This is a genomic window from Arthrobacter sp. Ha26 (assembly GCF_059091705.1).
Window position 1 is genome coordinate 111,294 of record NZ_JBNHGX010000005.1, and the last position, 221,802, is coordinate 333,095.

201 protein-coding genes, 3 tRNA genes and 3 pseudogenes are annotated in these 221,802 nt (G+C 64.2%); 81 read left to right on the top strand and 126 right to left on the bottom strand.

All coding sequences use genetic code 11. The features are described 5' to 3' along the window. Positions 1–19: 19 nt before the first annotated feature. The 13 genes from AC5RVY_RS13205 to AC5RVY_RS13265 form a co-directional block, all read right to left on the bottom strand. Entirely contained in the window at positions 20–334 is a 315-nt protein-coding gene (locus AC5RVY_RS13205; RefSeq protein ID WP_493955166.1) for an MmcQ/YjbR family DNA-binding protein, read from the bottom strand. A gap of 120 nt (positions 335–454) precedes the next feature. Further along, complete coding sequence (locus tag AC5RVY_RS13210; RefSeq protein ID WP_493955167.1) at positions 455–1,267, bottom strand: IclR family transcriptional regulator domain-containing protein; 813 nt, start codon at positions 1,265–1,267, stop codon at positions 455–457. A gap of 23 nt (positions 1,268–1,290) precedes the next feature. Further along, entirely contained in the window at positions 1,291–1,965 is a 675-nt protein-coding gene (locus tag AC5RVY_RS13215; protein ID WP_493955168.1) for a 3-oxoacid CoA-transferase subunit B, read from the bottom strand. A gap of 2 nt (positions 1,966–1,967) precedes the next feature. Continuing rightward, entirely contained in the window at positions 1,968–2,654 is a 687-nt protein-coding gene (locus AC5RVY_RS13220) for a 3-oxoacid CoA-transferase subunit A (RefSeq protein ID WP_493955169.1), read from the bottom strand. Further along, a complete protein-coding gene (locus tag AC5RVY_RS13225; RefSeq protein ID WP_493955170.1) occupies positions 2,654–3,889 on the bottom strand; it encodes a thiolase family protein in 1,236 nt (411 codons plus the stop codon). Before AC5RVY_RS13225 ends, AC5RVY_RS13220 begins: the two co-directional genes overlap by 1 nt. After that, positions 3,886–4,341 (bottom strand): 4-carboxymuconolactone decarboxylase, encoded by a 456-nt coding sequence (gene pcaC / locus AC5RVY_RS13230; RefSeq protein WP_493955171.1) that lies wholly within the window; start codon positions 4,339–4,341, stop codon positions 3,886–3,888. The genes AC5RVY_RS13225 and pcaC overlap by 4 nt, the downstream gene beginning before the upstream one ends. Beyond that, positions 4,338–5,156 (bottom strand): alpha/beta fold hydrolase, encoded by an 819-nt coding sequence (locus AC5RVY_RS13235; protein ID WP_493955172.1) that lies wholly within the window; start codon positions 5,154–5,156, stop codon positions 4,338–4,340. Before AC5RVY_RS13235 ends, pcaC begins: the two co-directional genes overlap by 4 nt. Next, entirely contained in the window at positions 5,149–6,639 is a 1,491-nt protein-coding gene (locus AC5RVY_RS13240) for a lyase family protein (protein ID WP_493955173.1), read from the bottom strand. Before AC5RVY_RS13240 ends, AC5RVY_RS13235 begins: the two co-directional genes overlap by 8 nt. Next, positions 6,636–7,193, bottom strand: coding sequence for a protocatechuate 3,4-dioxygenase subunit alpha (pcaG, locus tag AC5RVY_RS13245; protein ID WP_493955174.1), 558 nt, complete (start codon positions 7,191–7,193; stop codon positions 6,636–6,638). Before pcaG ends, AC5RVY_RS13240 begins: the two co-directional genes overlap by 4 nt. A gap of 4 nt (positions 7,194–7,197) precedes the next feature. Further along, entirely contained in the window at positions 7,198–8,070 is an 873-nt protein-coding gene (pcaH, locus tag AC5RVY_RS13250) for a protocatechuate 3,4-dioxygenase subunit beta (RefSeq protein WP_493955175.1), read from the bottom strand. 38 nt (positions 8,071–8,108) lie between these two features. Continuing rightward, positions 8,109–9,986: a bifunctional sugar phosphate isomerase/epimerase/4-hydroxyphenylpyruvate dioxygenase family protein gene (locus AC5RVY_RS13255; RefSeq protein ID WP_493955176.1), complete on the bottom strand. Its 1,878-nt coding sequence runs from the start codon at positions 9,984–9,986 to the stop codon at positions 8,109–8,111. Beyond that, complete coding sequence (locus tag AC5RVY_RS13260; protein ID WP_493955177.1) at positions 9,986–10,867, bottom strand: shikimate dehydrogenase; 882 nt, start codon at positions 10,865–10,867, stop codon at positions 9,986–9,988. The genes AC5RVY_RS13255 and AC5RVY_RS13260 overlap by 1 nt, the downstream gene beginning before the upstream one ends. 149 nt (positions 10,868–11,016) lie before the next feature. Further along, complete coding sequence (locus tag AC5RVY_RS13265; RefSeq protein WP_493955178.1) at positions 11,017–11,844, bottom strand: IclR family transcriptional regulator; 828 nt, start codon at positions 11,842–11,844, stop codon at positions 11,017–11,019. Between the two features lie 227 nt (positions 11,845–12,071). Between AC5RVY_RS13265 and AC5RVY_RS13270 the strand changes: the two genes are divergently transcribed. Continuing rightward, complete coding sequence (locus AC5RVY_RS13270; protein ID WP_493955179.1) at positions 12,072–13,391, top strand: MFS transporter; 1,320 nt, start codon at positions 12,072–12,074, stop codon at positions 13,389–13,391. A gap of 120 nt (positions 13,392–13,511) precedes the next feature. Here the strand turns inward: AC5RVY_RS13270 and AC5RVY_RS13275 are convergent, their stop codons facing one another. Together AC5RVY_RS13275 and AC5RVY_RS13280 are read right to left on the bottom strand one after the other, a co-directional pair. After that, positions 13,512–14,588 carry an ATP-dependent DNA ligase gene (locus AC5RVY_RS13275; protein WP_493955180.1) on the bottom strand — a complete coding sequence of 359 codons (1,077 nt, stop codon included), beginning with the start codon at positions 14,586–14,588 and terminating at the stop codon, positions 13,512–13,514. Positions 14,589–14,652: 64 nt separating this feature from the next. Next, a complete protein-coding gene (locus AC5RVY_RS13280; protein WP_493955181.1) occupies positions 14,653–15,576 on the bottom strand; it encodes an AEC family transporter in 924 nt (307 codons plus the stop codon). A 159-nt stretch (positions 15,577–15,735) separates the two neighbouring features. Here AC5RVY_RS13280 and AC5RVY_RS13285 point away from each other — a divergent pair, with 159 nt between their 5' ends. From AC5RVY_RS13285 to AC5RVY_RS13295, 3 genes are read left to right on the top strand one after another with little or no spacing between them, the layout of a single operon-like run. Further along, positions 15,736–16,776 (top strand): TIGR03885 family FMN-dependent LLM class oxidoreductase, encoded by a 1,041-nt coding sequence (locus AC5RVY_RS13285; protein ID WP_493955182.1) that lies wholly within the window; start codon positions 15,736–15,738, stop codon positions 16,774–16,776. Continuing rightward, positions 16,773–18,467, top strand: coding sequence for an alpha-amylase family protein (locus AC5RVY_RS13290; protein ID WP_493955183.1), 1,695 nt, complete (start codon positions 16,773–16,775; stop codon positions 18,465–18,467). The genes AC5RVY_RS13285 and AC5RVY_RS13290 overlap by 4 nt, the downstream gene beginning before the upstream one ends. A gap of 39 nt (positions 18,468–18,506) precedes the next feature. Further along, on the top strand, positions 18,507–19,733 hold the full coding sequence (locus AC5RVY_RS13295) for a pyridoxal phosphate-dependent aminotransferase (RefSeq protein WP_493955184.1): 1,227 nt from the start codon (positions 18,507–18,509) through the stop codon (positions 19,731–19,733). 11 nt (positions 19,734–19,744) lie between these two features. Here AC5RVY_RS13295 and AC5RVY_RS13300 read toward each other — a convergent pair whose 3' ends face one another. Continuing rightward, complete coding sequence (locus AC5RVY_RS13300) at positions 19,745–20,155, bottom strand: hypothetical protein (RefSeq protein WP_493955185.1); 411 nt, start codon at positions 20,153–20,155, stop codon at positions 19,745–19,747. 174 nt (positions 20,156–20,329) lie between these two features. Here AC5RVY_RS13300 and AC5RVY_RS13305 point away from each other — a divergent pair, with 174 nt between their 5' ends. After that, positions 20,330–20,566: a hypothetical protein gene (locus tag AC5RVY_RS13305; RefSeq protein WP_493955186.1), complete on the top strand. Its 237-nt coding sequence runs from the start codon at positions 20,330–20,332 to the stop codon at positions 20,564–20,566. A gap of 98 nt (positions 20,567–20,664) precedes the next feature. On the opposite strand, the gene AC5RVY_RS13310 is transcribed toward AC5RVY_RS13305, so the two are convergent. The 3 genes from AC5RVY_RS13310 to AC5RVY_RS13320 all read right to left on the bottom strand — a co-directional run bounded on the left by AC5RVY_RS13310 (position 20,665) and on the right by AC5RVY_RS13320 (position 22,313). Then, entirely contained in the window at positions 20,665–20,985 is a 321-nt protein-coding gene (locus AC5RVY_RS13310) for a MoaD/ThiS family protein (protein WP_493955187.1), read from the bottom strand. After that, positions 20,945–22,051 (bottom strand): WD40/YVTN/BNR-like repeat-containing protein, encoded by a 1,107-nt coding sequence (locus AC5RVY_RS13315; RefSeq protein ID WP_493955188.1) that lies wholly within the window; start codon positions 22,049–22,051, stop codon positions 20,945–20,947. The genes AC5RVY_RS13310 and AC5RVY_RS13315 overlap by 41 nt, the downstream gene beginning before the upstream one ends. 61 nt (positions 22,052–22,112) lie before the next feature. Then, the gene (locus AC5RVY_RS13320; protein ID WP_493955189.1) at positions 22,113–22,313 is read right to left on the bottom strand and encodes a hypothetical protein; all 201 of its coding nucleotides are present in this window, start codon (positions 22,311–22,313) and stop codon (positions 22,113–22,115) included. Positions 22,314–22,593: 280 nt separating this feature from the next. On the opposite strand from AC5RVY_RS13320, the gene AC5RVY_RS13325 reads away from it, so the two are divergent. The 6 genes from AC5RVY_RS13325 (at position 22,594) to AC5RVY_RS13350 (ending at position 27,934) form a co-directional block, all read left to right on the top strand. Continuing rightward, positions 22,594–23,283 carry a hypothetical protein gene (locus AC5RVY_RS13325; protein ID WP_493955190.1) on the top strand — a complete coding sequence of 230 codons (690 nt, stop codon included), beginning with the start codon at positions 22,594–22,596 and terminating at the stop codon, positions 23,281–23,283. A gap of 102 nt (positions 23,284–23,385) precedes the next feature. Then, entirely contained in the window at positions 23,386–24,102 is a 717-nt protein-coding gene (locus tag AC5RVY_RS13330; protein ID WP_493955191.1) for a class F sortase, read from the top strand. Between the two features lie 54 nt (positions 24,103–24,156). Further along, positions 24,157–24,675 (top strand): universal stress protein, encoded by a 519-nt coding sequence (locus AC5RVY_RS13335; RefSeq protein ID WP_493955192.1) that lies wholly within the window; start codon positions 24,157–24,159, stop codon positions 24,673–24,675. A gap of 286 nt (positions 24,676–24,961) precedes the next feature. Then, positions 24,962–25,318, top strand: coding sequence for a metal-sensitive transcriptional regulator (locus tag AC5RVY_RS13340; RefSeq protein WP_493955193.1), 357 nt, complete (start codon positions 24,962–24,964; stop codon positions 25,316–25,318). Between the two features lie 91 nt (positions 25,319–25,409). Next, positions 25,410–25,649: a heavy-metal-associated domain-containing protein gene (locus AC5RVY_RS13345; RefSeq protein WP_493955194.1), complete on the top strand. Its 240-nt coding sequence runs from the start codon at positions 25,410–25,412 to the stop codon at positions 25,647–25,649. Positions 25,650–25,672: 23 nt separating this feature from the next. Then, the gene (locus tag AC5RVY_RS13350) at positions 25,673–27,934 is read left to right on the top strand and encodes a heavy metal translocating P-type ATPase (protein ID WP_493955195.1); all 2,262 of its coding nucleotides are present in this window, start codon (positions 25,673–25,675) and stop codon (positions 27,932–27,934) included. A gap of 18 nt (positions 27,935–27,952) precedes the next feature. Here AC5RVY_RS13350 and AC5RVY_RS13355 read toward each other — a convergent pair whose 3' ends face one another. Then, a complete protein-coding gene (locus tag AC5RVY_RS13355) occupies positions 27,953–28,225 on the bottom strand; it encodes a DUF2277 domain-containing protein (protein ID WP_493955196.1) in 273 nt (90 codons plus the stop codon). A gap of 214 nt (positions 28,226–28,439) precedes the next feature. Here AC5RVY_RS13355 and AC5RVY_RS13360 point away from each other — a divergent pair, with 214 nt between their 5' ends. Further along, positions 28,440–28,706, top strand: a complete 267-nt coding sequence (locus AC5RVY_RS13360; protein ID WP_493955197.1) for a WXG100 family type VII secretion target — start codon at positions 28,440–28,442, stop codon at positions 28,704–28,706. Between the two features lie 131 nt (positions 28,707–28,837). On the opposite strand, the gene AC5RVY_RS13365 is transcribed toward AC5RVY_RS13360, so the two are convergent. Beyond that, entirely contained in the window at positions 28,838–29,869 is a 1,032-nt protein-coding gene (locus AC5RVY_RS13365) for an EamA family transporter (RefSeq protein ID WP_493955198.1), read from the bottom strand. 71 nt (positions 29,870–29,940) lie between these two features. On the opposite strand from AC5RVY_RS13365, the gene AC5RVY_RS13370 reads away from it, so the two are divergent. Continuing rightward, positions 29,941–30,486 (top strand): CGNR zinc finger domain-containing protein, encoded by a 546-nt coding sequence (locus AC5RVY_RS13370; RefSeq protein ID WP_493955199.1) that lies wholly within the window; start codon positions 29,941–29,943, stop codon positions 30,484–30,486. Between the two features lie 7 nt (positions 30,487–30,493). Here the strand turns inward: AC5RVY_RS13370 and AC5RVY_RS13375 are convergent, their stop codons facing one another. The 3 genes from AC5RVY_RS13375 to AC5RVY_RS13385 form a co-directional block, all read right to left on the bottom strand. Beyond that, positions 30,494–30,850 (bottom strand): hypothetical protein, encoded by a 357-nt coding sequence (locus AC5RVY_RS13375; protein ID WP_493955200.1) that lies wholly within the window; start codon positions 30,848–30,850, stop codon positions 30,494–30,496. 108 nt (positions 30,851–30,958) lie between these two features. Beyond that, positions 30,959–31,549 carry a hypothetical protein gene (locus tag AC5RVY_RS13380; protein WP_493955201.1) on the bottom strand — a complete coding sequence of 197 codons (591 nt, stop codon included), beginning with the start codon at positions 31,547–31,549 and terminating at the stop codon, positions 30,959–30,961. A gap of 25 nt (positions 31,550–31,574) precedes the next feature. Further along, positions 31,575–32,927: an MATE family efflux transporter gene (locus AC5RVY_RS13385; RefSeq protein ID WP_493955202.1), complete on the bottom strand. Its 1,353-nt coding sequence runs from the start codon at positions 32,925–32,927 to the stop codon at positions 31,575–31,577. A 109-nt stretch (positions 32,928–33,036) separates the two neighbouring features. Between AC5RVY_RS13385 and AC5RVY_RS13390 the strand changes: the two genes are divergently transcribed. The 3 genes from AC5RVY_RS13390 (at position 33,037) to AC5RVY_RS13400 (ending at position 39,532) form a co-directional block, all read left to right on the top strand. Then, the gene (locus AC5RVY_RS13390; protein WP_493955203.1) at positions 33,037–33,471 is read left to right on the top strand and encodes a DoxX family protein; all 435 of its coding nucleotides are present in this window, start codon (positions 33,037–33,039) and stop codon (positions 33,469–33,471) included. A gap of 524 nt (positions 33,472–33,995) precedes the next feature. Further along, positions 33,996–38,396 carry a rhamnogalacturonan lyase family protein gene (locus AC5RVY_RS13395; protein ID WP_493955204.1) on the top strand — a complete coding sequence of 1,467 codons (4,401 nt, stop codon included), beginning with the start codon at positions 33,996–33,998 and terminating at the stop codon, positions 38,394–38,396. Positions 38,397–38,545: 149 nt separating this feature from the next. Further along, on the top strand, positions 38,546–39,532 hold the full coding sequence (locus AC5RVY_RS13400; protein WP_493955205.1) for an acyl-CoA thioesterase: 987 nt from the start codon (positions 38,546–38,548) through the stop codon (positions 39,530–39,532). 3 nt (positions 39,533–39,535) lie between these two features. Here AC5RVY_RS13400 and dnaB read toward each other — a convergent pair whose 3' ends face one another. Next, positions 39,536–40,918, bottom strand: a complete 1,383-nt coding sequence (gene dnaB, locus AC5RVY_RS13405) for a replicative DNA helicase (RefSeq protein ID WP_493955206.1) — start codon at positions 40,916–40,918, stop codon at positions 39,536–39,538. Positions 40,919–41,577: 659 nt separating this feature from the next. Between dnaB and AC5RVY_RS13410 the strand changes: the two genes are divergently transcribed. Both AC5RVY_RS13410 and AC5RVY_RS13415 read left to right on the top strand, forming a co-directional pair. After that, positions 41,578–41,850 carry a hypothetical protein gene (locus tag AC5RVY_RS13410; protein ID WP_493955207.1) on the top strand — a complete coding sequence of 91 codons (273 nt, stop codon included), beginning with the start codon at positions 41,578–41,580 and terminating at the stop codon, positions 41,848–41,850. A 2-nt stretch (positions 41,851–41,852) separates the two neighbouring features. Next, on the top strand, positions 41,853–42,425 hold the full coding sequence (locus AC5RVY_RS13415; protein ID WP_493955208.1) for a hypothetical protein: 573 nt from the start codon (positions 41,853–41,855) through the stop codon (positions 42,423–42,425). Positions 42,426–42,572: 147 nt separating this feature from the next. Here the strand turns inward: AC5RVY_RS13415 and AC5RVY_RS13420 are convergent, their stop codons facing one another. The 7 genes from AC5RVY_RS13420 to AC5RVY_RS13450 all read right to left on the bottom strand — a co-directional run bounded on the left by AC5RVY_RS13420 (position 42,573) and on the right by AC5RVY_RS13450 (position 49,294). Next, a complete protein-coding gene (locus AC5RVY_RS13420; protein ID WP_493955209.1) occupies positions 42,573–44,753 on the bottom strand; it encodes an Ig-like domain-containing protein in 2,181 nt (726 codons plus the stop codon). A gap of 232 nt (positions 44,754–44,985) precedes the next feature. Continuing rightward, positions 44,986–45,612: an FMN reductase gene (locus AC5RVY_RS13425; RefSeq protein WP_493955210.1), complete on the bottom strand. Its 627-nt coding sequence runs from the start codon at positions 45,610–45,612 to the stop codon at positions 44,986–44,988. A gap of 179 nt (positions 45,613–45,791) precedes the next feature. Continuing rightward, positions 45,792–46,244 (bottom strand): 50S ribosomal protein L9, encoded by a 453-nt coding sequence (rplI, locus tag AC5RVY_RS13430; protein ID WP_108597660.1) that lies wholly within the window; start codon positions 46,242–46,244, stop codon positions 45,792–45,794. A gap of 17 nt (positions 46,245–46,261) precedes the next feature. Further along, positions 46,262–46,501 (bottom strand): 30S ribosomal protein S18, encoded by a 240-nt coding sequence (rpsR, locus tag AC5RVY_RS13435; RefSeq protein WP_003800144.1) that lies wholly within the window; start codon positions 46,499–46,501, stop codon positions 46,262–46,264. Positions 46,502–46,627: 126 nt separating this feature from the next. After that, the gene (locus tag AC5RVY_RS13440) at positions 46,628–47,206 is read right to left on the bottom strand and encodes a single-stranded DNA-binding protein (protein ID WP_079597906.1); all 579 of its coding nucleotides are present in this window, start codon (positions 47,204–47,206) and stop codon (positions 46,628–46,630) included. 74 nt (positions 47,207–47,280) lie between these two features. Next, a complete protein-coding gene (gene rpsF / locus AC5RVY_RS13445) occupies positions 47,281–47,586 on the bottom strand; it encodes a 30S ribosomal protein S6 (RefSeq protein ID WP_015939036.1) in 306 nt (101 codons plus the stop codon). Positions 47,587–47,872: 286 nt separating this feature from the next. Then, complete coding sequence (locus AC5RVY_RS13450; RefSeq protein ID WP_493955211.1) at positions 47,873–49,294, bottom strand: amino acid permease; 1,422 nt, start codon at positions 49,292–49,294, stop codon at positions 47,873–47,875. Positions 49,295–49,638: 344 nt separating this feature from the next. On the opposite strand from AC5RVY_RS13450, the gene AC5RVY_RS13455 reads away from it, so the two are divergent. Both AC5RVY_RS13455 and AC5RVY_RS13460 read left to right on the top strand, forming a co-directional pair. Continuing rightward, on the top strand, positions 49,639–52,347 hold the full coding sequence (locus AC5RVY_RS13455; RefSeq protein ID WP_493955212.1) for a helix-turn-helix transcriptional regulator: 2,709 nt from the start codon (positions 49,639–49,641) through the stop codon (positions 52,345–52,347). Between the two features lie 212 nt (positions 52,348–52,559). After that, positions 52,560–53,192 (top strand): NeuD/PglB/VioB family sugar acetyltransferase, encoded by a 633-nt coding sequence (locus tag AC5RVY_RS13460; protein ID WP_493955213.1) that lies wholly within the window; start codon positions 52,560–52,562, stop codon positions 53,190–53,192. 27 nt (positions 53,193–53,219) lie between these two features. Here AC5RVY_RS13460 and AC5RVY_RS13465 read toward each other — a convergent pair whose 3' ends face one another. From AC5RVY_RS13465 to AC5RVY_RS13540, 16 genes are all read right to left on the bottom strand, one after another. After that, positions 53,220–54,527 (bottom strand): M18 family aminopeptidase, encoded by a 1,308-nt coding sequence (locus AC5RVY_RS13465; protein ID WP_493955214.1) that lies wholly within the window; start codon positions 54,525–54,527, stop codon positions 53,220–53,222. Between the two features lie 10 nt (positions 54,528–54,537). Continuing rightward, complete coding sequence (locus AC5RVY_RS13470) at positions 54,538–55,434, bottom strand: intradiol ring-cleavage dioxygenase (RefSeq protein ID WP_493955215.1); 897 nt, start codon at positions 55,432–55,434, stop codon at positions 54,538–54,540. 62 nt (positions 55,435–55,496) lie between these two features. Then, positions 55,497–56,189 (bottom strand): response regulator, encoded by a 693-nt coding sequence (locus AC5RVY_RS13475; RefSeq protein ID WP_493955216.1) that lies wholly within the window; start codon positions 56,187–56,189, stop codon positions 55,497–55,499. After that, positions 56,186–57,547 carry a sensor histidine kinase gene (locus AC5RVY_RS13480; RefSeq protein ID WP_493955217.1) on the bottom strand — a complete coding sequence of 454 codons (1,362 nt, stop codon included), beginning with the start codon at positions 57,545–57,547 and terminating at the stop codon, positions 56,186–56,188. The genes AC5RVY_RS13475 and AC5RVY_RS13480 overlap by 4 nt, the downstream gene beginning before the upstream one ends. A gap of 22 nt (positions 57,548–57,569) precedes the next feature. Beyond that, positions 57,570–58,466 carry an ABC transporter permease gene (locus AC5RVY_RS13485; protein ID WP_493955218.1) on the bottom strand — a complete coding sequence of 299 codons (897 nt, stop codon included), beginning with the start codon at positions 58,464–58,466 and terminating at the stop codon, positions 57,570–57,572. A 5-nt stretch (positions 58,467–58,471) separates the two neighbouring features. After that, complete coding sequence (locus AC5RVY_RS13490; RefSeq protein WP_493955219.1) at positions 58,472–59,419, bottom strand: ABC transporter ATP-binding protein; 948 nt, start codon at positions 59,417–59,419, stop codon at positions 58,472–58,474. Between the two features lie 165 nt (positions 59,420–59,584). Then, positions 59,585–61,081 (bottom strand): bifunctional phosphatase PAP2/diacylglycerol kinase family protein, encoded by a 1,497-nt coding sequence (locus AC5RVY_RS13495; protein WP_493955220.1) that lies wholly within the window; start codon positions 61,079–61,081, stop codon positions 59,585–59,587. A 59-nt stretch (positions 61,082–61,140) separates the two neighbouring features. Further along, positions 61,141–62,334 (bottom strand): MFS transporter, encoded by a 1,194-nt coding sequence (locus AC5RVY_RS13500; RefSeq protein WP_493955221.1) that lies wholly within the window; start codon positions 62,332–62,334, stop codon positions 61,141–61,143. Then, on the bottom strand, positions 62,331–63,104 hold the full coding sequence (locus tag AC5RVY_RS13505; protein ID WP_493955222.1) for a DeoR/GlpR family DNA-binding transcription regulator: 774 nt from the start codon (positions 63,102–63,104) through the stop codon (positions 62,331–62,333). Before AC5RVY_RS13505 ends, AC5RVY_RS13500 begins: the two co-directional genes overlap by 4 nt. A 44-nt stretch (positions 63,105–63,148) precedes the next feature. Further along, the gene (locus tag AC5RVY_RS13510) at positions 63,149–64,831 is read right to left on the bottom strand and encodes an ABC-F family ATP-binding cassette domain-containing protein (RefSeq protein WP_493955223.1); all 1,683 of its coding nucleotides are present in this window, start codon (positions 64,829–64,831) and stop codon (positions 63,149–63,151) included. 81 nt (positions 64,832–64,912) lie between these two features. Next, positions 64,913–66,901: a penicillin-binding transpeptidase domain-containing protein gene (locus AC5RVY_RS13515; protein WP_493955224.1), complete on the bottom strand. Its 1,989-nt coding sequence runs from the start codon at positions 66,899–66,901 to the stop codon at positions 64,913–64,915. 81 nt (positions 66,902–66,982) lie between these two features. Continuing rightward, positions 66,983–68,431, bottom strand: a complete 1,449-nt coding sequence (locus tag AC5RVY_RS13520) for a phytoene desaturase family protein (protein WP_493955225.1) — start codon at positions 68,429–68,431, stop codon at positions 66,983–66,985. Next, entirely contained in the window at positions 68,424–69,890 is a 1,467-nt protein-coding gene (locus AC5RVY_RS13525) for a glycosyltransferase family 87 protein (protein WP_493955226.1), read from the bottom strand. Before AC5RVY_RS13525 ends, AC5RVY_RS13520 begins: the two co-directional genes overlap by 8 nt. A 126-nt stretch (positions 69,891–70,016) precedes the next feature. Beyond that, the gene (locus tag AC5RVY_RS13530) at positions 70,017–70,157 is read right to left on the bottom strand and encodes a hypothetical protein (RefSeq protein WP_493955227.1); all 141 of its coding nucleotides are present in this window, start codon (positions 70,155–70,157) and stop codon (positions 70,017–70,019) included. Between the two features lie 559 nt (positions 70,158–70,716). Continuing rightward, entirely contained in the window at positions 70,717–71,301 is a 585-nt protein-coding gene (locus AC5RVY_RS13535; RefSeq protein ID WP_050057129.1) for a histidine phosphatase family protein, read from the bottom strand. After that, positions 71,298–72,803 (bottom strand): CCA tRNA nucleotidyltransferase, encoded by a 1,506-nt coding sequence (locus AC5RVY_RS13540; protein ID WP_493955228.1) that lies wholly within the window; start codon positions 72,801–72,803, stop codon positions 71,298–71,300. Before AC5RVY_RS13540 ends, AC5RVY_RS13535 begins: the two co-directional genes overlap by 4 nt. A 207-nt stretch (positions 72,804–73,010) precedes the next feature. On the opposite strand from AC5RVY_RS13540, the gene AC5RVY_RS13545 reads away from it, so the two are divergent. From AC5RVY_RS13545 to trxA, 5 genes are all read left to right on the top strand, one after another. Further along, on the top strand, positions 73,011–73,511 hold the full coding sequence (locus AC5RVY_RS13545; RefSeq protein WP_091419389.1) for an NUDIX hydrolase: 501 nt from the start codon (positions 73,011–73,013) through the stop codon (positions 73,509–73,511). Between the two features lie 59 nt (positions 73,512–73,570). Further along, positions 73,571–75,712, top strand: a complete 2,142-nt coding sequence (murJ, locus tag AC5RVY_RS13550) for a murein biosynthesis integral membrane protein MurJ (RefSeq protein ID WP_493955229.1) — start codon at positions 73,571–73,573, stop codon at positions 75,710–75,712. Between the two features lie 166 nt (positions 75,713–75,878). After that, positions 75,879–77,438 (top strand): discoidin domain-containing protein, encoded by a 1,560-nt coding sequence (locus AC5RVY_RS13555; RefSeq protein ID WP_493955230.1) that lies wholly within the window; start codon positions 75,879–75,881, stop codon positions 77,436–77,438. Between the two features lie 287 nt (positions 77,439–77,725). Continuing rightward, a complete protein-coding gene (trxB, locus tag AC5RVY_RS13560; protein ID WP_493955231.1) occupies positions 77,726–78,682 on the top strand; it encodes a thioredoxin-disulfide reductase in 957 nt (318 codons plus the stop codon). 31 nt (positions 78,683–78,713) lie between these two features. Further along, entirely contained in the window at positions 78,714–79,040 is a 327-nt protein-coding gene (gene trxA / locus AC5RVY_RS13565) for a thioredoxin (RefSeq protein WP_104043843.1), read from the top strand. Between the two features lie 4,616 nt (positions 79,041–83,656). On the opposite strand, the gene AC5RVY_RS13570 is transcribed toward trxA, so the two are convergent. From AC5RVY_RS13570 to rpmH, 8 genes are all read right to left on the bottom strand, one after another. Continuing rightward, positions 83,657–84,970, bottom strand: coding sequence for a ParB/RepB/Spo0J family partition protein (locus AC5RVY_RS13570; RefSeq protein WP_493955232.1), 1,314 nt, complete (start codon positions 84,968–84,970; stop codon positions 83,657–83,659). A gap of 66 nt (positions 84,971–85,036) precedes the next feature. Continuing rightward, positions 85,037–86,101 (bottom strand): ParA family protein, encoded by a 1,065-nt coding sequence (locus AC5RVY_RS13575; protein WP_493955233.1) that lies wholly within the window; start codon positions 86,099–86,101, stop codon positions 85,037–85,039. Between the two features lie 89 nt (positions 86,102–86,190). Continuing rightward, entirely contained in the window at positions 86,191–86,841 is a 651-nt protein-coding gene (gene rsmG / locus AC5RVY_RS13580; RefSeq protein WP_493955234.1) for a 16S rRNA (guanine(527)-N(7))-methyltransferase RsmG, read from the bottom strand. Positions 86,842–86,862: 21 nt separating this feature from the next. Beyond that, positions 86,863–87,429, bottom strand: coding sequence for a Jag family protein (locus tag AC5RVY_RS13585; protein WP_493955235.1), 567 nt, complete (start codon positions 87,427–87,429; stop codon positions 86,863–86,865). Then, entirely contained in the window at positions 87,429–88,400 is a 972-nt protein-coding gene (gene yidC / locus AC5RVY_RS13590; protein WP_307613021.1) for a membrane protein insertase YidC, read from the bottom strand. Before yidC ends, AC5RVY_RS13585 begins: the two co-directional genes overlap by 1 nt. Before the next feature lie 15 nt (positions 88,401–88,415). Continuing rightward, the gene (gene yidD / locus AC5RVY_RS13595; RefSeq protein WP_493955236.1) at positions 88,416–88,811 is read right to left on the bottom strand and encodes a membrane protein insertion efficiency factor YidD; all 396 of its coding nucleotides are present in this window, start codon (positions 88,809–88,811) and stop codon (positions 88,416–88,418) included. Further along, the gene (gene rnpA / locus AC5RVY_RS13600) at positions 88,804–89,211 is read right to left on the bottom strand and encodes a ribonuclease P protein component (protein WP_493955237.1); all 408 of its coding nucleotides are present in this window, start codon (positions 89,209–89,211) and stop codon (positions 88,804–88,806) included. Before rnpA ends, yidD begins: the two co-directional genes overlap by 8 nt. Positions 89,212–89,251: 40 nt before the next feature. Further along, complete coding sequence (gene rpmH, locus AC5RVY_RS13605) at positions 89,252–89,389, bottom strand: 50S ribosomal protein L34 (RefSeq protein WP_003800212.1); 138 nt, start codon at positions 89,387–89,389, stop codon at positions 89,252–89,254. A 468-nt stretch (positions 89,390–89,857) separates the two neighbouring features. Between rpmH and dnaA the strand changes: the two genes are divergently transcribed. The 12 genes from dnaA to AC5RVY_RS13665 all read left to right on the top strand — a co-directional run bounded on the left by dnaA (position 89,858) and on the right by AC5RVY_RS13665 (position 103,152). After that, the gene (gene dnaA, locus AC5RVY_RS13610) at positions 89,858–91,279 is read left to right on the top strand and encodes a chromosomal replication initiator protein DnaA (RefSeq protein ID WP_493955238.1); all 1,422 of its coding nucleotides are present in this window, start codon (positions 89,858–89,860) and stop codon (positions 91,277–91,279) included. A 522-nt stretch (positions 91,280–91,801) separates the two neighbouring features. Further along, positions 91,802–92,926, top strand: a complete 1,125-nt coding sequence (dnaN, locus tag AC5RVY_RS13615) for a DNA polymerase III subunit beta (protein ID WP_493955239.1) — start codon at positions 91,802–91,804, stop codon at positions 92,924–92,926. Positions 92,927–93,039: 113 nt separating this feature from the next. Next, positions 93,040–93,924 carry a phosphogluconate dehydrogenase (NAD(+)-dependent, decarboxylating) gene (gene gnd / locus AC5RVY_RS13620; protein ID WP_493955240.1) on the top strand — a complete coding sequence of 295 codons (885 nt, stop codon included), beginning with the start codon at positions 93,040–93,042 and terminating at the stop codon, positions 93,922–93,924. A 45-nt stretch (positions 93,925–93,969) separates the two neighbouring features. Then, positions 93,970–95,172, top strand: a complete 1,203-nt coding sequence (gene recF / locus AC5RVY_RS13625) for a DNA replication/repair protein RecF (protein ID WP_493955241.1) — start codon at positions 93,970–93,972, stop codon at positions 95,170–95,172. Next, positions 95,165–95,722: a DciA family protein gene (locus AC5RVY_RS13630; protein WP_493955242.1), complete on the top strand. Its 558-nt coding sequence runs from the start codon at positions 95,165–95,167 to the stop codon at positions 95,720–95,722. The genes recF and AC5RVY_RS13630 overlap by 8 nt, the downstream gene beginning before the upstream one ends. A 381-nt stretch (positions 95,723–96,103) precedes the next feature. Continuing rightward, the gene (gyrB, locus tag AC5RVY_RS13635) at positions 96,104–98,194 is read left to right on the top strand and encodes a DNA topoisomerase (ATP-hydrolyzing) subunit B (RefSeq protein ID WP_493955243.1); all 2,091 of its coding nucleotides are present in this window, start codon (positions 96,104–96,106) and stop codon (positions 98,192–98,194) included. A 53-nt stretch (positions 98,195–98,247) separates the two neighbouring features. Beyond that, positions 98,248–100,926, top strand: a complete 2,679-nt coding sequence (gene gyrA, locus AC5RVY_RS13640; RefSeq protein ID WP_493955244.1) for a DNA gyrase subunit A — start codon at positions 98,248–98,250, stop codon at positions 100,924–100,926. Further along, the gene (locus AC5RVY_RS13645; RefSeq protein WP_493955245.1) at positions 100,919–101,626 is read left to right on the top strand and encodes a DUF3566 domain-containing protein; all 708 of its coding nucleotides are present in this window, start codon (positions 100,919–100,921) and stop codon (positions 101,624–101,626) included. The genes gyrA and AC5RVY_RS13645 overlap by 8 nt, the downstream gene beginning before the upstream one ends. A 97-nt stretch (positions 101,627–101,723) precedes the next feature. Then, a tRNA-Ile gene (locus tag AC5RVY_RS13650) sits at positions 101,724–101,797 on the top strand. Between the two features lie 20 nt (positions 101,798–101,817). Continuing rightward, positions 101,818–101,982, top strand: coding sequence for a DLW-39 family protein (locus tag AC5RVY_RS13655; RefSeq protein WP_493955246.1), 165 nt, complete (start codon positions 101,818–101,820; stop codon positions 101,980–101,982). A 72-nt stretch (positions 101,983–102,054) separates the two neighbouring features. Next, positions 102,055–102,130, top strand: a tRNA-Ala gene (locus tag AC5RVY_RS13660). Positions 102,131–102,198: 68 nt separating this feature from the next. Further along, positions 102,199–103,152 (top strand): DMT family transporter, encoded by a 954-nt coding sequence (locus AC5RVY_RS13665; RefSeq protein ID WP_493955247.1) that lies wholly within the window; start codon positions 102,199–102,201, stop codon positions 103,150–103,152. 18 nt (positions 103,153–103,170) lie between these two features. On the opposite strand, the gene AC5RVY_RS13670 is transcribed toward AC5RVY_RS13665, so the two are convergent. Then, positions 103,171–104,046 (bottom strand): glycosyltransferase family 2 protein, encoded by an 876-nt coding sequence (locus tag AC5RVY_RS13670; protein WP_493955248.1) that lies wholly within the window; start codon positions 104,044–104,046, stop codon positions 103,171–103,173. 124 nt (positions 104,047–104,170) lie between these two features. Then, entirely contained in the window at positions 104,171–105,085 is a 915-nt protein-coding gene (locus tag AC5RVY_RS13675; protein ID WP_493955249.1) for a hypothetical protein, read from the bottom strand. 153 nt (positions 105,086–105,238) lie between these two features. Here AC5RVY_RS13675 and AC5RVY_RS13680 point away from each other — a divergent pair, with 153 nt between their 5' ends. From AC5RVY_RS13680 to AC5RVY_RS13690, 3 genes are all read left to right on the top strand, one after another. Beyond that, positions 105,239–105,784, top strand: coding sequence for a peptidylprolyl isomerase (locus AC5RVY_RS13680; protein ID WP_493955250.1), 546 nt, complete (start codon positions 105,239–105,241; stop codon positions 105,782–105,784). A gap of 9 nt (positions 105,785–105,793) precedes the next feature. Beyond that, entirely contained in the window at positions 105,794–106,672 is an 879-nt protein-coding gene (locus AC5RVY_RS13685; RefSeq protein ID WP_493955251.1) for a rhomboid family intramembrane serine protease, read from the top strand. Positions 106,673–107,263: 591 nt separating this feature from the next. Beyond that, a complete protein-coding gene (locus AC5RVY_RS13690; RefSeq protein WP_493955252.1) occupies positions 107,264–107,731 on the top strand; it encodes a carboxymuconolactone decarboxylase family protein in 468 nt (155 codons plus the stop codon). Between the two features lie 183 nt (positions 107,732–107,914). On the opposite strand, the gene AC5RVY_RS13695 is transcribed toward AC5RVY_RS13690, so the two are convergent. Then, the gene (locus AC5RVY_RS13695) at positions 107,915–108,526 is read right to left on the bottom strand and encodes a DNA-3-methyladenine glycosylase I (RefSeq protein WP_493955253.1); all 612 of its coding nucleotides are present in this window, start codon (positions 108,524–108,526) and stop codon (positions 107,915–107,917) included. 12 nt (positions 108,527–108,538) lie between these two features. Then, complete coding sequence (locus AC5RVY_RS13700) at positions 108,539–108,790, bottom strand: cell division protein CrgA (RefSeq protein WP_493955254.1); 252 nt, start codon at positions 108,788–108,790, stop codon at positions 108,539–108,541. 174 nt (positions 108,791–108,964) lie between these two features. Here AC5RVY_RS13700 and AC5RVY_RS13705 point away from each other — a divergent pair, with 174 nt between their 5' ends. The 3 genes from AC5RVY_RS13705 to AC5RVY_RS13715 are packed head-to-tail and all read left to right on the top strand — an operon-like array spanning position 108,965 to position 110,558. Further along, positions 108,965–109,747 carry a class E sortase gene (locus AC5RVY_RS13705; protein ID WP_493955255.1) on the top strand — a complete coding sequence of 261 codons (783 nt, stop codon included), beginning with the start codon at positions 108,965–108,967 and terminating at the stop codon, positions 109,745–109,747. 2 nt (positions 109,748–109,749) lie between these two features. Beyond that, entirely contained in the window at positions 109,750–109,920 is a 171-nt protein-coding gene (locus AC5RVY_RS13710; protein ID WP_493955256.1) for a hypothetical protein, read from the top strand. Then, positions 109,917–110,558, top strand: coding sequence for an aminodeoxychorismate/anthranilate synthase component II (locus AC5RVY_RS13715; protein WP_493955257.1), 642 nt, complete (start codon positions 109,917–109,919; stop codon positions 110,556–110,558). Before AC5RVY_RS13710 ends, AC5RVY_RS13715 begins: the two co-directional genes overlap by 4 nt. 19 nt (positions 110,559–110,577) lie before the next feature. On the opposite strand, the gene pknB is transcribed toward AC5RVY_RS13715, so the two are convergent. The 7 genes from pknB to AC5RVY_RS13750 are packed head-to-tail and all read right to left on the bottom strand — an operon-like array spanning position 110,578 to position 120,145. After that, positions 110,578–112,524, bottom strand: coding sequence for a Stk1 family PASTA domain-containing Ser/Thr kinase (gene pknB / locus AC5RVY_RS13720; RefSeq protein WP_493955258.1), 1,947 nt, complete (start codon positions 112,522–112,524; stop codon positions 110,578–110,580). 15 nt (positions 112,525–112,539) lie between these two features. After that, positions 112,540–114,258 carry a serine/threonine-protein kinase gene (locus AC5RVY_RS13725; protein WP_493955259.1) on the bottom strand — a complete coding sequence of 573 codons (1,719 nt, stop codon included), beginning with the start codon at positions 114,256–114,258 and terminating at the stop codon, positions 112,540–112,542. Continuing rightward, complete coding sequence (locus AC5RVY_RS13730; protein ID WP_493955260.1) at positions 114,255–115,715, bottom strand: peptidoglycan D,D-transpeptidase FtsI family protein; 1,461 nt, start codon at positions 115,713–115,715, stop codon at positions 114,255–114,257. The genes AC5RVY_RS13725 and AC5RVY_RS13730 overlap by 4 nt, the downstream gene beginning before the upstream one ends. Then, positions 115,712–117,100 (bottom strand): FtsW/RodA/SpoVE family cell cycle protein, encoded by a 1,389-nt coding sequence (locus AC5RVY_RS13735; protein WP_493955261.1) that lies wholly within the window; start codon positions 117,098–117,100, stop codon positions 115,712–115,714. Before AC5RVY_RS13735 ends, AC5RVY_RS13730 begins: the two co-directional genes overlap by 4 nt. Then, on the bottom strand, positions 117,097–118,920 hold the full coding sequence (locus tag AC5RVY_RS13740; RefSeq protein WP_493955262.1) for a PP2C family protein-serine/threonine phosphatase: 1,824 nt from the start codon (positions 118,918–118,920) through the stop codon (positions 117,097–117,099). The genes AC5RVY_RS13735 and AC5RVY_RS13740 overlap by 4 nt, the downstream gene beginning before the upstream one ends. Before the next feature lie 2 nt (positions 118,921–118,922). Further along, on the bottom strand, positions 118,923–119,405 hold the full coding sequence (locus AC5RVY_RS13745) for an FHA domain-containing protein FhaB/FipA (RefSeq protein WP_493955263.1): 483 nt from the start codon (positions 119,403–119,405) through the stop codon (positions 118,923–118,925). Further along, positions 119,402–120,145 carry an FHA domain-containing protein gene (locus tag AC5RVY_RS13750; protein ID WP_493955264.1) on the bottom strand — a complete coding sequence of 248 codons (744 nt, stop codon included), beginning with the start codon at positions 120,143–120,145 and terminating at the stop codon, positions 119,402–119,404. The genes AC5RVY_RS13745 and AC5RVY_RS13750 overlap by 4 nt, the downstream gene beginning before the upstream one ends. A gap of 364 nt (positions 120,146–120,509) precedes the next feature. On the opposite strand from AC5RVY_RS13750, the gene AC5RVY_RS13755 reads away from it, so the two are divergent. Further along, positions 120,510–120,592, top strand: a tRNA-Leu gene (locus tag AC5RVY_RS13755). A gap of 78 nt (positions 120,593–120,670) precedes the next feature. Here the strand turns inward: AC5RVY_RS13755 and AC5RVY_RS13760 are convergent. From AC5RVY_RS13760 to AC5RVY_RS13805, 10 genes are all read right to left on the bottom strand, one after another. Then, positions 120,671–121,369, bottom strand: a complete 699-nt coding sequence (locus AC5RVY_RS13760; protein ID WP_493955265.1) for a FadR/GntR family transcriptional regulator — start codon at positions 121,367–121,369, stop codon at positions 120,671–120,673. 10 nt (positions 121,370–121,379) lie between these two features. Beyond that, a complete protein-coding gene (locus tag AC5RVY_RS13765) occupies positions 121,380–122,507 on the bottom strand; it encodes an L-talarate/galactarate dehydratase (protein ID WP_493955266.1) in 1,128 nt (375 codons plus the stop codon). 118 nt (positions 122,508–122,625) lie between these two features. Then, the gene (locus AC5RVY_RS13770; protein WP_493955267.1) at positions 122,626–123,999 is read right to left on the bottom strand and encodes a NosD domain-containing protein; all 1,374 of its coding nucleotides are present in this window, start codon (positions 123,997–123,999) and stop codon (positions 122,626–122,628) included. A gap of 61 nt (positions 124,000–124,060) precedes the next feature. After that, entirely contained in the window at positions 124,061–125,647 is a 1,587-nt protein-coding gene (locus AC5RVY_RS13775; protein ID WP_493955268.1) for a glycoside hydrolase family 32 protein, read from the bottom strand. Between the two features lie 39 nt (positions 125,648–125,686). Beyond that, positions 125,687–126,739, bottom strand: a complete 1,053-nt coding sequence (locus AC5RVY_RS13780; RefSeq protein ID WP_493955269.1) for a LacI family DNA-binding transcriptional regulator — start codon at positions 126,737–126,739, stop codon at positions 125,687–125,689. Positions 126,740–126,806: 67 nt separating this feature from the next. Next, a complete protein-coding gene (locus AC5RVY_RS13785) occupies positions 126,807–127,754 on the bottom strand; it encodes a carbohydrate ABC transporter permease (protein WP_493955270.1) in 948 nt (315 codons plus the stop codon). Next, positions 127,754–128,641, bottom strand: coding sequence for a carbohydrate ABC transporter permease (locus tag AC5RVY_RS13790; protein WP_493955271.1), 888 nt, complete (start codon positions 128,639–128,641; stop codon positions 127,754–127,756). Before AC5RVY_RS13790 ends, AC5RVY_RS13785 begins: the two co-directional genes overlap by 1 nt. 81 nt (positions 128,642–128,722) lie before the next feature. Beyond that, on the bottom strand, positions 128,723–130,003 hold the full coding sequence (locus tag AC5RVY_RS13795; protein WP_493955272.1) for an ABC transporter substrate-binding protein: 1,281 nt from the start codon (positions 130,001–130,003) through the stop codon (positions 128,723–128,725). A 486-nt stretch (positions 130,004–130,489) separates the two neighbouring features. Next, the gene (locus tag AC5RVY_RS13800; RefSeq protein WP_493955273.1) at positions 130,490–131,695 is read right to left on the bottom strand and encodes an MFS transporter; all 1,206 of its coding nucleotides are present in this window, start codon (positions 131,693–131,695) and stop codon (positions 130,490–130,492) included. Between the two features lie 70 nt (positions 131,696–131,765). After that, a complete protein-coding gene (locus AC5RVY_RS13805) occupies positions 131,766–132,491 on the bottom strand; it encodes a TetR/AcrR family transcriptional regulator (RefSeq protein ID WP_493955274.1) in 726 nt (241 codons plus the stop codon). Between the two features lie 141 nt (positions 132,492–132,632). Here AC5RVY_RS13805 and AC5RVY_RS13810 point away from each other — a divergent pair, with 141 nt between their 5' ends. Then, complete coding sequence (locus AC5RVY_RS13810) at positions 132,633–134,018, top strand: flavin monoamine oxidase family protein (RefSeq protein ID WP_493955275.1); 1,386 nt, start codon at positions 132,633–132,635, stop codon at positions 134,016–134,018. Between the two features lie 96 nt (positions 134,019–134,114). Continuing rightward, positions 134,115–134,597 carry a pyridoxamine 5'-phosphate oxidase family protein gene (locus AC5RVY_RS13815; RefSeq protein WP_493955276.1) on the top strand — a complete coding sequence of 161 codons (483 nt, stop codon included), beginning with the start codon at positions 134,115–134,117 and terminating at the stop codon, positions 134,595–134,597. 4 nt (positions 134,598–134,601) lie between these two features. On the opposite strand, the gene AC5RVY_RS13820 is transcribed toward AC5RVY_RS13815, so the two are convergent. Both AC5RVY_RS13820 and AC5RVY_RS13825 read right to left on the bottom strand, forming a co-directional pair. Beyond that, entirely contained in the window at positions 134,602–135,201 is a 600-nt protein-coding gene (locus tag AC5RVY_RS13820) for a DUF6919 domain-containing protein (RefSeq protein WP_493955277.1), read from the bottom strand. A 72-nt stretch (positions 135,202–135,273) separates the two neighbouring features. After that, positions 135,274–135,873 (bottom strand): hypothetical protein, encoded by a 600-nt coding sequence (locus AC5RVY_RS13825; RefSeq protein WP_493955278.1) that lies wholly within the window; start codon positions 135,871–135,873, stop codon positions 135,274–135,276. Positions 135,874–136,037: 164 nt separating this feature from the next. On the opposite strand from AC5RVY_RS13825, the gene AC5RVY_RS13830 reads away from it, so the two are divergent. From AC5RVY_RS13830 to AC5RVY_RS13840, 3 genes are read left to right on the top strand one after another with little or no spacing between them, the layout of a single operon-like run. After that, on the top strand, positions 136,038–136,418 hold the full coding sequence (locus AC5RVY_RS13830) for a VOC family protein (protein ID WP_493955279.1): 381 nt from the start codon (positions 136,038–136,040) through the stop codon (positions 136,416–136,418). Positions 136,419–136,430: 12 nt separating this feature from the next. Further along, on the top strand, positions 136,431–138,074 hold the full coding sequence (locus AC5RVY_RS13835) for a 5-oxoprolinase subunit B/C family protein (protein WP_493955280.1): 1,644 nt from the start codon (positions 136,431–136,433) through the stop codon (positions 138,072–138,074). After that, entirely contained in the window at positions 138,071–139,813 is a 1,743-nt protein-coding gene (locus AC5RVY_RS13840; RefSeq protein ID WP_493955281.1) for an acetyl/propionyl/methylcrotonyl-CoA carboxylase subunit alpha, read from the top strand. The genes AC5RVY_RS13835 and AC5RVY_RS13840 overlap by 4 nt, the downstream gene beginning before the upstream one ends. Positions 139,814–139,944: 131 nt before the next feature. Here the strand turns inward: AC5RVY_RS13840 and AC5RVY_RS13845 are convergent, their stop codons facing one another. Beyond that, entirely contained in the window at positions 139,945–140,340 is a 396-nt protein-coding gene (locus AC5RVY_RS13845; protein WP_493955282.1) for a DUF5997 family protein, read from the bottom strand. On the opposite strand from AC5RVY_RS13845, the gene AC5RVY_RS13850 reads away from it, so the two are divergent. Further along, positions 140,339–141,139: a LysR substrate-binding domain-containing protein gene (locus AC5RVY_RS13850; RefSeq protein ID WP_493955283.1), complete on the top strand. Its 801-nt coding sequence runs from the start codon at positions 140,339–140,341 to the stop codon at positions 141,137–141,139. The two genes, AC5RVY_RS13845 and AC5RVY_RS13850, sit on opposite strands and share 2 nt — an antisense overlap. A gap of 100 nt (positions 141,140–141,239) precedes the next feature. Here AC5RVY_RS13850 and AC5RVY_RS13855 read toward each other — a convergent pair whose 3' ends face one another. Genes AC5RVY_RS13855 through AC5RVY_RS13865 form a run of 3 tightly spaced genes read right to left on the bottom strand, consistent with a single transcriptional unit; the run spans position 141,240 to position 143,184 of the window. Further along, positions 141,240–141,902, bottom strand: coding sequence for a DUF3618 domain-containing protein (locus tag AC5RVY_RS13855; protein ID WP_493955284.1), 663 nt, complete (start codon positions 141,900–141,902; stop codon positions 141,240–141,242). Then, positions 141,899–142,330: a phage holin family protein gene (locus AC5RVY_RS13860; protein ID WP_493955285.1), complete on the bottom strand. Its 432-nt coding sequence runs from the start codon at positions 142,328–142,330 to the stop codon at positions 141,899–141,901. Before AC5RVY_RS13860 ends, AC5RVY_RS13855 begins: the two co-directional genes overlap by 4 nt. Beyond that, positions 142,327–143,184 carry a hypothetical protein gene (locus AC5RVY_RS13865; RefSeq protein ID WP_493955358.1) on the bottom strand — a complete coding sequence of 286 codons (858 nt, stop codon included), beginning with the start codon at positions 143,182–143,184 and terminating at the stop codon, positions 142,327–142,329. The genes AC5RVY_RS13860 and AC5RVY_RS13865 overlap by 4 nt, the downstream gene beginning before the upstream one ends. A 273-nt stretch (positions 143,185–143,457) precedes the next feature. Between AC5RVY_RS13865 and AC5RVY_RS13870 the strand changes: the two genes are divergently transcribed. Next, on the top strand, positions 143,458–143,991 hold the full coding sequence (locus AC5RVY_RS13870) for a MarR family winged helix-turn-helix transcriptional regulator (RefSeq protein ID WP_493955286.1): 534 nt from the start codon (positions 143,458–143,460) through the stop codon (positions 143,989–143,991). 63 nt (positions 143,992–144,054) lie between these two features. Here AC5RVY_RS13870 and AC5RVY_RS13875 read toward each other — a convergent pair whose 3' ends face one another. After that, positions 144,055–144,390: a hypothetical protein gene (locus AC5RVY_RS13875; protein ID WP_493955287.1), complete on the bottom strand. Its 336-nt coding sequence runs from the start codon at positions 144,388–144,390 to the stop codon at positions 144,055–144,057. Positions 144,391–144,437: 47 nt separating this feature from the next. Further along, a complete protein-coding gene (locus AC5RVY_RS13880; protein WP_493955288.1) occupies positions 144,438–145,694 on the bottom strand; it encodes a D-arabinono-1,4-lactone oxidase in 1,257 nt (418 codons plus the stop codon). Between the two features lie 402 nt (positions 145,695–146,096). Between AC5RVY_RS13880 and treS the strand changes: the two genes are divergently transcribed. Then, positions 146,097–148,316: a maltose alpha-D-glucosyltransferase gene (gene treS / locus AC5RVY_RS13885; RefSeq protein ID WP_493955359.1), complete on the top strand. Its 2,220-nt coding sequence runs from the start codon at positions 146,097–146,099 to the stop codon at positions 148,314–148,316. A gap of 28 nt (positions 148,317–148,344) precedes the next feature. Here the strand turns inward: treS and AC5RVY_RS13890 are convergent, their stop codons facing one another. From AC5RVY_RS13890 to AC5RVY_RS13910, 5 genes are all read right to left on the bottom strand, one after another. After that, on the bottom strand, positions 148,345–149,643 hold the full coding sequence (locus tag AC5RVY_RS13890) for a Y-family DNA polymerase (protein ID WP_493955289.1): 1,299 nt from the start codon (positions 149,641–149,643) through the stop codon (positions 148,345–148,347). Positions 149,644–149,652: 9 nt separating this feature from the next. Further along, positions 149,653–150,084 carry a LexA family protein gene (locus tag AC5RVY_RS13895; protein ID WP_493955290.1) on the bottom strand — a complete coding sequence of 144 codons (432 nt, stop codon included), beginning with the start codon at positions 150,082–150,084 and terminating at the stop codon, positions 149,653–149,655. Between the two features lie 109 nt (positions 150,085–150,193). Then, a complete protein-coding gene (locus tag AC5RVY_RS13900; protein WP_493955291.1) occupies positions 150,194–150,898 on the bottom strand; it encodes an alpha/beta fold hydrolase in 705 nt (234 codons plus the stop codon). 44 nt (positions 150,899–150,942) lie between these two features. Continuing rightward, positions 150,943–152,121 carry a ribosome small subunit-dependent GTPase A gene (gene rsgA / locus AC5RVY_RS13905; RefSeq protein WP_493955292.1) on the bottom strand — a complete coding sequence of 393 codons (1,179 nt, stop codon included), beginning with the start codon at positions 152,119–152,121 and terminating at the stop codon, positions 150,943–150,945. Between the two features lie 349 nt (positions 152,122–152,470). Beyond that, on the bottom strand, positions 152,471–152,707 hold the full coding sequence (locus AC5RVY_RS13910) for a zinc-ribbon domain-containing protein (RefSeq protein ID WP_493955293.1): 237 nt from the start codon (positions 152,705–152,707) through the stop codon (positions 152,471–152,473). A gap of 146 nt (positions 152,708–152,853) precedes the next feature. On the opposite strand from AC5RVY_RS13910, the gene AC5RVY_RS13915 reads away from it, so the two are divergent. Then, positions 152,854–154,005, top strand: a complete 1,152-nt coding sequence (locus tag AC5RVY_RS13915; protein WP_493955294.1) for a GGDEF domain-containing protein — start codon at positions 152,854–152,856, stop codon at positions 154,003–154,005. A gap of 21 nt (positions 154,006–154,026) precedes the next feature. Here AC5RVY_RS13915 and AC5RVY_RS13920 read toward each other — a convergent pair whose 3' ends face one another. Next, complete coding sequence (locus AC5RVY_RS13920) at positions 154,027–155,559, bottom strand: SulP family inorganic anion transporter (RefSeq protein WP_493955295.1); 1,533 nt, start codon at positions 155,557–155,559, stop codon at positions 154,027–154,029. Positions 155,560–155,794: 235 nt separating this feature from the next. Between AC5RVY_RS13920 and mptB the strand changes: the two genes are divergently transcribed. Continuing rightward, on the top strand, positions 155,795–157,390 hold the full coding sequence (mptB, locus tag AC5RVY_RS13925) for a polyprenol phosphomannose-dependent alpha 1,6 mannosyltransferase MptB (protein ID WP_493955296.1): 1,596 nt from the start codon (positions 155,795–155,797) through the stop codon (positions 157,388–157,390). 40 nt (positions 157,391–157,430) lie between these two features. Here mptB and AC5RVY_RS13930 read toward each other — a convergent pair whose 3' ends face one another. Beyond that, the gene (locus tag AC5RVY_RS13930; protein ID WP_493955297.1) at positions 157,431–158,654 is read right to left on the bottom strand and encodes a glycosyltransferase 87 family protein; all 1,224 of its coding nucleotides are present in this window, start codon (positions 158,652–158,654) and stop codon (positions 157,431–157,433) included. Between the two features lie 61 nt (positions 158,655–158,715). Continuing rightward, a complete protein-coding gene (locus tag AC5RVY_RS13935) occupies positions 158,716–160,050 on the bottom strand; it encodes a glycosyltransferase family 87 protein (protein ID WP_493955298.1) in 1,335 nt (444 codons plus the stop codon). 313 nt (positions 160,051–160,363) lie between these two features. On the opposite strand from AC5RVY_RS13935, the gene AC5RVY_RS13940 reads away from it, so the two are divergent. After that, on the top strand, positions 160,364–160,567 hold the full coding sequence (locus AC5RVY_RS13940; RefSeq protein WP_493955299.1) for a hypothetical protein: 204 nt from the start codon (positions 160,364–160,366) through the stop codon (positions 160,565–160,567). 66 nt (positions 160,568–160,633) lie between these two features. On the opposite strand, the gene AC5RVY_RS13945 is transcribed toward AC5RVY_RS13940, so the two are convergent. Further along, entirely contained in the window at positions 160,634–160,897 is a 264-nt protein-coding gene (locus AC5RVY_RS13945; RefSeq protein ID WP_493955300.1) for a DUF3072 domain-containing protein, read from the bottom strand. Between the two features lie 195 nt (positions 160,898–161,092). Between AC5RVY_RS13945 and AC5RVY_RS13950 the strand changes: the two genes are divergently transcribed. Together AC5RVY_RS13950 and AC5RVY_RS13955 are read left to right on the top strand one after the other, a co-directional pair. Next, positions 161,093–162,583 (top strand): FAD-dependent monooxygenase, encoded by a 1,491-nt coding sequence (locus tag AC5RVY_RS13950; protein ID WP_493955301.1) that lies wholly within the window; start codon positions 161,093–161,095, stop codon positions 162,581–162,583. 9 nt (positions 162,584–162,592) lie between these two features. Continuing rightward, positions 162,593–163,426 (top strand): oxidoreductase, encoded by an 834-nt coding sequence (locus AC5RVY_RS13955; RefSeq protein ID WP_493955302.1) that lies wholly within the window; start codon positions 162,593–162,595, stop codon positions 163,424–163,426. A gap of 21 nt (positions 163,427–163,447) precedes the next feature. Here AC5RVY_RS13955 and AC5RVY_RS13960 read toward each other — a convergent pair whose 3' ends face one another. From AC5RVY_RS13960 to AC5RVY_RS13970, 3 genes are all read right to left on the bottom strand, one after another. Further along, complete coding sequence (locus AC5RVY_RS13960) at positions 163,448–163,837, bottom strand: VOC family protein (RefSeq protein ID WP_493955303.1); 390 nt, start codon at positions 163,835–163,837, stop codon at positions 163,448–163,450. A gap of 67 nt (positions 163,838–163,904) precedes the next feature. Continuing rightward, positions 163,905–164,630: an SDR family NAD(P)-dependent oxidoreductase gene (locus tag AC5RVY_RS13965; RefSeq protein WP_493955304.1), complete on the bottom strand. Its 726-nt coding sequence runs from the start codon at positions 164,628–164,630 to the stop codon at positions 163,905–163,907. Positions 164,631–164,676: 46 nt separating this feature from the next. Further along, on the bottom strand, positions 164,677–165,480 hold the full coding sequence (locus AC5RVY_RS13970; RefSeq protein WP_493955305.1) for an IclR family transcriptional regulator: 804 nt from the start codon (positions 165,478–165,480) through the stop codon (positions 164,677–164,679). A 127-nt stretch (positions 165,481–165,607) separates the two neighbouring features. Between AC5RVY_RS13970 and AC5RVY_RS13975 the strand changes: the two genes are divergently transcribed. The 10 genes from AC5RVY_RS13975 to AC5RVY_RS14020 all read left to right on the top strand — a co-directional run bounded on the left by AC5RVY_RS13975 (position 165,608) and on the right by AC5RVY_RS14020 (position 174,707). Next, the gene (locus AC5RVY_RS13975) at positions 165,608–166,111 is read left to right on the top strand and encodes a tripartite tricarboxylate transporter TctB family protein (protein ID WP_493955306.1); all 504 of its coding nucleotides are present in this window, start codon (positions 165,608–165,610) and stop codon (positions 166,109–166,111) included. A gap of 2 nt (positions 166,112–166,113) precedes the next feature. Continuing rightward, the gene (locus tag AC5RVY_RS13980) at positions 166,114–167,616 is read left to right on the top strand and encodes a tripartite tricarboxylate transporter permease (protein ID WP_493955307.1); all 1,503 of its coding nucleotides are present in this window, start codon (positions 166,114–166,116) and stop codon (positions 167,614–167,616) included. 46 nt (positions 167,617–167,662) lie between these two features. Further along, complete coding sequence (locus AC5RVY_RS13985; protein ID WP_493955308.1) at positions 167,663–168,670, top strand: tripartite tricarboxylate transporter substrate binding protein; 1,008 nt, start codon at positions 167,663–167,665, stop codon at positions 168,668–168,670. A gap of 29 nt (positions 168,671–168,699) precedes the next feature. Continuing rightward, complete coding sequence (locus AC5RVY_RS13990) at positions 168,700–169,329, top strand: RraA family protein (protein ID WP_493955309.1); 630 nt, start codon at positions 168,700–168,702, stop codon at positions 169,327–169,329. Positions 169,330–169,350: 21 nt separating this feature from the next. Then, entirely contained in the window at positions 169,351–170,130 is a 780-nt protein-coding gene (locus AC5RVY_RS13995; RefSeq protein WP_493955310.1) for an NAD(P)-dependent oxidoreductase, read from the top strand. A gap of 79 nt (positions 170,131–170,209) precedes the next feature. Beyond that, positions 170,210–171,547, top strand: coding sequence for a TRAP transporter large permease subunit (locus tag AC5RVY_RS14000; protein WP_493955311.1), 1,338 nt, complete (start codon positions 170,210–170,212; stop codon positions 171,545–171,547). A 13-nt stretch (positions 171,548–171,560) separates the two neighbouring features. Continuing rightward, complete coding sequence (locus tag AC5RVY_RS14005) at positions 171,561–171,815, top strand: hypothetical protein (RefSeq protein ID WP_493955312.1); 255 nt, start codon at positions 171,561–171,563, stop codon at positions 171,813–171,815. Next, positions 171,812–172,801: a cyclase family protein gene (locus AC5RVY_RS14010; protein ID WP_493955313.1), complete on the top strand. Its 990-nt coding sequence runs from the start codon at positions 171,812–171,814 to the stop codon at positions 172,799–172,801. The genes AC5RVY_RS14005 and AC5RVY_RS14010 overlap by 4 nt, the downstream gene beginning before the upstream one ends. A gap of 68 nt (positions 172,802–172,869) precedes the next feature. Continuing rightward, entirely contained in the window at positions 172,870–173,535 is a 666-nt protein-coding gene (locus tag AC5RVY_RS14015; RefSeq protein ID WP_493955360.1) for a GntR family transcriptional regulator, read from the top strand. Then, positions 173,532–174,707, top strand: a complete 1,176-nt coding sequence (locus AC5RVY_RS14020; protein ID WP_493955314.1) for an MFS transporter — start codon at positions 173,532–173,534, stop codon at positions 174,705–174,707. Before AC5RVY_RS14015 ends, AC5RVY_RS14020 begins: the two co-directional genes overlap by 4 nt. Before the next feature lie 18 nt (positions 174,708–174,725). Here the strand turns inward: AC5RVY_RS14020 and AC5RVY_RS14025 are convergent. From AC5RVY_RS14025 to AC5RVY_RS14050, 6 genes and pseudogenes are all read right to left on the bottom strand, one after another. Next, positions 174,726–175,297 (bottom strand): annotated as a pseudogene (locus tag AC5RVY_RS14025) (MOSC domain-containing protein). Positions 175,298–175,347: 50 nt separating this feature from the next. Further along, complete coding sequence (locus AC5RVY_RS14030; RefSeq protein WP_493955315.1) at positions 175,348–175,785, bottom strand: VOC family protein; 438 nt, start codon at positions 175,783–175,785, stop codon at positions 175,348–175,350. Between the two features lie 2 nt (positions 175,786–175,787). Continuing rightward, a complete protein-coding gene (locus tag AC5RVY_RS14035; protein WP_493955316.1) occupies positions 175,788–178,193 on the bottom strand; it encodes an ATP-binding cassette domain-containing protein in 2,406 nt (801 codons plus the stop codon). Positions 178,194–178,282: 89 nt separating this feature from the next. After that, a complete protein-coding gene (locus tag AC5RVY_RS14040) occupies positions 178,283–178,705 on the bottom strand; it encodes a VOC family protein (protein ID WP_493955317.1) in 423 nt (140 codons plus the stop codon). After that, the gene (locus AC5RVY_RS14045) at positions 178,702–179,151 is read right to left on the bottom strand and encodes a helix-turn-helix transcriptional regulator (protein WP_493955318.1); all 450 of its coding nucleotides are present in this window, start codon (positions 179,149–179,151) and stop codon (positions 178,702–178,704) included. Before AC5RVY_RS14045 ends, AC5RVY_RS14040 begins: the two co-directional genes overlap by 4 nt. 75 nt (positions 179,152–179,226) lie before the next feature. Further along, a complete protein-coding gene (locus AC5RVY_RS14050) occupies positions 179,227–180,258 on the bottom strand; it encodes an aldo/keto reductase (protein ID WP_493955319.1) in 1,032 nt (343 codons plus the stop codon). A gap of 411 nt (positions 180,259–180,669) precedes the next feature. On the opposite strand from AC5RVY_RS14050, the gene AC5RVY_RS14055 reads away from it, so the two are divergent. From AC5RVY_RS14055 to AC5RVY_RS14065, 3 genes are all read left to right on the top strand, one after another. Continuing rightward, positions 180,670–181,581, top strand: a complete 912-nt coding sequence (locus tag AC5RVY_RS14055) for an aldose-1-epimerase (RefSeq protein WP_493955320.1) — start codon at positions 180,670–180,672, stop codon at positions 181,579–181,581. A 226-nt stretch (positions 181,582–181,807) separates the two neighbouring features. Then, positions 181,808–182,221, top strand: coding sequence for a CBU_0592 family membrane protein (locus AC5RVY_RS14060; RefSeq protein WP_493955321.1), 414 nt, complete (start codon positions 181,808–181,810; stop codon positions 182,219–182,221). Between the two features lie 129 nt (positions 182,222–182,350). Beyond that, positions 182,351–182,929: a hemerythrin domain-containing protein gene (locus AC5RVY_RS14065; protein WP_493955322.1), complete on the top strand. Its 579-nt coding sequence runs from the start codon at positions 182,351–182,353 to the stop codon at positions 182,927–182,929. A 30-nt stretch (positions 182,930–182,959) separates the two neighbouring features. On the opposite strand, the gene AC5RVY_RS14070 is transcribed toward AC5RVY_RS14065, so the two are convergent. Beyond that, complete coding sequence (locus tag AC5RVY_RS14070; RefSeq protein ID WP_493955323.1) at positions 182,960–183,799, bottom strand: helix-turn-helix transcriptional regulator; 840 nt, start codon at positions 183,797–183,799, stop codon at positions 182,960–182,962. A gap of 87 nt (positions 183,800–183,886) precedes the next feature. On the opposite strand from AC5RVY_RS14070, the gene ilvD reads away from it, so the two are divergent. Both ilvD and AC5RVY_RS14080 read left to right on the top strand, forming a co-directional pair. Then, positions 183,887–185,752: a dihydroxy-acid dehydratase gene (gene ilvD, locus AC5RVY_RS14075; protein WP_493955324.1), complete on the top strand. Its 1,866-nt coding sequence runs from the start codon at positions 183,887–183,889 to the stop codon at positions 185,750–185,752. A 27-nt stretch (positions 185,753–185,779) separates the two neighbouring features. Beyond that, positions 185,780–186,244 (top strand): DUF8821 family protein, encoded by a 465-nt coding sequence (locus tag AC5RVY_RS14080; protein WP_493955325.1) that lies wholly within the window; start codon positions 185,780–185,782, stop codon positions 186,242–186,244. 278 nt (positions 186,245–186,522) lie between these two features. Here AC5RVY_RS14080 and AC5RVY_RS14085 read toward each other — a convergent pair whose 3' ends face one another. The 9 genes from AC5RVY_RS14085 to pulA form a co-directional block, all read right to left on the bottom strand. Beyond that, positions 186,523–186,750 (bottom strand): hypothetical protein, encoded by a 228-nt coding sequence (locus tag AC5RVY_RS14085; RefSeq protein ID WP_493955326.1) that lies wholly within the window; start codon positions 186,748–186,750, stop codon positions 186,523–186,525. An 18-nt stretch (positions 186,751–186,768) separates the two neighbouring features. Next, a complete protein-coding gene (locus AC5RVY_RS14090; RefSeq protein WP_493955327.1) occupies positions 186,769–187,794 on the bottom strand; it encodes an ATP-dependent 6-phosphofructokinase in 1,026 nt (341 codons plus the stop codon). Between the two features lie 40 nt (positions 187,795–187,834). Then, positions 187,835–188,713: a polyphosphate--glucose phosphotransferase gene (gene ppgK / locus AC5RVY_RS14095; RefSeq protein ID WP_493955328.1), complete on the bottom strand. Its 879-nt coding sequence runs from the start codon at positions 188,711–188,713 to the stop codon at positions 187,835–187,837. A gap of 314 nt (positions 188,714–189,027) precedes the next feature. Beyond that, on the bottom strand, positions 189,028–190,716 hold the full coding sequence (locus AC5RVY_RS14100; RefSeq protein ID WP_493955329.1) for a glycoside hydrolase family 13 protein: 1,689 nt from the start codon (positions 190,714–190,716) through the stop codon (positions 189,028–189,030). Positions 190,717–190,757: 41 nt separating this feature from the next. After that, the gene (locus AC5RVY_RS14105; RefSeq protein WP_493955330.1) at positions 190,758–192,740 is read right to left on the bottom strand and encodes a glycoside hydrolase family 13 protein; all 1,983 of its coding nucleotides are present in this window, start codon (positions 192,738–192,740) and stop codon (positions 190,758–190,760) included. Positions 192,741–192,761: 21 nt separating this feature from the next. Next, a complete protein-coding gene (locus tag AC5RVY_RS14110; protein ID WP_493955331.1) occupies positions 192,762–193,703 on the bottom strand; it encodes a sugar ABC transporter permease in 942 nt (313 codons plus the stop codon). Positions 193,704–193,708: 5 nt separating this feature from the next. Then, complete coding sequence (locus tag AC5RVY_RS14115) at positions 193,709–195,259, bottom strand: ABC transporter permease subunit (RefSeq protein WP_493955332.1); 1,551 nt, start codon at positions 195,257–195,259, stop codon at positions 193,709–193,711. Positions 195,260–195,429: 170 nt separating this feature from the next. Next, the gene (locus tag AC5RVY_RS14120) at positions 195,430–196,719 is read right to left on the bottom strand and encodes a sugar ABC transporter substrate-binding protein (RefSeq protein ID WP_493955333.1); all 1,290 of its coding nucleotides are present in this window, start codon (positions 196,717–196,719) and stop codon (positions 195,430–195,432) included. 85 nt (positions 196,720–196,804) lie between these two features. After that, positions 196,805–199,879 (bottom strand): pullulanase-type alpha-1,6-glucosidase, encoded by a 3,075-nt coding sequence (pulA, locus tag AC5RVY_RS14125; protein WP_493955334.1) that lies wholly within the window; start codon positions 199,877–199,879, stop codon positions 196,805–196,807. Positions 199,880–200,063: 184 nt separating this feature from the next. Between pulA and AC5RVY_RS14130 the strand changes: the two genes are divergently transcribed. From AC5RVY_RS14130 to AC5RVY_RS14140, 3 genes are all read left to right on the top strand, one after another. Then, complete coding sequence (locus AC5RVY_RS14130; protein WP_493955335.1) at positions 200,064–201,122, top strand: LacI family DNA-binding transcriptional regulator; 1,059 nt, start codon at positions 200,064–200,066, stop codon at positions 201,120–201,122. A 526-nt stretch (positions 201,123–201,648) separates the two neighbouring features. Beyond that, positions 201,649–201,885 (top strand): hypothetical protein, encoded by a 237-nt coding sequence (locus AC5RVY_RS14135; protein ID WP_493955336.1) that lies wholly within the window; start codon positions 201,649–201,651, stop codon positions 201,883–201,885. A gap of 20 nt (positions 201,886–201,905) precedes the next feature. Continuing rightward, complete coding sequence (locus AC5RVY_RS14140) at positions 201,906–202,043, top strand: hypothetical protein (RefSeq protein ID WP_493955337.1); 138 nt, start codon at positions 201,906–201,908, stop codon at positions 202,041–202,043. A 412-nt stretch (positions 202,044–202,455) separates the two neighbouring features. Here the strand turns inward: AC5RVY_RS14140 and AC5RVY_RS14145 are convergent, their stop codons facing one another. The 11 genes and pseudogenes from AC5RVY_RS14145 to ribB all read right to left on the bottom strand — a co-directional run bounded on the left by AC5RVY_RS14145 (position 202,456) and on the right by ribB (position 211,733). Beyond that, complete coding sequence (locus AC5RVY_RS14145) at positions 202,456–203,541, bottom strand: DUF8462 domain-containing protein (protein ID WP_493955338.1); 1,086 nt, start codon at positions 203,539–203,541, stop codon at positions 202,456–202,458. Positions 203,542–203,716: 175 nt separating this feature from the next. Beyond that, on the bottom strand, positions 203,717–204,553 hold the full coding sequence (locus tag AC5RVY_RS14150; protein WP_493955339.1) for a tyrosine-type recombinase/integrase: 837 nt from the start codon (positions 204,551–204,553) through the stop codon (positions 203,717–203,719). 434 nt (positions 204,554–204,987) lie between these two features. Further along, positions 204,988–205,074, bottom strand: a pseudogene (locus AC5RVY_RS14155) (LacI family DNA-binding transcriptional regulator); the annotation flags it as partial. A gap of 276 nt (positions 205,075–205,350) precedes the next feature. After that, a complete protein-coding gene (locus tag AC5RVY_RS14160) occupies positions 205,351–205,677 on the bottom strand; it encodes a GNAT family N-acetyltransferase (protein WP_493955340.1) in 327 nt (108 codons plus the stop codon). Positions 205,678–205,961: 284 nt separating this feature from the next. Then, positions 205,962–206,375, bottom strand: a complete 414-nt coding sequence (locus AC5RVY_RS14165; protein WP_493955341.1) for a hypothetical protein — start codon at positions 206,373–206,375, stop codon at positions 205,962–205,964. 743 nt (positions 206,376–207,118) lie between these two features. Beyond that, entirely contained in the window at positions 207,119–207,982 is an 864-nt protein-coding gene (locus tag AC5RVY_RS14170) for an AfsA-related hotdog domain-containing protein (protein ID WP_493955342.1), read from the bottom strand. Then, positions 207,979–208,812 carry an SDR family NAD(P)-dependent oxidoreductase gene (locus AC5RVY_RS14175; RefSeq protein WP_493955343.1) on the bottom strand — a complete coding sequence of 278 codons (834 nt, stop codon included), beginning with the start codon at positions 208,810–208,812 and terminating at the stop codon, positions 207,979–207,981. Before AC5RVY_RS14175 ends, AC5RVY_RS14170 begins: the two co-directional genes overlap by 4 nt. Next, positions 208,809–209,231 (bottom strand): SRPBCC family protein, encoded by a 423-nt coding sequence (locus AC5RVY_RS14180; RefSeq protein ID WP_493955344.1) that lies wholly within the window; start codon positions 209,229–209,231, stop codon positions 208,809–208,811. The genes AC5RVY_RS14175 and AC5RVY_RS14180 overlap by 4 nt, the downstream gene beginning before the upstream one ends. Further along, positions 209,221–209,850 carry a hypothetical protein gene (locus tag AC5RVY_RS14185; protein ID WP_493955345.1) on the bottom strand — a complete coding sequence of 210 codons (630 nt, stop codon included), beginning with the start codon at positions 209,848–209,850 and terminating at the stop codon, positions 209,221–209,223. The genes AC5RVY_RS14180 and AC5RVY_RS14185 overlap by 11 nt, the downstream gene beginning before the upstream one ends. A gap of 21 nt (positions 209,851–209,871) precedes the next feature. After that, complete coding sequence (locus AC5RVY_RS14190; RefSeq protein ID WP_493955346.1) at positions 209,872–211,086, bottom strand: 1-acyl-sn-glycerol-3-phosphate acyltransferase; 1,215 nt, start codon at positions 211,084–211,086, stop codon at positions 209,872–209,874. After that, positions 211,083–211,733, bottom strand: a complete 651-nt coding sequence (ribB, locus tag AC5RVY_RS14195; RefSeq protein WP_493955347.1) for a 3,4-dihydroxy-2-butanone-4-phosphate synthase — start codon at positions 211,731–211,733, stop codon at positions 211,083–211,085. The genes AC5RVY_RS14190 and ribB overlap by 4 nt, the downstream gene beginning before the upstream one ends. Positions 211,734–211,904: 171 nt before the next feature. Here ribB and AC5RVY_RS14200 point away from each other — a divergent pair, with 171 nt between their 5' ends. From AC5RVY_RS14200 to AC5RVY_RS14210, 3 genes are all read left to right on the top strand, one after another. After that, a complete protein-coding gene (locus AC5RVY_RS14200) occupies positions 211,905–212,420 on the top strand; it encodes a MarR family winged helix-turn-helix transcriptional regulator (RefSeq protein WP_493955348.1) in 516 nt (171 codons plus the stop codon). A 66-nt stretch (positions 212,421–212,486) separates the two neighbouring features. Next, the gene (locus tag AC5RVY_RS14205; RefSeq protein ID WP_493955349.1) at positions 212,487–214,661 is read left to right on the top strand and encodes an MMPL family transporter; all 2,175 of its coding nucleotides are present in this window, start codon (positions 212,487–212,489) and stop codon (positions 214,659–214,661) included. A gap of 96 nt (positions 214,662–214,757) precedes the next feature. Beyond that, positions 214,758–215,264 carry a MarR family winged helix-turn-helix transcriptional regulator gene (locus AC5RVY_RS14210; RefSeq protein ID WP_493955350.1) on the top strand — a complete coding sequence of 169 codons (507 nt, stop codon included), beginning with the start codon at positions 214,758–214,760 and terminating at the stop codon, positions 215,262–215,264. Positions 215,265–215,548: 284 nt separating this feature from the next. On the opposite strand, the pseudogene AC5RVY_RS14215 reads toward AC5RVY_RS14210, so the two are convergent. Both AC5RVY_RS14215 and AC5RVY_RS14220 read right to left on the bottom strand, forming a co-directional pair. After that, positions 215,549–215,745 (bottom strand): annotated as a pseudogene (locus tag AC5RVY_RS14215) (recombinase family protein); the annotation flags it as partial. A 428-nt stretch (positions 215,746–216,173) separates the two neighbouring features. Continuing rightward, entirely contained in the window at positions 216,174–217,637 is a 1,464-nt protein-coding gene (locus tag AC5RVY_RS14220) for an MFS transporter (protein ID WP_493955351.1), read from the bottom strand. Between the two features lie 156 nt (positions 217,638–217,793). On the opposite strand from AC5RVY_RS14220, the gene AC5RVY_RS14225 reads away from it, so the two are divergent. The 3 genes from AC5RVY_RS14225 (at position 217,794) to AC5RVY_RS14235 (ending at position 221,276) form a co-directional block, all read left to right on the top strand. Further along, positions 217,794–218,663, top strand: coding sequence for a helix-turn-helix transcriptional regulator (locus AC5RVY_RS14225; RefSeq protein ID WP_493955352.1), 870 nt, complete (start codon positions 217,794–217,796; stop codon positions 218,661–218,663). Next, positions 218,647–219,063, top strand: a complete 417-nt coding sequence (locus tag AC5RVY_RS14230; RefSeq protein WP_493955353.1) for a RidA family protein — start codon at positions 218,647–218,649, stop codon at positions 219,061–219,063. Before AC5RVY_RS14225 ends, AC5RVY_RS14230 begins: the two co-directional genes overlap by 17 nt. Before the next feature lie 1,748 nt (positions 219,064–220,811). Next, entirely contained in the window at positions 220,812–221,276 is a 465-nt protein-coding gene (locus AC5RVY_RS14235) for a hypothetical protein (protein WP_493955354.1), read from the top strand. Positions 221,277–221,802 lie beyond the last annotated feature (526 nt).

Here is a 221,802-nt window from a genome sequence, read left to right on the forward strand (position 1 = left end):
TGGGTGGCAAAGAGTTACCTCAGCGGCTTCCCTTGTCCCCTCCAGCGAGGCGGTGGGAATCCTCCAGCAGTTCCCCGAGCAGCTTCCCGTCGATCCGGTCCAGCCGTACCAGGACCAGCTGGGGTGAACGCTCGTGATGGGGCGTCCAGTAGAAGATGTCCGGTTCAGTGCCGGCGAGTGCCTGGCGTTCTTCGGTCTTGACGGTGAGCACTCCGGGTTCCCAGATCCGGGCCATCAGGGTCCTGGCAAACCACGCCGGCCGGCCCCAGCTCAACCGCTCGGTGACGCCGGGCAGGGCCATGGCAGCTCTTCTGACATCGTCCTCTGTAGCCACGGGTCCGAGTCTGCCTTGATAAACCGGCCTGCGCAACGAAACCCGGGTGCCTTGCGCAGGGACAGTCCCTGCGCAATGAACCACCCTGACGGTACGCTCCCGCGCCCCGGCCGGTTTTTGTCAGCCCCGAGCGCCCAGATCGGCGGAGATGAGTTTAGCCGTCGCCACGATTTCCTGCGCCACCGACGCCAGGTAAGCGTCAGGGTCGGGCTGGGCGGCCACGGACTGGGCCTGCAGGGAGACATTGACGGCGGCCACTACTTTTGGCCCGTCATGAACCGGCGCCGCTACGGACATCAGGCCCAGCTCCAGCTCCTGGTCCAGCAGGCACCAGCCCTGGGCCCGGACGGTCTCCAGGATTGCGAGCAACTCGTTGACGCTGCCAATGGCACGTGGCGTCAGTGGCTTGATCTCAGCGGCTGCCAGGTATGCCTTCAGGTCTGCCGGCGGCAGGCCGGCAAGGAGAACCCTGCCCATGGAGGTCGCGTATGCGGGGAAGCGCGTGCCCACAGTGATGCCCACGTTCATGATCCGCCGCGTGGTCACCCGCGCAATGTAGGCGATGTCCGTCCCGTCGAGCACCGCCGCGGACGTGGACTCCCCCAGTTTGAGGGACAGCTCTTCCAGGTGCGGCTGCGCCAACTGCGGCAGCGACAACCCGGACAGGTACGCGTAGCCCAGCTGGAGCACCTTGGCGGTGAGGGCGAACGTCTTCCCGTCAGTCCGCACATAGCCCAGCTCCACCAGCGTGTGCAGGAAGCGTCGCGCAGTTGCCCGGGTCAGGCCGGTCCGGGCCGCCACCTCGGTGAGGGTCATCACCGGGTGGTCCGTATTAAACGCGCGGATCACGGCGAGCCCGCGGGCCAGCGACTGGACGTATTGGTCACTGGCCTGCGGGGCAGGCGGGGTGTCGGTACGGACGGCGTCGGTCATGGTTACCAATCCTAGGGGCCGCCTCAGCTGGCCGCGGCAGCCTTGAGCGGGACGGGCACGAGGTCCTGGAGTTCTTCGAGGGTGCAGCCGAAGGTTTCGCGGACGGTGACGCCGTCGGGGCCGGTGAGGAAAACGGCTTTGTCGGTGTAGACACGGGTGACGCAGCCGACGCCGGTCAGCGGGTAGGTGCAGGATTCCACGATTTTGGAGGCACCTTCGCGGGTGAGCAGGGTCATCATCACGAAGACGTCCTTGGCGCCTGTGGCGAGGTCCATGGCACCGCCGACGGCGGGAATGGCCCCGGGTGCCCCGGTGTGCCAGTTGGCGAGGTCACCGGTGATGGAGACCTGGAAGGCGCCCAGGACGCAGATGTCCAGGTGCCCGCCGCGCATCATCGCGAACGAGTCGGCGTGGTGGAAGTAGGACGCGCCCGGGAGTTCGGTAACGGGGATCTTTCCGGCGTTAATGAGGTCGCCGTCGATCTCCTCTCCCTTGGCCTCGGGTCCCATGCCGAGCATCCCGTTCTCGGTGTGGAGGGTGATGTCCTGTTCGTCGGTGAGGTAGTTGGAGACCAGGGTGGGCTGGCCGATGCCCAGGTTCACGAAGGACCCGGGGGCGATGTCCTTTGCCACCAGGCGGGCAAGCTCGTCACGGTTCAACGGCTTTTGGCTGGTCTGGATGCTGGTTGCGGTGCTCATGTTCACGCCACCTTCTCTGCGGTGCCTGCTGCCGGGACACGGACCACGGTGTTGACGTAGATGCCGGGCGTCACCACGTTTTCCGGGTCCAGGCTCCCGGTGGGAACGATTTCGGAGACCTGGACGATGGTGTGCCTGGCAGCTGCGGCCATGATGGGGCCGAAGTTGCGGGCGGTTTTGCGGTACACGAGGTTGCCTTTACCGTCGGCTGTGAGGGCTTTGATCAGGGCGACGTCGGCGTGGATGGGTGTTTCGAACACCTGGCCGCGGCCGTCAATGATCCGGGTTTCCTTGCCCTCGGCGAGCATGGTGCCGTACCCGGTGGGGGTGAAGAACCCGCCGATCCCGGCGCCGGCGGCCCTGATCCGCTCGGCCAGGTTGCCCTGCGGCACGAGCTCGAGTTTGATCTCGCCGGCCTTGTACTTGGCGTCGAAGTGCCAGGAGTCGGACTGCCGTGGGAAGGAGCAGATCATCTTCTTCACCCGGCCTTCCTTGATCAGCAGCGCCAGGCCCTGGTCGCCCTGGCCGGCGTTGTTGTTCACCACGGTGAGGTCCTTGGCGCCGCAATCCATCAGCGCGTCGATCAGTTCAAAGGGCTGCCCGGCGTTGCCGAACCCGCCGATCATCACGGTGGAGCCGTCCTTAATCCCCGCCACGGCCTCCTGGACACTGTCTACGAAGTTCAGCATCAGCTCGCCTTTCCGGCAGTTGCGTTTTTGGAGGCAGTGACGTTTTCGAGGACAACGGCCAGGCCCTGGCCCACGCCGATGCAGATGGCTGCGACGCCCCAGCGTTCCCCGGAGGCCTGCAGGCTCCGGGCCAGGGTGCCCAGGATCCGGGTCCCGGAAGCACCCAGCGGGTGGCCCATGGCGATGGCACCGCCGTGCCGGTTCACGATGGCGGGGTCGATGCCCCAGGCGTTGATGCAGGCCAGGGACTGGGCTGCGAAGGCTTCGTTAAGTTCGACGGCGCCCACCTGGTCCCAGCCGATGCCCGCCTTGGCCAGTGCCTTGTTCGCCGCCTCCACCGGCGCGAACCCGAAGTACTGGGGATCGTTGCCGTGCGCGCCGCGGCCTGCGATGCGGGCCAGGGGCTCAAGGCCCAGCAGCCCGCCGGCACTTTCGCTGCCGATCCACGCCGCGGAGGCGCCGTCGGACAATGGCGAAGCATTCCCCGCGGTGACCGTGCCGCCCACTTCGGCGCCCTCGGGCTCGTTGCGGAACACCGTCTTGAGGGCGGCCAGCTTCTCCGCGGTGGAGCCGGGGCGGATGCCTTCGTCCCGGACCAGGTCAGTGCCCGGTACCGGGGCCACCAGGTTGTCGTAGAAGCCCTCGTCCCAGGCGGCGGCGGAGAGGTTGTGCGAGTTGGCTGCGAATTCATCCTGGGCCTGCCGGGTCAGCTTGTACTTCTCGCGCAGCCGTTCAGTGGCCTCGCCCAGGGAGATGGTCCATTCCTTGGGCATCGCCTTGTTTACCAGGCGCCACCCCAGCGTGGTGGAAGCCAGGGTCATGTCCCCGGCTGGGTAGGGCTTCTCGGTTTTGGGCAGCACCCACGGCGCGCGGGACATGGACTCGGCACCGCCCACGAGCACCAGGTCCGCGTCGCCAGTGTTGATCTGGCGCGACGCGATGATTGCCGCATCCAGCGAGGACCCGCAGAGGCGGTTGACCGTGGTGCCCGGGATTGAGACGGGCAGGCCGGCCAGCAGGGTGCCCATCCGGGCGATGTTGCGGTTCTCCTCACCGGCGCCGTTGGCATTGCCGAACACCACCTCATCGATCCGTTCCGGATCCAGCGCCGGGGCCCGGTTGACGGACTCCCTGATAACGTGCGCGGCAAGGTCATCCGGACGCACGGCAGCAAGGCCGGAGCCGAACTTTCCGAACGGTGTGCGCACGGCGTCGTACACAAAAGCCTGGTTCATGGGGTTGTGTCCATTTCTCGAAAAACCTGTTGGGCAGTTTTGAAGGCGGTGTTGGCGGAAGGGACGCCGCAGTAGATGGCCGTTTGGAGCAGGATTTCCTTGATCTCGTCCCTGGTCAGTCCGTTGGCGAGGGCGGCGCGGAGGTGCATGGCCAGCTCCTCCCAGTGCCCGTGCGCCACCATCGCGGTGATGGTGACGGCGGAACGCATCTGGCGGGTCAGCCCCGGGCGGGTCCAGATGCCGCCCCACGCGATACGCGTGATCATGTCCTGGAAATCCTCCGTGAACCCGTCCTTGTTCGCATTGGCCCGGTCCACGTGCGCGTCCCCCAGGACTTCGCGCCGGACCTTCATGCCGCCGTCGTAGATCTCCTGGCTGGTGGCGTCGGGCCGGACCACGCCATGCCGGTCGATGCCGGGCCGTTCTGCGCCCTGCTGTTCAAAAGCGCTCACTTGGCCGCCTCCCGTGATTCTGCCCAGGCGAGGAGGCCGCTCATCAGCTCCGCCACGTGGGCAGGTGCCTCTGCCGGGGCCAGGTGGGCCACGCCTTCGAGCGTGACGGCGGTAGCGGTGCCTCCGCCCGCGGTGATCCCGCCGGCCACTTCGTCAGCCATCGACGGCGTGGCGACTCCATCCATGGCCCCGGCAATGACTTGGGTGGGGACGCGGATGGTGCCGAGCTCTTTCCGGACATCGAAGGCCGCCAAAGCCTCGCAGCAGAAGGCGTAGCTGAAGCGGTCGGCGTCGCGCAGGGCGTGCAGGAGCCTGCTGCTCAGCTCGGGCTCGCGGTCCATGAATCCGGGGGCGAACCACCGTTCGGCAGAACCCTGGATCATCACCGGAGTGCCCTGGCTGCGGACGGTTTCGGCACGTTCCAGCCATCCCTCCGGGGTGCCGATCTTGGCTCCGCTGTTCTGGACGGAGAGGCTCTTGAGCCGCTCCGCATGCTTGATGCCGAGCTGCAGGCCGATGGCACCGCCCAGCGAAACACCGGCATAGTGGAAGGCCTCGCCGGGAGCGATGGAATCCACGAGGTCCACCACCGCATCCGCGAGCGCCGGGACGTCGAATGCTTCGGTGGCCGCTGGCGAGACACCATGGCCCGGCAGGTCCCAGGCCACCACGTCGTAGTCGTTGCCCAGCAATGACGCGGCCCTGTTCCAGAGGACTGAAGAGGTGCCCAGGGACGGGCCCACCACCAGGAGGGGGTGGTCACCCAGGGGTCGCTGGGGTGACAGCAGCGCTGCCTTCAGGGCGGGTTTAGCCACGGGGAGCTCCATTCGCATTGGTGGTCCGGGTAATAAAGTCAGGAAAAGCCGCCAGGATCCGGCGGGAGATCTCAGCAGCCTCGCCCAGGTAGCTGGCCGGGTTGAGGAGGTCCTCGAGCCGGACGTCGGGGAGGACCGACACCGGAACGGCTTCCCGGAGCAGCTTGCGATAGGTTGCGGCCTGATCGGCGGGCGGGGCCTCGAGGGTCTGATCCACCACGGCCTGAAGCTGTTGCTTGCCGTTGCGGCCATCCCTGTCGCCCAGCAGCGGAGCCACGGCGGCGCCTACGCCCTCGGCCAGGAGCAAAGGGCCGGCGAGGTCCAGGTTGCGGCGCATGGCTTCCGGAAAGACCTGCAGTCCCTCGGCGAGCTCCCGGGCGTGCCCGGCCGCGCCGAGTGCCAACGACAGGAGCTGCCGGAGCGCTGGCCACTCGGTGTGCCAGGCGCCGTCCGGCCGTTCGTCATTGAAGTTAGCGGCAGCGAGGTGGAGCTGGGCTGCCAGGTTGGGTGCCTGGAGAGCAGCGCTGCGTACCAGGACGGACAGCACCGGGTTCTGCTTTTGCGGCATTGCCGAGGAAACGCCACGGCCGGCTGCCCGCGGCTCGGCCAGTTCGCCCACCTCCGGCCGGCTCAGGAAGAGAACATCGGCTGCGATCTTGCCGAAGGCATCCAGCACGGCTGCCAGGGCGTGGCCCAATGACGTGATGGCCAGGCGGTTGGTGTGCCACGGTGCAGGCTCCGGGGCGAGGCCCAGCTGGGACGCCAGGGCATCGGCAAGGCTGAAGGGTGTGGCGGAGGAGCCGGTGCTCAGGACAGTGCCTGCAGCCAGGGTGCCGGCGGCGCCGCCGAACTGGACGGGGAACTCCAGGTTCTCCAGGTACCGGCCGGCGGCTGCTGCGCCCTGGAACCACTGCGCTGCCCGCAAGCCGAACGTATACGGAAGCGAGTGCTGGGTCAGGCTCCTGCCCACGCACAGCGTGTCCGCATGCAGCTCCGCCAAGGCGGCGAGCGCCGTCGTGGTGCCTTTCAGGTCAGCCAGCAGCGCCTCAACGGTGTTGCGGGCCAGCAGCATCAGCGCGCTGTCCAGGACGTCCTGGCTGGTCAGCGAGGCGTGGACGGCCTTCCCTGCCCCCACGTTGGCGGTGTCCAGCGCCTCGACCTGTTTGCGGAGGTCGGCCAGCAGCGGGATCACAGGGTTGCCTCCGCCCTGGGCCCGGCGCGCGATGTCCGCCGGATCGTAGCGGGCCGCCTCAGCAGCGGAAGCGACGACGGCGGCGGCACCCGCGGGTGCCAGGCCCGCCTTCTCCAGCACGGCAGCCCAGCCGGATTCGACGGCGAGGATCGCCCCCAGAACTGCGCGGTCCCCGGTCAGCGCCGCCACAAGGGGCGACGCGGAGACAGGGCTGAGCAGGCCGGCGTCACCATCGGACCCGAAGCCGCCGGGCGCAAAGGCTCCGCCTGCTGAACTGGCCGCGCTGGTCACTGGAAGTCCAGGAAGACTGTCTCGCCCTCACCCTGAAGGCGGATATCAAAGGTCAGGCCGCCGTCGGGATCACGCCGGGCTATGAGGGTCTTGCGCCGTTCCGGGTCCAGCGAGGTGAGCAGGGGATCGTTGGCCAGCGCCTCGGTGTCCTCCGGCAGGTAGATGCGGGTGAAGAGCCGGTTGGTCAGGCCCCGGGCGAACAGAGCCACGGAGATGAACGCCGCCGCACCCGGCTTGGTGGGTCCGGGGTTCACGGTGGTGAAGGTGTAGACGCCGGAGTTTCCCACGGCGCCGCGGCCCCAGCCCGTGAACGTGTAGCCGTCACGGACCAAGGATCCGGTCTTCTGGACGATCCTGCCCTCGGAATCGGGCTGCCATATCTCCAGGATGGCATCCGGGATGGTCTGCCCGGCGCCGTCGTACACGGTGCCCTGCAGGCGGATGGAACCCGGGGAGCCGGGGGCCAGGAGTTCGTTGTCCTTCTCGAACGGCAGGGCGTAGCCGTAAAACGGGCCCACGGTCTGGCCGGGGGTGGGAACCAGTGTGCTGCTCATATGCCTATTCCTCATCGCCTTCTGCGCCAAGTGCCTCGTTCTCGGTCCAGGTCCGCTTGGGACCGGTCAGCACGATGTCCCAGTTGTAACCCAGCGCCCATTCCGGTTCGGTCAGGCTATGGTCGTAGTTCGCCACGAGCCGGTCGCGGGCGTCCTGGTCCACGATGGTCTGGTAGATGGGATCCAGCGGGAACAGCTGGTCGCCCGGAAAGTACATCTGGGTGATGATGCGCTGGGTGAACTCGGTGCCGAACAGCGAGAAGTGGATGTGCGCGGGACGCCAGGCGTTCAGGTGGTTTTTCCACGGGTAGGCGCCGGGCTTGATGGTGGTGAACCGGTACGAACCGTCCGGGCCGGTGATGCAACGGCCGATGCCCGTGAAGTTGGGGTCGATGGGGGCCGGGTGCTGGTCCCGCTTGTGGATGTACCGGCCGGACGCATTGGCCTGCCAGATCTCCACGAGCTGGCCGGCCACCGGGCGGCCGTTGCCGTCCAGCACTTTGCCGGCCACAATGATCCGCTCCCCCTGCGGCTCGCCGTTGTGCTGGATGGTCAGGTCCGATTCCAGCGCGTGCACGTCCTGGTGCCCAAACGCCGGGGAGTACAACTCGATGGTTTCCGGGTCCGCGTGGTGCAGGCTCTTGGTGGGGTGCCGCAGGATGCTGCTCCGGTAGGGCGGGTAGTCCAGCCGGGGCTGGGTCTCGGCCGGGGCGCCGTCCTTGAGCGCCCGCACGTAGGCATCGCCCAGGGCGTTGATCTCCGCACTGAGGTCCGCCTGCGTTTCGGTGGCACGGTCTAGGGGCAGGTGCCCGGCCTTCGGCTCGGCGGGCGGCACAAGCTCTTCCGATTCCAGCTCGACATTGATGTCTTCCGGCACGGCTTGCTCCTTTCGAATGGGGTTGGTTTGGGGTGGTTTCAGGGGCGGTGGAGCGAGTCGTATTGGACTGCGTGGCGGACCGGAGCGTTGGGCGCGCCATAGCCGTCGTAGCTGCCGCGGCGTTCCACCATTTCGAAGAACACACTGCCCACCGTGGCGGTGTAGAAATGGAGGAATTCCCCGCTGGCGTCCCGGTCGTACAGGAGGTTGAGCTCCTGGAGGGTGGCCAGGAATCCCGGTTCCAGGTCGAACCGCGCGTCCAGGTCCTCGTAATAGTTGGCCGGAATCTGCAGGAACTCCAGGCCGCGGTCTTGGGCGGACCGGGCGGTGGATACCAGGTCGTCAACGGCGAAGGCGATGTGTTCCTGGTAGGTCTTGTGGGCCTGCTGAGCGGGGGCCTGCTGGTTGGGTGCCAGGTTCAGGACCAGCCGCACCGCGCCGTCTGAGGTCTGCATGACCTGCGAGCGCACCAGGCCGCTGGGGCTCGGCACCTCCGCAAAAGGCTGCGGTTCCAGGGCGAGGGCGCTCGTGTAGAAGAGGACGGCTTCGTCGAAGTGCTGCCAGGGCTGGGCCAGGTTCACGTGGTCAATGACCGCCGCGGATCCCCCCCACGGGTGTTCCAGCCCCTCGCCGAACTCACGGGTCCAGGCGGCGGTGCCGTCGGGGCTGCCCTGGCACAGGAAAATCTCCGTGGAGTCGGGGGCGGAGATGCCTTGGAACACTTCCTCGTCGGCCTGCACCTTGCGGGCCACCACGGGAGCCTTAAGCTGCTGGGCGCGGGCGGAGGCAATCACGGGTGAATCGACGTCGAACCCCAGCGCGGCAATGGCCGGCTCCGCATGTGTGGCCGCCTGTTCGTTGATGATCACGCGTGCCTGGCCCATGGTCCAGAGCTGGACGGCCTTGGTGCGGTGCCGGCCTTCGAACGCGAAGCCGAGCTGGCCCAGGAGCTTCTCCAGCTGGTTGGTATCGTCGGCTTTGACCTCGGCGAAGTTGAAGCCGGCCGGTTCGCTCACCTTGGGGAGGGTGGCCAGTTCCATGGGATAACGACGGCGGCCTGCAGCGCCGCTGCCCGCGGAACCTTCCGGAGAGTTCCTGGCGAGCCATGTGGCGCTCTGCTCCTCAAGCCAGATCAGCGAGCGCATGGCATCCACGGCGGTGCGTTCCGCATCGGACTGGCGGAAGACGTCGTTGAAGACCTCCAGCGATACCGGGCCCGCGTAGCCGGCGCGGACCACGTGGCCCATGAACTTGGCGAGCTCGAACTGGCCTTCACCGGGGAAGACGCGGTAGTGCCGGCTCCAGGACAGTACGTCCATGGTCAGCTTGGGGGCGTCCGCCACCTGGACGAAGAAGATCTTTTCGGGGTTGATCTTCTCGATCGGCGCGGTGTCCCAGTCACGGGACAGGATGTGGAAGGAGTCCAGGCAGGTGCCCAGGTTGGGGCGGTCCACCATGTCCACCAGCCGGTAGGCGTGCTCGTAGTCGTTGACGTACTTGCCCCAGGCCAGGGCCTCGTAGGCCACCTTGACGCCATGGTCCCCGGCCAGCTGCGCGAGTTCGGAGAGCTGCTCGGCGCGGAGGCCGTCGTCGTCGATAGTGGCAGTGGCGACGTTCGAGCAGACCAGGACGGTGTCCATCCCCAGCCGGGACATCAGCTTGAACTTCGCCTCGGCCCGCCGGAGGTTCGCCTTGAGGAGCTCGGGCGTCACGCCGTCGAAATCGCGGAACGGCTGGTAGAGGTCCAGTCCCAGGCCGAGGTCGGCGGCCGTGGTCCGGACCTCTTCCGGGCCCAGGGGTGAGGTGACCAGGTCCTGCTCGAAGATTTCGATGCCGTCAAACCCGGCGATGGCGCAGGCCTGCATCTTTTCCTTCAAAGTGCCGGACAGGCACACGGTGGCGATTCCGGTGCGCATCAGGCAGCCACCTCCTCGGCGGCGACAAGTTCCAGGAAGTGGCTGCGCATGCGCTCCGCGTCAGGTTCCAGTCCGGTGAAAATGCGGAAAGCGTCGGCGGCCTGGCCCACGGCCATCCGGCCGCCGTCCAGCACGTCGCAGCCCTTGGCGCGCGCGCCGCGGACCAGTTCCGTCTCGATGGGCCGGTAGACAATGTCCGCCACCCAGTGGCGGGACTCCACCAGCTCCAGATCCAGCGGGAGCCCGGGGTGGGCGGCCATGCCCACCGGGGTGCAGTGCACCAGGCCGTCGGCCAGGGGCATCAGTTGCGGCAGCTCCGCCGTCGTACGTGCCGTGACGGTGCTCTGCGGGAAGAAGCCGGCCAGCTCCTCCGCCCGGGCAGCACCGCGGGCAGCGTCCATGTCCACGAGGTCCAGGTGGCGGACGCCGGCGGTGAGCAGGGCATACGCGACGGCGGAGCCCGCCCCGCCTGCCCCGAGCTGCACCACGCGGTCCAGCCGCGCGCCGGGAAGGCCCGCGGCGAGGGCGGCGGCAAAGCCGGAGAAGTCGGTGTTGTGGCCGATGAAGCGGCCGTCCTCGATCACCACTGTGTTGACGGCGCCCAGCCGAAGCGCGTCCGGGGACACTTCGTCAAGGTGCTGCAGGACCAGCTGTTTGCAGGGGTGGGTGATGTTCAGGCCGTTGAAACCCAGGGTGCGGGCGCTGTGCAGCAGCTTCCCGACGTATTCGCCGGGCAAGCCAAGCTCCAGCAGGTCAATGGGCCGGTACAGGTAGCGCAGTCCCTGCACGTCCCCTTCGCGTTCGTGCATGGGCGGGGTGAGTGACGGCATCACGCCATCGCCGACCAGTCCCACAAGGTAGGACTCAGTTCGATTACTCATCCGTGCAGCTCCTTTGATACGGCACCGGGCAGCTTCCTTGTGGAGGGTGCTGCGGGGTGATGGAAATTACGGTACATCAATTGTTCACTTTCCGCACGCTTGTTCTAGATGCGAACAATAGGGTGGGATGGGTGCGTAAGCCGCCGCCACTACCGCTGCGGCAGGCGCGCAGCGAGTTCCGCCGCCGCGTCCTGCAAGAGTGGAACGTGCGCTTCCAGTGCTTCCAGGCTGAGGCGGAAGACAGGGACCGCGGTTGCCAGCGAGGCGAACGCATGGCCTTGGTGGTTGAGGAGCGGAACGGCGATGGCGCGCATGCCGATCTCATTTTCCTCATCCATAACAGCGAACCCGCGGCGCCGAACCAGGTCGATTTCCGCACGGAAGGCGTCCCGGTCCGTGATGGATTTTTCCGTCAGCGGTTCGAGGGGAAGTTCAGCGAGGAGCTTTTCGCGCTCGGTGTCCTCGGCGAATGCCACCAGAGCCTTTCCGACGGCGGTCGTGGACAGGGAGCCGAGGTGGCCGGGATCGCTGGTCACCCGGAACATCTGCGGGCCGTCCACCTTGTTCACCGTCAGGTGGTGGTGGCCATCCCGGACGCTGAGGATAGTGGCTTCACCAGTCTGCTCGGTCACGCGGCGCAGGACGGGCAGCGCGGTTCCGGCAAAGCCATGGTGGTTGGAAACCCGTTGGCCCAGTTGGAAGATCCGCAGACCCAGGTGGTAGCGGCGGCCGTCGGGTTCGTAGTCCACAAAACCGTCCCGCGTGAGCGAGCCAAGGAGCCGGTAGGTGGTGCTGAAAGGCAACTGGGCCCGGCGGGAGATGTCCGCGGCACTCGCGCCGCGGGGCTCATCGCCCAGCAGGACCAGGAGCCCCAGCGCCTTTCCCACCATGTCCGTACGGTCTGCGGACCGGCTGGACTTGGGGCCGTTTTCTTCAGCAGCAACATCATCGGGCGCTGTGGTTTGGTTCACACTCATACATCGATGTAACCACAATGTGAGAGCTATTGCTAGATGCTGATTATTTTCTTGACAAGTGACCCCACTCACAGCCATCATTGCTGTATCGCACAAGTAGCTCCCACAATGTGGCTACTGTCCGGGTTCTCCCGTATCTCCCGCCGTGCCGCCCGAGCCAACACCCAGGCCGCCCCGGCTGAAGCCCCTGATCCATCCGCGACAAAGTCGTCACACAAAGGAACTCCATGAGCCAGATACTTCCGTCCGCAGAGCCAGGCCTCGCCGCCCCGGCCGGGACGCCGAAGAAGGCAGCCCTCGCAAGCTTCCTGGGCAGCGCCGTCGAATACTACGACTTCTTCATCTTCGGTTCCGCCGCCGCCCTGATCTTCCCCACGGTCTTCTTCCCGAATGCTGACGCGAACGCGGCCATCATGTCTTTCGCCACCTTCGGCTTCGCCTACGTGGCACGCCCCGTGGGCGCCGTCATCCTCGGCCACTTCGGCGACAGGGTGGGCCGGCGGAGGGTCCTGATGTTCACCCTCCTCCTGATGGGCGCCTCCACCTTCCTGATCGGCTGCCTCCCGGACTTCAACACCGTTGGCTGGTGGGCTCCCGCCCTGCTGGTCCTCGCCCGGCTGTGCCAGGGCCTCTCCGCTGCCGGCGAGCAGGCCGGCGCCTCCTCGATGACGCTGGAGCACGCCCCGGACAACCGCCGCTCCTTCTTCACGTCCTGGACCCTCACCGGTACCCAGGGCGGCCAGATTCTCGCCGCCCTCGTCTTCATCCCCGTCCTGGCCCTCCCGGACGACATCAAGTACGGCATCGGCTGGCGCATCCCCTTCTGGCTGAGCGCCGTCGTTGTGATGGTCGCCTTCTTCATCCGCCGCACCCTGCACGAGCCGCCGGCATTCGAGGAAGCCCAGAAGACCGCCCAGATCTCCAAGCTCCCCGTGGCCGACCTGCTCAAGGGCCACTGGCGCGACGTCCTGCGTGTCATCTGCTGCGCCTTCATTGCCGCGGTATCCACAGTGTTCGGCACGCTCGCCATCAGCTACGCCAAGACCGTTGCCGGCGTGGACGGCACCACCACCCTCTGGCTCGTGGTGGCAGCCAACCTTGTGGCGCTTGGCACGCAGCCCCTGTTCGGCATGCTCGCGGACAAGATCGGCCGCAAGCCAGTCTTCATCTACGGCGCCCTCGCCAGTGCGGTGCTGACGCCCGTCTTCCTGCTCAGCCTCGAATCCGGCAGCGTGCCGCTGATGTTCCTGGCCGCCATCGGCTTCTTCTCCTGCGGTTATGCAGCCTCCAACGCCGTGTGGCCCTCCTTCTACGCCGAGATGTTCAGCACCAAGGTGCGGTTCTCCGGCCTGGCCATCGGCACCCAGCTGGGCTTCCTGATGGCGGGTTTTGCGCCGGCCATCGTGGCCGCCATGGGCGGTATCAAGCCCGGCGGCTGGGTACAGATCAGCATCTTCACCGCCGCCATCTGCGTGGTGGCAGCCATCTCCGCGCTGACCGCCAAGGAGTCCTTCCGGATCCCCACCAAGCAGCTCGGACTTAAGTAGCCCGCCGGTACTGACACTCCAGCCCGGTTTTCAGACCGGAAAGCCCGCCATTCCCCCAAATGGCGGGCTTTCCCCTGTCAAAAGTGGGCTGTTGTGGCAGCATGTGCAGCCAAGGACCCGCTACGGCCGTCCGGTCTCAAGCACCGACGCCAGGTCAAAGTTCACCGGCTCCTCCAGCTGCTCATAGGTGCACGACTCCGGATCCCTGTCCGGCCGCCAGCGGTTGAACTGGGCGGTGTGCCGGAACCTGTCGCCTTCCATATGGTCGTAGCGGACTTCCACCACCAGTTCGGGACGCAGCGGCACGAAGGACAGGTCCTTGCCGGCGCTCCAGCGGCTGCCTTCGGCGTTCCGCGGGGTGCGTTCGCCTTCCTCCTGCTTGGCCCATGCCCACGGATGGTCATCAAAGCCGCTCACCAGCGGCTGCAGCTCGTCAAACAGCTCCTTGCGGCGTTTCATGGGAAAGGCGCCGATCACACCCACGCTGGCCAGGCCGCCATCGTCCTTGTACAGCCCGAGCAGCAGCGAGCCGATGGCGTCCGGTCCGCTCTTGTGCAGCCGGTAGCCGGCCACCACGCAATCGGCGGTGCGCTCGTGTTTGGTCTTGAACATCACCCGCTTGTCCGGCTCGTACCGGCCGTCCAGGCGTTTGGCCACCACGCCGTCCAGTCCTGCGCCCTCGAACTGCTCAAACCACTGTCCCGCCGTGTCCATGTCCGTGGTGGCGGCGGTGAGGTGGACAGGGGCTTTGCTCGCCGCGAGGGCTTTCTCAAGTGCCGCCCGCCGCTCAGTGAAAGGACGGCCGGTGTAGTCGTCATCGTCCAAAGCCAGCAGGTCAAACGCCACGAATGAGGCCGGGGTCTGCGCGGCGAGCAGCTTCACCCGGCTGGCCGCGGGGTGGATCCGCTGCTGGAGGGCATCGAAGTCCAGCCGGTCCCCGGACGGGCCGATCAGGATGATTTCGCCGTCAACCACGCACCGGGGCGGGAGGTTTTCCTTCAACGCCTCAACAAGCTCGGGAAAATAGCGGGTCATCGGTTTTTCGTTGCGGCTGCCGATCTCCAGCTCGTCGCCGTCACGGAAGATGATGGAACGGAAGCCGTCCCACTTGGGCTCGTAGCTGAGGTCGCCTTCCGGGATGCCGCTGACGGCCTTGGCGAGCATGGGCGGGACGGGCGGCATCACGGGAAGTTCCATGTGCCCATTCTTGCCCGGAGGCGGCCGCAGGCGGAAGACCACGCCGCAGGCGGAAGCCCGGCGCTTAGCCGGCCAGCAGCCAGACGATCAGGATCAGCGCCGGGGCTGCCGCCGCCGTGGACAGGAGGATGGTTTCCCTGGCCACGGCAACCCCGCGCCCGTATTTGCCGGCGAAAAGGAACACGTTTTGCGCGGAGGGCAGGGCCGCCATCAGCACCACGCCCAGCAGCATGTGCTGGTCCAGGTTGAACAGGAAGCGGCCGACGACGAACGCCAGCGCAGGCATCACGGCGGACTTGAGCGCGGTGGCAGTAAGGATCTCTGCCTTGTGGCCGCCGCTCTGCAGCATGCGCGCCCCGTGCAGGGACATGCCGAAGGCCAGCAGCACCACCGGGACAGCCGCCCCGCCCAGGAGCTCGAGCGGTGCCATGACCGGGCCCGGAAGGTCCACGTTCAGCGCGCCGAGCACCACGCCCAGCAGTGACGCGATGATCATGGGGTTCCGGAACGGCTGGGTGAGCAGCAGGCGCGGCGAGAACCGGCCGGCCTCCGACAGGTCCAGGATGGTCAGGACCAGCGGAGCGAACAACAGCAGCTGGACCAGCAGGACGGGGGCCACAGGGGTGGCGTCGCCCAGGGCGTAGAGCGTGATGGGGATGCCGATGTTGTTGGCATTGACGTAGGAGCTTGCCATCGCCCCTATCGTTGTCTCGGCCAAGGGGCGCCGGAACCAGAGCCTGCTGGCCGTGACGTACACCAGGGCGGTGGCGGCTGCCGTGATCATGGCCAGCGGAACGTAGGCGGAGAAGACCACGGTGAGGTCTGATTCCAGTACTACCGTAAACAGCAGGACCGGGTTGGTGATGAAAAACGCGGTACGGGTCAGCGCGGAAACCGTGTGCTCACCGCCCAAACCGCACCTGGCGGCAATGTAGCCCACCGCGATGACGACGCCGATCACCGCCAGGCCGACCAGCACACCGCCCACGAGAGTACTTCCTTCCAGTTTCACTGCCTGCGCAGGACCACCCGCGCACTGTTACAAGTGACAAACTTATCCGACAAGTGGCGGGGCCAACGCAGCACGCCCCACCCAGCAGGCAGAAAACCCTCGACACAGTACACGGACTGACGGTAGAGGTTAACGATGGTTACCGTCGGCTTTCACGCATCCCACGAACAGATCAGTCCCGGCCAGCTGCTCCAGGACGTCCAGCACGCGGAGCGCGCCGGGTTCGACGCGGCCATGTGCTCGGACCACATCGAGCCGTGGTCCGCCCGGCAGGGGCATTCCGGGTTCGCCTGGTCCTGGCTGGGGGCTGCCCTGGCCAGCACCAAGCTCCGGTTCGGGGTGGTGACGGCACCGGGCCAGCGTTACCACCCGGCCATCATCGCCCATGCCTCGGCAACTCTTTCCAGCATGTTCCCCGACCGCTTCTGGTTCGCGCCCGGCAGCGGCGAAAACATGAACGAGCACATCACCGGCGGCGGGTGGCCGGCCAAGGATATTCGGCAACGCAGGCTGGAAGAGTGTGTGGACGTGATCCGGCGGCTGCACCGCGGCGAGGAAGTCACACACCGGGGCCTGGTCACCGTGGAGCAGGCGCGGATCTGGGACCTACCGGAAAATCCGCCGCAGCTGATCGCGCCGGCGGTCAGCGCGGACACAGCCCGGCGGGCGGCGGCCTGGGCGGACGGCCTGGTCACAGTGAACCAGCCCGCCGCGAAACTTCGGGAGGTGCTGGCTGCCTACCGGGACAACGGCGGGACAGGCAAGGCTGTGCTTCAAGTCCACCTGTCCTGGGCCGGCGAAGAGGACGAAGCGGTGGCCGTTGCCCTGGACCAGTGGCGGACCAACACCTATGACCCGCCCATCCCCTGGGACCTGCCCACCGCCAACCACTTCGACCTCGTGGGCGGACAGGTGGGTGAGGAACAGGTCCGGAAGACGGTGAACATCTCGTCCAGCCTGGACCAGCACCTGGAGTGGCTCTCCGGCTATGCCGAGCTGGGCTTCGACGAGCTCTACCTCCACTATGTGGGGCAGCACCAGGCTCCCTTCATCGACGCGTTCGCTGCGGAGGTCCTCCCGCAGCTGCGCACCTCCGGAAGTGCCGGTGAAGTTACCAGCGCAGAACCGCAGCTGGCCGCGGCGGCCGCCAACCCGGCGTCGGACGCTTCGGCATGAGGATCGCCGAGACGTCGGATCTGTGGTGGAAAAACGCCGTCATCTACTGCCTGGACGTGGAGACGTTCTTTGACGACGACGGCGACGGCACCGGTGATTTCGCCGGCCTCACCCAGCGCGTGGACTACCTGGCCGCCCTGGGCGTGACCTGCATCTGGCTCATGCCGTTCTACCCCTCGCCTGACCGGGACGACGGCTATGACGTGACCGACTTCTTCACCGTCGACCCCCGGCTGGGCACCATGGGTGACCTCGTGGAATTCATTCGGGCCGCCCGGGACCGGGGCATGCGGGTTATTGCGGACTTCGTGGTCAACCACACCTCGGACCAGCACCCCTGGTTTGTCGAGGCCCGAAAATCCACGGACAACCGGTACCGGGACTACTACGTGTGGCGGAGTGACACTCCGCCGGACACGTCCTCCGAAGTGGTGTTCCCCGGCGAGGAAACGTCCTTGTGGACCCAGGACGATGCCACCGGTGAGTGGTATCTGCACATGTTCACCAAGCACCAGCCGGACCTGAACGTCACCAACCCCACCGTACGCAACGAGATCGCCAAGGCCATGGGCCTGTGGCTGGAACTAGGACTGGACGGTTTCCGGCTGGACGCCGTGCCCTTCTTCCTGGAGACCCGCGGCCAGCCCAAGGACGAGGCCGCCAACCTGGATCCGCATGGCTACTTGTGTGCCCTGCGCAGCTTCCTGAACCGCCGCAACGGCAGCGCGGTGCTGCTGGGTGAGGTGAACCTGCCATACAAGGAACAGCTGGAGTACTTCGGCGGCCCGGAGGGAAACGAGCTGAACATGCAGTTCGACTTCCTCTCCATGCAGCACCTCTACCTGTCCTTGGCCCGGCAGGATGCGCGGCCACTGGCGGAGACCCTTAAGAGCCGCCCTCCGCTCCATCCGGACAACCAGTGGGCCATGTTCGTCCGCAACCATGACGAACTCACCCTGGACAAGCTTTCCGACGGCGAGCGGGAGGAGGTTTTCGCCGCGTTCGGGCCCGCGAAGAACATGCAGATCTACGGGCGCGGCCTGCGCCGCCGGCTTCCGCCCATGCTCGACGGCGACCCGGAACGCCTGCGCATGGTGTACTCACTGATGTTCTCCCTGCCCGGCACGCCGGTGTTGTTTTACGGCGAGGAGATCGGCATGGGTGAGGACCTCCGGCAGAAGAGCCGCGCCGCCGTCCGCACGCCCATGCAGTGGAGCAATGAAAAGAACGGTGGGTTCTCCAGTGCCAGAGCATCCCAGCTGGTGGCCCCGCTGGTGCGCGGCGACTACGGCCCGGAGCACGTCAACGCTGCTGCCGCCAAGCGCGACCCCGATTCGCTGTTCAACTTCATGGCCACGCTGATCAGCCGCTACCGCGAATCCGCCGAACTGGGCTGGGGCGAGTTCAACATCATCGACCAGACAGAGCCCGGCGTGTTTGCCCACACCTGCAGTTCCGACGGCGGGACGCTGGTCCTGTTGCATAACCTCGGCGAAGGCACGGCGAAAGTGAGCGGCAAGGTGGGGCCGGAGGATGCTCCGCGCCAGACCTACAAGGATGCGGTCCTGCTGGACCTGTTCGACGGCGACAACGTGGCCTTGGAGCCCGACGGCGGGTTCACGGTGGAGCTGGGACGTTACGGTTACCGCTGGTTCCGGGTGCACCAGAAGGGCGAGCGGCTGGCTCCGTAACCGGGACGCCCGGCGTCGGGCTTTGTGAAAAGATCAACCATGCGCGCCATGCAACATTCCAGCAAACTCCAGAACGTCCGGTACGAGCTTCGCGGACCGATCCTCCAGGCAGCCAAGAACATGGAGGCTGAGGGGCACCGGATCCTGAAGATGAATCTGGGTGACACCGCCCCGTTCGGCCTGGAAACTCCGGAATCCGTGGTGGTGGACATGATCCACCATTTGCGCGGCGCGCAGGGCTACAGCGACTCCAAGGGGATTTTCTCCGCCAGGACCGCCATCTCGCAGTACTACCAGACCCGCGCCCTGATGCAGATCGGGGTGGAGGATATCTTCATCGGCAACGGGGTCAGTGAGCTGATTTCCATGTGCCTGCAGGCCTTTATGGAAAACGGCGACGAAATCCTGGTCCCAGCGCCGGACTATCCGTTGTGGACCGCGGCGGTGACGCTTACCGGGGGCACACCCGTCCATTACCTCTGCGACGAGGCAGACAACTGGTGGCCAGACATGGCCGACGTCGAGGCGAAGATCACCAGCCGGACCAAAGGCATCGTGATCATCAACCCGAACAACCCCACGGGCGCCGTGTACCCCCGCTACATCCTGGAACAGTTCGCCGCCCTGGCCCGGAAGCACAACCTGGTCCTCTTCTCGGACGAAATCTACGAGAAGGTGCTTTATGAGGACGCCGTCCACATACACACGGCCGCCGTGGCCGAGGACATCTGCTGCCTGACATTCAGTGGCCTCTCCAAGGCCTACCGGATGCCCGGTTACCGGGCCGGGTGGGTCGCCGTCACCGGGCCGCTGGCCGCCACGGCCGCCTACCGCGAGGGACTCGAACTGCTGGCATCCCTGCGGTTGTGCCCCAACGTCCCTGCCCAGCACGCCATCCAGACCTGCCTGGGCGGCTACCAAAGCATTGAGGCGCTGGTGCGCCCCGGCGGCCGGCTCAGGGAACAGCGGGACCTGGCCCACAAGCTGCTGACTGCCATTCCGGGCATTACCTGCGTGCCCGCCGCGGGGGCAATGTACCTGTTCCCGCGGCTGGACCCGGAACTCTATCCCTTCGCCAGCGACGAGCAGTTCGTCCTGGACCTTTTGAAGGACCAGAAAATCCTGGTGTCCCACGGCTCTGCGTTCAACTGGCTCTGGCCGGACCACTTCCGCTTCGTGATCCTGCCGTCTGTCCTGGACATCGAGGAAGCCGTCCGCCGGATCTCAACATTCCTCGCCGCCTACAGGAACCGCGAAGCGGCCTGACCAGCAGCGGCTCAGGAGCGGAGCGGGCCCCTGGTGGCGGCCGCCTGCAGCAGGCGCCCGGCTTCGGCCAGGACCATCTGCCGGACAAGCGGCGGCACCGCAACGGAGCGGCGGCCGTCCTGCTCCTGGTTTCGGATGCCTACTGCCAAGGCGCTCATCAGGTCGGCATCCTCGGACGTGGCCAGGTCGCTGCCGATCAGCTGGACCAGGACTTTGAGGCCTGCCAGCCGGCGGTGCGGATCGGAGTCGTTCAGTGCCGCGTCGATGGCCCATTGCGCGCGCTTCCACCACTGGTCCCGCCGGTCCGCGCGGTCACGCTGCCGGTAGGTCAGGTAGGCAACAAGCACGACGCCGAACGTCGCCAATGGTGCAAGGGATGCCGCACCCAGCGCCCCGGCCCAGATCCCCTGCACGATGTCCATGCCACCACCTTAGGTCCGCCGCTTCGAGCCGTGCGGACACGCGCCGTTCCAAGAAACAGGGAGGGCACGAAGAACTAACCGGCACCTAACGGTCGGGAAACCAGGGCGCAACATTGCCACTCCAGACTGGTACTGCAGGCAAGAGCCGGCACCAGCTCCAGCCAGGAGGTCCCCATGTTGAAGAAAGCAGCAGCCCATGTAACCAGAGTCCGCGCCCTGGACCAGCTCCGCCGCGGCGACGAGATCGAAGCCCGCCTCTCGGTGGGCCCTTCCTACGATGATGTGGTGATCCGCCGGGGCAGTGTCCAGGAGACTGCACCGGGAATCGGCGTGGTGTGGATTATGGACAGGATGACCGGCCTGCGGAAAGCCATCAACACGGATGAATGCAGCGTGTGGCGGGTCGCCTGAACCGGACGCGCGGCGACGCCGAAACGCCGAAGCCGCGGCAGCGGGTGTAGTCAGTTAGGACTGCCCGCCGCCTGTGAAGCCGGTCCTTTCGGCCGCCGTCAGCCCCCTGCTACTGACTGGATCACCAGCACCTCCTGGCCAGGTGCCACTTCCGTGTCCAGGCCCTGCAGGCGCCGCACCTCGTCACCGTTCACATAAACATTCACGAAGCGCCGCAAGGCTCCCGTCTCGTCCCGAAGCCGCCTGGCCAGGACAGGGAGACCGGCGGTGACGGAATCCAGCAGTTTTGCCACGGTTACAGGCCCGTCAACGGGCGCAGTCAGGATGGACTGCCCGCCGGCCAGTGGCTGCAGGACGCTGGGCAGTACTACCGGTATGTCAGGCACCGGCCACCACAGCCGCCCGGACGCACAGGACATCCGGAAGATGCGCGGCCACTTCCATAAACGTTTCCCCTTCGTCCGCACTGGCGTAGACAGTGCCTCCGCGTGTCCCGAAGTAGACTCCGGCCGGCTCGGCCGAATCCACGGAGGCGGCGTCCCGCAGGACGCTGTTGTATTCGCCCGTGGGAAGCCCGTTGCTGAGCCGCTTCCAGCTGCTGCCGGCATCATCCGTGCGGTGGACGGCCAGTTCACCGTTGGGCGGGATACGCTCGCCGTCGGCTTTGAGCGGGACAACCCATGCGGTACCTTCCCGCCGCGGATGGGTCAGCATCACGAACCCGAAGTCAGCCGGCAGGCCTTCTGCAATCGACGACCAGCTCTCGGCGTTGTCATCCGTGCGGTACACGCCGTGGTGGTTCTGGGCGTAAAGCCGGCCGTCGACGGCGGCATCCGCCGCAATCTTGTGCACGCACTGCCCGAACTCCGGATTCGGGTCGGGCATGAAATAGGCCGAGATCCCCTTGTTGCGAGCCTCCCAGGACGTCCCGCCGTCGAGCGAGCGGTATACACCGCCGGTACTCATGGCGACGTGGACGGTTTCGCCTTGGGGGTGGACCACGATGGAGTGGGCGGCGGCGCCACCGTACCCGGCACCCCATTCGCTGCGGTGCGGATGGTCCCACAGGCCTCTGTTCAGCTCGAAGTGTTCGCCGCCGTCGGTGGATTTCCACACCGAGATTGGTTCCGCCCCGGCCCACACCACACCCGGACGCGCCTCGGCATCCGGGTAAATCTGCCAGATGCGTTCCAAGGCCGCGCCTGTATCTTCGGGGAAGGCGATGGCACCCTGCTCAGGCTCGGACCAGGTGCCGCCGAGATCGTCCGAGTGGGCCACCGTTGGCCCCCAATGCTCGTTCCGGACCCCCACCATGATGCGGGTGCGGCCTCCCCTGGCGTCGATCCCGATACTGGGAATCTCGCTCATCAGGAAATGCGGGCCGGTGAAGGACCATTCGCGCCTGTCCGGGCTGGTGGCCAGCCACAGCCCTTTTTTGGTCCCGATCGCTAAGACAAAACTTTCTGCGGTTGCCATGCCCACCATGCAACCACCGCCCCGGGCAGCCTGCAACGGTTTTCAGCGTGAAAGGGGTTCGTGATGCGGGTTAGTCCACAAACTCCGACTGCGTCTCGATGAAATCCCAGTCCGCCGCCGTCAGTACCGCGGCAGGGTTATCCGGATGCGGCCCACCCGCCTCGGCGATGCCCTGGAGAACCGGAAGCGGAAGTTCCCCGGAACGAAGGTTCTCCCGCAGCCATTCCTTGCTCGCAAGGTCCAGGTCCAGCCACCACATGAAAATTTCCATGCCGTCACGCCCTTTCTCGAATTTAACGTTAGGCGTGGTCAGGGCGCACTACAAGGTACATACAGTGCAGGCAAGTACCGCTGCGGGATTTTCGGGTACCCACAAGTAACCGGCGCTCCGCGAGGCCCGGAAAGACGAGTATCCCCTACTCGCGACTGGTTGCGGCCCCGCACCTAGCCTGAAATCTCAAGCAAGCTGACCGTGCTGCTGGGGCATTCGGCGTCATCGCTAGTCCTCCTCATCATGGTCCGTTTCACATCGAAATCTGGGGAGAATCACTATGAAACGCACCTTTGCAACTATGGGCGTCGTGGGGCTGGGGCTGCTCAGCCTGACGGCACCGGCCATGGCAGCGCCCGATCAGGTTACCGTCTGCCATTCAGAGGGTGCCGGCGCCTGGAAGGCGATGTCGTTCAACGTCAACGGCATCGGCGGCCACGAGCAGCATCCCACGGACATCATCCCGCCAACCCCGAAGCTGCCGGGCGGCATGAACTGGACCACCGCCGGTAAGACCACCTATGTGGCCGAATGCGCGGACCTGCCGCCGGGCGAAGTTATCGAACAACCCGTGGTGGACCCGCCCGTCGTTGAACCCGTAGTGGACCCGCCGATCGTGGAACAGCCCGTCGTGGAACAGCCTGTCGTCCAGTCTCCGGTGGAAGTCACCCCCGTCGACGCGCCCGTCGTTCAGCCGCAGGTAGTCACTCCTGTGGTGGAGCAGCCCGTGGTGGTGCCGCCGGTGACTGTCCCGCAGGCAGCAGCGCCCGTCGTCGTCCCCCGACAGCAAGCCGCCGCAAGTGCCGGCGCTGCCGCAACCACGAGCCTGGGCACCAACCAGGGGTACAACGCCCAGACGTCCGTGGGCGGCTCCAGCCCGTCCTGGCTTGCAGGGCTGGGTGCCCTGGTGGCAGCAGCCGGGGCCCTGGCTTTCCGCCGCAGCCGCCGGACACTGCCCCTGGCTGACTGACACCGGCCAAGCCGCAAGCAGCGGCCTCCTGACAGGAAGGCGTCCCGCCAGTGCCCGGTGGGACGCCTTCCGCCCTTTTATCTGCAAGTGCTGAGGAGCACCATGTTCAAGGAACGCAGCCGGCATGCAGCCGGCAAGGAACGCGCGCGGCGGAACCGGGGCGACCTGGCCATCCTGCTGTGTGGGGTCCTGGCCTTTCTGTCCATGACCTTCGGCTCGCCAATCGCCCATCAGCTGCAGGTGTCCGCCAGCGCACACAACGCAGTGACTCGGTCTCCGGCAACCGGGATCACGGCCGCCCAAACTGCACCCGCAGTCGCCGACATACCGGCGGAGGTACCGGCAGCGGAAGGGCAGCCGCCGGCCCCTTCCCTTCCGGCGGCCGCCGAACCTGTGCACATCCGCTATGCGTCCGCCGAGTTCGATGTTCCGGTCCACGCACTGGAGTTGGGTGCTGCGACCCAAGCCAGCCAAACAATCGAGCCGCCCGCCACCAAAGACGGTTACTGGTTAACGCCCTTCGGAACTCCCGGGCAGGGCTCAGCAAACACCACCTACGTGATTGGACACAGCTGGGAAGGTGCGGACGCACCCTTCAACCATCTAAGTTCGGCGGCGGCTGCGGGTGACCGCTTTGAGGTGGAGACGGCAACGGGCACTATCCCCTACACGGTGGACAGCGTGACCACGTACCTGAAGTCCAGCCTCAAGGACAGCCCCATCTGGAGCATGGTGCCAAACAGGCTGGTCCTGATCAGCTGCTTTACCGAGGATCCCTGGGGCAAGAATGTGGTGGTCACGGCATCACCCACCCTGTAACGGGCTCGGAGTAGCTGCCCTGTTCAAGCGCGTCGGGCTGGCCGAGAATGAGCTATGACAACTGATCTGTTCAGCGGCACGTCGCCCCTGCTGGTAGGGATCGCGCCCAAGCAGCACCCCGAGGTCCTGCAGACGGCAGCCATGCTTGCCGCCCGCTTGGGAAGGCCATTGCTCTGCGCCTACGTCGACGAAGCCAGCTACCTGGTGGAATGGGACCCCGCGAGGTCCGCCCACCGGCTCTCACTCCACCCTGACGCGGATGACGAGGAGATCAGGACCGTGGTGTCGGACCTGCGGTCAGCGATTGAAGCGGCGGCGGCGAACGTGCCGGCGGAGGCCAGGCCATTGGAATGGAAATTCCGGACGCTTGCGGGCGATCCCGGCCGCGCCCTGGCCAGGCTGGCGGCCGAAAACAGTGTTCCGTTGATCGTCGTCGGCACGTCTGAGCGGGGGTTTTCCCATCGGCTCGCGGAGGCCCTCAATGGGTCCGTGGGCGCCTGGCTGACGCATCACCAGAGCCGGCCGGTACTCGTGGTTCCGTACCGGATGCCCGCGCACGAGGACCGGCCCTGAGCTTCGAAAAAGGTCTCTCTTCGAGCGGAATTAAGGGTCAGGAAAGTAAAGCGAAAGTAGTTATTCGATGTGCTGGCGGACGGGACAACCAGCCACTAAGCTGATTCAAGCAGACCGGTTCCGCCGAGGTGGAGGCCGGATTTGCCCAAGAGCTGCTCCGGAGTGCGTATCCCCCAATAACGCACTCCGGAGCTTTTTTGTTGCCCTCTATCCTGGACATCCCGCCCACCCCATATACCCCCTGGGGGTAGTTGAGATATACCCCTTAGGGGTATATCGTGGAATCATGAGTGCAACCGAAGAAGCAGTCGCGGATGAACCGCTCGAAGCCGCCGCCCACGAGGGGCCGCAGCACGGCTACACCGGGAACAAGGACGCCTACCTGCGACGCCTGAAACGCATTGAAGGCCAGGTACGGGGAATTGCCCGCATGGTGGACGAGGACAAGTACTGCATCGACATCCTCACGCAGGTCTCCGCCGTCACCAAGGCCCTGCACGCCGTCAGCCTGGGCTTGGTGGAGGAACATATCGGCCACTGTGTGGTGGGTGCCGCCTCCGAGCCGGACCCCGCAGCGCGCGCAGATGCCATCGACGCCAAAGTCAAGGAAGCGGCCGATGCCATCGGCCGGCTCCTCCGGTAGCACCTGACTTCCCCATTTATCAAATCTTCCGGCGACCGCCGGGCAAACCAACGCCGGATCACCCATCCCGGCCACACAACAAGGAGCAGCCATGAGCACCACTTCCCCTACCACTACAACGGTCAGCGTTTCCGGAATGACGTGCGGCCACTGCGTCTCGGCCGTCAGCGAAGAATTGGAGGCCCTGGCGGGTGTAGAAGCAGTGGACGTTGAGCTCAACGCCGGCGGTATCTCCACTGTGACCATCACGTCCAGCGACCACCTGTCGCCGTCAGAAATCGGTGAAGCAGTGGCCGAGGCAGGCTACATGGTCGTGGCCAACGAAGCCTAGGCACCAGGACGGATAAGGACCACATGAGCAACCAGGATCTGCTCCACGGACCCGGAAGCCGGGTGGTGGAGCTGGACATCGAGGGCATGACCTGCGCCTCCTGCGTCAACCGGGTGGAGAAAAAGCTCGGCAAACTCGACGGCGTGCAGGCCCTGGTCAACCTGCCCCTGGAATCCGCGCACGTAACAGTGCCGCCAGGGATCACCGACCAGCAACTGGTGGATACCGTCACCGCCGCCGGATACAAAGCCACGGTCCACCAACCTACCCCGGCGCCGGAGGCGGCGTCCGGGACCCTCCGCCCGCGCCTGGTCCTGGCCGCCGTTTTTACGGTGCCCGTATTCCTCATATCCATGGTCCCCGCGTTCCAGTTCCCCCAGTGGGGCTGGGTGGCTGCCGTATTTGCCCTGCCGGTGGTCACCTGGGCAGCCTGGCCCTTCCACCGTGCGGCGGCCATTAACGCCCGCCACGGTGCTTCAACAATGGACACGCTGGTATCCATCGGCGTAGCGGCCGCCTACCTGTTCTCAGCCTGGCAGCTGTTCTCCGATCCCCTGATGACGCAGCACCCGGGCATGGAGGGAATGGAGCAGGGCGGGCTGTACTTTGAGGTGGCCGCCGTTGTCACCACCTTCCTGCTCCTGGGCCGCTTTCTAGAGGCCAACGCCAAGCAAAAGGCGGGCGACGCCCTGCATGCCCTCCTGAGTTTGGGCGCGAAGGACGCCACCGTTCTGCGGGATGGCAGGGAACACAGGATCTCCGCGGAGCTGCTCCAGGCCGGTGACGTCCTGGTGGTCCGTCCCGGTGAAAAGATTGCCACCGACGGCGTTGTCATCGACGGGACCTCTGCTGTTGACGCCTCGTTAGTGACCGGAGAATCGGTGCCGGTGGAGGTGGGACCTGACAGCCGGGTCACCGGCGCCACCATCAACACCTCGGGCCGCCTTCTGGTCAAGGCCACCCGGGTGGGTTCTGAGACCACCCTGGCCCAGATGGCGCGCCTTGTGTCCCAGGCGCAGACGGGCAAGGCTCCCATCGCCCGCCTGGCAGACCGCATCAGCGCTGTGTTTGTCCCGGTAGTCCTGGTGATCGCCGCCCTCACGTTTGTGCTCTGGGTGCTCTTTGCCGGGGCGGACAGCGAAGGGCTGCGCTCAGCCTTTACTGCCGCCGTCGCCGTCCTGGTCATTGCCTGCCCGTGCGCCCTTGGGCTTGCCACGCCTGTTGGCCTGCTGACCGGAACGGGCCGCGGTGCGCAGCTCGGCATCCTGATCAAGGGCCCGCAGGTCCTGGAAGACACGCGGACCGTGGACACCATCCTGCTGGACAAGACCGGCACCGTCACCACGGGAGTGCTGGCAGTGGATTCCACCGCCGCCTTCGAGGAATTCCAGGAGCGTGAGGTGCTGCGGCTGGCCGGCGCCGTGGAAGCTGCTTCCGAGCACCCCATCGCCCGCGCAATTGCCGCCGCGGCTGCCGCCCGCGAGGCGGACGGGACCGGCCAGGCAACGCACGACGGCGGACACCTGCCGGCGGTCCGGCACTTCCGGTCGGCGCCTGGCGGCGGCGTCACGGGAACCGTTGGAGCCAGGCAGGTCACCGCCGGGCGGACCGGCTGGCTTGAGCAGAACGGCATCACCCTCACCTCCACCCAGCTGCAGGCCCAGGCGGCCGCGGAAGCCGCAGGCGCCACGGCCATCTGGGTAGCCGTGGACGGGACCGCGGCCGGCATCATCAGCCTTCGCGACACCATCAAGCCTGGCTCAGCCGCCGCCGTCGAACGGATGAAATCCCTGGGCCTGCGGCCCATCCTGCTGACCGGAGACAATCCCGCCGTGGCCGCACAGGTGGCTGCCGCCGTCGGAATCGATCCCGAAGACGTCTATGCAGGCGTGCTGCCCAAGGGCAAGGTGGAGGTGGTGAAAACACTGCAGGCCGGCGGCGCAACCGTTGCCATGGCAGGCGACGGCGTGAACGATGCCGCTGCACTGGCGCAGGCTGATCTGGGCATTGCCATGGGATCCGGCACGGACGTTGCCATCGAGGCGGCCGACCTGACCGTAATGGGCAATGACCTGGAGCAGGTGGTCCAGGCCATTGAGCTCTCCCGCAGGACCCTGGCCACCATCAAAACCAACCTGTTCTGGGCCTTCTTCTACAACGCCGTGGGCATCCCGGTAGCCGCCCTGGGCCTGCTGAACCCGATGATCGCGGGCGCCGCGATGGCTGCGAGCTCGGTCCTGGTGGTTGCCAACTCGCTGCGCCTGCGCACCTTCGGGAAGGCTTAACGCCCGGCAGCCGTAGCCTTAGGCCGCGCCGTACCGCACGGCTGCACGGGCCTTGGCCTTGGCAGCCTCAGTCTCCCTGTCCTTGGGCGGCGCCTGCGTCACCAGGGCGTCCAGGAGGTGCTGGGTGATGTGGGCGATCTCGTGGACCGCCTCCTCAAAAGCCTCCTGGTTGGCCTTGGAGGGCCTGGTGCTGCCGCTGACCTTGCGCACGTACTGCAGCGCCGCGGCATGCACCTCCTCCGAGGTGGCGTGCGGTTCAAAGTTGTGGAGGGTTCGGATATTCCGGCACATACCGCCATGCTAGGCTCTGGATCGCCAAGGATCGACCCCTGCATAAAGGTTTAGGGATTGCCCGTCCACGGGGAGCGCGGCATGGGCAGGGGTGCCCATCGACACCGTTTTGCGGGCCGGGATAGGTTTTAGGCATTGGATCTTCCGGATAAGCCGGGGGGCCGCTTGGGGACGCCGACCTGGTTCGGATCCACGATTTTACGAGGAGAAACTCATGGCTATTTGGGGTGCAGACGTTGAGCAGCTTCGTCAGCTGGGCAACAAGCTTCAGCACGGCGCGTCAGAGATCGAGACGCAGAAGTCCACTCTTACCAAGCTTCTGCACGGCACCGACTGGAAGGGCCCGGACGCGGACAAGTTCAAGGGCGAATGGGACGGCCAGCACGTCACCATGCTGACCAAGGTCGCCGAAGCCCTGAAAGACGCCGGCAGCCAGGCAAAGCGGAACGCCGAACAGCAGTCCCAGGCCTCCAACGGCTAGAGTCTTCGGCGGCCAGCATTCGCCGCCGCCAAGGCCCGGGCACCGGAAGGTGTCCGGGCCTTTGGTTTTAAGCGACGGGGGTTTTGAGGGTGCTTCTTGATGGGACAGGCGCGACTAAGGAACGAGCTCGACTAAGGGACGGGCTCGACGTCGTTCGCGTGTTCCAGCGGGGACGCCGCCTTGGCTGCCGGGGCGCCCGTCTCCATTGGGCTCCGCAGTTCGTCCAGCCGGACCAGGATGACGCCGCCGACGATCAGCACACCGCCCAGGAGCTGGATGGCGGCGGGGAGTTCACCCAGGAGCAGCCAAGCCCAGATCACTGCAAAAAGAACTTCGGTCAGCGATACGAAAGACGCCACTTTGGAGCCGAGCGCCCGCGCCGCCATGATGCCGGAGACGTAGGCCAGCACGGTGGCCAGGATGACAAGCCCTGCCAACGACACCCACCAAGGCGTGGCCCAGGGACCCAGGGAAGTATCCGTTGTACTGAACTTCATGGGCAGCAGGCCGGTGGCGGCGGCGAGCCACATCACGGCGGCGCCCACCAGCAGCCCTCCCGAGGCCAGCACGATGGGCGGCAGGGAATCGTTCTCCTTGGCGGTAATGAAGAAGTAGATGGCAAGGCAGACTGCGGCAGCGATGCCCCAAAGGACCCCCACAAGGTCGACCTTGACGGCGCCAGTGAGGTCCAGGACCAGAACCAGGCCGGCCAGCGAAAGCAGGGTTCCCCCGAAAGTCAGCACCCGGGGACGCTTCCGGCTGGCCGCCCAGAGCCACAGCACGATGATCACCGGTGCCAGGTACTCCAGGAGCAGGGCAACCCCAACCGAGAGCCTGGCCACGGCGTTGAAGTAAAACAGTTGGCACGCCGCCACACCGATCAGCCCGAAGAGCAGGATGGTCACCCAGTTGTCCCGGAGCTGATGCCAGCGGCCACGGAGCGCCGGGACGGCCGGCACGGCGAGGATCAGGGCCGCACCCGTGAGCCGGGCAGTCACTGCGGCGCCGGGTGACCATCCCGTTTCCAGCAGGGCCTTGGCAAAGGATCCGGAGAGGCCAAAAACAGCGGAAGAGAACAGCGCAATCCCCAGGCCGGAGGCGAGGAAGCTGCGCTTGCTGGCCCGCATCCCATGGTTCGGGGTGCGGCTGGGTGCGGCAGGCATCGTCGCCTCCTGTCAGGAGTAAAGTGGGGTAATGGTCATGACAGTACGGGACAGCACTGTAAGGAGTCAAGATGGTTTTTGCCCCTGACACCGAGGTGGCCCTCCGCACGGTGGTAAACCTGATCAACTCGGCGGCAAACGGAAGCGAGGGGTTGGCCTCGACGGCGGACCTGGACCGGTTCCTGGCAGCCGAGGGATTCAGCGGATCGCGCACCCGGGACGACTCCGAACTCACCAGCGTGCGCCAGCTGCGTCATCAGCTGGCGGCACTGTGGACGGCCGACGAAGGCTCAGCGGTGGAAACCGTCAACCGCCTGTTGCGGGACGCCAACGCCTTGCCGCAGCTGGTCAAGCATGATGACTGGGACTGGCATCTGCACGCCACCACGCCGGAGGCCCCGCTGGTGGACAGGATGAGCACGGAAGCGGCCATGGCGTTGGCCGACGTGATCCGCGGCAAGGAGATGGACCGCATGCGCGTTTGTGAATCTGAGGACTGTGATGCGGCGGTGCTGGACCTCAGCAGGAACCGCTCAAAGCGGTATTGCGACACGGGAAACTGTGCCAACCGGGCGCACGTGGCCGCTTACCGGGCACGCCAGGCGGCATCTGCCTGACGGGTGGTCAGCGGCTGCCTGGGTGGTCCGGGTCCTCGGGGGCGGCGGGGTTCTGCGTGCCCGGGGCGCCGAAGCCGTGGGAGGGTTTCGGTGCAGAACTGAGGTTTACGCCCGAGCCTTTGCCCAGGTGCTCGGCGTTCTCCTTGTAGCTCATCGAGAGCATCGCCGCGACCACCAGGGTGACGATGAAAGCGATTCCCGCGGCAGTGAAAGCCAGATCGAAGCGCGGAGCCCGTGCGCTGCCGCCGGAAGCAAAGATCACCACGGCCACAAAGGCAACGATGGCCCAAAACGCGGAGAACATCAGCGGGCCCTTCACCGAGGTCCGCAGCCTGCGCGGATGTCCTGGTTGCTGGTCTGCCACGGTGATTCCTCCCTGCAGGCGGCATGGTGGCCGGCCTGGATCTGCATAGTGCGCGCTGGTGCGTCCGGACCGATTTTCTACAAGAAGTAGAACCGGACTCTTCCTAGTTTACGGCGTTCCAGCGCCCGTGCGGGAATCGTGCCGGATGGTCAGGCCGGCGAGTGCCCACAGGACGCCGGAGATGATGGCACCGCCTCCGGCAACACCGAGCAGGGCATGGGCGCCGAGACTGATGAAGAAGGGCAGGACCGCCGCCGTGCCCAGGCCCACGATTCCAGAGGCAATCCAGTCGCGGGCCAGCACGTGCCTGCCGCGGAACTTCAGCCCGCACAGCAGCTCCAGGGCCCCAGCGGCGGCCAGGCCCAGTGGGGCAATGACGCCAAACAGCAGATCACCGGGCAACAGGAGCAGCGCCACGCCCGCACCGGCAAGTACCGACCCGGCAGCCGAAAGCATCTTGTCGGGTGCGCTCTGCCTCTGGAAGCCCGATGCGCGGACGCCCCAGACCATGAGGACGCCGGTGGCCAGCAGGTACAGGCCGCCGGACCAACCCATCACTTCTACGGACGGTGACGCCCAGAAGATGGTCACGGCACCGAACACCAGGGCAGCCGCGGAACGGAGGAGGACCGGCTTCCACAGGTCGGCCTGGGGAGCCGTTCCGGGAGCTGTGCCTGCGGGGGTTCTCGGTTGGGTCACCGGTCCAGTTTAGTGGCGGTCGGCGCTACGGCGAACCCAGCACCATCCAGCGGTCGGAGCGGGCACGGACACCGAGCGTGATGGCGCGGGCAGCCATGTATCCCAGTGCGAAGGCGGCCCAGAGCCAGCCCAGCCCCGGCGGGCCCGCCGCGCGCGACAGCCCCACGGCAATCAGCAGCGGCGCGTACACAGCCAGGTTCACCACACCGGCCAGTGCCAGGTATTTGGCGTCCCCGGCGCCGATCAGCACTCCGTCAAGCACAAAAACGTAGCCTGCGATGGGCTGCCCCGCTGCAAGGATCCACAAAGCAACTGCCAGCACTGCCTGCACCTCCGGATCGAACGTGAACAGGGCGCCCGCCCAGGGGGCGGCAGCCGCCAGGAGCACCCCGGTGACCGCTCCGAAGCCGAGTCCCCACCGGGTCATGGTCCTGGTCAGCAGGCGTGCCTTGAGCGGGTTGGACGCGCCCAGCTCCTTGCCGATCAGCGCCTGGGCCGCGATGGCGAGGGCGTCCAAGGCAAAAGCGAGGAAAGAGAAGATGGTCATCGCCAGCTGATGGGCTGCCAGGTTGACAGCCCCCTGGGCCGTGACCACGAGGACGGTGGCCAGGATTGCGGTCCGCAGGCTGAGTGTGCGCAGCATCAGCCACGAACCCACCCGGGTCATGTTCCTGATGCCGCTCCAGCTGGGCAGCAGCCCCACGCCGTGAGCTGCTGCGTTCCGTTTCACCATCACCAGGTAGACGGCGGCCATGGCCCATTGGGCAACGCTGGTGCCTACAGCTGAACCCGTGACGGACCAGCCCAACCCGTAGACCAGCCACAGGTTCAGCACAATGTTCAGGGCAAAACCCGCCGTTGCCACCACCAGCGGCGTCCGGGTGTCCTGGAGGCCGCGGAGCAGGCCCGTGCCCGCGAAGATGAGCAGCATGGCCACCAGGCCGGGCATCGACCAGCGAAGATAGTCGACGGCGAACGCCCGCACCTGCCCCTCCGCCCCCAGCAGCCCGACCAAAGGGTCCGCCGCCACAAAGCCAGCCAAAGCCAGGACGGTCCCCAGCAGCAGCGCCAGCCACACGCCGTCGCGCCCTGCCTCCAGCGCCTTGCCCGGCTGCCCGTCTCCCATGGCGCGGGCCACTGCGGGAGTGGTGGAATAGGCCAGGAAGACCATCAGTCCGACGGCGGTGTGCAGCACTGCCGTCGCCAGCCCTACGCCGGCCAGTTGCGGCACACCCAGGTGGCCGACAATGGCCGAATCAGCGAGCAGGAAGAGCGGTTCCGCAACGAGGGCGCCAAAGGCGGGAACTGCAAGCCGGAGGATCTCCCGGGCATGCCCCTTCGGGGGCGCGGTTGGCGCAGAGGCAGGTAAGCGGGGCATCTTGCCAGCCTAATCCGGTGATGGGTGGTGTACATTCCGGCATGACAAAGCCCACATTGTGACGCTATTAGTTGACACTTCAACCATCGGACGGGAAGACTTGATGCCTATGAACCAGTCACGACTTACCACCACCGCCATCACCGCCCTCCGCATCATTCTGGGCTTCCTCTTCGCAGCGCACGGCTGGCAGAAGTTCAACGAGTGGACCATCGCGGGCACCCAGGCGTCCTTCAGCAAAATGGGCGTTCCGGCAGCAGAAGTGGTTGCACCGGCTATCGCCGTGCTGGAACTGGCCGGCGGCGTCGCCCTGATCCTGGGCATCTTCACCCGCGTAGTTGCCGCGCTCCTGGTCCTGGACATGCTCGGCGCCCTGTTTATGGTGCACGCCTCGGCCGGCGTGTTCGCCGCCAATGGCGGCTACGAACTGGTCCTGCTCCTGGCTGCGGCCGCGTTCACCCTGGCCCTCACTGGAGCAGGTCGCCTTTCCGTGGACCGCGCCCTCTTCGGCCGCAGCAACTCCAAGCTGGCAGTCCTGGCCTAAGCTTTCCCGACCCCGGCAGCCACAGGCAGCCGGAAACCGCACGACGGCGGATGGGCACCCGGTGCGCATCCGCCGTCGGCATTTAACGCACCGCCGGGGCCCCAGTGCCACCACTTGCCCGGCGGGGCCCCAGTGCCACCACTCCGCGCGCCCAATTCGCCGGAAGCCTGCGAAGACGCCGTTCCGGAACGGAGAGCGGGGCCCTTTTCGGCGATTCGGGCACCTGGCACCCCTCGCCGCCGCCTTCTCCCGCCGCTACCGCCCGCGCGGACGGCCGAACACTTCCTCACAACTAGTGCCGGAAAAGTCACGGGAAAGTTGGGAAAACGCTTGCCAGGCTCTTTCGGATACTGATAAACCAATGAGTGCTGCAGCGAGAGCTGCATCACCATCCAAGGTCTCAGCTACTCCCCAAACATCATCCGGAACCCTCCGCCCGTGATTGCACCGCCGCCGGCGCCGTCCCGGGTTTTGAATCGTTTCAATAGTGCCTGGTACCGCTTTGCCACTGCTCATCGAAGGAGATGTCCGTGAACAAATCCCCGCACCCAGTTCCACAGTCCCAGCAACCACCGCCACCCCGGCAGCGCCGGATCCCTGCCGGCGCGAAAGCCGTGACAGCCGCCGTAGCATCTGCCGCCATCGCCTTCACCGGGCTACCCGCCGTCCAGGCCGACTCCGCCCTGCCTGCAGTGGGAAGCGGCTTCAAGTTCGATTTCGGCCCGGGCGCCACAGCGGATGGCTACACGGCAGTAGCCGCCGGCACGCAGTACTCGGCGGCCACCAAGTACGGCTTCGCCGACACCTCCGGCACCTCCGGCGTGGACCGCGGCACGGGCGATCCCCTGCGTTCGGACTTCGTGCAGGCCCAGGGAAGCACCTTCCTGGTTGACCTGCCCAACGGCGACTACACCGTCAAGCTCATCGCCGGCGACGCCACAGAGGCCACCAACATCGCCATCACCGCGGAGACCATGGCAAAGGTGCAGGCCACGGACAAGCCCGCCGGCCAGTACCTGGAAATGGAATTCCCCATCTCGTTGGTGGACGGCCAGCTTAACCTCGACTTCGGCGGCACGGCCGCGAAGATCAACTCGCTGGTCATCTCCGCCCGGGCTCCCCGCACCGCCACTACTGACCCCGGCGTATACCTCGCGGGTGATTCAACCGTGCAGACTTACGACCCCGGTTTCGCTCCCCAGGCCGGGTGGGGCCAAATGATTGACCGCTACTTCGACGAGAAGGTCTCCTTCAAGAACCATGCGATCGGCGGCCGCAGCTCCAAGAACTTCATTAGCCAGGGCCGGCTCGACGAGATCCTGCGCGTCATCAACCCCGGCGACTACTTGATGGTCCAGTTCGGCCACAACGATGCCACCATCGGCGTCGATGACCGTTATGCCTCTCCCGCCGACTACAAGGAATACCTCCGCACCTATGTGAACGGTGCTCGGCAGCGCCGCGCCACCCCCATCCTGGTCACCCCCGTTGGACGCCGGGATTACGACGAAGCCACCGGCAAATTCAACGTCAGCTTCCCGGAGTACGTGGCGAAGATGCAAGAGCTCGCCAGCGAGGAAAACGTGGCCCTGGTGGACCTCTCCGCCTCGAGCCGCGCCTACTACGATGCCATCGGACCGGAAGACACCAAATCCGTGTTCCTCCACGTCGACGCCGGCATCTACCCCAACCGGCCCACGGGCACGGTGGACAACACCCACTTCCAGGAATACGGCGCCATCCAGATCGCGCGCCTGGTGGCCGGCGGAGTAAAGCAGCTCAGCGTCCCCCTGGCCGCACGCGTCAAGGAGGTGGCGCCGCCGTCGTCCGTTCCGGCCAAACCGCAGGGACTCGTGGCCGGCAGCGTCTCCAACGCCGGGGCACTCTTGAAGTGGCAGCCTGTTGCCGGTGCGGACATTTACAAGGTGTACCGCAAGCTGGCCTCAGAGCCGGAGAGCGCCTACAAGCTCACCACCACGTCAACTGTCCCCACCGTCAGCCTGGGCGGACTGGCCGAAGGCACCGCGTACAGCGTGCGGGTCGCCGCGATGAACGGCAAGGGACTTTCAGAACCCAGCGATGCCCTCACCCTGACCACCAAACAGGCCAAATACAAGTTCGACTTCGGCCCCGCAGGGGCACCGCTGGAAGCCGGCTACACCGAAGTCAACCGGACCATGGCCTATACCCCGCAGCGGGGCTTCGGCTTCAAGGACATCTCGGTGCTCAGCGACCGGGACCGCGGCGCCGTAACCAGCAACCTGCTCCGCGACTTCGTCCTCAGCGGCTCCAGCTTCGAATTCCAGCTCGACGTGCCCAACGGGACCTACGCCCTGAAGACCTACCACAGCGACTGGATCGGCTCCACGCGCACAGACGTCACCGCCGAAGGCACCCCCTTCGGCCAAGTGTCGTCCAGCAAGGCATCCTCGGCCACCAAGATCATCAACCAGGTCTTGGTCTCCGATGGGCAGCTCAACCTGACCATCAGCGGCTCGGGCCAGCGGCTCAACGGACTGGAGGTGACCCCGCTGCTGGTGGGACCCACCAACCTCCACACAACGGCCATCAACGCCGCTTCCGAACCACCCACCGTGGACCTGGCCTGGGATGCGGTGGCAGACGCCGCCAGCTATAAGGTGTTCCGGCAGGCATCGTTCGAAGCCGAACACCAGCTGATCGCGGAGAACGTCACGGCCGCGTCCTTCCAGGACACCACCGCCTTCGCCGGCCTGAAGTACAAGTACTTCGTCACCGCGCTGGACAACACCGGGCTGGAATCGGTCCCCTCCAACACCGTGGAAACTGCCCTGGTGGATCCCGGCACTCCTGTCCCCTCCGCCACCGGCAAAGTGGACATCAAGGCAGTGGAGAAGACCAGTGTCAGCCTCAAGTGGCAGAAGGTTTCCGGCGCGGCCGCGTACCAGATCTACCGGTCCACTTCCCCGGACGGCCCCTTTGAGTACGTAGGCCGGGCCACCGAGGTGAACTATACGGACTTCACCGTGCTGACCACCATCAAGTACTACTACCGTGTCACCACAGTCAACAGGGGCGGGGAAGCCGTGCCGTCCGCGGTAGTTGGAACGGAAAAGGTCACTGTGGTGAACCGGCAGATGGAGAACCTGGACCGGGCCCCTGTTGCTTTGCTGACCGGCGAAGGCGTCCGGGTGGGCTGGCGGATGCTGGGCCTTGATCCGGAGCAGATAGGCTTCCACGTGATCCGTGACGGCGTCCAGCTCACCGATGAGCCGATCCGCAACAGCACCACGTTCCTTGATCCTGCCGGAACAGCGGCCTCCAAGTACGTCATCAAGACCGTCGGCAACGGCGGCGAGCAGCTCAGCGCCGAATTCACACCGCTGGGGCAGAACTACCTGGCCATCAAGCTGGACAAGCCTGCCGACGATTACACCAAGGACGGCCAGCCCTACAGCTACTCAGCCGGTGATTCCAGTGTGGCCGACCTGGACGGCGACGGAACCTACGAAGTCCTCCAGATGTGGTCCCCCTCCAACTCCAAGGACAACTCGCAGGCGGGCTACACCGGAACCGTCTACGTGGATGCCTACAAGATGGACGGCACCAAGCTCTGGCGCATCAACATGGGCCCGAACATCCGTGCCGGCGCGCACTACACGCAGTTGCTCGCCTACGATTTCGACGGCGACGGCAAGGCCGAAGTTGCGATGAAGACAGCGGACGGCACTCGTGACGCCGCCGGCACCGTGATCGGCAACCCGAGCGCCGACTACCGGAACAGCAGCGGCTACGTGCTCACCGGCGATGAGTTCCTGACCGTGTTCCACGGTGCCACCGGCACCATCATGGACACCGTGAAGTACGATCCGCCGCGCGGTGACGTGGGCGCCTGGGGTGACACCTATGGAAACCGCGTGGACCGCTTCCTTGCCGGCGTCGCCTACCTGGACGGCGAACACCCGTCCATGATGTTCAGCCGCGGCTACTACACCCGCGCCGTGCTGGCCACCTATGACCTGGTAGGCGGCAAGATCACCAAGCGCTGGATCTTCGATTCGGACATCGCCGGCCCGCAGTACCGGAGCCAGGGCAACCACAACCTGTCCGTGGTGGATGTGGACGCCGACGGCAAGGACGAGTTCGTCTTCGGTTCCATGACCATCGATGACAACGGCAAGCCCCTGTACACCACCGGCCTTGGCCACGGTGACGCCATCCACACCAGCGACCTTGACCCGTCCCGCCCGGGACTGGAGACATTTGCCGCCCACGAAGAGATGGGCGCCAGCGGCAACAGGGGCGCCACGTTCCGGGACGCCCGGACCGGCGAGGTGCTGTGGAGCATCCCCGCCACGAAGGACACCGGACGCGCGGCCGCGGGGGACATTGACCCTCGATACGCAGGCGCCGAAGGCTGGGCCATTGGCGGCGACGCTGCCTGGAACTCGCCAATCGGCGAACTGCGCTCCGCCAAGGGGGAGCTGATCGCCAACAAGATCCCGGCAGCCAACTTCCTGGCCTGGTGGGACGGCGACCTGCTCCGCGAGATCGTGGACCATGACTGGAACGCGGCCACCGGCACGGGCACGCCAAGTATCGCCAAGTGGAACTGGCAGGCGGAATCCAGCGACAGGCTGCTGACCGGCACCGGTGCGAAGTCCAACAACGGCACCAAGGGTACGCCGGCCATCCAGGCCGACCTCCTGGGTGACTGGCGGGAGGAACTTGCCTGGCCGTCGGCGGACAGCACCGAATTGCGGATCTACACCACCGCCGCTTCCACCGACGTCCGGCTCCGGACCCTGATGCACGATCCGGCGTACCGCCTCTCGGTTGCCCGTGAGAACGTCTCCTACAACCAGCCGCCGCACCCCGGCTTCTACATCGGAGAGGGCATGGAGCTTCCTGCCCAGCCGGACATCGTGTACACCCGCGCCGGCTAGCCTTTCCATCCACCAGCTGGCCCGCCCGCTTTCCAGCGGACGGGCCAGCCTTATTTAAGCCGGTGCTGGTGCCATCAGTGGCGTTGCTGCGGAAGTCCCAGGACAGGTCACAACCGGCCGGTAACCGGGAGCGTCAGTATGATCGCACCATGACTGACACCGGCGCCTCCAACTCCGTGACCCTCCGCTTCCTGGCGGCCCCCATGGACGTGGGCCACAGCGGATCGGTGGATGCCGGAACCGTCCTGGAGTGGGTGGACAAGGCCGCCTACGCCGCGGCCGTGGGCTGGGCCAAGTCCTACTGCGTCACGGCCTATGTGGGGAACATCCACTTTGCTGACCCGGTCAACAGCGGGGACATGGTGGAGGTGGAAGCCACCATCGTGTACACGGGGCGGTCGTCCATGCATATCCGCACTGTTGTGTCCTCAGGAGACCCGAAAGGCGGGCCAGCCACGATGCGCAGCCAATGCATGGTGATTTTTGTTGCTGTTGGGGAGGATGGAAAACCCATCCCGGTCAAGCAGTTTGAGCCCGTTACGGCGGAAGAGATCGAGCAGCGAGACCATGCCCTTGCCCGCATCAACATCCGCGAACAAATCGTTGAAGCCATGAACCGGCAGGAATACACCGATGCGGGTACCGCGGAGCGCGTGACCCTGCGGTTCATGGCGGCTCCGACGGACGTGAACTGGGGCGGAAAGGTCCACGGCGGGATCGTGATGAAGTGGATCGACGAAGCCGCGTACGTCTGCGCTTCCCGCTACTGCGGAATGGACACGGTGGCGGTGTTTTCCGGCGGCGTCCGCTTCTACCGCCCGCTGCTCATCGGGCACGTCGTGGAGGTTGAGGCCCGCCTTGTGTACACCGGGACCAAGGGCATGCACATCGCAGTCCACGTCCGCTCCGGCGACCCCAAAAACCGGGACATGAACCTCACCACGTACTGCCTCACCGTTATGGTGGCGCGCGACGCCGAGGGCAACTCAGTGCCCGTTCCCGCCTGGTTGCCGGTCAGCGATGAGGATAAGAGGCTGCACGCGCATGCCCGCGAGCTGCTGGAAATCAGGGGCAAGGCGCCGGGAAACCCGCTGCCCAACCACCTCCTGGCAGGGGACCGCACCAACCGGGGCTGAGCTTTAGAAACCGCCCCCGCCGGCGTCGGCCGCCATGTTGGCAAAGCGGGAGTAATGGCCCTGGAACGCAACCACGATGTCCTTGGTGGGGCCATTACGGTGCTTGGCCACGAGGATGTCCGCTTCACCCGCACGCGGTGATTCTTTGTCGTAGACGTCCTCGCGGTGAAGCAGGATCACCATGTCGGCATCCTGCTCGATGGAGCCCGATTCACGAAGGTCCGAGACCATGGGCCGCTTGTCCTGGCGCTGCTCAGAACCACGGTTCAGCTGGGACAGCGCGATGACGGGGACCTGGAGCTCCTTGGCCAGCAGCTTCAACGCACGGGAGAATTCCGAGACTTCCTGCTGGCGCGACTCCACCTTCTTACCCGAGCTCATCAGCTGCAGGTAGTCAAGGATCACGAGTTTGAGGTCATGCTGCTGCTTCAGGCGGCGGCACTTGGCGCGGATTTCCATCAGGGACATGTTGGGGCTGTCATCGATGAACAGCGGAGCATCGTTCATCCGGCCCATGGTGGTGGCGATCTTGGACCACTGCTCGTCCTTGATGGTTCCCTTGCGGAGGTCCTGAAGGCCGATAGTTGCCTCGGCGGAGAGCAGGCGCATGGCAATCTCGTTCCGGCCCATTTCGAGCGAGAACATCACAGTGGAGAGGTTGTTCTTGATGGCCGCGGACCGGGCGAAATCCAAGGCGAAGGTCGATTTACCCACTGCCGGGCGGGCGGCAATGACGATCATCTGGCCGGGGTGGAGTCCGTGGGTGAGCTCATCGAGCTCATAAAATCCGGTGGGGACACCGGTCATGCCTTCACCGCGGTGGCCGGACGCCTCGATCTCGTCAACCGTGGACTCCATGACGTCCTTGAGCACCACGTAGTCCTCTGCGGTGCGCCGCTCTGCCACAGCGTAAACCTCGGCCTGAGCTTGGTTGACCAGGTCCTCTACTTCGCCGTCCGAGCCGTAGCCCAGCTGAACGATCTTGGTACCGGCATTGACCAGCCGTCGGAGAACGGCGCGCTCGGCAACGATTTCAGCGTAATAGCCGGCGTTGGCCGCAGTAGGCACTGTCTGGATCAGCTCATGGAGGTAGGCGGGGCCGCCGATCCGGTTGATCTCGGCACGCTTGGTGAGTTCGTCGGACACAGTGACGGCATCTGCCGGTTCCCCGCGTCCGTAGAGGTCGATGATGGCCTCGTAGATGGTTTCGTGTGCCGGGCGATAGAAGTCCTGCCCGCGGAGAATTTCCACAACGTCGGCAATCGCATCCTTGGAAAGCATCATTCCGCCAAGGACTGATTGCTCGGCGGCAATATCCTGCGGCGGCTTCCGGCTCATCTCCGATCCTCGGGTGGCCTCGACCGGGTCCAGATGCGCTATAGACAAAGCTGCCGTCCTTTATTGTGTACCGGGAACCAGGGCACCCGGTGACTTACTATCCTGCTGCCGCGTTGCGTGGATAACCACACACCGCCTGTCCAGGTTTACCGGCGGGGTCGGACAATCCTGCTCCGCCAGCCTTGGCCTTGGCTGTCAACAGGAGTTATCCCCATATCCACAGGTTTTCCACAATGGGCTGTTCCCAGGGATCAGGGGTCTGTCTCCGGCTCTGCGGGTGCCCATTCCCGAAGCCGTGCAAGATCCGAAGAACAGGTACCCCGCTACGGTAGCCGTCACCGGTCCAGCCACAAAGCCAGCAAGCCCGGAAGGGTGTGTATAACCTGTGCACTAGGGGGCATAGCTTGTGCACAGCCTGTGGGGAAACCTGTGGAAACAAAAAAAGTTTCCTGCGATATATGCCTCTGACCTGCGAAAACAATAATCCGGACGTGTGGAGTAAATATTTCTGGTGTGGGATTTCATCCACAGCGCGTGTCGCCGGAGGCCATCGCCGAATCACCCGCGAGAGGTCCGCTGGCTTGCCGGAGAGGCTGTGTGCCACTTCTCATATTCCGCGCGGGACGTGAGTCCCCGTCTTGGACCCGCCTTTATGCACCGGGGCGAATATTGCTGTGGATAACCCCGATCTGGCATAAGCTCTATGCATGGGCGAACTACTGCTGGTCCTGTTGCCTGCGATTGTTTTGGTGGTGCTCATCTGGGGCCTTTTTACGGCCCTGACCCCGCGCGATTCGGGGATGTCGGATGCCGAAAAATACCAGCGCGACCTAGCCGAGCGCTCAGCACAGCACTACGCGGCGCAGGTCCAGGCGGCTACCGCTGCCCGCGCACAACTCGATCGGATCACCAGGCCCAGCCAGAACGCCCAGGCATCATCGGACCTGGCTGCTGCCAGGAAGCACATAGAACGGCGTTAGACATGGAATCGCTCGTGGCCCCGGTCCTCATCCTCCTGGCGGTTGTTGCCGGAGTAACGCTGGCCGTCCGCATCCTCGGCAAGCGGAAAGCAGCCCGCAACGCTGAACCTGCCGAGCCCGCGCCCACCGCTGCCGAATTGGCGCGGAGTGCGGCCGCCAGGCTCTCGGAAGAAGAACACCGCCGGCTATATGCCTTGATTGCCCAAGGGCAGGCGATGGCAGCGATCAAGCTGTACTACGAGGCAACCGGGGAGGGCCTGCGGGCATCCCGTGACGCCGTGGGCGCGTTGGCTGCCCACCCCCAGCCCTACCGCAGCCCGGAGGCGCCCCCGGCCCCCGTAGAGGATGACGACGACGACGAGCCGCAGCGTTTCCCCTACCGCTACCGGGCCATTGCCAGTAAGGGCGACGTGACGCGTGAAGTCAGCAGCAACATGCTCAACGACGAAATCTACGGCAGGATCCGCACCCTGGCCCGCAGCGGGGACACCGAAGCGGCTGCTACGGCACTCACCCGCCATTCTGACATCTCCATGAAGCAGGCACGAGAGTTTATCGAGCTGCTGGAAGACTGAGCCCGCCAGGAGCGGCCTGGCTGGCTGCTACCGGGCAACCCGCCTGAGGCCAGCAAGCAAGCACCGCAATGAGGCCAGCACACAAAATGGCGGCCGGGACCGCATCCTTACGGATGCAGTCCCGGCCTCCTTAGTCCCTTCTGCCGGCTAACCGAAGGTGAGTACTAGCTTTGGTGCGAACGTCTCCCCGGCCTCCTTGGAGTTAAGATCCAGACCGTCGCTGCTCGAGGAGTCGATACCAAGTGAGAGCTTTTGGCCGAGTTCGCCGGCCACGGCCGAGGCGCTGAGCGAAACACTGTAGTTGGTGTTTGTCGCTGAGGGGTTCACGAGGGTGCCGATGCTGGTGCCGAGGGCCGGCCGGGTGTTGTAAGTGATCACAGCCGCGTCCCATAGGTCATCAGCAACCAGCTTGATGTTCTGCGTACCAGTCGACCCGCTCCCCGCACTGCGCAGCTCCAACTTCGCTCCTTGCAGCGTCCTGCCCGCATACGCCGACAGGTCGAACTTCAAGTAGGTGACCTCGGCGGGGCTCGCGTCCACACCCAGCATGGTGCTCGCGCCATAGTTCGTCGTCGTCAACCCCGTCCCGTTGGACACATACGTGTCAGCGATAGCCGCGACCGTCTCCGACGTGCCGCCGGTTGGCGGCGGAGTCGTCGCAGGAGCGGTGGTGAAGGTCCAGGTCTTGTCTGATGCCAACGCGTTACCGGCAGCATCCTTCGCCCCACCGGAACCGCCCTTGATGGTGGCCGTATAGGCCGCACCCGCTGCCAGATCCGTGGTCGGGTTCAACGTCGCAGCCGTGTTCGTGCTGTTGCGCGTCACTGCTGCCGGCACCAGACCCGCAGGCCCAGTCAGTGTGAAGGTGCTCGATGAAACCGTCGACGGGTCCATAGCCTCGGAGAACGTCGCCGTCACATGCGTCGCCGCCGCCACGTTGGTCGCACCACTATCCGGTGAAACAGCCGTCACGGTGGGAGGCGTGGTGTCAGGAGTACCGCCGCCGCTGGCGACACCGCCAGTGCCGTCGTAGTAGTGCCAGTACCTGCTGGTGGCATTCACATCGGCGAGGACCAGCAAACCGCTGTTGGCTGTGCTCGTCGCGTTGTTCAGGTTCTGCTTCGTGGACGTGACGTTGTGGACGTACTGGTCGGCGTCCATGATTCGAAGCGTCTTCGTAGCCGTGGTGATGGAGCTGATGTTGTTCAGCGGCGCGGATTTTTCGTAGATTGCACCCCCCGAGGTGCTGCAGACGCCGGCATTCGTGGTGCCGCTAGGTTTCGGATAGGTAGCAAAAGTACGCACTTTTTGAGCGAACTCGTCGATCAGGACGATCACCCGGTTCGGGCATTCGGCCACAGTCGCGATAGTGTGCGGCGTCCAGGTGGTGCCGTTGAACTCCAACAGCTGGATCAGCGGCTGTGAGGAGGACGTGAACGACGTCTTGATTGCGGCGAAGACCTTTCCACTGGCTGAAGAGTCCAGCCACTTCAGGTTCATATGGTCATCGCCGCTGCGCTGCCCCTTAACGGCCGCGGCAGTAGTGCTCCAACCGGTGTTCGGTGCTGCAGTGTCGTCGTGATAGGTCCAGTACATGCCATCGCTGGCATCGCCCATCTGCCGGCTCCACATCACACCCATCTTCCCGTCGAACGCGATAACGGCCGATGTGTCATCGACAGACACGTTGCTCAAGGCGGCAGGAAGCGCGATTGGCTTGTCCCATGTCTTCCCGTCCGTGGCGGTGAAATTCACCAAAATCTGGTTTCCCTGCTGCCAGGTGGCCCACACCCGGCCCTTCGAGTCCTTGTCGATGCTCAGAACCTCAACCTTGGAGTTGTTGATCTGAGTGGAACTCAACAATGTGTACTTCTTTGTGCCCGAGTCGTAACTGTAACGCCGCATCGTCGTTGGGAAGCCCGCCTCCGCCGGCAGGCCGTCATTCACGAACCGGTAGCTCGCCACGAACAACGTATTCCCGTCCCACAGCACGTCGTGATGGGTGCTTGCCCGAGTTTCCGTCGCCACGCCCGTATTGACCCAGGAGTTGGTCGAGCTATTGAACCGAAAAATATGGAAATCTTGGCTGGCCGTGTCCCACAGGTTCCCCCACCAGTTGCCGTCGTTGAACCACAACGCACTCGTGGCCCGCTTGGTACCCGTTGGTGTCCCCGTCCCCGTATGTGACGGACCCTGGCTTCCGACGTCATCAACAGCCGAGGCCACCCCCGGCGCCACCAGGGCGGCCAGCGCAACGAGGAGCGCCGTCAGCAGCGCATCGAACCGCAGGTTCGGCCACCTACGCCGACGCGATTTGGCTGAGCGCACAGGTCCCTGCCCTACTCCCGGTATGGGAGCCCTGCTGCCTGTAACTCTCTCGCCCATGTGAAAGTTCTCATAGTCCACCAACGTTGCTCCCCGGAGTTGAATCCAACAGTCAATCCCCAGTTCGTTCAGTGTCAGCGGTCAGGGCATCGAAAAACAACCCCCGGGCTCCCCCCATTGTGGGGGCTGAGGAATCCCCTATTGCCACTCCCCGAACCCGGGCGGGTGCCGGCCCTCAGGCGTTTCCGGAGATGCCGGCCAGCAGCTGTTCAAAGGGCAGGGACTCCATTGGTACGGGCTTCCGTCCCGGCTGCGGTCCTTCCAGCAGGCTGACCAATTCGCGGGCGGCACGGTCAACGCGCTCGGCAAGTGTAGAGCCGCCGTCGTCCGACGTGCCCCAGTCCTGGGGGCCGGCGAAGACTCCGGTGGCGGCAATCCGGGTGCGAAGGTAGCTGAACAGCGGCCGCAGGGCGTAGTCGAGGACCATCTGGTGGCGGTCCGTACCCCCGGTAGCACCCAGCAGGACTGCCTTACCGTCCAGCGACTTCGGATCGAGGACGTCGATGAAGGATTTGAACAAGCCGCTGTAGGAGGCGCTGAAAACCGGCGTCACGGCAATGATGCCGTCAGAGGCCTCCACCCCTGCAATGACCTCGGCCAGGCGGGGCGCTGCGTAACCGGTCACGAAGTTGTTCGCGATGTCCACGGCGAGGTCCCGGAGTTCAACGGTGTCCACCACCGCGTCGTAGCCTGCCGCATGGAGTTGCCGCTCGGCCGACGCTGCCAGCTGGTCAGCCAGCAGGCGGCTCGACGACGGCACGCCAAGTCCGGCGGAAAGGACTGTGATGCGGCGGGTTTCCATGGCATTTCTCCTGTTGCTCGTTCATTTCATCATACATGCGTTTGCATCTATCGGTTGAACGGCGGAGGTTGCGCAAGTATTCCCGGCTGCAGCGTACGGGTCAGGGTGGTCTTACACCCGAACAAGCAAAAACCCCCGCCGCCGGAATCCGGCAACGGGGGTCTTCGTGCAGTCAGAAACTACTTACCAGCCACTACATCGAGTTCGATCACAGCAGCAACGTCGTCGTGCAGACGGACGTTGGCCTGGTAGGAACCAACCGACTTGATGTGCGCCGGCAGTTCAACCTTGCGCTTGTCGATGCGGCCAAGGCCTGCGGCCTCAACAGCGTCAGCAACGTCGGCCTGCTTGACGGTGCCGAACAGGCGTCCGGTCTCGCCAGCCTTGACAACGAGCTTGACCGGCTTGGCGGAGAGTGCAGCAGCCTGCTTCTGAGCATCTTCCAGGGAAGCGTGCTCGCGGGCGGCACGGGCAGCCTTGATGGACTCAACCTGCTTCTCGCCACCCTTCGACCAGGTCAGGGCGAAGTTGCGGGGGAGCAGGTAGTTACGTGCGTAACCGTCCTTGACCTCAACAACGTCGCCAGCAGCACCGAGACCGGTTACTTCGTGGGTCAGAATGAGCTTTGCCATGTTAGTTAATCCCTTCCTTAGCCGCGGCCAGCGCCGGAGTAAGGCAGCAGGGCAACTTCGCGGGCGTTCTTGATTGCCTGTGCGATCTTGCGCTGTTCCTGCACCGTGACGCCAGTGACGCGACGGGCGCGGATCTTTCCGCGGTCGGAGATGAACTTGCGCAGCAATGCTACGTCCTTGTAGTCGATGACAGTGATGTCAGCGGCCTTCAAGGGGTTGGACTTTGGTTTGGGCTTACGGAGTTCAGCCTTAGCCATCGTGGAGCTCCTATTCTAGGGAGCCCGTGGATATTGATCCACGGGATGGTGGTGGTCCGACGGCGGCTCCCGCCCTGGTGCCTTGCGGCACTTTAGGGGGTCCCGGCGTCGGGCCTTTATTGGTTGTTAGAAGGGAGGTTCGGAATCGGGGCCGTTGCCCCAGCCGCCTGCGTTGGACACACCGGGCGTAGCCCAAGGATCGTCCTGTGCAGCCTGCTGGTTGCCGCCGCCCCAGCCTCCGCCGGAGTTGCCGCCCTGGTTTCCACCAGAGTTGCCTCCTCCGAAGCCACCGCCGCTGTTGCCGCCGCCGAAGCCGCCCTGTCCACCCTGGCCGCCGGAGCGTTGGGTGCGGTTGACCTTGGCATTGGCGTAGCGCAGGCTGGGGCCGATTTCATCGACTTCGAGCTCGATAACGGTGCGCTTTTCGCCTTCTTTGGTTTCGTAGGAACGGCTCTTCAGGCGGCCGGTGACGATCACGCGCATGCCCTTGGTGAGGGACTCGGCGACGTTCTCGGCCGCTTCACGCCAGACAGCGGCGCGGAGGAACAGGGTTTCCCCGTCCTTCCACTCGTTGGACTGGCGATCAAAGGTGCGGGGGGTGGAAGCGATGGTGAAGTTCGCTACTGCAGAACCGGACGGTGTGAACCGCAATTCCGGGTCATTGGTGAGGTTACCGATGACCGTAATGGTGGTCTCGCCTGCCATCTACTGCCTCCTTGTTCGATCCTGGGTGAAGAGTGCATTTCCTGCGGGGTAAAGAATGAAAACCGGTGCTGAAATTACTCAGCAACAACCTTCTGCTCTTCGGGGCGGGTGATCTTGGTGCGCATGATGGTCTCGTTAAGAGACAGCTGGCGGTCAAGTTCCTTGGCGGTTTCCGGCTTGGCGGTGAAGTTCACCACGGCGTAGATACCTTCGGACTTCTTCTTGATGTCGTAAGCCAGCCGGCGACGGCCCCAGATGTCAACCTTTTCGATGGTTCCACCATCGTTGGTGATGACGTTCAGGAACTTCTGAAGCGACGGCTCAACGGTACGCTCTTCGACCTCGGGGTCGATGATTACCATCAATTCGTAAGGACGCATATGTGAACCCACCTCCTTTGGGCTAAGCGGTTACGGCATTTCCGTAACAGGAGGTTCATTTGCGATGCCGTGCAAGCCCCGCCGCCGGAAGGGAGGCAGGACGCAGCACAGACTTCAATATCTTAGTGCATTTGGACCGGATAGGCGATTCGCGCTTGACTCAAGGCTAGGGCAAGTGCTTGATCCGGAGGCCGCTGAATGCCCCTATGTGGAAAACCGCCCGCCCAGGAGGCCGAGGGGCTCTCCGGGGCGGGCGGATGCACGGCACAGGGCAACGTGCCGGGAATTACGACGCCGGGCCCGCCTTCGCGGGCGCCACCTGCTCTTCGTCGACGTCCCCGGCGGCAGCAGGCGCAGGCGAAGCCGACTTACGGTAGCGCCACACCCCGATCGCCACCACCACGGCAGCCAGTGCGAGCGACAGGAGCAGCGACTCACGGGTGGACTCCAGGAGCACCATGCCGATCAGCAGGGCCACAATGCTGGCGATGGCCAGCCAGGTCAGGTACGGGAACAGCCACATCTTTAGGGCAAGGTCCTTGGCGGCGGCCCCCATGCGTTTGCGCAGGACCAGCTGTGAGGTAGCGATCACAAGCCAGACAAACAGGGCGATAGCACCGGAGGTGTTGACGAGGAACAGGAAAACCGTGTCCGGAGCGATGTAGTTCAGGCCCACGGTGACGAAGCCCACCACCGTGGAAGCGAGGACCGCCGCTGCCGGTACTCCGCGCCGGGAGATCCTGGTCCACGATGCCGGAGCATCGCCACGCCGGGAGAGGGAGAAGAGCATGCGGCTGGCCGTGTAAAGGCCGGAGTTCAGGCAGGACAGCACGGAGGTGAGGACCACGATGTCCATGATGGTGCCGGCGCCGGGGATCCCGAAGAGCTCGATGACGGCAACATACGGGCTTTTAGCCACGTTGGCGTCGTTCCAAGGCAGGAGGGTGACCACGATCGCGATGGAACCGATGTAGAACACCAGGATGCGCCATACCGTTGATTTCACGGCTTTCTTGACAGCGTCCACCGGGTTCTCGGACTCGCCGGCCGCGATGGTGGCGATTTCAGCACCGAAGAACGAGAAGACCACCACCAGGATGCCTGCCAGCACAGCTCCCGGCCCATTGGGCAGGAAACCGCCGTTCCCGACGAGGTTGTCCAGTCCAGGCGCCGGGACGCCGGGAACGAGTCCCAGGATGGCGGCCACGCCAAACAGCAGGAACAGCACGATGGCAGCGACCTTGATGGAGGCGAACCAGAACTCGAACTCACCGTAGGACTTCACGGAGCCCAAATTGGTGAGGGTCAGCAGGACCATCAGGACCAACGCCCAGATCCACTGGTCAATGCCCGGAACCCAGCGGTGCATGATCGCGGCGCCGGCCGTGGCTTCGATGCCGAGCACAATGATCCAGAACCATGCGTAGAGCCATCCGATACTGAAGCCCGCCCACCTGCCCAGGGCTTTGTCTGCGTAGGTGGAAAATGAGCCCGTCTCGGGGTTCGCGGCGGCCATTTCGCCGAGCATACGCATTACGAGGATCACCACAACGCCGGCTGCCATGTAAGCCAGCAGGATTCCGGGGCCTGCCTGCTGGATGGCGGCACCGGAGCCGACGAACAGCCCCGCCCCGATAACACCGGCAATTGCGATCATTGACAGGTGCCGCGGTTTGAGCGACTTGGCTAATTGCTGGTCAGCGGGCATGGGTGCGCCGTCCTTTGGTTATCCCGGGAATGGATGGGCCTGCGGGCCGGCAACTGGGCTGCGCCCCTCGCGGGAGCGGCATCCAGTGCGCTTCATCACGTTTCTCCCACCCTAGACGTCCTGCGGAAGGGGAAAGGCTGTGCAGCAGCACAAAACCGAATCCACCAAACCGGGCGACCTTCCACTTGGTGCGCCCGTGGTGCACCAGTTGATTCCTCTCAGGCACTTGGGAAATCTTGATGAAATCCAGCGCTTAACCGGTAGTGCCGCTTTCCGACCCGGGGCTATATTGACTCCACGGCTGGGAACCGGGCTGGATGTTAGGGAAGTGGTCTCCTTCTTCAATGGATGGGGACGTCATGTCGTTGATGGGCAGAAGCAACGAACTTGACCGGATCCTCGCCGTGGTCAGGGGCCCCAAGGAAGCGGCCGTCGCCGTCGTTGGTCCACATGGCATAGGAAAGTCCGCGCTGCTCAGCGAGGTACCGCGGCTTTCGGACTACCGAACTGTCTACCTGCGGGCCAGCCTCCCGGAATCGGGCTGGCCCCTGTCCGGGCTTACTGCCCTCCTGGACGGCATGGAAGATCCCGTCCTGAACCGGATCACCGATGATCTTCTCCGTGACACTGCCGGAACCCTGGACCTGGCCGCCGTTTCGACAAAGCTGCTCGGCGGGCTGCATCAACGGGCGGCGTCCCGCACCGTAGTGGTGATCGACGACGCCGACCAACTGGACCCAAGCAGCCAGGCTGTCATCGGTTTCCTTGCCCGGCGGCTGGCAGGAACGGACCTCGTCATCATCGCCAGTCTCCGGGAGGCTACAGCCGGCAGCCCTTTCTCGAGTCTGCCCATCCTGCAACTGGGCGCACTGGGCTACAACGACACCGTGCGTATGCTGGAAGCCATTCCTGCGCGGCAGTCCGTAGCCGCAGTGATGCACGCAGTTGCCGCAGCGTCGCAGGGGAACCCGCTCGCCGCCGTCGAACTTTACGCTGCCCTGACGGAACTCCATGTGGAGGGAAGGTACGCCCTCCCGGTTCCGCTGCCCTCCAGGGGCAGCTTCGAGCAGGAATTCGCCGCAACCCTGGGTGGGCTTACACCCGGAGCGCGGCAGGCACTGGACTTGTTGTCGCTGTCCTTCCGGAGTGACGCCGCAACCCTTGAGAAGATCTCCAGTGGCGTCTGGACCGGTTTGGACGAACTGTTGGGCTGCGGCCTGATCAGCCGAACGGGTGCCTATGTGGGGATCAGGAACCAGCTGCTCCGCGGCTACGTCTTCGCTGCCATGGCGCCCGCGGTACGGGTCGCCGGCCACCGGGCCCTCGCCGAGGCCGCAAGAGGTTCGGACGCGCACGGGCGCAGATGGCATTTGAGCTTCACCTCCTTGGAGCGGCAAACGCCGTTCGGCCTGCTGCGGCATGCGGGTGACCTCATCAGGGCGGGGGAAGTCCCCTTCGCCATCGAACACATCGAGCGGGCCCTCACCATCAATCCCTGGGAGGCGGAAACGGCCTCGCGCCTGGCCTCGCTGGCGGAGCTGCTGTTCAACCGTGGCGACTTCGTGTACGCCAGGCGCTACATCGACTGGGCCCGCCGGGTGACGCGCAACCCTGCGCTGATTCTTCGGCTCACCGGCCTGTCCTTCGAGATCGAGTTCATCCGGGGTGCTGCAGTGCGGGCCAGCATGGTGCTCCGGCTGGTCAAGGAATTCGGGCAGCATGACCCGGAGTACTCGGCCAACCTGCTGGCCATCGGAGCGCTGTACTTCGCCGAACGGTGGGAACTGAAGGATGCCGAAGAACTTCTCCGGCAAGCAGAGGAACTTCGGCCGTCAGCCTCAACCAACTCAGTAGCCTTGGCCGGCCAGGCCACCCGGCTGGTCGACGCCATCAAAGGCAACGGCGAGAACCAGCAGCGAACGAACGGCTCCGCCGGCGATGCGAAAGTGGTGGGGCTGCTGCTGCAGGGACGTGCCCTGAGCTACGGTGAACACCACCGCCGGGCTGAGGAGGCCTTCGCCCTGGTCCGCAACTCCGCAGTGCCCGGCCACATCAACTGGCGGGAAACCGCAGCGTTCCTCGCGGTGGATAACGAAATCCGCGCGGGCAACGTCAGAACTGCCATAAAGCTCATCGAAGAGCTGGAGCTGAGGGAACCCGAGATGAAATACCACCACGGGATGCTCCATGTCTTCCGGGTGTGGCGGGCGAACGCCCTGGGTGATGAGGCCTTGGCCAGGGCCTGTGTGCTGAGCGCCCAGCGCTCCATGGGAGCCGAGACCCACCCGGCCGCCACCGCGCAGATTGCCGCTTGCCAAGGCCACTTCGAGCTCATCCGCGGCAACCTCGCAGAGTCCTTCGCGCAACTTTCCCGTGCCGCCGAACTGGGGATGGCCTTCGCCAACCCCACTCTGCTTCGCTGTGAGGGAGACCTGGTGGAGGTCCTGGTGCGCCTGACCAGGCACCGTGAAGCGAAGCAGGCCCTCTTCCGCCTGGAAAGCCGGTCCGTGGGAGTGCGGTCGCCTTGGCTCATGGTGACTATCGCACGGAGCCGGGCGATGCTGGCTGACGGCGACCAGTCCCTTCAGCTCTTTAAACAGACCATCGAGGGATGCCCCGCGGGCGTGTCCCTTCTTGAACAGGCAAGGACACTGCTCTGTTTTGCCGAGCGGTTGGTCGCTTTTGGACGGACCCGGGAGGCCCGGGACGCCATGCTGCGGGCCAAAGTGATGATTGACGAGGCAGGTGCGGAGGCCTGGATACAGCATGTTGATTCCCTCCTGCTGGATGAGCGGGTGGTGCCGGCGCCCCCGAAGGTCAACCCGGCGATCCTGTTGCTCACGGACCATGAACGTGCGCTGGCCCAGATGGTGGCCCGTGGCATGCGCAACAAGGAAATCGCTGCCGCGCTCTATGTGTCCGTCCGGACTGTCGAAGTTCGCCTGACGGCCATTTACCGCAAGCTCGGAGTGGAGTCGCGGGCGCAGTTGACGGCGCTTGAAGCGGACAAGGACCGGGCCGTCCAGGACCGGTACGTCCTGCCTGTTCTCTAAGCAAATCTCTGTTTCCCAAGAAAACAGCCAGGAGGGTAACCGCGCACCGCAGTTTCCACACGATCCTCCGCGGCACCCACAAACCGCCTCCAGTCCCCTCAACAACCGGTCCTTTTCGACACTAGTTTTAGTGCACGGCAAACCTGTTGCGCGGCCGGCCGTTCACAGCCAAGAACTCAAATCGAACTGAAGCTCAGTGTAGGGACGGACGTATGAGCGAACTGATCCTCGTCGCAGCCAGCGGCCTTGCACGCGAAGTCCTGGCGATGGTCCGTGGCAGCGGGCAGTACGACGTTGTGGGTTTCCTGGATGACGACAAAGAGATGGACGGGGTGACTGTAGACGGCGCCCCGGTCCTGGGCAGCATTGACGACGCTCCCCATTACCGGCACGCCTTCCTGCTGATATGCCTGAGTTCTGGCAGGGCGCGGGAATACGTTGTGGACAGGCTGACTTCGATGGGAATTCACGGCCCGCGGTACGCAACAGCCATCGATCCCACCGTCCAATATCCGGAAGGATGCAGGATCGGGCGGGGCAGCATCCTGCTCCGCAACGTGACCCTGACAGCATCCGTCACCTTGGGCTCCCACGTGGTGGCAATGCCGTCAGTGACCTTCACGTACGACGACGACGTCGCGGACTTTGCCACCTTCGCCGCCGGCGTTTCACTGGGCGGGGGAGTCCGAATAGGCAGGGCAGCCTCGTTGGGGCTGAACGCGAGCGTTCGGGACGGCACGTCCATCGGTGACTACGCAACGATCGGCATGGGCACTGCAGTCCTCAGCAATGTCCCCAAGGGCGAGACGTGGGTTGGAGTCCCGGGCCACAAGATTGACCGGTAGGTTTTCACCCGGACGCGACAGTAAGTCCTACACAGCCGTCCGGAAAAACAGCTCCGTCACGGCAGCCAGCCGCCGCGGATCCTCTACCCCGCACAGCTCCCGCGCCGAGTGCATGGACAGCAACGGAACCCCCACGTCCACTGTCCGGATTCCCAGGCGCGTGGCGGTGAGCGGCCCGATGGTGGAGCCGCAGGGGATTGCGTTGTTGGACACAAACTCCTGGTAGGGCACGCCGGCTTCGGCACACCAGCGCGCCCATAACGCCGCACCGGCGGCGTCCGTGGCATACCGCTGGTTCGCGTTGATCTTCAACAGCGGCCCGCCGTTGAGTACGGGATGGTTGGCGGGGTCGTGCCGCTCGGCGTAGTTGGGGTGGACTGCGTGCCCCGCATCAGCGGAAACGCAGAACGACGCTGCCAGCGCCTGCCGCCGCTGGCTCACCGTTGCGCCAAGGCCGTCGGAGATCCGCAGCAGCACGTCCTCGAGGATGGGGCCGCACGCCCCCGAACGCGAGTTGGAGCCAATCTCCTCATGGTCAAAAGCGGCCAGCACGGCGACCGGCCGGCCGGAACCGGATCCCGGAGCATCAGCATGTGCCATCAGGGCCACTAGGCCGGCATGCGTGGACGAAAGGTTATCCAGCCTCCCGGATGCGAAGAACTCCCCATTCCCCCCGAAAACTGCAGGCGCCTGTGTGTCCGCAACAACGACGTCGTACCCGCCAATCTGCCCGGGATCCACGGAGGCGCCGGAAACAGAAGAGGCCAGCACGGCAAGCAGGTCGAAATCGCCGGCATCCCCCAGCCCCCACACGGGATTCATGTGCCGCTGCTTGTCCAGCGTCAGGCCGTCATTCGCGGCGCGGTCCAAATGGATGGCCAGCTGGGGGAAGCGCAGCAGGGGGCCGGTGGCGGTGAGATGCTCTGTGCCGTCCAGCATCACCAGCCGGCCGGCGAGCTGCAGTTCGCGGTCCAGCCAGGAATTCAGCAGCGGACCGCCGTACACCTCCACGCCCGCCTGCAGCCACCCGTGGGCACCGATGGTGGGCTTGGGCTTGAGCTTGAAGGAGGGCGAGTCCGTGTGCGCCCCCAGGATGTTGAACCCGGTGGCGGGTCCGGCGCCCTCCGGCACAACCCAGGCGATCAGCGCGCCATCGCGGATTATAAAAAACGATCCGGGTCCGCCCTCCCAGGGCTCCGGCTCTTCCAAACGGACAAATCCGGCCTCCAGCAGCCTGCGCGCCGCCTCGTGCACCGCATGGAAGCTCGACGGCGACGCGCTGACATACGCCGCCAGGTCCGGGATGTGGTCTGCAGCGGAGGTAAGAGAAGGCATGCTCCCGAGTCTAGATGGTGACGTTGAGGCCTGCCGTGTAGCCGGCGGCCGCCGACCCTGACATGGCGGCGAGCTGGTAGATGCCGCCGTCATCGCCGAACACGTTGTCCGACTGAAGTGTCGTCCGCGGAAAGTTCCGCGCACTGGATTCGTAGCCCGCGGTGGCGTACACGTCCTCGCAGGCGGCCTGGGTGAGCGCGATTTGCGAAACGGCCAGCACCTGGCCCGCAGCTGTCGCGTTGCTCATGGACTCGAACACTTCAAAATGGATGTGCGGCCAGCGGCCCATGTACGCGCCGGGGAAAATCGACGTGAACGTGACCTGGCCGTTCGCGTCGGCCTCCTGGACCCCGCGCAGGAAGTTCTCGTTTTCCAGGCCGGAATCGTACATCGAGTACTTCCCGTCCCGGTCGCAGTGCCAGGCGTAAACGGCCGCGCCGGCCAACGCAACACAGCCGTTGGCGTTATCCAACAGCGTCAGCGTGAAGGTCAGGGGTACCCCCTCGGCCATGGCGGTCCCGGTTCCGAAGCTGGAGGTGATGTCCCGCCGCACCACTCCCGAGGCTTCGAGGACGTTCGGCCCGTTGGAACCGTCGCCCGGGTATGGTCCGGCGGTTTCCTGCGGAATATCCGCTCCGCACTCGGCAATCGCCCGGGTCAATGTCGGGGACGGAGTCACGGTGGCCGAAGCAGACGCAGACGCCGTTGCCGATGCGGGGGCAGAGGCCGCAGCGGACGACGCCGAAGGGCTTGTGCCGGAGCTTGACCCGCCCGGCGTGCAGGCAGCCAGCGCAGCGACGGCACCTCCGGCGCCCAGGAACATGCCCAGCGAGCGGCGGCTCATCATCATGGACAGGTCGAACTCCAGGCCGCGGTCGTGGTCCGGATGGGGAAGGTTGTTGGTCATGCCACCATCCAACCTGCCGGAGCTGTCACCTGCATAGGCCATTCCTGTGCGCAGGCTGTGCGTCAGTAGTCCGGGTTGCTCGGCACCACCAGGCCTGTCTCGTAGGCGTAGACCACCGCTTGGACGCGGTCGCGGAGATGAAGCTTGGTGAGGATCCGCCGCACGTGCGTCTTCACCGTCGCCTCGGACAGGAAGTACCGGTGGGCGATCTCCGCGTTGGATAACCCCTCCGCCATGGCCTCCAGCATCTCCGTTTCCCGGGGCGTCAGGTCCGCCAGGAGTGGATCCGGCGCAGGGACCGCGGGTACGGGCTTGGAGGCACCCCGCACGTACGTTTCGAGCAACCGCTGGGTCACCCTGGGCGCCACCACGGCGTCACCGCTGGCCACCACCCGCACGGCGTTGATCAGGTCCTGCGGGGCGGCGTCCTTCAGGAGGAAAGCGGAAGCACCTGCCTGGAGACCGGCGAAGGCATACTCGTCCACGTCAAAGGTGGTCAGGATGATGATGCGCGAGCATGCTCCGGAGTCCGTGATGGCGCGGGTGGCCTCGATACCGTCCAGCACGGGCATCCGCACATCCATCAGCACAACGTCCGGGCCATGTTCGCGGACCAGCCGGACAGCCTCGGCACCGTCGGAGGCTTCACCCACTATCCGCAGGTCATCCTCCCCCTCAAGGATGAGCCGGAACCCCATCCGGAGCAGCGGCTGGTCATCCACCAGCAGGACTGTGGTAGCCAAATTACTGGTCATGCTTTCCCTTGCAGTTCGTGCGGGCGGAAGGATTCGGAATCGTCGTCGGCGGGCCAGGAAAGCACGGCATGCACACGCCAGCCCCGGCCGCTGCGGCCGGCTTCCACAGTGCCGGCGTATATACGGGCGCGCTCAGCCATCCCGGTGATCCCCTGGCCTGTGCCATAGGAAGGGGTGCCGCAGGAGCCGCGGCCGGCGGCCGAACTGCCGCCGCCCTCGAGTGAGATGTCTCCCGGAACTCCCGCGCCGTCGTCGGACACGTCGATGGTAACCGTTGAACCGGCGCGGACAATCGAGACGTCCACCCTTCCCAGCGAACGGCCGTAACGGAGCACATTGGTCAGCGATTCCTGGACGATCCGGTAGACCGTGAGCTGGAAGGCGGCATCATCGGGCAGCGCCGGCCCGCTGTGGGAGCAATGGAGGGGCAGGCCGGCCGTGCGGAACCCCTCAAGGAGCATGGCCAGGCCGTCCCCCGAAGCGGGCGGCAGCCGCGGCGCCGCCTGCCCGTCGTCGCGAAGGACGCCCAGTACCCGCCGCATATCGGCCAGAGCAGTGCGGCCCGTCCGGGACAGTTCACCGAGCACCTCGCCGGCGCGCTCGGGGCTTTTCCGGACCACGACGGCGGCGCCATCGGACAGGCTGACCATCACCGTCAGGGAGTGGGCCACGACGTCATGCATCTCCCGGGCGATCCGGTTCCGCTCGTTGACGGACGCCAGGCTCGCAGTCCGGGCGGCCCAGGCGGCGATTTCCTGTTCATGCTCGCGCCGCTGCCGCACGGAAATGCCGATGCCTGTGGCAATGACATTGGACAGGGCGATGGTGGCGCCCGTGGCGATGCTGGTCAGGAGGTGGAAGTCGTCCGGGTTGACGTGGGTGTGGACAACGTCCACCTGCATCGGTCCGACGGCGGCCAGGAGGTAGAGGAGCGCCAGCGGCGCCGTGGCCACGGCCGTGGTGACGAGTGCGAAGCGGCGGCTGCGCGCCACCGCCACAACATAAAGGGAAAACCACAGGCCGGCCGAGACGTTGGACCCCCACGGATGCAGTAAGGTCACGGCCACTTCCGCCACGGCCACGAAGGCAACGAGGCCAACCGGGTGGGAACGCCGGAGGAGCAGCGCCCCGGCCACGCCCGCCAGCAGGAGCGCGGGAATCCAGTTGCCGGATCCGACGGCGTCCACCATCGTGGGTGCCACCAGCACGCCGTAGCTGAGCGCCACCACGGCATCCATCACCCGCGGATGCCCGTGCAGGTAGCGTCGGATCAGCCCCCTGCGCCTGGCGGTGAGCTCCGCAAAGGAGGCGTCGGCCTGTCCGGCCGGCGCGTCCCTTACCACTGACCTTTCTGTCATTCCTGCCTGTATTCCTTGGCGGTTATACGTCGCGCTTCTTCAGCACAATCATTGCCGGGATGAGGAACAGCAGTACGTAACCCAGGAAGATCAGGCCGCCATGCCACGGATCGATGATCCCGTCGGTGTGACCGATCGACAGGAACCGCCCGCCCGCTTCGCTGGGAATGTACTGCGGAACGTACTTCCAGAACTCGCCGGGGATGAGGGTCATAAAGCCTGCAGCGATGGACAGGACGAAGAACATTGCCACCAGGACGGTGATGCCCCCGGCGGAGTTGCGCAGCAGCGTTCCCAAGGACAGTCCGATCAGGGCAACGCCCGCCACATAGAGGCCGCCGGTGAAAATGCTGTAGAGAACGCCGTCAGTGGACCAGCCGAGGTCGAACCCCATGCCCTGGAACACCGGCATGGCGATCAGGAAGGTGGCCACCCCTGCAATGGTGGTGATGACATAGGAAATGACGGCCAGGATGATTGCTTTGGCCACAAAAGCCGGCGTGCGCCGCGGGACGGCGTTCATGGTGGACCGGATCATTCCCGTTGCGTACTCCGAGGACATAAAGAGGACCGCGAGGGAGCCGAGGATCAGGATGCCAATCTGCAGCCCGGCGTTGGGCAGGTTGTAAAGGTCAAAACCCGAGCCGGGCGGGAATGATTTCTCGAGCATTTCAGGGGTCATCGTCTGCCCCTGGTCTTTGGCGCGTCGGATCATCTCATCCAGGTAGGTGTAGCGGATCAGGACAGCCAGTGCCCCCACCCCCACGATGGCAACCAGTGTCAGCAGCAGGAGGATGCGGGTGGACAACAGGGACCACAGTTTGATCCATTCGGACCGCAGGACACCGCCAAAGGTCACGCCGCGCGAACCGGCGGAAGAACGGGCAGGGGTAGTTTGGGTTTCAGTCATGGTGCTCATCGTCCTTACTTTCCTGCCGCTGCCGGGGCGGACACTGACGGGCCCCCGGTCAGGTGCGAGTGGTATTCCACTTCATCCTTGGTGAGGTCGAAGTACGCGTCCTCCAGCGATGACAGCTGCGGCGTGAGTTCGTAGAGCAGCACCTGGTGGTCCAGGGCGATCCGCGCGATCTGCCGCGAGTCCATCCCTGTCACTTCCAGGGTTTCCGGCTCACTCTGGTCCACGGTGACGCCATCGCCGGCCAGGAGGGCTGAGAGTTCCAGGGCATCGCCGGTGCGGACCAGCGTCTTGGCCTGGCGGGTGCCCGCGATGATCTCCTTCACCGGGGCATCGGCAATGATGCGGCCGCGGCCAATGACGATCAGGTGGTCCGCGGTCTGGGCCATCTCGCTCATCAGGTGCGAGGACAGGAAGATGGTCTTACCCTGGTTCGCCAGGTACCGGACCAGGTTCCGGACCCACAGGACGCCTTCCGGATCCAGTCCGTTGACCGGCTCGTCCAGGATGAGGGTCTGGGGGTCACCCAGCAGGGCAGCGGCGATGCCCAGCCGCTGGCCCATGCCCAGGGAGAACCCGCCGGCCTTTTTCCGCGCTACAGCCTCCAGGCCGGTCATTTCAATGACTTCGCGCACCCTGGCTTTGGGAATGCCGTGCGTGGCGGCCATGGCCAGCAGGTGGTTATACGCGCTGCGGCTCGTGTGCACGGCCTTGGCGTCCAGCAGCGCGCCCACCTCATGCAGCGGCGCCTTGTGGTCTGCGTAGGGCAGGCCGTTGACGGTGACCGTGCCCGACGTCGGCCGGTCCAGTCCCATGATCATGCGCATGGTGGTGGATTTACCGGCACCGTTCGGTCCCAGGAAGCCCGTGACGAGCCCTGGTTTCACGGTGAAGCTGACTCCGGCCACGGCGGTTTTTCCGCCGTAAACCTTGGTCAGGCCTTTTGCCTCAATCATGGATAGTTCCTTCGGACGGCAGCGGTGCGCTGCGGCAGACGTTGCGGGGACGGTGGTGTACCCACCACGCTACCGATCCTCCCCGCCGGATTCGCCGGCCTCAGGGATGATTCAGGGGTTAACCGGGGTAGTCCCCCTGGATGACCCTGCCCTGGGACGCGGGCATCAGGGGCGCGGGGAATAATACGTCAGGGCCCGGGGCCGAACGCTGTACTCCACACTGCGTACGCCTGCCACCGCCTCGCCGTCCACCGCCAGCGTCATCGGCGACCCGCCTGCCTCAATCCGCACGTGCGTGGCCTCCGACAGATGGGTGATGCGCGAGGTGGCTACGGTTCCGGTCAGCACCGACCACAGCAGACGCAGCCTGGCGAAGGATTCGTCGGCGGTGATCATCCTGAGGTCCAGCACGCCGTCGTCCAGCACCGGCCGGACAAGCGGCGCGTGGTCGCGCGGGTAGTACCGGCCGCGCCCCACGTAAGCGATCCACAGCTTATGCAGCCTCCCGTCCACCGTCAGGGTGGTGGGGGTTCCTGCCGCAAAGGTGCGGAACATGGCAACTACTCCGGCAAGGGGTTTTCCGAGGGCTGGCTGCAGGTGTTCGCGGCGTCGAACCAGGTTGGGGTAGAGCCCGATGCTGGAGGTGTTCAGCATGATCACTTCCGCCGACTCGGGTTTTCCGGCGAGGCCTCGCTCCAGGGTGACAATGCCCACGTCGGCAAGGGCAGCTTCGCCTTTCGACGCAGCGGCAAGGGCCTCTTTCAGACTTCCTGTTCCGGCGTCCCTGGCGAAGTGGTTGAGGGTCCCGCCGGGCAGCACCAGCAGGGGGAGCAAACGCCCGACGGCGGCAGCGGCCGCGGCGCCCACGGTCCCGTCACCTCCCCACACGCCCAAGGCGCGGGTCCCGGGGTGGGACGCGGTCTGCTGGATCGCGGCAAGGAGATCCTCATCCGGTTCCACAGTCCTGATATGCGCCTTTGGGAATACTTGCAGGAGGGCGTCCGCCGTCTCTTCCTTGAAGGACCCGCCGAGCGTATTCACCACGATGCTTAAGCCGTCTCCCTGCGGCAGTTCAGGAGCCGTGGTCCAGGTCCTGGTAGTCGGCGGAAAGGGCGGGCGGACCGGCCACCACCGCCGGGTGATGAGTGCGGCACCGGCACCGAGTGCTGACCCGAAAAACACATCCGAGGGCCAGTGGGCACCAGTATGAACCCGGGAGTAGGCCACTCCCAGTGCCGCCGGCGCCAGTGCTGCTCCAAGGGACGGCTTAACCAGTCCGGCTCCCACTGCAAACGCCACAGCGGACGCAGAATGGCCCGACGGCATGGAGGAACTTTTGGGTTGCGGATGCACGAAGCGAAACACCGGCAGGTGCTCAGGGAGCGGACGGGCGCGCGGCAGGAGTGTCTTGAAGACTCCGTTGGTGACAGCGGAGGCCACCGCCTGGGCGATCAATCCGTGAAGGGCCGCCCGGCGGGGCCTGCCGGGGATTGCCGCCATGATGGCGGCCATGCCCATCCAGAGTTTTCCGTGGTTGGCTGCGGCGGAGAGCCTGCGGAAGAATTCGTCATGGTTCCCACCAGGCAAACGAGACACATGCCGGACGAGGTATCTATCCGCCCGGCCCATCCATCGATGCCTTTCACGCCACTTGCTCTGCATGCCCTCACCCTACCGTCGGCGGCGGCCAGCGTGCGCGGCCAGGTCCGGCGTTTGGCGGCTTAGTTGGCCTTCAACGGCTTGGCCGCACCTGCCAGCAGGAGGGCCAGGAGGATCGGGGCAAGGATTGCCAGCAGCGCATGATGAATTCCGGTGAGATCCCCCAGGTAACCCAGCAGGGGAGGACCTGCAAGGAAGGAGATGTATCCCAAGGTGGACACCACGGAGACACGGGCTGCGGCGTGCCGGGGGTCGTCGGCTGCAGCGGACATGCCCATCGGAAAGGCCAGAGCTGCCCCGATGCCCCAGAGTGCGGCACCCACCGCGGCCAGCCAGGCATTGCCTGCCAGCACGAAGAGGCACAGCCCTGCTGCAGCGGCGGCCATACTGGCCCGCAGGACGGCAACGCGGCCGTACTTGTCAATGACCCGGCCGCCCAGGAAGCGCATTGCCGTCATGGCCAGGACAAAGAGGGCAAACATCAGGGCGCCTGTGGATTCGGATGTACCCAGGCCATCCACTGATGCCTTGGCAATCCAGTCGTTGCCCGCGCCTTCGGTCAGGGTGGCTCCGAGGACAACCACGCCAATGAGAACGGTCCTGCTGTCCCGCCAGGCGGACGGGCCTTTGACCGCTTTGGTGCCTTCAGCGGGGGCCGGTAGGGCGATGTGTGGGAGGAAGTAGCGGGGCGCGGTCATGGTTACCAGCAGCACAATGCCCACGATGACCAGCAGGTGCAGCGGCAGGTCAACGCCGAGATTGGACAACGCGGCACCAATGAGGGCACCAACAAAAGCGCCGCCGCTGAAGGCAGCGTGGAACTGCGGCATGATGGTGCGCCGCAGCTTATGTTCCACGTCGGCCCCTTCGATGTTCTGCGACACGTCCCACAGGCCGATGGCGATTCCGAAGAAGAACAGGGAAACGGCGGTGCCGGGGATGGACGCGATGGACAACGAGAGCGCAATTCCCACGCCCGCGGCCGAAGCAAGCAGCCCGCCCAGGCGAACGGTGTTCGCCGTACCGAGCCGGCCAACCACCCATCCGGCGGTGGGCAGCGCGAGCAGCGAGCCGATGGCAGTACACAGAAGAAGAGTTCCCATTTGCCCGGAGGTGATCTGCAGCGTTTGGGTGACTGCGGGAATCCTGGCCGCCCAGCTGGCGAACACCAGCCCGTTGATGCCGAAGACAATAAATGTGGCGGCCGCAGCTGCCTTAAGTCCCGCCTGTTGTTCCGTGCCGGTATTTATGCTCATACGTTCACTACTTCCACAGAGTTTTCGTCAAGTCGTCGTCGTTCGTCCAGGCTGAACTGTTTGTCCGTGACCATGATGTCCACACGGTCAAGGCTGGCCACCAGGGCCCTGGCATGTGCTTCCCATTTCGCTGCTGCGGCCGCCACCACTACCCGGGACGCTGATTCGAGCCCGGCCCTTTTCACCGCCGCATCCTCCAGGTCATGGGCAAGGAGCCCGTCCTTGAGTTCCACGGCGCAGGGTGTCACCACTGCCGTGTCGAAACGGAGCGAGCGGATGTTGGATTCCGCCAGCGGGCCCCGGAAACACAGTTCGGCAGGTACCAGGCTTCCCCCCGGCAGCAGCAGGGTGGGGCGGTTTCCCGCTGTGGCTTCCTCCGCCACAAGCACGTTGAGCGACCGCAGCGACATCGGCATCAGGGTCACGTCCCGCCCGGCCAGCGCCCGGGCCACCTCAGTGGCGGTGCTTCCGCTGTCCAGCCACACATGCTCCCGGTCCCGGAGCAGGCCGGCCACGGCCGCGGCAATGCGCTTCTTGGTGTCCTGGTCCTCCAGCTCCCGCTGCCCATAGCCGGGGTTTTCGCCATGGCCTATGAGGCTGCGCGCCCCGCCATGGACCCGGCGAAGCACCCCGTTGGCGGCGAGGACTTCCAGGTCGCGACGGATGGTCGCCCCGGAGGCGTCGCAGGCAACCGTCAGTTCCTCGACCGAGACTTCCCGGCGGCTCCGGAGCAATTCGGCAATGGTGCGGTGCCGCTCGTCCGTCTTCATGATCAAAATGATAACAATCTTTGATCATTTGCTCATGTTTGTGGTCAGCGGACGCGCTCCACACGTTTCTCGTCCCACACCGGCTCGTCGGATTCGTAGACCTTGCCGTCGGACCCGAACACCAGGAACCGGTCGAAGGTCCGGGCGAACCAGCGATCGTGCGTGACGGCCAGGACGGTGCCTTCGAAATGGTCGATGGCCCGCTCCAGCGCCTCTGCTGAGTGCAGGTCCAGGTTGTCGGTAGGTTCGTCGAGGAGCAGCAGCGTGGCGCCGCTGAGCTGCAGGAGCAGGATCTGGAACCTTGCCTGCTGTCCGCCGGACAGGGATTCGTACTTCTGCTCCGATTGGCCGGCCAGACCGTACCCGTCCAATGCACCGGCTGCCGCCTCCCTGCCCAGCCCCGACCGGTGCTCGTCACCGCGGTGCAGGATTTCCAGCAGCGTCTTGCCCAGCAGGTCGGGCCGGACGTGCGTCTGGGCAAAAAACCCGGGGCGGATACGTGCCCCGAGCTTCACGGTGCCCTCGTGCGGCACCTCGGCAATCTCAACATCGGATACCGGCAGGTGCTCCCGCTCCGGGTCCGTGCCGCCGGTCGCCAGCAGCCGGAGGAAGTGCGATTTGCCCGAGCCGTTGGATCCCAGGACGCCCACGCGGTCGCCGAACCACACTTCCGTGGAGAACGGCTTCATCAGCCCGGTCAGCTCCAGCTTCTCGGCAACGATGGCGCGCTTGGCGGTGCGGCCGCCCTTGAGCCGCATCTGCACGTTCTGTTCAATGGGCAGTGCCTCGGGCGGGCCGATCTCCAGGAACTTCGCCAGCCGGGTCTGGGCCGCATGGTACCGGTTGGCCATATCGGAGCGGAATGCGGCCTTGTTCTTGTACATGTTGACGAGTTCCTTGAGCTTGACGTGCTCCTCGTCCCACCGCTTGCGCAGTTCCTCGAAGCGGGCGTTCCGGTCCGCCCGCGCGTCAACGTAGGAGCCGAAACCTCCGCCGTGGATCCAGGCTCCGGCGCCGTTGATGCCCGGCTCAAGCGTCACGATGCGGCCGGCGGCATTGTTCAGCAGTTCCCGGTCGTGGCTGATGAAGAAGACCGTCTTCCTGGATTCGTTAAGCTTGTCTTCCAACCAGCGCTTGCCGGGAACGTCCAGGTAGTTGTCCGGTTCGTCGAGCAGCAGCAGGTCATCCGGGCCGGCAAAGAGCGCCTCCAGGACCAGCCGCTTCTGCTCACCGCCGGACAGGCTCGACGCCGGGCGGTGCTGGGCGCGGTCAAAGGGAAGTCCCAGCGCGGCCATGCAGACTTCATCCCACACGGTCTCCACGTCATAGCCGCCGGCATCCCCCCAGTCCACGATCGCCTGGGCGTAGCGCATCTGGCTTGGCTCGTCGTCGTGCTCCACCATGGCAAGTTCGGCCTCGTCAACCTCGCGGGCAGCGGCGGCGAGGGCAGGCGGCGCGGCGGAAACCAGCAGGTCGCGCACGGTTGAGTCATCGCGGACCTGCCCCACGAACTGGCGCATGATGCCCATGTTCCCGGACCGGCCGATGACGCCCTCATCGGGAACCAGGTCTCCGGCGATGATCCGGAAGAGGGTGGTCTTGCCTGTACCGTTCGGGCCGATGAGGGCAGTTTTGGTGCCGTCCGGAACCTTGAAGGTCACTCCATTGAGCAGCTGCGTGCCGTCGGAGAGGAAATAATCGATACCGGAAACGTCAATATGGGCCACGTACTCCATCTTCCCACGGCGCACGGCCCAGTCTTCGGTCCGGATCTGCGGGCACCCGGCCTGCAGATCCGGACGAAAACCCTAGCCGGCAGCGGTGAGGAACTTCTGCAGGAGCGGGCCGGAGGTTGTTGCGCCCAGTCCGCCGTCCTCCACAAAGACAGCGACGGCGAGGTCGCCATGGACGGCCACGATCCAGGCGTGCGTCTTGGGCGGGTTCTCGTTGCCGAACTCAGCCGTGCCGGTCTTGGCTCCCACGGGTGCGCCGGGGACGCTGGAAAGGAAACCCGCATGCCCGGAGGTCACCACGGCGCGCATCATGTCCGCCAGCTTCGTCGCCTCCTCCGCTGTGATGGGATTGCCGGGTGCCTGGGAGGGCGCTTCAGCACTGGCGGTGGCTGAGGGCTGGGCAGACGGAGCAGAGGCGCCGCTCGTGGTTCCCGCTGCGGCAGCGCCGGCGTCGGGATTCAGGACAAGCTGCGGGGCAACCGGGGCGCCCTTGGCAACCGAACCGGCCATCATCGCAGCGGCCAGCGGAGACAGCAGTACCTTGCCCTGGCCGATCATGGAAGCCGCGTGCTCGGTACCGGCGGCCTCACCGGGGACTGACCCCAGGAAGGCATCAGCGCCGAGGGTGGGCGCTTCGACAGCGATGCCCATGGCCAGGGCCGCTGCTTCAAGCTGCCCCTGGGAAACCTTCTCCCGTGCAGCAATGAAAGCAGTGTTGCAGGAGTGCGCGAAGGCATCCCGCAGCGTCACCGAACCCAGTGAACTCTCCGGATACCCCTCAGAGTTCTTGAAGGTACGCCCTTCCACGTTCAAGGTGGGCGTGCACTCAACCTTGGAGTCGGGGGTCATACCGTTGCGGAACATCGCCAGCGAGTCCACCATCTTGAAGATCGAACCAGGGGCGTACTGGCCCAGCATCGCCGTGTTGTAACCGTTGCTTCCCGGCCCCGACGCTGCAGCCAGGACAGCACCGCTGGAGGGACGGAGGGCCACTATCGCGGAGGCAGGTCCCACGCCTTCCAGAGTGCTCTCCGCCAGCGATTGCAGCGTGGGATCCAACGTCGTCTTCAACGGTGTTCCAGGGGTGGGCTTCACCTCAAAGAGCACGCGCCGCGGATCCGTGGCGGCGGACTGGATCTGTTCCCGTGTCAGGTCCGCGCGCTGGGCACGGATAACGACGGCGTCCGTCCCCCTGAGCTGTTCGTCGTACTGTTGCTGCAGTCCGCCGATGCCGGTGACATCACCGGACGTCAGCTCACCCTCGGATGCTTCGATCTGCTCGGCCGTGGCTTCGGCGACGGACCCGAGCACGGCCCGGGCAAAGGTGCGGCTGGGAGCAAGCGGCATGGATGCAGGGATGGCACGCGCTCCCGGGATGGCCGCAATCTGTTCGTTGCTGATGGTGCGGCCTTCATCACGGAGCGTGATCGCCGAGACAAAGGCTTCGGCGCCGGAAGCCTGGACCTGCTGGGTATAGGCCGCGGGATCCACCCCCACGAGGGCTGCGAGCTTGCCGGCGGAGTCAGCCGGATCTGCCCCGCCCAGTTGCGGCTTGTCGATCCCCACATTAACCACGGGCCGGTACGTCACCAGGGGCACGTCACCGGCACCCAGGATGTCCGCCCGCTGGGGTGACTGCGAGCCTTTAGTGAGGATCTCAGTGTCAGCCAGGCCCGGTGCCAGAGTGGCCGAATCCCAGACGGTAAGCCACTTGTCCCCGGACTTCTTGAATGCGGCGGAGACCGTGTACTTCCACTCGGCACCACCGAAGTTCCAGGTGTAGTTCAGCGGCGCTGAAGCTTTGTCGCCGTCGAGCGTGAGCTCGCCGGCTTCCACCGCAGGCTTCTGGGGATCCAGAGCGGCAAAAACGCTTTTCAGCTGATCATTGGCGGCTGCGGAGTCCTTGCCCTCGAAGGGGACCGCCCCGACGTCGAGCCCGGACACTGCTGTGGCGAACTGCTTGGCGGCGGCTTCGGCGCCGCTCCTGCCGTCATCGCAAGCCACGAGCGATGTTCCAAGAATGAGGGCAGCGACGCCCAAAGACAGTTTTGTAGATATCCCCATGGCGCCATTATCCCCCGGTTTACGAGGCCGTTTTGCCATCCGGCACGTGACCGTCACGGGGGATGTCATTGATTCGGCAGACTACGGTGCGTCCAGCCCCAACAGCGGGACGTCCAGGCCAAATATGTCCTGAAGTGCATGCTTGGAGGCGTGGTAGCCGGGCATGCCCGTGACCCCGGGACCCGGAGGGGTGGAGGACGAACAAAGGTAGACGCCGTGCAGGGGCGTCCGCCAGGGCACCGGGGACACCACGGGCCGCTGGACAAGGTTCAGCAAGTCCATGGCTCCGGCGCTGAAATCCCCGCCGACGTAGTTCCTGTTGTACTCGGCCAGCCCAGCGGCCGTGATGGCCTTCGATTCCACCACCAGGTCACGGAAGCCCGGCGCAAACCGCTCCAACTGGGCTGTTACGGCTTCCGTCATGTCCCTCGTGGACCCCGCGGGGACATGGCAGTAAGCCCACAGCGTGTGGTGGCCGGCGGGGGCGCGGCTTGGATCGAACCGGGACTGCTGGGCCACCAGCACGTAGGGCCGTTCCGGGTGCTTTCCGGCGTTGACGTCGTTCTCGGCGCGGGCAACTTCTGCCCGGGTGCCGCCCAGGTGGACGGTTCCGGCGTCGGCCAGCTCCGGTGCTGTCCACGGGACCGGCCCGGAGAGGATGAAGTCGACTTTGCATGAGCCATTCCCGTACCTGAAGGACTCCAGTGCTGCCCGGTAGCGGGTGGGAAGTGCGTGGCCTGCCAGGTTCAGCAGTCCCTGCGGAGCCACGTTCAACAAGGTGGCGCGTGCCGGGGGAAGATCGTTGAGCCGGTCGATCGGAGCCTCGGTGTGGATGACGCCACCGTGGGCGGTGAGGTCCTGGGCCATGGCCGCAGCGATGGAAGCTGATCCGCCTTCCGGAATGGGCCAACCCCCTGCATGCCCCAGCGCCCCCAGCATCAGCCCCCCGCCGGAGGCAGCCAGCGACGGCTGGTGGGAGATGGCATGGGCCGCCACCCCCGAGAGCAAGGCGGGAGCCAGTTCCTCCCGGAACCGGGCGTTCCATAGCCCGGATCCCTGCTCCAGGGTCCTCAGCCCGAAGATGCCCGCCGCGAAGGGGTTGCGGGGGAGGCGGAGGAGCTGGTTCTGGGTGAAGTCCATGACGTCGTCGATCCTCTGGACGAGGGGTGACATCAGGCGCCGGTAGGCCTCGCCGTCGCGGCCCAGCCCCTCGGCTGTCCGGTCCAGCGACCGATAGGCCAGGGCAGCCCTTCCGCCGTCCAGCGGGGAGGCGTAGGACAGCTCCGGGGTGATCAGGTTTACCCGGCGGAACAGTTCAAAGGACTTAAAAAACGGGGACGCTACTGCCATCGGATGCACGGCCGAGCAGATATCGTGGAAGTGCCCCGGCTGCATCAGTTCGCTGGTACGGGTGCCGCCGCCGATCGTTGAGCCAGCCTCGAAGAGTTCCACCGACAGGCCGGCGCGGGCCATCACAACGGCGGCTGCCAGTCCGTTCGGGCCTGCGCCCACCACCGCAACATCAGGCATTGGCCCCCGCTTTCCATGGCAGTACAGATCGGGAGGAGCCTCCAAGGCTTAACCGGAACCGGTCAGGCGCGCCGGCGAAGGGGCCGCCATGCGGATCGTCCAAGTGGTGCCGCCGGATGGGATCGTAGTCCGGCTTGAAGATGTCCCAGGTCACGCGCAGCATCAGGTAGCCCACCGCGGCCATGTGCGCAGCCACGGCAAGGACGTAGTACGGCATATCCAGGTTGTGCTGGGAAGAGCCTGCGCTGGTCACCTGTCCAAGGTACATCCACACTGCTGCCCAATGCAGTCCTTCGATGCCCTGCCAGATCAGGAATTCACGCCACCGTGGCCGCGCCAGCGCGAGCAGCGGGATCAGCCACACTACAAACTGCGGCGAGTAGACCTTGCCCGTGAGGATGAACGCCGCCACGATCAGGAAGGCCAGCTGGGCCAACCGGGGACGCCGCGGGGCAGCCAGGGCGACGGCTGCAATGGCTGCGCAGCACAGCAGAAAGAGGCCGGGAGACAAGAGGTCGACGGCGGCCGGGCTAAGTTGCGTCCAGTGCAGCCGGTCTGCCACGAGGTTGTAGGCGAACCACGGGGAGCTGTACCCGGCATCACGGTCGGCGCTGAACTGGAAAAAGTAGATCCAGCCGGCGGGGTTGGCCACGGCGAAGGGAAGGTTCGCGGCAAGCCACGAGCCTGCGGCCGCCCCCGTCGTAACGAGCAGGGGACGGAACCGTCCGGTGCGGAGGGCAAGGATCACGATGGCGCCCAGTACCAGCAGCGGATAAAACTTCGTGGCCGTTCCCAGTCCAATGAAGACGCCGGCAATCACCAGCCGTTCCCGCGAGAAGAAGTACATGCCCAGGGCGAGCAGGGCCACGGCCCACAAATCCCAGTTGATGGTGCCGGCCAGCACGATGCCGGGGGCAAGTGCCACCATGGCGGCATCCCAGGGACGCCGGCTGGTCATCCGTGCCGTAGCCAGCACCGCCACCACGGTGACCGCGGCGAGCAGGGCGACGTTGATATCGAAGTAGGCAAGCTCGCGCGCGTCCGATACTCCGGTCCCGGGAACCAGCCAGGCTGTCACTCCGGCAATCAGGGCGGTAAGGACCGGGTATTCAAAGTGGCTTCCGGAACCGAGGACGGGAAAGGTTCCGTCTGCCATTCCCCGGTTCCGGAACAGCTCCGGAAAGTCCGAGTAGCAAGTGGCGTAGAACTGTGTGGGGGATTCCCAGCCGTTGACCCGGCAATAGCCCTTGACCAGGATCCCTGTGAGGGCTGCCAGGACCGTCAGCACTATCAGGACGCGTTCAACGGTGAAGATCCCGGGGGAGACGATGCCGGGCGCAGATCGCGACCCAAGGGGGCCGCCGATGGCTTCGGTGAAGTTGCGCAGGAGGACGTCACTGCGGCTGGGGACCACCAGGCGGGACCGCCCTTGATGCTCCGGCGGCTGGTTCTCCTGCATGCCCACGAGCTTACCGTTGCCGGGCAGAACGAAAGGGACGAGGCAAGGAGCCCACGCGCCGCCGCGTGGGCTCCTCCACCGCATGGAAGTGCCTCATTGGTTCTCCTGGGGGCAACCGGCCGGGGGTCAGCGGAGACCCCCCATCTGCTGGTGCATCAGGACGAACACGTCCTCCCGCTGCTTTTCCAGCAGCGGACGGTTGAGTTGCCGCCGGCTGATCCGCCTGCCTCGTGCGGGAAGCAGGAACTGTTGAAGTTTCTTTATCATGCGATCACCTCCTTTTCGAATTGATGGGCCCGCAAAATGGGCGCGACAATTAGGCCCCCTTCGCACCGCGGGTACAGGCGAATTCGGGCGCAGAAATGCACGGAAATAGGCAAGGGTGTTTAAGCGCCGGAAAGGCCACTAAAAGCGCTGGGACTGGAATCTGATAAGAAGCAGCAGCAATGGCTAAAGACGGCGCTTTATCCGTGATGAATGGAGTGGACGCACCGGCACAGTAACCTGTGTGCGCAACAGCAGCTGCCTGGCGCCGGTTTCAGGGCCGGCAGGGTGGGCGCAGGCTAGGAGCCGGCATAACCCCTGAACGGGCGCGCAAAAGCATCACAGGCCGGGGGCGCGGTGACGGTTGTCTTCCATCCGCTAGTCAAAGTAATCATTTCCCCAACCTCCTTTTCTGCTCTGCCGTTGCTCATGCAGACCGCGTGAATCAACGTGCGCCGTGACCCCGGCAAGAGGCTCTGGGGTCAGGAATAAAGCTACACCACACTTGTGGTGCGTGACCAGCTAATTCCCGGTACTTCTCAAAAAGATTTATAAATTCCCGCTAAAGGCCCCAACGGACAATTGCCGGGGTCCTCTTATCCCACCCCAGGGTGCACACTTTCGCGGTGCCAAGAATAAAGTGACGTCCTTCGGCAGGAGGGAGCTCAAGCCAGCGGGCTGTCAGGATCCGCGAGAAGTGCCCGTGGGCCACGATCAGCACATTGTCCATGCCGGATTCAAGGACACGGCCGATGATCTTGTCCGCCCTCGCCGCCACCTCGTCGAGGGTCTCGCCGTTGGGCACCCCGTGCGTCCAGATGAGGTAATCCGGGTTGTCCTTACGAATCAGGTCCGAACTGATGCCTTCGTAGTCGCCGTAGTTCCATTCCACCGCGAGCGGTTCGTGCTGGGCATCGGGAAAGCCCGCGAGTTCGGCCGTACGCCGTGCACGCCGCAGCGGTGATGTCAGGACCAGGTCGAAATCGACGGGGTCCAGCACCTTGCGGGCCTCCACGGCCTGCTGCTCGCCTTCCACAGTCAGGGGCAGGTCAGTGAGCCCGGTGTACTGCCCGCTCTTGGACCACTCGGTCTCACCGTGGCGCAGGATCCAGAGCTGCGGACGGGGGGCTAGCGCTGGATTGGTCACTTGGACTCCTTAGGGGAGAGGTCGACGCCGGCAGGAGAGGTTCCAGCCCCGGTTCCGGCAGGTGCTGATTCAGGCTGTTCGGCCCACCAGCGAAGGAGCTTGGCCTCCGCTTCTTCGACGGGCAGGGGGCCGTGTTCCATCCGCTCGTTGAGCAGGAACTTGTAGGCCCGGCCCACAACGGGCCCGGGCTTGATATCCAGCAGGGCCATGATGCGGGCACCGTCCAGGTCAGGCCGCACGGCATCCAGCGATTCCTGCTCCCGCAGTGTTGCGATGCGGGATTCGAGGTCGTCGTAGGCGAAGGCCAGCCGCTCGGCCTTGCGCTGGTTCCGGGTGGTGACGTCCGAGCGGGTCAGCCGGTGCAGCCGTTCCAGCAGTGGCCCGGCATCCGTGACGTAGCGGCGGACTGCGGAATCGCTCCAGCCGGCGTCACCGTACCCGTAGAAGCGCATGTGGAGTTCCACCAGGCGGGCAACCGCCTTGATGGTGTCGTTGTCGAACCGGAGCGCCTTCATCCGCTTGGTGGTGAGTTTGGCACCCACCATGTCGTGATGACGGAAGCTCACCGCGCCGCCCGGTTCAAAACGCCGCGTCGCCGGTTTGCCGACGTCGTGCATCAACGCTGCGAAACGCAGCACAAAGTCCGGCGCCGGCACGGGCCCTGCTGCGTCAGTTTCGAGTTCCGCTGCCTGCTCCAGCACCTGCAGCGAGTGCTGGTAGACGTCCTTGTGGCGGTGGTGTTCATCCGCTTCGAGGCGCAGGGCGGAGACTTCGGGGAGCACGAACTCGGCCAGTCCCGTTTCCACCAGCAGGTCAATGCCCACCCGTGGACGGGCCCCGCAGATGAGCTTGACCAGTTCATCCCGCACCCGCTCGGCGGAGATGATGGTGATGCGTTCGGCCATCTGCGTCATGGCCCGCCGCACGTCGTCGTGGACCGAGACGCCCAACTGGGCGGCGAACCGGGCCGCGCGCATCATCCGCAGGGGATCATCGGAGAAGGATGCTTCAGGGGCGCCCGGCGTAGCCAACAGGGAGGCGTGCAGGTGCTTCACCCCGCCGAACGGGTCCACCAGTTCCAAGGACGGCAGTTTGAGGGCCATGGCATTGATGGTGAAGTCCCGCCGGAGCAGGTCGTCAGTGAGGGAGGAACCGAAGGCCACCACGGGCTTGCGGGATTCAGGATCGTACGCCTCGGCCCGGTAGGTGGTGATCTCGATCTGGAATCCGGCCTTACGCATTCCGATGGTGCCGAAGGCGCGGCCGATCTCCCAGTAGTTGTCCGCCCACCTCTTGATAAGGGCCACCGTCTGGTCCGGGGTTGCGTCTGTGGTGAAGTCCAGATCGGGGGAGGTCCTGCCCAGGAAAAGGTCACGCACAGGACCGCCCACCAGCGACAGTTCATGGCCGGCGTCCACAAAGCGCTGGCCGAGCTCCAGGACCACCGGGTCCACCTGGAAATCGACGGTGTGGGATTCAGTCTTGTGATGTACGTGCGCCATAGTTACTTAAGCTTGTCAGAAACCAGCGGCCCCGCAGGCCAAAATACTGTCAAGATCCTGCTGATTATGTCCGCCGCCGGCAAAGCGCGTCATATGCCGTCCATGTTGATGTCATGTTCCGGTCATCACGAACGGGCAACAGTCGTTAGAGTGGACTCCATGGCCCATCCCGTACCGAGCGCTCCAGGCAGAAGGACAAACGCACCGTTGCCGTCGGCAATCGGTGCGCACGTTGCGCCTGCCCCGCATTCGGCGCCGGCCTCGCTGCCCACGGTGGAGGAGGTTTCCGCCGGCGGCGTTGTAGTGGACACGTCCGACGCCGAACTGCGGGTTGCGATTATCGCCCGCCTTAACCGCGGCGGCCGTTTGGAGTGGTGCCTGCCCAAGGGGCATCCGGAGGGCAAGGAAAACAACGAGCAGGCAGCGGTCCGCGAGATCGCCGAGGAAACGGGTATTGAGGGAGATATCCTCGCCCCGCTGGGAAGTATCGACTACTGGTTCACCGTCAGCGGCCACCGGGTCCACAAAACGGTTCACCACTACCTCCTCCGGGCCACCGGCGGCGAGCTGACCATCGAAAACGATCCGGACCAGGAAGCTGTGGACGTGGCCTGGGTTCCCATCCAGGAATTGGCCCGCAAACTGTCCTTCCCCAATGAGCGCCGCATCGCCGACCTGGCCCGGGAAGTCCTTCCCGAACACCTGTAAGGCCGCACCGCGTGCCTGCAGTGCAGCCATAGGCCGCTGCGGGTGAGACGATGAACTCGATGTCAGCTTCCAACTTTCCTTCCGACAGGTCCAGCCGGCCCGATGACGCGGCGCCCGATGGCGTCCCTCCGGAGCCGGCCGCACCGGACGTTGCCCAGCCCGCCCCTGCAGGTGCAAGCGAAACCCGGTCCAGCGCCATCATGGCCGCAGGGACACTGGTGTCGCGTTTCCTGGGCTTCGGCAAGACCTGGATGCTGGGGACGGCCCTGGGCCTCGGCTCCACGGTCAACGACACCTTCATCAACGCCAACAACCTTCCCAACCTGATCTTCCTGCTGGTGGCCGGCGGTGTCTTCAACGCTGTCCTGGTTCCCCAAATCATCAAGGCAAGCAAGGCGCCTGACAGGGGAGCGGACTACATCAGCCGGCTGCTGACGCTGGCGGTCCTGCTCCTGCTGGGGCTGACAGCCCTCGTGACGCTGGCGGCACCGTGGGTCATCGAACTCACCACGCAGGGGTACTCGCCGCAGCAAAAGGCGCTGGCAGTAACCTTTGCTTTCTGGTGCCTGCCCCAGATCTTCTTCTACGGCCTCTACGCCCTCCTAACCCAAATCCTGAATGCCAACGGGGCGTTCGGGCCTGCCATGTGGGCGCCCATCCTTAACAACCTGGTGGCCATCGCCGGGCTGGGCATGTTCATCTGGATCTTCGGCACCAACGAATTCAGTCCCCATACCCTGGCCAATTGGGGCGACACCCAAACCCTGTTTGTGGCAGGTTTCTCCACCATCGGCGTGGTGTCCCAGACTGCCATCCTGATGATCCCGGTGATCCGGCTGAAGCTGGGGCTCCGGCCGCGGTTCGGCTGGCGCGGCGTAGGACTGGGCCAGGCAGCCAAGCTGAGCGTCTGGACGCTCCTGACGGCCGCCGTCGGGCAGCTCGCCTTCCTGTACGTCATGCGCATCGCCACCATTCCCGGTGCGGAACGTATCCGGCTGCAGCAGGCGGGGGATCCAGCTGCGGAAATGCTCCCGGGCAACGCGGTATTGGAGGTGGCCAGCCAGCTGTACCTGCTGCCGCACTCCATCATTGCCCTGTCCCTGGCCACAGTCCTGTTCAACCGGATGACGCATGCGTCCCAGGACGGCAACCGGGCCGAACTGCGTGACGCACTCTCACACGGCCTGCGGACCATGGCAGTTGCCACCGTTTTCGGAGCCCTCGCCCTCTTCGCCCTCGCGGGGCCGCTGGGCATGTTCTTCTCCGGAGGGGACCGGCAGGACGGCGTGATGCTGGCCCAGACCTTGACCATCCTCGCGCTCAGCACCCCGTTCATGAGCGCCAACTTCATGATGTCGCGCGTTTTCTACGCCTATGAAGACGCACGCACCCCGTTCCACATCCAACTGCTGCTCGCCGTTGTGTACGTGGCTGGTGCTTTTGCCATCCAGTTCCTGCCCGTCAACCAGATCATCTACGCCGTCGCCGTCCTTTACATGGTGGGCAACATCCTCTCGGTGGTCATCAGCGCGTACTTCCTGCGCCGCCTCCTGGGCCACCTGGACGGGCCGCGGATCGCCAATTCCTACATCCGCATGGGCTACGCAGCGCTGGGATCCGCCATCGCAGCTGCCGGGGCGCTCTGGCTCATGGGCAGCTACAGCCCGGACGGTTTCGCCTGGCAGAACCGGCTCACGGCGTTGATCACGGTGGTCGTAGTGGGCCCCGTCATGTTGGTGGCCTATTTCTTCCTGCTCAAGTTGTTCCGGGTGTCTGAACTGCGGGACCTGCTGCAACCGCTCCTGGGACGGCTGGGGCGGAGGGCACCGGCCGCAGCTTCCGGGGAAGATGGGGCACCGCCGTCGGGCTCTTCAGCCGGTGAGCCCTCCGGAGACCCCCGGCCACCTGCGCCGGAGCGCGCCACCACGGCCGTGGATACCGGGCTCATTCCCCGGATCTCCGGCGAGTTCGATGCTGCCTCCTTCCGTGCCGGGCCGGCTCCCCGGGAGGCTGCCCGCCAGCAACCGGCCGACGGCGGCACCAGCCATTCCGGCGGCGGGTACCTTCCCGGCGAGGACCAGCCGAGCACCGCACGGGGAGGCTTGCTGCGTGAGCAGATTCCGCTGCCCGGCCGCCGCACCTTCCAGGGGAAGGCCGGAGAGAACCCATATTTCAAGCGGCGCCGGCCGCGGAAAAAGTAGTCCTTCGGCGGTTTGCGGCCCGCTGTGTCGCGGGTCCGATGGGCTCAATCGGCTAGGATCGAAAGGGAAACAGGGGTAGTTGCATTCAAGGGCCAGCCTCGTTGCGGCCCCTGAACGGTGGTTGCATCATCCAAGCCGGCAATACCGGACAGTCTAGGAGGAACACGTGTCCAACCCGATCGATGTCGGATCAGTACTGGGCGGCCGCTACAAGGTCACAGCCACAGTATTGGCCTCGCACGACCACGATCTGGTGCTGGATGGTGTGGACCAGGTACTTAACCGTCCCGTCAGCATCCTGGTTGCCGGACCTGACAACACCGAGCAGGTGGCCCAAAGCGCCCGCGAAGTAGCCACCGGTGAGCGTCCCGGCAACGTCCAGGTACTGGATCTTGGGGTGACCGAGGCTGCGACGTACCTCATCACCAACCACACCTCCGCAGCCGACCTCCTGGATCTGGTGGTGGCCTCCAACCCGCCGTACGTGGAACCTTTTTTCACGGACACCCTGGGAAGCGAAATCTTTGGCCAGCCCCGCTCACGTGAGCCTGAGCCGTACGACGACGAGGAAAACGTCGACGCCGGCTACATCAACTACTCGGATACGCACCCGAGCCAGGTTGATCCCTACCGTTCGGCGCCGGTAGTGCCGCCCAAGCTGCCGGCACGTCCTGCGGCAACGCCCGCCGCGGGACGCAAGCCCTCAGGCTCGTCCATCCTGGGCGCCACGGCAGCCGGCACTGGTTCTTCGAGCGGCTCCGGCCGCACCAGTGGACCGTCGACGCAGTCCGAGGAGGCGGTGACCGCCAGTTTCACCCCCAATCCCCAAAGCCATGAGACACCCAGGTCTGGGAAGCCGAAGGTCTCCCTGTGGTCCGAGGACGACTACGCCAACGCCGGTGACCAGGACGGGTATGACGACGCTCCGGTAGAAGAAGAGCCCCGGTCCGCAAAGAAAAAGTCGCCCGTGTTCGCGCGCGCAGCAGCAGCCCCGGCCGCCGCTGCGGGTCCTTCTTCGGGTGCTTCCTACGCTGGCAAGGACGACTACGATGATGACGACCGGGATGCCCCGGAACGTGAGCCCCGCTCCATGCGCTGGCTGGTGGGCGGGCTCCTGGCCGTGGTCCTGATTGCCGGGCTTGTGTTTGCCGTGACCAACCTTGGCAGCCTCTTCTCATCGCAGCCGCAGGCCAATCCGACTGCTGCCGGCACGAACACCAGCGCTCCCGAAGGGTCGTCCGCGCCAACCCAGGCCCAGACGTCTGCGCCGCCCGTCGTACCGCCCGCCATCGAAGGGGTCACCCGTCAGGGCGCCTTCGACTTTGCGGCAACGTTTGACGGGGACCTGGTGAAGGCTTACGACGGTAACGCGGCCAGCTATTGGTCGGACATGGAATTCGCCAGTGAAAACTGGGGAGGACTTGCTCCCCAAGGCGTACCTCTCGTGGTCAAGCTGAAGAGCCCTGCCACCATCTCTTCCATCACGCTTACCCAGCTTGGCGGCTCCGGTGGAAATATCACGGTGTACACCAACGACAAGCCGTCCATTGACGGGGCCAAGGCGGTTGGAACGAACAGCTTCACCTCCACCGACCTGAACATTCCGCTGGCAGAGCCCGTGCAGGCGCAGTACGTCATCGTTTCCATCAATTCGCTTCCACGCCTTGCAGCTCCCAAGACCCGCTATGGGTACGGCCTTCGTTTGGCGGAGATCAAGGTCCAGTAGCCTGCGGATGTGCTTGCCGGCCACCGTTTTTAGGTGACGCCGGTGAAGCGCGCGGCTTGTGAATGGTATCGCCTGAAGTCAGGGGCAGCCGGGGTTGAGGACCTGCGGCATTTGGGTTGGCCGCGGGACGGTAATCTGGAAAAAGCGCCTTACGGAGTCGGATTTGTGCTGCCTGCCGCCATTTCTCTGTGTTCGGGCGCCGGAATATTCAGCCCGCAGTATCAGTTGTGCCATGTGGCCGGCCTCCAAGGCGGGGCACGTCTAATAAGGAAGAGGTTCACCGTCCAGTGACCATCGCAGAAAACACCACGTCGGATGTACGTGATGTCATCATCGTCGGCTCCGGACCGGCCGGTTACACGGCTGCCGTCTACACCGCTCGTGCCGACCTGAAGCCCCTGATGCTGGCGGGTTCCGTCACCGCCGGTGGCGAACTGATGAACACCACCGATGTGGAGAACTTCCCGGGCTTCCCGGAAGGCATTATGGGACCGGACCTGATGGAGAACTTCGAGAAACAGGCTGCACGCTTCGGCACAGAGATCCAGTTCGAGGACGTGACGTCGCTGCAGCTCGACGGACCCGTCAAAAAGGTCACCATTGCCACGGGGGAAACCTTCCAAGCAAAAGCAGTGATCCTCTCCACGGGTTCGGCATACCGCGAGCTCGGCCTGCCCAACGAAAAGCGGCTGTCAGGGCACGGCGTAAGCTGGTGCGCAACCTGTGACGGTTTCTTCTTCAAGGATCAGGATATTGCGGTGATCGGCGGGGGCGACTCTGCCATGGAGGAAGCCCTGTTCCTTACCAAGTTCGCGAAATCTGTAACGGTTGTCCACCGGCGGGATTCCCTGAAGGCCTCCAAGATTATGGCCGATCGCGCACTGGCACACGAGAAGATCAACTTCATCTGGAACAGCACCGTTGAAGACGTCATTGGCGAGAACAAGGTCACCGGCCTGAAGGTGAAGAACCTGGTTGATGGATCCATTTCCGATCTCGCCGTCACCGGAGTTTTCGTTGCTATCGGTAACGACCCCCGGACTGACCTCGTCAAGGATGTCCTGGAACTGACGCCCGAGGGCACCATTGCCGTCCAGGGGAGGAGCTCCAAGACCAGCCTGCCGGGTGTCTTTGCTGCCGGTGACGTCGTAGACCCCACGTACCGCCAGGCCATCACTGCCTCAGGTTCGGGCTGTGTGGCTGCCATTGACGTTGAGCACTATCTCGCAGACCTGCACGCATAAACCGTCAACACTACTGAAGAGAGACAAGGTTATGAGCAACGCAAAAGATGTAACGGATGCTAGTTTCGGCACGGACGTATTGTCCTCTGACAAGCCGGTTATTGTTGATTTCTGGGCTGAATGGTGCGGCCCCTGCCGTAAGCTCGGCCCCATCCTCGACGAAATCTCCGTGGAGTACAGCGAGAAGGTTGACGTCGTGAAGCTGAACGTCGACGATAACCCCGGTATCGCTGCCGAATACGGCATCACTTCGATTCCTGCCGTTTATTTGTTCCAGGGCGGCGAAGTAAAGAGCACGGTCATCGGCGCCAAGCCCAAGCAATTCTTTGAAAAGGAATTCGCAGACGTTCTCTCCTAGGAACACTGGTTTGTTGGAGGTCCAACAAGGCCGACGGTGGCCACCGCTCGTTTGAGCGGTGGCCATTTTTGTACCCGCTTGAAACCGCATGGAGTTCTCGAAAAGGGGTCCGCAACTCATTGTTGACGCTGCGTGGCTGACCGCACGATGCCCGACACCGGGGAGCGTAGCTAGCGCGTTGCGTCTATTCTTCGCCCTCCACGCTTGGCCATGCACATCGATCTTGGCATCATGGTCTGCACGTCCCTTTCGACAATCGTGGACCGCTTGGAACCCGGAGGCGGACTGTTTCACGTGAAACAGGGGGCGAACTGGTGCTACATCCTCGGAGCTTCGCCTTAACGTAAATTTACGCAGAGAAGGGTGCACTCGGTGAGAACTAGCGGCAGCCGCCAGCAACTCTCCCACACTCGCGACACACGAAACTTTGCCGCCGCGTGCACTCAGAATCGATCCCTGTTCTGATCCAGCCGGCCTTGGTCGACCAGTCAGCGCACATCCTTGTGCGTTACTCTAATCCGGCGATAGCCCGAAGCTTGTGAAACTCAGCCACTCTTTCGCTGTGCAACTACCCTCTCGCTGCATATCTATTGATGCTGGCATCTTGGGCAGTTCTCTCTACAAGGAACGTATCTAGTCACGCCACCGATAGGGTTCTAGTGGCAGGCGAGCACGAGGCGTGGGCGAGCAGGATCGAGGCCGGCGCCTCGCACCGCTACGGCACCCATGTAGTTCTTTCTGATGAAGCCGCGCACGTTTCACGTGAAACAAGACCTCCGGGTGCGTCCGTAGGCATCAGCAATGGCCTTGCAAGCGGGACACCCCTACTCAAGGGTCCCGCTTGATCCACCCAGACAAGCTCGCTTACGCTCAGCGCGGCATCGGAGGCGGCGCGAACGATGCATTTGGCAGCTACTAGCCGTTCCGGCCAGTAGTTGGTTCACGGAATACGATCCGATCTGGTGATAAGTCCTGCTGAGCCGGAAGGCTGCTCTCTCGGTCCAAACCCTTTAACCACTCACTGGATGTAGATCGACGGATAAACGTCCACCACCAAAATGCAGCGGCGGTCAATTTCCCGCTGCGCCACAAGCAGGCGCCTGCCCAGTACCGTCCCTCCACACGAATACCTGCATGAGACCTATGCGCCCCATGCCTGACCCCACTCACCGAAGTGTTTGCTGTTCGGCTAGTAGCGGAGCATGCTCTTGGTCGCCACGGCGACGGGACCCAGGGCGCCTTCCCAAGCTCGCATGTGGACTCCTGTCCGGTTCAGCAAGACGGGTGACGCCGTCACAATGGACCTCGCAGTACCAGGAGAGAGGGGGCGGACTTCAAGATCAGGCGGCCCTATAGAACCAGCGTCGTGTTTCACGTGAAACACGGTACTAAGCGCACGGCACACGGCACCTCCAAGCCGCTCGTTTAGGGCACAGGCAGTCCCGAGGTCCACGAGGGGAGACACCGGAAGGCGCGTTCCAAGATTCGAGCGCTAATCCGAGCACCCCCTCTACGGTCGGCTAAGACTAGAGTTACGAGGTGCACGTGCAGCTATGGTCAAACGCCGGACAACTTGTAAGTAGACTTTCAAACTAACCGCTCCTACCCTTGCACTGAATCAATCACGGTGATGAGAGCCATCTATCAGCTATTGCGGGCAGTCAGAGAGCCAGCAATCAGAAGGCTCCTCAAGATCACTGCGGCCCTCCAGGAAGCGACACCGTAGAGGCCATGCCCGGTCCTGATGGGAGAAGCAGTGAACGGACTTGAATCCGTGATAGCCGGGCTCAAGAGACTAGGCCCTCAATTAGTGGCCGCCTACCCAGGGCCGGCATCAAGACCACGAGACAGCGCGGGCCTATCAGCAGCTGAATCCAGCGCACCGGTTCAGCATTGGCGGTCCCTCATTCCTGCGGACTTAGTCAGCGTCCAGCCCAACCGGGACCATGGCGTCGAAGTCCATCCGGATCGCGAGGTTCAAGGCAGCGGCTGAGTCGTTAGTAAACTGGACACTTCCCAGTGCAGGACATGGTAGCCGTGGTGGATTTGGACTTACTCCCGGTAGCCAGAAGCGCATCACGGGCCGCTGTTCCACGAATTTGCTGGCTGGACGTACACGCATCATTGGCGAGCAGTACGATTCGATGTCTGCGATGAACATCGTAGCAACGCGCCTCGGGGGAGTTTTCCCCACTTTATCCACAGCAGCGCTCATGCCCGATCCACAGGGTTATCCACAGGGGAATCCCGTTCATGCGTGGTGGAACCGGTCAGCAGCTGCGAGCAAGGCGATAGCGCCGCGCTCTTCACTTGTTTCCCCTTGTGAGGCTCGCACAGTCAGTTGTCTGGGAGTTGAGGCTCGCGTACCCGATTTCTGCCGAAAGTAAACCATTGTGGACGCAATAGCGCTCTTTTCCTGGCCCGATAACAATCGAGAAGAATCTGGTGCGTCATGCGCTTGGTTTCACGTGAAACACTGCCTCGCGGCGTGCACGTGGCGAGTGCTGTTACGACCCATCCGGCGCGAGCCCCTCCGAAGCGACCGGCATCACATCCACAGGCAGCCGCTACAGTATCCACAGCTTTATCCACAGCGCTTTCCACAGGTCCTTCCAACATCGCCGCTGCGTAGTGCGGTGAGTTTCGAGGTGCAACAGGCACGCAAGTCAGTCGTGCGCCAGACAGCTGGCGGCCACGCCACCTCGTCCCCTGGTACGCCAACCGATGAAGCGCCCCTGGCTCAGTACTCAACAAGCCTGCACGCTGGCGGTGCTTGAACTCTAGATTGCCTGAAGTCCTTCCGTTCGGGCGTTCGCTACAAGGACTTTCGGTTCCGCTTGGATAAGAGAGGCGATTCACGGTACTTGCAGGCCGCCATCAGCCGTGGGACAAAAGCTCCAGTGCAAGTCCAGCCTTTTCGGCCCGGGTTCCGGGTCCAGGAGGAATAGACCCAACAAAAACCAGGGGGTGCCGCGATAGAAGCCCCGGCTGGAGAGTCTGTCATACGGACCGACAGATCGAGCATCGTAGATCCCAACCGACCGAGCCACCAACACGACCAGCCTAGGCACAACCTTGGAACCCAAGGTAGTGGAGGCGCGAACCAGCAATTACCCGCCATAAGACACGGACCCCTTACCTTTCGCGGCGGCAACCTCCTGTGAAGCACATGGCCCATGTTTCACGTGAAACCGACGAGCTCCCTTGTGCAAGAAGACGGGAGCTAGGACTCCTGCTTCTTGGAAGGGCACGGGTATCCGGTCCCGAGCCGCCGGTGTCATCCGGCTTGCCTCACTGTCGTTAGGACCGAACCGGCAGTCTGGGCGCACTGCGCTGCCCGCATCCGTGTGATCAATAGGCCTGATCACTCTCGACCAACCGTCGGGCCATAACTTCCAAAAGTGAACTGGGGGCTGTCGTGCTCTCGCCGACAAGGGGGAGAATCCGGTTGCACTAGTGTTGTTGCGCCTGCCGCCGGGGCTTGACGCCCCGGAGAAGCGCCGGCACCGGGGTGTTGCACGTCGAAGACGCCAGCGAGACGGAGCACGCCCTATTCGATTGGATCCCCCATTGCAAAATAGGTGGTTCCATCCTCGGACCGAGTGGACAACCAACTCGATAGAGACCAGGCCCGCATTGCTACATTTTTGTTCAGTTGATTCGTACGACAGATCTAGATGCCGAGGGGTCTGCAGTCTGAGGGCGACATGGGCCAGGACTACACTCCGCCCTTGGGGCCCCGCAGGACCCGTACCGCATTGTTTCACGTGAAACCGCAGCACCAAACATTGCAGTGGGTGCGACGGCGGGGTAGCGGTGGCGGCAATTTCTCATGAGTGGGTACCGTGAAGCCATGGCACTCCACGAGCGCAAACCCACCAAATCGCCTCGCCAACAGCTAGCGAAGGGATCCTCGTCGCGTCGGACCAATGCACGCTGCGGCTTCGCAGGTACCAACCCATCCGTCTAAGCCATTCACTTATGTTCCCATTCGCAGCTGGATCAGGACGCATCCCACCCCAGCGCAGGGCCGCTACTCGGTTCGAGCACGAATTCACTGGCGCGGCTTTCCGCTTCTGGCCAATTGCTCCCAGCCAGCCACTGCCGCATGTCCCTTGCCATGCGCACTCTAGTCCTGTGAAAAATGTCTTGGAAGGTATCACCACCAGATAGCCAAACCGGCGATTTTGCCTCGAGGAGGAGGGCACGATGGTAGTTTCCGTCGCGCTAAGTCGCGCTAAAGCGGACCGACCGTAAGAAGCCCATCAGGAGTGCCCGTCCCAGCAACAGACCCGTGGAGGTGTGGTCCCATCGCTGGGGAGGCTCGTCCCTTCAGAGATGAATGTTTCACGTGAAACCGCATCGATCGACATGCAAAAGGAACGTTGGGCGCATGCTAAGAAGACGAATCGCAAGGGGTCGGGTAGAGGGCAGTAGGTCCTAGGAGCATCCGTCTCGAGCCAACAGCGCCCGCAAACACACGGAACTAATAGGACGAGTCCGAAGCTGGACAACTACCGAACACGAAGGGGAAAGGCTCTGTTGCAGGTGCGAACGAACGCCGGACACCGCCAAGACGAAATGACTCCACCGGGAAACAACGGTACCCAGGGACTTTAGCTATCTGCTCCAGGCGCGAGAACATCCATGATCCGGTTAAGATCCTCGACGCTGGCGAATTCGATGCTGACGCGACCCTTACGGACACCAAGGGAAATCTTGACGTTGGTGTCCAAACGGTCGGAAAGCGAAGAAGCCAAGTAGTCCAGTCGCTCGTGGCGGGCACCTGGACGCGGGATGTTGTTCTTCGCGGGCTTGGCGGGATCCTGATAGAGGGTCACAGCTTCTTCGGTGGCCCGTACGGACATCCCCTCCGCCACAATGCGCTGAGCCAGCCTCTCCATTGCTGCTGCGTCAGGGAGGGCCAGGAGGGCGCGTGCGTGGCCTGCGGAGAGCACGCCGGCAGCAACACGGCGCTGGACAAGGGGAGGGAGCTTCAACAGGCGCAGCGTATTCGACACCTGTGGACGTGAACGGCCAATGCGATCTGCTAGCTGCTCATGGGTGGTGCCGAAGTCTTCGAGGAGCTGCTGGTAGGCCGCTGCTTCTTCCAACGGATTCAGCTGGCTCCGGTGCAGGTTTTCCAGCAGGGCGTCCCGCAGGAGGTCGTCGTCGGTGGTGTCCCGGACGATTGCTGGAATAGTTTCCAGTCCTGCAGCCTGTACCGCACGCCAGCGGCGTTCGCCCATAACGAGCTCGTACGGCTCGCTACCGGGTTCGGTTGAATTCCGCACCACAATTGGCTGCAGGACGCCGATTTCCCGAACAGAGTGGACCAGCTCGGCCATGTCGTCTTCATCGAAGACAGATCGAGGCTGCTTGCGGTTCGGATGGATGTCGGTCACCGGGATCTCGGCGAAGCGGACGCCCGGAACCTCTACCAGGTCAACGCCGTTGTCCATGTCAGGTATGTTGCGGGATCCAGCGGACTGAACTTCCGGCGCGGCGGCGGGCTCGGCATCCGGGGACTCTGCCGGTTCTGGAGCCTTCTTTGCTCCGGTCTTCGACTTGCCTGCACCGTTGGCGCGGGCATTGGTCTTCGAACCCGATCCATTCGAGGCGGAAGTTGCCGGACCAGATGCCCGCTTAGACGTGGCAGACTTGGCTGCAGTGGGTTCACTGAAGCCGTTGTTTGACGGCTCGGAAGCAGCTTCAGCTGCCATGGAGTCAGCAGCACTTACGGTTGGAGATTCCTCTACGGGTGCCGGGTCGGCAACGTCCTCGGAAGTGTCCGCTTTCCGGCGCCCCTCCGGAAAGAAGAGATCGACAGGGCGCGCAACTGCTGTTCCGTTTCCCGACCCGTTTGCACTGGCGGAACTCGGAATCAGTGCGCCAAGACCGCGGCCTAGGCCCCGTCGCTTCTCGCTCATGGATAAATCCCTCCAGTGGAAGAGCCAGGACCTGCCGGACTCCAGTTGTTGCAATTCTTGAAGATTTTAGCGTTCTGCTATTTCCGCAGCGGCTTCCAGGTAGGACAGCGCGCCACTGGATGAGGGGTCATAGGTCATTACCGTCTGCTGATAGCTCGGAGCCTCGGAGATCCGGACCGAACGGGGGACCACTGCGGACAGGACCTGGTCCGGGAAGTGCTGGCGTACCTCGGCGGCGACCTGCGCGGCAAGGTTCGTGCGGCCGTCGTACATGGTCAGCAGAATGGTGGAAACCTCGAGGTCCGCATTGAGGTGTTTCTGGATCATCTCAATGTTCTTGAGCAGCTGGCTCAGGCCCTCCAGCGCGTAGTACTCACACTGGATGGGGATGAGGACTTCGTTGGCTGCGCAAAACGCGTTGACGGTCAGAAGGCCAAGGCTGGGAGGGCAGTCGATGAAGATGTAATCCAGGCGTGGTTCGCCGTTTTTCTCGCGGACCTTCGCATAAACGTCTATGGCACGGCGCAGCCGCTGTTCCCGTGCCACCAGGGACACCAGTTCGATTTCCGCCCCGGCCAGGTGGATGGTTGCCGGCGCACAGATAAGGTTTCCGATGTCCGGGCACTGGGCAACAACGTCGGCCAAGGGGACATCGTTGATGAGGACGTCATAGATGCTGTCCACATCAGAGTGGTGTTCGATGCCAAGCGCCGTCGACGCGTTGCCCTGGGGATCGATATCGATGACCAGAACATTAAGGCCGGCAGCTGCCAAGGCAGCAGCTATGTTCACTGTGGTGGTTGTCTTACCTACGCCGCCCTTCTGGTTGGACACGGTGAAGATGCGTGTCTTTTCCGGACGCGGCAGCTGCCGGCCAACCAAGCGCTCGCGCCGGCGGGTTTCGTGGGCCAGTTCGCGCGCGATGGGACTGGAATCATCAATGGCATCGATGATGTTTCCCCTACCTGAAGAGGTTGTTTCACGTGAAACCAAGACGGGGGAAGCGGCTGCCTTACCCCGCTGGTTTGCCAGTACACCGGATGCACCAGAGGCAGTCCCAGCGAAAGAACGTGCTGACCCCAGAGACACAAACGGGGGTATCCGTTGTGTGGAGGCTTCGCTACTGGTCACTGGGGCACACTCACTCTCGTTCAGCTATTTTTGCTGCCGTTGACTAGCCTAACTGCTTACCCCGGCAGACTACGGCTGCCGGGCCAAGACTAGGGCTTCTTTTGGGACTTGTTTACAACGATGCGTACCAGGGTGGTGGGCTCTTCCAAGAGGTTGTCCCCAACGGTCAGCACGGATGTCTCCACGCCGCCCAGCTTCCGGATGATTTTGGCTGCCTTCTCGATTTCCTCGCCTGCGCTCCTGCCCTTGATCGCAACCACTTCTCCCTTGCCTGCGAGCAGGGGAATGGTCAGTCCGGCGAGATTACTCAGGGCAGAGACGGCACGTGCAGTCACAACATCGGCGTTCACGTGTCCCACTGCCAACTCCGCGCGGGTGCGCATGACCGTGACATTGTCCAGGCCCAGATCATCCACCACTTCCTGCAGCCAGATCACCCGGCGTTCCAGCGGCTCGATCAGGGTCAGTTCCAGGTCCGGACGGGCAATGGCCAGGCAGAGCCCCGGGAGTCCGGCTCCGCTCCCGACGTCGGCAACATGGCTTCCCTGCGCTATCTCGCTTTCGATGACAGCACAGTTCAGGACGTGCCGGCTCCAGAGCCGGGGAATTTCCCGGGGGCCGATCAGGCCGCGTTCGGTTCCTGACGTGGCAAGATGCTCCACATAACGCTTAGCGAGGTCCAGGCGGTCGCCGAAAATCTTCTCAGCTGCCAGAAGTTCAGCTGGAGTGATGTCAACCATGATTAGCGAATCAGCAATTCTCTAGTCCGCGGACACAACAATGTGGCGTCCGGCGCCTTCGCCCTCGGACTCGCTCACCAGGCCGAGGTCCGCAATGGCGTCGTGCACGATCTTGCGTTCGTAGGCGCTCATCGGCTCCAGGGCCACTGCCTGGCCGGTCTTCTTCACAGCCGCTGCAGCATCTTCGGCAATCTTCTGCAGGTGGCCGGTGCGCTCCTGCCGGTAGCCGTTAATGTCCAGCACCAGGCGGGAGCGGTTTTCCGTGGCAGAGAGCACGGAGAGCCGGGTCAGTTCCTGCAGGGCTTCAAGGACTTCGCCGTCCTCACCCACCAGGTTGTCGAGGCTGTCCGACTCCTCCTCAGTGACGATGGAGATGTAGGTACGCCCGTTGCGGACTTCAATGTCGATATCACCGTCGATGTCTGCAATGTCCAGCAGCTCCTCAAGGTAATCCGCTGCAACGTCTCCCTCTTCCTCCAGCCGGCTGGCTGAGGAAGCTTTGGGGGAGGAAGGGTCCTGGTCCACGGACTCGTCCTGCTCGTCGACGATCTCTTCAGAAAGGGCCCGTTCGGTGCTCTCGGCTGACATTACTTCTTCTTCCTGTTCTTGCGTTGGGGCTGGGTGCGCTGTCCTTTTGCCTGAGCTACCGCCGCGGCAGCGGCAGCTGCGTCCGCGTCGTCATCCTTCTTGCCGCTCAGGATCGAAAGGGCGGGAAGCCCCTTGGCGGCACGGCGCTCGGCGAGGGCCTTCGCTGCCGGGGATCCCGGTGTCGGCATACGGCGGATGACAAAGAACTGCTGGCCCATGGTCCAGAGGTTTGTGGTGGTCCAGTAGATCAGGACACCAATGGGGAAGTTGATGCCGCCCACGCCGAAGACGATGGGCAGGATGTAGAGCATCATCTTCTGCTGGCGCATAAAGGGGCTGGCCATGGCTTCTTCAGACATGTTCTTGGCCATGATCTGCTTCTGCGTGATGAACTGCGACGCCGTCATGGCCAGGATCATCACAATGCTCAGGACCACGACGGCAACGTTGGTGGCACCGCCGTGAAGCAGTGCGGCAGACAGCGGAGCACCGAAAATGCTGGACTCATCAAACTGCACCACTTGCTCCTGGCTCATGGCACCGATGCCTTTGCCCTGGGTCTTGGCGGAACTGATGCCGGAAAGGACCTGGAACAGCGCGAAGAAGAAGGGCATCTGGATCAGCATGGGGAGGCAGGCTGAGAACGGGTTGGTCCCGTGCTTCTTGTACATCGCCATCTGTTCCTGCGCCATGGCCTGGCGGGACAGCTGGTCAGTCTTGCCCTTGTACTTGTCCTGGAGCTTCTTCAGGTCCGGCTGCAGCAGCTGCATGCCGCGTTGCGCCTTGATCTGCTTCACGAAAACAGGAATCAGGGCTGCCCGGATCACCAGCACCAGTCCGATGATGGACAACGTCCAGGTCCAGCCGGATGCTTCCGGCAGGCCGATTGCGCTCAAGCCCTCATGGAATCCCACCATGATGACGGACACAAGCCACTTGAACGGAAACATGATTGTTTCAAAGAAGTCCATACTTATCCCTATTCGTCAGGCCGCAGAGCGGCCTTCTCCATCAGTCCGAGCAGCCAGGTACTTGTCCGGGTTGTTCAGCACAACAATTGTGGGGGTCTGGCTGGCAGGCCATTCCCGGTGCCCGGCGGGGACGCGGTCCACACCACCGGCGTTCCATGGGTGGCATCGGCCAAGGCGGCGGACGGCGAGCCAGCTCCCCTTGACGGCACCATGGACAGTGATCGCTTCAAGGGCATAGGCCGAGCATGAAGGAAAGAATCTGCAGACCTGGCCGTACAGGGGAGAAATCACCTTGCGGTAGGCGTTCAGCAGAAGAATGAGGATACTACGGGGCAGGTTCCAGAGGAACAGCGCCGCGGCGGCAAGGACAGGATGGAGATGGGTGACGACGACGGCGGTGGCGTTACGCACGCGGTGTCCCCTCCTGTGTTGTACCGGCTGAACCGTTGGCGGCAGCCCGGGAGCGGCCGGCCAGCCGGGCCATTGTCGACTCCAGTGCAGCGTTGTAATCCGACAGCAGCTGGTCCCAGCTGGCGGAAGCGGACGCAGGCAGCGCCCTGACCACTATGGCAAACCCGGTACCGTACTCGCGCAGCGAGGCAGCACCGGCTTCCCTCAGTCTCCTCTTAACGAGGTTCCTGACCACAGCGTTCCCAACACCTTTGGAAACAATGAACCCGATCCGGCTGGGTTCGTCAGCAGCAATGGCTGCCGCATATAACACTACGTTCCGGCGTCCATTGCGGACACCGGAACGTACAGTTGTTGAAAAATCGGCTGCACTCCTTAAACGGTTGCGGGTGGCCAGCACCTTAAACTCGCAAAGAAATGTCTACCGACAAGTCAGTTATTTACGCCGACAGCTCAGTACGGCCCTTGCCACGACGGGCTGCCAGGATGGCGCGGCCGGCACGGGTACGCATACGAAGGCGGAAGCCGTGCTTCTTGGCTCGACGGCGGTTATTCGGCTGAAAAGTCCGCTTGCTCACGTTAGTTACTCCAGTGGATCAAAGGTGCGCCCACCCGATCAGTATGGGGAAGAACTGGCCGACGCTAAGTTTTGTATATGTACGCTTCCCCCGGCTGCTCACACGCACTGCGTTTGAGAGGTTCAGATGGGGCCAAAAAGCGGACACAAAGGACTTCACAACGTTAGGGCAATTCAGGGGTCCCAGTCAAACCGGGGCAGGCCGCGGGCGCTATCCCCAGCTGTGGCAAACGCGCCGTACAAGCCTGTGGATGAAGTGGCTCACAAGCTGCTTTTCAGAACCACAACCGTGTAATTATCCACAAGCTACTTGCCAGCTATCTTCTAGGCTTTTCATCCCCTAGAGTTGCCCAGTAGCCGATTATCCACCTGCTGTGCATAACCCTGTGGATGAAGCTGAACCAGATCGTGGTTCCGTGCTGGCGGCTGCAGGCAATGCAGGCAAAGCAAGTTTTGAGGGAACCCATTGATGACAGTAGACGAAGCCAACCACGCCAATACTGTCGGAAGTTCCTGGCGGCGCGTTGTCAGTTTGCTGGAGCAGGACCACCGTGTTTCCCCGCGGCAGCGTGGCTTTGTCATCCTGGCCCAGGCCCAGGGCCTGATCGGTTCCACCCTCCTGGTGGCCGTGCCTAATGAGCTCACCCGGGAGGTGCTGCAGACCCAGGTCAAGGACGCACTGGACGATGCGCTGCACAACGTCTTCTCGGAGGACATCAGGTGTGCCATCGACGTGGACACGGACTTGGTGCCCATTCACGAAGAGCCGGAACCCGTCGTCGAACCTTCCTTCTCGCCGGACCAGCTGATCGAACAGAAGCCGCAGCCGATGCTGCCCAGCACCTCGCATGAGTTCGGCCGGCTGAACCCCAAATACGTTTTCGACACGTTTGTGATCGGTTCGTCCAACCGCTTTGCCCACGCTGCCGCCGTCGCGGTGGCCGAGGCGCCGGCGAAGGCCTACAACCCGCTCTTCATCTACGGGGACTCCGGCCTGGGAAAAACCCACCTCCTGCATGCGATCGGCCACTACGCCCGGCGGCTGTACAGCGGAATCCGCGTGCGGTACGTCAACTCGGAAGAATTCACCAATGACTTCATCAACTCCATCCGTGATGATGAAGGCGCCAGCTTCAAGACCACCTACCGCAACGTGGACGTGCTGCTGATTGATGACATCCAGTTCCTGGCCGGCAAGGACCGGACGCTGGAGGAGTTCTTCCACACCTTCAACTCGCTGCACAACAACAACAAGCAGGTGGTCATTACCTCGGACCAACCGCCGAAATTGCTCGCGGGGTTCGAAGACCGCATGAAGTCCCGTTTCGAGTGGGGCCTGCTGACGGACATCCAGCCGCCGGAACTCGAAACCCGTATCGCCATCCTCCGCAAGAAGGCCCTCAGCGAGGGTCTTTCCGCTCCGGACGACGCCCTCGAATACATTGCCTCCAAGATTTCCAGCAACATCCGTGAACTTGAAGGCGCCCTGATCAGGGTCACGGCGTTCGCCAGCCTCAACCGCCAGCCGGTGGACGTTGCCCTGGCCGAAATGGTGCTCAAGGACCTCATTACCGACGACGGCGCCCAAGAGATCACCTCCAGCCAGATCCTGCAGCAGACGGCCGAGTACTTCAAGCTCAGCATGGAAGAGCTCTGCAGCAAGTCCCGCACCAGGACGTTGGTCACCGCACGCCAGATCGCCATGTACCTGTGCCGGGAACTGACGGACATGTCACTTCCGAAGATCGGCCAGGAGCTCGGCGGCCGCGACCACACCACCGTGATCCATGCAGACCGCAAGATCCGTGAACTGATGGCCGAGCGCCGTGTGATCTACAACCAGGTGACCGAGCTGACCAACCGGATCAAGCAGCAGCAGCGCGATTCCTGAGGGCGTCTCTATACCTTATTAACAGGTGCATGTGGATAAGCCTGTGGATACTTAAGGGGACAACCGCGGTTAATGGGCTTAAAACCCTTAAGCTGCCTGTGGATCGGCAAAAATGCCAAAATTCTTATCCCCATCCACACCCTGTTTAAAACCTGCTCCACCCACAGCCCGTGAACAGGGCTTAACCGCCGGATCCCGCGGCGCAAGGCAGTTATCCACAGTTTCCACAGCAGTTATTAACACTACTAATCCCAAAAAATTGAAGTCCCTCAAACAACAAGATCAATCCGGCCGCCCCGCACGGAAGGGTCCGCCGGCCCCACGGGCCAGCGCAGCTCAACTGGGGATGGGTTAATCGCAGATCTTCCGGCTAAGCTGTCAGCAGCGCTCCCATCCTTGGGATTCTGCGTGGTTCAGCCAGCACGGACCATGCAAGTTCACGGGTGCGGAGCCCACTCCCTGGCTTCCTGCGGGAAGTTTCCGGACCAACAAAGCAGCAGCAATGAAAGGCGGCACCCTTCCGTGAAGTTCAGAGTCGATCGGGACGTCCTGGCAGAAGCCGTCACCTGGACAGCCCGCTCGTTGTCTCCGCGGCCGCCCGTTCCCGTCCTTTCCGGCCTCCTCTTGAAGGCTGAAGCAGGCACGGTCAGCCTTTCGAGCTTCGACTACGAAACCTCCGCACGCCTGGAGATCGCCGCCGACATCCGGGACGAGGGGACCATCCTGGTCTCCGGACGCCTTCTCGCGGACATCTGCCGCAGCCTGCCTTCGGCACCGGTCGACGTCGAAACGGACGGCAACAAAGTCACCCTCACCTGCCGTCGGAGCAGCTTCCACCTGGCCACCATGCCCGAAGCGGAATACCCGCCCCTTCCCGCCCTTCCGGCAGTCAGCGGAGCGGTTCCCGGCGATTCATTTGCCCAGGCCGTCTCCCAGGTGATCATTGCTGCCAGCAAAGACGACACCCTCCCCATCCTCACCGGCGTGCGGATGGAGATCGAAGACGACCTGATCACCCTGCTCGCCACAGACCGCTACCGCCTGGCCATGCGCGAGGTGCCCTGGAAGCCGGCCACCCCTGGCATCTCCACCAGTGCGCTGGTCAAGGCAAAGACCCTCAACGAAGTAGCCAAGACGCTCGGCAACAGCGGCGATATCCAACTGGCCCTCTCCGACGATGACAGCAGGCTGATCGGGTTCGAGAGTGGCGGCCGCACCACAACGTCCCTCCTGGTGGACGGCGACTACCCCAAGATCCGGTCGCTTTTCCCGGACTCCACGCCAATTCACGCCACTGTCCAGACCCAGGAACTCGTGGAAGCCGTACGCCGCGTATCACTGGTGGCCGAGCGCAACACCCCCGTCCGTTTGGCATTCACCCAAGGCCTGCTGAACCTGGACGCCGGCACCGGTGAGGACGCTCAGGCCTCCGAGGAACTGGAAGCCCAGCTTTCAGGCGAGGACATCACCGTGGCCTTCAACCCGCACTACCTGGTAGAGGGCCTCAGCGTGATCGAAACCAAGTTCGTCCGCTTCTCGTTCACCACCGCACCCAAGCCCGCCATGATCACGGCACAGGCAGACGCGGACGGCGAAGACCAGGATGATTACCGGTACCTCGTGATGCCGGTCCGGCTCCCCAACTAGTCCCCATCGGCTCCCAGCCTTCGCAAGCTCAGGCCGGGCCCCTCGCCGATGGGGCCCCAACCACCGCCAGCCTCGCCTCGCAAGCTCCGCCATGCAGAAAGAGAACCCGCATCATGCACATTGGACTGATCGGCCTTGGCAAAATGGGATTCAACATGCGCGAACGCCTGCGCAAGGGCGGCGTTGAGGTCACCGGTTATGACCGGAATCCGGACGTCACGGACGCCGGTTCCATTGATGAGCTCATCGCAGCCGTCCCCGCCCCCCGGCTCATCTGGGTGATGGTGCCCGCCGGTGACATCACCGATGCCGTTATCAAGGAGCTCAGCGAAAAGCTGGACGAGGGGGACCTTGTCATTGATGGGGGCAACTCCCGCTTCACCGAAGACCAGAAACACGGCGAACTCCTGACCGCCAAAGGCATCCGCTTCGCAGACTGCGGCGTCTCCGGCGGCGTCTGGGGGCTGGAAAACGGTTACGGCCTGATGGCCGGCGGAGACGCCGCGGACATTGAACGCGCACTTCCGGTTTTTGACGCCCTCCGCCCCGAGGGTGAGAGGGCTGACAGTTTTGTCCACGTGGGCGGAATCGGGGCAGGCCACTATGCCAAGATGGTCCACAACGGCATCGAGTACGGCCTGATGCAGGCTTACGCCGAGGGCTACCAACTGCTCGCCTCAAAGGACATCATCAACGATCTGCCGGGTACTTTCCGCGCCTGGCAAAAAGGCACGGTGGTCCGGTCCTGGCTGCTGGACCTCCTGGTCAAGGCACTGGACGAGGACCCCGGACTGCAGAATATCGACGATTACGTCGAAGACTCCGGCGAGGGCAGGTGGACTGTGGAAGAAGCCATCGCCAATGCCATTCCCGCGCCGGCCATCACCGCCGCTCTTTTCGCCCGGTTCGAGTCCCGCGAGGACAGCTCTCCCGCCATGAAGATGGTGTCCGCCCTTCGCCATCAGTTCGGCGGGCACGCCACCCGCCCCGCCAAGTAGCAGCCAGCGGGAACCTGCCAGGTTCCCAGAATTGCCGAAAACCGCGTGTACATAGAACACCTCTCGCTGACTGATTTCCGCAGTTACGCCCAGGTCGACCTTGCCCTGGGCCCGGGCGTCACCGTTTTGGTGGGATACAACGGGATCGGCAAAACCAACCTGATGGAAGCCATCGGGTACCTGGCCACGCTCAGCTCGCACCGCGTCAGCTCCGACGGCCCGCTCCTGCGGTTCGGCACGGAGCGGGCCCTGGTCCGGGCCAGGCTGGTCCGCGGCGGGCAGATCACGGTCCTTGAACTGGAAATCAACGCGGGGCGGGCCAACCGGGGCCGGATCAACCGCAGCAATCCTGTCCGGGCCCGTGATCTGTTGGGCATCTGCCAGACGGTGCTCTTCGCGCCGGAAGACCTGGCCCTGGTCAAAGGTGATCCTTCGAACCGGCGGCGTTTCCTGGATGAGCTCCTCGCCAGCCTGGTCCCGCACCATGCTGCCACCCGCAGCGATTACGACCGTGTCCTGAAGCAACGCAATGCCCTCTTGAAGTCCGCCCGGGCGGGCAAGTTCACATCAGCGCATGAAGCAACGTTGGATGTGTGGGACCAGCACATGGCCCGAGCCGGAGCTGAACTCCTGCATGCCAGGCTTGAACTGGTGGAACGCCTCCGCCCGCACCTTGCGAGAGCGTATTCAGAGCTCACCGATGCCTCAAAGCCGGCTGACGCCGTCTACCGTTCCACGCTCGAGAACCAGATGGACGACGACGGCGCCCCGGAGTTGCGCGGAGCCGGCAACGGAGCGGGCGGTACGTCAGCCGAAGCCGAGGACCTGCGCGCCCTCAGCGTTGAGGAGCTGACGGAGCGCTATGTGCGGGCCTTCGCCGATTCGCGGCGAAAGGAGCTCGAGCGCGGCATCTCGTTAGTGGGCCCCCACCGCGACGAGCTTGAACTGATCCTGGGCCAGGCACCGGCCAAAGGGTATGCGTCCCATGGTGAAACGTGGTCCATGTGCCTGGCATTACGCCTTGCTTCGTACTATGTGATGCTCGACGATGCCCGGACCGGCGGTTCCGCGCCCATCCTGATTCTCGATGACGTTTTTGCCGAACTGGACGTGCAGCGCAGGCGTAAACTGGCGGCAATAGTCTCGGGTGCGGAACAGGTCCTGGTGACCGCCGCCGTCGACGCCGATATCCCGGAGGAACTGTCCGGACGGCGGGTGAAGGTCATCGCGGGAGGAATCGATGAGTAGGGACGATAACGACGCCGGCCGCCAGCCCGGCCGCGAGCCCGACAACATCGATGCACCGCAGGCAGCGCTGAACAGGATGCGTGAGGCCGCCGCCGCCCGCGGCGAGATCCGCCGGGCCGCTGTGCGCCCTGGTTCCCAGAAAGCGAAACGCGGAACCAGGGATACCCGCGGTTTCAGCCAGTTCCACGCCACCGGGCGTGATCCCCTTGGCCTGGGAAAAGTGGTGGGCCGCCTGGTGGCCGAGCGCGGCTGGACCTCGCCGGTTGCGGTCGGCTCCGTCATGGCTGAATGGGCCACCCTGGTGGGCCCCGAAATTTCGGCGCACTGTACGCCGGAAAGCTTCACTGACACCACCCTTCACGTCAGGTGTGATTCAACAGCCTGGGCCACGCAGCTCCGGCTCCTCAGCATGAGCCTGCTCGAGAAATTCCGGGTGGAGCTGGGCGACGGAGTGGTGACGAGCATCCAGGTCCTGGGCCCCTCCGCGCCGAGCTGGCGCAAGGGTGGCCGGACCGTCAACGGCCGCGGACCCCGGGACACGTACGGATAGCCCGCCGCCGGACTCTTGATAATCCTCTGTTTGGCGTGTAGCGCCCTGGAAGGACCAGAGGGTGTATAGGCCCCCGCAGGCGTGAGTTTTGGAGCGCCCTAGGCGCAGTCTACGGCCTGCAACAGGCATATCGACCTCCACCCACGGCCCTCCGAATGCGGGAATCCGGCCTGTTTCGCGGTAGAATCGTTGCAGATAACTGGGCGCCGGTGAAACGTTGACTGAGTCCGTTCTCCGCACGCTTCCAGCGAACGGATTTCGGATCCCACCATCAGCTAGTAGCCGGCGCCATTAGTTTGTGCCTGTTGGCGGACGGTTTTTCCATGCCTGGAAGAGCCTTTCGGCCGGCCATCATCGAGAACAGAGGAGTCGACAGCGCCTGTGGCTAACGACAATACAGATATTCTGGCAGTTGAACCCGCAGTCGAGGATGCCCGCACGCCTGACACCCCGGCGGAAGCCGCCACACCACGCGAGTACGGCGCCAGCGACATTACGGTCCTTGAAGGACTGGAAGCTGTCCGGAAGCGTCCCGGTATGTACATCGGCTCCACCGGACCCCGCGGACTCCACCATCTGGTCTATGAAGTGGTGGACAACTCCGTGGATGAGGCCCTTGCCGGGTACTGCACGCACATCGAGGTGGTCCTGCAGGCCGACGGCGGCGTGAAGGTTGTTGACGACGGCCGCGGAATTCCCGTGGACATGCACCCCACAGAGCACAAGCCCACAGTTGAAGTGGTGATGACCATCCTGCATGCGGGCGGCAAGTTCGGCGGCGGCGGTTATGCCGTGTCCGGCGGCCTGCACGGCGTGGGTATCTCCGTTGTCAACGCCCTCTCCAGCAGGGTGGATACCGAGGTCCGCCGGCAGGGCCACGTCTGGCGGATGTCCTTCGCCGACGGCGGCAAGCCCCAGGGCAGCCTTGTGCAGGGTGAGGAAACGGACCTGACCGGAACCACCCAGACGTTCTACCCGGACCCCGCGATCTTCGAGACCACCGAATTCGACTTCGAAACCCTCCGTGCGCGCTTCCAGCAGATGGCATTCCTTAACAAGGGACTGCGCATCACGCTGACCGACGAACGCACCCCGGCCGGCGACAGCGAGGCGGACGCCGACCTGGACCTGGACGGCGTGGTCACCGAAGGCGAGGTCAGCGCAGAGCACCGCACCGTGGTGTACCAGTACAACGAGGGCCTGCTGGACTACGTAAAGCACCTGAACTCGGGCAAAAAGGTGGACGTGGTCCACGAGGACGTCATCGCGTTCGAAACCGAGGACCAGGAGCGCAAGATCGCCCTGGAAATGGCCATGCAGTGGACCAACGCCTACTCCGAGAGCGTCCACACCTACGCCAACACCATCAACACCCATGAAGGCGGCACCCACGAAGAGGGCTTCCGCGCTGCCATGACGTCACTGATCAACCGCTATGCGCGCGAGAAGGGCATCATCAAGGAAAAGGACGACAACCTCACCGGTGATGACATCCGTGAGGGCCTCACCGCCGTCATTTCCGTCAAGCTGGCAGAACCCCAGTTCGAGGGCCAGACCAAAACCAAGCTCGGCAACTCGGAGGTCAAGGGCTTCGTCCAGCGCGTTGTTACCGACGGGCTCGGAGACTGGCTGGAACGCAACCCTGGCCCGGCCCGAGACGTGATCCGAAAAGCGATCTCTGCCGCGCAAGCCCGTATGGCTGCCCGAAAGGCCCGGGACAACGCGCGCCGCAAGAGCCCGCTGGAATCTTTCGGCATGCCGGGCAAGCTGTCCGACTGCTCCTCCAAGGACCCTGAGAAATGCGAGGTCTACATTGTGGAGGGTGACTCGGCAGGCGGTTCGGCCAAGCGCGGCCGCAACCCCGAGACCCAGGCCATCCTTCCCCTCCGCGGGAAGATCCTGAACGTTGAGCGTGCCCGCCTGGACAAGGCGTTGGGCAATGCCGAAGTCCAGTCCATGATCACAGCTTTTGGAACGGGCATCGGTGAGGACTTTGACCTCTCCAAGCTCCGGTACCACAAGATCGTGTTGATGGCTGATGCCGACGTGGATGGCCAGCACATCACCACCCTGCTGATGACGCTTCTGTTCCGCTACATGCGTCCGCTGATCGAGAACGGCTACGTGTACCTCGCCCAGCCGCCGCTCTACCGGATCAAGTGGTCCAACGCCGCCCACGACTACGTGTACAGCGACAAGGAACGTGATGCCAAGCTCCTCGCCGGACAGGCGGCCGGACGCCGCATCCCCAAGGACAACGGCATCCAGCGTTACAAGGGCCTCGGCGAGATGGACTACACCGAACTGTGGGACACCACCATGGACCCGGACAACCGAACGCTGCTGCAGGTCACCATGGACGATGCACTGGCTGCAGACCAGATCTTCTCCGTCCTGATGGGCGAGGACGTGGAATCACGCCGCAACTTCATTCAGCAGAACGCCAAGGACGTCAGGTTCCTGGATATCTAGGGCAATTCCCCTCGTATTCCAGAACCGACATATACCTGAAACGGAAATAGAAAATGAGCGACGAAACACCCGAGAACCCGGCCCCTGAAGCCGGGAACCCGGACACCGTTCTTGAAGGCGACGTGCTGGTGGACCGCGTGGAGCAGGTGGACCTGCAGACTGAAATGCAGCGGTCCTACCTGGATTACGCCATGGCGGTCATCGTAGGCCGTGCCCTCCCGGACGTCCGCGATGGGCTCAAGCCCGTGCACCGCCGCGTGCTGTACGCCATGTTCGACGGCGGCTACCGCCCCGAGCGTTCCTTCAACAAGTGTGCCCGCGTGGTGGGCGAGGTTATGGGCCAGTACCACCCGCACGGTGATACCGCGATCTATGACGCCCTGGTCCGCCTCATCCAGGACTGGACCATGCGCTACCCGCTGGCCCTCGGTCAGGGCAACTTCGGTTCGCCGGGCAACGATGGCGCCGCGGCCCCCCGTTACACCGAAACGAAGATGGCCCCGCTGGCCATGGAAATGGTCCGTGACATCGACGAGGAAACCGTCGATTTCCAGGACAACTACGACGGCAAGAACCAGGAACCCACCATCCTTCCGGCCCGGTTCCCCAACCTGCTGGTCAATGGATCTTCGGGCATTGCCGTGGGTATGGCCACCAACATCCCGCCGCACAACCTCCGCGAGGTTGCCGACGGCGTGCAGTGGTACCTGGCCAACCCGGCCGCCACCCGCGAGGAGCTGTTGGAAGAACTCCTGCGGCGGGTCAAGGGACCTGATTTCCCCACCGGCGCTACCATCCTGGGACACAAGGGCATCGAGGACGCGTACCGCACGGGCCGCGGTTCCGTCACCATGCGTGCCGTGGTGAACGTGGAGGAACTGCAGGGCCGCACCTGCCTGGTGGTCACCGAGCTGCCTTACCAGGCCAACCCTGACAACCTCGCGATCAAGATCGCCGAGCTGGTCAAGGACGGCAAGATCCAGGGCATCGCCGACCTCCGCGACGAGACCTCAGGCCGCACCGGCCAGCGCCTCGTTATTGTGCTGAAGCGCGATGCCGTCGCCAAGGTGGTGCTGAACAACCTTTACAAGCACACGGAACTGCAGAGCAACTTCTCCGCCAACATGCTGGCCATCGTTGACGGCGTGCCCCGCACCCTGAGCCTGGACGCTTTCATCCGGCATTGGGTCACCCACCAGATGGATGTCATTGCCCGGCGTACCAGGTACCGGCTGCGCAAGGCCGAAGAAGAAGCCCACATCCTGCGGGCGCTCCTGAAGGCGCTGGACATGCTGGACGAGGTCATCGCCCTCATCCGCGCTTCAAACACCACCGAAGCGGCACGCGACGGACTGATGGAACTGCTGGACATCGATGAACTGCAGGCCCGGGCCATCCTGGACATGCAGCTGCGCCGGCTTGCAGCCTTGGAACGCCAGAAGATCCAGGACCGGCATTCAGAGCTTGAAGCCCTCATTGCCGAATACAACGAGATCCTCGCGTCCGAGCAGCGCCAACGCGAAATCATCAGCACCGAGCTTGGCGAGATCGTGGACAAGCACGGCGATGAACGCCGCACAAAGATCCTGATGGGCTTCGACGGCGACATGTCCATGGAGGACCTCATCCCCGAAGAGGAGATGGTAGTCACCATCACCCGCGGCGGCTACGTCAAGCGGACCCGGAGCGACAACTACCGCTCCCAGCAGCGCGGCGGCAAGGGCATCAAGGGTGCCCAGCTGCGCGGCGACGACGTGGTGGAGCACTTCTTTGTCACCACCACCCACCACTGGCTCCTGTTCTTCACCAACCTTGGCCGGGTCTACCGTGCCAAGGCCTACGAGCTGATGGAAGCGGGCCGCGACGCCAAGGGCCAGCATGTGGCCAACCTGATGGCGTTCCAGCCGGACGAGCACATCGCCCAGGTGCTTGACCTGAAGGACTACCAGCAGGCGCCCTACCTGATCCTCGCCACCAAACGGGGCCTGGTGAAGAAGACGCGGCTGGAGGATTACGACACAAACCGCTCCGCCGGGGTGATCGCCATCAACCTCCGTGACGGTGATGAGCTGGTATCCGCGCAGCTGGTCTCGGAAACCGATGATCTGCTCCTCGTGTCCCGGAAGGGACAGTCCATCCGCTTCACCGCCACCGAGGACGCGCTCCGCCCCATGGGCCGGGCCACTTCGGGCGTCACCGGCATGAAGTTCCGTGAAGACGACGAGCTGCTGGCCGCGAACGTGGTCACAGACGGGTCCTTCGTGTTCATCGTGACCGAGGGCGGTTACGCCAAGCGCACCGCCGTCGAGGAGTACCGCCTCCAGGGCCGCGGCGGGCTGGGCATCAAGGTTGCCAAGCTCGCCGAAGAACGCGGAGACCTGGTGGGGGCGCTCATTGTCCAGGAAGAGGATGAGGTCCTGGTGGTCATGGAGGGTGGGAAGGTTGTCCGCTCCTCGGTGTCCGGTGTCCCGGCGAAGGGCCGCGACACCATGGGCGTCATCTTCGCCAAGCCGGACAAAAACGACCGGATCATCGAGGTGGCACGCAACAGCGAACGTGGCCTTGAGGGCGAGGAATCGCTGGCCGATGACGTAACGTTGGCTGAAGATGGCGGTTCCCCGGAGGAAGCCGCAGAGTCAGCAGTGGCAGAAGAATCACCGGCCGTTGAGTCAGAGGACGCCTCGGGCGACGCTGAGCCGAACGAAGACAACACGGAGGTAACGAGTGAGTAATCCCGACTCATTTCCCAAGCCGAACACGTCAGTTCCCGAGGGAAGCCGGCCTTCGGCTGCACCACGCGTGAACGCTCCTGTTCGTCCGCAGCAGCGGCCCGCTGCTCCCGCGGCTGCTCCAGGGCAGCGCCCGGCAGCTCCGGGCCAGCGCCCCCTCCAGGGTGAACGGCCGACGTCGGGACAGGCCGCGCCCCGCACGGCTGCGGCACCAGCCGTCCAGGGTCAGCGTCCAGGCCCTGGGCAGGGCCAGCGTCCCCTGCAGGGAGCTCCCGGCCAGCAGGGCCAGCGGCCGGGCCAGGGCGGTCCGGGGCTGGTAAAGCCCGCGCCTAAGGCCAAGGTCCGCCGCGCCCGGCTGCTGATCAGCAAGGTAGACCCTTGGTCCGTCCTGAAGATGGCGTTCCTGCTGTCCGTGGCGCTGGGAATCGTCACGGTGGTCGCTGCCATCGTCCTGTGGACGGTCCTGGACCTCACCGGAATCTTTGACCAGGTGGACAGCCTGCTCGGCACCCTTGCCGGCTCGGAAGGCGGCGGCTTCGAATTGAAGAAGGTCGCATCCCTGGGCCAGGTGGCCTCGTTCGCCACCATTATCGCCGTGGTGAACGTGGTCCTGCTGACCGCCCTCTCCATGCTCTCTGCGGTGCTTTACAACATTGCAGCCACCTTGGTGGGCGGCATCGGCGTTACCCTCACCGACGATTAGGTTCCTGCTTTCACCTGCGGATGCGCGGTGAAAGCGCCCGATTTGAGATCGGGCCGGGATGTGCTGTAAAGTCATGTCTCGGCCCGATGAGGTATCGGGGCGTATAGCTCAGGCGGTTAGAGCGCTTCGCTGATAACGAAGAGGTCCCAGGTTCAAGTCCTGGTACGCCCACGGAACCTGTGCAGGTTCAAGTGGAGGTTTGGTACGCAGCAATGCGGCCGGACCGGAACGGGGAGCATGTGAAGAAGTTGCTGGTACTGGCAGCTGCCATCGCAGGCGTCCTGGTCTACCGGAAAGCACAGGAATCCGAAGCCCGAAAAACAGTCTGGAGCAAGTCGACCGACTCGGTTGACTAGGCCGGATGCCCGGTCCTGGAGCTGGTCAGCAGCCCCAAGGTTCTAGGGTATGATGGACGGGTTGCTTCTTATGGGGGCATGGCGCAATTGGTAGCGCACCTGCTTTGCAAGCAGGGGGTTCGGGGTTCGAGTCCCCGTGCCTCCACCATAGGAAAGTCCCGGTTCAGCGGAAACGCTGGCCGGGACTTTTGCTTTTCCAGCGAGAATGAGGGGTGGATGGTGACGTTCCTTATCGCAGCCCTTGGCGTGCTGGGGGTTGCCTCCTCGGGGCCCTTGATAGCTGCCACGCTCGGGGCCACCAGCGTCAGCGCACTGGCAATAGCCTTCTGGCGGAACGCCATCGGTGCGGCCGTGATGGCCACCCCCACGCTCATCCGCGAACCGTCGAAGTTCGGCAGGGTGACCCGGCGCGAGTTCCGCTGGTCGCTGCTGGCCGCCGTCGCCCTGGCCCTGCACTTCGCCTGCTTCATCACGTCGCTTCAGCTAACGTCAGTTGCCGCCGCTACGGCGCTGGTATGCCTCCAGTCTGCGTGGATCGCCGTCTTCCAGCTGTTCACCGGAACCCGTCACCGCTGGCCGGTACTGGCCGGGCTGGGAGTTGCCTTCGGCGGCGTCTTGGCGATTACCGGCTTCGACATGGGGTCATCCCCGGACGCCCTCCTGGGAGACCTGCTGGCAGTGGCAGGCGGAGCCCTGGCCGGGCTCTACACCCTGGCAGGCGGCAAGGCCCGGCAGAGCATGACCACCGGAACTTACACCACGCTCTGCTACGGCATGTGCGCTGCCCTCGTGGCCCTTCTTGCATTACTGGGCGGCCAGCCGCTGGCGGGCTTCGAGGCCGGCGGCTGGCTGGGCATCGCGGCGATCACTGTGTGCGCCCAACTGGTGGGCCATACCGCGTTCAACCACCTGCTGGCCACAATGAGCCCGCTGCTGGTATCCATGATCATCCTCCTGGAAATTCCCGGTGCGGCCCTCTTGGCCGCCCTGTTCCTTCACGAGACGCTTCCTGCCGGTACCTACTCCGGACTGGGACTGATCATGGCGGGACTCGCCGTCGTCGTGCTTGGCCAAAAGTCCGGAAGGGCTGGAAAGCGGGGACCCGCAGCAGGCGCACGGGAACAGGAAGGACCCCCAGACCGTCCGCTGGCGGAACTCGGGACCGACTGATCCCTGGCAGGCCGAAAACTATTGGCCGCCGCGGCGGACCGGCTGCGCGGTATTCACGGTGTGGATTGCCCGCAGGAGCTTGGCCGGGAAATACACCGAGAAAAAGACCACCATCGGTGCCTTGAGCGCCATCTTCTTGACGTTGTGGGCCTTGTAGGTGCGGTCAAACCGGGTGACGTAGTACCGGTAGTCCCGCGGAGAATCCTCCAGACGCCGGGCGGACATGCCGGACACCATCTGGGGGCAGTAGTTGATCTTCAGGTCGTGGTCTGCCAGATGCAGGGACAGATCGATATCCTCATGCATCTCGTCCTTCTCGTCCCTGCAGGTCTCGGAGCGGATGATCTCCCAGGCAGTGGCACGCAGGGCCATATTGGAGCCGAACAGGAAATGGTATTGGTGCTTGGCCAGCTTCAGCATAAGCTGGCGCATCTTGTCATCCGCTTTGAGGCCGAAGCGGCGCATGGGCATGTCGTAGTAGACCACCGGGCCGGTTGCGGCCTGGACCGAGGGGTCGTCGAAGGCCCGCTGGACCTGCTCCACCCAATCCGGCTCCACCACGGAATCCGCATCGATGCGGCCCAGGATGTCGCCGGTGGCGTTATCCAGGCCGAAGTTGCGGGTGGGAATGAGGCCCTGTTCCTGATCCTGGCTCAGCAGGATGATGGGGCTTTCCGGATACTCCAGCTGCATCTGGCGGACGATGTCAGCTGTCCGGTCCTTGGAGAGATTGTCCACCACGATGATTTCGTGGGCCGGCACAGACTGGTAGATGGCAGCGATGAGGCACTGCCGGATTACGCTCTCCTCGTTGTAAGCCGGGATGACAAGGGATACGCGGGGCTGGTGTGCGGCGTCGTTCAAGGCATCCTCAGGGGATTGGTCGGCTGACATCAGTCCAAATCTAGCACCGATCAGCTGCCCGCCCCGGGAGCGCGTCGGCGGAGGGCGATGAATAAGGGGCCCCGCCGCAGTGAACGTGCCACTGCGGCGGAGCCCCTCTCAACAAAGGCTAATGCTAGGACTGGGTGGTGTCCTTGCCAGCCCCGTTGCCGATGTTGGAGGCAATGTTCTGAGTGGCGGTTTTGGCGTCGATGGCAGTCGGGGCGTTTGCACCGGTGACGTCCTCGGCCACATGCTTGGCCTTGTCCGCGGAATCATCCGCCGTTTCCCCGACCGCTCCAACCGTGGCCTCGGGAACGTCGTTCACCGTGGTTGCCGGAACCGGTGCGGGCGTGGACGTGACCGGAGACGGCGTCTTCCAGGGATCCTCGACCGGCTTTGACGCCTTCCAGGCCGCCACGCCTGCGGCAACCGCCGCGGCGATAACACCAAACACCAGCCAGCCGCGCTTCTTGGGCTTCTCAGGCTCAGCCAACTGGATGGCAGCCGTACGGCCGGCCTCGGTTGCCGCTGCCTTCAGCTGTGCGCCGGTGGCCTGGGCCTGCTCCTGGAGGGCGTGGATGATTCCCACGTCGCCCAGCTTCTGGGCCACGGCATCCACATGTGCCGGAGTGTTCTCGAGCGTGCGGTGCACGGCCTCGGATGCCACTCCGATCTGGTCCGACAGGCGGGGCAGGTAGTCAACTACCACCCGGTCGCGTGCATTGAGGATGACGGGCGTGGCCTTGTCCAAGGCGTCATGCAGTTTCGGTGATGCGCCCTCCACAGCCTCGTTGATCTTCGGAGCCAGGCTAGCGAGGCTGTCCTGGATTCGGGGCGTCACTGTCGCAACGCCGTCAGCCAGGTTGTGGGCCGCGGTCTTCAGGCCTTCCTGGATCTTGGGAGACGCGGTATCCAGGCTGTGCTGGAGACGGGGCACGGCCCAATCCACGGCTGCTTCCACACGGGGGGTTGCCCAATCCCGGGCATTCTCAACGGCGCTCGTGACTGACAGTTCAAGGTCACGGGCAATACGGTCCGACTTCTTCACAACTACCTCCCGATTAATGTGACGGTCTGTGGTTAGCCTACGTGGCTTGGTGTTCACCGGCTATTCTCTCCCCGGATTTTAGGTGGATTTCACCCAGCGCGGAACTGTCCCCGCAGCCCGCCCCACCCCAGGCCGCCGTGAAAGAATGGCGCTATGACTGCCATCGCAACTGCAAAAGCAACCATCCACACCAGCCTCGGCGACATCGTCGTGAACCTCTTCGGCAACCATGCGCCCAAGACGGTCAAGAACTTCATTGGCCTCGCCACGGGCGAGCAGACCTGGACCCACCCGGAGACGGGTGAGGAAAAGACCGGCACGCCGCTGTACAACGGCACCATCTTCCACCGGATCATCAAGGACTTCATGATCCAGGCCGGCGATCCCCTGGGCCGCGGAGTGGGCGGAACGGGTTACCAGTTCGACGACGAAATCCACCCGGAGCTGAGCTTCAACCAGCCGTACAAGCTGGCCATGGCCAACGCCGGCATCCGGATGGGCAAGGGCACCAACGGGTCACAGTTCTTCATCACCACCATCCCCACCGACTGGCTGCAGGGCAAGCACAGCATCTTCGGTGAAGTGGCTGACGAGGAATCCAAGAAGGTCGTTGACGCGATCGAGGGTGTCCGCACCGGCATGGGTGACCGCCCCGTGGAGGATGTCACCATCAACAGCATCGACATCGAACAGCTGTAATCCTCACCCATGAGTTACGGAATTCCGTCGGCTGAGCCGTCCGCGCAGGTTCCGGTCTGCCCCCGGCACCCGGACCGGCCATCCTATGTGCGCTGCCAGCGGTGCGGGCGCCCCGCGTGCCCGGACTGCCAGCGGGCGGCCGCCGTCGGATTCCAATGCGTTGACTGCGTCAATGAAACACGGCGCTCGACGCCGGAGGTACGGACCGTCTACGGCGGTGCCGTAGCGTCGGGCAAGCCGGTGGTGACGCTCGGCATCATCGCCGTGTGCGTGGTGGTGTATGCACTGCAGTGGCTGATCCCGGGGCAGGCGGTGTACGAGCAGTTCGCCTACAACAACATCTTTGCCACCCCCCAGTACGGGGCGTTCGAACCCTGGCGGATGCTGACTGCAGCTTTCCTGCACTCGCCGGATTCGGTCCTGCACATCGTCCTTAACATGTACACGTTGTGGATCTTCGGCCAGGCACTCGAGCCGCTCCTCGGCCGGATCCGCTTCCTGGCGCTGTACCTCATCTCCGCCATCGGCGGCTCGGTGGGCTATCTGCTCCTGAACCCCGTGCTGGTGCCCGGGCAAGGGCTCGTGGGCGTGGTAGGCGCTTCCGGTGCCATCTTCGGGCTTTTCGGCGCAATGCTGCTGGTGCAGCGGCAACGCGGCGGGGACACCCGGCAGCTCTGGGTGCTGATTGCCATTAACGGCGTGATCGGCTTCCTGATCCCCCAAATTGCCTGGCAAGCGCACCTCGGCGGGCTCGTGACCGGTGCGCTGTGTGCGGCGGTCCTGGCGTACACCCCCCGCGGACGCAGGCAAGGCCTGGTCCAGGCAGCAGGACTGGTTGCGGTCCTCGGCCTGCTGGTTGCCGCCAGCTGGCTACGGATCTCCCTGTAAGCCAGGGAACGCAGCCCGCTTTAACACCCCATAATGAATGGCCCCGACATCCGTCTGGATGTCGGGGCCATTTTCTTTTCCACAGCAGTTATCCACATTGTTGGTAACTTACATGCCTGTAGTTCTTCCCGGAAAACAGCGTTTCCGGCCAGCTGGCGCGAGTTCCACCTCATATCGCTGCGATGAATCCACAACTGTGGATAAGTCTTGGGGATAGCCCTGTGCTTAAGTGGACAAAGCAGCAAAAAAGCGGCCCTTTGTGGAAAACTCCTGGCATAGCGGCCGGAGGGAACGATGGAAGAGCAGTTGGCTAAGCGCTTTCAACAGGCTTTTGCACAGTGTTAATAACTGACAACCGTGTAGTTCCTTCGGGAAACTTGCCCGGACTCCGGTGCCTGCAAGCCGACCATGCCAGGATTTCCTCCACCATTTCCACAGCTGTGGATAACTTGTGGGTATCCCAATGTTGGTAAGTGGAAAAGATCAGCGGCACGGGTGTGCAAAGCTGGGGGCAGCGGCAGTCTCCGGCTCCACCTTGGGGGCGGTTCGCCCGCCAGTTCCTTCCTACATGTGTTCCATCAGGAGAATCCCTTGAGCGCCACCACACAGCACATCTACCTCGACAAGCAGCATCCCGCCCTGTGGAGGGCGCTCAACGGCCTCGGACTCAAAGTGCGGGAAGCTGCGGAGGCAGCCGGGCTGGACGAAAAGACGGTAGAACTCATCCGCGTACGCGTCTCGCAACTCAACGGATGTGCCTATTGCCTTGATCTGCACGTCAGGGAAGCCCTGGAGGCGGGCGAAACGGTGCAGCGGCTCGCCGTTCTCTCCGCCTGGCGTGAGACCGCGCTTTTTACGGAGCGGGAGCGGGCCGCCCTCGCATTAGCCGAGAGCATCACGGAACTGCCGGGCCACAGCGTTCAAGGGCACGAGGAGGCCTATGCCCGGGAGCATCTCTCCGAGGACGAGTTCTCGGCGGTGAGCTGGTTGGTCATTGCGATGAACGCATTCAACCGGGTATCCATCACCAGCCACCACCCGGTGAGCAAGGACAGGTAGGAAGCTTACTGCGCTTATCCGGCTGGTTATCCACAGGTCGTCCACACTGTTAATAACCGCCTCCGAGTCGCCGGATTAACCCCTTAGGGGCCGCAGGGCCTGCATCGCCAGTCACGCGGGCCGTCCGTGGAAGGTTATCCACACTGTGGATAACCTTCCCAACAGTTGGGGAAAACCGTAAAGCTACGTGGTGGAGGACGGCCAGATTCCCGAGGATCCGCGCCGGTGGCTGTCCAAAAGGTGGGTGTCCACCATTCCGATGGCTTCCATGAGCGCGAACATGGTGGTTGGCCCGACGAAGGAGAATCCCCTTTTCCGCAGCGCCTTGGACAGGGCTATCGATTCCGGAGACTGCGTGGGGATATCGGAGTGCAATGCCGGGCGGGGTGTTTCCACGGGCTTGAACTGCCAGACGAAGTCCACCAGGCCCCCGTCCTGCCGCAAAGCGAGGGTAGCCTGGGCGTTGGTGATGGCGGAGCGGATTTTGAGCCGGTTCCGTACGATGCCGGGGTCCTGCATCAGGCGGTCCACGTGGGCCTCGGTAAACAGCGCCACGGCATCGGGGTTGAAGTCGACGAACGCCGCCCGGAAAGCGGGACGCTTGCGGAGGATGGTTGCCCAGGAGAGCCCTGCCTGGAAGCCCTCGAGGCAGATGCGCTCATAGAGGCCCTGCTCGTCAGTGACCGGCAGGCCCCATTCAGTGTCGTAGTACTCGCGCAGGAGCGGATCAACGGATGCCCACAGTGGCCGGGCGAGTCCGTCCCCGCCCACCACCACGCCGGTATCAGGAGCCATGACCGCCAGGAACTATGAACGCCACCGGGTGGTCATCAGGAAACCAACGATGGCGATGCCGAAGCCGGCCACGATGTTCCATGATTCCCACGCCGCAACAGGCAGGCGGCCTTCGCTGATGTAGAAGGTAATGATCCAGAGGAGGCCGATGATCATCAGGCCGAACATCACCGGCTTAAACCAAACCGGGTTGGGCTTGTACGTCTGGGGTGAAGCCTGCCCTGCGGTGCTGGCAGTCTTCTTGCGGGGCTTTGACTCGGGCACTGGTTCTCCTTGGCGGACTGAGGCAAGCTCGGCGTTCCGGGCTTGATATCCTGCAAGAAGGAAGTTGCCAGCGGTCTGCGCGATCTTGGTCAAATCTGGATTCTTACTAGCAGCCAATTCTAGTCGTAGTTCATGGGGCACCAGTGCCCGCCGCAACCGCCCCGAGGAGAACGCGTGGTACTGCAGGAGAAGGCGAGGCCCGCCGCTGCGCCGCGTGCCGGCGTCGTATTTCTGCGCGGAACCATCCAGGTGCTGGGTGAGCTGCTCATCACCGCGGGCGTCATCCTGCTGCTCTTTGTCGCCTGGCAGCTGTGGTGGACAAACGTCGAATCGGACGCCAAGCAGAGCGAAGTGATCAAGGAGTTCGCCCACGATCTCGGCGCCGCGCCCGCCGCCACCGGCGCCCCCGCTCCGGCGGCTCCTGAAGATTTTGGCCCGCCGGTGGTTGGCGCCGCGCCCGGCCACGCAGGCACCATCGGCATCATGTACATTCCGCGGTTCGGTCCGAACTACACCCGACCCATCGTCCAGGGCACCAGCCAGGATGTGCTGGGCACGCTGGGCCTGGGACACTACAGCAACACGGCCATGCCCGGAGCGGTGGGGAACTTCGCTGTTGCCGGCCACCGCCAGACGCACGGTGCGGTCCTGGACAATATCCACACTCTGGTGCCTGGGGACAAGATCTACGTCCAGACCAAGGACGGCTTTTACGTCTATGTCTTCCGCAACAACCAGATCGTGATGCCGTCCCGCACCGACGTCCTGGAACCGGTGCCCACCCAACCGGGCGCCACCCCCACGGAAAGCTTCCTCACCATGACCAGCTGCAATCCCCGCTTCGGCGCCGAAGAACGCATCATCGCCTACGCCCTGCTGGACAGCTGGCGCCCCGCATCAGCCGGTCCGCCGGCCGACATTGCCGCGCAGGTGGCAGCCGCGACTGGAAAGGGCTGAGTATGTACGGCTGGATCTTCCGCCATCTGCCCGGGCCGCTCTGGCTGCGGATCGCCACCTCGCTGGTGCTGATCGCCGTCGCACTGGTATTGATGGTTCAGTTCCTTTTCCCGTGGATGTCCCAGTACACCCAATTCACCGACTCAACGATTGGTTCTGCAAGCCAGCCATGACCACAACCAAGATCCTCGTGGTGGATAACTACGACAGCTTCGTCTACACCCTGGTGGGCTACCTCCAGGAACTCGGTGCCGAAACCACCGTGGTCCGCAATGACGACGTCACCCTCGCCGAGGCCGTCGAACTCGCAGGCACACGCGACGGCGTCCTGATTTCACCGGGCCCCGGCAACCCGGCCGAGGCCGGCGTCTGCATCGAACTGATCAGGTGGTGCGGAGAGAACAGCGTGCCCATGTTCGGCGTGTGCCTGGGACACCAGGCGCTGGCGGAAGCGTTCGGCGGCAAGGTGACCCACGCCCCGGAACTGATGCACGGCAAAACGTCCCTGGTGGAACACATCGGGACGAGTGTCTTTTCCGGACTCCCCTCCCCCGTGACCGCCACCCGCTACCACTCCCTGGCCGCCGTCCGGGACACCCTCCCGGACGTCCTCGAAGTCACCGCGGAAACCGCCTCCGGAGTGGTGATGGGCCTCCAGCACCGCACAGCACCCTTGTGCGGAGTGCAGTTCCACCCTGAATCCGTGCTGACGGAGGGCGGCTACCAGATGCTGGGGAACTGGCTGGAGTCCCTGGGCATGAAGGGCGCGGCAGCCCGCGCCGCAAAGCTAAGCCCGCTCATCCAGCACTGACACCGGCACCGGCCGGCAGCTAGCCCTTCTTGGTGGACGTCGGCGACGGAGTGGGCGTAGGCGTTGGCGTGGGTGATGGCGGCGGAGGCGGTGCCTTGGCTACCACGATGGTGACGCTCTTGCCCTGCTCCACGACGGCGTTGACCGGCTCGCTCTGGTCGGTCACCCGGCCGGCTTCCACCTGGGCGTTCTCCGCCTCGATGACAACCGGTACCAGGCTCAGCTCCTTCAGCGCTGCCTCAGCTTCCTCCCGCGTGCGCGCCCGCAGCTCGGGAACCGTTACTTTGCCCGTGGACACCACAAGTTCCACCGTGCTGCCGACGCCCACCAGCTGCCCGGGGGCAGGACTGGTGGTGATCACAATGCCCGCCGGGACGCTCGCGCTGTTGGCCGTGGTGGTGGAGGGCGCCCCGACGAGTCCGCTTTGGCGCAGGATATCCCTGGCCGCGGCCTCGGTCTTGCCGGGCAGGCTGTCTGGAACCTTCACGGCGCTGGGGCCCTCGGAAATGTTCAGGATCACCTCGGACCCGGGATCCATGGAGGCGCCGGAAGCCGGGTCCGTTCCGATGGCCGTGCCTTTGGGCACGGTGTCGTTCTGCAGGCGCACGATCTTCGGCTTGAGGTCCGCTCCATAGAGCTCCTGCAGCGCCGTGGACTCGGTCATGGCAGCCACGGCCGGGATCTGTACTTTCGGCGGCGGCGGCGCCGGACGGTTGACCGTGTTGTACACCCACAGCCCGCCTCCGGCGAGCACCAGGAGGGTGAAGATCACCAAGGTGCTTATCCAGGCACGACGGCGGGACTTCTGCCGGGCACTCCGCTCACGTTCCGGAGGGAAGCCGAGGGGCAAGTCATCCCGCGCGGACGGTTCGTAAGCGGCGGAAGCAACGCGGCCGCCGTCGTCCGCCATGGCGCCCATGGCAGCCAGGCGGCCGGTGGGGGCATCGTCGAGGAAGCCTGCACCCGCAGCAGCGAAAGCTTCGGTGGCAGGCGCGGTTGAGGGCGTCGGGACGTGGTCATTGGGGTCCGTGGGCGCTTCAGAGGCCGGCATGGCGGCGACCGGAATGCCGGCCCTGGCAGCCCGCAGGGCACGCTGGAAGGCGGCGGCATCCTGGAACCTGTCGTTGCGGTTTTTCTGCAGTGCCTTCGCCAGGACGGTGTCCAGCGCAGGACTTATGTCCGGGTTCAGGCTGCTGGCAGGGGCCGGAATCTCGCGCACGTGCTGGTAGGCCACGGACACCGGGCTGTCACCGACGAACGGCGGACGCGATGTCAGCATTTCATAAAGGAGGCAGGCGGCGGAGTAGAGGTCGCTCCTGGCATCTACTGTTTCGCCGCGGGCCTGCTCGGGAGAGAGATACTGCGCGGTGCCCACCACTGCCTGCGTCTGGGTCATGGTGGCGGAGGAATCGGCGATGGCCCGGGCGATGCCGAAGTCCATCACCTTCACGGAGTCTGTTCCCTCGCAGTACATCACGTTGGCAGGCTTGATGTCCCGGTGAACAATTCCGGCTTTGTGGCTGTACTCCAAGGCGCCCAGGACACCGAGGCAGTAATCGATCGCCTGGCCGATGCTGACCTCGTTGGCCCTGATCAGGTCCCGGATGGTCTTGCCTTCGACGTATTCCATCACGATGTAGGGCACGCGGACGTTGTCGTCCGAGCCGTCATGGACGAGGTGCTCGCCCGTATCGTAGATCGCCACGATCGATGGATGGTTCAAGGCGGCCACGGCCTGCGCCTCGCGTTTGAAGCGCGCCTGGAACTGTGGATCGCGGGCCATATCCGGCCGCAGCAGCTTGATGGCAACGGTCCGGCCCAGCCGGGTATCCATGCCCCGGTAGACATCAGCCATTCCGCCGCGGCCGATGAGGCCGCCCACTTCGTAGCGTCCACTCAGGACACGCTGGTTATCCACCGGAAGGTTGTCCTCCCGGTGCAACGGTGTGCGCGCTGACTCGTTCACTGGCTGTCCTGGCGGCTACGGCTGGCAGGTGGGAGGAAGGTCGGGCAGTTGGTCATTGCCGCAAGCCGGGAGGGACGACAGGGCCGTGGGTCCTGCCGCGGACGGAGTGGAGGGGGCAGCAGTGGGAGTGGAAGAGGCCGTGGTGGGAGGCGCAGGCGGCGCCACCGCATACGTAATGGTGATGGGGGAACCCACTTCCACCCGCCCCGACCGCGACAGGGCGATGACCGTGTTCGGCGCCGAATTCGCATCCGTCTGCGGCTGGACGGTGACATCCAGGTTCAATGCCGAGAGCTGCGACTGGACCGTCCGGTAGTCCTTCCCAAGGTAGGCCTCCGGGATGACGTTCACGGTTTCCGGCGTAGGAGTGGGGGTGGGCGTGGCGCGCGTCTGCGTGGGTGTGGCCGACGCCGTGGTCCGGGTGGGGCTCGCCGAGGTGGCTGGAGCGCTGGAGACCGTGGCGCTGGAGGACGGATTGCCGGAGGGCGAGAAGAGCCCCAGCTGGCTGACGAGGAACCCCACCAGGGCAAACAGGAGCAGCAGGATCAGGGCGATCAGGGGCCAGGTCCAGGGACTGCGGCCCTTGCGCTGGGGCTCATCGGCGGGCTCGTCGTCGTACGTTGATTCGTCCGGAGTCCAATTGCGCTCCGCAGCCAGGGCGTTGGCGCGCGCAAGCGTTCCCTGCCGGTCTTCGTCCGCTGCAGAGGAGGCGGCTGCACCGGCAGCCATCCCTGCCGCGGCTCCGGCAGCGCCGGCACCCAGTACAGGCAACGCTGAAGTGGCAGCGGGGGATGAGTCCCGCTGGGCGCCAATCACGCCCGTGGGGGCGGTGGCGGTGTCCACAGGGGCGGTGATGGGACCGGTGTCCGCATCAAAAAGGAGCATGCCCGGGACGGCCGCCCGGGCGGCACTGATGTCCCCGTTGCGCAGGGCTTCCGCCGCCTCGGCAAGCTTGATGGCGTTGGCCGGGCGGTTCTTGGGGTCCTTCGCGAGCATGGACATCAGGAGGGCACGCACGGGTACGGGCAGCGTCTCGGGCAGCGGCGGCGGAGCGTCGTTAACCTGGGCCAGGGCGATGGCGATCTGGGACTCGCCGGAGAACGGCCGGTGCCCCGTGAGGCATTCGTAGCCGATGACGCCCAGCGAATAGATGTCTGAGGATCCGGTGGCCGTCTGCCCGGTGGCCTGCTCAGGTGCCAAGTACTGGGCCGTTCCCATTACCTGGCCGGTCTGGGTGAGCGGAACCTGGTCGGCAAGGCGGGCGATGCCGAAGTCGGTGACCTTCACACGACCGTCCGGGGTGATCAGGAGGTTGCCGGGTTTGATGTCGCGGTGCACCAGGCCCTGGGCGTGGGCAACGGAAAGCGCGCGGGCGGTCTGGGCGATGATGGACAGCGTGCGGTCCGGGGACAGCACCTGCTCGTGCTCGATGATGCTGCTCAGCGGCTGGCCGGGAACGAGTTCCATCACCAGGTAGGCGGAGCCCTCTTCCTCGCCGTAGTCAAAGACGTTGGCGATGCCCACGTGGTTGAGCAGGGCGGTGTGGCGGGCCTCTGCACGGAAGCGCTGGAGGAAGCCGGGGTCACCGGTGTATTCCTCCTTCAGTACCTTGATGGCGACGATGCGGCCCAGGACAAGGTCTTTGGCTTTCCAGACTTCACCCATGCCGCCGATCGCGATCCGCGTGGTCAGCTGGAATCTGCCGCCGAGGGTGATTCCGGTTGTAGGCCTCACTTATTCAACACCGCCTCAAAAATCTTCTTCGCGTTCGGACTGGTTAGCTGTGCGCCGGTGGTGATGTCCACGCCTTCCATGACGATCGTGACACCCACCTGCGGGTTGTTTGCGGGGGCGAATCCGGTGAACCAGGAGTTGTTGACGCCGTTGCCCAACTCGGCGGTTCCCGTCTTGCCGGCCACCTGGACTCCCGGGACTGCTGCCCTGTTGGCGATGCCCTGGCTGACTGCGCTGGTCATCCATTCGGTGATCTGGTTCGCGATCTCCGGAGTGGTGGAAGTGCGCAGCTGCTCCGGCTTCGGTTCCTCGATGACCCGCAGGTCCGGGGACCGCAGGGCCTTGACCAGGGTGGGCCGCATCTGCACCCCGTCATTGGCGATCGCCGCCGTCATCATGGCTATCTGCAGGGGAGTGGCGCGGACGTCCCGCTGCCCGATGGCGGACTGGGCCAGTCCCGGAGCGTCGAGGTCGTCGGGGAAGCCGTTGCCCCGGGCGTAGCCAAGCTTCAGCTGGTCGCCCATGTCCTCGCCGAAACCGAACTTCTTGGCCTGGGCCGCGATCGCGTCACGCCCCAGGTCCAGGGCGATGCTGGCGAACGGGGTGTTGCAGGACTGCTGGAGGGCGAAGGCGAAGTCCGCTGTGTTCCGTGTGTAGCAGTTGCCGCCGGCGTAGTTGGGAAGCTTGTACTGGATCCCGTCAAAGGGCATTTCCGCCGGGTTGGGGAGCTCGCTGTCCTTGTTGTACTTGCCGGAAGCAAGGGCCGCGGCAGTGTCCACCAGTTTGTAGACCGAACCCGGGGCGAGCAGTTCGCCGGTGGGTCCGCTGACGTTGGAGTTCAGGTTGATGCCGGGAACCTTGACGAGTTCGTTGATGTTGGCCGATTCCTGGTCTAGATCCTGCGTGGCCACCAGGTTCGGGTTGTAGGACGGCTTGGACACCATGGCCAGGATGGCCCCGGTCTTCGGATTGGTCACCACAATCGAGCCGCGCTGGCCGTCCGGGATCAGGTCGTAGGCGAGCTTCTGGATTTCGGGGTCGATAGTGAGCTCAACCGAGGCGCCCTTGGGCTGGTTGCCCAGGAACAGCTGGCCCACCCGGTCCAGGAACAACTGGTCCGAATTGCCTGCCAACTGCTGGCCCAAGGCCTGTTCCAGGCCGGTGGCGCCATAGTTCTGCGAGAAGTACCCGGTGATGCCCGCATAAAGTTCAGGTTGCGGGTACGTGCGCTGGAACTTGCACGTTTCCGAGCCGCTCACCACGGATTCCGCCACCGGGCTGCCGCCCACAATGATGGCGCCGCGGTCATTGCAGTAGTTCTGCAGGATGGCGCGCTGGTTCAGCGGGTTGGCTTTGAGATCGTCGGCACCAACCACCTGGACGAAGCTGATGGCTCCAAAGAGCAGCGCAAACATGGCAACTGCCGCTACCCATGAATGCCGTATTGCCTGGTTCACGGGTGCTTCACCGCTTCGGTAGGAGTATCAATGCCCAGGGAATCCGCTTCCTCTGCCGCCGGAAGCGGCCTGGTATCCACCGGTCCGCGGGCGGTATGGGAAATCATCAGGAGCAGGCCCACGATGATCCAGTTGGCCAGCAGCGATGATCCGCCGGCGGCCAGGAACGGGGTGGTGAGGCCGGTCAAAGGAATGAGCCGTGTGACGCCGCCGATCACCACGAAGCACTGCAGGGCGACGGCGAAGGACAGGCCGCACGCCAGCAGCTTTCCGAAGGCGTCCCGCGTGCCGAGGGCAGCCCGGAAGCCGCGGGTGAAAAGCAGTAGGTACATCAGGACGATCGCGAACAGTCCGATCACGCCCAGCTCCTCGCCGAGGGAGGCGATGATCATGTCGCTGTTGGCAAAGGGCACCAGATCAGGACGGCCTTGGCCCAGGCCTGTTCCCACGAGGCCGCCGTTGGCCATGCCGAACAGGCCCTGGATCACCTGCCGGCTGCCGTTTTCGTAAACCTCGGGAGAAAAGGCATTGAGCCATCCGTACACGCGCTGCTGGACGTGGGAGAACACCTGGGCCGCTACAAACCCGCCACCGAGGATGAGGGCCAGTCCGATCACAACCCAGCTGATGCGGCTGGTGGCCACATAAATCATCACGATGAAGAGGCCGAAGAACAGGACCGAGGAACCCAGGTCGCGCTGGAAGATGAGGACACCGATGCTGACCAGCCAGGCGGTGATCATGGGACCCATGTCCTTGAAGCGGGGGAACTGCAGGGGCCCGATCTTCCGGCCTGCAAGCAGGATCAGGTCCCGGTTGGACGATAGATACCCGGCGAAGAATATTGCGAGGGTAATTTTGGCGACTTCGCCGGGTTGGAAGGTCATGGGGCCGAGCCGGATCCACACGCGCGCGCCGAGAATCTCCCCGGCACTGATCCCCGGGATCAGCGGTAGCAACAGCAGTACGGCGCTGGCGGCAAGCGAGATGAACGTGAACCGGCGCAGGATGCGGTGGTCCTTGAGGAACCAGATCACGGCGATGGCCACAGCCATGGCGATCAGGGTCCACCGAAGCTGGTTGTTGCCGGTGTCGTCGCCGGGCGCGTCCAAGCGGTGGATCATGGCCAGGCCAAGTCCGTTCAAGGCCACTACCAGGGGAAGTATTACCGGATCCGCATATTTGGCGCGGAAGCGGAGTACGCCGTGGAACACCAAGGCGGCCACGGCCAGGAGGCTGGACTGGAACCAGAAATCCGAATCAAAAGCCTTCTCCTGGTCCACGCCAACCAGCATGTTGGCACCGATGCCCACCGCGAGGGCAAGCAGCAGCAAGGCCAGTTCCACATTCCGTCGTGGCTTGGGTGCGGTACTGAGCTGGCTCATTGGCCCACCTCGCAGCTGATCGTGGGACTCGGTGTGGGGGAGGGTGCTGGGGCCGACGGTGCCGCTCCGCTGGCTGACACAGCGGGAGTGGCAGACGGCTCCGGCGCAGACGACTCCGGGGCGGGCGCAGTGGTCGAGGGCGGAGCGCTGGCCGGGGGCGTGGAGGCGGCAGGGGATGCCGATGTGGTGGGGCACCCTTCTTCAGGCGACGTAGTGCCTGTGAGCTCCAGGTTCTTCACGATGCGCTGGGCGTCGTAGAGGTCCTGGGCAGGGACGGTTTGGCGGACCCGCTGCTGTGAGAACGGGGGAAGCGAGTCCATCCGGATTTCGGTGACCGCCTCAAGGGTGGAAAGCTGGATCGGCCCGAGCCGCTGGGAAACGCCGTTGTAGATGGCGACGCGGGAATCGTATTCGCCAACGTAGTAGCGGGTCTGGGTCCACGCATAGCCCAGCCAAAGGCCCGCCGTCAGCACCACCAGAACGGCTGCTGCGATGGACCAGGTCACCCAACGGCGTGGCTTCAGTGGAACCAGGGTGTCTTCTGCCTCGACGCCCTGCGGTTCAGCCTTGTGCGTGAGGAGGGTGGCAGCACGCCGTGCCACGGTGCGGCCGGCAATGGTGGGGATGGACCCGGTCTCCGCGGCTGAGGCGGCAGCTCCCACAAGTTCGTGCGGACGGGAGGCGAGTTCTTCCCTCAGCACTTCGGCGGTCAGGTGTTCGCCAAGGTGGGGGTCCGTCGAACCTGCATCAGTGGGTGGCTGCTCGGATGTCCCTGACTCAGGTGGACCTGGCTGAGGGGAATCTGCTTCAGGGCCGGCGGGCGGGCCGTTTTTGCCTGACGCCGGCGTGGCCGGGATGTTGCCGGCACCCGCATCTTTCGGTGAGGCGGCGGCAGGCGCTGCGGGTGGCGTTGCATCCGCGGTGGACTTGTTGGGGTCGGCCGGCTCAGGTGCCTTCGCTGCGACGGGACCTGCGCTGCCCGCTGCGGAAGGGGCTTTGGTGACCCCCGGAGCAGGGATGACGTCGACGGCGGCTGTGCTGACGTCGTCGGGCGTTTCCTCAACGATGTCCACCATCACCACGGTGACGTTGTCCGGGGAACCGGCATCAAGGGTGAGGTCCACCAGGATTTCCGCGCACTCGCGCAGATCCTTGGTCTCGCGCACAGTACGTTCAACGGCGTGGCCAGCCACGTAGTTGAGCCCGTCGGAGCAGAGCAGCCAGCGTTCGCCCGGCTTCACTTCCAGGGTGTCCAGGTCCAGTTCGGGGCTGGCGTCCACGTCACCCAGGACGCGCATCAGGACGTTCTTGTGCGGATGGGTTTCGGCCTCTTCCGGGCGCAGCCGTCCTTCGTCGATGAGCCGCTGCACAAACGTATGGTCAACGCTGACCTGTTCAAACTTGCCGTCCCGCAGCCGGTAGGCGCGCGAGTCGCCAATGTGGGCGAAGTGCAGCTTCCCTTCTGCGAGGAGGAGTGCGGTGACGGTGGTGCCCATTCCGGCGAGCTTGGGGTTGATATGCACCAGTTCGGACAGCAGGGAGTTCGCCGTCTGGATCTCGTCAGCCAGCGTGGTGCCGGCGTCGCCGTCGTAGTCACCGTGGTCCAGGTGGATCATGTCCAGCACGGTGGCCGCGGAAGCAACATCGCCGCCGGCGTGGCCGCCCATGCCATCCGCCACGACGGCCAGGTGCCGCCCTGCGTAGGCTGAGTCGTCGTTCTTGGAACGGATTTTGCCGACGTCGGAACGCGCGGCGAAGCGCATGATGAGCGGCCGCTCCACCGGCTTGGGGTCGGTTGCGGGGTTTTGCGGTTCGGCCACGCCTATGGCCTCAATTCGATGACCGTCTTGCCGATTCTCACGGGGACGCCAGGCTCAACGGGCAGGGCACGGGTCAGCTGCTGATCGCCCAGATAGGTGCCGTTGGTGGAGCCGAGGTCTTCAATGAACCAGCGGCTGCCCTGGGGAAAAAGCCTGGCGTGGCGGCCGGACGCGTAGTCGTCCTCCAGGACCAGGGTGGCCTCCTGGGCCCGGCCCAGGAGGATGGGGCTTGCGGCCAGCGGCAGGGTTGTTCCCTTGAGCGGGCCCTCAACCACCACCAGCTGCCGGGCTTGCTGCTTGACCGGCTGCGGCGGGGCGTCGGCCAGTTCAGGATTCCTGCGGACCTGGCGGGCGGTGGGGGCGCCGGCGGCTGCTTTGCGGCCCACCATGAGGTCGCGGCGCATGGCCGAGACGATGCTGAAGATGAGCACCCACAGCAGCAGCAGGAAGCCGAACCGCAGGGCGGTGATGGTCAGTTCGCTCATGCGGAGCCACCCGGGCTGGCGGGAAGCAGGCGGAAGATAATCTTTGTCCGTCCCATCGTGATGGTGGAGCCGTCGGTAAGTTCGGTGCTGCCGGTGACCTTGTGTCCGTTGACATAGCTGCCGTTGGTGGAGCCCATGTCCACAGCACTGGTGACGCCGTTACTGGTCCGGATTTCGAGGTGGCGGCGTGAGACCCCGGTGTCCTCGACGTGGATATCGGCATCGGAGGACCTGCCCAGCACGATCGACGGCGCGTTCAGTGAGTACCGCTGGCCGTCAATGTCCAGCACGGGCTGCAGCCGGACGGGTTGCCGGCTGGGCGCGGCGGGCACGTTGGGGCGGGCCGGGGGCGCAGCGCCGCCGCCCTGGGACTTCTCCGTAGTGGAAACGATCTCGAAGTCGCCGGGCTTGAGTTCGGTCTCGCGCCGGAAGGAAATGCGTACGGGCCCCTGCAGGATGTAGCCCTGGCTGCGGACGTGATTGATAACGACGTCGCAGAGTTCTTCGGCCAGGGCTGTGCCCCACTCCTGGGCGCGCCTGAAGTCATCATCGCTGAGCTGGACATCAAAAACGTTGGGTACCAATGTACGGCCGGCGGCAACGGTGAGGGACTTGTGGTCCACCTCGCGCCGGAGCCGGCTGGCGATCTCCACGGGTTCCACTTGGGCCCGCGAGCCGGTGGAGAAGACGCCCCGGACGGCCTTTTCGATGCCGCGCTCGACTTTGTCCAGCAGACCCATGGTGCTTCTCCTTTCCCCCCGGCTGCGGGGCAGTTGTTGTTCCGTCAGTTCACTTGCAGTGCTGTTCGCAGGCCTACGGTGCGCCTGCGTGCAGCAGCCACTCCTACATCCGATACTACTGGGCAGGCCTGTGAATGACCTTAATCCACAACGGCCGGGCGCCGCCAAAAGTTCAGTTCCTTGCCGTCTCCGCTAGTGGTGCCCGCTGTTCGGCGGCCCCCGTTTACTCCGTTCCTCCCTCCGCCAGGGAGTGGCTCCCGGGCCCAATTGGTGTTTTCCCGGCAATGTCCGTTATGCTTGATCTCGCTGCTTTTACAGGGTTGCGGATCGGGGAAACCGGCCGGGATTCAGTGGAGGAAGTTGCGCGCGAGTGGCGGAACGGCAGACGCGCTGGCTTCAGGTGCCAGTATCCGAAAGGGTGTGGGGGTTCAAATCCCCCCTCGCGCACGCAAATGAAGAGCCCCGGTCTTATGACCGGGGCTCTTCTGTTTAACCTCTGCAGGGGAAGGGCCGGGGCGTGCGGGGTTACGGGCGCGCGGAAGCCTTGAACCGTCGTCGTGAGTTGGCCAGGTGGCTGCGCATGGCGGCCGCTGCGGCAGCCTCGTCACCATCCGCGATGGCGTCCGAGATGGAGCGGTGCTCCTGCACCACCTGGTCGAAGTGGTCCCGGGCGTAATGCTCGACGCCGGTCATCAGCCGGGTGCGCGGCATCGCGATCATCGTTTGGCCGAGGGCAGCCAGGCAGTCTGAGTAGTAGGGGTTGCCGGAGGCGGCGGCCACGGCGCGGTGGAACTCGAAATCGGACTTCATGGCATGTGCCGGGTGGCCTGCGCTGGCTGTGAACTCCTCGAGTGCCGAAGTAACGGCGCGCAGCTGCCGCTCCGTATGGTTCCGGGCGGCCAGCGCAGCAGCCTCGGACTCCACGCCCATGCGGAACTCCAGCAGGTGGAGCCGGTCCTCCATGCTGGCCACGGGACGGGCCCCGGGTGCTGCCTGGGGCCCGTCCGACGGCGGGGTGAGGGCGAAGCTGCCGCGCCCCCGTTCGGTTTCGACGAGTCCCTCGGCCTGGAGGCGGGTCAGCGCTGCGCGGACCACTGTCCGGCTGACACCGAAATCGCTGATGAGGGTATTTTCGCTGGGGAGCTTCTCGCCTGGCTGGATGACGCCGTCCACGATGCGGGTGCGAAGGTCGGCGGCGAGGTCCGCGGTGAGGTTCCGGCTCATGGCCTTAAGGTTACGCGCCGAACTCCACGGACTCGGTGGTCCACGCACGGGCCTGGTCGCTGAGCGTAACGCCGAGGCCGGGGCGGTCCGGGACGATCATGCGGCCGTTTTTGGTTTCGAGCCGTTCATTGAACAGCGGGTCGAGCCAGTCGAAGTGCTCCACCCACGGCTCACGCGGGTAGGCGGCGGCCAGGTGGAGGTGGATTTCCATGGCGAAGTGCGGGGCCAGGCCGAGGCCGCGCTCGTCGGCGAGGGCGGCGAGGCGGAGGAACTGGGTGATGCCGCCCACGCGGGGTGCGTCGGGCTGGATGATGTCGCAGCCGTTGGCGTTGATGAGGCCCTTGTGTTCGGCCACGGAGGCGAGCATTTCACCCGTGGCGATGGGAGTGTCCAGGACGTTCGCCAGGTGCGCGTGGCCTTCGAAGTCGTAGGCGTCCAGTGGTTCTTCGATCCAGATGAGGTTGAATTCTTCGAGCTGGCGGCCCATCCGCAGGGCGGTGGCCCGGTCCCACTGCTGGTTGGCATCGACCATCAGCGGGACGTCCCAGCCGATGTGTTCACGGATACCGGCCACGCGGCGAAGGTCCTCTTTGCTGTCCGGGAGGCCCACCTTGATCTTGATGCCGCCGATGCCCTCTTCGATGGACTGGGTGGCGCGTGCCTTAACCTCCTCGAGACTGGCGTTGAGGAAGCCACCGGAGGTGTTGTAGGTCTGGACGGAGTCGCGGTAGGAGCCCAGGAATTTAGCCAGTGACAGGCCTGCCCGCTTGGCTTTGAGGTCGTACAGGGCAATGTCGATGGCGGCCAGCGCCTGGGTGGCGACACCGGACCGGCCCACCGAGGCCCCGGCCCAGAGCAGCTTGGTGTAGATCTTGGCGATGTCGTTGGGGTCTTCGCCGATGATGCCCTCGGCCACTTCCTTGGCGTGGGCGTACTGTGCTGGGCCCCCGGCGCGCTTGGAGTAGCTGAAGCCGACGCCGGTGTGCCCCAGTTCGGTGGTGATCTCGGCAAAGAGGAAGACCACCTCGGTCATGGGCTTCTGCCGGCCAGTGAAGACTTTGGCGTCGCTGATGGGGACGCTCAGGGGCAGGCGGGCGGTGGACAGTTTGACGTGCCGGATCAGATCGACGGTGCTCATTGGTTCTCCTTTGGGGCGGGCGCCGGGCTCCTTCGCCCGCCCCCATAGGATACAAGTCGCCTACTTGTATTACAAGTATGCGGCGCCACTTCTACAGGGTCGGATCGTGCTGTCTCCTTTACGTCAGTTGGTTGTGGGTTACTCCAGTGCCCTGGAAGCCGATCGTGGGCGTGGCCCTGAAGGCGTTAACAGTCCTGTCCGCAATCACCTGGGCGTCGCTTCCGGAATCAAGGATCGTGTTCCTGGCTGATTCAGAATCGACCCTAACGGCGGTAACGGCGAGCCCGTCCGAAGCTCCGGTAGCCAACAGGGCGTCCACCTGGGCGTCGAAGCAGGAGTCGCTTGACGTGGCTTGAACATCCATCGCCACCACGTGGTTGTTGGAGACGAAGTTGCCGGCCCCCTCCCTTAGCCGGATGATGACAGGCGTGGCGCCGGTCGGCCTGATGCTTTGTGCGTCGATGATCAGGGAGAAGTGGTTGCCGATGACAGAGTTGTTGCTGCCGTTGACACGGAGAAGCCCGTTCAGGTCGTCCAGTCCGTTGTCGACGCCCAGGAAAGGCGTCCAAGGCTCGTGGTCCCGCAGGAAGTGATTCGTGGCTACGAGGTTTTCCGAACTGTTCGCGGCAAGGATCAGCATCCCCGGGTAGAACGAATGCAAACGGTTGTTGGTAACACTTGAACGGGTCACGCCTTCGAGATGGACGCTGCTCGAACCACGGGGGAAGACGTTGTTTGCGGTGATCAGGAGTCCGCCATGGTTCTGGGCGTAGATCGAGTGGCCCTTAGGACCTGCTCCCACCAGGTTGTCGGTGATCTTTGATGCCTGGCCCCACCCGCGCAGCTCGATACAGCTTCCGCATTCAGCGATGAAGTTGTCGTGAACGGACAGCGCGTCCGCGTTATAGATAGTCAGGGCGTTCTCAAGGTAGACGAACCCCATGCCGGTGACGCGGAATGAGTCGTTGGCGTTCGCCACATAGATCCCGGTCTTGCCGTTGACGTACGTGTTCTCGGGATGCTGCCCCGAGCCATCCGGGGTGAAGTGCAGCCCGTCGATGCAAAAGTTGGAGAACTCGACCGAGCTGATCCGCGGGCTCCCGCTTCGCTCAATATAGAAAGCGGCTCCCTTGGATTCCTCCTCATCTGCATCAAGGGGAAGGTCGACGATGATGCGGCTGCCTCCGGGCCACAGCTCGTGCAGATCGGGCCATTCGTCTTCGGGAACATTGAACCGGATGCTCGAGGACGTAAAGCCGTGCCCTGAGCCCTGGATCCGAAGGAAGCTGACGTCGATCAGCACCTGCGTCCGAAGGTGGTAGTCCCCGGGCGGGATGTTGATCACCGCGCCCGGCTTTCCTCCGTTGTTCACATCGCTGGCCGTTTGCCGGTCCTTGATGTCAGCGATGATGCTGTTGATGACTTCGCCGACGTCCTTCGACGGATTGCCGACAGGCCACGTGGTCACGTCGTAGTAGTTGTTGCTTGACATGGGGGTTCTTCCCTTTGTGTTGTGCTTTCCCAGACTCCTGCGATCAATGTCGCGGCTGCGGTCAGGCAAGTGTTGAGGCCGCCAGCTTCAGTATTGTTGCTGAGCCTCCCTCAGCCCATAGCCAGTTCTCCCGGTTTTCTTTCTCCGGGAAGATGAGATCGGTCACGACCACCTTGCCGCCCTGGGCGAATACTTCCACCGAGCAATGGTCGACGACGATGAGCAGTTTGAGCAGACCGTCTTCAAGCTCAAGTGGTGCGGACTCGATCGAAGGAAATTTTGGATGGAAGCCGGTGTCTCCTGAATTTGTCCGGTCAAGGATGAGCTGGGCGCTGTCCGGGCTGTAGCTAAGGGTGGTGCCCTTGGTCCCGTCGCTGCTTCCGAACAGACGGAAAACCAACCGTTGTGCGCTTCCGGGAAGTACCTCTGCCTCGATGACGTGGGCGCTGCCGGGTACCGCATCCGGCAACCGGAGCGCTGAATTACGCAGCTCGCAGGCGTCTAAATGCATGAGGTCCTGGGCAGCATGGGGCTCTTCTCCTGCCCAGGAGTCGGCCAGGACCGGTTGCTGGATGAGGCGGGCCGAGCCGTTGACTGCCGTGAGTTTCACTTCGCGGGCGAGGGTCATTGAGGACCGCCAAGGGGAGGTGGGCAGCTCGTTGGCGTAGTCCCAGTTGTTCATCCAGCCGATGATGATGCGGCGGTTGCCCGGGAGGTTGCTGAAGGATACTGAGGCGTAGCAGTCGCGTCCCCAGTCCAGCCACAGGCATTGCTGCAGAGCTGCAGCAGCCATGTCCGGGTCAGTGAGGGAGGACAGTCCTGCCGGCGCGGCCAGTGAACCGGGGTCAGGCGTAAAGTGCGTGCCGTCGAAGTGCCCCACGAAGTATTGTCCGCCGGAACCTCCTGCCACGGCGCCGGGGTTGACGTTGACGATCAGTACCCATTTGACGTTGTCCGGGTCCCCGTCAACCGCCAGGGGAAACAGGTCCGGGCACTCCCATTCGCCGGCGTCCGCGTTGGCCGGGCCGAAGCCGCTCAGGAACTCCCACGACTTGAGATCGGCCGAGCGGTAGAAAACGACATTCTGATGCTGCGCTTCGACCGCGACCATGATCCAGCAGGCGCCTTCTTCACCCTCCCGGTAGCGGAAAACTTTGGGATCGCGGAAGTGCGCCGATCCCCTGGTGAGGACGGGGTTGGCGTCGTATTTCTGCCACGTCATTCCGCAATCGGTGCTGTACGCCAGGGATTGGGCCTGCGTGCCGTGGTGCTCGGATGCTGGCTTGTAGGCGCTGGTGTAAACAGCTACAAGGGCTGGTTCGTCGGCGCTTCCAAAGCCGGACGTATTCTCCTCATCAACCACGATGCTGCCGGAGAAAATGTCCTCTGTCCCGTCGCAGGCAATGGCCACAGGATGTTCTGTCCAGTGCAGCAAATCAGTGGAGGTGGCGTGTCCCCAGGACATGTTGCCCCAGACGTTGCCGAACGGGTTGTTCTGGAAGAACAGGTGGTACAGGCCGTTGTGGAAAACCAGGCCATTGGGATCGTTCAGCCACGTATCCCTTGCCGTGAAGTGGATGGCAGGCCGAAACCTGGAGGTTTCTGCCGGGGTTGTTTCCGGGCGTGCGGCATCAAGGCAGCTGGACATGTCTGTTGATCCTCTTGGGAAATGGAAGGGGTTGGCTGCCTATTGGCGGGGAGCCGTAATGGAATCACGGCGCACCAGGGGGCAGCCCAGAATGGTCGGGTGAAGTGCCATGAGGGAAAGGTCGGTCTTCCCCTTCACGGCGTCAATGAGATGCTCAGTGGCCCAAGCACCCATTTCGTAGTGGGGCAGGGCCACGGTGGTCAGGGCCGGGTGGAGGTTGGCGGCGATCAATTCCTGGTCATCGAAGCCGACGATTGAAAGGTCAGCGGGGATGGCCAGTCCCAACTCGGCCGCGGCGCGGTAGGCGCCCATCGCCATCCGGTCGTTGTAGCAGAACAATGCCGTCGGCATTTGGGAGCGGTCCCCGCGTGCGAGGATCCGCTTGGCCGCCTCGTACCCCCCGTGCACCTCGGATACCTCCGACTCGACAGGTGCCGCATCGCCGTCGAGCCCCGCCTCGTTCAACATGGCCCGGAAGGCCCTGAGCCGGTGGCGGGTAGCAGGGACGTCATCCGTGTTGTTGATGAAGCCAACCCGGGTATGGCCGGCTTCGAGGAGCGCTCCCACGGCGGCCCGTGCGCCGCCTTCCTCGTCCGGGATGACGGCGGTGATGTTGCCTCCGGTGGCCACCGAGTCCACCAGGACGGAGGGCACGGTGCCAAGGTTGGCCGGGAGCTCCACGTTGCGGTGATACATGGTGGCGTAGAGGATTCCGTCCACCCGGCGTTCCAGGAGGGCCTCGACGTCGGCCTGCCGGGACTCCAGGCTTGCCGAGCCGGAGGTGTTGATGATCATGAGGCTGTACCCCCGCGCCTTGGCAGCCTCGTCGGCACCCAGGATGATCCGGCCGGCGTGGGGTGTGGTGGCAATGTCCTCGCTGACCAGGCCCAGCATGCCGGTCCGCTGTGTCCGCAGGGCCACGGCCAGGCGGTTGGGGCCGTAACCGAGCAGCTCAGCCGCGGTCCTGACCTTGTCCCGGGTCTCGGGGCTGATCCGGGCGTAGGACACCTCATTGAGGACGTGGGAGACAGTTGTCACGGAGACGCCGGCGGCGACGGCCACGTCCTTGATGCCGATGTTCTTGTTGCTCATCTGTCTCCCACGTCCTTATGGTTTGTGATGCCCGTCGGGGTTACCAGTAGGCTACTCGTTGCCATGTCTAGCCCTTGACGGCCCCGAGCGTCATGCCTGCCACGATCTTGCGCTGCAAGAGGAGCGTGAGCAGGATGACGGGGATGGAGTAGACGGCGGCCAGCGCCGTCATGGATCCCCAGTCCAGGCCGAACTGGGTCTGGAAGTTCGCGATCACCACGGGTGTGGTCTGGGAGCGGATTGCCGTCATCAGGAGTGCGAAGAGGAATTCGTTCCACGAGGCGAGGAAGGCGAAGATCGCGGTGACGGCGATGCCGCCGGAGACTACCGGGATCACCACCCGCCACAGGGCTCCGAGCCTGCTGCAACCATCCACAGTGGCCGCTTCTTCCAGGTCTTTGGGCACCGCTTCGAAGAAGCTGGACATCAGCCAGATCGAGAGCGGCAGCGAGATGGTGGTATGCGCGATGGACAGTGCGATCGGTGTATCGGACAGGCCCATGGAGGCCATCATCGAGGCCAGCGGGATGCCGATGGCCACGGGCGGCACCATCCGCGTAACCAGTGCAGCCATGATGAAGATACGGCCGCTGAGGGTCTTGTACCTGGTGATGCCGTAGGCGGCCGGGACCGCCAGCACCAGAGACAGCACGGTGCTGATGACGGCCGTCTGGATGCTGTTGATGAAGGAGGCAAGGACTCCGCTGCGGCCCAGTGCGTTGGTGTAGTTCTCCAGCGTCCATTCCTTGGGGAGGATGGTGGGCGGCACGGCGATGGTATCGATGGGGGTCTTGAAGGACGTGAAGAGCAGGTACAGGAAGGGGAAGCTGTAGAGCACCATCGCTGCCGCGAGGAGGACCCAGAGGAGGGTCCTGGTGCTCCGCCTGCCGGCTTCCAGGCCTTCGCGGTTGACGCCGCGCCGCTTCCCGCTACGCGTGGCGGTATGCAGGGCAGGTGCCCCGGGCACTCCCGCCGGCGCCCCGGCGTCGTGCCTTGTTTTTTCAGCGACGCGCATCAGCTGTCCTTTCCTGGCCGCCAGATGGTGGATACCGCAACAAAAGCGACAGCCAGCATGGCCAGCAGGTAGAGGGTGCCCATGGCGCTGGCCAGCCCGGGATCGCCGAAGCGGATCATGGTCCGGTAGATGAGCAGGCTCATGGTTTCGGAGGCGGACTGGGGGCCGCCGTTGGTTTGGATGAGGATGGTGTCGAACGCCCTGGCTGCATCAATGCCGCGGACCACCAGTGCGACGGCGATGACCGGGCGAAGGAGGGGGAGGATGATGCGGAAAAGCATGGCCGGTGCGCGCGCGCCATCCAGGCGGGCGGCTTCGATCAGGTCCCCGGGGATGTTCTGCAGGCCGGCGAAAAGCACCAGGCACATAAACGACGTGGTCAGCCAGATGTCCGGAATGGCCACGGAATAGAGCACGATGCCCGGGTCCGAGAGCCAGCCGATCTGGTTGGGGTTGGACAGGATGCCGGCCTGGTGCAGGAGAGTTCCGATGAGGCCGAAGTTATCGACCATCAGGAACTTCCAGAGCAGGCCTGCCACGATCGGGGCGATCATCAGCGGGTACATAAAGACTGTCCGCCAGATTTGGGAACTGCGCCCGAGGGTGGTGAACAGCAGTGCCATTCCCAGGCCCAGGGCGAATTCGAGCGTGACCACCACCAGGGTGTAGGCCAGGGTGCGCCACCCGGCACCCACGAAGGCGTCTGAGGCGAAGGCCCGGAAGTAGTTATCCAGCCCTACAAAGTCGCGGGGGCCGCCTGCGATCGGCGAGATCTTGAAGAAGCTGTCCGCCACGAGGCGGAACAGTGGAAAGGCGACAAACACTGCCAGGAACAGGGCCGCTGGTGCCATGAGGAACATCGCGAAGCGGCGATCGGAGATACGCACGGTTTTCTCTTCCGCTGGTTGGGGGCCGCGGCCGGCACTGGACTTGCTGTGACTCTTCGGCAGGTGCCGGCCGCGGGGATCTTACTTGATGAGGTCCTCGATCTGCTTCTTGGCATCTGCGAGGAGGGTTGCGGAGTCACCGCCGGCCACAGCCTTTTGCAGCATGGGGACCAGTACCGTGTCCACAATCTGCTGCCACTTTTCGGTAGCGGGGCGGGTGGCGGTGGCTTTACCGTTAAGGGTTTCGATCAGGGGACCAAAGCTTTCGTAGCCTGCCTTGTCCTGGTACTTTTCGAAAGCCGAGATGCGCGACGCCAGGCCGAGGCTCGATTCAATGCCCATGCTGTTGTTGTCGTAGGCGCACTTGATGAACTTCTTGGCAGCGTCCGTGTTCTTCGTTGCCTTGGGGACGGTGAGGTACCACGGTCCCGGCACACCGCCAATGCCCGCGGATCCGGCGATCATGGGAGCTGTTCCCACCTTGCCGGCCACCGGTGAGTCCTTGGGGATCTGGCGGTAGGCGTGGGCCCAGAAGCGGGTCATCGCGGTCTTGCCCTGGTTGAACAGGTTCTGGGCGGCTGCCCAGTCCACCTGTGCGGCACCGGCCGGAGCTGACTTGGTGAGGCTGACGTAGAAGTCCAGGGCTTCCTTGTGTGCCTTGTTGTCGATGACCACCTTGTTGTTCTCATCCAGGATCATCGGAGAGCCGGCCTGCAAAACGTGCGCGAGCCATTCGGTCTCGACACCACCCTTGACGTCCGTGCCGTACATGCCGTCACGGGTGAAGAATTCGGCGATGTCCTGGTACTGCTTCCACGTGGTGGGCGCGGCGAGCTCGTAGCCGTACTTGGCCTGGAAGTCGGCCTTGTTTTTGGCGTCCTCGAAGAGGTCTTTGCGGTAGAGGATGATCTCGGCGTTGGTCCACGCCGGGAGGCCGATGAAGTGCCCGTCCACGTTCGCTTCCTTGACGAGGGCCGGGAAAATGTCCTTCTTCGCTTCGTCAGTGAAGATTTCGTCGATGGGCTGGACGGCGTCCTTGAAGCTGGGCAGCCAGACGGAGTCCAGGGCCGCGACGTCAAAGGAGACGTTGCCGGAGGAGAACTCGCTGGAGAGCCGGTTGAACATGCCGTCGTAGGGCAGTTCGACGAAGTTCACGTTGATCCCGGCGTCCTTCTTGCACTGTTCGGCGACGCCGGTCAGCTCGGCGTGGCCGCCGGCCTCGACCAGGACGTTGACGGTGCTGGTGCCGGCGCTACCCGTGGTGGTCGGGCCCCCTGCGCCGCACCCGGTCGCTGCCAGTGCGACGGCGGTGCAGATGCCGCCGATGGTGACGAACCTGTTGATGGTCTTTCGAGTGGACATCGCTGTCGACTCACTTTCTCTCGAACGGAAATAGCGAGACTGTAGTTGGGGTGAAAAATCGTTTTGCTAAAACGACTTGGCACCAACGATAAGACGCTCGTTGGAGGGGTGTCAAGGGTCACGGTCCGGAAAAATAGTTTGGCTGGCGACCAGCGTCAAGAGCGGTCCCGGGTCCGCGGGAAGCCGTTGAAGTATCGTTTTGGCACAGTGGGGGCTAGCGCAATGTTCACGGACTTCTCCACCACCCCGCCATGGCCAGCTGCGCCGGCTGCAGCCGGCCATGGCCGGCACCCCGGGTCAGGGGCGCAACTCGACGCCCCAGTCCGCAGATGAAACAAGCCTGTCTGTTGGAAGAACTCCCAGCGGTGGCCTACCAGGTCCTCCCCATGTATTGGCGCAGGCCTCAGGTTTTGTCTGACAGCGGCGAGGTAATTCTGGCCCCAAGGGACTGGGCTCGCTGGTAATGGTTGTCGACATCGTCCACCATCACGTGGACGGCCTGATGGTCCGGTTCCGCCCGGCGAGGATACCCGTCACGGCGAGGACTGCCATGCTTCCTGCGATGGCAAGGAGCGGGACCGTCCAGTCTCCGGTGAGGTCGCGGAGGCCGCCGAACAGAACCGGCCCTACCGCTGCCAGCCCGTAGCCCACCGATTGAGCCATTCCGGACAATGACGCCGCCTGCGGGTGGTTCACTGTCCTGAGGCTGAACAGCGACAGGGCGATGACAATAAGGCTTCCGCACCCAACTGCCCCGGTCAGGACCCACAGCAAAGTGAGGTCCGGCGCGAATGCCAGCCCGAGAAAAGTCATGAAGGTGAGCACACTGCTCGCGAAGGATGCGGGCCGCTGGTCGGCACCCAGGTGAAGGACTGCTCCAGTGGCAAGGCTGGCGAACACGCTGATGAGCAGGAAGACGGACAAATGGATACCGGCGGTTATGGCGGAGATCCCGCGGCTTTGTTCAATGGTTGGCAGCCATGCCATCAGGACGTAGAAGGCCACCGACTGCAGTCCCATGAAGATCGTCACCTGCCAGCCCAGGGCCGATCCCCAGGGTGAGCGGTAGGGGGCCGTGGGTGTGGGGGAGTGGACGGTGCCCAGTTGGTGCCGGCGGAGCCACGGCAGGAGCACGGCCATGGCAATGAGGGCCAGTCCGGCCCAGATCCCGAGCGCAATGCGCCATCCTGCCGGCGAGGATTCCGTAACGGGAACGACGACGGCGGCCCCGACCGCGGCGACGGCGGCCTGGGTGGCGGTGTAGCTTCCGGTGACCTGGCTGACCTTCAGCGGAAAGTCCCGCTTCACGAGGGAGGGCACGAGGACATTGAGAAATGCGATGGCCGCGCCGATCAGCGCGGTGCCAGCCCAGATGAAGTCCGGCAGGGGCAAAGAGCGGAGCACGATCCCGGTGGCAAGAATCAACAGGGACATCCACAGCGCCCGGTCGAGGCCCAGCCGGGATGCGAAACCAGGGGCCAGGGGTGAAAAGACCGCGAAGGCAATGAGCGGCAGACCTGTGAGGAATCCTGCAGCGGCACTGGAGAGCGCCAGGTCGCCGCTGATGTTCGCCAGTACCGGTCCCACGCTGACAAAGGACACCCGAAGGTTCACGGCAATGAGCAGAACGCCGATAAACGCAAAGCCGAACCTGGCAGTGCGGTCAGGTGCTGTCCGGGCAGTGCGGGTCATTCGTTCTTCCATCCTTCCGAAGACGTGCTCGCTTCATACACAGCCACCCTGTTCCATGGCAGCCCCAGGGTCACTGCCTTCGCAGCGCACCCAGCCCCGAGATCAGCGCCTCCAGTCCCAGCTCGAACGCCGCGTCCGCCGGCAGTCCGCCGGACGCACCGGAAGAAGGAGCGGCAGCGCTCCGCACGGCAGCGGTGAAATGAGGGGTGGACTCGGCCATGGACCCGGAGTCGAAGATGTCCTCGGGCGCGGTGACGTCGTACGCGGAGCCGAAAATGAAGGACTCGAACGCCACGATCGAGGAGACGATGCGCTCCTGCGGGAAGCCGGCGTCGAGGAAGCCCTTGCTCACGGTCTCGTACATCGCCAGGGTCTGCGGCGCGTCGGTCACCGGAAGGACGGCGATGACGGGAATCAGCGGCGTGTGCTCGGCGAAGACGTTCCGGTAGCTCCAGGCCCAGCTGCGCACCGCGTCTTCCCAGGGTGCTGAGCCGAAATCGGACACATCCACCAGGGACGTCAGGTGGTCCTCCACCAAAAGCAGAACGTCCCGTTTGGCGGCCACATGGTTGTACAGGGCCGACGGCGCAACGTCCAGTTCCTTGGCCAGGCCCGCCATGGTGAGCCCGTCGTAGCCCTTGCGCTTAATCAGTTCCAGCGCCGCCACGGTGATCCCCGCTTTGTCCAGCAGCGCAGCGGACGGCCGTCCGGCCCGCCTCCTGACCGTGCCCCCGTTACCGGTGGTAGCACCCGCCTCACGGGTGGTTCGTCCCTGTACGGCTGGTACTGCCGGCATCACTGGCCTTTCTTTGGTGGTCACCTGCATTATTCCATCCGGCACTTCCGGTCCCGGCGCCAAGCAGCTATAGTTCTAATAAATGAATGGCATTCATTTAGTGCTCCCCGTCACACGAGAGGGGACCCAAGAGAGGACATCATGCTGAACCTGAACCGCGACGTCGTTGTCGTCGGAGCCGGGCCCTCCGGACTTACCGCAGCCCGCGAGCTGAAAAAGGCCGGCCTTACCGTTGCCGTGCTTGAGGCGCGGGACCGCGTGGGCGGCCGCACCTGGACCGATACCGTGGACGGCGCCATGCTGGAAATCGGAGGCCAGTGGGTCTCCCCGGACCAGACCGTGCTCCTGGAACTGCTGGACGAACTCGGCCTGCAAACCTACCCCCGCTACCGCGAGGGCGAGTCGATGTACATCGGCAAGGACGGCATTCCGGTCCGCTACACGGGGGACACCTTCCCCGTGGATCCGGACACCAAAGCCGAGATGGACCGCCTGACCGAACTGCTGGACGGGCTGGCCGCAGAGATCGGCGCCACCGAGCCCTGGGCACACCCGAAGGCCCGGGAACTTGACACCATCTCCTTCCACCACTGGCTCCGGCAGCACTCTGCCAACGAGGAAGCCTGCAACAACATCGGCCTCTTCATCGCCGGGGGCATGCTCACCAAGCCTGCCCATGCGTTCTCCGCCCTGCAGGCAGTGCTGATGGCTGCCTCGGCCGGGTCCTTCACCCACCTCACGGATGAGGACTTCATCCTGGACCGGCGCGTAGTGGGCGGGATGCAGCAGGTCTCCCTGCTGCTCGCGCAGCAGCTGGGGGACGACGTCGTCCTTGACTCCCCGGTGCGCACCATCAACTGGGAACCGGACGCCGACGGCGGCAATCGCGTCACCGTCGAATCGGAGCGGGCCACCGTCAACGCCCGGTTCGTGATCATGGCCGTTCCCCCCAACCTCTACTCCCGGGTCTCGTTCAACCCGCCGCTTCCGCGCCGCCAGCACCAGATGCACCAGCACCAGTCCCTCGGCCTGGTCATCAAGGTCCACGCCGTCTACAGCCGCCCGTTCTGGCGGAATTCGGGCCTGTCCGGGACTGGCTTCGGTGCCGGATCCCTGGTCCAGGAGGTCTACGACAACACCAACTACGGCGACACCAGGGGTACGCTGGTGGGCTTCATCTCGGACGAGAAGGCTGACGCCGTGTTCGAACTGGGCGCCGACGAACGCAAGCGCGCCGTCCTGGAGTCCATCGCGGGCTTCCTGGGCGCTGAGGCACTTGAGCCCGAGGTCTACTACGAGTCCGACTGGGGCTCCGAGGAATGGACCCGCGGCGCCTACGCCTCCAGCTACGACCTGGGCGGCCTTCACCGCTACGGCAAGGACCAGCACGCCCCGGTGGGACCCATCTACTGGTCCTCCTCAGACCTGGCCGCCGAAGGCTACCAGCACGTGGACGGCGCCATCCGCATGGGCCGCCGCACCGCTGCCAGCATCACCGAGGCTGCACGGGTGGCCGTGCCTGCCTAAATTCAGGAGGGGAGGGCACTGGGTGGAATATAAGCATGCTTACCAATAGGCTGGGCGGTGGGGATCGTCCCCGCATGCAGACGAACGGGGTGAGACATGACTGACACCGAGAGCATCAGCAAGGTTACGGACATCATCAACCATTCCCACATCGGAATGTTGACCACCGTCAACGAAGAAGGCGCGCTCGTCAGCCGGCCGCTGGCCGTCCAGGAGGTTAAGGACGACGGCGACATCTGGTTCTTCACCGGGCTTGGCACCTCGCAGGTTGCGCACGTGCGGGCTGACCCGCGGGTGAATGTTTCCTTCGGCAAGAACACCGAGTGGGTTTCCGTGGCAGGCACCGCCGAGGTGGTGACGGACCGGACAAAGATCCGTGACATGTGGAACCAGGCCGTTGAAGCGTGGTTCCCGGACGGTCCGGACACCCCCGAGGTGTGCCTGCTCCGCGTGGACTCCGACTCCGCCGAGTACTGGACCAGCCCCGGCGGGACCGCCGCCACGGTGTTCCAATGGGTCAAGTCCAAGGTCACCAACAGCCGGATGAGCGTGGGCGAAAGCGGCACCGTAGAACTGTAAGAACCTAGGAACCGGCCAGGGCGTCGAGAACTGCGGGCAGGAGCACGTTGCTCCGACCCCAGGCCGGATCCAGGATTTCCACATACCAGGAATCAGCCAGCAGCAGGGCCAGGGTGTCGTTGGTTTCCCCGGCCCAGTCCTGGATCTGCTCCTCGGTCACCGGGTTCTCGCTGGATCCCAGGACCGTCACCACCTCGCCGTCGTCCAATGTCACCGGGATGGCGGCGTTGCTGGCTTCGCCGGGGGCGTGGGCCACGGTCACCAGCTCACTTCGGGTGGAGAGGGCCAGGAGCTGCGCAGCAGCGTCTGCACTGCAGAACCCCGTGACGTACTCGCGCTGCACCAGGCTGGCGGACCGCAGCCCCGGCTGCGACTCCTTGGTGAACAGCCCATTCCGGTTCAGGGCAGCAAGCCGTGCAGCGATAGGCGCCGTCTCGTCGTCGTACGTTGCCGTGAAGGTGCCCGGCTGGAACTCACTCCGGCCTTCGAGCCAGCGCGCTGTAAGTTCGCCGGCGGCCGCCAGCGTGGCGGCCTGGCGCCAGGCGCCCCGGTCCTCCATCCGCCTGCCGAACCGGTCGCGGTCTTGCGTTTCCAGTGACTCCATCCTCGGATGCTACGGCGCCCCGGCGCTGGACTCCAGCGACGGCGACACGGCAGTTAACGCACGGAGCAGCAGTTACTGCCCGACGGCAGGGATCCCTGCCGCCTGTTCGGCCGCAGCAAGGGCGCGGCCAAATCGCTCGACGGCGGGCGCGTACTCCTGGTGCCGCGCGGCCCCGAGCTGCTCGGCCTCCCGCATGGCCTTGATGACCGCGGCAGTATGCGGCAGCCGCACGTCGGTCATGGCGGGGAAATCAATGCAGTAGGCCGGATCGAGCTCGTAACGGCGCCAGCGCTCCAGCAGTGCGCTGTGCTCGGCCTGGGCGGCCGCATATACCGGCAGATATTCCCGGCGCTGCCGGCGGCCGGCAAGCCAGGCGGCCAGCCGCGGGCTGCCGCGGTAGGCGGCGATTCCGGCTGCCACAGCCGCTCCGGTAAGGAACACCCCGGCCCAGGCGGACGCGAGGGTGGGGATGAGCAGGGCGGGGAGGGCCACCGCCGAGCCCAGGAACAGGTCCCAGAACAGCTGGTCGGAGCGCTCCGGTTCCCCGCCTTCGCCAGTCAGCGCCCGCCGTCGGACCTGGAACACGGTGCCGGCAACGCTTACCACCAGCACTGATCCGCACAGCAGAAGAACCCACGCCCCCTGGAACAGGGATTCTGCGATGGCTGCCACCTTGCACCTCCACGTCCACAGGCCCGGGCGGAACACCGGGCTGGTCCTTCCATTGGAGCGCCTTCCCGGTCCGCGGTCAATGGCCCCGCCAGCGCCGAAGGCGGCAGGGCGGCCAGGCCACAAGGCCTTCCCCGACATTCGTTACGGCACGTACCGTGGGACCCATGAGACTGAAAATGTGCAGCATCCACGTCCAGGATCCAGCGGCCGCCCACACCTTCTATACGGAAACACTTGGCTTCGAGACGCTGATGGCCATGCCGGAGTACAACCTGTTCATCATCAAGGACCCCGGTGCGGACCAGGGCTCGGTGGGACTCCTGCTGGAACCCAGCGACAACCCCATCGCAGCGGACTACATGAACGCGCTGCACAAAGCGGGTCTGCCGGCCATCGTTTTCGGCGTTCCGGATGTGCAGGCTGAGTATGAGCGGCTGGTGAAGGAAGGGGTCACGTTCAAGAGTGGGCCGGCTGAGGATCCGTCCGGGATCAGCGCGGTGTTCGACGACGGCTGCGGCAACTTCATCCAGCTGCACCAGGACTGAACCAAGTTTTGTATGAGCATCACCGGAATCCGCTGGGCCGGTCCACGCGCCCTGCTGGTGGAACTGACGGATCTTGACTCCGTGCTTGCCTTCCACCAACGCGTCCAGGCCGCTCCTTTCCCGGGGCAGCTGGACGCCGTGGCCGCCGCCGCCACCGTCCTGGTGAAATTCGCCAGCCAGGTGGACGCACACCGGGCGCGCGCCGCCGTCGAACATCTTCCGCTCGATGCCGTCCGCCAGGCCGGGAGCCGCGAAATCACCATCGAGGTGGTGTACGACGGCGAAGACCTCGCCGAGGTGGGACGCCTCACGCGGCTGGGCGCAGACGGCGTTGTGGAGGCCCACACCGGCCAGCTCTGGACGGCCGCCTTTGGCGGGTTCGCGCCCGGATTCGCCTACCTTGTGGGGGAGAACAGTTCCCTGACCGTCCCCCGCAGGCCTTCCCCGCGCACAGCTGTTCCTGCCGGTGCTGTTGCCTTGGGCGGCGAGTTTTCTGCTGTTTATCCACGCCAGTCACCGGGCGGCTGGCAACTGATTGGCCGGACCGCGGCACGGATGTGGGACCTGGAGCGGGAGCAGCCTGCCCTGGTCCGGCCCGGCGACAAAGTCCGGTACGTGGCAGTTGATTCCGTGCCCCTGCAGGCTTCCGGGACGGCACACGCTCCTTCGGCCGCAATAGAAACGGGCGGCTCCGAAACCGTCCACTCCGGACTTGAGATCCTGCAGCCCGGCCTGCAATCCCTGCTGCAGGATCTGGGCCGGCCGGGACTCGGGGACCTCGGCGTTTCCGCTGCCGGCGCTGCCGACCAGCAGTCAGCCCGCCAGGCAAACAGGCTGGTGGGAAACCAGCCCGCTGCCGCGGTCGTCGAAAATCTCCTCGGCGGCCTCACCGTGAGGGCGGTGTTGGACCAGGTGGCCGCAGTCACCGGGGCGTCCGCTCCCCTGGAGATCCGCTCTCCCGAAGGGGAAGTGCTGCGCCGCCCCGACCCCTGCTCTCCCTTCGCGGTGCTCGACGGCGAAAGCCTCACCGTGGGTGCACCATCCCGCGGACTGCGCACCTACCTTGCTGCCCGCGGCGGATTCGATGTTCCGCCCGTCCTGGGAAGCCGGTCCACCGACACCATGTCCGGGCTTGGTCCTCCTCCGCTGGCTGCGGGCACCTGGCTGCCCGTGGCTGCCGTCGTCGAGCGGACAGCGGTAGGCCAACCCGAGCCGTTTACGCTGCGGGTCGGTGCTGAGGTGACCGAACTCAGGGTGACCCTTGGGCCCCGGGACGACTGGTTCACCAAGGAGGCGGTCCGGGACCTCACCGGCCAGCAATGGCGCGTCTCGGACCAGTCGAACAGGATCGGGGTCCGGCTCGTTCCGGAATCCGGCCGCGCCCTTGGACGCAGCCGTACAGGCGAGTTGTCCAGTGAAGGTGCAGTGGCCGGGGCCCTCCAGGTTCCGCCCAGCGGGCATCCCGTCATTTTCCTCGCCGACCACCCCGTCACGGGCGGGTACCCCGTGATAGCAGTGGTGATCCCCGAAGACCTTCCCACCGCGGCACAGATTCCGCCGGGCAGCGGCATCCAGTTCAGGGTGGTTGATCCCGAAACGCTGAAACCCCTTGCCCAACCCGCCAAAGACACCGTTCCCGAAGGAATCTCGTCATGAAAAAGGTCCTGATTGCCAATCGCGGCGAGATTGCCGTCAGGATCGTCCGTGCCTGTTGCGACTCCGGGCTGCAATCGGTGGCGGTGTACTCAGACCCCGATGCCGACTCCCTCCACGTGCGGATGGCAGATGAAGCTCATGCCCTGGGTGGCTCAACCGGTCCCGATACCTACCTGGACATGGCGAAAATCATTGCCGTGGCGCGCCGTTCAGGTGCTGACGCAGTGCACCCCGGGTACGGGTTCCTCTCGGAGAACGCCGATTTCGCCCAGGCGGTGCTGGATGCCGGCTTGACCTGGATCGGGCCCACCCCCGAATCCATCCGGGCGCTGGGCAACAAGGTGACCGCCCGCGACATCGCTGTCCGGGCGGGTGCTCCACTGGTGCCCGGAAGCGACGGGCCCGTGGCCAACGCGGGCGAAGTCCTGGCTTTCGCCCGGGAGTTCGGCCTGCCGGTGGCCATCAAAGCGGCCTTTGGCGGCGGCGGGCGGGGCCTCAAGGTTGCCCGGCGCCTCGAGGATGTCGAGGATGCCTTCGATTCGGCAGTCCGGGAATCCACGGCGGCCTTCGGCCGGGGAGAATGCTTCGTTGAACGCTTCCTTGACCAGCCGCGCCACGTTGAGGCCCAGGTCCTGGCGGACACCCACGGCAACATTGTGGTGCTGGGGACCCGCGACTGCTCCCTGCAGCGCAGGAACCAGAAGCTCGTCGAGGAGGCCCCCGCCCCCTTCCTGACGGCAGGCCAGCGCGCGCAGATCCACGCATCGGCGAAAGCCATCTGCCGCGAAGCGGACTATCACGGCGCCGGAACGGTGGAGTACCTGGTGGGCAAGGACGGCGTCATCTCCTTCCTCGAGGTCAACACCAGGCTGCAGGTGGAGCACCCCGTCACGGAGGAAACGTCCGGGGTGGACCTGGTCCGGGAGCAGTTCCGGATAGCTGCGGGCGGAACCCTTTCCCTCACTGAAGACCCTGAACCGCGCGGACACGCCATCGAGTTCCGGCTCAACGCCGAGGACCCCGCTCGCGGATTCCTGCCGGGACCCGGCGTGGTGGAGGCCTTCGAGCCCCCCACGGGCGCCGGTATCCGGGTGGACAGCGGCGTCCGGTCGGGGTCCGTGGTTTCCGGCCACTACGATTCGCTCCTGGCCAAGCTGATCGTGCACGGGGAAGACCGGAACCAGGCGCTGCGCCGGGCACGGGCCGCCCTGGACGAGATGCAGATCAAGGGCCTGCCCACGGTGCTTCCCTTCCACCGGGCAGTGGTGCGCCACCCGGACTTCACCGCCGAAGACCGGCTGGGTGTGCACACCACGTGGATTGAGAACGAGTTCGCCGAGCCCCTCACGGCCTCCCCGGAAATTGCCCGCACTGCCCCTGGCGCGGAACGGACCACCGTCACCGTGGAAGTGGATGGAAAAGCGGTCCAGTTGGGGCTGCCTTCCCGGATCTATGAAGCACTGGTCAGCGGCCGTGGTTCCCTTACTGCGGCAGCCCATTCGCACGCCGCTGCGACCGAAGGCCAGGACGCCGAGCTTTCCTCGCCCATGGCCGGCTCGCTGGTGAAATGGCTCGTGGACAGCGGTGACGAGGTGGCAGCCGGCCAACCCGTCGCCGTGCTGGAAGCCATGAAAATGGAAACCACTGTGGCAGCCCACCGGGCAGGAACCGTGGCAAGGGGAGGCCAAAAGCCGGGAACCGCCGTCGCCCGCGGAGAAGTCCTGGCAACCATCGGCTGATCCCGCCGCCGGTTGCTTCGCGCCTGGGTTGCGCGCGTGCTTCGCGCCCGGCTTTCACAGCCATTACGTGGAGCGCGAGCCGCGTTGGTGGCCCAGCTCCACTGCTCGTGGCGGAGCCGGGAGCCTGTGGCCTAGGCGCGCGCCCGCTTTGCTTCCTTCTTGGCAGCGTCTTCCTTAACGCGTTTGGCCTCGGCGCGGACGGCCGCGTGGGTGGCGCGCTCGGTGACCAGCCACGCCGGGGGAGCCTGCAGCAGTGCGGTGATTTCCGCCGTCGTCAGTGCGTCCTCAATACCGCCGCGGGCCAGGCCACTGATGGAGACGTTCAGCTTTTGGGCCACCACCGGGCGGGGGTGCGGACCGTTGCGGCGCAGTTCGGCAAGCCACTCCGGCGGATTGGCCTGGAGTTCGGCGAATTCGGCGCGCGTGATGGTTGATTCCTGGAACTCCTGCGGTGTTGCGGGCAGGTAGATGCCAAGTTTCTTGGCAACGGTGGCCGGCTTCATGGACTGGGAGTCTGCAGAGGTCATGCTTCAAGGGTATCCGGGCGGACGGTACTGTGAAGACGTGCCCACCGAGAATGCCTCCCAGCCAGACGCCGCCCCTTCAGGGCCTGCCGATCCTGCCGTTGCGGAGGCTCCCCGCGTCCTTCGCGTCGCCTACGTGGCAGGCGTCACGCCCGGGAAATGGATCCGCCGGTGGGAGGAGCGGGTGCAGCACGTCCCACTCGAGGCATTTATGGCTGACGACGGCGCACAGGTCCAGGTGCTGCGTGACGGTTCCGCGGACCTCAGCTTCGTCCGCCTTCCCGTGGACCGCGAGGGCCTCAGCGTGATCCCGCTTTATGAGGAGCAGCCCGTGGTGGTCGCCCCGAAGGGCCACGAAATTTCGGTGTTCGAGGAAGTGGCGCTCGCCGACCTCGAAGAGGAGTCGTTCCTGGACGCGGCCGCGCTGGGTGGTCCCGAGGCCGCCCTGCGGGTGGTGGCCAGCGGCGCCGGACTGGTGATACTGCCCATGTCCGTTGCCCGGCACTTCAACGTCAAGGACACAGTTGCCAGGCGGCTGTCCGGGGCACCCGCCACCGGGATTGCCGTCGCATGGCCCACGGACTCAACCGACGAGGTGATCGAGGAGTTTATCGGGATCGTGCGGGGGCGGACCGCCCAAAGCTCCCGCCAACCGTCCGCACAGCCCGTCAACGTCAAAAAGGATCCCAAGCCTGACCGGCGCGGCAGCGGAACCAAGAAGGCTCCGAAGGTTGCCCAGCGATACGCGCCCAACCCGGATAAGGGCCGGGGCAAGGGTTCACGGAAAAAAGGCAAACGCTAAGCAGCGCCCCTGCCCGGCGGGAGGCTCTGGGAACGCCGGAAGGCCGGCCCCTTGCGGAGCCGGCCTGCCTCAACCTGAACCGTCCCAGGTGCTGTGATGCTTAGGTGTTTTGGACGTGGTCTTTGGCGTCGGTGGCGCGGTCTTTGACGTCGGTGACGGCGCCTTGGCCTTCGGCTTTGACGTTCTGGACGCCGTCGGTGGCGGTGGCTTTGACGTTTTCCATGGCTTCCTGGGCCGGTTCCTTCAGGTCCTGGACCATGTCCTTGGCCGCGTCGGTGACCTGGGTGGCCAGGGGTTCGGCGGCGGTCTTAAGCTGCTGGGCCGCTTCGCGTTCCTTCTGGCTTGCCGGGATCAGGGACGAGACGAGCATCCCGGCGCCGAACGCGATCAGGCCCGCGGCCAGGGGGTTGCCCTGGGTCTTGGCCTTGACCTGGTCCGGTGCCTGGGAGATCGCGGTGCCGGCGTCGGAGAGTTTGGCGGCGGCCGTGTCCTTGGCCCCGTGCAGGGTGTCCCCGGTGGAATGCAGGGCCCCTGAGGTGTGCCCGGCGCCGGAGTGGACCTTGTCCTGGACCGAGGACGTTGCTGAGTCTGCTGCTCCCATGATGCGCTCCTTCACTCCGCTGACGGCGTCCTTCACTTTGTCCGTCTGGCGGTGGACGATGTTGGACGGGGTGACTTTGTCCGCCACCGCGTCCACGTTGGTGCCCAGGCGGGCCCGGGTTGCTTCTATGTCTGCACGGATTGCGTCCGGGTTTTCGCTCATCGGTTTACCTCACCTGGTTTTAGGGTTGGGGGAATTTCTGCGAGTGTTTCACTGGTCTGTGGGATGCCCTGGACCTGTTTGAGTTCCTTGCGGCCCATCGAGGCCAGGACCGCGGCGACGATGGCCCAGATCACGGCCACGATCACGGCGGCCCAGCCCAGCGGCATCAGGGCGCCCAGGGCGAACATCAACGCCAGGGACAGGAAGAGCAGGACGAAGTGCCCGGCCACGCCGGCGCCGGCGAGCATCCCGCCGCCTTTGCCGGCCTTGGTGGCGGACTGTTTGAGTTCGGCCTTGGCCAGCTCCACTTCCTGGCGCATCAGCGTGGACAGGTCCCGGGTCACATCACCCAGCAACTCACCCAGCGACGCGTTGTCCGCCTTCACATGCGCCGCACTCGGCGGCGTCTCCGGAATCTGGCTACTCACAGCTGGCGTCCTTCCGTGGACCGGTAGGTGCCGTCGGCAGCGTGGTAGCTGCCGTCCTCGTCACGGTACGGGTCATCTTCGAACCGAAGCGGGCTGTCCTCGGCGGTGCCGGAGGGCAGCGTGCTGGTGGATACCGGCGCTCCGGTGCCGACCACCGGCTCAGCAAACAGGTCGTCAGTTCCTGCGGCGTACACCGTCTCCTGGTGGAGCGGCGCTACCGGCGCGGACTGGACGGGCCGCTGGGCCGGGGTGGACTGGATGCCACCCTGGGAATCGGAGGCCCCTGCAGTGAGGCCGCGGGTGAGGCGGCCGGCGAGGACACCGGCGCCTGCTGCGAGCAGGAGGAAGGTGCCCGGCCGGTTCCGTGCAAACCGCTGGACTTCGCCGAGCAAGTCGCCCGGCTGCTTGTTCTCAAGCCAGGAAGCGACCGATTCGCTGCGCTGGGCAGCCTGCCGGATCAGGTCACTGGCCATGCCCTGCTGGTCCGGGGCGTCCGCCATGCTCTGCAGCTGGCTGGAAATCGTCCGGATGCCCTCGGCGGCCTTCTGCTGCTGGGTTCCGGCCTGGCTGGTCAATCCGGACTTCGCCTGGGACAGCAGATCCTGCGCGCTGTTCTTGGCCTCGGCGGCTACGTTCGCAGCTTCTTCCTTGGCAGTTTGGGCTACCCCCTGGGCTGCAGTGGCGGCCTGGCCGGCCACGTTCGAAGCCTCTTCCTTGGCCGCCTCTTTCTTGGAGGTGCCGGCGGTGCCGGTACCGGCCGAAGTGGCGTAGGTGTCTTCAACTCCTGCTTCGGAAGCGCCGTAAGGGTCCGAGATCGCGGGGTTGGGTGTCTGGGGCCATTGGTTCTCTGTCATCATGCTCTCTTTCACAAAGGGTCAGCTGGCGATCAAGAACCAGCAGTGCTGGCTGTAGTTAGTAAGCAGGGTTACTACTTAGATACTAAGCACACTTCCCATTTGGATTGCAAGGGGGCCCGTCAAGAGTCTTGGGTTTGAGGGGCAAGTGGCGGGGCGGATAGTAAGCGTACTTGCGAACAGGATGCTAAGCATGCTTATTGTAGGTAGGTAGCGACGCATAAAGGGGTAATGCCACCCGTACTTCGCCACCTATAGGAAAGGCCGCGGCCGATGACGAGCAACCTCGATCCGGATGCACGGAACAGCTACCGCCTTATTACGTTGGCGGCGCGATTGGTCCAACGGCGTCAGGATGATGCTCTGGCGCCCCTTGGCCTGACGCGGGCAGCTGTCATAGCCCTGGAGGGGCTGTCTGCAGGACCACTCAACCAGGAGCAGCTTGCCGAAGTTGTCCGGGTGCAGAGCCAGACCTTGGGCAGGGTACTCACCCGGCTTGAAGGCTCAGGACATCTCACCAGGACCCGCCAGTCCACTGACCGGAGGCAGTTTAAGGTGGAGCTCACCGATCTGGGCCGGGCGGCCCTTGAGGCAGCCCGGCAGGCCGAAAGAGATGCCTATCCGGACGATCCGGAGATCTCCTGGAAGGTTCTGCAGGACGAACTCACCAAGTTCATCCGGGCCGTGCCTCCCGGCCGGGACCCGGAGGTGGTTCCCTTTGTAGCCCCCGATCACCACCGCACCCCCCGCCGGTTGCCGGGAGCTCGTGGCCATGGCTTCCGGGGACTGGACCACCCCCACCCGTAACGGCAGCAGTGAAGGGCGGGGCAAGGACGCTGCCGTCAAAGGAGGCAGTTCCGGGGATCCTGGTCAGGCTGCGCAGGCATCCTTCAAAGCCTGGACGGAGTCGCTCGGCACCTGGTCTCCGGCCTCCGCAATCTGGCCCAGCGGCGTCGTAATTTCACTGGGTACACCGGCGGTTCGGGCAGCCGAGACAAGCCCGCCAAGGGCCCGTTTGTCCTCCACGCTGACCAGGCCGTCCTGGACCACGGCGCAGATCTGCCGGTTGACTTCGTCAGCAGCGGCCGTGGCCACCTTCGAGGCGGCGTCGCTGGCCGCATTCCCGGCAGCTTCCTCGACGGCGCCACAGCCGGCGAGCAGCAGCATCAGGGGCACGGCGGACAGGGCGGCAAGGCGGGGATTCATGGTTCCACCCTAGCAATGGCCGGTGTGGGCCTTGCCTGCCCGCGCGGTTACCGGCCGCTGGCTGCCGGCACGCCGAGGATGTGATCCAGGAGCCCGTTCCGGAACTTCCCGTCGGGATCGTGGGCCGAGGCCAGGGACCTGAACTCCGCGAACCGGGGATACAAAGACTCCCAGTCGTGCCCGGTTGGGGAGAACAGCTTGCCCCAGTGGGGCCGGGCGCCGAAGGGCCGCAGGGCCTCCTCAAGGTCCGGAAGGAGTGCTTCCACCTCGGGCTGCATCGGCCGCCAGGTGAAATGCAGGGCAACGCTTTGCTGCCGGTAGAACGGGCTCAGCCAGAATTCGTCCGCGGCGCCGGTGCGGATCTCGGAGACAAACAGCAGAGGCGCCAGCTTGTCCGCCAGGCCGCGTACTGCCCGGAGTGCCGCCGGCGCGTGTTCCAGCGGCAGGATGAACTCGCTCTGGAGCTCCTCGCCCTTGCTGGGAGTGAACTCGTGCCGGAAATGCGGCAGCCGGTCCAGCCACTGCCCCGGCTCATCCAGCTGGAGGGTGCAGTTCTCAGCGGACATGTCAGGCAGAGGATGGCGGGGCCGCGTGGCGGCCGTGGCATCAAACATCTCGGCCAGCGGGGGTTCCGAGGCCAGCGCCTTGAGCCACACCTGGCTGATGGTTTCGCCCGTGTAGTCGGTAAACATGCTCACGCTGTAGGCGCTGGACATGATGCGGGTAAAGTCGGTCAGCGCCCGTTCCCACGGCAGGTTCTCAAGAACGCGCTGGCGCATGGGAAAACTGGGCTGGACTGTCAGTTCCAGGCCGGTAACGATGCCCAGGGCGCCCAGGCCCACCACGCTGGCCAGGAACTCGTCGCCATCGGCCCGGGTCAACGTGACACTTTCACCCGAGGGCCGGACCAGGTCAATGGACTGCACTGCGCCGGCCAGCGAGGGATTGTTGACTCCGGAGCCGTGCGTTCCGGTCTGGACCGCGCCTGCCACCGAGATATGGGGAAGGGACGCCAGGTTGTGGATGGCCACTCCGGATTGCTCCAGTGTGCGGCACAACGCTCCATAGCTGACACCCCCGCTGACAAAAACAGTGCCGCGCTCAGGGTCCAGTTCGATCCTCTGCGGCAGGGCATCGAGCAGCACGTGCACACCGTCGGTGTCCCCCACCCGGTTAAAGGAGTGCCGGGATCCCAAGGCCTTGACGTGCCCTTCCCGCTCCACTATTCGGGCCAGCTCCGCAACGGATTCCGGACGCTCAATGTGCGCTGAGGAGTATTCGAGGTTTCCTGCCCAGTTCTTCAAAAGCCAGCTTTCCGGTGGGGGTTGTGGGTTTGCCTCCTCCACTGTCAGCGCTAACAACAATGAGTGTCAAGGTGCTTCCGCGCCCCACAGCTTCCCCTCCGGCAGCATTGCATGTCCACCCGTTCATCAGGGTACGGACATCCCGAACCGCCACTGATCCGAAATTCATACGCAGGCGCCGTCCGGCGCGTGCCTGAATCGTGGCAGAGTGGGATGCAGTCGAGTTGAGGGAGGAACTCAGTGTCTGATCTGGGAAAAGCAACCACCAGCGTCTCTGAGGGCGATGCAGTAGGACAGGCCGGGGAAACCGGCGATGAGGCTGGCGTGGGGGCTGCCGAGGTCACGGAATCCGCAGAGGCCGCGGGAGCCGCGGAATCAGCAGAAGCCGCGGAGGAAACAGGCCTGGAGGAGGCAGAGGCCCCGGAAGTTCCGGAAATCACCTTCGATGAAAAGTTCTACCCTGCCCGGCCCAAGGCATTGCGGCCCGTGGCCCGCCGTCGGCAGTACTTCGCCAATGCCCCGTCGCTGGAACTGGACGGACTGAACAAAACCTACGTGGAGTGGTTGCGGAACCAGGCGATGCTCGGCGACGCCAACGTCCTGGCCCGGCAACTTTCCGGTCAGGCGAGCATGTGGCAGCACTCGTTCGCGCACCCCAACCCGCGCGCCGCCGTCGAACGCGCCTCCGTGTGGTTTACCGCCTACCCGCTGTCCTTTATGACTACTCCGGGGCAGTCTTTCCTGGGGGCCCTCGGTGACCCGGAGTTGTGGAAGACGTTCCGGGAGATCGGGATCAGGGCCATCCACACCGGCCCCGTGAAGAAGGCCGGCGGGCTGGAGGGGTGGAGGGAAACGCCGAGCGTGGACGGCCACTTTGACCGCATCAGCATGGCGATCGATCCGCTGTTCGGCTCCGAGGACGAGTTCCGCCGCATGTGCGAGGTCGCCGGGGAGCACGACGGCACCATCATCGACGACATCGTGCCCGGGCACACTGGCAAGGGTGCGGACTTCCGCCTTGCCGAAATGAACTACCGCGATTACCCGGGCATTTACCACATGATCGACATCCCGGAATCGGACTGGCACCTGCTGCCGGACGTCCCCCCGGGCGAGGATTCAGTCAACATCAGCCCCGACGCCGAGCAGGCACTGCAGCAGGCGGGGTATATCATCGGCCGGCTGCAACGGGTCATCTTCTATGAACCGGGCGTGAAGGAAACGAACTGGAGCGCCACCCGGGCCATCGTGGACACCACCGGCCAGAAGCGCCGCTGGGTGTACCTGCACTATTTCAAGGCCGGGCAGCCTTCCATCAACTGGCTGGATCCCACCTTTTCCGGCATGCGCCTGGTGGTTGGCGATGCGCTGCACTCGCTGCTTGACCTGGGCACAGGTGCCCTGCGGCTGGATGCCAACGGCTTCCTGGGCGTGGAAAAGAGCGCGGCGGAGCAGCCCGGCTGGTCGGAAGGGCACCCGCTCTCGGAGGCAGCCAACCAGCTGATCGGCAGCATGGTGCGCAAGGTGGGTGGCTTCTCCTTCCAGGAACTGAACCTCACCATCGATGACATCAAGGCAACCTCGGAAACCGGGCCGGACCTGTCCTACGACTTCATCACCCGCCCCGGCTACCACTACGCCCTGGTCACCCAGGACACCGAGTTCCTGCGCCTCACCCTTCGCCTGGCGATGGAGATCGGCGTGGACCAGGCATCCCTGGTGCACGCGCTGCAGAACCACGATGAACTGACCTACGAACTGGTGCACTTCGCCACCCGGCACAAGGACGACGTCTTCGAACTCGCCGGCAACGAACTGACCGGCACTGAGCTGACCGAACATGTGCAGGAGACGCTGCGGAACGCGCTGACGGGGGAGAACGGGCCGTACAACGCCGTGTTCACCACCAACGGCATTGCCTGCACCACGGTCAGCGTGATTACCGCTGCGCTGGGGATCAAGGACCTGTCCTCCCTCACCTCCGAGCAGATTGACACGGTGCGGGAAGCCCACCTGCTGCTGGCGATGTACAACGCGCTGCAGCCCGGCGTCTTCGCGCTGTCCGGCTGGGACATGGTGGGCATGACAACGCTGGACAGGGCCCAGGTCCGCGAGCTCACGGCGCAAGGCGATACCCGGTGGATCAACAGGGGTGCCCACGACCTGATGGGCACCAACGCTGAAGCCACTGTTTCGGCTTCGGGCATGCCCCGGGCGCGCAGCCTCTATGGCCCGCTGCCCGAACAGCTCAAGGACGAACACTCCTTCGCGCGCCGGCTCCAGAAGGTCCTCAAGGTGCGTGAGGAATGGGGCATTGCCACCGGTGTGCTCCTGGATGTTCCGCAGGTTTCCCAGCGCGGGCTCCTGGTGATGGTCCACCGCCTGGCATCCGGACAGATCCAGGTGACGGTCCTGAACTTCTCGGGTGAAAGCATCATGGGCAGCGTCAACTCCAGCTACCTGGAGGCCGGGGCGGGGGTGAAGGACCTGTTCACCGAGGAGACTGTGGGCCAGGTGGACGACCTGCACAGCTTCTTCATCGAACTTGGCGCATACCAGGGAACGGCGCTGCTGATTGAGGAGCCGGTCCCCGCCGAGGAGGAGAACGCGGAAGCACTGTAGTTTCCTGCCCTGGTCAAAGCTGCCCGGATCAGGCAGCTTTGACCAGGGGGAGCTCATCCCAGTGCGTGGTGTACCGGGGGGAGCGCATTCCGCGTTTCATGGTCCAGTCCGGGCCGCCGCGGATTCCTGCATGGCCGAGTCCGATGGAGCCGCGGCCATAGCGGCGGGTGATGTCCTCCAGCAGCGGGCCGATGTGCCTCTCCTCGTGCGGGTTTTCGAAGGGTTCCAGCGGCTTCTGGTTGCCGCTGGGCCGCAGGTCCGTGACCATAATGCCGGCGCGGGCGTACTTGGTGCCTTCGATGATGGAGGGCAGCAGGGCGTGGGCGGCCCTGGTGAGGATGACGGGGTCCGCCGTCGGCATGGGCAGCGGGACGCAGACGGAGGGGAAGGACGTCTGCTGCGCGTTGAAGTGTGATGTTCCGGCGAACGCGGTGAGCAGTTTGGCCTGCAGGCTGTGCTTGGCCAGCCGCGCGCTGGCCATCTGGGCATAGACGCTGAGGACCTGCCGGACGTGGTGCGCCGTGGTGATGGGGGTGGAGAACGAGCGCGAGAAGATCAGTTGGTCCCGGCCGATCCGCGCTTCCTCCATGGGGATGCAGGGGGTGCCCTGCAGCTCGAGGACTGTCCGCATCATCACCACGGAGAAGCGCTCGCGGATCCTCACGGGGTCGGCGTGCTTGAGGTCCAGGATGGAGTGGATGCCCATCGCGTTCAGGCGTTTGGTGATCCGCGTTGCCACTCCCCAGACTTCAATTACGGAGAGCCTGGCCATCAGCGCCTCCCGGTGTTCCGGCGGAACAGAGTCCCACCGGCAGACGCCGCCGAACGCCGGGTTGTGCTTGGCCCATTTATTGGCCAGCTTGGCCAGGGTCTTGGTGCGGGCAATGCCGACGCAGACCGGCACGCCGACATTCCTGGCGGTGGCGGCCTTGATGGTCCGGCCGAGTTCCAGCAGGTGTTCCGGAGTGCCTTTGACCCCCAGGAACGCTTCGTCGATGCTGTACACCTCCAGCCAGGCGGAGTAGCGGCCCAGCAACTCCATCACCCTGGCGCTGATGTCCCCGTACAGCTCATAGTTGCTGGACTTGGCGATCAACCCCCATTCCTTGGCCCGGGGCGCGATCTTGAACCAGGGCTCGCCCACCCCAATTCCCAGCGCCTTCGCCTCGGGCGATCGGGTGACAGCGCAGCCGTCGTTGTTGGAGAGCACGATCAGCGGCTTGCCCTCCAATGACGGGTCGAAGACGCGCTCGGCGCTGGCATAGAAACAGTTGACGTCCACATGGGCGATCTCGGGCATCTGCCGCATCGTTGCCGGCTTGGTCATGGCCGCCCCTCACACATGGTGCAGGCACCGGGTGGCCACACCCCAGATGGTCAGCTCACTCAGTGCGGGCACCAGGATGTCCGGATATTTGGGGTTTTCAGCCTGCAGCACCACGCCCCGGGCGGTGATCCGCAGCCGCTTCACGGTCAGCTCCCCGTCCAGCACCGCCACCACCACCGACCCGTCCTTGGGTTCCAGGGCCCGGTTAACAATGAGCTCGTCGCCGTCACTGATGCCGGCCCGCTCCATGGAGTCGCCGGTCACCCGGACCACGAAGGTGCTGGTGATGTCCTTGATCAGGTGTGCATTCAGGTCTATCCGGCCATCGAAGTAGTCCTGGGCAGGTGAAGGATAACCGGCGGCCACAGGTATCGGGGACAACCACGCCAGCTGCAACGAGAGTCCCGCATCTATCACACGGGGACCGATTATGACGCCCACAACACACCCTTATTCGAATATATGTTCGACACCTTGAGTGTACAGCGGAGCGCGGACAATAACGACGGCGGCAGCTCACCCAGGTGAAGCGGATGCGCAAGGGGAGCGGTCAGGGCGTCCGCTCCACCGCAGCGAGGATGGCGCCTCCCAGGTCCGCCGGCCTCGTGAACTGGGGCCAGTGCCCGGTGGGCAGGTCCACGTATTCGACGTCCTTCATCCGCGCGAGCTCGGCGACAAAGGGATGGCCGGCGGCGATCCACTCCCTGAGCATGGCGGACGGGAACTCGCAGGCGATCACGGTGGCCGGAACGTCATACCGGCGCTCGTTACCCAGATGCTGCAGGTCATAGGCCACTCTCTTTGGCTGGGGAATGGCGCGTACACGGAAGGCTTCGCGCAGGCCTTGGTCGAGGTCGACCAGGTCCGCGTCCTCGAACTCCTCCCACGGCGGCAGCGGCACGTCGTCGCCGTCGGCCGTCAATTCATCGTTGATGACGCCCCCTTCGCCCAAGGGTCCGCTGTCCACGTAGATGGCCCGCGCCACCCGGTCCGGCCGGGCGTCCACCGCACCATGGATGATGGCCCCGCCACCGGAATGCCCCACGAGGACCACCTTGCCCTCCAGGGCATCGACGGCGGCGGCCACGGCGTTGATATGGTCCCGCAGTCCGATGCCTGAACGGTCGGCGCCAACGGACTCCAGTCCCGGCAGCGTGAGCGGATGTGTGCGGTGGCCGGCGGCGTCCAGCACGGGTGTCACCTCCGCCCAGGATGAGGCGTCCAACCAGAAACCGGGTACCAGGATGATGTCCATGACGGCACCCTACTACCCGGGCGGACGAACTGAACGCGTATTGGTCAGCGCCGCTTGCGGTCCTTCCCGCCCGGCCTTTCCTGCCGTTCCACCAGGCCGCGCTCGGCCCACCGCTGTGACTTTCCTGCTGATACCACCTTCTGGTGCCATTCCCGCTGGTAGGCCCGCTGGGCTGCAACGTCGCTGCGCCGGGCAAGGGCGGCCAGTTCCCGCTGCAGCTTCAGGTAGCTGTGCCAGCGGCGCTCGTCCAGCACGCCGTCGGTGATGGCCGCCTGGACTGCGCAGCCGGGCTCGCCGTGGTGGGCGCAGTCCGAGAACCGGCAGTGGGCGGCCAGTTCCTCCACATCGCCGAACATCTCACCCATGCCGTCCTCCGCGTCGAACAATCCGAAGCCCCGCACCCCGGGCGTATCCATCAGGACCGTCCCATTGGAGAGGGGCACCAACTCGCGCGACGTGGTGGTGTGCTTGCCCTTGAAATCGCCCGGGCGGACCTCCCCGGTGTGCTGGACCTCGTGCCCCACCAAGGCGTTGATGAGGGTGGACTTGCCCGCGCCGGAAGGACCCAGGAGCACGAGGGTGCCGCCAGAAGGGATTTGCTGCAGGAGTTCGTCGATCCCGTCGCCGCTTTCCGCCGAGGTGGTGACCACCTCCACGCCGGCGGCCTGCAGGACAACTTTCCCGACGACGTCGTCCGCCACTTCGGCGAGGTCCGCCTTGGTGATGATCACCAGGGGAGTGGCGCCGGAGTCCCACGCCGCCACGAGGGTCCGCTCCAGCCGGTTGTGGGTCAGTGGCCGGTCCACGGGCACTACAAGCCCCACCATGTCCATATTCGCGGCCAGGACCTGCGCCGCGGAGGAGTCCTCGAACGCGCGTTTGCGGCTGAGCTCCGACCGGCGCGGAAGGACGCCAAGGATCTGGCGCCCGCCGGCCCGGTTGGGCCCGATCCACACCCAGTCCCCGGTCACTGCCGTCTCTCCGGTCAGTGGGTAGGGCAGATGCAGGATGTCGGCTCCCACCGCGACGAGGAGCAGGGTGCGGTCCACGCGGACCACCCGGCCGCGTTCGGTGGCGTCCGGCAGGGGATGGTCCTCGAAGTGCTGGGCGACGGCGGGAGTGTAGCCGTAGCGGAGGGGACCTGTGTTTGTTGACGTGGGGTTACGTGCTGTGCTGGTTGAAGGGTTAGTCGAAGCCAGGACGTGGCCTGAAGGAATGCTCACTGTGATACCTCGGGGAAAACACCCCTGCACCGGCAGCTGGCAGCCTTGGTGCTTCGGCGCTCCGCAGTGAGGTCAGGCGGTGCAGGCGCGGCACAGGGGAAGGGTTTGGACGAAGGATGCGGAGCGCTCAGTGCGCACGGCTGTGAAAGTCATCAAAAACACCTCCCTCTCTACGCGGCAGGACCCGGAACCGGTCCCTGGAAAGTATCTGGAGCTCGCCGGCTTACACGTGGCGTGCATGTGGCGGGCACCAGTGAAGGTCCCGACCGGTCCCACCCTAGCCCCGGCCGCAAGCCTCCACCAGAGCAAAAGTGAAAGCGCCGCACAGCCGGAATGAGAAAGCCGATTCCTAGCGATGCAGTTCCAGCGCCCGCTTCTGCCGCGCGGAAATGCTCGAAACGTAGCCACAGTTGGTACACGTGATGCGATAGGACCGGGACGTGGTGAACACGGGGATAAAGAAGAGGGTGAACTTTGTGGCCCGCTCCTCAAGGCGGTGGTGCACAAAGGACCCGCAGTGAGGGCAGGTAGCCGGTTTGCCGGGCAGAGCGTTCAATACCGTCTTGAAACCGAAGAGAAGAAGCACCTTTTTGCCTTTCGGAGTGGTCCGGGGGACTATCAAACAACCTTAGGCCCCGCACAGGCTGAAGTGGTTGGCCTGACAGCCTCCGGGACCGGTGCAATACTTGGGGTTCAGCACGCTTTTGGCGCATTCGGGGGGACTTCGTTTAGATGCTTCTGGATACCGCAACCCTGAGAATCGCGTTTGGCCTGATGGCGCTGGTCCTGGTGTTCCTCTTCTACTTCTCCGCGTACCGGATCACGCGCTCGCCGTACAGCGGCTGGTGGTGCCTGGCGCTGGTGTTTTTTGTGTCCGGGTCCGTGTGCTTCCTGCTGGACGGCACGCCACACCAGGTCTGGGGCAATCCGCTGGGCAACGTCCTGCTGGTCCACGGTGGCGTGGCGGTCTGGGCAGGGGCACGTTCACTGCGGACAGTCCCGCCGCCCCGCTGGGCCTTTAGCGGCATTCCACTGATCACCCTGATCGCCTCAGTACTGGACAAGCCGGCCACCAACACCTGGTCCGGGGGGCCGGTCTTCCTGGCGGCTATGAGCCTTACCATCGGGCTCGCGTCCCATGAACTGTGGCGCCTGGAACCGGGGTATTCGCGCGTCCGGATCCCCATGGCCGCGGCGGCCGGCGGTCTCTCGGTCTTCTACTTCCTGCGCTGGCTGGCCTTCCTGGTGGAGGGGCAGGACGGCCCCACCTTCGTTACGGTGTTCGGTTCCGCCGTTACCACCCTGGTCACTATGGTGCTGCTGGTGGTGGTCTCGTTCAGCATGGCCGCCCTGAGCAGCGAACAGCAGACCAGGGCCCTGCGCGTCGTGGCCTCCCGTGACGACCTCACCGGTCTGCTCAACCGCAAGGCATTCCTGGACCTGGCAGCCGAGCAGCTGGCCGACCTCGCCACTACCCGCGGCTCCGGCACACTCATCCTGGCCGACCTCGACCATTTCAAAGCCGTCAACGACACCTATGGCCACGCCGCCGGCGACGTAGCGTTGCAGTCCTTCGGAAACGCCTGCAGCGCCACCGTCCGGTCCACCGACCTGGTGGGGCGGTACGGCGGCGAAGAGTTCGTCCTCCTCCTGCCCGGCACCAATGCCGAACGGGCAGAAAACATAGCCGAGGAGATCAGCCGGCGCCTGGCCGCGGCCCCGGCCGCGGACGGAATGGAGATGCCCACCGTCAGTTACGGGATCTCCGCCTACGACGCCGGCACTACAGACGTGGACCACCTCATCGCCGCCGCGGACGCCGCCTTGTACCGGGCCAAATCACTGGGCAGGAACCAGACGGCCCGCAGCGACAAGATGCGCTAGCGCCGTCACCGCAGGGGCTGTTCAGTTCCCGGCATTGAGCTTTCCGGCCAGCCGCTCGCGCATCTGGATGCTGGCGGAGTTCAGGCCAATCAATTCCACCTCGCGGCCGTGGCGGCGGTACTTTTCCGTCACGGCGTCCAGCACCGCGATGGTGGACGCGTCCCAGAGGTGCGAGGCGTGCAGGTCCACCACCACGCGGGTGATCTCCGGGTCGGCATCCAGGGCATATTCGAACTGGGTGTAGAGATCGTTGGACGAGGCGAAAAACAGCTCCCCGTCCACCGTGTACGTGGCAACTTTTGCACCGTTAACCTCGAGCACGGTCCGCTCAACGGTGACAAAGTGGGCCACCCGGCGGGCGAACATGGCCATGGCCGCGAGCACCCCTGCGCCGACACCGATGGCCAGGTTGTGCGTGGCCACTACCACCCCGACGGTGATCAGCATCACGGCGGTTTCGGATTTCGGCATGGTCCGCAGTGTCCGCGGCGCGATGGAGTGCCACTCGAAAGTGATGGCGGAAACAAAGATCATCACGGCCACCAGGGCTGCCATGGGGATCAGGCCCACAACGTCGCCCAGCACCACCACGAGGACCAGCAGGAAGACGCCGGCCAGGAAGGTGGAGACGCGGCTGCGTGCACCGGAGCCCTTGACGTTGATCATGGTCTGTCCGATCACCGCGCAGCCGCCCATGCCGCCGAGGAACCCGGTGACAATGTTGGCCACGCCCTGGCCCAACGATTCGCGGGTCTTGTTGGAGCGCGTGTCCGTGATGTCGTCCACGAGCTTGGCGGTCATCAGGGATTCGAGCAGGCCCACCAGCGCCATGGACAGCGAGAACGGTGCCAGGATCTGGAAGGTTTCCCAGGTAAGCGGCACGTTGGGGAGGAAGAAGGTGGGCAGGCTTTGGGGCAGTTCGCCCTTGTCGCTGACCGTGGGCACGTCCAGCCCCGCCAGTACGGCAACAACGGTGAGCACCACGATGGCCACCAAGGGTGATGGCACCGCCGTCGTAAGTTTCGGCAGCCCCACCACTATCAGCAGCCCGGCGGCCACGAGCGGGTAGACCAGCCACGGAACGCCGATCAATTCGGGCAACTGGGCCAGGAAGACCAGGATGGCCAGGGCGTTGACGAAGCCCACCATGACCGAACGGGGGATGAAGCGCATCAGACGGGTCACACCGGCCACGGCGAGGAGGATCTGGAAGACGCCGGCCAGGATCACCCCGGCAATCAGGTAGTCCAGCCCGTGGCTGCGCATCAGGGGCGCGATCACCAGTGCCACGGCACCGGTGGCTGCGGAGATCATGGCGGGCCGGCCGCCCACGAACGCGATGGTCACGGCCATGGTGAAGGAGGCGAACAGGCCGATCCGCGGGTCGACGCCGGCAATCACCGAGAAGGCGATGGCCTCGGGGATGAGGGCCAGCGCCACGACGAGGCCCGCCAGGGCTTCGGTTTTGAGCCTGCGCGGGGACCGAAGCGTGGCGTGCACGGACTGCAGTTGCTGGGGCAGGGGTGCCCTGTTGGCGGCAGTGGTAACAGCCATGGTCCGGCTCCAATCGGGGCATTGGAAGCGCGGCGGCCGTGGCCTGCGCGCGTTTGCGCCTCCAACTTTACGCGGACCCGCGACGGGCCCTGCACCTGGCCACGTTGTGTAAGTGTGGAACCCGGGGGACGTCATCCGGGAGCAGGCTGAATCACGGCTGATAAAATAGCCGGGTTGCAGGGCGGCCTTTTCGCTGGTGCAGCCAGCGCCGTAACGAAGTAGGGGACCAACACACATGACGGCAGGCGGTGCACACCTCGGGACGTCGGAAAGCCAGTCTGCCGTGACGTCCGCTGTGGCCGCCGAGCCTGCAAAACGCCGGGCCTTTGTGGCAACCATCGAAGGATTCCTTGGCGCCCTCATGATGTTCGTGGGTTCCATCGGCACCGGCTGGATCGCCAACGGCTCGCCCATGATCCGCCAGCCCATCGTCATCGCGCTGCGCACCGAAGGCTGGGGCGTGACAGTTTCCACCGTGCTGCTGACAGTGGGCGCCATGGTGCTGATGCGGTCCTGGCTGCGGCTGGGGCAGCGTCTTTCCGACTGGGGCGCCACGTCGCTGCGGTCCGTGGTCATCGCCATCTCCGCCTGGTCCCTGCCCCTGCTCTTTTGCGTGCCCGTCTTTTCGCGGGACGTCTACGCCTACACCGGCCAGGGCCGGCTGGTGATGGAAGGCCAAAACCCGTACCAGGTGGGCATCTCCACGCTCAACAACTGGTTCGCGCTCGGCGCGGACCCGGCCTGGGCTGAGAACAGGACCCCTTACGGCCCCTACTTCCTCTGGCTGGCGCGGGGCGTCGTCGGGCTGACCGGAGCCCAGCCGGATGCGTCCGTGCTGCTCTTCCGCCTCCTGGCCGGCGTGGGCGTGCTGCTCTGCGTGATCTACGTGCCCAAGCTCGCTGAGCTGCACGGCATTAACGGTGCGCGGGCGCTCTGGATTGCCGTGGCCAACCCGCTGTTCCTGATCAGCTTCATCGCCAGTGCGCATAACGATGCCCTTATGGTGGGACTCGCCGTCGCCGGGGTCTACTTCGCCGCAACCCGCCGGTACCTGGCGGGCATCCTCCTGGTCACGGCGTCCATAGGAATTAAGCCCATCACCGTGCTCCTGCTGCCGTTCATTGGCGTGATGTGGGCCGGGCCGTCCGCCTCCTGGCCGCGCAAGTTCCTGATCTGGGGGGCGACGGCGGGCATCAGCTTCGGTGTGCTGGCCCTCAGCGGGATCCCGTACAACCTGGGACTCGGCTGGACCTGGGCCATTATGGACGGCACCCCCGGCTACACGGGCTACTCGCCCTCCGGCTTCCTGGGCCAGCAGGTGGAGTTCCTGGCCAACGTGCTGGGACTGCCTGGCGGCACCTTCGCCACCCTGCTGCGGACCGGCATGAAATATGCCGCCATCGGGCTGGTGGTGCTGCTCATGTTCCGCGGTGACTACTCCCGCGCGGTGCGGCGGATGGCCTTGGCGTTCACCGCCGTCGTGATGCTCTCACCCATCATCCAGCCCTGGTACATCCTCTGGTTCGTGCCCTTCCTGGCTGTTACCGGCATCCGCGACGACTGGCAAATCCGGTCCTTCTACGTGGGCGTCACGTTCTTTGTGGTGTTCGGCGCGCAGGACCAGCTCTCCGTGTGGTCCTTTGTGGAACTGCCCATCGACGCGTCGTCCCTGGCGTTCATCACCGCCCTGGCATTTACGTTCTACCTTCTATTCCTCGATGTGCATACACGGAAGCTTCTCATCGAGGCGAAGCCCTGGGACCTGGCCAAGCGCGGCTGGAACTGGGTGCTGGAGCGGCGTGAAAAGTACCAGGCCACGCGGCCGCACTAGGCAACCAGGAGGCGCTGGCACTGCTTGCTGGCGCCCAGAACTAGGCGCCCGCGGGCACCGCGGCCGGGGACTTGCGGCCCAGTTCCGCCGTGCGCTTCACGGACCACCAGAGCAGCACCACCAGGAGCACGTTCCGTGTGGTGAGGATCGCGGCCATCACGGGGTGGGCGTGGATGAGCGGCGTGTAGAACAGCGGGTAGATCACGAAGGTGGTCACCGCGATGCCCATGAGCAGGGCCGCCGGTACCTTCCACCGCTCCCAGTCATGGGTGAGGCCGGCGATGATCACCGGTGCCAGCCAGATGATGAACTGCGGCGAACCCACCTTGTTGAACACGATGAACGCCGTGACCATCATGAGCGAACCTTCAAGGAACAGCTCCTCCCGCTCCGCGCCGCGTTTCAGCGCCCGGACCAGGAGGATGGCGGCCACGAGGGCGGCGAGGATCAGGAGCGGCTGCATCAGGAACGCTGCCGTGCCGGCGCCCGGGCCGTAGACCTCGGTGGAGTTGATGGCGGTGTTGTCCGCCATCCTGGACCCGGCGATATTGAGAACGCTCAGCCAGACCCACGGTGTGGAGAACGTTGCCTCCAGCTGCATGCCGCGCTCGCCCTGGTTCAGGAGGAAGTCCAGGATGTGGCGCAGCCCGCCGGACAGCCAGGTTCCCACTGCCACCACCGCTGTTACGGCGACGCCGGCGAGGACCACCTGGATCCGCTTCCGGCTGGCAATCACAATGGGCACCAGCACGGCTGCCGGCCACACCTTGATCCAGGTGGCAATGCTGAGCAGGACGCCCGCCACCACGGGCCGCTGCGCCGCATACAACAGGGCAACCAGCACGATGGGGGCGGTAATGCCTTCCACCCGGGCGAAGCTGAGGTAGCCCATAAAAACGGTGAAGAAGAGCAACCACCAGGCCGGGGCAATGCCGCTCACTTTGCGCGGGCCGCGCGTCAGGAAGGCGAGCCCGATCGCGTTAAGGGAGGTGATGATCAGGAACCAGACCAGCAGGTACAGGCTTGGCCCGCCGATGTTCGCCAGGAAGATGGGGAGCTGGGCCAGCACCGGATACACCCACGGGCTGATCTTTCCGTCCAGGTCCTGCGGGTTGTAGCCGTCCTGGGCCCATTGGCGGTACTGCTCGGTATCGCTGAACGTATCGCCGTTGAGGAAAAAGGACGCCATCCAGCCCAGGAAGTAGAGATGGACGACGGCGAAGCCCCACCACACGCTGGACGGGCGGGCGAACCAATCCACCACCTTGGCGGGAAGGATTTTGGTGCGGATGGTGACCAGGCGGTCAAAGAACGTCGCGGAAATCTTAGGACTCCTTGAGCGCAGGAGCGGGTGCGGGGGTCTTTTTGCCCAGCAGGTAGAGGCGCCGGACGCTCCAGAGGAACAGCACCACCAGCAGGACGTTGCGGATGGTCAGCACCAGGGCCATCCACGGGTTGTTGTGGCTGAGGGCGTCGTAAAACAGGGGGTAGATGAAGTATGTGGCCACGGCGATGACGATCAGCATGGCGGCCGGAACCCGCCACTCGCGCCAGCTGTGGGCCAACCCAACGGCAACCGCGGGCGCCAGCCACACCATGAACTGCGGGGAACCCACCTTGTTGAAGACCACGAACGCCGTGGCGAGAGTGAGGGCACCGGCCAGGAGCAGCTCCGTCCGGTCCACGCCGCCGCTGATCTTTCCGTTGTGCAGCGCCCAGAACGTCAGCCCGGTCACCAGCAGGGCCGCCAGGACCAGGAGCGGCTGCATCAGCACGGACATCAGCGCCGTGCCGGGGCCGTCAACCTGCATGGAGTTGATGGCCGTGTTCATGTACATCCGGGAGCCGCCCGCGTTCAGGACGGACAGCCAAAGCCAGGGCGTGGTGAAGGTGGCTTCGAGCTGCATGCCCCGGTCGCCCTGCTGGGTGAGGAAATTCAGGAGCTTCGGCAGGCTGCCCGCCGCAGCGGCAAGCGCAACCACCACCGCCGTCGTCGCTATTCCGGCGAGCACCACCAGGATCCGGTTCCGGACCACGGCGAACAGGGCCAGCATGATGGCCGCAGGCCAGACCTTCACCCAGGTGCCGATGGCCAGCAGGATGGAGGCGATGAAGGGCCGGCCCACGCCGTAGGCGAGGGCCACGAGGACCAGCGGTGCGGTAAGCCCGTCCACGCGGGCGAAGCCGAGCCACCCCATAAGGAAGGTGAACACGAGCCACCACCAGCCTGCGGGGATGGCCTGGCGCTCACGGCCGCGGTTGGTCAGCTTCAACAGTGCCCAGCCGTTGAGCAGGGTGGTCATCAGGACCCACAGGAAGAAGAACGGTCCGGGCCCGGCCATTCCCGCGATGGCCATGGGGATCAGCGCGAGGATGGGGTAGACCCAGGGGCTGGGACCGCCGGTGAGGTTGGCGTCGTTGAAGCCTGCCATGGCCCAGTCGCGGTAGATGAACGTATCGCTGAAGGCTTCACCGCGCAGCGACAGGGAAGCTGCGAAGACCAGGAAGACCAGGTGCACCACGATGAAGCCGCCCAACAGGCCGCGCCCGGTGCTCAGCCGGTTTCGGACAGGTGCGGGAAGGATGACGTTGCGGATCCGGGTGAGGTTGCCGAAGAAAGCGTCCGTGGAAATGGCGGGATCCTTGTCAGGTCGTGGCACACGTGTGGAATTGTGCTGGTGGCTTTGGGTTCTGCCGCATGGCTGGGGTTCAGGGGCATGGGAGCCGTCCGGAAACAGCGTCCACTCCTGTCCAACTCTAATTCACGGTGCTTTGGCGCCCGTAATTGCTTCAGGGTGCTCGCGCCGCCGGGCCTCTGACCTGCGCTGATCTTTTAGTTGATTTTTCAAGTTGCTGGCGCTGCGTTGCTGGGGCATCATGAACTGGGCATACCAATGCCCAACTTCCTCTGCAGCCCTGGGGAGCGCAGATGTTTGTACCGCCCCTGACCCCCAACCCACAAAGGCTAGACCCATGAACTTTCCACTGACCCTCACCGTCGCCGACCGCCAAAGCATGGACAGCGAGCTCGACGCCGCCGTCACGGCCGCCAAGGCCCACGCACTCGCCGGGAAGCGTTACGGCATCCTGGTCACCCGGCACGGGGTGGACAAGTTCACAGTGGCTCTCAGCGACGCCGTTCCCTTCGGCCTGACCCGCGAACACCAGGCCTGGTAGCCGAATAGCGCTCCACACCGCTTCGCGCCTCGGTTTAAGGAGGGGCGTCGCCGTTTGTGGGGGTGCCTAGTTCCCTCCGGCGTCCCCGGAGTCGCCTGACACTCTTCCGCTGCGCTGCTGCAGCCGGTCGATGTGCTTGGAGGCTTCCGCCTTGCTGAGATCAGCCGGCAGTTCTTCCCCAGCTTCGCGCGCCAGCGTATCGAGGTAGCTTCGCTGTGCCGCGGTCATGGGTTCGTCGCCAGTCACCCAGTCCTCAGGATCCCTGTTGAGTCCTGCTTCCGGTTCGGGAGTGGGGCTGCCAAGGGTTTCTTTGCCATCGTTATTCTCCATAGGGGAGATTCTAGGCTCCGGGACTGACAGCGCGCCTGCTTATGCGGGCCTGCCCGGGTGGAACGGCAGACGGAAGGGGAGGCTGATGCACTCCCTTCCATTTCCAATGTATCGCCCCGGGTGGGGCTTGCCGCAAGGCCCCGTGGGGGCCGGATAATCGCAGATGCCTCAACCGGGAGAACGGGAGCAGATGCGATGACTGGACACGCGGTAGTGATAGTAGGCGGAGGGCCCACGGGGCTGATGCTGGCAGGGGAGTTGGCGCTCGCAGGAGTTGAGGCCGCGATTGTAGAGCGGCGCCCCAGCCAGGAGCTGGCAGGTGCACGGGCGGGTGGGCTTCACGCCCGGACCATTGAAGTCCTGGACCAGCGCGGCATTGCAGGGCGGTTCATCGCCGAGGGGCAGGTGGCCCAAGTGGCGGGCTTCGCGGCCACGCGCTTTGATCTCAGCGGTTTTCCCACCCGCCACCCCTACGGCCTCGGGCTGTGGCAGAACCATATCGAACGGATCCTCGCGGGCTGGGTGGCTGAGCTGGCCGTGACGTTCTACCGCGGCGAAGAGGTGACGGGCCTCGCGCAGGACGATGCCGGCGTCGACCTCTTCCTCAAAGACGGCAGGAGGCTGCGGGGTGACTACGTGGTGGGGTGCGACGGCGGCCGGAGCCTGGTCCGGAAAGCGGCTGGAATCGATTTCCCTGGGTGGGATCCCACCACCAGCGCCCTGATTGCCGAGGTGGAGATGACCGGCCAGCCCGAGTTTGGCGTGCACCAGAATCCTTTTGGCATCCATTCCTTTGGCCGGCGGGAGTACGAAATCGTGGACGGCAAAGTAGTTTACGCGGAGAGCGGGCCGGTGGGAGTCATGGTGACGGAGGAGCATGTGGGGCCATCCACCGAGCCAACCTTGGCGGACCTGAAGGCGGCGCTGATTGCCGCCTGCGGCTCCGACTACGGCGCCCACAGCCCCACCTGGATCTCCCGGTTCACGGACATGACCCGGCAGGCAGCCACCTACCGTTCCGGACGGATCCTCCTGGCGGGGGATGCGGCGCACGTCCATGCCCCGGACGGCGGGCAGGGCCTGAACATCGGTGTGCAGGACGCGGTGAACCTGGGCTGGAAGCTGGGGCAGGTGGTGAACGGGACAGCGCCGGAAAGCCTTCTGGACGGCTACCATTCCGAGCGGCATCCTGTCGCTGCCTGGGTGCTGCGCAACACCATGGCACAGAGCGCACTCCGGCGCCCGGACCCCCGAATAAAAGCCACGGGCGAAGTTGTTGCCGAGCTCCTTGCCATGGAGGAGCCGCGAAAGCGGTTCGCCGCGATGCAGTCCGGCCTGGACGTCCGCTACGACCTTGGCCAGGGCCACCCGCTGCTCGGACGCCGGATGCCCGACGTCGACCTTTCCGTCGCGGACGGGACCCTGACGGCCTTTTCGCTGCTGCATGAGGCGCGGCCGGTGCTGCTGAATTTCGGCGCACCCGGAGCCTTCGACGGCGTGGGGCGGCCTGACGGGCTGAAGCTGGTGGACGCCCGCTACGGCGGACCCTGGGAACTGCCCGTGCTCGGGGAGGTTCCCGCTCCTGCCGCGGTCCTGGTCCGCCCCGACGGATATGTGGCGTGGGTGGGTGACGGAAGCGACGCAGGCCTGGCGGAGGCGCTGGCCACCTGGTTCGGGTGGCCCTAGGTTAGGAGCATGACCACCAAAACGGCACTTGTCACTGGCGCATCCTCCGGCATCGGGGAGGCCACCGCCCGGAGATTGCAAGCGCTCGGCTACACCGTGTACGGCGCGGCCCGGCGCATAGACCGGCTGCAGGAACTGGCGGCGGAGGGTGTTCGGCCGCTTGCGATGGACGTGACCGATGAAGCGTCCATGACTGCCGGCATTGAGCAGATCATCGCCGATACCGGCCGCATTGATGTCTTGGTGAACAACGCCGGCTACGGCTCCTACGGTGCGCTCGAGGATGTCGCCGTCGACGAGGGCCGCCGGCAGTTCGAGGTCAACGTCTTCGGCGCGATCCGGCTGGCGCAGGTGGTGCTGCCGCAGATGCGCGGGCAGCGTTCGGGCACCATCGTGAACATCACCTCGATGGGCGGGAGGATCTACACGCCGCTGGGCGGCTGGTACCACGGGACGAAGTTTGCGCTGGAGGCGCTCAGCGACTGCCTCCGGCTGGAGGTCAAGCCTTTCGGCATCGACGTTGTGGTCATTGAACCCGGCAGCATCGCTACCGAATGGGGCGGCATAGCAGCCGACAACCTTGAAGCCACCTCCGGGCACGGACCCTATGCAGCGCAGGCGAAAGCTGTGGCCGGGACACTGAGGCAGGCGGCGCACGGAAACCGGAGCTCACCGCCGTCGGTGGTGGCTGACGCGATCGGCAAGGCCGTGAGCGCCTCAACGCCCAAGACCCGCTACGCCATGGGCTTCGGCGCCAAAGCGCTGATCACCGCGCGCGGCCTGCTCGGCGACCGCCAGTTCGATGCTCTGATTACCCGCGCCATCGGACGGCCGCGCAGCTGACGGGCCCCAGCGGGCCTGCAGTTAGACGTGGGCGTCCCTGATTCCGGGTGGCGTGGCGCCCTGGAGAACCCACCGGTTGCCGTCCGGATCCGCGACATGTGCAAACAAGACGCCACCCATGTCCTGGACGTCGCTGATGTCCGCGCCGCGGCGCACCAGTTCCTCGCGGGTCGCAGCCATGTCCGGCACCACGAGCTGCAGCCCCTCCAGGCTGCCGGGCTGCATGCCTGTCATTCCTGTGCCAATCACGATCGATGTGGGCGAACCAGGCGGCGTCAGCTGAACCACCCTCATCCCGGGAATATGCTCCACATCGTGGTCGAGCATGAAGCCCAGCTTCTCCGTATAGAACGACTTTGCCCTGTCCACATCGGACACGGGGACCTGAACAACCTCAAGGCGCATCTCCATGCGCCCACAGTATCCTGAGCTGTCGCGAAAAAACCGTGAGCTCGCGTGGCGTCCCGCATGCAGCGGATCAGCCGAGGCGCTCCCCGGTGATGTTGGCAAGCCGGTCCAGGAGTTCATCCTGGAACCGCTCATCGCGGACCGCATGGTGCGGCTTCTCCCGGTGCTGGTGGAACCAGTAACCGCCACTGGTGAGGGCCTCCGGGTCATTGCTGGTGGCAAGCCATTCCTGGGTGAGGTGGCCGAGCCGCAGGTCGTCCGGGGCGCCGGCGCCGCCCATCCTGGTGGGCACCCAGCCCGGATCCACGGCGTTGCTGAGGACGTCGGGCCATAACCGGGCGACGGCGGCTGCGAGAGCTGTGAGGTAGAGCTTGCTGTCCGAGTAGGTCACCTTCGCCGTGCCCAGGTCCAGGCGCCGAAGGTCGGCGTGCCCGCCGCGGTGCATGCCGCTGCTGAGGTAGACCAGCCGGTGCGGGCGGTTGATCAGCGCAGTGAGGAGGTAGGGTGCCACAACATTCACCTGGAAGATGTCCCGGCTGTGCAGTACGCCGGCGTTGTGGATAACGGCGTCCACGGGACCACTACGGTTCACTTGGCTGGCCACGTCACGAGTCTGCTCAATATCGGACAGGTCACCCACTACTGCCGAGGCACCGCGGTCCACGAGGTCCTGCACCGCAGCAAGGCGTGCAGCGTTACGCACATGCACGATGACGGTGTGTCCATCGCCGGCCAGGGACTGGGCAGTAGCCAGGCCCAGTCCGTCAGCGGAACCGGTGATGAATATGCGCGCCATGACTTCTCCGATTGTTCCGGGCTGATCCTGTGATGGGTGCAGGCGCCTAGTAGACGGAACCCTCAAGGAGCTCCGAAAGCCTGCTTGCGGCGCGCCGCAGTTCCGGGACGCCCGCTTTGAGGGTCGCTTCGCTGGCTGCCTCCACCGGGCTGGTGAGGGAGATGGACTCGCTCGGGCGGCGCCCCGTCCTGTTCGGCACCGCAACGGCAACGGAGAGAACTCCCGTGGCACGCTCATCCGCGGAGTACGCATACTCTGCCTCGGGCGCGGGCAGCCTGGTCCGAAATTCTTCGGCCGTCAGGCCACTGTCCTGGCCCGCTGCGACCGCCGCCGCCACCACCTGCTGAAGTTCGTCGTCGGGCGCTGAAGCGAGCAGGATCTTGCCGGCCGCGCCCAGCGTGAGGGGCAGGCGCTTGCCCAACGGGAGGTCGTAACGCAGAGGGGCCTCGCCGTCCACGCGCGCCACGAGGATTCGCTCAAACCCCAGCCGCGTGTACAGCGACGCCGTTAGCCCGGTCTGTGAAGCCACCTGCTGGAGGATGGGCCGGGCCGCGACAACGAGCGGATCGTTCTCCAGAAAGCTCCGGGCTGCGGGGAGGACCGCAGGCCCGATCCGGTAGGACTTGTCCGTCTGGCTCACCATGCCAAAGTCCTGCAGCACCCGCAGGATCCTCAGGGTGGTGGGCAGGCTCATACCGCAGGTCCGGGCCAGGTCACTGAGCCTCTGCGGCCGTTCTGCACGCTGCAGTTCCGCGAAGACCTCCATGGCCCGCGAGAGCGAACGCATATTCGTGGCCTTGGGGCCCTCCTCTGCCGCTGTGTCCGGGGAGGTGGGTGTCGTCGTCGCCATCCTTTCATTCTATGTAAGTTCCTTGCGCTTGACAGCGCGTGTGTCTGGTGTCACTATTTCTCTGTACGCAATGTTATTTCATTCTATGAAATGCAACGACATGCAGTGAAAATGTGAGAAGGAAGCCATGACAACGGAGTCAATCACCACGAAAACCGAGAGCAGTGTCCGAGTGGCGCCCTCCGTGCTGGTGGGCATCGGTGCCTTCGCGGCTGTAGGTGCCTATGTCCTGCTCACCTCCATCGACCTCGGCCTGTGGACCTCCCTGGGCCCCGGCCCCGGCCTGTTCCCCTTCGTCATGGGCGCCGTTCTCGTGGCCATGGCCGTTGTGTGGCTGATCCAGGAACTCCGGCGGCCCAGCGACACGGCGGAAGGCATCGACCGGGGGCTGGTCATCGCCGTCGTCCTGAGCCTGGTGGTCCTTGCAGCGGTGATGGACCTGATCGGCTTCCAGCTGGGCATGTTCCTCTTCCTCATGTACCACCTGAAACTGCGCGGCCGCAGGAGCTGGCTCTCCTCACTGATTACGGCACTCGCCGGCAGCCTGGGCGCCTTCTACGCCTTCAACTACGGCCTTAACGTGTCGCTGCCCGTTTCGGCCTTCCCCCTGCTGAACACGATCGGACTCTAGACGTGGATATCTTCAACGAACTGATGGGTGGCTTCGCGGCCGCCATGACCTGGCAGAACCTGCTCTTTGCTTTCCTGGGCTGCCTCCTCGGAACGATCATCGGCGTCCTGCCCGGAATCGGCCCCGTGGCCGGCGTGGCGCTGCTCATCCCGCTCACCCTGAACCTCGACGCGACCGGCGCCATCATCATGCTGTGTGCCATCTTCTACGGCACGGCGTACGGGGGAACCATCACCAGCGTGCTGCTGAACACCCCCGGTGAGGCAGCTTCCGCCATCACCACCATCGACGGTTATGCCATGACCAAGATCGGCAAGGCAGGTGCAGCGCTGACGATCGCAGCCGTCGGATCCTTTGTGGGCGGAACCATCGCCACCCTGGGCCTGGTGGCAGCGGCGAAACCCCTCGGAGAGCTGGGCCTGCTGGTTGGACCACCGGAATTCTTTGCGCTGATGGTGGTGGGCATCTCCCTCCTCGTGGCCCTGGCCGGCAAATCAATGGTCAAGGCAGTGATCTCCGGCGCCCTGGGCCTGCTGATCGCCATGGTGGGCATCGACCCCGTCGCCGGCGCCCCGAGGTTCACCTTCGGCATGGACCGGCTCCTGGACGGCGTCAGCTTCGTGGCCGTCATCGTCGGCGTTTTCGGACTCTCGGAACTCCTCTCCTTCCGCAAAGGGGACCAGCCGGCCGCGGTGCACGCACCCAATTTCCGCTCGCTGCTCCCCACCGGCAGGGAATGGCGCCGCAGCGCACCGGCCATGGCCCGCGGCACCGGCATCGGCTTCGGCCTGGGCCTCATCCCCGGGATGACCGGTTCCGTCTCTTCCCTCCTGGCCTATGGCGCCGAAAAGAAGTTCTCCCGCAACCGGCACGAACTGGGCAAGGGTGCCATCGAAGGTGTTGCCGGCCCGGAAACAGCCAACAACGCCCACGCCAATGCCGCCCTCATCCCGCTGTTCACCCTCGGCATCCCGGCATCACCCACCATCGCCGTGCTCATGGGCGCGTTCCTCCAGCAGGGCCTCACCCCCGGCCCCACTCTCTTCACTGAACACTCCGAAATCGCCTGGGCCATCATCGCCAGCCTCTTCATCGGCAACCTGCTCCTGCTGCTGCTGAACGTTCCGCTGGTGGGGCTCTGGACCTCCATCCTCCGCGTCCCGTCGTCGATCCTGACCGCGCTGATCCTGCTCTTTATGGTCATCGGCGCCTACACCATCAACTTCAGCGTCTTCGATGTGTTCGTGATGATCGGGTTCGGTCTCCTGGGCCTGGCGCTGCGGCATCTGGACATCCCACTGGCTCCTATGGTGCTCACCCTGGTGCTCGGCCCGCTGATGGAACGCTCGCTGCGCGAATCCCTCGAAATTTCCCAAGGCGACTTCGGCATTTTCACCAGCCGCCCCGTCTCCGCGGTATTGATCGGCCTCGGCCTCCTGATTGTCTTCAGCCCGCTCCTGAAGCTGCGCAAGCCCAAGGCGCTGAACGAAGACCCCGAAACCTAAACCGCACACGCACCACCCCCACATACCCCTTCAAAGGAGAAGAACCATGAAAACCCGTTCACGCATCGCCGCAGCCTTCGCGGCAGCAACACTGATCGCCCTCACCGGTTGCGGCGCCAACAGCCCGGCCGGCAGCACCGCCGCCGCAGACGGCTTCCCCAAGAAGGGCAAGTCCATCGACCTCGTCGTCGCCTTCTCCTCCGGAGGAGCCGTGGACACTGCCGCCCGCCTCATCCAGCCCATCCTCGAAAAGGAACTCGGCACCAACGTGGAGGTCATCAACAAGCCCGGCGCCGGCGGCCAGATCGGCTACACCCAGCTGACCAGCGCCAAGCCCGACGGTTACACCATCGGCGCCACCGGCTCGCCGTCCGTCGTCGTCTCGCCCCTGGATCCGGCGCGCGGTGCCAATTACACCCGCGAGAGCTTCCAACCCCTGGGCCGCCAGGTCATCGATCCGGCTGTCATCGCCGTGCAGCCGGACAGCCCCTACCAGACGCTGAAGGACCTCCTGGAGGCTGCCAAGGCAAACCCGAAATCCATGACCGCCAGCACCACCGGCCTCCAGACCGGTGAACACTTCGCCCTGGCCCAGATCCAGGAAACCACCGGCGCCGAGTTCGCGCCCGTCCATTTCTCCGAAGGCGCATCCCAGGCCACCACGGCCTTCCTCGGCAAGCACGTGGACGTCCTGGTGGCCAACGTCAGCGACGTCACCGACCTGACCAAGCAGGGCAAGGCCCGGGTCCTCGGTGTCATGACCTCCGAACGCTCCCCGTCACTGCCGGACGTTCCCACGTTCAAGGAATCCGGCTACGAGGTTGAAGCCGGCACGGCCCGCGGCTACTCAGCGCCGGCCGGACTGCCCGAAGGCGTGGCCAAGAAGCTCGAAGCGGCCATCAAGGCCGCCATCGAAGACCCCACCGTCAAGGAAAAGATGAGCGCACTGGGCCTGCAGACCAGCTACCTCAGCGGCACTGACTACAAGCAGTTCTGGGCCGGACAGGAGGAGGACTTCAAGAAGGTCCTGCCGCTGGTCCAGAAAAAAGACTGACCCGCCCGCACCTACCGAGGGAAGAACCAATGACAACCGCAGCAACTGAGACCATCGACGCCGACTTCCCGCGCCCCGACCGGGATGTGGTGGAGCGCCTCGCCAAACTGCCCGCCGCAAACATCGGCGACGCCGTGGACCGCCTCGGCGTGGCGGACTCGGCCATCCAGGCAGTCTGGCCCGGGGCGCGGCTCGCCGGCCCTGCCTTCACCGTCTGGACCCGCCCCGGCGACAACCAGGGCATCCACAAGGCCCTGGAGCACGCCCGTCCCGGCGACGTCATTGTGGTTGCCGGCGGCGGCGACGAGTCGCGGGCCCTGCTCGGGGAGCTCATCGGTGAACGTGCCATCAACCTCGGCATTGCCGGCTTCGCACTGGACGGAGCAGCGCGCGACGCCGAAGCGCTGGGTGAGATCGGTATGCCCGTCTTCGCCCGGGCTACTTCCCCCGCGGGCCCTTACAAAAACGGCCCCTTCAGGCTGGGGACGCCGCTCGCCTTCGGCGGCGTCCCCGTCCTCCCCGGCGATGTGATCATCGGCGACTCGGACGGCGTTGTGGTCATTCCGCGCGAACACGCAGCGGCGGTGGCCGAAGCTGCGGAAGCAGTTTTTGCCGACGAAACCAACCGCCGTCAGGCCATCGTCGCCGCCCGCGGCTAACTCAGGAAAGACAGAGAGAACATGACAGCGGTAACCGTTATCGGCCTCGGCGAAGCCGGAGCCACCTACGCTGCGGCGCTCACCGCCGCCGGCCACCAGGTCACCGGGTTTGATCCCGTTGCCCCGTCCACTCCCGCCGGCGTCACCCGCGCCGCGACAGCTGCCGAGGCCTGCGCCGGGGCTGACATTGTCCTGGTGCTGACCGGTGCTGCGGCGGCCCGCGGCGTGGCACAGGAGTGCCTTCCGGTCCTTGAAGCGGGAAGCTGCTACGCGGACTTCACCTCCTCCTCGCCGGGGGTGATGAGTGAACTGGGGCAGCTGTCCGGCAAAGCCGATTTCGCCGACGTCGCCATTCTGGGACCCGTGTCCGCACTGGGGGAGAAGACCCCCCTCATGGTGAGCGGGCCCGGAGCCCAGGCAGTGGCCGGCCTGTTGGCGCCTCTCGGTGTGGACGTTGAGATCGCCGAGGGTGAGCCGGGCGCGGCAATGGCGCACAAGCTCCTGCGCAGCGTTCTCATGAAAGGCCTGGCCTCCGTGGTGGTGGAGGCCGTGACCGCCGGCCGGGCCGCCGGACTCGAGGAATGGATCCGGGACCAGATCGCCGGTCAGCTGGCCGGCGACGGACAGGCCGTCATCGACCGCTTCCTCACCGGCACCGTGAAGCACGCAGTCCGCCGCTCCAAGGAAATGCAGGATACGGCCAGCTACCTGGGCGACCTTGGCGTGCCGGCCGAAATGACCTCGGCATCGGCCGCCGCGCTGACCCGCATGGCCGGGGAAACCGCGCCGGCCTTGCGCTGACCGCAGAGTCCGGCAGAATCGAAATCGGGTATCACGTGACTCACCACATAACCGGCCACCCGCCAGCAGGAGCAGCAGCATGATGGGCATCTGGGCACTCGGCGCCTACCTTGCGGTCATCCTGCTGTGGACCACCCTCCTCAAGCGCAGCGTGGGGGAGGCCATGATCCTCGGCTTCCTGGCCGTGCTCCCGTTCACTGGGACGGCAGCGGCGCAGATCGGCTGGGATGCGCTGTACTCGGCCATCACGGACGAGATCGTTTATGCCACCATGGCCTTCGTTTTTATGGGCTATCTGCTGGACAGGACCGGGGTGCTGGACCGGCTGATCGACCTGCTGAACTCCCTGATCGGCGGGGTCAAGGGCGGACCGGCATGGGTGTCCACCGTGGCGTCCGCCGGCCTGGGCGGCGTGGTCCATAACCAGGCCGCGATTGCCGCGACCGTCGGCTCGGTGACGATTCCCTGGATGGAAAAATCCAGGCTGGACAAACCCTCTGCCGCAACCCTGGTGGCCGGCAACGCGGGGATGGGCATCACGTTTCCGTTCAGCGCCTCGATGTTCGTCCTGGTCGGTTCCGCCACCGTGGGTCCGCTGCTGGACATCAATGCGCTGGTCCTGCCGTTGTTGTTCGGTGGCCTGTGGTGCTTCCTGCACCGGCTGATCGTCACCTGGCTGCTGATCCGCAAGAGCGGCATGGCCCCGCTGGATGCGGCCCACCGGATCTCTGTCCGCTCTGCCTTTGGCCGTGGCTGGGCCACCCTGCTGCTGTTCATCGTGGTGGCCATCCCGCTGGTCGTTACCTCGGGCGCCATCGCCAAGGCACTCTCGGACTGGACCGGGGCAGACGTCACCAAGTCCGTCAGCGTCATCGCCTGGATCCCCGTGGTCCTGATCATCACGGGCCTGCTGCTGGGCCGGAAGAAGCTCCCCACCGACGGTCGGGCCTGGTGGGCGCTGCTGCAGGACTCCGCGCCGCGCTTCGGGATCGTGGGGGTAACCGTGGTGTTCGCCTTCGCCGGAGCCAATGCCCTGGCCGCCACCGGCCTGCCGAAGCAGATGACGGCACTGCTCAACGGGATGAACCTGCCGCTGTGGCTCCTGGCCATCCTGATCGGGCTGATCGTCATCGCCGTCGCCGCGCCCCTGTCGGCCACCGCCACGATGGCCGCCGTGGGAACAGTCGGCGTCGCTGCACTGGTGGCCGCCGGCGTCCCGGCAACCACCGCAGCCGTGGCCGTCCTGGTCTTCTCGTCCTGCGAGGCGGCAGTCCCACCCGGGGGTGCCCCGCTGTATGTGGCGTGCGGCATTGCGGACGTGGACCCGATCACAACTTTCCTCCGGCTGTTGACCCATTACGCCCTGCCGTTGCTCGGCATCGGCGTCCTGATCATCCTCGGCATCCTGCCCATCTAAAGGAATCCAAAAAATGCACACCATCCGTAGGGCCATCGAAGTCCTCTTCGTCGTGACGCTGGCAGCCCTCCTGGTTGGCGGTGTAGTTTTTGTGGCAGGGCAGGCCACCGCCCTGGTGGCGGGCCAGGGCGACTGGCTGAAACTGCTCAACGACACCATCAAGGCGCCCATGTGCATCGCGGCCTCCGTCTGCGCCGTGGCCGGGTTCCTGCTCAGCTACAAACGCCGCCAGAACCAGGACCAGCCGCAGGAAGCAGGGGCACGGTGAGCCCTGCGGCCGGGGACGGAAGCTATCCAACGTTCGCCGGCCTGCTGGCGCGGGAGGGTGCTTTGGCGGGGACCTCCTGGGGACTTTTTCCGGACCCAGCCCGGGGGACGCCGTCGTTCATTACTCCGCAGGCGGTACTGGACGCGCGGGACTGCATCCGCACGGGCGCGGCGTTCGGCCTGGACTATCCCGCCGATGCCTTCGACCCGGGAATGTCGCTCAAGCGCGGCGCGCCCCGGCATACCATTTACTCCTCCCATCCGGCCCATCGCGACGACTTCCTGGACGGCTACTACCTGCAGGGATCCAGCCAGATCGACGGCCTCCGGCACCGCCGCGCAGACGACGTGGGCTTCTACAACGGCACGCCGGATGACCGCATTACCGAGGGCACTCCGGACCTTGGCATCCAGGAATGGGCGGACAGTCCCATCGTGGGCAGGGGAGTGCTGCTGGACCTGGACGGGTTCCGTTCCGGGCAGGGTGCACCGATCGACCATGCCGCCGGTGAACCACTGGGCCTGGAACTGATTGAGGCGGTGATGGAAGCGCAGTCCGTGAGACTCCGGCCGGGCGACATCCTGATGCTCCACACCGGCTGGTGCGAGTGGTTCCTGGGCTTGGACCCGGGAGAAAAACAGCGGATGCGTGACAGCCGGCGGGCCACGGGCGTTTCCCAGTCGGAGGAATTCGTCGCCTGGGCCTGGGACCAGCGGCTTGCGCTGCTCGCGGCGGACAACTTCGCCGTTGAATGCCTCCCTGCACTGCCGTCCAGCCCCTACCGCGACTCTGCTCCGAACGATCACGGCATGATGCACCAGCAGCTTCTCGCCAAGCTGGGCGTGCCGCTCGGTGAACTGTGGCGGCTCGGCCCTCTTGCCCGCCATATGCGCAGTGCCGGGCCGTGGGACGCCTTCATCACCATCAAACCGCTGAACATCACGGGCGGGGCCGGCTCTCCTGCGAACGCTACCGCCCTGGTGTAACTCCCTGGACCAGCGCCGACCATACTTGTGTAGTTGTATACAAGTATGATGTGTGTCGGAGGTTGATGATGAATGACGTACCTGCCCGGAACACCGGGGCACATATGGTTTACGCGGAACTGAAGCGGCAGATCCTGAGCCTGGAACTGAAACCGGGCGCGCGCATCTACGAACCTGCGATGGCGTCCACGCTGCAGGTGAGCCGCACACCGTTGAGGGAAGCGATCAGGCGGCTGATATCCGAGAGCCTGCTGGAACAGCAACCAACCGGCGGCGTGCTGGTCCCGGGATTAGACGAGGCAGCCATCTCGGAACTCTACGAGGTGCGGGCGGCGATGGAATCCCTCATGGCACGGAACGCCTGCATCAAGGCGACGCCTTCTGACATCGAGGCGCTCCGGGGCGTCCTGGCAAGGAACGCGGCGCTGGTGGAGTTCGCAGATGACGCGATGCAGCAGGGCATGGCAATCCACGCGAAGATCGCGGAGATGGCCGGAAACTCGTGGGCCCGCCGCTTCCACGGCCAGGTCTCAAGCCACATGGAGAGGTACCGGCACTTCACCAACAGCACCCAGGAACGGCGCGACCAGGCGCTGGCCCAGCACCGGGCCCTGGTGGACGCCGTGGCCGGGGGCGATCCCGACCAGGCTGCGAAGATTGCTTTCGAGCACGTCATGGGCGCCGGGGATGCCGCAGTGCGTGCCATCTCGGGCAGTGGCCAGGGCGTCTCGTGATCGGCGAACTCGGACGCCGCACAACAAGTTCCCTCCTGCTCCATTCCACGCTGATCCAGGCCGTGACCTTCCTGGTCCGGCCTGCGGCCACCTACCGTGCGCTTGAACTGGACGTCCCGGGATTTGCCCTCGGCCTCCTGGCCGCCAGTTACGCTGTCTTCCCCCTGCTGCTCGCGGTTCCCACGGGCGGACTGGTGGACCGCCTGGGCGAGCGCCGGCTGATGGCTATCGGGTCCGCCGTCGTTCTTGCCTGTTCCGCTTTCCTGCTGCTGTGGGGCTCGTCGATCCTTGCCCTGGTCATCGGAACCGCGCTGCTGGGTGCCGGGCAACTGGCCTGTGTTGTGGGGCAGCAGGCCGTGGTGGCCAACAATGCTGCTGCAGCCCGCATGGACGCGGCCTTCGGTTACCTGACTTTCGCCGCATCCCTGGGCCAGGCCCTTGGGCCCTTGGCGATTTCCCTGGTGGGAGGCGCCTCCATCCGCCCCGATACCCAGGCGATCTTCTTCTTGTCGACGTGCATGAGCCTGGCACTTTTCGTCACCACTTTTGGTGTGGCAGCACATGTCAGCGGCGGGAAGAGGAAAGCAGTTGTGGGTGGCGGCAGCACCGGCAACGCGGTCTCGCTCCTGAAGACTCCGGGCGTCGCCCGGGCACTGGCCACCAGCGCCACTGTCCTTGCCGTGGTGGACCTGACCATGGTGTACCTGCCGGCACTGGGATCCGAACGCGGGCTCACTGCGGCAACGGTGGGCGCGATGCTCACCGTCAGGGCGGTGTTCTCCATGGTTTCCCGCCTCCTCCTGGGGCGGGTGTCCCGGAAGCTGGGCCGGATGCGGCTGCTGGTGTTGAGCCTGGCACTGTCCACCGTCGCTTTGGCTGTGGCGGCGATTCCCATGCCGGCCTGGCTGTTGTTTGTTGTTATGGCCTTCCTCGGGCTGGGGCTTGGCATCGGCCAGCCGCTGACCATGTCCTGGCTTTCGGCGCAGGCCCCCGAGGGGCAGCGCGGGCGGGCGCTTGCCCTTCGGCTCGCCGGCAACAGGGTGGGCCAGGTGGTCCTCCCGAGCGCTATCGGGGTGGTTGCGGCGGGGCTCGGCGCAGGGGGAGTTTTTCTTGCGTCAGCCGCAGTGGTGGGCGGGACGCTCCTGCTGCTCCGCGGCGTGCAGCTGGACTAGGGCGTGCAGTTGGACTAGCTAGGGCAACCGGCCGGGCCGCAGCAGCGAAGGCACCCGGCCTGTTGCGGATCCAGCGGAACAGGACTGACCAGAACCGCCAGTCCGCGGTGCAGCGTCCCGCTGGAAAGTGCCCGGCAGCGGATTCCGCCGCGACCGCGCATGGCGGCGTGGGCTCCCGGCGCGAGTACCTCGTTCATCCAGGCGCAGGGATGCGCGGGCCGGCCGCCGTGGAACTCCACCACGGAATCGCCGGATTCGAGCGCGAAGTCCTGGCCCAGGAGCGGAGCCAGGTGGGCACCCTTGAGGATCACGTTCCGCCGCGTGGCCAGCGGGTTGAATGGTCCGGCTTCGAGCTCGGCGGCCATGGTTTCCAGGGCCTCGACGGCGAACAGGGTCACCGCCGCGTCCATGTGCGCGGCCTTGCCGAAAAAGCGGTCGCCCACGATCCCCTTGCCCGCCACCACCTCGGCCGAATCGGCATCAAAGGTGGGAACATCGGCAGCGCCGTCCCGGGCCCGCCCAAAGTAGGCATGGCCGGGTGACACCAGCAGGTGCAGGACTTCGACGTCGTACCGGTAGTGTTCGGCCATACCGCCAGCGTAGTTTGAGGCGAGCCAGACATCGAACGGCAGAGCCGGTGTCAGTCTTTCTGCAGTTTCTCCGCCAGCATCACAAGGATTCCGCTGGGGCCGCGGAGGTACGTCAGTTTGTAGACGTCGCCATAGGTTGCCACGCCGCGCAGCGGGAGGCACCCGTGTTTGGCAGCTATCTCAAGGGCTTTGTCGATGTCATCCACCGAGAAGGCCACGCGGTGCATGCCGATGTCGTTGGGACGGGTGGGGTGCGACTCGATGGCTTCAGGATGGATGTATTCGAAGAGCTCCAGCTGGCCGTGACCGTCCGGAGTCTGGAGCACCGCAATCTTGGCGTGGTTGCCATCAAGCCCCACGGCAGTATCGGTCCATTCGCCGCTGACGGTGTCGCGGCCGATCACCGTAAGGCCGAGATCGGTGAAAAAGGCGATGGCTGCTTCGAGATCGCGAACGGCGATACCGACGTTTTCCAGTTTGATGGCCATACTCAGGCACTGACATATGCGGCAAGGTGCTTGCCGGTGAGCGTTGAGGCGTCAGCCACCAGCTCTGCCGGCGTGCCTTCGAAAACGATCCGCCCGCCGTCGTGCCCTGCTCCCGGACCCAGGTCGATGATCCAGTCAGCGTGCGCCATCACCGCCTGGTGGTGCTCGATGACGATCACGGATTTGCCGGAGTCAACCAGCCGGTCCAGCAGGCCCAGCAGGTTCTCCACATCGGCGAGGTGCAAACCCGTGGTGGGTTCGTCGAGGACGTAGACGTCACCCTTCTCGGCCATCTGCGTGGCGAGCTTGAGCCGCTGGCGCTCGCCGCCGGACAGCGTGGTGAGCGGCTGGCCGAGGCTGAGGTAGCCCAAGCCAACATCCTCGAGCCGGTCCAGGACGGTCCGGGCAGCCGGTGTTTTGGCTTCCCCTTCGGCGAAGAAGGCGGCGGCCTCGGTCACGGACATCGCCAGGACGTCGGCAATGTTCTTCCCGCCGAGTGTGTATTCCAGGACCGTGGCCTGGAAGCGGCGGCCCTCGCAGTCCTCGCACGGTGACTCCACCGTTGCCATCACGCCCAGTTCGGTGAAGATGACGCCCGCTCCGTTGCAGGTGGGGCAGGCACCCTCTGAGTTCGAGCTGAACAGAGCGGGCTTGACCCCGTTGGCCTTTGCGAACGCTTTGCGGATGGGCTCCAGCAGGCCGGTGTAGGTGGCGGGGTTGCTTCGCCGTGAGCCCTTGATGGCGCCCTGGTCGATCACCACCACGCCCTCGCGCTTGGCCACCGAACCGTGGATCAGGGAGCTCTTGCCTGAACCGGCCACACCCGTCACCACTGTCAACACGCCCAGGGGGATGTCGACGTCCACCGCCTGCAGGTTGTGCGTGGATGCGCCGCGCACCTCGAGCGCGCCGGTTGCCTTCCGTACGTCGTCCTTCAGGGACGCCCGGTCCCCGAGGTGGCGGCCGGTGATGGTGTCACTGGAGCGGAGGCCCTCCACCGTACCTTCGAAACAGACACTGCCGCCGGTGGTGCCTGCGCCCGGGCCCAGGTCAACGATGTGGTCTGCGATGGCGATGGTCTCGGGCTTGTGCTCCACCACCAGCACGGTGTTGCCCTTGTCCCGCAGCTGCAGCAGAAGCTGGTTCATGCGCTCGATGTCGTGCGGGTGCAGCCCGATGGTGGGCTCATCGAAAACGTACGTAACGTCGGTCAGCGATGACCCCAGGTGCCGGATCATCTTGGTGCGCTGGGCCTCGCCGCCGGACAGCGTGCCGGCCGGCCGGTCCAGGCTGAGGTAGCCCAGGCCGATGTCTGAGAACGAGTCGAGCAGGTGCTGCAGGCCCTTGAGCAGGGGAGCCACCGAGGGGTCCCTGAGGCCACGGATCCATTCGGCGAGGTCGCTGATCTGCATCTGGCACAGCTCGGCGATGTTCTTGCCGTTGATCTTCGAGGACAGCGCCTGCTGGGTCAGCCGGGTGCCGTTGCACTCCGGGCAGGTCTGGAACGTGACGGCCCGCTCCACGAACCGGCGCACGTGCGGCTGCATGGCCTCGGGGTCCTTGGACAGCATGGACTTCTGGATCTTGGGGATGATCCCCTCGAAGGTCAGGTTGACGCCCTCCACCTTGATCTTGGTGGGCTCGGCGTACAGCATGGTCTCCAGCTGCTTCTTCGTGAACTTCGAGATGGGCTTGTCCATCGGCAGGCCCATGCCCTCGAACAGCCGCCCGTACCAGCCGTCCATCGAGTAGCCCGGAACAAGCAGCGCGCCCTCGCTGAGGGACTTTTCGTCGTCGTACAGGGCCGTACGGTCGATGTCGCTGACCGCACCCATCCCCTCGCACCGCGGGCACATGCCGCCCAGGTAGACGGCCTGCTGGACCACTGCCTTTTCCACCCGGCCGCCGCTCTTCTCCGTGGACATCACGCCGCTGGCCTTCCGCGTGGGCACGTTGAAGGAAAAGGCCGTGGGTGGCCCAGCGTACGGCGAGCCGAGCCGGCTGAACAGGATGCGCAGCATCGCGTTGGCATCCGTGGCGGTGCCTACGGTGGAGCGCGGGTTGGCGCCCATCCGCTCCTGGTCCACGATGATGGCCGTGGTCAGACCCTCAAGGAAGTCCACCTCGGGCCGGGCGAGTGAGGGCATAAAGCCCTGGACGAACGCGCTGTAGGTCTCATTGATCATCCGCTGCGACTCTGCAGCGATGGTGGCGAACACCAGGGAGCTCTTGCCGGAGCCGGATACGCCGGTGAACACGGTCAGCCGGCGCTTGGGCAGCTCGACGCTGATGTCCTTGAGATTGTTTTCCCGTGCGCCCTGCACGCGGATGAGGTCGTGGGTGTCCGCGACGTGCAGTCCGTTGGTCCGCGGATCGGTGTTCATGGCGGTGCTGGTGTCCGTGCTCATCGGGTCTCCATCTGTTGGACTGCGATTGGTGTGCCGGGGGAGGTGGCGCACACAGCCTCCCCTGGCGCGGCTGGCTCAATCCTCGCAGCTCAGGGCTGCTGGTTGATCCGGACGGTGTTGCCTGCTGGGTCGCGGAAGGCGCAGTCGCGGATTCCGTAGGGCTGGTCGATGGGTTCCTGGACGACGTCGGCCCCGCTCGCCTCCACCTGGGCGAACGCTGCGTCCACGTCGGGGGAGGACAGGACGATGGTCGCATAGGTGCCTTTGGCCATCATCTCGGCGATGGTGCGGCGCTCGTCATCGGTGATGCCGGGGTCGACGGCCGGCGGGTGCAGGACGATGGAGACGTCCTTTTGGCCTGCAGGGCCCACGGTGATCCACCGCATGGTGCCGCGGCCAACATCGTTGCGGATTTCGAAGCCCAGGGCGTCGCGGTAGAAAGCCAGGGAGGCGTCGGGATCGGTAGCGGGAAGGAAGGTTGAGGAGATGGTGATGTTGTTCATGGCAGTCATGCTAGTTGCGGCTCCCGAGCGGGCGCTTCTCGATTCCTGACCGGTCTGGTGACCTGTTTCGCCACGCAGGCGGGGATGCCCGCCGTCGCGCTTTGTGCCTCCTGTTTGTAGGCGCTGGGCGGCATGCCCACCAGCTCGCTGAAGCGGGTGCTGAACGTTCCCAGCGAGGAACAGCCGACGGCGAAGCACACCTCCGTGACGGAGAGGTCACCACGGCGAAGCAGCGCCATGGCCCGCTCGATGCGGCGGGTCATGAGGTAGCTGTACGGCGATTCCTGGTAGGCAAGCTTGAAGCGGCGGCTTAGGTGCCCGGCGGACATGTGCACGCCGCGGGCCAGGGATTCGACGTCCAGCGGCTGCGCGTACTCCCTGTCGATCCGGTCCTTGACGCGCCGGAGATCCTTGAGTTCACGGAGGCGGGCCTCGGAGAGGGGGCTGGTGGTCACCTTTCAGATGGTGCTACGCCGCATGGAACTTGTCCAGAGCCGGGGGAACGCCCCGGCTGCGCGCGCAAAAGAGCGTTACCTGCCACCTTCGATCTTCCTGCTGCGCTGTTCCTGGGACGTAGGGCCATAGGGATACACCCCAACGCGGGGCTGGCTGGCCTGGGTCAGCCGGTCCGATTCTTCCGGCGTCAGTTCGAGGTCTGCCGCGGCAAGGTTATCTGCCAGTTGCCCGGTGGTGCGCGCGCCAAGGATCACGGATGTCACCGCGGGCCGGTCCGCCAACCATGCCAGAGCCACCTGCGAGGCGCTCACACCATGATCAGCGGCGATTTTTTCCACTGTTCCGATGACCTCCCAGGTGCGGGGGTCGTCGTTACGGGCCCGCCATGCCTCCATACCCCGTTCCGGGTTTTCACCGAGCCTGGTAGCACCGGTGGGAGGCTCGTCACGCTTGTACTTGCCGGAGAGCCAGCCGCCGCCCAGTGGTGACCACGGCAGCAGGCCGATTTTCGCATCCAGGGAGGCCGGGACGATCTCTGACTCGATTTCGCGGACCAGCAGGCTGTACTGCGGCTGGAGGGTTACGGGGGCGCTCCAACCGTGGGCCTTGGCCAGGTGGACCGCCTTGGTGAGCTGCCAGCCCAGGAAGTTGGAGAACCCGTAGTAGGCGATCTTGCCGTTGCTGACGGAGTCGTGCAGGAAACGGAGCGTCTCCTCAAGCGGTGTTATGGGGTCCCATGCGTGCATTTGGTAGAGGTCAATCTGCTCCACCCCCAGGCGGCGAAGGGAATCATCCAACGCCCGCGTCAGGTGGCGGCGGGACGTGCCAACATCGTTCGGGGTTTCACCCATAGGGAAGCGTCCCTTTGTGGCCAGTACTATGCGGTCCTTGGCCTCGGGCCGCCGCGTGAGCCAGCGTCCGATGATTTCCTCGGATACGCCACGGCTGTAAACATCAGCGGTATCAATGAAGTTGCCGCCGGCGGCAACATAGTTGTCCAGGATGGCGTGCGACGTTTCCTCCGTGGCTTCCGCCCCGAACGTCATGGTTCCCAGAGCGTAGTTTGCAACGACGGCGCCGCTGTTTCCCAATGTGCGGTATTGCATAATGCTCCTCAGTCCTCGGTTGGGGTGGTGTTGATATGCCTCGTTGTAACGGCGCCAAGCCTCTGCGACGATGCATCGCACGGGAACCGGTTTCCTGAGGATTTACTCTGTTGACGTTACGGCACCTCGTGCGGCAATGTCAGCAGGTTTTGCTGTCCCTGCTTTTCCTAGGACGCCCCGTCCTACCATCTCTCCAGCTGGGATATGCCACGAGCATCCTCACTGCCTGGGGCTGAACCCTGCGGCGGCGTAGATTCGGTCGATAACTTTCATGTTGTTCGGCAGCGGCAGTGGCCAGATAAGCGCCTATTACCCAGTAATGTGCAAAAGAGTCCCCTGATACCGCCCGCTCTCGTCCCACTTCAGGCTGCCCCGCTCGCTGTGGGACGGCACCTTTCCGGAAGGAACGCCATGCCACCCCTCGCAGGTCCCAACGGAGAACTGACCGTCCTTAAAACCGGAGACTACGAGGCAACTATCGCCAGCGTGGGGGCCGGACTCGTGAGCCTGACCTTCCGGGGCCGGGACATCGTCCTGCCTTTCCCAACGGAGGGCCTGCCCCCGGCCTATGCAGGAAAGGTCCTTATGCCGTGGCCCAATCGAGTGGCTGGCGGCACCTACAGCTTCGGCCGCCAGCGGTATGAACTGCCGGTGAACGAGGCGGCCACCGGCAGCGCGTTGCATGGGCTGGCACTGTGGAACGCTTGGCAGGCGGAGCGCCGCTCAGCGTCCGAGGTGCTGCTCACACACCTCCTGCACGGCGAACCTGGCTATCCGTTCCAGCTTGAGCTCACGGCCCGCTACACTCTGGACGCGGAGACCGGGCTGCATATCGAGCTTGGCGCCGCTAACCGCGGCCAGGCACCTGCGCCATACGGCTGCGGGTCCCACCCCTACCTCACCGCGGGCGGGGAGGACATCGCCATCTGTGAGTTGACGTTCCGGGCCGGCAAGGTGCTCCTGACAGACGAAAAGCTCCAGCCCACCGGGCTCCGGGACGTCCCAGGCACGGAATTCGACTTTTCCGCAGCCCGGATGGTGGCTTCGCAGTCGCTGGATCACGCCTTCACGGCCCTCCCGGAAGGGACCTGGGAGGTCAGTTTGCGCAACCCCGCCCTGAAACTTTCGGCGGTGGTGGAATCAACAGGTACGGAGGCACCCTGGATGCAGCTCTATTCAGGAGAACTGCGGGACCGAAAAGGACTGGCTGTTGAACCCATGACCTGTCCGCCCAACGCCTTCAATTCCGGCCAGGACCTGGTTGTCCTTGAGCCGGGCCAGTCACACTCACTGGCCTACCGGATCCACGCCGTGGAGGGCTGACGCGGGAGATCCGGGGGTTGGGATTAGCCGCTCCCGAAGTGGAGTACGATTGTCCCGCCGACCAACAAATGAGGTCCTCGCCCGTCCGGGCTCGAGTCAACGGTTTGTCCCGGCGAAGCCTGATCCTTCCAGCTCATCCAGCCTGGGGACCCGGCAACACCAAAACTTCCAAAATCTCGTGAACACCACTGCCTGCCCCTGGCCGGCAGGTGCCTGAAAGGACTCCATGGAACTGCTGTGGGAAATCGCCGGCTGGACCGGCGCGGCGGCGATCCTTAGTGCCTACCTCGCCGTTTCCATGGGCTGGCTGAAGGCCGGCAAGGGCTTCCAGACCGCGAACCTTTTTGGCGCCGTCGCCTTCATCATCAATGGCACAGTTCACGGGGCCTGGCCTTCGGTGGTGACCAACGTTGCCTGGTTCCTCATTTCCGCCATCGCGCTGGTCCGGATGCGATCCACCAGCGGGCAGCCGGTGGTGCCCGCGGAGGATCCGCAGGTTCAATTCCCTGGCGTTCCGGACACCACCGGCCAGCTCGCCGTGGTGGAGGTCCTCACCGGTTCCGTTCACGGTGAGGCGGACGCGCACCGCCGGCCCAATGAATGCACGACGACGGCCAGGCCGGCTGGGGTGCCCTGCTGACCCTGGGCGTTGGGCCCCTCCGTGTATGCCCGGTACAGGGGATTCCACCTCTGTACCAAGTGTTGGCGCCGTGGTAATTTGACCGTCTTACCTCGCTTTCAGCGAGCGATCCAGGAGGAGGGCCAGCTCATGAGTGATACCAATTCCGCCGGAACGAATGTGGACGTCGTGGACATCCTGACCAGTGATCACCAGGACATGGTTGCACTGATCGGGCAAATCAAAAGCACGCCGGACGAGGGTGAGCGCAGGGACCTGGCGGACACGTTGATTGCTGAGGTCATGCGCCATGCTGTTGCCGAGGAAATGTACGTGTACCCCGCCATGGAGGACCACGTGCCCAACGGCAAGGACGAGGTGGAGCATGACAAGAAGGAGCACGACGATATCGTCAAGCTGATGAAGCGGCTGGAGAAGGTGGAGCCTTCGGAACAGGCTTTTATGGAGCTGGTCGATGAGCTCGAGGCACAGCTGACGCATCACGCTAACGACGAGGAATCCGAGCAGTTTCCCAAACTCCGCCTGCACATCCCCCGCGAGAAACTCGTCGACATTGGTGAAAAGGTGGAGAAAGCGAAGAAGCTGGCACCCACCAGGCCGCATCCGAGCGCACCGCATTCGGAGTTGTTCCACAAAACCCTGGGGCCGGGGGTAGGTATGGTGGACCGGATCCTGGACAAGCTCACCGGAAGGCACACTGAATCGTAGGCCGGGCGGAGAGGCAGCCCTTTCGAGGACTCAGCTGCCGGCCGAGAGAAGCCGCTGGATCTGCTCCGCCGCGTCGCTGCCGGGCACGGGGGTGTAGACCACAAGATGCAGGTCGGGCCGGTCTGAGGGTGAGACTTGGTGGTGTTCCAGCCGGAGCACGCCTACCGACGGGTGGTGGAAGAGGCGTTCGCGGGATTCGAAGCCGAGGATGTCGTACCGGTCCCAGCCTTCCTTAAACTCTGGACTCGTTTCCTTGAGCCGCTCCACCTGGTAGGCCACGTCCGGATCGCCCAGACGCTGCCCGGCTTCGGCCCGGAACTCGGCCAGGAACCGCCTGCTGGTGACGTCCCAGTCGGGGAGCAGCTCCCGGACGTACGGATCGGTGAAGACCAGCCAGAGCAGGTTCCGTTCCGGGGCGGCAACGTTCGCGATGTTCGGATAGAGCGCGGCGTAGGCCCGGTTCCAGCCCGTGACGCTCCAGTCCGGTGCCAGCGCGAAGGCGGGGTTGGGGCCTAATGCGTCGAGGAGGCGTTGGATGTGGGCGGGAGCGTCGACGGCTTCCGGGCGCGCGGTTGCCGGCGCGGAATAGCCGGCCAGCGACAGGACATACGAACGCCCGGTTTCCGAGAGGTGCAGGGTCCGGGCCACGGCCTCCAGGACTTCCCGCGAAGGCCTGATGTCCCGGCCCTGTTCAAGCCAGGTGTACCAGGTGACGCTGACCCCCGAAAGAAAGGCGACTTCCTCCCGCCGCAACCCCCGCTCGCGCCGGCGGGCTACCGGCGGCAATCCGTACTCGGACCGAAGCGCCTGGTCCCGGCGTGCGCGCAGGAAAAGGCCCAGTTCCTTGCGTTTGTCCCCGGCCTCTTTCACGGCACCTAACACTAGTACCCTGTTACTCTCACTACTAGTATCAGCACTGTCTTCCGCCCGTGCGGCGGAGACGGCAGGATCGGTAGCATGCCTCCTCTTCGTTCCCGCACTGTCACCCATGGCCGCAACATGGCCGGCGCCCGCGCACTGCTGCGCGCTTCCGGCGTCGCCAACTCGGACATCGGCAAGCCGATCATCGCCGTCGCCAATTCCTTCACCGAGTTCGTCCCAGGCCACACCCATCTGGCTCCGGTGGGCCGGATCGTCTCGGACGCGATCCTCGCCGCCGGAGCGGTGCCGCGCGAGTTCAACACCATTGCCGTGGACGACGGCATCGCCATGGGCCACAGCGGCATGCTGTACTCGCTGCCTTCCCGCGACCTGATCGCCGACTCCGTGGAGTACATGGTCAACGCACACTGCGCCGATGCACTGGTCTGCATCTCGAACTGCGACAAGATCACCCCGGGCATGCTCATGGCGGCCCTGCGCCTGAACATCCCCGTTGTGTTCGTTTCCGGGGGTCCCATGGAGGCAGGCCGTGTGACCCTGACCGACGGGTCCGTGCGCTCCTTGGACCTGGTGAACGCAATTGCCGACGCAGTGGACGAGTCCATCTCCGATGCTGACATCAACCTCATCGAAGAGAATGCCTGCCCCACCTGCGGCTCCTGCTCGGGCATGTTCACGGCCAACTCCATGAACTGCCTCGCCGAGGCCATCGGCCTGGCCCTGCCCGGCAACGGCTCCGTGCTCGCGACCCACACCGCCCGCAAGGCGCTGTACGAGAAGGCGGGCGCCACCGTCGTCGAACTCGTAAAGCGCTATTACGACGGCGACGACGACTCCGTGCTGCCGCGCTCCATCGCTACCGCGAAGGCCTTCGACAACGCCATGGCCCTGGACATCTCCATGGGCGGCTCCACCAACACCATCCTGCACCTGCTGGCCGCGGCCCAGGAGGCGGGGGTGGACTACGGACTGGCCGAGATGGACGCCAAGTCGCGCCAGGTGCCCTGCCTGGCCAAGGTGGCCCCGAACGTTGCCAAGGACAAGACCTACTACATGGAGGACGTGCACCGCGCCGGCGGCATCCCCGCCCTGCTGGGCGAGCTGAACCGCGGCGGGCTCCTGCACAAGGATGTCCATTCCGTGCACTCCGCGGACCTGGACGGCTGGCTGGACGACTGGGACATCCGCGGCGGCAAAGCCACTGAAGAAGCGAAGGCGCTGTGGCACGCAGCTCCCGGCGGCGTCCGTTCGTCCACCGCGTTCTCCCAGTCGAACGAGTGGACCTCCCTGGACACCGACGCCGCGGAAGGCTGCATCCGCGCGGTGGAGCATGCCTACTCCAAGGACGGCGGACTGGCCGTGCTCCGCGGCAACGTGGCCATCGACGGCGCCGTGGTGAAGACTGCCGGCGTGGACGAGTCCATCTGGACCTTCGAGGGCCCGGCCGTTGTGTGCGAGTCCCAGGACGAAGCCGTGGAGAAGATCCTGAACAAGGGCGTCAAGGAAGGCGACGTGGTGGTAATCCGCTACGAAGGTCCGCGCGGTGGTCCGGGCATGCAGGAAATGCTGTACCCGACGTCGTTCCTCAAGGGCCGCGGCCTGGGCAAAAAGTGCGCCCTCATTACGGACGGCCGTTTCTCCGGCGGCACCTCGGGCCTGTCGATTGGGCACATCTCGCCGGAGGCTGCGTCCGGCGGCACGATCGCCCTGGTGGAGGACGGCGACATCATCAGCATCGACATCACACGGCGCTCCCTTCAGCTGCAGGTCTCCGACGAGGTCCTCGCGGAACGCCGCGAAAAACTCCTGGTCAACGGCGGGTTTAAGCCCAAGAACCGGGACCGCCTGGTTTCCCCGGCGCTGCGTGCCTACGCCGCCATGGCACTGTCTGCCGACAAGGGTGCGGTGCGGGACGTCTCGCTGGTGGAGAACCTCGTGTAGGCTGCGCTGGAACTTACAGGAGGATGCATGCCGTACACCGTAGATTTCAAGAACGTGTCCACCGTTGGCCTGGAATCATCGCCCGTTTCTGAGGCGCTGGCGGGACTGCGCGTCAACGAGGCGCGCTACTACAAGAACAAGTACGACCACGACTTCACGGTCACGTCCGCGGAGGAGGCTCCCGAGACGGTCGAGTATGTGCACCGGATCCTCTCCGCCGAGCGCAATCTGGTCATCGCGTCCCGACCGCTCGAAGTATCTTCCTTCGAGGTGGACGGGCTGCGGATGGCGTACGTGTTCTACGAGTCCGGCCTGGCCATCAACGTGATGTACGGCCTCGAGGAGGGGGCGAAGAGGGCAGTCGGCTTCAAGCTTTCCGACGGCATGGAGGTTCCGGAGGAACTGGCGTCCAGCTTCAAGTTCGCACGACAGAAATCGAAGCTCGCCGGCACCATCCGGGGCTCGTACTTTGTGATCAAGGGCGAGTACTGATCCACTCGCTTTGTGGGGAGCGGTCTCCGGTTTTCTCGTGGCATTCCTCTGTCAGGTTGAGGTCTTGACGGTTTGCTGCAGTCTGTAAGTAAACGCCTTTTCAGCCCTATTCTGACGCTCTTTTCCTGTGCTGCCTGACGTCAGGTTGGGGTGTAACTCTGACTGACTGACGGTCACTTCTATGGCGCGAAGTGGGCGACTTCGGATGGAGGAACATGCGGTCAATCTCTCTCCCAAGCGGAAGTGGGTCTGTCCCGAAGGATTTCGGCTCCAAACTCTCAGATTCCGTCGTCGCTGCAAGTGCGACCAGTCACCTTCCTGATGGTGTCTACCTGTGCATCAATTAGTTTTCGTTCGCCGAGCTCGGCATACATCCAGAACTTGATTTGCTCGGGCGCGACGATATCGACTGTTCCACGCCGCCGGTGACCGGTCCGGTGATCCTGCGCTTCGACGGGATCACCGGGGCTAAGCAACAGCAGAATCTCCAGTTCTTCCGGCCCCATCTCACAACGAGCTCGGTCTTAGCCGAACAGCACAGCGGCTTCGTCGTACCGCTTCTTCGGGACGGTTTTGAGCTGGCCGAGGGCTTCCTGGAAGCCGACGTGCTGGATCTCGGTGCCTTTGAGGGCGACCATGGTGCCCCAGTAGCCTTCCACCACGGAGTCGATGGCGGCCATGCCCAGCCGGGTGGCGAGGACGCGGTCGAAGGCGGACGGTACGCCGCCGCGCTGGATGTGGCCGAGGATGGTGGCGCGGGTTTCGATGCCGGTGCGGGCTTCGAGTTCCGGGGCGAGCTGGTCGGCGATGCCGCCCAGGCGGGGCCGGCCAAAGGGGTCCAGGCCTCGTTCGGAATGGGCCTCATTCAAATGTTCGGGAACGAAGCCCTCGGCGACAACGACCAGGGGTGCGCGGCCGCGGGCGTGGGCTTCCTTCACCCATTGGGTGATCTGGTCGATGCTGACCTTCTGCTCTGGGATGAGGATTGCGTGGGCGCCTGCGGCCATGCCGGCGTGCAACGCGATCCAGCCAACGTGCCGGCCCATGACTTCGGCGATCATGCAGCGGTGGTGTGATTCGCCGGTGGTGCGGAGCCGGTCAATGGCTTCCGTAGCGATCTGCACGGCGGTGTCGAAACCGAACGTATAGTCCGTGGCGTCGAGGTCGTTGTCCACTGTCTTGGGCACGCCCACGATCTTCAGCCCGGCGTCGGTCAGACGCTTGGCAGCAGCCAGGGTTCCCTCACCGCCGATGGCGATAATGGCATCAATGCCCAGGCGGTCCATGTGGGCTTTGATGACCTCGGGCCCGCCGCCGTTTTCAAAGGGGTTGGTGCGGGAGGTGCCAAGGATGGTGCCGCCCTGCTTGGCGATACCGCGGACCATGGTGCGGGGAATGTCGATGATGTCGCCCTCCACAACGCCGCGCCAGCCGTCAAGGAAACCCACGAACTCGTGGCCGTGAATGGCGAGGCCTTTCAGTACGGCGCCGCGGATGACCGCATTCAGTCCGGGGCAGTCGCCACCGCTGGTAAGGATTCCAATTCTCATAGTTCTTTGAGAGCCGTTCTTTTAACTGTGGTTGTTTCCGTTAATTGGCCTGGAGCTCGAGCGTGTTGTTTTGCCGTTGGCTCATGTGCAGTACTGTGCCTACGATGCCTGCTTCATTGCGGAAGACCGCGGGGACGATAGGGGTGCGGAGCTTTAGGCCTGGGAGATACTCGCTGGCGCGTACCGAAATCCCGCCGCCGACGATGAAGAGCTCTGGGGAGAACAGGAATTCCAGGTGAGAGAAGTAGCGCTGCAACTTGGCGCCGTACTCCGCCCAGGACAGGCCGTCCCGCTCACGAGCCACAGCAGAAGCTTTAGACTCCGCCTCGAATCCGTCGATTTCCAGGTGTCCAAGCTCGGCGTTCGGGATTAGTCTGCCGTCGAAGATGAAGGCTGAGCCTATCCCTGTGCCCAAGGTAATGATCAACACGGTGCCTGCTACGCCATGACCGGCGCCGTATTGTGCTTCAGCGAGGCCGGCAGCGTCGGCGTCGTTAATGACTTTTACAGGCCGCTTCAGCCGGGCTGTCAGCAGTGAGTCGATATCCGTGCCCAGCCAGGCGCTGTCCAGGTTGGCAGCGGAGTGCACTACACCGTGTTGGATGATGCCAGGAAATGTAACACCGAGCGGCGATGCGGGCTCCGGCGAGTTGGGGCATGCCGAAAGCTCTTTCACGACAAGTGCCACTGCCTCGGCGACGGCGTCCGGGCTGGCGGGGCGGGGAGTGGGTACGCAAATGGTTTCACAAAGAACCGCGCCGGTCCGTGGGTCAACGATGCTTCCCTTGATCCCCGTGCCACCAATGTCGATGCCGATTAGAGGAGCGTTGCCTTGGAGCGTTCTTCCCAATGTGGCTCCGCCGTTGCTTGGCAGGTGTGGCGGCACGCCGGTGGTTGCAGTCGAAGGTGGCGTCATCATGTTTCCTTTGCATGGGCATGGAGGTCATGTCGGGGATGCTCAGTTCCCGGCGGGATCGGGACGTCGAACTTTCAAACTCGACGACCAGCAAGCCGATGGGTTCAGGGACGGGCGCTCTGGGAAGTCCTGTGCCCCGCGGTGTCAGTGCTGATCACCTGGAGATGCCTCCCCGGCGCCCGTGCGCCGGGGAGGCATCCTTGTCTCGTCAAGCTAGTTTGGAGCCAAGCAGTGGCGGCTCCGAGCGGGGCACGGAATCTGCTTCGAGCAAGAGGGGCTGAGGCAGTCCGGGGTGTAACAACAGGCACTGTCAGTGGCTAGTACCGGACCGCCATATCAACCAACTTGGTCCTTGTGATTGCTGCATCACATGTGTTATAGATCAGCCATACGGTGGTGTTGGGAGGGAGCATCCCGGTTGTAATGGGTCCGCTGCTCAGAGCCACGGTCCCTTCGGGCAGCGGTACGGGATGCTCAGTGAAGTTTGTGATGGATTGCCAGCCTTCGTGACGGGCGAAGTGAAGCACGCCGTCAGGGCTACTGACCCAGTCCAAGTCTTCCTTTATTTGCAGTTGTTCGCGCAGGTCCAGCGCTTTGCGGTACAGGGCGAGGGTGGAGTTTTCTGCAGTGTCCTGGATTTGCACGCTGTAGTCCCGGAACCAGTCCGGCTGGGGGAGGTGGCTTGGACCGGGTCCGAAACCGAAGGAACGGCCGGCCGGTGTCCAGGGGATGGGTACGCGGCATCCGTCCCGGCCAACGTCGATGCCTGGCTTCCGGCGGAATACGGGGTCCTGGCGCGCTTCGTCGGGGATTTCCGCTACTTCGTGCAGGCCGAGTTCCTCGCCCTGGTACAGGTAGGCGGAACCGGGTAAGGCGAGCATGAGCAGGGTTGCTGCCTTGGCCCGCTGCAGGCCCAGGGCGCGGTTCAAGTCGTTTTCCGTCCCGCCGTTTACCAGCCAGTTCCGTCCGGCTTCGGTTGGGCTTTGAGTGCCCTTGGGGGTGATCCCGTAGCGTGTGGCGTGCCGGATGACGTCGTGGTTGGAGAGCACCCATGTGGATGAGGCTCCTGACTCCTGGGCCAGGCGAAGGTTTGCGGTGATGATGGTGCTGAACTGTTCGGCGCTCCATTCGGCTTCGAGCAGGTCGAAGTTGAAAGCTTGGCCCAGACCTTCGGGACTGGCGTATTTTGCGCGTTGGGTTGGGTGGACCATCGCCTCTGCGACGGCAGAGCGTGGTGGCTGGTACTCGTTGAAGAGTTTCCTCCACTGCGCGTAGATCTCGTGGACTTCTTCACGGTCCCAGAATGGGTGTTTGCCTTCGAGCAGGTCGCCCATCTGGCCAAGATCGGACCAGGGTGCGAGGGGGTATGTCATGTCTTTAGCGATTCCGTGGGCGACATCTATCCGGAATCCGTCGGCGCCGCGGTCAGCCCAGAAGCGCAGGGTTTTTAGGAAGTCCTCCCGGACTTCTTGGTTGTGCCAGTTAAGGTCGGGTTGTTCGGGTGCGAAGAGGTGGAGGTACCACTGACCGTCCGGGACGCGTTCCCATGCGCTGCCGCCGAACACCGATTCCCAGTCCGAGGGCGGTTCTGCACCATCGGGGCCGTTTCCGTCATGGAAGATGTAGCGGTCGCGGGCAGGGGAGCCTTTCGGTGCAGCCAGGGCTTCCTGGAACCATTCGTGCCGGTTGGAGCTGTGGTTGGGCACAATGTCGACGATCAGTTTGATCCCGGCGTCGTGGAGGGCGGCGCACATCTCATCAAAGTCTTCGAGCGTTCCCAACTTGGGATCGACGTTGCGGTAATCGTCAACGTCGTAGCCGCCGTCGGCCAGGGCTGACGGGTAGAAGGGGCTGAGCCAGACGGCGTCGATGCCGAGGGCTTTGAGGTATGGGACGCGGGAGGTGATGCCGGCGAGGTCACCGATGCCGTCTCCGTTGGAGTCGGCGAAACTGCGGGGGTAAATCTGGTAGACGGCTGCTTGTCGCCACCAGTTCGGGTCAGACATTTTGTCCCTTTGGGCCAGGTCTAGGAGGGAATTGGTGCGGTTCAAAGGACAACCTTTCGGATGAGCGGGTTCTCGGTGCGGGTGATGTCGGGAGTGCCTGGGGTAGTCAGGATGGCGTGAAGGTCCATCCCCTCAGATTTGGTCGGTGTTTGGATGCCGGGGAGCCGGAGCCATTGCACTGAAGGCCCGGAAGCCGTGAAGGTCAGGTCGCCGCCGCTACGGACGGTCTTTAGGGTGCCCCATGCCCAGCAGCTGGTGAGCGGTGTCGTTGCCCCCTCGGGGTGAAGGAGGGAGGCTTTGATCCGTACCTCGCTGAAAGCGGCCCGTGATGCAACTACCAGGACGCTAGCTTCGGTGTCCTCACGGATGAAGGCAAGAGCATCACGGTCCGCGTGGAGCCATCGCAGTGATCCGGTGCGTAGTGCGGTGTGCTTCTGACGCAGTTGTGCAAGACGGGTGATGTCTTCCCTGAGGTCGTGGGGAATTCGTTGGGGATCATCCCAGGGTATGGGCGTTCGGGCGTCTTCCCCGTTGATGCCGGCCAGTCCGAATTCATCGCCTGCGAAGAGGGTGGGGACACCGGGCAAGCTGAACATCAGACCGAGGCTGATGGTCTGCCCGCCGGGAATGAGAACGGTCGTGGCCCGTGCGGTGTCATGGGTGTTCGCGGCGTTCATGTTTTGAGTGCGGACCCGCCAGGGAAGGGGTGCGGTGAAGGTCCGGTATGTTTCTACGAATTCCTGAGCCGTCGCTGGGGGAGGCGAAGGCATGGGGGCGCCGAAGAAGTTTGTATTGGTTTCACCGTTGGTAAGCCATTGCCAGAGCGGGCGGGTGAAATTGGAGTACGTCATGGCCCCATGCCACGTGTCACCTTTGAAATCCAGGCCGGTGTCGTTGGTGCTTTCTGCCAGGAGGGCGGCATCGGGATTCACTTTACGCACCGTGTCCATTACGAGGCTGGCTATTTCATGGTTCATATCGTCCGCGCCGTGCCGGCCCGTCATGTTCCCGACGTCGATTCTCCAGCCGTCCAGGTTGAAGGGGGGTTTGAGCCAGTGTTGAAGGACGGAAGTTTCGCCGCTGATGAGGCGGCGCCTCAGTTCGGATGATTGCCAGTTGAATTTGGGCAGGCTGGGGACGCCAAGCCAGCAGGCATAGTTTGTGTGATCGGAGGAGAAGTAGTAGAAGCCAGCTTCCGGCGACAGTGGATCTTTTGCCGCTTGTTTGAACCATTGATGGCTGGAACCTGAGTGGTTCAGCGTTAGGTCTCCAATGACTTTCAGCCCTCGTGCGTGGGCGGCTTTTGTGAGCCGGATCAGCGCTTCGTCTCCGCCCAGGGCCGGGTCGACGCTGGTGAAGGTTGCCGCGTCGTACCTGTGATTCGACGTGGCGGGGAAGAAGGGTGTGAGGTACAGGACTGTCGCGCCAAGGCGCTGGATGTGGTCGAGTTTCCCGGTGATGCCGTCCAGGTCTCCACCAAAGAACTGGCGGGCGGTGGCGGGTCCGGTGGGTTCTACTGCCTGGTTCCACGCACAGGGCAGGGCCCAGGCAGGAACCGGACGCTCGTCTGCAGCTTTCGATCGGGCGTACCGGTCAGGGAAGATCTGGTAGATCACCGAGTGCGCCAGCCAGGCCGGCGCAGGAGCGTGGCACACAAGGCGGTAGTCGTGGTGGTCGGGGGTGTCCTGGTCGTGGAGGCCTTCGGCGTTTAGCCACTGCCACCGGGGCGTTGCTGTGCTGTGAGGTTGGATGAGAAAGCGGTATTTGAGTTCGGCGTTGGTTACTTCAAGGGTTGCCTCCCACCAGGTCCAGGTTTCTCCATATGGGTTATTCCCGTCTGTGCTGAGGGGGTTGCAGGGTGTGAACCGCGGCTCCCCGTCATGCATTGACCGAAGGAACACCTGCTGCGGTTCTCCGTAGCCTGCGGGGACCCGGAGCCTGATCTGCACGGTGCTGCCGATCGAGGGTGTGGGGTCGGAGATGTAGAGGGTCGACCCATCGTGGTGGGGGACTTCGTAGGTCATGGCTGCTGGATCTCTTTGTGGCTACTTGACGGACCCGGCGGACAGGCCGCTGACAATGTACTTCTGCAGGTACAGGAACAGGGCCATCACCGGGGTGGCGGCGATGACGGCTCCGGCGGCGAAAACACCCCAGTTCTCGGAACGCTGCTGGCTGACGAAGGAGTAGAGGCCGACCGCCAGGGTTTGGGAGTCTGGGTCGCTCAGCACGATGCTGGCGATCACGAATTCACTGCTGAGTCCTATGAATGCGAGCAGGCCCACCACTGCCAGGATTGGCGTGACCAGGGGAAGGATGATGGTGAAAAAGATCTGGACATGCGATGCCCCGTCGATGCGAGCGGCTTCGTCAAGGGAGACCGGGACGGTGTTAAAGAAGCCGTACATCAGGTAGGTGTTCACGCCGAGCGCGCCACCGAGGTAGACCATGATCAGGCCAAGCTGGCTCCCGAGCCCCAGCCACGGAACGATGTCCGTTATTGCGTTCAGAAGCAGGAAGATGGCTACTACCGCGAGGAGTTGGGGGAACATCTGCAGGATCAGGAGGCTGAGCAGGCTCAGCCGGCGGCCCTTAAAGCGCATCCGGCTGAATGCGTAAGCGGCAAGGGCTCCCAGGAAAACCGTCGCCGCTGACGTTACGACGCCGATGACCATCGTGTTGAGGAACCATTTCCCGAACGGCCGGTTTGGGTCGTTGAGCAGCTCTTCGAAGTTTCCCAAGTCCACCTTGCTGAAAAGCACATTTGATCCGGCCATGGTGCCCGTGGAGTTCAGGGCGGCAGAGAGTACGTACAGCAGTGGGAAGACGGCGAAAATCGTCGTGATAACTGCTACCGCATGGCGCCACCCTTTGTGGCGCAGCCACTGACCGAAGCTGTTGCGCCGTTTCTGCCCGGCCGGGCGGGGCTTTCGTGCTTGGCTGTGCCCAATGTTCTGGGACTGTTCGTGCTCTGTCGGGGTCAACATGGTCATTAGTGGATCTCTTCCAGTGTCTTGGTCTGCCGAAAGCTGATCGCGGAGATCACGGCTATGACGACGAAGATGATGATGGATAGGGCGCTTGCCAGTCCGTAGTCGCGTCCAACTCCAGTGCCGAACGCGACTTGGTACACCATGGTGATCAGGATGTCGGTGGCACCAATGTCCGCTGTGGTGCCCGGCAGTCGGGGACCACCGTCGGTGAGCATGTAGATGACGTTGAAGTTGTTGAAGTTGAAGGCAAAGCTGGAGATCAGCAGCGGCGCGACGGAGACCAGCAGCAGGGGCAGCTTGATCGCGGTGAAGAGGCGCCAGGGGGAGGCCCCGTCCATTCTGGCTGCTTCGTTGACTTCCTCGGGCAGGGACTGCAGCGCCCCGGTGCACACGAGGAACATGTAGGGGAACCCAAGCCATAGGTTGACGACAAGGACGCTGATTTTGGCCAGGACGGGGTCCGTCAGCCAGGGTATGTCGGCTCCGCCAAAGAAGGTGTTGTTGATGTAGCCGAATTCCGGGTTGAGCAGGCCTGACCAGACGAGCCCGGCAAGGAAGGCAGGGAACGCGTAGGGCAGGATCATCAGGACACGGTAAATGCGTTTTCCCTTGAGGTCAGCCAAATTGAAAGCGTTGGCGAGGAAGAGCCCCAGAACGAAGGTGGAAAGTACTGACAGGGCGGCGAAGGCAAACGTCCATGCGACGACGTGCAGGAGAGGCCCTCGGAGGTTTTCGTCGGAGGCTACCTTGGTGAAATTGGCGAATCCAACATCGATTTTCCAGCCGGTGCTCAGTTGTTCCCCTTCTGCCGAAATGAAGGCTCCTTTGCCCGTGTCTGTGTACACCGTTCCGGTTTCCAAATCGGTGAACGTGTCAGAATCCTCGTTGTAGGTCAACGTGGATTTGTACAGGTAGGCCGTTGAACCGTCGCTGGTCTTGAGTGTCCCGTCCTCCGGATCCTCTGACACCGGAATTGTCAGGTCCAGGACGTCGCTTTGCTGGGCAAGGATGTCCTGGAATGCAAGGGTGCGGTAACCCTCCAGCGCAGTAGCTTTGCCGGTCCCGTCCTTGCTTGCCGATACCTCGGAAAGTGGCTGATCCGGGCTGCCCAGTTCGGCTTCTCCATCCGGGCCTGTAGCGAGCATGTAAAGTTCGCTGTCCTTTTCAAGGATGGACACCCGGTAGGCCGGCGACTCCGGTATCCGCTTCTGGGCACCTAGCTGGATGGCCGTGATCGCATCTTCTTTGCTGCTGTTGTGTCCGTCGCCGTAGTTGGTGAACGCGATGTATCCGCTGTAGACCATGACGAAGACCTGGAAGATGAGCAGGAACACGACCCCGGGGGTCAGGTACTTTGCCGGGAGGGCACCCTTTCTGAGGTAGATCCAGTTGATGAGCAGGGTCACGGCCGTGGACAGGGCAAGAATTAGCCACTTTTCCTGCATGAACAGGACTATCAGGACGTAAACGGCGAAGGCATCGACCAGTCCAAGCAGGATGATCTTGGCCAGGACTCCACGAACGGAATCCGAAGATGGTGAGGTGAACATGCTTCGGCCCGGTGTGAAGGCGGTTCGGGGGCGTCTTGTCGTGCGCATGAGATGTGGCTTTCCTTTACGGCGGACAGGAACTGTGGAGAGGGGACCTGACCTGTAGGGGAGTGCTGCAGGCCGGCAGGGATGCCGCCGGCCTGCAGCACGGTGGTGCGTACTGCTTTTGCTTAGCTGCCGATCTTCTTCTGAATGTTGGCGACCATGGCCGGCCACGCAGTTCCGGGATCGGCCTCTCCCTTGATGAGAGCCAGCTCCGTGGCGCCCCAGTCTGCCCACACCGCCTGCATTTCCGGTACGGCCGGCATGGGTGCCCCGTTTGCCCCGATTGACCCGAATGCCTTCACGACCGGATCCGAAGCGGCTTTCTCAAAGGAGCTCTTCAGTGCCGGCGGGCGTCCGCCGACACTGAAGAGGGCATCCTGGGCTTTCTCGGAACTGAGGTAGTTGACGACGAATTCATTGGCTGCCAGGGCATTGGCGCTGCGCGCGGAAATGAAGAAGCCGTTGACAGTGATGAACGGCTGAGCAGCCTTGTCGCCCGTGGTTGGCAGTTTGTCCACGGCCAAGTCAATTCCGGCTGCTTTGATGTCCGGGACGTACCACGGGCCGGACAGGAAGTAGGGCGAGAGCCCTGCGCTGAACTTTTCCTTGGCAATGTCTCCGGTGATGTTCGAGTTCAAGACGCGTGAACCTTTGTCGCCCCACTGGCTCAGCTTCTTGGCGAACTCGACACCGTTGGGTTCGCCCAGAAGAAGCTTCGACGCATCGTAGCTTCCGTCTGCGTTTTGGGCGAAGACCGGCACCCCCATGGAGGTCTGGAGCGGGTACAGGTGGTAGGGGTCGCCCTGCTTGGGGTCCAGTCCGACCAGGAAGGAGTAATCGGCTTTTCCGGCATCAACCAGCGCCTGGCCATTTGCGATGACTTCCTCGAACGTCCCGGCTTCTTGGGGAACGAGGGCCTTGTTGCGCAGCAGCCCAATGTTCTCAATGGCGTACGGGAGGCCGTAAACATTGCCTGAGTAAGTCATTGCTTTGATGGCCGAATCCTGGAACTCACGTGCCTTGTCCCCGAGCTGAATTGGTGCAACTACACCGTTCTGGACCAGGGTTCCGATCCAGTCATGCGGGCCGACAATGAGATCGGGACCCTTCCCTGTGGGGACCTGAGTGATGAAGTCGTCACGGACGGCGGCGAATTCCTTCACTGCCAGTTTCACTTCGATACCTGTGTCTTTCTGGAAGGTCGCGACAATGTCCTTCAAAGCGGGGGCACGTTCAGCGTCAACCCACATGGTGAGCGTGGTTGCACCTGCCTTGGTCAGGTCAGAGGGAGCTGCGGACGTGTTCTCTCCGCTTGGAGCACCTGCCCCGCAGGCTGTAAGGGCGAGAATGCCGACCGAAAGCGCTGCTGTGCCCAGGAGCTGTCGTCGCGTCGGGGTGGTGCTGTTGATATTCACGGATTGCCTTTCTGAATTTACTGGCGGTTGGAGGGGCGGTGCCGAGCGGGAGGACCCGCACGGCACCACCTCCTGGCCGATGTTGTTACTTGGTTTCGAAGACCGCGACTGTCCGGGCCGGGACGGTGAACGTTCCGGTGGCTGCATCGTGGGAGGCCGTCTTTACCACGGCTTCGGCACCTGCAGCCTGGACCGGATGAAGCCCGTAGGAGGCTCCTGCGGTTCCCTGTACGGTCTGGGTGGCCGTTTCGTCGGAAGCGTTGAAGATGACCACGATTCCCTTGACGTTCTTGTCGACGTCGGGGCCGGTGGTGTCATCCAGCTGCATTACTACTACGCCGGGAGCCTGGTCAGGGCCGGCCGTGGGGAAGGACAGTTTCTGCTGGATGAGTTTGGCGTCGCCCAGGTGGAACAGGGGAGAGCTCTTGCGGATTTCCAGGAGTTCTTCTGCCTGTTCGCGGGCGGCCGCGATGTGTTCGGGTGTCGGCTTCAAGGTCGGATCTGCGAGCAGTGGCTTCATGTATGCATACTTGTCGCCGTTGTCTTGCTTCGGCGGCAGGCCGCGGGCAAACCCATTGGTGGTTCCCGTGTGATCCAGGATATTGAACCAGTCGCCGGAGTCATAGCTGTTGCGGTCAAGGGACTTGCTGCGCAGGTTCTCTGTACCTGCATGCCAGAACGACACGCCCTGCCCGAAGGCCGTAGTGCTCAGGGCAAGTGTGTTCATCCGGATGCGGTCCGCCATGGAGGTCCCCTGCGGCAGCTTGAGGGTCAGCGCGTCGAAGAGAGTTTCGTTATCGTGCGCGTCAACGTAAGTGATCGCTTCCGAAGGATCAGCCGTGTAGCCAACCGGATCGCCTTGGTACAGAACGTCCGATCCCTTCACCGTGGCGCCGCTCCGGTCAACAAAAGTGAAATCCTTCAGGTTGCCGGTAAGCCCGACCTTCAGCTGGTCCTGGGCGAGCAGGAGTGCAGCGCGCTGCTCTTCGGGGCTGCCGTTGGCCGGAGACGTGTTCGGGTCAGTGAAGAGCCCGGTGCCGAAACCCTGGATCCGTGGATCGTCATCGAAGGGGGTGCCGCCGCGGACTGCATCACGAAGGCGGTCATTGAAGGTACCAATGCCCGTGCCGGCCATGTTCTGCTGGCTGGCCTGTACGAAGCGGGCGTCGTTGGCGACTTCGCCAAACTCCCAACCCTCGCCGTACAGGTAAATGTTCTTCCCGTCGACGCCGTCTTTGTTCAGGGTCAGCTTGTCCAGAGCTGCCCGGACGTCCAGCATGTTCTGTTTGGTGTGGTGACCCATGAGGTCGAAGCGGAAGCCGTCCAGTTTGTATGTCTTTGCCAGGGTGACCAGCGAGTCAACCATAAGTTTGCCCATCATGGCGTTCTCGGTTGCAGTGTTGGCACAGCAGGTGGACGTTTCCACTGCCCCGGTGTCGGGGTTGAGCCGGTGGTAGTAGCCCGGAACGATCCGGTCCAGGTTGTGGGTGGAGTTCTGACCTGCACCGGAGGTGTGGTTGTAGACGACGTCCTGGATGACGCGTGCCCCGGCCTTGTTCAAGGCTGCGACCATCTCGCGGAATTCTGTGGTCCGGGTGGCGCCTTCGGGGTTGGTGGCGTATGAACCTTCGGGCGTGGTGTAGTGCAAGGGGTCATAGCCCCAGTTGTAGCCGTCCTTGGCCGCGGTAGCGCCGACACAGGCTTGCTGTTCTTCACTGTCCGGGGGAAGGGCTGGCAGGTCGCACCGGGGTTCCTGCTGCAGTTCCCGACGTTCCTCGATGGTGGCCATGTCGTTCACGGGAAGCAGATGGACGGCGTTTATCCCGGATTTTGTCATTTCCTGAAGGCGCCGCATACCGTTGCTGTCCTGATGCGTGAAGGCCTTGTACGTCCCACGGTGTTCCGCCGGGACGCTCTGGTCGCTGATGGAAAATTCCCGGAGGTGGAGTTCGTAGATTGACAGGTCCTCGGGTTTGGCCACGGCGGGTTTGGCCAGGTCCTTCCAACCGGCAGGAGCCAGTGCCTTGTCATCCGGGTCAAGGAAGAGGCTGCGTTCTGAATTCGTTGACAGACCCAAGCTGTAGGGATCGGTTACGGTGTTGTGCTCAACCTTGCCGGTTTCCGGGACGTAGACCTCTACCTCGTACAGGTAGTACAGGCCCTTCCAGTTCTTGTCTCCCTTGACCGTCCACACGCCGTCCGCATCGGGAGTAAGGGGTACAACCGCGGCGGGTTCACCGCCGGTTCCGTTGTTGTAGACCTTGACCTTAACGCTGCGTGCAGTTGGCGCCCACAGTGCGAGCTCCGGTTTCTGGCCCTGCCAGCGCAGTCCCAGCTCCCTGCCGAGTGCTTTGGCATACAGGCTGTCCAGCACACCGGGGGTCTGAAGGCCACTGGTGGCGATTACTTTGCCGTCGGCATCCAGCGCCGCAACGACGACCTGGCCCTTGAGCAGTTCTCCCGCCCGTGCTGCTTCGGCCGAAGGCAGGGTAAGCACCGGTGCGCCGGAGAGGTGGGGGAACTTTCCAGCCAGCTCCCCCGCAAGGCCACCGTCTGCCCGGGTAAGTTCGACCGGTTGCCCTCCGATGATCTGGCGGTCGGAGGCAGTGATGCCGCCCTCCGGTGCAGTGTAGAGCCGGTAGGTGACAGCGTTGGTCGGCAATGCCTTCCAAACGATTGTGCTCCCGGTCAGCCACTGTGCCCCGGCCACGCTTCCGGCCGGGTCGGGAAGGTCATCGCTGACAGTATGCGTGTTGTGGTCGTATACGAAGGTGACGGGCCCGCCTGGAGCATTCAGCGCGATGTTCGCCCCGCCCGCACCGCCCGCGCCATAATTTTCGTCCCACGAGTTGTTTAGGGCGATCTTGTACTCGTATGCCCCGGCAGGGACGTCGAATGTTCCCTGATAAAGCCCGGCTGACCCGGGTACGGGCTGCAAGGCGGTTGCAGGACATTCCGGCTGCCAGTCCCCGGGGCAGCCGAGCTCGGACTGCAGGGAACCCACCAGCGCCACGTTCACGGCGGGAGGGGTGTGATCGGCCAGCGCTGGGCCGGCGAGGCCACCAAGGACCAGGGGCACCATACCGGCGACCGCGATGGTTGACCGCTGTGTTTTTCGTGATATCCGCCGGGGGCGGGGTGAAGGGGTTATAGGAACCATGAGGGAACCTTCCATAAAAATGACCCAGATCGGCATCATTGGTGAGCTTTGGGTACCGTCAATGATAAGAATGTGAAACAGAACACGTCAAGATTTTCGTAGTTTTTACGTAGATTTTTCATCTTTTTACACGCCGGGCTTGCGTAGACTTGCTAGTAACAACCCTTTATGAACCAGGAGCACCATGAAAAACGCCGCAGTGAGGGGCGCCGGAGTCCAGGAGAGGCCCCGCCTCGAAGATCTGGCCAAGCATGTCGGCGTGAGCGTTGCCACGGTTTCCCGAGTCCTCAACGGCCGCAATGGCGTTTCCCGCCAGGTTCGTCAGTCCGTTCTCACGGCCATGGACGACCTCGGATACGAGCGGGCCGACCGGGCAGGGGGCACGGCCAGGGGACAGGTCGGGGTCATCGTGGCAGACCTGGTCAACCCGATATTTTCCGCACTGGCCCAAAGCGTGATCTCCCTGCTGTCCCAGGAGGACTTCATCCCCGTCGTGTGTGCCCTGCCTGGCGGAGGCAGGACTGAAGACGAATACATCGAGCTGTTGATTCAGCAGGGAGCGGCCGGAATGGTCTTTATCTGCGGAGCCCATGCGGATGGACAGGCAAGCATGGAGCGCTACCACCGGCTGCAAGGGCGCAACATCTCTTATGTGCTTGTCAACGGCAGCCGACCCGAGCTTGCCGCGACGTCGGTTTCCAACAACGATGCCAAAGCCATCTTCGATGCTGTCCAATACCTCGCAAGCCTCGGTCACGCTAAGATCGGGCTGTCAATTGGCCCCCACAGGTTCCTGCCCAGCCGGCACAAGATCGCGGGTTTCAGGTCTGCGATCGAAGAACTACTGGGAGAATCGGACGCTGAAGCGCATATCGCCACCAGTATGTTCACCATAGAAGGAGGCCAAAGCGCGGCCTCTGAATTGATCCGGACAGGACACACCGCCATAGTCTGCGCGTCAGACCTCATGGCGCTGGGAGCCATTCGGGCAGCCCGGTCTATGGGGCTTAGGGTCCCCGAGGACATTTCTGTCACCGGCTTCGACGACTCGCCCTTCATGGCGCTCACGGATCCGCCGCTGACCACCCTTCGCCAGAACGTGCCGGCTATAGCCCACGCCGCCGTACACGCGCTCATCGCCGACATCTCCAGGGAGCCTGGCGGGTCCTCCGAAGTACTGCTCGAAGCCGACCTCGTGGTCCGCGGCTCCGCCGGTCCCGCCCCGCGAAATGACGTTGTCTAGCCCCCAACCGCAAAGCCCCCTGCTTGCAACACGCGCGGAGCCTATGAAAACGAGACGTATTTATTGCGCAAGCTCTTGAATCCTTGCGTTGGAGGCTCTAGGCTGGTTGGCATGAAGGGACAGGCACAACTGCATCCGTTCAACAAAGGATCCCGGCACAAGGAAGTCCGGGCACCCTAGTCCACGCAACCGGGGGGAGTGGCCGCCACAAACCCGGCCACAGCCCACGCTGCTACCGGCATTCCTGCTACACGGGGCACGCAGCCCGCCGACAACACCTGCCGGCTCCTGAGTATTACAGCACATGCCCCCGACCTGTTGCACCTGCACAGGCCCGCTTGGGCATACGCCAAACATCTATTGCGCGCTTTACACCGCCCTTCTTGAATCGCACTCAACCCCGCGCGAACAGCTGACACGACCGCCGAAGCACCTGCAGTCGTCTGCAGCACGTTCCAGTGAGCGGTTCTTCACAGGCCCGCACGCCACAAAGGCCGTCCCCCGACACACCGCGAAGGAGATGCACATGCACCGAACCATCCACATATCTCCCACCACCTGCTCAGAACGAGACATCCGGCTCAACGAAGCTATCGACTCTGCCATGAGCCTCGCGGCGAGAGACCGCGCCGGCGGCATCCTGGTCACAAGACACGCGCCGACGCACTTCACCGTCACAATCACACCGGACATCCCTTACGGGCTGGTCAGGGAACACGACGAAATGGCCGCCATGGGATCGGCAGCCGGACACCGTAACTAGACACCACCAAGGAAGAAACAATGGAAAAAGAACTCAATGCAATCGACGAATCAAACTACTCGGATCCGGATGAGGCACGCTGGGAAAAACTCTGGGAACCAGCAGCGCGTCACTACCGGCCTATAGAAAACCCGACGACCGCTGCTGGCGGCAGCTGATCCAGCACGGATCAGGTGACACAAGGAGGGAACCGGAGCCTCTCCCCTGGCTCCCCCTCCTTTTGTCACCTACCCTCGTCGATTCTGCAAGCTATCGCCGGCAGCCCAAGAACCTTCCCCCTCTGCAGCAATCTGCCGGATGATCATGGACTTACCCCCAGATGACCCACCCGACCTTTGGGACCTGAATCTGGACCTGATCCTCTACGACATCACCCCTACTGAGCTTTGGCTTGCTTATGTGGGACTCGGCGGGAACGCGGGTAAGGATGAAGTCGACGACTACCTGAGCAGGTCCCGTAATCTCCCCGAGTTCGAGCGAAAACTTCTGCTATGCGCGCTGAACGAACTCAAGTCCGACCATGAACAACCGGATCACTAGCCCAAGAGCCCATAATGGATATTCTGTCAATCACTCGCGGAGGTATTGGCGCAGTCCGGGGATTGCGAAGTCGACTTTGCCGTAGCCGGCGGACTCGATCAGACCTGCGGCGATGAGCCTGTTCCGGTATTTGGAAATGACGTTGGGTTTGGCTTTGAGGATGGCGCCGATCTGGCCGGCGGCGGAGGGTCCGTCCTGGGCGGCCATTGCGTCCAGGAACTCGCGGTCTCTGTCCGAGATGTCTGACAGTGCTGACTCGACGACTACCAAGGTGTTCCGTCGTTGGGCGGCAGCGATTCCTCGCTGAACGCTGGTCACGTCGAGTTTCCATCCTGCTTTGTCGGCTTCGAGCCAGAGGTAGTAGCCCACCAATTGGATCAGGAAGGGGTACCCTTCCGTGGCTTCGGCTGCCGTGTTGATGAGGTCGGAGGAGATACTGATGCCTCCCTGGCTGAAGAGTTCCCTGTACGACGCGGTGACTTCAGCGATGGCTGCTTCGTGGAGATTGATCCTGTCGGCACGCCGCAGGAAGGTGGCTACGCCTTCATTGAGGAGGTCAGACACGGCTGACGGCAGGCCAGCGAAGATCAGGCCGATGGGCAGCCCGTCACGGATGAAGTGCTGGACGTCGGCCGCCAGTTGGGCGATCTCTGCCCTGTCCACGGCATGTATCTCGTCAATGGTGATAACGAGCCCTGTGCCCTTCGCGTCTAGCCGGCGCAGCAGTTCGTTCCCGGTCCGGCGCCAGTCCACAGCCCGTTCCGGAGGGAGTTGGGTTGTCAGCCCGAACCCTGCCGCGGAGAAAGCGGTGATCTTGCGGGATGGAGGCCCGTCCCCGAGTTCGTCGAGGAGGCGGAGCATGTCATCGCCGACACCTGCGAGGAAGCCGGGTGTGGCGGTACGGGAGATCACGGCCCACCCGTGATTCCGGGCGATACCTTCGGCTTCGCTCAACATCACAGTCTTGCCGATGCCTCTGGAGCCGGTGATGATGGTCAAGAGCCCGGGCGCTCCGGAACCTTGCTGCAGGCCGTATTCGAACTCGTCCAGCAGCCCGGCACGCCCTACAAGTTCGGGAGGCGTTGCCCCGGCCGTCGGCTTAAAGGGGTTCTGCACGGCACCCTCCTCGGGTGAAAGTGGGTGAAACTGGTGAAAGTGGTGAAACTCCTGACACGATAGGCCGATCCCTGGACCAGAAGCAAGACGCGTCCAGGGGAGGCGGTATCGGGACGACGATCGGGGAAGACAACTATAAGGGGCATTGGGTCCACAGCGGCGCGGTTTGGGCGGTCTAGGCCTGGAAGCCTCTGATGGAGCGTTCGGTAGCGTCTGCGCCGTCTTGTAGTGCTTGTGGCATGAGGTGCCCGTATATCTGATCAGTGGTGCGCACGGAAGCATGGCCCAGCCGGCGGGAGATTGCGAAGAGGGAGATTGCTCCGTCTTGGAGGAGCCAGGAGGCGTGTGTGTGCCGCAGGTCGTGGATTCGCGGAGTCTTGGTGAGGCCGCGGGCTTGAGCGGCATGGACTGCTGGTACCCAGTGATGTTGCCAGTACGCTTTGTGGGCGATTCGGCCGCCACTGGCCGTTGTGAATAGCAACTTGCTCCCCGGCTGGCTTGCTACTAAGGGGATGAGCAGGTCCACCAGGGCAGGGTTTAGCCCGATGGTTCGTTTTCCTGCCCTCGTCTTGGTCGGCCCGATGTAGTAGTCGGATTGCCCGCCCCGTTTCCACGCTTTGTTGATTCGCGCGGTCGGCTGTTTGAAGAGCAAATCGATGTCGGCGACCTTGAGTGCGGTTGCTTCACCAAATCTGGCTCCTGTCATGACCAGGAATTGCGCGAACGTCTTGTACTGTCCCTGCATGGCGTCAATGAGCAGGGCGAACTCGGTCTGGGTGAGGATCATGGTTTCGTCTTCAGCCCTCTCAATCGTGGGGAGGGGGACGCCGCGGCAGGGGTTGCGTGGGACGTACTGGAGCAACTCGGCGGTCTTCATCGCAGCCGACAGGAGTCCGTGCATGTTGTGGATACTCTTAGGCGCGACTCCCTCGGCGGTAAGGCCCTTGACCCAGTGCATGATTTCCCGATGACTGAACTCGTCAACCGGGATGTGCCCGATAGTCTTCCGCATGTGCAGGTCGAGAATCCGTTGGTAAGTGCGGATGGTTCCGGGGAGGGGCGGACCAGCAAGTCGATATGTTCCTGGACTACATCCGCGACGGTGGGAACGCCCGGCTTCGACAGTTGCATGGCCGACGGGGAGGGCTCCGGCATCTGGCGGTTGTCGTTGAGGTACCGCACGAGGCTGCCGGCTTCCTGCTCCGACCCAACGGTCATGTCATCTATCTGATTTGACCACAGCAGCAGATGGTAACCCCGTGCCCGCGCCTGTTCCGTCGCGGCGGATATGTACTCGAACTCGGTCGACGTGACACCTCGAGGACTGTACGGGTAGTGAAGAGCGACGATGCCGCCCCGCGCGCCGGCCAGCCCGCGGGCGAACGCGTTCGGTGTGTAGTTGAGCTCCATTATGGCCCGTTCAACACGTTGTTTCGTCGCCGCGGAGATGGTGCGCTGCCCGCTGATTACATATGAGACGGTGCTCGATGAAACACCCGCAAGCCGCGCGACGTCATCCCGTGTGGCCACCATGCACCTTCAATTCCTTACTTCGGGTTTTCAGTTTAGAGGTTAGAGATGCGAACGCATCGCCCGACATCTCCGTTGGTGAGACTGGCCCTGATGCTGATCGCAATGTCAAAGACCCCGTGACCCTAATTGGCTAGGCGGTTTCACTATTCGACTGGCGATCTTAGCTGAAGCGATGACAAGCTTACGGCGCGAGCCAGGACAAAGACAGCTCCAGCGTCATCGGCAAGGTCGGAATTGCCCCGCTTCCTTCCTTCGAGGGCAAATCCTGCGGTTGACTTAGTCCTTTTCGGGGTGGGCGAAGCGGCGGAAATCCCGGGAAAGATAGAGGGCCATCGCGGCGGCGTTAGCGCTGGCTACGGTCACAGCCAAGGTCCCATAGCCCGTATCGTGCAAGGCCTGCATGGCGTGGCTGAGAAGCTCTTCCGCGAGGCCCCGTCTGCGGTGATCGGGGTGGGTGACCAGTTCTGCGATAAAAGCGGTTCTTGGTCCGTCATTTCCGAGGGCCCGCTCTGTGGTGACGATGGCCGCCGTGATGCGGCCTTCTGCGTCAGCGGTCAGCAGGGAAGCTTGGGGGATGGGAGGTCCGTAGGCGCCTTCGAACACGGCGCTGATCCTGGTAGCGGCCTTTTCTGTGTCGGGTTGGAATGTTCCGTTGCCGTAGGCCAGCAGACAAAGATCTCCTAGTTCTGGCAGGTCCGTGGCTCTAATGCTCCGGGGAGAATTGACGGCATGTTTATGGTCCTGGGGTCCAATAAGCGCTGCCATTGAGATCAAACGGACCATACCCTGACCTGCCTTCCGCTGCTACAGCAGCACTCGCATCATTTGACTCACCCCGTGAGTAGGACGGTGAGTTGTGTCCCGACAGTGAACAGCTCACCCGGCAATTACCCTGATGTGCCGCTAAGGGACGCCAAGGTTTTGAGCCAGGACCCATTCAAACCTTGCCGTTTGCAGGACAAACCATGCCAAAACTCCATGGCGTCGCGAGGGATGCCATTGGTCATCGGGCTTGCATGAGAAAGCGCTGTTAGACCTGAAGTCATCAGACGGGTAATGTTTCCGGCCCGGCTGGAACCGGATTTGATGAGGAGCTGACCCTGATAACTTCCAATGCTTCCAGATTCACCAGTTTGCGTGCACCCGTCCGTGCGCAGACGATCCAAAAACATCCCCATGGATGGCACCGTCTGGCTCACCCTTCCTTTATGCAAAAGTCTGCCGTCGTGCCACGCCTCCATTTCGTCACCGCTCGCAAGTGCTTCACAACTCAGCATGGTTGTTTCATGGGCTGTAGCCACAGCTATCTCCTTCTCCGTTTGGGTGACCTTTGGATCAGCATGCGCTCCCGATGTTGCAGTTCCGTTTCTCGGACGTCATTTTTATGTAGAGAGCCGGTCCCTCTTCCATCCCTCCCAATCGGTTGACGGGTCCGCAGGGACACTGAGGCCCCCTGACATAGTTCTGCGAGTTGCGGGCGGCAAGGACCCCTGCAGGAGGCCCTGTCCATGAAGACCCGGTCCAGTATCTGACCTTCGAGCAGGTGCCTCTTGTTCTGGTTCAGCGTCCTTATACGCCCGTACCCGATCCGCTGTCCAGCCACCTACGCCAACAACCTGCATCCGCTCAGGTTGAGGTCTGGGCCCTCCTGGGAAAAAATTCAAGACACAGGGGCAGCGCTTGTCAGATTGTGGTGTACTCGACGTAACGAGTGAGGTGGAAGGAATCGCAGGGTTTGGGACGGGGGGATGTCATTTGCACGGACAGTTGCCCCTGCCGTGGCCGAGAGTGGCCGTGGAAAAACCGTCAGCTGTATAAGCGGATTTGTTAGGGCCAAAGGCCGTGGGCGTTGCCGAAGTATCTGGGCCAGTCCAGGGTCCCCACTTTATGGAGGGCATAGGGCTCAATCAGATAGGCGAAATGTTGGATTCGGGCCTACAGGACTGTTGGGTCCGTCATTAGCTGACATTCCCTGTCCGGTCGGCGCAGTACCACGTTGTCTTAGTTCTTCCATCCGATTACTCTGAAGCTTCCCCTCAGATGGCTAATAGCACCGGATTTCCGCAACGACGGCTCCGTTCTGGACAATGCTGCTTGTGGTTTCCTGTTGCGGGAGTCGGCAACTGTTCACGGCTGCATCCTGGTGGAACTCGACGTAGCGGCTGCATTCCATGGCAACACGGGTGGGGCGTTTTCCAACGATGAGCCGGTGGGATTCGAGGGCGGCTTCTGACAGGAGCAGTGCGGGAACATGGTCGATGGGGTGGTCGAAAAAGAATGGATCATCCCAATTTAGGCCCAAGATGGCCACCAGCCCGTCGTTTGTCCGGGTGAGATCCCTGAGAACCGTTTCGTCGCGCCGCCGGGTCTCCGGGGGCGGCGCTGTGGCGCCCGCGCGGATCCGCCGGTACACCGGCCGGGGGATCCCGGCGAGGTCGCCTGCCCCCGTGGCAACGAAGGAGCCGTTCCGGTAGATGCGGCAGTCCGCGCTGAGTCTGCTGTGCCCACCGTTGCGTTCGGTCACCGAGCTGACCCGCACATACGCCTCAGCGTTGAACGGCTCAAAGCCGCTGAAATCTGCCGCCGCCGGTTCGTTCCATGCAAACGAGATGCGGTGCAGCATAAACGACCAGTCCAAGGGAATCCCGTTGTGAAGGTGCCCGAGTGCGAATCCCATCTGCCTTACCGCCTCCAGCCCCAGGTTCAGCGGAACCCGGGAGGGGTCCTGCCGGGAGGACCAGTGCCCCCGAGGCATCTGCAGTCCGAACACCCAGGAGTCGGGGCCGGTCCTGGCCCCGTCACTGATGAGAAGGTCGGCCCGCGCCGGCCGGTGGATGATTGAGCAGTCGACGTCCGCTGATTCACCCGGCATGATCCGGCGCCGGACACCCGCCATTGCGGCGGTCATGGCACATGCACCGCATTGGCCCGGTACGGATTCCGGCCGGCTCCCATGAGTTCCTCGGATTTCCCCTGAGCAATCCGCAGCACCAGCGGCAGCGGCAGGAATTTCACCAATGCGGCGTTGATCCGATTGGTCGTCCTGCCTGGCGTCAGGACCTGTTTTCCTGCCTCCCACGCCCTGAGGATTTCCTCCGCAACGTCCAACGGATCATCCTTTTTGCCGTCCGGATACTGCGAACCGGCCTTGGCGAAAATCGGGGTGTTGGTGGGGCCCGGGTTCACCGTCAGGACCCGGACCCCTGTTCCGCGCACTTCATGACTGAGTGCTTTGCCGAACGAGGCAAGGAACGCCTTCGATGCGCCATAAATTGCAGCGCGAGGCATCGGCTGGTTCGCTGCCGTGGAGGCGATGTTGATGATCCCGCCGCCACCCCACTCAAGAAGGGCCGGGAGGGCCAGACGCGTCAGGATCAGCGGCACAGTCGCGTTCAGCGTCAGTTGCCTAATTTCCTCCGGGAGGCCATTCGTGGCGAAGTCACCCCCGACACTCACACCCGCATTGTTGATCAGTACGTCCACCCTGATGTTTTGCGAACGGAGCCGCTCCCACAGGTCCTGTGGCGCATCGGGGTGGGTCAGATCCGCTCTGATGAGCGTCGATCGGGTGCCGCCAGCTTTCGCTGCGAGCTCGGCAGTCTGTTGGAGGCCCTCCCCGTTCCGGGCCACGAGCACCAGGTTGGCGCCCCGGGCGGCGCACTGCCGGGCAAGGGCCGCCCCGATGCCCGAAGAGGCTCCCGTGATCAGGACCGTCCGGCCGTTCAGGGTAGGGGTCATGGCTGAGTCTCCTTTTCCGGTGTGGCTTTGAGAGCCTGCTCGCGGAGCCGACCGAGCCGCCATTCGGCCACGCTGACGAACGCGTTGTGCATAAGCATCAGCAGGAGCCCTGAATGCTCGAAGCTGTGGGTGACTTCAGTACCGCCTTCGGTGGGCCGGGAGATCCACCGGCCTCTTTCGGTTGATCCGAGCCCGCGAAGGGTGTATCTGACATCGCCGGACTCGAGTTCGTTGAAAGTGAGGGTGACGGGCGCGATCCCTCGGACGACGGCTCGGTACTCCTTGCCGGCTTCGGCGGCCCCGGAGGCGTCGATGCTGCTGAAGGCCGGGTTCCAGATAGCCAGGTGTCCAACGTCGGTCAATACGGCATGGACAGTTTCGGCGTCCCTGGGGACAAGGGCTGAGGCGCTATATCGCACGGCTGGCTCCTGCCCCGAGGGTGACTGGTTCCTTCGGCCCTGCAGCGATCACCCGGGCCAGGCGGCTAAGCCATCGGGCACTCCCCGGCCGGCGCGCGTCATCGGCGTTGCGTCCTTCGCGGCTGCTGAAGACGTAATCGGCCAGGGCACACATGTGCTCATCGGAAACGGTGGCGGGGATGGATCCGGGTGTGCGGGCGACGAAGCGTACGTCGCCGCCGGAGCTCTGGGGATCGCTCAGGATAAAAGGCGGCTGCAGCGCAGCAGGGAGGTCCGCCGTCTGCTCGCGGACTTGGTCCTGGAACAGTCGCGCCGTAAGGGCGTAACGGGCCGGCAGCCAATCCAGGAACGGGACGGTGACGTCGACGAGGAACTCCTCGGCCGTGGCGGCAGCGAACAGCAGCGGGTCGTCCAGTTCGTCACGGAATGCCGACAGGATTCCCGGTGCGGAATCCATGACGATGAGCAGTCCTGCGCCGTCCTGCAGATGCTGGTCGACGAGCGACCGCTCGTTCGCGTCGGGCCAGATGCCTGTGAGCTTCCAGGCCCCGTTGGCCCGGCGGGTCCACTGGGCGCGTGTGGCGCCTTCGGCCACCACCATGTTTCCGTTAGGCGTCATGATTCGGTTGCGCATTTCTTGCTACCCCCTGCTATCCAGCAACAACAGTTGTTTCTTGACTTTGTCCAGACGCGGGACGGCACGCACATGGTCCGCCGGGGTCTCTTTCAGGACCCGGCGGTACGCCTCGGCGGCGCCTTCCGGGTTCCCGGCCGCCTCCTCTGCTTCCGCGAGCCCTGCCAGGGCACGGGTGTCCCCGGGTGCCGAGCTCTTTGCTGAAGACTTGAAGTGCTCGACGGCGGCATCCGGGCTGCTGCCGAGGAATGTTGGCGCTGCGAGGTGCCACCGTCCCAGCAGGTAATGTGCGTCCTTGTGAGCGGGGTCCGCCGCGAGGACTTTGAGGGCACCGCTCCGCACCCTCAGTGCGTGGACCGCTTTCATGGGCAGCTTTGCGTCGAGGGCCAGCAGCCCGAGCAGCCGCACGGACTGTGCCTGCAGGTCCGGATTGTGGGGGGCGCTCCGGCGGAAGAGCCGTAGCAGGAAGTCCAGACGGCTGATCGCTCCCGCGGTCAGCCTGGAATCTTCATCGAAGCCCGCGGTGGTTAGGGCATCGACCAGGGCGGCGCCGCGTGAGCCGAGGGGGTCCCCGCGTTTGTGCGCCGCGTTTTCTTCGGCCTTCCGGATGAGTGCCTCGATGGCTTCGCGTGACTCCTCGGCCATGATTTCAGCCTGACGCTGCTTGGACTCCCCTTCCCGGGGCAGGATCGGCTGACCGATGGCGATGTGGACGCGGCCGCTGCGCAGCAGTTTTTGCCCGCGGGCCAATACCTTGTTGGCGCCGACCATTCCCATCGGGACCACCGGAACCCTGCCGGTCAGGGCGAAACGGAATGCACCGGCCTTGAATGGCAGGAGGGTGACGCCGTCGCCCCGGGTGCCCTCAGGGTAGACACACAAGGAGTGACCGTCGGCCAAGATGCGTTGGATGTGCCGCAGGGTGCCGGGGGTGGGCGTGTCCCGGTTCACGGGGATCCCGTACCAGGCCTCTGTCCAGACCCGGTGGAGTGGCTTCTCAAAACTCTCCTGCTTGGTGAGGAACCAGGTGGGTGTGCCACGCACCGCGTGCAGCAGGAATTCGACGACGAAGTGGTCGAAGTAGCTGGAATGGTTAGGGACAACCACAAACGGGCCTTCGGTGGGGATGTTCTCCAGCCCCTCGACGGTTCCGATGTGGTTCAGGAGCTGCTGCTGGCACCACGGAAAGGTCACTGCCCGGACGAGGTCCCGGGCATTCACGCAGCATCCCGGATGTGTTCCCGGAGCATTTCTATGGTGGTGATCAGGAGTCCGTGCCGGCGGGCAAACCGGATGAGTTCATCCATGCGCAGCATCTCGCCGTTCTCGCCAACAATCTCCACGATGACGCCGGCCGGGTAGCAACCGGCGGAGCGGGCAAGATCCACTGAGGCTTCGGTATGGCCGTTGCGTTCCAGGACCCCGCCGGGCCGGGCGATCAGTGGGAACATGTGGCCGGGACGGGCCAGGTCAGTTGCAGACCCCCGGACGGCGAGCTGGACAGTCTTGGCGCGCTCTGCCGCGGAAATGCCAGTGGTGATTCCGTGCTCAGGTGTCCCGTCGATGCTGACGGTGAAGGCAGTCTTCATGTGGTCTTCGTTTGTGGCCACCATCGGGGGCAGCGCCAGCTCCTGTGCACGTTCGGGCGTCATGCTCAGGCACACCAGGCCCCGCCCGTGGGTAATCATGAAGTTGATAACTGCCGGTGTCGCGTGCTCTGCGGCAACAACCAGGTCCCCTTCGTTTTCGCGGTCCTCGTCGTCAACAACAACAACAATTTCACCCCGCCCGATGGCGGCGATGGCTTCGGTGCTGGTAGCGAGCGATAACGCCCTTTGAACGGTTTCCCGTTGCGCTTCGATTGTCATTTTCGTCTCCCTTGTCTGCTCTGGTCTTGCTGATGAGGTGTCCGAGCGGCTGCGAACGGCGTTGGACGTGATGGAGCTGGAATATTTCCGTGACGGATCAATGATTGATCTAACACGGATAATGGATCATGCTTCTAGTGATTGTCAATCAATTGGAAGAAAGGTTTACCTGTGCGTAAAGAACCAGTCGGTGGCGGGTTGTTTGGTGACGACCGGGCAAGCGAAAAACTCCGGCTCGCGATCCTTGCCGTCCAGCACGAAGGAAGTCGCCGGGTTGCTGCGCTGATGCGCGACAACGCGTTGACCCGCACGCAGGCGGAGATCCTCGGCGTGGTGCAGGATTTCGGCCCCTTGAGCCTGAAGGAACTCGGCGAGCTCGTGGTCTGCGAGAGCGGCAGCCCCAGCCGATCAACCGACGACCTGGTGCGCCGCGGATACCTCACCAGAAATCGGAACGGGGCCGACCGCCGGATGCTGCACGTAACGATCACGGGCGCAGGCCAGGCACTGCTGATGACGGTGACGGGTGGATTGCGGACTGTTCACGAACGGGCGAGCGCCGCACTCCCCGAAACGCAAATGGAGTTCATCGCCTCGGCGCTGGCGCTGATCATCGAGGGCAGCGAGGAGCATGCCGCCCTGATGCGGCGCTTCCGCCGGCTCGACGCCCTTGCCAGACTCCATTGACAGAATAAAATGCGTGACACATCATGAATGACATGTCACGCATTTTCGCCGAGTGAAGGAACCCCCATGCTTCGAATAACCCGCGCCGCCCTGAAACATCCCAGGTCCGTCCTCGCCGGATGGTTACTCATCCTGGCTGTCTCCATTCCCTTCGCCCTGCAGCTGGACGGCGCACTGTCCGCGGGGGGGTTCACTAATCCGCGGGCGGAAGCCCTGGTCACCCAGAAAACCGTGGAAGAAGCCTTCGGGGACGAGCCGAACGAGCTGCTGATCGTTGTCGATGCCGATGCCCCTTTGGGCGACCCCAGCCTGCCGCAACTGGTGGACCACCTGAAGGAAGCTGGAGCCACCTCCATCCAGACCCCCGCGGACAACCGGGACCTGCTGTCATCGGACGGGCGCACCGCGCTCATCATGGCGGGCTTCCCGGGGGACAACACCTCAGTCCAAAACAAGGTCCCCGAGCTGCAGGAGGCAGTGGAGGGCAAGGTCTCCGGCGCGTCCGTCTACGTGACAGGCCAGCCGGCCCTGGATTACCAGCTCAACGTTCACTCGAAGGAGGATGCGACCAGGGCCGAAATGATCGTCTTTCCGATCCTGATCATCGTGCTCCTGCTGGTCTTCCGCTCCGTCGCCGCCACCCTCGTGCCCCTGCTGATGGCCGGCACCGCTTTGGCCGTGGCCAGCGGAATCGGTTACGCAGCCGCCCGCTTCACTGAAATTTCCATCCTGTACTCAAACATTGTGTCCATGATTGGCCTCGCCGTCGCCGTGGACTATTCGCTGTTCATCATCAAGCGGTACCGCGAGGAACTCGATGCCGGCAACGAGACCGGAGCGGCCCTGGCCGTCGCGTCAGCCACCGCCGGGCGCAGCGTCATCTTCAGCGGTGTTGCAGTAGCCGTAGCCTTGGTGGCGCTGTTCATCCCCAATGTCATGGCCTTCACCAGCATCGCCCTGGGAGGCGTGGTGGTCACCCTCATCGCCATCGCACTGAGCATCACCGTCCTGCCCGCCGCCCTGAGCCTTCTCGGGCGCCGGATCAACTGGGGCACGGTTCGCCTCCCGGCCTGGGGCCGCAAAGCACGCACTGCCGGGCCGGCCGGCGGCAGGCGGCCCGGCGTTCTGGCTGCGGCAGGCATCACAGTCATGCTGCTGGCGGCACTGCCGGTGCTGGGCATCTCACTCCAGTCACCTGTGGCCAGCGCTACCGTCCTGCCTGCCGCAGACCCAGCCCGCACCGGACTGGAAACGATCCAAGATCGCATCGGCCACGAGGGCCTGTTTCCGATACAGGTGGTCCTCAGCACAGCAGACTCCAGCCCGCTTCGCGATGTTGTGGCAACAGTGCAGCGGGTAAGTGAGTACGCCGGTTCGCAGCCCGGTGTCGCCGCGGTTACCTCGCTGGCGAGTGGCGGGGGCACGAGCGAACAGCTCGCCGCAGCCCTGGCCACCCCTGAAGGAGCTGCCTCCGCAACCGGGCTCTGGGCCCACGAGGACGGCCGCTACACCACCCGCATCCTGGTGGACCCATCCGAGGGCCCCGATTCTGTCCGCGCCCACGAGCTGGTCAGCGACCTGCGGAACCACGTGGGTGATGCTGCCGCCGGCTACACAGCAGGGGTCACCGGCGCCACCGCCCAGGGCGTGGACTTCGACAACACGCTCATTGACTCCATTCCGCTGATCGCCGCCCTGGTTTTCGTGCTGACCTTCGGCATGCTCGCATTCGCGTTCCGGTCAGTAATCCTCCCGGTCCTCGCGCTGTTCTTCAACACGTTGGTCGTCCTGGCAAGCCTGGGCCTGTTGACCGGACTGGTAAGCGTGGCCAACAACGCACCGTTGAATTCAGTGACTCCGGTCCTGCTGTTCGCCGTGATGTTCGGTCTGTCCATGGATTACATGGTGATCATCATTTCCCGCATCGTCGAAGCCTTCGGACACGGAAAGCCGTTCACGGAAGCTGTCACGGTTGGCGTGCGGGGAACACGGTCCATGATCAACAGCGCCGCCATCATCATGGTGGCCGTCTTCGCCTCCTTCTCTTCCGCGCAGATCAGCATTGTGCGCGAGATCGGCATCGGACTGGCGATCGCCGTTATCCTCGACGCGCTCGTGGTACGGATGTTCATCATGCCGGCCGTCCTGCGCGTCCTCGGGCCCCGTGTCCTCGGTCCCCGGAAGAGCCCGGAACCCGATCTTGATACGGCCGTCCCTGAAAAGGTCCCCGCTCCCGTGTAGCCTCAGCCGCATGCCCGAAAAAGATGACATGCTATCGTTTTTGGAAGCCTTCAGGCCTCCACGCCTCGCACCACCTTCAACCCCAGGATTTTTCGAATGACGAGCCCCGCAACCCTGCACAGCACTGAAAGCGACCGGAAGCTTGCTCCTTCAGAGCTCCGTTACCTCGTACTTGCTGCCCAGCGCGAAGGTAACCGCGCCCTGATGAGACTGCTCGCCCCGCTGGAGCTGACTCCGTCACAGGCCGAGATTCTCCTGGTGCTCGACTCCTTCGGACCCCTCAGCCTGAGAAACCTGGGCGAGATGATCGTCTGTGAAGCGGGCAGCCCCAGCCGGATAGTCGACATGCTCGTCACCCGCCAGCTGGTCCACCGCCGAACTTCGGCGGCGGACCGGCGGGCGGTTCAGCTTGAGCTGACCGAGGCCGGCGCCAGCCTGATCCCGAATCTGAAGGAGATCGAGGCAGGACTTGAGGCACACGCAGCGTCGACCCTCACTGACCAGGAACAGGCCCTCGTGGGCGCTGCCCTACGGAAATACCTCCACGGCACCGACAGCGAAAGCGTGTTCGAACGCCGATTCGGTGTGGTACGTCCCGCCTGAACCGAAGCGCCATGCGCGGTTATCACTGGCGGGTTCTAGCGCTCTTGAGAGGCGCGTCAAGACGTGAAAATCTTATGGCGTGCTTCCCGGACATAGCTATTTGAGAAGAGGCTCACCGGCTCGCAGGTCTTCGAGGAAAAGTACCAAAGTCGCAGCGCGCTGTGAGGTCTGTCAGGGTTGGGGTGTACCTAACTGGACGTGTGAACTCCGGAGCTTTGGGCGTTAGGGCTGGCCTTGCTGCGGTCAAAACCGGTCGTTTTTAGGTGGAGGCCCGGCAATCTCTACAGGCGGTCCATGCTGTGAACCACAACGGTGTCCCCGTCCCGGGCGAACCGCAACAGTTCCGTGAGCTCGGGCCTTGCAGTGTCCCGGCCGGAGGCCTTGTCCATGAAGACCCGATCAAGAACCTGGCCATCGAGCTGGCGTTTCTCGTTCTGATCAAGAGTGCTTACTCGGACGTACCGATTCGTTGTCCTGCCACCCCTGCGCCTCCAACCCTCACCTTGTCAGGTTGAGTTCTAGGCCCGTCCCAGAAAGAAGTCAAGAGCACATGCACAAGTTCATCAGGTTGGGGTGTACTTCAACCGATCGAACTTATAGCAGGAGGATGCCCAGGAGGCTTGTTTGTGGCGCTTTCGATACCGCGGCATCCAGCAGGTGTACGGAAGTCCAAAGCGGAGTAGGAAGGCCCGGCGGCCCTCATTGCCTTAGTTGAAGCCGTTCACAAATTCCGTCCAGGCATCTGCCAACGCAAGCCGACGCTCTTGAATCTGCCCGTACGGGACATCCTTGCTGAGAGCGACGGTGTAGTAGGTGTAGCTGTGTTGGGTGACTAGCACTCCGACACAAAGGAGTTGGAATTATCCGGTTGGACGAAGATTCTTGCCTGGCCGGGCGCCGGTTGGGGATTTAGGGTGCGGGCTTCCGGAGGAACAGGGCAACCAGTATTGCCGCTGCGAGGCAGAGCGCAGCATTGATGCCAATCGCCGGGAGCACCGCGCCCAGCACCTGGTCCGGGGCGGCGTTGCTGGTGCCGTGTTGGAGCAGGGACACGGCGATGATGGTGCTCATGACGGGGATGCCCATCGTTATGCCGATCTGCTGGCTCATGGTCGTCAGGCCGGTGGCAAGGCCCTGCTCAGTGTCGGGGAGCCCGGTGGTGGCGGTGACCATGAACCCGACGATCGCTGCGAGGTTCGCGACGCCGCCCACGAACGTGGCGATCAGCACGATGACCAGGGATGCCGGATCGGTGTTGATGAAGAGCAGGGAGCCGGTGGCAGCGGCCTGGACGGCCAGGCCGGTGATAATGGTGTTCTTGTTGCCGAGTTTGCCGATCAGTTTCGGGGCGATGATTCCACCGACGACGGTGCCGATGCCGAGGACCGCGAATGCCAGCCCCGCCCCTAGCGGGGTGTAGCCGAGGACCTGCTGAAGGTAGAGGGTCAGGACGAACACCAGAGACGTTTCAGTGGCGAACGCCAGGATCCCTGCGATGTTGCCCCAGGCGATGTTGTTCCTCCGCAGGATGGTCACGGGCACCAGCGCGTATGCTGTGTTCTTCTCGATGAAAAAGAACACGACGAACAGGAACACGCCCACTGCCAGCGGTCCCCAGGCCAGTCCGTCAGCCCAGCCCTTTTCGCCGGCCATGGTCAGGCCGAAGACGAGCAGCAACAGCGCAAGGGTCGCAGTGACCGCGCCGGGAACGTCGAGCTTCGTCTTGTTGCCGCGGGCCGATTCGGTGAGGAGCTTGGGTGCAAGCACCAGCACGAAGACGGCGATAGGGACGTTGATGAAGAACGCCCCCCGCCATGACAGCAGGTCAGTCAGGAGTCCGCCGAGGATCGCGCCGGCGGTGAACCCGGCAGCCATCAGCGACCCGTTCAGGCCCAGTGCTTTGTCCCGCAGCGGGCCTTCGGGGAAGGAGGTTGTGAGCAGCGACAGCGCGGCCGGGGTGACGGCGGCGGTGGACAGGCCCTGGGCGACGCGGGCGGCGAGGAGCAGGCCGGGGTCGGTGGCGAGCCCGCCAACCAGTGAGCCGATGCCAAGCAGCGCCATACCGGCGATGAAGAGCCGTTTACGGCCGAACAGGTCAGCGACCCGGCCGAAGAAAAGGGTGAACCCCGCCGCGCACAGAGCGAAGGACGTGGCGATCCATTGCAGGTGCTCCAGGGAGAACCCAACATCGGCCCCGATCCGTGGGAGCGCTACGTTCAGGATCGAGAAATCCACGGCTAGGGTGAAACTCGCGGTCAGCAGCAGGACCATGACCAGCCGCTGCCGCCCCGACATCCGGACAGGACTCTCTTGGCCAGGCGGTTCCGGTGGTGCGGTGAGTTGGGAGAGGGGTGTGGTGTCGTTCGCTGTCATCGCGGGAGTATCCAATCAGTGGGTGCGTGGGTGGATTTTCCTCTCCACCCTGCCGACGGCGGGCAGTAACAGCTACGCCGTGTTGTGGGTAGCACTGGCAGTGCTACCCAGGTTCCGGGTTGTTCGTGAATACTCGGGGATGTGAATGAATCAGGCATGGGCGACTTCTTGCGCAAACGACGGGCAGCGCTGACCCCGGCCGACGTTGGGCTGATGGACTACGGCGCCCGCCGGGTGCCGGGACTGCGCCGGGAAGAAGTGGCCATGCTGGCCGGCATGAGCGTGACGTACTACGCGCGGCTGGAACAGGGCCAGCACGTCAATGCCTCCGATGCCGTCATCGACTCGCTGGCCCGCGCCCTGGCTATGACCGAGGTCGAAAGAAAACACCTAGTGGACCTCTCCGGTGCCAGGCGCCGCGCAACCAGGACCATGCGGAGCAGACCGGATCAGGTACGGCCCGGAACTAAACGCCTGGTCGATGCCATGGGCAATGTCCCCACAGTGATGCTGGGTAAACGCACGGAAGTCCTGGCCTGGAACCAGACCGGGCACCGGCTCGTCGCTTGCCATCTGGACTTCGACGCCCCGGACACGCCGGCGGAGCGGCCGAACATGACCCGGATGCTCTTCCTGGATGAGGGCACGCGGGCCCTGTACCCGCAGTGGCGCACCGAAGCCGGCCGGGCAGTGGCGTCCCTGCGGCTGCTTTCCGGACGCTTCGCAGACGACACAGAGCTTGCAGGCCTCGTGGGGGAACTGACCCTCAAAAGCCCGGAATTCGCAAGCATGTGGGCCGAACACCCCGTCGAGAACTGCATGTCCGGGCACAAGACCCTGACCCACCCCCAGCTTGGTTCACTGGAGCTGGGGTTCGAGGTCCTGACCATGCCGGACGATTCCGGCCACCGCGTCCTGACCTACACCGCTGAGCCAGGAAGCGAAGTTGCCGCAGCCCTGACACGGCTGCAGCGGGCACCACTGACCATTGCACGGGAAGGGTCGAGCCTTGACCAAGCAATATGAAACAACCATCAGTCACCACTTCAGCGGCCAGCTTTATCAGTCCACTGCGCCCTTCTCGCACTTCGTGCAGCACGGAAACACCGGCTACACGGCGGGCATCATCGGCCAGGACCCTTCAAGCGGTGCCCTGGTGTCAGGGGACGCCACCGCGCAATGCGAAACAATGCTGACCAACTTGGAGACCCTGCTCAATGAACTGGGGCTGCGGATGAACCACATTATTCGCACCACGGTCTACCTGACTGACTACCAGGACTTCGACGCCATCAACACCGTCTATCCCCAGCGACTCACCCAGCCGTTTCCGGCAAGGACCACCGTCCAGGCAGCTGGGCTGCCTTTGAGCGCTAAGGTCCAGATCGAGGCAACGGTTCAGATTCCAGCATCACCGGATGCCTAGAGGGGCAGCACCATCAAAAATCGTCGGTTACCGACCGCTTCGACACCATCTACGTCATCGATGCAGACCCGCAGGCAGTACTGCCGACGGCCGACAGATCCCTCATCGGAAGGTAGGAAGACGGCCCCTTTATGTGGCCACTCCCCACTCATTTTGGACCGCCGATAACGGATATTCCGTCAACCTGCCGAGGCTCGGACAAGCTGCGCTGGAGGACTATCCGTCCACAGTGGGTCAATTTGGGTTATCCACGACTGGATATTGGGAGCCCCTGGATTAGCTCCCGGAGCAGTAGTAGCGGTGGATAAGCCATGAGAATTGTCCCTGGCAGCGGGCGGCGGGCCCAGCCTCTCAGTGGACTGGGATTGAAGTCCCTTATTTCTGGGGCCCGACAAGCCCCCTCTGTCAGGTTGGGGTGTGGCCTACTCAGACGAAACTTCGCCCTAAGCTCACCTCTTCGCAATCTCGACGCGCGCTCCCGTGAAGGGCCGTCGTTCGATGCGTGAGACATATCGTTTCCCAAGGGTTTCGAGACAAATTGCGTGTAGCGTTTAGCGCACCTTCACCGGGCAGTTTTGCGGGCAGGGTATACGGGACACCTCAAAACTCCACCTCTGCAAAACCGCAAGTCAGATCCAGGTTGTCGCGCTAAGGGACCCTCTATTGGGACCTCCATTGGGACGACCTGCGGGCTGCCGACTCTTCGGACGGTAGGCGCCACTGGGTTACTCGTCACCTAACCTGTCGCCGCTAGAAGCTGTCGAAGTTCCGGAACAGCCCTGTTATCTTTAGGCATGAATCGAGAAAAGATTCGGCGATCGTCAATTGCTCAACTGAGTTCCTTGAGATTGAGCCGCTTTCTCATTGGTACTAGCCTCGTTCTCGGCAGCGTCCTGCTCTTCGAGTGGAACACCTCGCTGAGCACATGGGTAGCTGTGGCAGCTTTTGCCTGTGCCCTCGTCTGCTTCTACCAAGCGACGCTTGCTTGGTTGGAACTGAAACGTCGTGAGCGAAGTGTTCCAACCCAACCCCACGGGGACACGCCGAGCATCACCTAGGACTCGATGGCGGCTTCCTGGAGCGGCCAGCACCCTCCGCTAATGGCACGGAGGCGACCGGCTTACGGGACGAGGTGCGGGCAGCTCTCCCGAACCGGCTACCCGGGAGCAGTGGTCCAAAGAATGGTTCCTCGTCTTACTGTCGGATGAACCCATTCCTTCGTCCGACCCTTGGATCGATGGTCCATACATCCCCCTTCGTCCAGACCTTACGGAATAGGGACTTCAGCGTATGGCCACGGTGGCCCGGGCTAGGATCTGTTCTCGCCCGCATCCTCGCACAACAACCGCAGGCTAACCGGGCCGCTCAACGGACGAAGAACGAGGCCTGGTAGTTGAGCGACCTCGGATGATTTTGAGGATCAGGAGAACGGTCACAATGGCGACGAAAACAATCCCCATGACCATGCGGGTCGTGGACAGCGGGGGCCAGAAGATTGTTCCGCAGATCAGATACAGCAACCCTAATTGCCACCACGACGGATCTTGATACCGCATCTCAACTCCTGAGGGGAAGAAAGTCATCCGAGTGTAAATCGCGAAACGCAAGATAGTGTCCTATTTTTGGGATTCCCACAGGGGGATCCCTCAGCGGACATGCTCTGCCACAGCCGATTCACCAGGTCCACTCGTCGACCCGAATTGCGTGAGGGCGCTTACGTTGCGAGGCATCTATGGAAGGCTGATCAAATGAAGCTTCAGCCGACCCCTGCCCAGGCTATGGCCCTGTTAGCCTCTGGCTTGTTAGCGGTTGGGGACTTCCCTGACATTGCTGCCCAGTGGCTGGCCGATGGCATGGATTCTGAGAACCTTCGCATGCTTGCAGGCGCCGACCAAGAGGACCCGGACGACATACGCGACTTATGGACGGCGACCCTAAAGGAACTAGACATCCAGGCCGTTCCACTCCAAAACCGATGGCCACTGATCTGGAAATACGAACTAGCCTCATGGAGGGCAGGCGAGCGAACTCGAGGGCAAGTCCTCCGAGACGCCGTTACGTACCTTCGAGAGGTCGAATATGCAGACCGAGACGCCGTTGAAGCATACGTCCTGTGGAACCTATGGGACGAGCTAACCAGCAACTACATTCCTCCAAGGACCGACGCTGAGATTTGGGCCGACGTGGATAGATACCTTCACGCCTTTGATTGACTCAACTCAACTAAGCCAGCTCGACCGAGAGCCAAGGCGCCCGATAACCGATCCTCCACCGGGCGCACGCCGAGCGGCCAACGGGACGATTCTGAGCTGGTGATGGTCCCGTCTGTTCGCGTTCTTCTGTGAACGCGTATGGCCCGAATCCTAATTCTGTTCTCTTTTTGCTAGTCCCCGCGGACTCACGGGCAGTCTCTGTGTGTCGTGGCCTGAGGTTCTGCGGCATACTCGGCTCATGGTTGCTCAACGGAAGTCCGCTCAGTCTGCTGCCAAGTGGCGCTCCGAGGACGACGTGTGGATCGACCATGCATCGCTCGACCTCTCCGATCTGGAGTGGCTATCAGGTGTCCGTCGCCTAACCCTCTGGGCGGTAAAGATGCCTTCGAACTTGTTGGCCTCACTGTCTCAGCTTGAGTGGTTAGACCTTGTCGGTGACGGTCGAAAAGTGAGCCATTGTGACGGTTGAAAACTGAGCCACCCGTTCCAAACGATTGGGTGGGTGATCACAGTGGAGGATTGGGCG

Excerpts from the sequence above, each read along its gene's own strand:
- AC5RVY_RS13210 (WP_493955167.1), bottom strand. The coding sequence starts at position 1,267 with ATGACCGACGCCGTCCGTACCGACACCCCGCCTGCCCCGCAGGCCAGT.
- AC5RVY_RS13215 (WP_493955168.1), bottom strand. The coding sequence starts at position 1,965 with ATGAGCACCGCAACCAGCATCCAGACCAGCCAAAAGCCGTTGAACCGT.
- AC5RVY_RS13220 (WP_493955169.1), bottom strand. The coding sequence starts at position 2,654 with ATGCTGAACTTCGTAGACAGTGTCCAGGAGGCCGTGGCGGGGATTAAG.
- AC5RVY_RS13225 (WP_493955170.1), bottom strand. The coding sequence starts at position 3,889 with ATGAACCAGGCTTTTGTGTACGACGCCGTGCGCACACCGTTCGGAAAG.
- pcaG (WP_493955174.1), bottom strand. The coding sequence starts at position 7,193 with ATGAGCAGCACACTGGTTCCCACCCCCGGCCAGACCGTGGGCCCGTTT.
- AC5RVY_RS13255 (WP_493955176.1), bottom strand. The coding sequence starts at position 9,986 with ATGCGCACCGGAATCGCCACCGTGTGCCTGTCCGGCACTTTGAAGGAA.
- AC5RVY_RS13260 (WP_493955177.1), bottom strand. The coding sequence starts at position 10,867 with ATGAGTAATCGAACTGAGTCCTACCTTGTGGGACTGGTCGGCGATGGC.
- AC5RVY_RS13265 (WP_493955178.1), bottom strand. The coding sequence starts at position 11,844 with ATGAGTGTGAACCAAACCACAGCGCCCGATGATGTTGCTGCTGAAGAA.
- AC5RVY_RS13270 (WP_493955179.1), top strand. The coding sequence starts at position 12,072 with ATGAGCCAGATACTTCCGTCCGCAGAGCCAGGCCTCGCCGCCCCGGCC.
- AC5RVY_RS13275 (WP_493955180.1), bottom strand. The coding sequence starts at position 14,588 with ATGGAACTTCCCGTGATGCCGCCCGTCCCGCCCATGCTCGCCAAGGCC.
- AC5RVY_RS13285 (WP_493955182.1), top strand. The coding sequence starts at position 15,736 with ATGGTTACCGTCGGCTTTCACGCATCCCACGAACAGATCAGTCCCGGC.
- AC5RVY_RS13290 (WP_493955183.1), top strand. The coding sequence starts at position 16,773 with ATGAGGATCGCCGAGACGTCGGATCTGTGGTGGAAAAACGCCGTCATC.
- AC5RVY_RS13295 (WP_493955184.1), top strand. The coding sequence starts at position 18,507 with ATGCGCGCCATGCAACATTCCAGCAAACTCCAGAACGTCCGGTACGAG.
- AC5RVY_RS13300 (WP_493955185.1), bottom strand. The coding sequence starts at position 20,155 with ATGGACATCGTGCAGGGGATCTGGGCCGGGGCGCTGGGTGCGGCATCC.
- AC5RVY_RS13305 (WP_493955186.1), top strand. The coding sequence starts at position 20,330 with ATGTTGAAGAAAGCAGCAGCCCATGTAACCAGAGTCCGCGCCCTGGAC.
- AC5RVY_RS13310 (WP_493955187.1), bottom strand. The coding sequence starts at position 20,985 with ATGTCCTGTGCGTCCGGGCGGCTGTGGTGGCCGGTGCCTGACATACCG.
- AC5RVY_RS13315 (WP_493955188.1), bottom strand. The coding sequence starts at position 22,051 with ATGGTGGGCATGGCAACCGCAGAAAGTTTTGTCTTAGCGATCGGGACC.
- AC5RVY_RS13320 (WP_493955189.1), bottom strand. The coding sequence starts at position 22,313 with ATGGAAATTTTCATGTGGTGGCTGGACCTGGACCTTGCGAGCAAGGAA.
- AC5RVY_RS13325 (WP_493955190.1), top strand. The coding sequence starts at position 22,594 with ATGAAACGCACCTTTGCAACTATGGGCGTCGTGGGGCTGGGGCTGCTC.
- AC5RVY_RS13330 (WP_493955191.1), top strand. The coding sequence starts at position 23,386 with ATGTTCAAGGAACGCAGCCGGCATGCAGCCGGCAAGGAACGCGCGCGG.
- AC5RVY_RS13335 (WP_493955192.1), top strand. The coding sequence starts at position 24,157 with ATGACAACTGATCTGTTCAGCGGCACGTCGCCCCTGCTGGTAGGGATC.
- AC5RVY_RS13340 (WP_493955193.1), top strand. The coding sequence starts at position 24,962 with ATGAGTGCAACCGAAGAAGCAGTCGCGGATGAACCGCTCGAAGCCGCC.
- AC5RVY_RS13345 (WP_493955194.1), top strand. The coding sequence starts at position 25,410 with ATGAGCACCACTTCCCCTACCACTACAACGGTCAGCGTTTCCGGAATG.
- AC5RVY_RS13350 (WP_493955195.1), top strand. The coding sequence starts at position 25,673 with ATGAGCAACCAGGATCTGCTCCACGGACCCGGAAGCCGGGTGGTGGAG.
- AC5RVY_RS13355 (WP_493955196.1), bottom strand. The coding sequence starts at position 28,225 with ATGTGCCGGAATATCCGAACCCTCCACAACTTTGAACCGCACGCCACC.
- AC5RVY_RS13360 (WP_493955197.1), top strand. The coding sequence starts at position 28,440 with ATGGCTATTTGGGGTGCAGACGTTGAGCAGCTTCGTCAGCTGGGCAAC.
- AC5RVY_RS13365 (WP_493955198.1), bottom strand. The coding sequence starts at position 29,869 with ATGCCTGCCGCACCCAGCCGCACCCCGAACCATGGGATGCGGGCCAGC.
- AC5RVY_RS13370 (WP_493955199.1), top strand. The coding sequence starts at position 29,941 with ATGGTTTTTGCCCCTGACACCGAGGTGGCCCTCCGCACGGTGGTAAAC.
- AC5RVY_RS13385 (WP_493955202.1), bottom strand. The coding sequence starts at position 32,927 with ATGCCCCGCTTACCTGCCTCTGCGCCAACCGCGCCCCCGAAGGGGCAT.
- AC5RVY_RS13390 (WP_493955203.1), top strand. The coding sequence starts at position 33,037 with ATGAACCAGTCACGACTTACCACCACCGCCATCACCGCCCTCCGCATC.
- AC5RVY_RS13395 (WP_493955204.1), top strand. The coding sequence starts at position 33,996 with ATGTCCGTGAACAAATCCCCGCACCCAGTTCCACAGTCCCAGCAACCA.
- AC5RVY_RS13400 (WP_493955205.1), top strand. The coding sequence starts at position 38,546 with ATGACTGACACCGGCGCCTCCAACTCCGTGACCCTCCGCTTCCTGGCG.
- AC5RVY_RS13410 (WP_493955207.1), top strand. The coding sequence starts at position 41,578 with ATGGGCGAACTACTGCTGGTCCTGTTGCCTGCGATTGTTTTGGTGGTG.
- AC5RVY_RS13415 (WP_493955208.1), top strand. The coding sequence starts at position 41,853 with ATGGAATCGCTCGTGGCCCCGGTCCTCATCCTCCTGGCGGTTGTTGCC.
- AC5RVY_RS13425 (WP_493955210.1), bottom strand. The coding sequence starts at position 45,612 with ATGGAAACCCGCCGCATCACAGTCCTTTCCGCCGGACTTGGCGTGCCG.
- rplI (WP_108597660.1), bottom strand. The coding sequence starts at position 46,244 with ATGGCAAAGCTCATTCTGACCCACGAAGTAACCGGTCTCGGTGCTGCT.
- rpsR (WP_003800144.1), bottom strand. The coding sequence starts at position 46,501 with ATGGCTAAGGCTGAACTCCGTAAGCCCAAACCAAAGTCCAACCCCTTG.
- AC5RVY_RS13440 (WP_079597906.1), bottom strand. The coding sequence starts at position 47,206 with ATGGCAGGCGAGACCACCATTACGGTCATCGGTAACCTCACCAATGAC.
- rpsF (WP_015939036.1), bottom strand. The coding sequence starts at position 47,586 with ATGCGTCCTTACGAATTGATGGTAATCATCGACCCCGAGGTCGAAGAG.
- AC5RVY_RS13450 (WP_493955211.1), bottom strand. The coding sequence starts at position 49,294 with ATGCCCGCTGACCAGCAATTAGCCAAGTCGCTCAAACCGCGGCACCTG.
- AC5RVY_RS13455 (WP_493955212.1), top strand. The coding sequence starts at position 49,639 with ATGGATGGGGACGTCATGTCGTTGATGGGCAGAAGCAACGAACTTGAC.
- AC5RVY_RS13460 (WP_493955213.1), top strand. The coding sequence starts at position 52,560 with ATGAGCGAACTGATCCTCGTCGCAGCCAGCGGCCTTGCACGCGAAGTC.
- AC5RVY_RS13465 (WP_493955214.1), bottom strand. The coding sequence starts at position 54,527 with ATGCCTTCTCTTACCTCCGCTGCAGACCACATCCCGGACCTGGCGGCG.
- AC5RVY_RS13470 (WP_493955215.1), bottom strand. The coding sequence starts at position 55,434 with ATGACCAACAACCTTCCCCATCCGGACCACGACCGCGGCCTGGAGTTC.
- AC5RVY_RS13475 (WP_493955216.1), bottom strand. The coding sequence starts at position 56,189 with ATGACCAGTAATTTGGCTACCACAGTCCTGCTGGTGGATGACCAGCCG.
- AC5RVY_RS13480 (WP_493955217.1), bottom strand. The coding sequence starts at position 57,547 with ATGACAGAAAGGTCAGTGGTAAGGGACGCGCCGGCCGGACAGGCCGAC.
- AC5RVY_RS13485 (WP_493955218.1), bottom strand. The coding sequence starts at position 58,466 with ATGAGCACCATGACTGAAACCCAAACTACCCCTGCCCGTTCTTCCGCC.
- AC5RVY_RS13490 (WP_493955219.1), bottom strand. The coding sequence starts at position 59,419 with ATGATTGAGGCAAAAGGCCTGACCAAGGTTTACGGCGGAAAAACCGCC.
- AC5RVY_RS13495 (WP_493955220.1), bottom strand. The coding sequence starts at position 61,081 with ATGCAGAGCAAGTGGCGTGAAAGGCATCGATGGATGGGCCGGGCGGAT.
- AC5RVY_RS13500 (WP_493955221.1), bottom strand. The coding sequence starts at position 62,334 with ATGAGCATAAATACCGGCACGGAACAACAGGCGGGACTTAAGGCAGCT.
- AC5RVY_RS13505 (WP_493955222.1), bottom strand. The coding sequence starts at position 63,104 with ATGAAGACGGACGAGCGGCACCGCACCATTGCCGAATTGCTCCGGAGC.
- AC5RVY_RS13515 (WP_493955224.1), bottom strand. The coding sequence starts at position 66,901 with ATGGGGATATCTACAAAACTGTCTTTGGGCGTCGCTGCCCTCATTCTT.
- AC5RVY_RS13520 (WP_493955225.1), bottom strand. The coding sequence starts at position 68,431 with ATGCCTGATGTTGCGGTGGTGGGCGCAGGCCCGAACGGACTGGCAGCC.
- AC5RVY_RS13525 (WP_493955226.1), bottom strand. The coding sequence starts at position 69,890 with ATGCAGGAGAACCAGCCGCCGGAGCATCAAGGGCGGTCCCGCCTGGTG.
- AC5RVY_RS13530 (WP_493955227.1), bottom strand. The coding sequence starts at position 70,157 with ATGATAAAGAAACTTCAACAGTTCCTGCTTCCCGCACGAGGCAGGCGG.
- AC5RVY_RS13540 (WP_493955228.1), bottom strand. The coding sequence starts at position 72,803 with ATGGCGCACGTACATCACAAGACTGAATCCCACACCGTCGATTTCCAG.
- murJ (WP_493955229.1), top strand. The coding sequence starts at position 73,571 with ATGTCAGCTTCCAACTTTCCTTCCGACAGGTCCAGCCGGCCCGATGAC.
- trxA (WP_104043843.1), top strand. The coding sequence starts at position 78,714 with ATGAGCAACGCAAAAGATGTAACGGATGCTAGTTTCGGCACGGACGTA.
- AC5RVY_RS13570 (WP_493955232.1), bottom strand. The coding sequence starts at position 84,970 with ATGAGCGAGAAGCGACGGGGCCTAGGCCGCGGTCTTGGCGCACTGATT.
- rsmG (WP_493955234.1), bottom strand. The coding sequence starts at position 86,841 with ATGGTTGACATCACTCCAGCTGAACTTCTGGCAGCTGAGAAGATTTTC.
- AC5RVY_RS13585 (WP_493955235.1), bottom strand. The coding sequence starts at position 87,429 with ATGTCAGCCGAGAGCACCGAACGGGCCCTTTCTGAAGAGATCGTCGAC.
- yidC (WP_307613021.1), bottom strand. The coding sequence starts at position 88,400 with ATGGACTTCTTTGAAACAATCATGTTTCCGTTCAAGTGGCTTGTGTCC.
- dnaA (WP_493955238.1), top strand. The coding sequence starts at position 89,858 with ATGACAGTAGACGAAGCCAACCACGCCAATACTGTCGGAAGTTCCTGG.
- gnd (WP_493955240.1), top strand. The coding sequence starts at position 93,040 with ATGCACATTGGACTGATCGGCCTTGGCAAAATGGGATTCAACATGCGC.
- AC5RVY_RS13630 (WP_493955242.1), top strand. The coding sequence starts at position 95,165 with ATGAGTAGGGACGATAACGACGCCGGCCGCCAGCCCGGCCGCGAGCCC.
- gyrA (WP_493955244.1), top strand. The coding sequence starts at position 98,248 with ATGAGCGACGAAACACCCGAGAACCCGGCCCCTGAAGCCGGGAACCCG.
- AC5RVY_RS13665 (WP_493955247.1), top strand. The coding sequence starts at position 102,199 with ATGGTGACGTTCCTTATCGCAGCCCTTGGCGTGCTGGGGGTTGCCTCC.
- AC5RVY_RS13670 (WP_493955248.1), bottom strand. The coding sequence starts at position 104,046 with ATGTCAGCCGACCAATCCCCTGAGGATGCCTTGAACGACGCCGCACAC.
- AC5RVY_RS13680 (WP_493955250.1), top strand. The coding sequence starts at position 105,239 with ATGACTGCCATCGCAACTGCAAAAGCAACCATCCACACCAGCCTCGGC.
- AC5RVY_RS13685 (WP_493955251.1), top strand. The coding sequence starts at position 105,794 with ATGAGTTACGGAATTCCGTCGGCTGAGCCGTCCGCGCAGGTTCCGGTC.
- AC5RVY_RS13695 (WP_493955253.1), bottom strand. The coding sequence starts at position 108,526 with ATGGCTCCTGATACCGGCGTGGTGGTGGGCGGGGACGGACTCGCCCGG.
- AC5RVY_RS13710 (WP_493955256.1), top strand. The coding sequence starts at position 109,750 with ATGTACGGCTGGATCTTCCGCCATCTGCCCGGGCCGCTCTGGCTGCGG.
- AC5RVY_RS13715 (WP_493955257.1), top strand. The coding sequence starts at position 109,917 with ATGACCACAACCAAGATCCTCGTGGTGGATAACTACGACAGCTTCGTC.
- AC5RVY_RS13735 (WP_493955261.1), bottom strand. The coding sequence starts at position 117,100 with ATGAGCCAGCTCAGTACCGCACCCAAGCCACGACGGAATGTGGAACTG.
- AC5RVY_RS13745 (WP_493955263.1), bottom strand. The coding sequence starts at position 119,405 with ATGAGCGAACTGACCATCACCGCCCTGCGGTTCGGCTTCCTGCTGCTG.
- AC5RVY_RS13750 (WP_493955264.1), bottom strand. The coding sequence starts at position 120,145 with ATGGGTCTGCTGGACAAAGTCGAGCGCGGCATCGAAAAGGCCGTCCGG.
- AC5RVY_RS13760 (WP_493955265.1), bottom strand. The coding sequence starts at position 121,369 with ATGAGCCGGAACCTCACCGCGGACCTCGCCGCCGACCTTCGCACCCGC.
- AC5RVY_RS13765 (WP_493955266.1), bottom strand. The coding sequence starts at position 122,507 with ATGAGCACCGTCGATCTGATCCGGCACGTCAAACTGTCCACCGCCCGC.
- AC5RVY_RS13770 (WP_493955267.1), bottom strand. The coding sequence starts at position 123,999 with ATGTCAAGCAACAACTACTACGACGTGACCACGTGGCCTGTCGGCAAT.
- AC5RVY_RS13775 (WP_493955268.1), bottom strand. The coding sequence starts at position 125,647 with ATGTCCAGCTGCCTTGATGCCGCACGCCCGGAAACAACCCCGGCAGAA.
- AC5RVY_RS13780 (WP_493955269.1), bottom strand. The coding sequence starts at position 126,739 with ATGAGCAACAAGAACATCGGCATCAAGGACGTGGCCGTCGCCGCCGGC.
- AC5RVY_RS13785 (WP_493955270.1), bottom strand. The coding sequence starts at position 127,754 with ATGCGCGTCGCTGAAAAAACAAGGCACGACGCCGGGGCGCCGGCGGGA.
- AC5RVY_RS13795 (WP_493955272.1), bottom strand. The coding sequence starts at position 130,003 with ATGTCCACTCGAAAGACCATCAACAGGTTCGTCACCATCGGCGGCATC.
- AC5RVY_RS13800 (WP_493955273.1), bottom strand. The coding sequence starts at position 131,695 with ATGACCCGCACTGCCCGGACAGCACCTGACCGCACTGCCAGGTTCGGC.
- AC5RVY_RS13805 (WP_493955274.1), bottom strand. The coding sequence starts at position 132,491 with ATGCCGGCAGTACCAGCCGTACAGGGACGAACCACCCGTGAGGCGGGT.
- AC5RVY_RS13810 (WP_493955275.1), top strand. The coding sequence starts at position 132,633 with ATGCTGAACCTGAACCGCGACGTCGTTGTCGTCGGAGCCGGGCCCTCC.
- AC5RVY_RS13815 (WP_493955276.1), top strand. The coding sequence starts at position 134,115 with ATGACTGACACCGAGAGCATCAGCAAGGTTACGGACATCATCAACCAT.
- AC5RVY_RS13820 (WP_493955277.1), bottom strand. The coding sequence starts at position 135,201 with ATGGAGTCACTGGAAACGCAAGACCGCGACCGGTTCGGCAGGCGGATG.
- AC5RVY_RS13830 (WP_493955279.1), top strand. The coding sequence starts at position 136,038 with ATGAGACTGAAAATGTGCAGCATCCACGTCCAGGATCCAGCGGCCGCC.
- AC5RVY_RS13835 (WP_493955280.1), top strand. The coding sequence starts at position 136,431 with ATGAGCATCACCGGAATCCGCTGGGCCGGTCCACGCGCCCTGCTGGTG.
- AC5RVY_RS13840 (WP_493955281.1), top strand. The coding sequence starts at position 138,071 with ATGAAAAAGGTCCTGATTGCCAATCGCGGCGAGATTGCCGTCAGGATC.
- AC5RVY_RS13850 (WP_493955283.1), top strand. The coding sequence starts at position 140,339 with ATGCTTCAAGGGTATCCGGGCGGACGGTACTGTGAAGACGTGCCCACC.
- AC5RVY_RS13845 (WP_493955282.1), bottom strand. The coding sequence starts at position 140,340 with ATGACCTCTGCAGACTCCCAGTCCATGAAGCCGGCCACCGTTGCCAAG.
- AC5RVY_RS13855 (WP_493955284.1), bottom strand. The coding sequence starts at position 141,902 with ATGAGCGAAAACCCGGACGCAATCCGTGCAGACATAGAAGCAACCCGG.
- AC5RVY_RS13865 (WP_493955358.1), bottom strand. The coding sequence starts at position 143,184 with ATGACAGAGAACCAATGGCCCCAGACACCCAACCCCGCGATCTCGGAC.
- AC5RVY_RS13870 (WP_493955286.1), top strand. The coding sequence starts at position 143,458 with ATGACGAGCAACCTCGATCCGGATGCACGGAACAGCTACCGCCTTATT.
- AC5RVY_RS13875 (WP_493955287.1), bottom strand. The coding sequence starts at position 144,390 with ATGAATCCCCGCCTTGCCGCCCTGTCCGCCGTGCCCCTGATGCTGCTG.
- AC5RVY_RS13890 (WP_493955289.1), bottom strand. The coding sequence starts at position 149,643 with ATGACCAAGCCGGCAACGATGCGGCAGATGCCCGAGATCGCCCATGTG.
- AC5RVY_RS13900 (WP_493955291.1), bottom strand. The coding sequence starts at position 150,898 with ATGGACATCATCCTGGTACCCGGTTTCTGGTTGGACGCCTCATCCTGG.
- AC5RVY_RS13915 (WP_493955294.1), top strand. The coding sequence starts at position 152,854 with ATGCTTCTGGATACCGCAACCCTGAGAATCGCGTTTGGCCTGATGGCG.
- AC5RVY_RS13920 (WP_493955295.1), bottom strand. The coding sequence starts at position 155,559 with ATGGCTGTTACCACTGCCGCCAACAGGGCACCCCTGCCCCAGCAACTG.
- mptB (WP_493955296.1), top strand. The coding sequence starts at position 155,795 with ATGACGGCAGGCGGTGCACACCTCGGGACGTCGGAAAGCCAGTCTGCC.
- AC5RVY_RS13940 (WP_493955299.1), top strand. The coding sequence starts at position 160,364 with ATGAACTTTCCACTGACCCTCACCGTCGCCGACCGCCAAAGCATGGAC.
- AC5RVY_RS13945 (WP_493955300.1), bottom strand. The coding sequence starts at position 160,897 with ATGGAGAATAACGATGGCAAAGAAACCCTTGGCAGCCCCACTCCCGAA.
- AC5RVY_RS13950 (WP_493955301.1), top strand. The coding sequence starts at position 161,093 with ATGACTGGACACGCGGTAGTGATAGTAGGCGGAGGGCCCACGGGGCTG.
- AC5RVY_RS13955 (WP_493955302.1), top strand. The coding sequence starts at position 162,593 with ATGACCACCAAAACGGCACTTGTCACTGGCGCATCCTCCGGCATCGGG.
- AC5RVY_RS13960 (WP_493955303.1), bottom strand. The coding sequence starts at position 163,837 with ATGGAGATGCGCCTTGAGGTTGTTCAGGTCCCCGTGTCCGATGTGGAC.
- AC5RVY_RS13965 (WP_493955304.1), bottom strand. The coding sequence starts at position 164,630 with ATGGCGCGCATATTCATCACCGGTTCCGCTGACGGACTGGGCCTGGCT.
- AC5RVY_RS13970 (WP_493955305.1), bottom strand. The coding sequence starts at position 165,480 with ATGGCGACGACGACACCCACCTCCCCGGACACAGCGGCAGAGGAGGGC.
- AC5RVY_RS13975 (WP_493955306.1), top strand. The coding sequence starts at position 165,608 with ATGACAACGGAGTCAATCACCACGAAAACCGAGAGCAGTGTCCGAGTG.
- AC5RVY_RS13985 (WP_493955308.1), top strand. The coding sequence starts at position 167,663 with ATGAAAACCCGTTCACGCATCGCCGCAGCCTTCGCGGCAGCAACACTG.
- AC5RVY_RS13990 (WP_493955309.1), top strand. The coding sequence starts at position 168,700 with ATGACAACCGCAGCAACTGAGACCATCGACGCCGACTTCCCGCGCCCC.
- AC5RVY_RS13995 (WP_493955310.1), top strand. The coding sequence starts at position 169,351 with ATGACAGCGGTAACCGTTATCGGCCTCGGCGAAGCCGGAGCCACCTAC.
- AC5RVY_RS14000 (WP_493955311.1), top strand. The coding sequence starts at position 170,210 with ATGATGGGCATCTGGGCACTCGGCGCCTACCTTGCGGTCATCCTGCTG.
- AC5RVY_RS14005 (WP_493955312.1), top strand. The coding sequence starts at position 171,561 with ATGCACACCATCCGTAGGGCCATCGAAGTCCTCTTCGTCGTGACGCTG.
- AC5RVY_RS14015 (WP_493955360.1), top strand. The coding sequence starts at position 172,870 with ATGAATGACGTACCTGCCCGGAACACCGGGGCACATATGGTTTACGCG.
- AC5RVY_RS14030 (WP_493955315.1), bottom strand. The coding sequence starts at position 175,785 with ATGGCCATCAAACTGGAAAACGTCGGTATCGCCGTTCGCGATCTCGAA.
- AC5RVY_RS14035 (WP_493955316.1), bottom strand. The coding sequence starts at position 178,193 with ATGAGCACGGACACCAGCACCGCCATGAACACCGATCCGCGGACCAAC.
- AC5RVY_RS14040 (WP_493955317.1), bottom strand. The coding sequence starts at position 178,705 with ATGACTGCCATGAACAACATCACCATCTCCTCAACCTTCCTTCCCGCT.
- AC5RVY_RS14050 (WP_493955319.1), bottom strand. The coding sequence starts at position 180,258 with ATGCAATACCGCACATTGGGAAACAGCGGCGCCGTCGTTGCAAACTAC.
- AC5RVY_RS14055 (WP_493955320.1), top strand. The coding sequence starts at position 180,670 with ATGCCACCCCTCGCAGGTCCCAACGGAGAACTGACCGTCCTTAAAACC.
- AC5RVY_RS14060 (WP_493955321.1), top strand. The coding sequence starts at position 181,808 with ATGGAACTGCTGTGGGAAATCGCCGGCTGGACCGGCGCGGCGGCGATC.
- AC5RVY_RS14065 (WP_493955322.1), top strand. The coding sequence starts at position 182,351 with ATGAGTGATACCAATTCCGCCGGAACGAATGTGGACGTCGTGGACATC.
- ilvD (WP_493955324.1), top strand. The coding sequence starts at position 183,887 with ATGCCTCCTCTTCGTTCCCGCACTGTCACCCATGGCCGCAACATGGCC.
- AC5RVY_RS14080 (WP_493955325.1), top strand. The coding sequence starts at position 185,780 with ATGCCGTACACCGTAGATTTCAAGAACGTGTCCACCGTTGGCCTGGAA.
- AC5RVY_RS14085 (WP_493955326.1), bottom strand. The coding sequence starts at position 186,750 with ATGGGGCCGGAAGAACTGGAGATTCTGCTGTTGCTTAGCCCCGGTGAT.
- AC5RVY_RS14090 (WP_493955327.1), bottom strand. The coding sequence starts at position 187,794 with ATGAGAATTGGAATCCTTACCAGCGGTGGCGACTGCCCCGGACTGAAT.
- ppgK (WP_493955328.1), bottom strand. The coding sequence starts at position 188,713 with ATGATGACGCCACCTTCGACTGCAACCACCGGCGTGCCGCCACACCTG.
- AC5RVY_RS14100 (WP_493955329.1), bottom strand. The coding sequence starts at position 190,716 with ATGTCTGACCCGAACTGGTGGCGACAAGCAGCCGTCTACCAGATTTAC.
- AC5RVY_RS14105 (WP_493955330.1), bottom strand. The coding sequence starts at position 192,740 with ATGACCTACGAAGTCCCCCACCACGATGGGTCGACCCTCTACATCTCC.
- AC5RVY_RS14110 (WP_493955331.1), bottom strand. The coding sequence starts at position 193,703 with ATGTTGACCCCGACAGAGCACGAACAGTCCCAGAACATTGGGCACAGC.
- AC5RVY_RS14115 (WP_493955332.1), bottom strand. The coding sequence starts at position 195,259 with ATGTTCACCTCACCATCTTCGGATTCCGTTCGTGGAGTCCTGGCCAAG.
- pulA (WP_493955334.1), bottom strand. The coding sequence starts at position 199,879 with ATGGTTCCTATAACCCCTTCACCCCGCCCCCGGCGGATATCACGAAAA.
- AC5RVY_RS14130 (WP_493955335.1), top strand. The coding sequence starts at position 200,064 with ATGAAAAACGCCGCAGTGAGGGGCGCCGGAGTCCAGGAGAGGCCCCGC.
- AC5RVY_RS14135 (WP_493955336.1), top strand. The coding sequence starts at position 201,649 with ATGCACCGAACCATCCACATATCTCCCACCACCTGCTCAGAACGAGAC.
- AC5RVY_RS14140 (WP_493955337.1), top strand. The coding sequence starts at position 201,906 with ATGGAAAAAGAACTCAATGCAATCGACGAATCAAACTACTCGGATCCG.
- AC5RVY_RS14150 (WP_493955339.1), bottom strand. The coding sequence starts at position 204,553 with ATGCGGAAGACTATCGGGCACATCCCGGTTGACGAGTTCAGTCATCGG.
- AC5RVY_RS14170 (WP_493955342.1), bottom strand. The coding sequence starts at position 207,982 with ATGACCGCCGCAATGGCGGGTGTCCGGCGCCGGATCATGCCGGGTGAA.
- AC5RVY_RS14175 (WP_493955343.1), bottom strand. The coding sequence starts at position 208,812 with ATGACCCCTACCCTGAACGGCCGGACGGTCCTGATCACGGGAGCCTCT.
- AC5RVY_RS14185 (WP_493955345.1), bottom strand. The coding sequence starts at position 209,850 with ATGACGCCTAACGGAAACATGGTGGTGGCCGAAGGCGCCACACGCGCC.
- ribB (WP_493955347.1), bottom strand. The coding sequence starts at position 211,733 with ATGACAATCGAAGCGCAACGGGAAACCGTTCAAAGGGCGTTATCGCTC.
- AC5RVY_RS14205 (WP_493955349.1), top strand. The coding sequence starts at position 212,487 with ATGCTTCGAATAACCCGCGCCGCCCTGAAACATCCCAGGTCCGTCCTC.
- AC5RVY_RS14210 (WP_493955350.1), top strand. The coding sequence starts at position 214,758 with ATGACGAGCCCCGCAACCCTGCACAGCACTGAAAGCGACCGGAAGCTT.
- AC5RVY_RS14220 (WP_493955351.1), bottom strand. The coding sequence starts at position 217,637 with ATGACAGCGAACGACACCACACCCCTCTCCCAACTCACCGCACCACCG.
- AC5RVY_RS14225 (WP_493955352.1), top strand. The coding sequence starts at position 217,794 with ATGGGCGACTTCTTGCGCAAACGACGGGCAGCGCTGACCCCGGCCGAC.
- AC5RVY_RS14235 (WP_493955354.1), top strand. The coding sequence starts at position 220,812 with ATGAAGCTTCAGCCGACCCCTGCCCAGGCTATGGCCCTGTTAGCCTCT.